A 229,835-nucleotide genomic window follows, 5' to 3' on the forward strand; every position below is an offset into this window, starting at 1 on the left:
GAGACATGACGCCCTCCTTAGTGCCGGATGCGCGGATTGATGAGACCGTAGAGCAGGTCGACGATGAGGTTGACCAGCATGATCACTGCGGCGATGACGAGCAGGCCGCCCTGGATGACGGCGTAGTCGCGACGCGACACCGAATCCACCATCCACTTGCCGATGCCCGGCCAGGAGAAGATCGTTTCGGTCAGGATCGCACCGGCGAGCATGACGCCCACCTGCAGGCCGATGGTGGTGACCACCGGGATCATCGCATTGCGCAGCGCATGGACGCCGACGACCCGGAAGGTCGAAAGGCCCTTGGCCCGTGCCGTTCGCACGTAGTCTTCGGAGAGAACTTCAAGCATCGCCGAGCGCGTCTGGCGAGCGATGACCGCAAGCGGAATGGTTCCAAGCACGATCGTCGGCAGGATCAGGTGGCTGACGGCCGACTTGAACGCGCCGGCCTGACCGGACAGGAGCGAGTCGATCAGCATGAATCCGGTTACCGGCGGGAAGAAGTACATCAGCGAGATGCGGCCGGAGACCGGCGTCCACTGCAGCATGCCGGAAACGAGCATGATGAGCAGCAGGCCCCACCAGAAGATCGGCATGGAGAAGCCGACGAGTGCCGTCCCCATCATCGCCTGGTCGACGGCCGAGCCGCGCTTGATCGCAGCAATCACGCCAGCCGGAATGCCGAGAATGACCGCAAACAGGATCGCACAGAGCGAAAGCTCGACGGTTGCCGGGAACAGTTCGAAGAACTGATCGATGACCGGCTTCTTGGTAACGATCGAGGTGCCGAAATCACCCTGGAGCACGCCCCAGAGATAATCGAGGTATTGCACCACGATCGGCCGGTCGAAGCCGAGTGCGTGTGAAATTTCCGCATGTCGCTCCGGCGACATGACGCGCTCGCCCGAAAGCAGCGCAACCGGATCGCCCGGAAGCAGGCGGATGAAGGAGAAGGCGATGATGGAGACGCCGACGAAGGTCGGTATCAGGACAGCCAATCGCCCCAAGAGAAATCGGAACATGTTAAACCCCGCGCCATGTTGCCGCGGCATTGTATCCCGCCGCTGGCACCACCGCATGCTTTCCCACTTAACGGCCAAGCATACAGCAAGTCGAAATGCCACAGCGACCTTTTGCTCTCCAGCCGGAACTCAGGGTCGCTATAGTGGATGCAAAGAGGGGCGCTTGCCCTTGGCAAACGCCCCCTTAAGGATCAGTTAACTAAATTACTCGGTGATGTCCACGCCGTCGAAGGCAAAATCACCAAGTGGGCTCTGAACGAAGCCCTCGACGTTCTTGCGCATCGGCACGACCGAGAGCGAGTGGTCGATCGTCGCCCACGGCGCTTCGCGCTTGAAGACGACCTGCGCCTCTTCGTAGAGCTTGGTGCGCTCTGCGGGGTCAGAGGTTTCCTTCGCCTTCTTCACGAGAGCATCGAATTCCTGGTTGCACCACTGTGCACGGTTGTTGCCGCCGACAGCGTTGCAGCCGAGAAGCGTGTCGAGGAAGTTGTCCGGGTCGCCGTTGTCGCCGGTCCAGCCCAGGATGACGGCACCGTCACGATCCTTGGCCTTGGACTTGTCGAGGTATTCGGCCCATTCGTAGGAGACGATCTCGACCTTGACGCCGATCTTGGCGAAGTCCGACTGCATCAGTTCAGCTGCGCGACGGGCGTTCAGCATGTACGGACGCGAAACCGGCATTGCCCAGAGCTTCATCGACAGGTCCTTGACGCCTGCGTCTTCAAGCATCTTCTTGGCGACTTCGGGCTCGTAGGTGTCGTCTTCGATCTTGTCGTTGTACGACCACATCGTCGGCGGGATCGGGTTGACGGCCGGCTGGGCAGCACCCTGGAAGACGGCATCGACGATCGCCTGCTTGTTGATCGCCTTGTTCAGCGCCTTGCGGACTTCCGGCTTGTCAAACGGAGCCTGGGTCGTGTTGTAGGCGAGGTAGGAGACGTTGAGGCCGGCCTGTTCCATGACCTTCAGGTTCGGGTCTGCCTTCATCTTCGAAACGTCGGCAGCATTCGGGAACGGCATCAGGTGGCATTCGCCAGCCTGGAGCTTCTGGAAGCGAACCGAAGCGTCAGACGTGATCGCGAAGACGAGGTCGTCGATCTTCTGCTTGCCACCCCAATAGTCCGGGTTTGCCTTGTAGCGGATGACGGCATCCTGCTGGTAGGCGACAAAAGCGAACGGACCGGTGCCGAGCGGCATCTGGTTCATCTGCTCCATCTTGCCGTCAGCCTGCAGCTTGTCGGCATATTCCTTCGACAGGATCGAGGCAAACGGCATCGCGATGTTGGCGAGGAACGGCGCTTCCTTGCGCGTCAGGGTGAACTTGACGGTCAGGTCGTCGACCTTCTCAACCGACTTGATGACTTCCGGGAAGCCCATGCCGGCTGCGTATTCCCACGAAGCGCCAGCAATGTACTTGTTCCACGGATTGTCAGCCTTCAGCTGGCGCTCGTAGGAGAACACCACGTCGTCGGCAGTGAAATCACGCGACGGCGTGAAGAATTCGGTGGTCTGGAACTTGACGCCCGGACGCAGCTTGAAGGTGTAGACCAGGCCGTCGTCGGAGATCGTCCAGCTTTCGGCGAGGCCCGGCTCAACTTCGGTCGTGCCCTTCTTGAACTCGAGCAGGCGGTTGTAAACCGTGTGCGCAGCCGCGTCGAAGGTCGTGCCGGCGGTGTACAGGCCCGGGTCAAAACCCTCTGGCGAACCTTCCGAGCAATAAACGAACGTCTTCGACCAGGCGGAGCCGGCCATCAGCGTGGCAAGCGCCGTCGCTGCAAACAGAGTAGTGAGCTTTTTCATGAGCTTTGCTTCCCAGATTTGTTTTTGTTCTCGTGTTTTCCTGACGCGGAATGCCGTTGCCCCCGGTCAAGGCCGGATGGAACGACATTTGGCGTCGCATTGCAATAAGTCGCCGCAGAAATTTGTCTATGCGAAAAATTCGTCCGCAGGTAGAGCCGGGATATTCGTCCACTGTTTTAGAATCGCCTGACAAAACAGTACACCGCGGCACCTAAAATCCACGACGTTCCGGCCGCTTCCACAGGGTCTGCAACCTCCCCCGCCAGCCCCTTGGGCGGCGCGATGCCACACCGGGGAAGCCACCTTGGTTCCGGAGTGAATACCCCTACGGAGAATGCCGTGATCATTGGCCGCACGAACACGCGATTCGGCCTCGACAGGTTTTCGTCAATCCCAAGATACTATGGTAGAAATCCCGACCGGGATTGTGCAATAAAATGTATACAAAACTCGGGGGAGATGTTCGACGTGCCCAGACGTCCTTGGGAGGGACCGGCAGCCACCTTTTACAGCTTTCAGTCGCTCGGTGGGCTTGCCGAGGGACGCGCATGACCCTGCCTGTCGGCAATACCGGCAACGCACTTTGCCGATTGATCGCTGCGGCTCGCGGGATAAACTGCCGCACGACGATAAGGGGATAGCCAGTCCGTGGCGGCTTTGCTGGAAAATCACAGGCGATACGACCTTCGCGACGAGCTAGAGAAGGCGCTCAACCGCGTCGATTTCTTCCGCATTTTTCATACCATGGCATTGCGCTACGGCTTCAGCCATTTCGGCATTCTGCAGCTCGGCAACGAGAACGACGCCTGCATGCTGTCCACCCGCCTAGTATTGCACGACCTGCCATCCGGGCTCGCGGAGGAATACGACAAGCGCCATCGCTTTGGCGACTCCGTGTTCTACAAGACGCTGCACCGCTCGGCGATCTCGTCGGTTTGGCGGGCGGACGACCCCGGCTGCGACGCCAGCCAGAACCTGCTGGTGCAGCTCGGTTTCGAACTGCTCGTCAGCGCGCCGGTGCACGCAGCCTCCACCGGCGCGCGCTACGCCGTGCTCTTTCTCGGAGACGGAGAGGATATCGGCCGGGCCGAGCATGTGGCGCTCGCCTATGACGCGATCGCCGCCTTCGACTATTTCTATCGCATCGCGCTTGCCAACAAGGCCGGGATGGGACTGACGCCGCGCGAAACCGAAATCCTCAAGTGGATCTCGCATGGCAAGACGGCAAGCGAGATTGCGCTCATCGTTTCGGTGTCGGAGCACACGGTGAACTCACACACCGCAACGATCCTGAAGAAACTCGACGTCGTCAATCGCACCCAGATGGTGGCGAAGGCAATCCGAGAGCAGATCATCCAGTAGCAGCCGATGCGTGGCCGCGTTTCGCACCGCCACGCCCAACGAACGGGACGCCCGCCATCAGCAAGGGTATTCGGTCATGACGCGAAAAGCACACATCCTGCTCGTTGACGACGACCCGGCAGAAAACCTGATCCTGCGCGCGCTCATCCGCAAGGTGAGCAGCATCGACATCGAGCTGCACTACTGCCAGACGATCGACGATGCGCTTGCATTCCTGCGCTCGGGCAAACCCGTATCGATGATCCTGCTCGACAACCGTCTGCGGCCGCAGCTCGATTTCCGCGAGACGGTCCCGGCCCTCCGGCATCAGGGCTATATCGGCCCGATCGGGGTAATCTCAGCATCGCTCGCCGATGCCTATTTTCAGAATCTGGAGGATTACGGCGCCGATTTCCGCATCGACAAGGCTGAAATCGACCCCACTGCGATCGACTTCATATTGCGGGAATATCTACCGCAAGAGTAACACCCGGCGGCACTTCAGCCGCCAGGTCATGCCGCACCATTTGCGCGGGCGTTGCTCGGAGATATCAGGCCGCCGAGGTCTGCGGACGCTTGGTTTCTTCCAGGCCGAGCAGGAAGTTGATCTGCGGGCGCGCCTTGACCAGGTCGTCAATCGTGTAGCCCTGCAGCACTTCGAAGAAGGCGTTCAGCGCCTTGCGGAGCGCCGAGTTCAGGCCGCAACTGTCGACGAGCGGGCATTCGATCTCGCCCGCCTCGAAGCATTCGGCCATCGCGAAACTGTCTTCCGTCACCTTGACGACGTCGAACAGCGTGATCGCCGAAGCGGGCTTCGGCAGGCGCACGCCGCCGTTACGGCCACGCACCGTTTCAACGAGGCCAGCCTTGGTCAACGGCTGCAAGATCTTGAAGAGAAACAACTCGGAAACACCATAAGCCCTGGCGATTTCGGGAATGCGGCTGAGCTTTTCCCCGTTGGCGGCGCAGTACATCAACATGCGAACCGCGTAGTTCGTTTGCTTCGTCAGACGCATCATTCACTCCGGCATCGAGAGGTTCACGAACTCATCATATAGGACGGATCGTAGTTTGGAACAATTCCAAAAAGCCAGAAAAGTCACTTCTTGTTGAGCGTTTACGGTTTCCTGATTGACTGTTTTCAGCGCTCCGGTCAGAAAGATGAGGAATTTTGTTAACTTAGCTCAAACAAGAAAATGGAGGAAGCGATGTCCGTTTCAAGAGCAGCGATGGGCGTTCTGTCCCTGACGGCAACCCTGCTGGCAACGAGCGCCGCCTGGGCCGATGGTGAAGTCAATATCTACTCGTACCGGCAGCCCGACCTGATCAAGCCGCTGCTCGACGCCTTCACCAAGGAAACCGGCATCACCACCAATGTGCTCTTCCTCGACAAGGGCCTCGTCGAGCGCATCCAGGCCGAAGGCGCCAACTCGCCGGCCGACGTGATCCTGACCGTCGACATCAGCCGCCTGACCGAAGCCAAGGATGCAGGCGTAACCCAGCCTGTCGTCAACGAGACGATCAACAAGGATATCCCGGCGCATTTCCGCGATCCTGAGGGCAACTGGTTCGGCCTCACCACCCGCGGCCGCGTCGTCTACGCATCCAAGGAGCGCATCGCCCAGGACGACATCACCTATGAAGAGCTTGCCGACCCCAAGTGGAAAGGCAAGATCTGCACCCGCGACGGCCAGCACTCCTATAACATCGGCCTCTTCGCTTCGATGATCGCCCACCATGGCGAAGCCGAGACCGAGAAGTGGCTGACCGGCCTCAAGAACAACCTCGCCAAGAAGCCTGACGGCGGCGACCGCGACCAGGCCAAGGCGATCCTGGCCGGCGAATGCGACCTGGCACTCGGCAACACCTACTATGTCGGTCTGATGATGACCAACGAGAAGGAGCCGGAACAGAAGGATTGGGCAGCGGCGATCAAGGTACTCTTCCCGAACGCCAAGGACCGCGGCACGCACGTCAACATTTCGGGCATGGCACTCGCCAAGAATTCCCCGAACAAGGACAACGCGCTGAAGCTGATGGAATTCCTGTCGGAAGGCGAAGCCCAGAAGATCTACGCCGAGCAGGTATTCGAATATCCGGTTCTGCCGGGCGCCGAGCCGTCTGACGTCGTGAAGTCCTTCGGCACGATCAAGCCGGACGAACTGCCGCTCGCCGACATCGCCGCAAACCGCAAGAAGGCTTCGGAACTGGTCGACAAGGTCGGCTACAACGACGGTCCGCAGGACTGATCAACAAGGCAATTGCTTGAATGCGAACAGCGGGCCACCGGCCCGCTGTTTTCGTTTCAACAAGCGAAATTCAAGGAGGCTCATTGCGCCTTGGCGCGCAACTCCGCGGCGTAGTCGAGGATCGCCTTGCGCCGCTCCGGCGTCCCTGGATGCGTTGAGAGAATGCTGGTGTCGCCGTGATCGTCTAGCTTCTTTTCAAGCAGGTCGAAGAAGCGCGCGGCCGCCGTCGGATCTCGCCCTGCCTTCTGCATCAGCTCGACCGAGTGTCGGTCGGCAGCAGTTTCCGCGCCGCGCGAATAGGAAAGCGACAAGAGACCAGCGCCCTGCACCAGGACGTCGTCCACGCCCGAACCGATATCGCCGCCGATCATCATGATGAGGCCGGCAACGCCGGCAGCACGGTAGATCTGCCGCAGACTATGTTCGAGCTCGACATGGCCGATCTCGTGCGCCAGCACGCCAACGATCATTTCGGTATCGTCCCCGGCAAGTTCGATGAGCTCGTCGGTGACGACCAGCGTGCCATCCGGAAGCGCAAACGCATTTGGTCCGACCACACCGCCCTTGCGGAAATTGAGCGTGTAACCGGCCTCGCCGCGGCCTGATCGGGCGGCGATTGCCTTGAAGCCGTCGCGGATCCTTTCCTGCCGCTCAATCGCCAGCTGCGTCTTGTCGAACAGTGTCTGATCCATCGTCTCCATCGTGCCCTTCGACATCATCTCCGGCACGATCGGCGGGGTCACGAGGACGGCGACCTCGACGAGCGCAGGAACCGCATAGCGATAGATGGCAACGCCGCACAGCACGGTGGCTGCGACGACGGCGATGAGACGTGGACGAAAACGCTCCCATTCGTGGATGTGGTTGACCCTGCCATTCAGCTTCAGAAAACGATCGACTGCCTCGTTGTCCGGCGTTTCGAACAACGAACCGTCTGCAAATTCGACGCGGCGCGGTATCGCCCCGACGCGGTCGGAAATATCGACACTTGCCAAGGTGCCACGGGCAAGTTCGGTGCTCGCATCGTCTACGGCCCTAAGGCTGCCCCCCTCTTCCAACAACCGCGAGGGCACCGACCGGCTGGAACCCGCCGGATGCCACTCGCCACGTGCGATCTCGATGCTGCTAGAAGCCAAAATCGAACCCTTCGAAATCCATGAATTCCGCTCCAACCGCCGACGCTTCCGCTTCGATTTCGCTCATTAGCGTTCCGACGGCGCCAAAGACGGTTACGCCCGTCAGGGTCCATTTGTAACGGGCCATGCGGACGGCCGCCCAAGGTCGCAGCAGGCCCAGCGTCAGGATGGTGACGACGAAGTTCGATATGGCGATCCACGTGTAGCGGCCCCGAGAAAGACCGCTGAGGAACCGATGTTTTCCGTCAAAAACCGTCGCCCCCCAAACGGCGTTGCGCACGGCTGCACTGTAGAACAACGCGATGACTGCGTAGAAAGACATGGACGCCACATATCCTGCGCCCAAGCCTACCCATCCCCACCTCGGATCGTTCAGCGATTGGAGCAAACTTGGCGATGCGCGAAGCGTTCCCATCAAGATCGCGAAGACAACAACGCCAAGAACCAGCGCAAGCCCCACACCCAGGAACATGCCGCGATAGAGCGGGCCGAACGGCGGGTTGGTCTCAAAGGCCCTGCCGCCAAAGCGCAGGTTCGATCCGACGTAGCGCCCAACCCATCGGCTTGCGAGCGGCGTCAGTAGGCCCAAGGTGATAATGGAAAGGAACCCGCCCAGAATGAACGCCTTGAAGGCACCGCCCATCGTGCCGACGAAGTCGAAGCGGACGTTGCGGTAGCTCGTCACCCGTGCGCTGAAGCGCAACCCGCGTGCGGCCAGCCAGGGAACGAAGAAGAGCGAAAGCAACAATAACGCGATGCCGACGATCGGAACGAATGTCAGCAGAAGATTGTAGAGGATCAGATAGCCGAAAACGATCACTCGCCCGATCAGGATCTGCTTGCCCTTGGCATGGTACTCGAAGGTACGGCCGAGCAGAACCGTGTTTCCGTAGAAGTATCGGTTGCGCCGGACTTTTGCCCAGGCGGAGTAAATGCCAAGCGTGACGATCGTCAAAAACACGTTGACGATCCAGATGCCGAAATATTCCTTGCCGCTCCCCATGAAAGAGAAACGGTGAAAATCGATCGACACGTCGCGTGTCGGCGCTGCTTGAAACGACGTCGCTTCAGCCACGACCATGATGGGCCCCTCCGTCCATCCTTTGTGCATCGGACGCGCCGCAAAGCGCTCCGGAGCACATGATCAAACACAAATCGTCTGGTGCGCCCCCGCCCGCCAGACTGCCGTTGGGGCAGCGGTGAATTCACGACCCATGCCCACGGTTCGCAAGTTAGTTGTGCCGTATCGCCGAATGCAACAAAAAAGGGCCTCCCGAAGGAGGCCCCGAGGCGGGAGGATCTTTATCCCGTTGTTACTTCATCGTCGGCATGACGAACTCGGCACCGTCCTTGATGCCCGAAGGCCAGCGCTCGGTGATGGTCTTGGTGCGGGTCCAGAACTTGATCGAGTCCGGGCCGTGCTGGTTGAGATCGCCGAAGGACGAGGACTTCCAGCCGCCGAAGGAGTGGTAGGCGAGCGGAACCGGGATCGGAACGTTGACGCCGACCATGCCGATGTTGATGCGCGAGGCGAAGTCGCGGGCCGCATCACCGTCGCGGGTGTAGATTGCGACGCCGTTGCCATACTCGTGCTTCATCGGCAGGTCGAGGGCTTCCTCGTAGGTCTTGGCGCGGACGACCGAGAGAACCGGTCCGAAGATTTCCGTCTTGTAGATGTCCATGTCCGGCGTGACGTTGTCGAACAGGCAGCCGCCGATGAAGTGGCCCTGCTCATAGCCCTGCAGCTTGAAATCGCGGCCGTCGACGACGAGCTTGGCGCCTTGCTCGACACCGCTGTCGATCAGGCTGCGGATGCGCTGTTCGGCTTCCTTGGTGACGACAGGGCCCATATCGGCCTTCTCGTCGGTGTAGGGGCCGATGCGCAAGCTTTCGACCATCGGGGTCAGCTTGCTGATCAGGCGGTTGGCGGTCTCTTCACCGACCGGGACGGCAACCGAGATCGCCATGCAGCGCTCGCCGGCCGAGCCGTAGCCGGCGCCCATCAGGGCGTTCGCGGCCTGGTCGAGATCGGCGTCGGGCATGATGATCATGTGGTTCTTGGCGCCACCGAAGCACTGGGCGCGCTTGCCGTTCATCGCCGCGGTGCCATAGACGTAGCGGGCGATCGGGGTCGAGCCGACGAAGGAAACGGCTGCGATATCCGGATGCGTCAGGATCGCGTCGACAGCCCCCTTGTCGCCGTTGACGACGTTGAGGATGCCTGCCGGCAGGCCGGCTTCGATCATCAGTTCGGCAAGGCGGATCGGAACGGACGGATCACGCTCGGACGGCTTCAGGATGAAAGCGTTGCCGCAGGCGATGGCCGGGGCGAACATCCACATCGGGATCATGGCCGGGAAGTTGAACGGGGTGATGCCGGCGCCGATGCCGACGGCCTGGCGGATCGAGTACATGTCGATGCCGGGACCGGCACCTTCGGTGAACTCGCTCTTCTGCAGATGCGGAATGCCGATGACGAATTCGCAGACTTCGAGGCCACGGATGAGGTCACCCTTGGCGTCTTCGATCGTCTTGCCATGCTCGCGCGACAGGATCTCGGCGAGCTCGTTCATGTTGGCGTTCAGAAGTTCGACGAACTTCATGAAGACGCGGGCGCGGCGCTGCGGGTTGGTGGCCGCCCACTTCGGCTGTGCTGCCTTCGCGCTTTCGACGGCTGCCGAAAGTTCCGCGTCGCTTGCCAGCGCCACGGTGCCCTGCACTTCGCCGGTTGCCGGGTTGAAGATGTTGCTGACGCGGCCGCTCTTGCCGGCGACGCGCTTGCCATCGATGAAATGACCGAGTTCGTACATGAATGGTTCCTCCAGATCTTGATTGTGGCGGCATGATCGCACTACGATTTCAACAAATCAATTTCCGATATTCAGCAACCGTTGTGCAAAAATTGAAGTCCAACGGTTTTGTATAGGATTGTCGCACTATGAATTGGGACGATGTCAGAATGTTTCTAGCCGTCGCGCGGACCGGACAGATCCTGGCCGCATCCAAGCGGCTCGGCGTCAATCATGCCACCCTCAGCCGTCGGGTGACTGCGCTGGAAGAGGCGATGAAGACACGGTTGCTCGTTCGTCGGCCGAACGGTTGCGAACTGACCGCCGAGGGCGAAATCTTCCTTGCGGCAGCCGAGCGCATGGAAACGGAAATGCTGGCGGCGCAATCGCAGATCGGCCGGATCGACACGGCGATCGCCGGCACGGTGCGCATCGGTGCACCCGACGGTTTCGGTGTTTCTTTCCTCGCGCCCCGGCTCGGCCGGCTGACGGCGCGCTACCCGGAATTGAAACTGCAGCTCGTGCCGGTCCCTCGGTCTTTCTCGCTGTCGCAGCGCGAGGCCGATATCGCGATCACCATCGAACGTCCGGAACAGGGGCGCCTCGTTTCCTCGAAACTCACCGACTATACGCTCGGCCTCTACGCCTCGGCGGACTATCTCGAAAAGCACGGCACGCCGCAGACGATCGACGATCTCCGGGAGCACCGCCGCATCGGTTACGTCGAGGACCTGATCTTCACGCCGTCGCTGAACTTCTCCGCCGAAATCATGCGCAGCTGGGATGCCTCGTTCGAGATATCGAGCGCGACGGGCCAGACGGAGGCAGTGCGTTCCAGCGCCGGCATCGGCATTCTGCACAATTACATTGCCCGCCATGCGCCGGAGTTGAAACGCATCCTGCCGGAAACGACCATCCGCCGCGCCTACTGGACCACCTATCACGAAAGCGCGCGCGATCTCGTGCGCGTTCGCACCGTCGTCGCCTTCCTGCAGGAACTGGTGACCGCGGAGCACCAGATCTTCACATGAAGCGCTCAAGCGCCTGACGTCGGCGCCGCACCTATAGCGAAATCCCGGCCTCCCGCAGTCCGTCGATCAGCCGCGGAATGACGGCCGGATCCTGGTAAGGCATCGCCCGCTTGAAGTGGTCGATGGAAAAGTCCGGATTGACCTCGAAGACCTCGTGCCAGTAGCGCCGCGCCTCCTCATGGCGTCCGGTGCGGCCATAAAGACAGGCGAGATAGAAGCGCGTCATGTCCGAACGCGGTGCCAAGGCCAGGCGCCGCTTGAAGGCAATCTCGGCTTCGTCGAAACGGCCGAGATTGAGCAGGGTCCGGCCGAGGAAATGCAGCGCCAGGTCGAACTGCGGATCGAGCCGGTGGGCGCGGGTATAGAAGGGCAAGGCCTCCTCGAACTGGCCCAGGAAATCTCTGATCGTGCCGAGCTGCGTGTGGCCGCCGGCGGAGTTCGGGTCGAGCTCGATCGTGCGTTGGGCGGCCCGCTCAGCCTCGTCGAAGCGGCGCTTCCAGCAGAGCGCAATCGCCAGCGCGTGGTGGCCGTGGGGTTCATGCTCGTCGGTCTCGACGGCCTTCTGTGCAAGCTTGAGAGCGCGCTCGATATTGTCGACGGTGCCACCGTTCCATCGGTTGATGTAGTCGGTCATGGCAATGATCGCGAGCGACGCATAGGCCGCGGCAAGCGCCGGGTCGATGGCGATCGCACGTTCGAGCATGCTGCGCGCCTCCGCAGACGATACCGCGTCGAACCGCAGGATCGCCTGACGCGACCGCACGAGCAGATCGTAGGCCTCCGGATCGACCTTGCCGCGCCCCTCGCGCCGCTCCGTTTCGCCGGCCGTCAGCTTCACCTTGAGCGCCGTCACGATGGTGCGCGTCACCTCGTCCTGAACCTCGAAAATATCCTCGATGCCGCGATCGTAGCGCTCGGCCCAGAGATGGCCCCCGGTGGTGCCGTCGATCATCTGAGCGTTGATGCGAATGCGGTTGGCGGCGCGGCGCACGCTGCCTTCCAGCACATAGCGAACGCCGAGGTCGCGGCTCACCTGGCGGATATCCGCCGACTTGCCCTTATAGGCGAAGGAGGAATTGCGGGCGATCACGAAGAGACCGGAGACCTTCGAGAGATCGGTGATGATGTCCTCGGTAATGCCGTCGGCGAAATAGCCCTGCTCCGGATCGCCGGACATATTGTCGAACGGCAGCACGGCGATCGACGGCCGGCTCGGAAGCTGCGGTGGCACCTCGGCGGCGACCTTGATGGGCGCGTCGGCATACTCGTCCGGCGACCAGCTCCAGATATGCACCGGCCGCTCGATGTTCTTGACCTCGTGATGGCCGCTGTCGACGAAAATGAGATCGATGCGGCCGTGCACATATTCGTGCACCCCGTCCGAAATCGCCACGCCGCCGGGCCTCGCAAGCGCCTCGATCCGGGCTGCGACATTGACGCCGTCGCCGTAGAGGTCGCTGTCGGCGACCATGATGTCGCCCATGTTGATGCCGACGCGCAGCACGATTTGCTGATCGTGGGGCACGTCCGCATTGGCGGAGATCATCGCCCGCTGCAAGGCAGCCGCACATTCGACCGCATTGACCGCGCTGGAAAACTCGACCAGCACGCCGTCGCCCGTTCGCTTGAACACCCGGCCCTGGTGGGTTTCGACGAGCGGTTCCAGCACTTCGCTCCAGCGCGCCATGAGCTGCGTATAGGTGGTTTTCTCGTCTCGCTCCATCAGCCGGCTATAGCCAACGACATCAGCAGCCAGGATGGCGGCAAGCCGCCGTGTGATGGATTCTTTGGCCATGGATTGCGACGCCTTACTGGGAATCCTCTTGGCGAAATTTTACCGGCGGATGAGCCCTATGTCCATTCGAACCGGATCCGCCCCGCGCCCAAGCGCTAGCCCGAATTGGGTATTGCCGCGACAGGAACCTGGCGCGGTATCCCGACGTTGCCTTCACAGGGAATTGAGCTGCTTGCTCAAGGCGATGGCTGCGAGCACGCCGGTCGCAATCGGCTCGCGCTCCCGTTTCGACAAAGGAGTGTGAAAGGATGCTTGTGTCCATACCGGGCCCGCCGATCCTGCCGGGTGAACTCACCAAGATCGACGATGTCTTCAAGGAAACACTAAGAGAGCGAGAGCTGTCGCGCCAGTCGGCAGAGGCAACGGCGCTCGCCGCCCGGCTGATCGAACTTTATCAGAATGGCGTACAGGACGTAGTGGCGCTCAGAGCCTTGGCCAAGCTGTTCTGACGAAGCAAGGCGCCCCGCAAATCGCTATACCGATCGTATAGAGAAGAAATGGTACGGTTGGTGGGAATCGAACCTACGACCTCAGGTGCCACAAACCTGCGCTCTAACCAACTGAGCTACAACCGCACATAAAGCGACATCAGTCGCTTGGCGGCTCACATACGGAGACTTCCGTCGCTTTGCAAGCCTTAACTTGAGATTATCCTGGAAAAAATCCGGATGGCAAGCCATCCGGATTCTTGGTTTTGGGCGCAGATGGCAGAATTCGGCGACAGCAGTCTGTCGCCATCGTTCAGCCGGCGCGGTCGGTTGACTTTAGACCTTCTTGAAGGACGACATCGCCTTTTCAGCGGCGTCCTTGCCCGGCTTGGTGACGTTTTCGGCAACCTTCTTGGTGGCTTCCTGCATCGACTTCGCCTGCTCGACCGCGAGTTCGGCCTGCTTGCGGACAAAGCTCGTCTGCAGTTCGACGAATTCCGACAGCGACTTCACGCCGAGCAGCGCTTCCATGTGAGACAGCGAGTTTTCGGCATTGGTGCGCAGTGCGTCGATGGCCTTGAGACCGAGTTCGACGGAGCCGGTCTGGGCGCTTTCGAGCGTTGCTTCAACGGTCTTCGTTGCCTCTTCGGCAGCGGTCTTCATCTTGGCATAGGCTTCCTTCGACTGGACGGCACCCTTTTCCGCGAAGTCGCGGAAGCTGTCGGTGAACTTCGCCGGGTCGAAAGAGGAAAGGGAAAATACGTCGTCGGTCTTCTTGGTAGCCATGAAAGCGCTCCTTGGTGTCTGGCCCTCTTCAGAGGCGCCGTTGATTGATGCGCATTATATAAACTACTTGCTTGTGCATTGCAATAAAATTGTGCAGTGCACAAAATCCGGAGAATTAACCTTTCGCGCTGAAAGCCGTGACGAAGCTCCGGCCCTCGCTGGACCCTTGCGGGCCTGCCGGGTATTAATAGAGTGTTAACCCGCAAGCGATCCGTCAATAGGCCCCCTTTATGCCCGCGAGACAGTATCCCTTCATTGATATCGCCGTGCATGCGCGGGTGCGGGAGCATTTTGCCCGCGGCGACGCGGCGATCCTGTTTTCGCGGGACTTTGCGCGCATTCTCTGGGCCAACGACCAGGGCGCGGCCTTTTTCGGCGCCGGGTCGATCTATGATTTCATCGATGCGGGACCGGATCAGGGCGAGCTGTCGCTGCGTCAGCTCAAGGCCGCGGGAGCGCAGCTCGTGCGCGCCGGCGACCGGCGCCAGCTTTCGATCCGGAAGTTCTCGGGTTTCCGCGGCACACCGCTCAATGTGAGCGTGGAGATGATCCGCGTGCGCCCGGACGAGGACGCGGTGCTCTTTACTGCACCGCATTCGGGCACGCCGCTGTCGCTTGAGGATCGTGCTGCGCGCATGATCGCCGGCCTCGACGGCCCGGACACCCACATGGCCGTTCTCGATGGCAACGGCGGCATCATCGCACACTCGCCGGGCTTCATCGATCTCGGCATGTCGGACGAGACGCGCAAGCAGCTCGTCGATACGGTCGGCCGAGACCACGACTGGCTGATCAAGCGCCCAGTCGCAACGCGGAAGGGGCACCTGCCGGCCGCGGTCGGCAAGATCGCCGACGAACCGTCGCTGCATCTGCTCTTTGCTGTCGAGACCATTCTCGGCACGCTCGATCCGGACGAAGAGACCTCGGCGGCGCAAGTGTTGCCGATCCTGCCGCTGGCCGAAGAGCTGGAACCGACCGCCGAGACACCGGCCCCGGAGGCAAAGGATATCGTCGAACCGGCCGAAGCGCCGGTCGAAAGCGCTGCACCAGCCGAAGACGCTGCCCTGGCCGACGCATTCGAACAGGCGGAGTCCGTCGAAGCGGTTGCCGCGCCACAGGACGATGGCGACCTTGAGGACGCAGACGTCCACGTCGCTGCAGGCCAGGTCGCTCTACCGGAGGAACCGGAGGCGCTTGCCGCCGCAGGTGCGGAAACTTCGGCGCGGGGCGTGGAGCCAGCGGAAGATGACGGCGAGCCGGCGCTTGCGGTCGCGACCGACGTGACCGCGACCGACACGCCGGTTGCCGCGGAAATCCCCGTGACGGAAGAGGTCACTCGCGAGGATGAGACGGTAGAGGCGACCGATGCCGGCACCACTGAAACGGAACAGGCCGACTTCGCCTTCGTGCCCGGCGGCCGTGCGGTACGCTTCGTCTGGAAGATCGACGCCGAAGGCCGCTTCAGCGAGATTTCCGAGGAATTCGCCACCGCCGTCGGCCCGCGTGCCGCCGATGTGATCGGCACCACCTTTAACCACGTGGCAGCACGCTACGACCTCGATCCTGATCAGAAGATCGGCGCGCTGCTGCAGCGCCGCGACACCTGGTCGGGCAAGACGATTTTCTGGCCCGTGCAGGGCACCAGCCTCAAGGTTCCGGTCGACCTGGCGGCCCTGCCCACCTACTCGCGCTCACGCGAATTCGACGGCTTTCGCGGTTTCGGTATCGTGCGCCTTGCCGATGCCGTCGAAGACGAACACGCCAACGGCCTGACGTTCGGCGCCGCAACGGACATGACGGCAGAAGCTGCCGCGGAAGCGACGCCGTCGGAAGACCACGCGCATACTCCAGCGGTCGATCCTGAGACCGTCGGCCCTGAGATCGAGGAGCGGTCCGCCGACGAGGTGCAGGTCGTCGCGCAGAGGTCCTCCGAAACGGAGGCCGAGCCTGTCGCAGCTGCGCAGGATCGTGATGCGCCCCAAGACCAGACCCTCACCTCCAGCGAGGAGGCAGAGGCAGAGCCGAACCATGCAGCCGAAGTTGCCGCAGACGAACAGGTCGCCGCAACTGACGATCTCTTCCAGGGAGAGCGCCCTGCCCTACAGCTCGTCGACAACGCTGAGCCCCCCGTCTCCGACAAGATCGTCGAGCTCGAGAAACATCGCGCGGCGACCGCGCTGACGCGGGGCGAACAGGCGGCGTTCCGCGAGATCGCGCGGCAATTGGGCGAGCATTTTGGCAGGCCGGCGGAAACCGCACCCGCAGAGGAAAGCGACGCAGCGGCCGATGCAAGCACACCCTTCCCGGTAGACGCGCACGAAGCCATCTCTTCCTCGACGCTCCCGGCAGAAGAACAGACTGGCGCGGAAGAAACCGGAGAAGAGACCGACGACGGCGCAGCCGAGGACGAACAGGCGAACGTGCATCTCGAGCAGCAAGCGGCAGATATCGGCCTTAGCGGCGAGATCCTCGACAGCCTGCCAATCGGTATGCTCGTGCATCGCGGGGAAAAGCTGCTGCACGCCAATCCGGAATTTCTGCGGCTCACCGCCTATGGCGACCTCGACGACTTTGTCCGGGAAGGCGGCCTTGACGCACTCTTTGCCAATGGCGAAGAGGCGACCGACCAGGAACCCGACGGCACGATGATGCTGATCCGCAGGGACGGTCAGATGCGGCCGGTCATCGCACGGCTGCACACGATCCGCTGGGACGGCCGGAGCGCGCTGATGCTGGCGCTGACGCCGGCAGCCGCGAACGCGCCGTCGACCAAAGCAGACGATGCCATCTCCGGTGACGAAGTCGACCGTCTGAAGACGGAAATCGACGAACTCAGGTCCATCCTCGAAACCGCGACAGATGGCGTCGTGATTCTCGGGCATGACGGCGACATCCGCTCGATGAACCGCTCGGCAAGCGCGCTCTTCAATTATGACGAGGGCGAGATCCGCGGCAAACCTTTCGCCGCGCTCTTCGCTCACGAAAGCCAGAAGGCAGTGATCGACTACCTGCACGGGCTTTCCGGCCACGGCGTCGCGAGTGTGCTGAACGACGGACGCGAGGTGATCGGGCGGGAAGCGAATGGCGGCTTCATTCCGCTGTTCATGACCATCGGCCGGCTTTCCGCCTCCAATGGCTTTTGCGCCGTGATCCGCGACATCACCCAGTGGAAACGCACCGAAGAGGAACTCCGGAACGCCAAGCGCGCCGCGGAAACGGCCAATGCCCACAAGACCGAGTTCCTCGCCCGCGTCAGCCACGAGATCCGCACGCCGCTCAACGCGATCATCGGCTTTTCCGACATGATGGCGAGCGAGCATTTCGGCCCAGTCGGTCACCCGCGCTACATCGAATATGCCGGCGACATCGGCCGGTCGGGCCGCCACGTGCTCGATATCGTCAACGATCTGCTCGACATCTCGAAGATCGAAGCAGGCGAAATGGAACTCGATTTCGGCGCCGTCGAGATCAACGACGCGGTCTCGGAAGCCGTGTCGCTCGTCCAGCCGCAGGCCAACAGCCAGCGCGTCATCATCCGCACCTCGCTTTCGGCAGCCGTGCCGAACGTCGTGGCCGACGGCCGGTCGATCAAGCAGATCGCGCTCAACATTCTGGCGAACGCCATCCGTTTCACGCCGTCGGGCGGCCAGATCGTGGTGTCGACCTCCTACGAGGCGAACGGTAGCGTCATGCTGAGGATTCGCGACACCGGCGTCGGCATGACCCGCGGCGAACTGGACCAGGCGATGAAACCGTTCCGGCAGGTGACCACAGGCGCGCGCAAGCGTGGCGACGGCACCGGGCTCGGGCTGCCGCTCACCAAGGCGATGGCGGAGGCGAACCGCGCCCACTTCTCGATCACCTCGGCGCCCAACGAGGGAACGCTGGTGGAAATTTCCTTCCCGTCACAACGCGTCTTGGCGAACTGAGGCCGGATGCTATAAGGAAATGTTGACTTGTGGTGGCCAGTTTGCTGGCCGCCATTGGCCATTTCTTGCCGTCATGCCGCGGAATCGATCGATTGCAGTCCACATCTCAGAGCATCAAGCGCCGCCATGCGCGTGCCGGAACCGGTCTTTCGCATCCCCTGCTGGCGACATGGGCCGGATTGACATCGGTCATCGTGCTGATGCCGATCATCGCGATCGCCTGGCTGGCGATCTCGGGCGGCGGCGGCGACTGGCCGCATCTGATGCAGAACGTCATTCCGCGCGCCACCGGGCGCACGCTGCTCTTGATCTCGCTGACGGGTGCCGTGACCGCCTTCGTCGGCATCCTCTCGGCCTGGCTTGTCGCAAGCTGCGAGTTTCCGCTGCGGCGCTTCCTGTCGGCAGCACTGGTGTTGCCGCTTGCAATCCCCGCCTATCTCGCTGCCTATGCGTTCGGCGAGCTTTTCACCTTTACTGGGCCGGTGCAGGGACTGATCCGCGCGATCTTCGGCTTCAAGACGAGCCGTGACTACTGGTTTCCAGATATCCGCTCGCTCGGCGGCGCCGTGCTCGTGCTGAGCTCGGTTCTCTATCCCTATATCTACCTCGCCTGCCGTTCGATGTTCCTGATGCAGGGACGCGCGGCCGCCGACGTCGCCCGCACGCTCGGCGCCGGGCCGCTGAAGGTGTTCTTCCGCATCCAGATCCCGATGGCCCGCCCGGCCATCATGATCGGCCTGACGCTGGTGGCGATGGAAACGCTGAACGACATCGGCGCGGTCGAATTCCTTGGCGTGCAGACGCTGACCTTCTCGATCTTCGACACCTGGCTGAACCGCGGCAGCCTCGCGGGCGCCGCGCAGATCGCCTGCATCATGCTGGTCTTCGTCATCGGCCTGATGATGATCGAGCGGGCCGCACGGCGACGCCAGCGCTTCTCCAGCCAGAAGACGACGTCCGCCGTCCACGATGCTGCCCGGCTCATACTGTCCGGCTGGAAGAAGTGGGCCGCCATGGTCGCCTGCCTGCTGCCCGTGATTTCAGGCTTTGCCGTACCCGTGCTGATCCTCGGCAATTATGCGCTCAAGCGCATCGACCAGTTCATCGAGCCGCGGCTGCTCAACGCGCTCTTTCATAGCATCCTCGTCTCAGGTGCGACCGCAACGGTGACCGTTCTGCTCGGTTTCGTGCTCGCCTATGCGGCGCGCACGGGGCATTCTCGGGTGAGCGACATCGCCGGGCGACTCGCCTCCTTCGGCTATGGCGTGCCCGGCACTGTTCTTGCGATCGGCGTGCTCTTCCCGCTGGCCGCTCTCGACAACATTATCGATGCCGGCATGCGCAATACGTTCGGTATCTCCACCGGGTTGATGATGACCGGCACCGGCTTTGCGATCATCTACGCCTGCAGCGTGCGCTTCCTCACCATGGCCGAGGGCTCGCTCGAAGCGGGTTTCCAGAAGCTTTCGCCGCATCTCGACATGGCGGCGCGCGCGCTCGGCCGGACCGGCGGCCAGACTTTGCGCACCGTGCTTTTGCCGATGATGCGCCCCGCGGTACTGACCGCCGCTCTCCTCGTCTTCATCGAGACAATGAAGGAGCTTTCGGCAACGATCATGCTCAGACCCTTCAACTTCAACACGCTCGCCACGCTCGTCTACGAAGACGCGTCTCGGGCCAAGGTCGAAGACGCTTCGGTCGCCGCGATGATCATCGTCGCCGCCGGCATGATCCCGGTCATCCTCGTGTCGCGATCGCTCGAACGCCGCTCCTGAGCCCCGTTCAGCAAGGCCTGGCGGACGAGAAACGCATAAAAAAAAGGTGGCTGGGAGGCCACCTCGATAGTTGAATGCTAAACCAACAATCGCTCGAGAAGTAACGACGTCATGTCCGCGACGGCATCTCTGCCGAACGCCGATCCAACATCGATCGGCCTCAAGTTGGCATGACCATGCGCCCCCAATCCTTAACAAGACCTTACCCGCCGGATCCGCAATTTTAGGGATTTTTCAGCAAGTCTGAAGCCTTGGTTAATTCCAATCACGCGAATCCGTTAACGCGCCCTCAATTTTTAAGGGCATCCAGTCCGGCGTAAAGATCAAGCGCCTCGGGGTTGGCGAGCGCCTCCTTGTTCTTCACCGGACGGCCGTGCACGACATCGCGGACCGCGAGTTCGACGATCTTGCCGGACTTCGTGCGCGGGATATCGGCGACCGCGATCACCTTTGCCGGCACGTGGCGCGGCGAGGCGCCGACGCGGATGCGGTTCTTGATCGCCTTCGTCAGGTCGTCGGTCAGGGCGACGCCGGCGGCGAGACGAACGAAGAGAACGACGCGCACGTCGTCTTCCCAGTCCTGACCAATGCAGAGCGCCTCTGCGACCTCCTCCATCTGCTCGACCTGATTGTAGATCTCTGCCGTGCCGATGCGCACCCCACCGGGATTCAGCGTCGCGTCCGACCGGCCGTGGATGATGATACCGCCGTGTTCGGTCCATTCGGCGAAGTCGCCATGGCACCAGACATTGTCAAAGCGCTCGAAATAGGCGGCGCGATACTTGGCGCCCTCGGGATCGTTCCAGAACATCACCGGCATCGACGGGAATGCCTTGGTGCAAACGAGTTCCCCCTTCTCACCGCGCACCGATTGCCCCTCGTCGTTCCAGACGTCGATCGCCAAGCCAAGACCCGGCCCCTGGATCTCGCCGCGCCAGACGGGCTTCAGCGGGTTGCCGAGGACGAAGCAGGAAACAATGTCGGTCCCGCCCGAGATCGACGCAAGCTGAACGTCAGACTTGATGCCTTCGTAGACGAAGGAGAAGCCTTCCGGCGACAGCGGCGAACCGGTCGAGGTCAACAGCCGAAGGGTGGAAAGATCATGCGTGTTGGCCGGTACGAAGCCGCCCTTGCGCGCGGCGTCGATGTATTTCGCCGAGGTGCCGAACACCGCGAACGTCTCGGCTGCGGCATAGTCGAAGAGCACGTTGCCGTCGGGATAGAAGGGCGAGCCGTCGAACAGGCAGAGGGTCGCGCCGACGGCCAATCCGGAAACCAGCCAGTTCCACATCATCCAGCCGCAGGTGGTGAAATAGAAGAGCTTTTCGCCGCGGCGAAGGCCGCAGTGGAAACGATGCTCCTTCAGATGCTGCAGCAGGGTGCCACCGGCCGAATGCACGATGCATTTGGGAACGCCCGTCGTGCCCGAGGAAAACAGCACGTAGAGCGGATGGCTGAAGGGCAAGCGTTCGAAGGTCAGGGTTGTTGCCGCAAACGGCGCGATGAAATCGGCAAGGGTTGCGCCACCCTCGATCGAGGCCGCCAGCGCGGCGCTGTCGCCGGCATAGGGAACGATCAGCGCCGGCACGCCAAGGGCCTTGGAGACCGCGCGAACCTTCACATCGACGTCCTGGCCCTTGCCGTTGTACCAATAGCCGTCGCAGGCAATGAACAGCTTCGGCGTGATCTGGCCGAAACGATCGAGGACGCCCTGCTCGCCGAAATCGGGAGAACAGGACGACCAGATCGCGCCGATCGAGGCGGTCGCCAGCATCAAGGCGATGGTTTCGGGCATGTTCGGCATCATCGCCGCAACGCGATCGCCGGGGCCGATACCCTGAGCCTTCAGCGCCTGCTGCAGGCGCGACACGAGCGCGCGAAGCTCGTCCCACGACAGGCGATACTCGACCTTGTCTTCACCGCGGAAGACGAGCGCGTCGCCGTCGCCGGTTTCGCGAAGAAGGTTCTCGGCAAAGTTCAGCTTCGCGTCGGGGAAGAAGCGGGCGTCGAGCATGCGGTCGCCGTTGACGAGGGCTGTTGCGCCGCGTTCTCCGATGACGCCGCAGTGCTCCCAAACCGCGGTCCAGAAGTCGCCGCGCTCGGCCACCGACCAGGCGTGGAAGGCATCGTAATCCGCAAAGGTTCTGCCGAAGCGTTTGCTGCTCCAGGCGATGAATTCGGCCATGGGGCTATGCGCAAGGATTTCCGGACCTGGAACCCACAACGGCTGCTCTGCGTGCATGCTTTCCTCCACTCCTGCTCCATGCCCTCTATACCATGCTGCATCGCAAAATAAACAGCACCGGAAAGCGCCTCGTCATCGCGTGGACGACATTTACCTGTCTGTTGCCTGTCCGTCGCATTTGATTTCTGAGGACCGAAGGCCTATCCAAGCTCACGTGACCCAAGCGACGGCGACCAGGCGGACATGAGACGTAAATTTCTGCATATGATGCGCGACGTACGCCTGTTGTCGCAGCTGCGGCGCCGCCATTTCCTGTGGCCGGCCGCGATCGGCGTCGGGCTTGCAGCCGGCTACAACGCCGTCCTGCCTCTGGTGATTTCGACGACGAACGTGCGTCCGACCGTGGAGCATATGCTGGACGCCTGGTCCGGCGGAAAGAGCCGGATATCGGGCAATCCCGAGATCAGCTTCTGGCCGGAACCGACTTTGACGCTCCGCTCGGCGACGATCGAAACTACGGATGGATCGTCCCGCAAGCTCGCGCATATCGGCAGCATTACCGCGACGTTCAGCCTGTTTTCAGCGATCGACGGCACACCGGCGCTGGACGATATCCGGCTGATCGAGCCCGTCGTCACGCTCGAGCGGCACACGGACGGCACACTCAACTGGCAGCGGCCGCACTGGCTGAGTACCCCGGACACACAGGCTGCCGAGAAGGATACGCCGTTCGGCGATGTCACCGTCGAAAACGGCCGCCTGCAGATCATCGACCTCGTCACCAACCAGACCCGGGAATTTTCCGGCATATCCGGAACCGTCTCCTGGCCTTCGTTCACCAAGCAGCTCAGCGCCCGGCTTTCGGGAAGCCTTGGCGGACAGACGGTGGCCTGGACGCTCGAATGCAACGAACCGCTGATGCTGCTGACCGGCCACGATGCGGCGCTCAAGACGTCGCTATCCTCGGCGGCGCTCAGTCTCTCGTTCGAAGGCAACGGCAATCTCTCCCCTACACCGACTGCCGCGGGACGGCTGCAGGTTTCGACGGCCTCGCTGCAGGCCCTTGCCGCCTGGTACAAAGGCAAGGCGGCGGGCGCATTGCCGGACAGCGGCTTCAGCCTCAGCGCCAACGTCACCAGCGGTAAGGCCTCGCTGAAGCTCGACGAGCTTCAGCTGACGCTCGGCGGCGCCAACGCGAGCGGCATCCTCGACATCTCCACGCCGATCGACGATACCCACCGCGTCGAAGGCACGCTCGCCTTCGACCGCATCGATCTCAATGGGCTGCAGCCATTCATCGACCCGCTGGAGCCGGACGAACTCACACAACAACTCGGCGACGCGTTCGCGCGCAGCTGGCGTGCCGATGTGCGGCTGTCGGCGCAGGAGGCGCTGGCAGGCCCGCTACGGCTCGAAGATCTCGCCGCCGGCGTCATCATCGATCACGGGCGCGCCTCCATCGACGTCGCCGACAGCACCTATGCCAATGGCCGGCTCAGCGGGCGGCTCGCCGCTTCGGAAGAGGGGCTGGCCGGCGGTGGCCGTCTGGAACTGGTGCTGAAGAATGCCGACCTTGCCGCCGCCCTTGCTGACTTCGGTTTCACCGGCCCGGTTCCGACCGGCCGGGGCAATGTCAATCTGGACCTTACGACGGAACACCCGTTCTGGCGCGCGCAGGTGGCCGAGGCTTCCGGCCGCATCAGGCTTTCGCTCGCCAACGGCAACCTCACCGGCTTCGACGCAAATGCCTTTGCGAACCTTGTCCGGGCCGGCGAATTCTTTTCGCTGGCGCAGGCGAGCGACGGCAACTTCGCCTTCCAGACGGCGGATATCGAAGCCAGCTTCGGGGAAGGGTCGGCGCGGCTGAACCGAGCGCTCTTTGCCGGCCAGACCGGCAATCTCTCGGTCAACGGCGTCATTCCCTACCGCAGCGGCAGCCTGGCGCTCGCAGGCACCTACACCGACACATTGAATGCCGGGCAAAGGCTGCGTTTCTTCGTCGGCGGTTCCTGGCCGAATGCAGTGATATCACCCCTGTCGGTTCTTGGCGAACCCAACTGAAAACGGCCGGCGTCAGGGACACCAGCCGTCGGTTCGTGGCGGACAAGCCGCGTCACGCTAGTCTCGAATTCGCACCGTTCAGGACTGGGCGAAGGCCGCCCGCTCGTCCCGTTCGCGCTGCGCCTCGCGCTGCTTGGTGACGATCGAGGCAACGACCACCCCGATGGCGACGACACCGATGAGGATGGTGCAGATCGCGTTGATTTCCGGCGTCACGCCCAGCCGCACCTGGCTGTAGATCTTCATCGGCAGCGTGGTGGCGCCCGGTCCCGTGGTGAAACTCGAGATCACCAGATCGTCCAGCGACAGCGTGAAGGCGAGGACCCAGCCGGAAAACACCGCGGGCGCGATGACCGGAAGGGTGATCGAGAAGAAGGTCGTGACCGGCGTGGCGCCGAGATCGAGGGCTGCCTCTTCGATCGACCGGTCGAAGCTGAGCAAGCGCGACTGCACCACCACGGCAACGAAGCACATGGTGAAGGTGATGTGCGCCAGCGTGATCGTCCAGAAGCCGCGGTCGAGACCGATGGCAACGAACAACAACAGCAGCGACAGGCCGGTGATCACCTCGGGCATGACGAGCGGTGCATAGACCATGCCGGAAAACAGCATGCGGCCACGGAAGCGCGTGTAGCGGACGAGCGCCAAAGCCGCGAGCGTACCGAGCACGGTGGCGAAGGTCGCCGAGATCAGCGCGACGCGGATCGTCACCCAGGCGGCATCGAGCAGCGCCTGGTTATGCCAGAGCTGCGTGTACCATTTGGTCGAAAAGCCCGCCCAGACGGTGACGAGCTTCGATTCGTTGAAGGAGAAGATCACCAGAAGCACGATCGGCAGGTAGAGAAAGCCGAAACCGAGCACGATCGAGGCGATGTTGAAGCGTGACCAGTTGCCCATGTCCTACCTCCCCTCGCTGTCGGCTTTGGCCTGGGCGTTCTGGAAGTAGACGATCGGCAACACCAGGATCAGAAGCAGGATCGTCGCCACGGCCGAAGAGACCGGCCAGTCGCGGTTGGCGTTGAACTCGTTCCAGAGCGTCTTGCCGATCATCAGCGTTTCCGAACCGCCAAGCAGGTCGGGGATAACGAATTCGCCGACGGCTGGGATGAAGACCAGCAGGCAGCCGGCGACGACGCCCGCCAGCGACAGCGGGAACGTCACGCGCCAGAAGGCGGTAAACGGCGTGCAGCCGAGGTCGAGCGCGGCCTCCGTCAGGGTGTGATCCATCTTCTCAAGCGACGAATAGATCGGCAGCACCATGAAGGGCAGATAGGAATAGACGATGCCGATATAGATCGCCCAATTGGTGTTGAGGATGATCAGCGGCTGGTCGATGACGTTGATGCTCATCAGGAACTGGTTGAGCAGCCCCTCGGGTTTGAGGATCGCGATCCAGGCGTAGACGCGGATCAGGAAGCTCGTCCAGAAGGGCAGGATCACCAGCATCAGCAACGTCGGGCGAATGGTCTTCGGCGCTTTCGCCATACCGTAGGCAACCGGATAGGCGATCAGCAGCGTCAGCACGGTCGAGACGCCCGCGATGATGACGCTCGACACATAGGCGTTGAAGTAGAGGACGTCTTCCGTCAGCCAGACGTAGTTGTCAAAGGAGAATTCCCGCGCCTTTTCAAGGATGCCGGACAGGCCGCCGAAGAGATCGAAGACCGGCGTATAGGGTGGCATGGCCACCGCCGTCTGCGACAGCGAGATGCGGAAGACGATGAAGAAGGGGATCAGGAAGAAGAACAGCAGCCAGGCATAGGGGATGATGATGACGAGGCGGCTGAAGAGGGCGGATGCGACACGGGTCATGGCCTCAATCCTTCAGAACGACGCCGGCGTCTTCGCCGAAGGAAACCCAGACCTCCTGGTCGTAGCCGAGCGGATCCTCGACCGCGCGCACCGCGTTGAGCGACGAGGCCTTGATCACGCGTCCGTCCTTCAGGCGCACGTGGAAGACGGTCATGTCGCCGAGATAACCGATGTCCCAGATTTCGCCCTGAACGGTGTTGACGGGCGCGTGCGCCGGCGGCTGGCGGCTGACGCGGATCTTTTCCGGGCGGACGGCGACGGCGGACTTGCCGCCGGCAGCCGGCGTCTCGGGCGATGCCATGCGGATCGGGAAACCGTTGGTGCCCTCAAGGCGCACATAGCCGCCCTCGGCGCCGGAAACAGCGCCCTCGAAAATGTTGACGTCGCCGATGAAGTCCGCGACGAAACGGGAGTTCGGCGCCTCGTAGATTTCGGCAGGCGTCGCCACCTGAATGACCTTGCCGTGGCTCATCACCGCGATGCGGTCGGCCATGGTCATTGCCTCTTCCTGGTCGTGGGTGACGACGACGAAGGTGAGACCGAGTTCCTGCTGCAGATCCATCAGTTCGAACTGGGTCTCCTCGCGCAGCTTCTTGTCGAGCGCGCCGAGCGGTTCGTCGAGGAGCAGCACCTTCGGCCGCTTGGCAAGTGAGCGGGCAAGCGCGACACGCTGGCGCTGACCGCCCGAAAGCTGGTGCGGCTTGCGCTGGGAGAACTTTTCGAGCTTCACCAGCTTCAACATCTGGGCGACGCGCTCGGCAATATCCGCCTTCGGCATGCCATCCTGCTTCAGGCCGAAGGCGATGTTCTTCTCCACGTTCATATGCGGGAAGAGCGCGTAGGACTGGAACATCATGTTGACCGGACGCCTGTAGGGCGGAATGCCGGCCAGGCTCTGTCCGTCGAGAATGATCTCGCCCGACGTCGGCTGTTCGAAGCCGGCGAGCATGCGCAGAAGCGTCGACTTTCCGCAGCCGGACGCACCGAGCAGCGCAAAGAACTCGCGCGTGTAGATATCCAGCGAAAGGTCGTCGACGGCGGTGAAATCGCCGAACCGCTTGGTCACGTTCTTGAAGGAAATGAATGGCTTGGAAGCGGGATCCGCCCAAGGGGCAAAGGACCGCCGGATACTGCCGAGAGACTTCATCATCTATCCCCGAATGATACAGCCGATGGGCACTCTCGTTTTCCCCGGTGCCCCCTTAAGAAAATTGCCCGGATTTTGAGGTCCGGGCAATTCGTTTTCCGCTCTTACTGGCCGGTTACGACCTTTGTCCAGAGACGGGTCAATACCCTCTGTTCTTTCGCCTCGAAGGGCGTCACCGTGAACAGTTTCTGCATCACCTCTTCCGTCGGGTAGATGGCGGTATCTTCCATGACGGCCTTGTCGAGGAACTGCTGCGAGGCCTTGTTGCCGTTGGCGTAGAAGACATAGTTCGATGCCTTGGCGACGACCTCGGGCTTCATCATGTAGTTGAGGAAGGCGTGCGCCTCCTCGACGTGCGGTGCATCAGCCGGGATCGCAAGCATGTCGAACCACATCTGCGCGCCCTGGGACGGGATCGCGTAGTCGACGGTCACACCAGCCTTGGCTTCGGCCGCACGGTCGCGGGCCTGGAAGACGTCGCCGGAAAAGCCGATTGCAAGGCAGATGTCGCCGTTGGCGAGCGCGTTGATGTATTCCGAGGAATGGAACTTGCGCACATTGGGGCGGATGCTCGCCAGCAGCTCAGCCGCCTTTTCGAGATCGGCCGCCTCGTGGCTATCCGGGTTGAGGCCGAGATAGGCGAGCGCCGAAGGCATCACGTCGGTCGGGGAATCGAGGATGTGGATGCCGCAATCCTTGAACTTCGCCGCCAGTTCCGGCTTGAAGATGACGTCCCAGTTGGGCTTCTCGTCCGTGCCGAGGATCGCCTTCATCTTGTCGACATTGTAGCCGATGCCGGTGGTGCCCCACATGTAGTCGATGGCATAGTCGTTGCCCGGATCGTACTTGGCCGTACGCTCCATGATCACGTCCCACATATTGGAAAGGTTCGGCAGCTTCGACTTGTCGAGCTTCTGGAACACGCCCGCGGCGATCTGCCGCTGCAGGAAGGTTGCCGTCGGCACCACCACGTCGTAGCCGGAGCCACCTGCAAGCAGCTTCGTCTCCAGGATCTCGTTGGAATCGAAGACGTCGTAGACGACCTTGATGCCGGTCTCCTTGGTGAAATCTTCCAGAATGCTGCTGTCGATATAGTCCGACCAGTTGTAGACGTTGACCACGCGCTCCTGCGCCGAGGCCAGCATGGTCGAGCCGGCCAGAACGGCTGCCGCCAGGGTTGTGACGATGAGCTTGGACATACAACTCCCCTCTTGGTTTTTTCGTATCGGGCCCGGCACGCCGGGACACCGTCCAATCCGCTTCGTTCAGGCCGGAGGTTAGGCATCTTTCTCGATAACCTCAAGCGCTTTCGTGCCGATAAGAAGCGCCGCCCTGTGGGCTCATCAGTTTCACAAGTCGAAGAAAAACGGGCACTTATGGCGCCTTGCTTTCAGCCTGTCGCCTTCGACCCGGCCGCGGCGGCACCGTTAACCATAGCTTTGCCGCCTCTGTACGGACCGCTATTTACGATTGATTAACCATGATCGCCATGCGATTTTCCCGACAGTTGCGGTTCAGGATCTCAGGTGTCGTCATGGGTGAGCAGATCGTCGGCGGGAAAAGCCGCAGGATCGATCCGAAGCAGTTGAAGCGCCTGTCGGTGCTCGAGCCGCAAAAGGCCCTTGCGGCAATCGCATTCGACTGGGCGATGATCGCAGCAGCCATCGCCGTCAGCGAGTATTTCGGCAATGTCTTCGTCTACCTGATTGCCGTGGTGCTGATCGCCGGACGCATGCATGCGCTCGGCTGCATGATCCACGATGCGGCGCACTATCGCATCATCCGCAACCGGAAACTCAGCGACTGGATGAGCGACCTGCTGCTCGCCTGGCCGGTGCTGGCCACGGTCGATGGCTACCGCCAGAACCATCTCGCCCACCATCAGCACGCCAATAGCGACGAGGATCCGGACTGGACAGCGAAGCTCGGCATGCCGCAATTCACCTTTCCGCAAAAGGTTGCGCGCGGCGTCACGCAATTGCTCGGTTACCTCGTCGCGGTCAATTCGCTGCGCGACATGCTGCATATGGCCAAACGCATGGGCAAGAACGACCGTTCAACGCTGCAGTACAAGCTGCTGCGCGTCGGCTTCTACGTCGCCGCCGCCGCGATCTTCACGCTCTTCGGCATCTGGCGGGAAGTGGCGCTCTACTGGGTGGTGCCGTTCCTCACCTTCTTCTGCCTGTTCCTTTATATACGCAGCGTCGCCGAGCATTTCGGCAGCATGGACTATAGCGACGAACTGACGAGCTCACGCACCGTCTATCCGCACGCCTGGGAGAAGCTGTTCTTCGCGCCCCACAACATCAACTACCACCTGGAGCACCATCTGTATCCCGGTGTGCCGTTCTACAATCTACCGGAGCTGCACGCGATCCTGATGCGCAACAAGGCCTATGCGGACACGGCCCATATCACCCGCGGCTATACTACCGGGCTACCGGCGGAATGCTTTGCCGCGAATGCGCCGCTTCTGCCCAACCAGCACCCCGTCAGCTACTGAAAATCGAAAACGCTGAGCCCGGTCGCCATCTCATCAAGTCCGAGCGGCCGGGTAACGGGCGGCTCGGCACGCGCCAGGCAGCCCTGGCGCTCGCAGAGCCGACAGCCGGCACCGATTTCGACCGCCGGCAGCAGCACCGAACCGTAGACGGTCTCGTCGGCAAACGAAGCTTCGCAGCCTAGAAGCAGGGCTGTGCGCCGGACGCGCTCGTGGAACGCCGCCTGCGGACCCTCCAGCGTGCGTGCGATGGTCAAGAATGCAGCGCCGTCGGGCATCTCGACACGATCGACCAGAAGCTGGCCCGGCACTGAGAAGGCGGCATGGATATTGAGCTTGGGACAGCCACCGCCGAACTTTGCCTGAGGGAAGCCCGATGCGCCCGCCCTCCGCAAGCGGTGGCCGGCATTGTCGATCTCCATCAGGAAGAACGGCAGCCCTTGGGCGCCCGGCCGTTGCAGCATGGTCAGCCGGTTGGCCGCCTGTTCGAAGGAGACCTGGAAACGGGCGCGCAGGACATCGATGTCGTACTTCGCCCGTTGTGCGGCGGCTAGGAACGCAGCATAGGGCATCATCAGCGCATGCGCGCCATAGCGCGCCAGCTCGAAGCGAGCGATACGGCGTGCCTCCGCGGTCGAAAGCCGTAACGCCCCAAGCTCGGCCGTAATCGCCTCGTGGCAGGCAATCGACACGGCCTCCATCGCGATCTCGCGCAACTGGTCGTAGGGCGACAGCCGCTCGGAAACGAAGAGACGCATGGAGTGCCTGTCGAAGCGCCGGCGCAGGTTCGGCATGGCATGGACCGGCAGGCTGCGCACGACGAGGCCATGCTCCTTCTTCAGCCAGGCCTTGAGCGCGCCGATGAGATCATCACCCGGCGAGAGCGCCTCGTGGAAGGCTTCCGCCGCCGCCTCGATGCCGGCAAAATAATTCGGCCGCCCCTCGAAGGTCTCGCGTACCTCGTCCATCGGCAACCGTGTGCCCGAAAGCGCCTCCATGTGCCCCTGCCCCGCCAGGAGGTCAGCCAAGTCCTTGAGGCGCGCTGCCTGCTCGCGATAGGCGCGATAGAGCTTGACGACGCCGCCGGCAGCGTTGGGGGCCGCTTCCGCCACCTCGATCAGCTCCTGCTCTCCCGGCAGCTCGGCCGACAGCAGTGGATCGGCGAAAACCTCGCGCAATTGCGTGAGGCTGCCGCCGGTTTCGCCCTGCAACTCGTCGAGGTCGACCTTGTAGACCGAGGCAAGCTTCAAAAGCAGCTGCACCGTCAGCGGCCGCTGGTTGCGCTCGATCAGATTGAGATAGGACGGCGAGATACCGAGGGCCTCGGCCATGGCCGTCTGCGTCAGCGACAGGCCGTTGCGAATGCGCCTGACCCGCGGGCCGGCAAAGATCTTGTTCTCGGCCATTTGTAACTACCTTTACAATCCGCTCAACGAAGGGCGCTTTACATTTTTTACAAATTTACTTCGCCGCCCTGTCAAAGGCAAGACAAGATAACCCTTTTGATCTCTGCAAACCACCGTTTCCAATAGCCGAATACCGCAGCGCAATGTAAAAACTGTCACATGAACTCGAAACACAAGTCGCCATACGACAAAAGTCGAATGGGTGTTTGATTTTGACAGGAGGAAGTAATGACTGATTTTTACAAGCTCGTTCCCAGCGCACCGCAAGGCCGCTTCGATGGCGTCGATCGCCCCTATACCGCAGAGACCGTGAAGCGGCTGCGCGGGTCGGTCGAGATCCGCTATTCGCTGGCCGAAATGGGCGCGAACCGCTTGTGGAAACTCATTCACGAAGACGACTTCGTCAACGCGCTCGGCGCACTTTCGGGCAACCAGGCCATGCAGATGGTGCGCGCCGGCCTGAAGGCGATCTACCTCTCCGGCTGGCAGGTCGCAGCCGATGTCAACACCGCTTCGGCAATGTATCCGGACCAGTCGCTCTATCCGGCCAATGCCGCGCCTGAGCTTGCCAAGCGCATCAATCGCACGCTGCAGCGCGCCGACCAGATCGAGACCTCAGAAGGCAAGGGCCTTTCGGTTGACACCTGGTTCGCACCGATCGTCGCTGACGCCGAAGCCGGTTTCGGCGGTCCGCTCAACGCCTTCGAGATCATGAAGGCCTTCATCGAGGCGGGCGCTGCCGGCGTCCACTACGAGGACCAGCTTGCTTCGGAAAAGAAGTGCGGCCATCTCGGCGGCAAGGTGCTGATCCCGACGGCAGCCCATATCCGCAACCTGAACGCGGCACGGCTTGCCGCCGACGTCATGGGCACGCCGACGCTGGTCATCGCCCGCACCGATGCGGAAGCGGCAAAGTTGCTCACCTCCGACATCGACGAGCGCGATCGCCCCTTCGTCGACTACGATGCCGGCCGCACGGTCGAAGGCTTCTACCAGGTGAAGAACGGGCTTGAGCCCTGCATTGCCCGCGCCATCGCCTATGCGCCGCATTGCGACCTGATCTGGTGTGAGACCTCCAAGCCGGACCTGGAACAGGCCCGCAAGTTCGCAGAGGGCGTACAAAAGGCGCATCCGGGCAAGCTGCTCGCCTACAATTGCTCGCCGTCGTTCAACTGGAAAAAGAACCTCGACGACGCGACGATCGCCAAGTTCCAGCGAGAGCTGGGCGCGATGGGCTACAAGTTCCAGTTCATCACGCTTGCCGGCTTCCACCAGTTGAACTTCGGCATGTTCGAACTGGCGCGCGGATACAAGGCGCGGCAGATGGCCGCCTATTCGGAGCTGCAGGAGGCGGAATTCGCCGCCGAGGTCAACGGCTACACCGCGACCAAGCATCAACGCGAAGTCGGCACCGGCTACTTCGACGCCGTTTCGATGGCGATCACCGGAGGCCAGTCCTCGACGACCGCCATGAAGGAATCGACCGAGCACGACCAGTTCCGCCCGGCCGCAGAGTGAAAGCCCGGCGGGAGCGTGGCAATCCCTGCCCGCTGCGCTCCTGCCGACCCCTCGTAAGTGAAATGGATGCGGGCGGAAAACCGCAAGCACCTCCAGCCTCGAACCTCAAGGAGAAGTCCAATGACAGTCCAGACACGCGTCAAGGAACGGGCCGAGGAACAGTCTTCGGCGATGACCCCGGACCAGCAGGCGGCAATCCGCATGGTCGCCAACGACCTGCACCGCCTCAACCAGTCCGTCATGAAGGCCGTCGATGCCGGCGTTTCGGTCGAGCTCGTGCGCTCCGCCCGCCACCACGGCGGCGAAGGCAACTGGGGCGACCTGCTGATCCCGGTTATCGTCACCCAGGGCCGGCCATGATGCTCGCCACAACGCTGTTCGCGGCGATCCTGCTGTCGCCGCTAGCGCTCCGCCACACAGCTGTGGCCGCGAGCGTGAGAGCAACCAAAAGTTGATTTCACCGAAACCGGTTGAAAGTGGGAGAAATTGGAATAGCCGGCTCTTTGCCGGCTATTCTGCGTTGTCAGGATGGCAGCGCACGCAACGAATGCTTGTCTCCGCTATTTCAGGTTGATCGAACCCGTGATGCCTGACTATATTAGTCATACCTGTCTTAGACAAAGGCACGCATGTATCGTTCGACGAAACCTGCAGATACCGCCGAACTGACGGAGCTGATCTACGGCGCCGCCTTTGGCGATTGCGGCTGGCAGGATTTTCTCGACCGGCTGACGACGACCATGCCCGATGGATGCTCTGCGCTCCACTATCATGACCTCACAGCGCCAGCGTCGTGCGTGCCCTATGTCTCCGGCTTTACCTCTGATGCCATCGACCAGTTCAACAATCACTTCGCGGCGATCAATCCCTGGATACCGAAATCGGTTCTCGTGCCGGTGGGCCGCGGTCTCTCCGGCGAGCATATCGTCTCGCGCTCGGAGCTGATGAAATCGGAATTCTACAATGACTGGCTGAAGCGCCAGACCGGCAGCGAGACCACCGTCGGCGTGACCATCGTGCGCAGCCCGACGCGGACCCTGCTCGTGTCGACCTGCACCTCGTCGACGAACGCGGAACTCAACCAGCAGGCGGCCGATCAATACACGCTTCTCGCGCCTCACCTGAAGCGCGCCTTCGACTTCCTGCGGCGGCGCGACCTGATGATGGCCGAGCAGCATGAGGGCCGGACCCTGCTCGATACGATCGGCGTCGGCGTGATTTATGTGGGCGGCAATCTGCGCATCCGCTCGATGAACCACAACGCCGAGCGAATGGCGGCGAACGGCTCACCGTTCCGGGTCGCGGTCAACGGCCGCCTGTTCATGGACGAACCGGAAACCAATGCGGCGCTCGAGCTTCTGGCCTCGCCGGTCGGCGCACCGGCACAGCCGCAACTGCGTGTCGTCAGGACTGCGGAGCACGGCGCCTTCCGCATTACCTTGGTGCGGCGAAGCGCCAGCATCTTTACCGAACTTCTCGACGGACCGACTGTGGCGGTTCTGGTCGAGCCTGCGACGTCGCTGCTCGGCGATCTCAGGCACGACCATCTGAAGGACAATTATGGTCTGACCCCCGCCGAAATCCGCATCGCCTGCGGTATCGCCGCCGGCCTGACGCTGAAGGAAATGTCGCAGGCCAACGGCGTCAGCTATGAGACGATCCGGACGCAGCTCAAAAGCATCTACGCCAAGACCCGGGTCAACTCGCAGGCGGCACTCGTCAAGCTGCTGATGCGCTGACCCATATACAAAAAAGACCACGGCGGCAGCGTTCCCAGCAGCAGGGTTCAGTCCTTGCTCCGCCTCAGCTGCGGCGCGGTCGCTTTCCGGCAAAGATGTCCACGTGACTGCGCAACAGCCTGGTCATGCGGTCGACAACCGTTCGTATTTCCTTGCGGTGCCGATCCTCATTGTTCATGACGATCCATTGCCGGTGCCGGAGCGCCGGGATCTCCTCGCCGGCGCGCTCCAGCATCGGATCGAGATCGCCGACGAAACAGGGAAGCACCGCACAGCCGGCGCCGGCGCGGGCGAGATCGAGCAGCGAGCGCGGCTCGCGTGACCGTGGCGACGATCCGCCCCTCCCAGCCCCCCTTCATCTGCTCGTGCGGCCAGCGCAGATAGGCGGAGATCGCCTCCTCCTCGCCGACGGCCGCCCATCGCGCGCTCGCGCCCGACGGCGCGTTCTTTTGACGATAGGCGGCATAGGCGACGTCGCCGACCGGACTTGCCGCCAGATAGGCCTCCTCGGGCTCGAAGGCGCGGATGCCGATATCGGTCTCGCGATAGGCGAGGCTGGCGCGTGTTTCGCCGACCGTGATCGCGAGGCTGAAGCCGTCCCTTTCGGTGCAGAGCGCCGGAAAGTTCTCCGCCAGCAGCCAGGCGATCCAGGTACCGACGGTGATGCGGACCGTTACGCCCTCGCCTTCCTGCCGCCAGCTCTCGACCCGGCGCGCCGCCGATTCCATTTCCTGAAGCTGCTCGAACAGCAGTTCACCATCGCCGGTAAGCTGGTAGCCGGTCTGGCTGCGCAGAAACAGCGCGCGGCCCGTGCGCTCCTCGAGTTCCAGCATCCGCCGGCCAACGGTCGCCGGGCTGGAGCCTAGCGCCTGCGCCGCTCCGGTGAGCCCACCAGCGCGCGCCACGCTCATGAAACAGCGATAGATATCCCAATCCATGTCTTTCATCGGTGAAAAACATAGAGCGATATCCGATGTATGTAAAACTAGTTTTGCTGCATAAAAGAAGTGATGCCCATCAACTAAGGAGCATCACGATGGAAATGATGGCAATGGTCTACATCGCCGACATGGCCCTGAAAACGCGCCGCTGGGACGAAGATTTCGATCCGAAACCGCCCGGCCTTCTACGTCGGACCTTCACAACACTCGCGGCCGCGGTCACCAAGCGACGCAAGAGCGGCCTCTACGCCGATAAAAAAAGCACCGCGAAGCCCTGCGGCCACGCGGTGCAATGTTAGCCCCTGCCCTTGTTATGTCGCACGGCACCGGTTGCCGTGCTTTCGGCTGGCGGCGTTGCCTGCCGCCAGCGAAACCGTCTACCGCACGCCTCAGGCCGCCCGGTAGTTGTCGTAGTCTTCCGCCGCCGGCTCCAGCCGGAACTGCTCGACCAGCATCATCAGCGTGTCGGCCTGGTTTGAGAGCGCGCGGCTCGTCGCCGTCGCCTCTTCCACCATCGAGGCGTTCTGCTGCGTCATCTGGTCCATCTGGTTGACTGAGCCGTTGACCTCGTTGAGCGCCACGGCCTGGTCGCGGCTGGCAGTTGCGATCATCTCGACGTGCTGGCTGACCGTGACGATCTGGGCGCTGATCGAGGCCAGCACTTCGCCGGTTTCCTTGACCAGGTGCGAGCCGGCATTGACCTCGTTGGTCGACTTGTTGATCAAGCCCTTGATCTCGCGCGCAGCTTCTGCCGAGCGCTGGGCCAGTTCACGCACTTCCTGGGCGACGACGGCAAAGCCCTTTCCGGCTTCACCCGCCCGTGCCGCCTCGATGCCGGCGTTCAGCGCCAGGAGGTTGGTCTGGAAGGCGATGTCGTCGATCACTTCGATGATTTGCTCGATCTGGCGCGAGGCCTCCTCGATGCGTCCCATGGCGGCGATCGCGTTGGTGACGACGGTCGCCGAGCTATCGGCGCTGCGTTTCGTCTGGATCACCGCATGGTTGGCTTCGCCGGCACGCTCGGCCGAGGAACGGACGGTGACGGTGATCTGGTCGACGGCGGCCGCCGTCTCTTCGAGGGAGGCGGCCTGGGCCTCCGTGCGCTTCGACAGCGAATCTGCCGCATGGTGCATGCTGGAGCCGCTCTCCTGGATCGCCTGCGCATTGGCGCGGATCTGGGCGAGCGTGTCCTGCAGGCGGATCAGCGAACCGTTGAAGTCCTGGCGAAGCTGTTCGAGGCGACCATGGAACGGCACGTCGATCTGGCGCGACAGGTCGCCCTGGGCCAGGCGGCCGAGGCCAGCGGCAAGCTCGCTGACGGCGAGATCGATCTGGCGATCGAGCTCGCGCTTTTCCTGGTCGTTACGGCTACGCTCGATTTCGGCGCGGCTGCGCTGCTCCTCGCTTTCCGCTTCGATGCGGACCTTGGAGAGCGCGTTCTCCTTGAACACGCCGAGCGCACGGGCCATGTCGCCGATTTCGTCGCGACGACCGTCGCCATCGATCGTCGTGTCGAGGCGGCCATCGGCGAGACGACGCATCGCCGCGGTGATCTGACCGATCGGCTTCTTCAGCGTCAGCGTCAGCGCGATGCCGGCCAGAAGCGCGATGACGACGCCTGCAACGGTGGCGGCAACCGAGATCTGGTTCGCCTCGTTGCGCTCGGTCCCGGCGGCAACCTTCTGCTGTTCGGCAAATTCGGTGAGATCGGTCCAGATCTGGTTGATCGATTGTCCGGCGGCGTCGAAGTCTGCGGTGCGCTTGACCGTGATTTCGACGAGCGCTGCGGCATCTTTCTTCATCGCGGTCAGGATCGGCATCAGCGTGTCGGCGATCTTGTCGAAGGAGGCGCCGTCGCTTGCGACACCGCGAAGCGTCGCCATGTTCTGCTGAACGGCGAGCGACTTGTCGAGCAGCTTCTGGCGATTGCCCTCGTTCGTCTGCCCCATGAAGGTGGCGGCGGAAATCTGGATATCGGTGATCGACGACGACAGCCTGCGGGTAGCGGTCAGAACCGATTCCGTCGTGACGATCTGTTCGTCGAGTTCGGCGAAAATCCGCGTGGCGTCGCGCATCTTGCCGACGGAAGCCGCTTCCAGGCGGAAGCTCGCAGTGCGGAAGCGGTCGACATATTTGGAAATGCCGGCAAGTGTTTCCGGTCCGGCGGGCGCCTTGAGGATCGAGCCGATCTCGCTCGAAGCCGAGGTGATGGTCTCGGTGAGCGACTTTTCGTCCTTCGGCAGCAGGCGGAAGATGTCACGCTCGGTGCGGCCGATCATCGGGAAGCGTTCCTTGACCGCCTTCAGCTTCTCCTCGACGGTGATCGCCTTGCTCACTTCGGTGCCGAACTCGTTGAAGAAGCGGCTTGCGCGCATCAGCTTTTCGGCTTCGCGCAGCATGGTCTTGGCGGCGTTCTCGCTCTTGCGAACGGCGTATTGCAGGCGGTTCGACTCTTCATTGATCTTGGCGCGCTCGATCAGCAAGGCGTCGAGGTTCGAGCTCATTGCCGTGCGCAAGTCCTGCTCGCCAACGTGCAGCGTCCAAAGGCCGCCAATGCGGGCCTCGATGTCGCTGGTCGCCGCGATCGCCGCCTTCAATTCGTCCTGGCCGTTCTGGCCGGCAACCTGTGCAGCGGTATCGGCGAGCACGTCCTTCTGCGCCGAGATCGTCGACTGCACGGCATCACGTGTTTCTTCGGTTGTCGAATGCAGGAAGGCGTTCATGCCCGCATAGACATCCTTGAAGCCGCTCAAGGTCTGCAACACGCTGTTGGAAATCTCCATGCGTCCCTGAAGCAGGCCGGATGCATAGAGGCCGGTGATACCGACGGCACAGATGCTGACGACGAAGGGCAGGATGAAAAACAGCACCTTCGTCTGGATCTTGAAGCGGGCAAGAATTCTATCGATGAACATGGAAAACACCTTGGCTCGCAGCTCGCATTCGCCTCCCCCGACGGCTCACTACGTCTTCGCACTCAACGACAAGGCGTGAATGTGCGAACGATCGAGAGCCACCCGATGCGCAAACAGGCTGATGTTTTTCGAAAAATCATGCGGCGCACACCGCCAGTCCGTCGGCAATCATTGCGGATCCACGGCGCCACTCCTCGGCAACGTGAACCTGACGAAACTCACATCGTCACACTATCTGTTTTGAACGATTAAAATTTGTATAAGCGCGTTCCGCCCGCGACAGAAAATCCGTAGGCGTGCGCGGACGCGTCAAATGCGCCCGAGAGACGGCCGCTCAGGGCCGATCCCCTGAACTCAGAACCAAAGAGCCGGGAGGGCTGCGAGGGCAGCAACGGCAAAGAATGCAATCAAGGCGAGGCGCGTGAGCACGGCCTTCTGCTGACGGCTTTCATCGGTGCGGGCGATCGCGATGGCGCGGGGACGGCGGCGGATTTGGTTCATGGCATCCTGTCCTTGTCACATTGACCGGCAACGTTCGGTCCGGATGACCCCGCATTGCCTGTCACAGTTATATTGCAGCCATGCCGTGGCGGAAGAAAGTCAAAAAATTAGAAACAGTGTTATTTCCGTTTACGCGACAATCCGATCCACCAACTGCCGGCTGTGCCGACAAGGATAAAGGTTCGGCGAGATACATTAACAATCACTGAAGCTCGATCCGCCAAAAGCGGGGAGATCAGGCGTCCTGGCCGGCCGCAAAGCCCGATGCCCAGGCCCATTGGAAATTGTAGCCGCCGAGCCATCCGGTCACATCGACGCACTCACCGATAAAACAGAGCCCCGGCACCGCCTTGGCCTGCATTGTCTTGGAGTCGAGCCCGTTGGTATCGACGCCGCCAAGCGTAACTTCGGCCGTCCGGTAGCCTTCCGAACCGGCTGGCTTGATGGTCCAGGCCTGGATCGAGGTAGCAAGCTGATTGATGGCCTTATCCGAGAGGTCGGCAAGCTGGCGCCCGGTCAGCTTTGCGCCGTCGGCGAAAAACTGTGCCAGCCGCCGCGGCAGGATATCGCCGAGCGCCGTCTGCACCGCCTGTTTGCCGTGGGTGCGGCGGATTTCTTTCAGGATCGCGGCAATGTCGATGTCGGGCATCAGCCTGAGCACGATCTCCTGCCCTTCGCGCCAATAGGAGGATATCTGCAGGATCGCAGGGCCGCTTAGGCCGCGATGGGTGATCAGCACCGCCTCGCGGAATGCCGTCTTGCCGGACCGCGCTTCCGCATCTGCGGCAACGCCGGCCAGTTCCCCGATCGCTTCGAGCTGCGCCGGGTCGAGCGTCAGCGGCACGAGACCGGGCCGCGTTTCTATGAGCCCGAGACCGAACTGCTCGGCGATCCGGTAGGCAAGCCCGGTCGCCCCCATCTTCGGGATCGACTTGCCGCCGCTGGCAACGACCAGCGACTGCGCCTCGATCGGCCCCTCGCCCGTCATCACGCGAAAACCGGCACCATGGCGCTCGACACTCTCGATCGTCGTTTCGAGGCGAAGATCGGCATGCACGTCACGCATTTCGGAAAGCAGCATCTTGATGATGTCTTTCGCCGAATGGTCGCAGAAGAGTTGGCCGAGGGTCTTTTCGTGCCAGGCTATGCCATGCTTTTCGACAAGAGCCAGGAAATCGCGCGGGGTGTAGCGCGCCAGCGCCGACTTTGAGAAATGCGGGTTGGCCGACAGGAAGTTCTTTGGGCCCGCATGGATGTTCGTGAAATTGCAGCGGCCGCCGCCGGAGATGCGGATCTTTTCGCCCGGCGCCTTGGCATGGTCGAGCACGGCCACTCGGCGGCCGCGCTTGCCCGCCTCGATGGCGCACATCATGCCGGCGGCACCGGCGCCAATGATGATCACATCTGTCTTTTCAGCCACGAAACACTCCGCTCGTTTGTCCTTCCATTCCGGGGGCAAAGCACAAAGTCAATGATCAAGCCCATCTAGCCAATTGCCAATCTGTGGTTATGATGCGCTATCCGAAGCCAAAACCGGTGATTTATGCCCTCCAAGAGAAGTGCTGCCCAACAAACAACGAAAATCAGCAAAACTTCGAAAATACCTCCCGCACTCCACTCCCTCCGAGGTGTAAAGACCTGGAAGGAAGCCACGGACTGGCTCAAGATCCGCGGCATCGAAGACGTCGAATGCATCACGCCCGATCTTGCCGGCGTTCCGCGCGGCAAGATGATGCCGACCTCGAAGTTCACCTCCAATACCTCGCTGGCGCTGCCGTCCGCCGTCTATCGCCACACGATCTCGGGCGAATATCCAGACGAAACCGGCCAGTTCCGCTACGATTCCCGCGACAGCGACATCAAGCTCGTGCCCGATCTCTCGACCCTTTCGGTCGTACCCTGGGAGACCGACCCGACGGCGCAGGTGATCTGCGACATCGTCGGCTCGCAGGGCGAACAGATCAGCTACACGCCGCGCAACGTGCTGAAGCGCGTGGTCGATCTCTACAAGCAGAAAGGCTGGAAGCCGGTCGTAGCACCCGAGATCGAATTCTACCTCGTCGCCACCAATGACGATCCGGATTATCCCCTGCATCCACCGAAAGGCCGCTCCGGTCGCTCGATTCTCGGCGGCCAGGGCTATTCGATCGCCGGCATCAACGAATTCGACGAACTGATCGACGACATCTACCACTTCTCGGAGAAGCAGGGTCTCGAGATCGATACGCTGATCCACGAAGAAGGGCCGGCGCAGCTGGAGATCAACCTGCGCCATGGCGATCCGATCGAGCTGGCCGACCAGGTCTTCCTGTTCAAGCGCACCATCCGCGAGGCGGCGCTGAAACACGGCATCTACGCCACCTTCATGGCGAAGCCCATGCAGGGCCAGCCGGGCTCGGCGATGCACATTCACCAGTCGGTGGTCGAGATCAACACCGGCCGCAACCTGTTCTCCAACCCGGACGGTTCCGCATCGAAGGAATTCTTCCACTTCATTGGCGGCATGCAGCACTATGTGCCGCGCACGCTTGTGATGATGGCGCCCTATGTGAATTCCTTCCGCCGACTGACGCCTGACATGTCGGCGCCGGTCAACACCGCCTGGGGTTACGACAACCGCACCACCGCCTTCCGCATCCCGGTGTCGGAGCCGGTCGCCCGGCGTATCGAGAACCGGCTGCCGAGTTCAGATGCCAATCCCTATCTGGCGCTCGCGGCCTCGCTTGCCTGCGGTTATCTCGGCATCATCGAACAGCGCGAACCGACGGCGCCGACCGAGGACACGGCCAACGAGGGCGAGATCGACCTGCCCCGCGGCCTGCTCGAAGCCGTGGCCCTACTGGAATCGGCACCGTCGCTGGCCGAGGTGCTGAGCCCGGAGTTCATCGCCATCTATGCCGGCGTCAAACGCGGCGAGTTCGAGACCTTCATGCAGGTCATCAGTCCCTGGGAGCGCGAATTCCTGCTTCTCAACGTCTGACCTCAGAGGTTCTCCATGTCCTGGCAAAGCCCGATCTCGCCCGGTTATTCCTGGTATGAGGCGACGGTTCCGGACCGACCGGAGTATCCGGCCATGCCGGGATCGCGGAAAGCCAATGTCGCGATCGTGGGCGGCGGCTATACGGGATTGCAGGCGGCTTACAACCTTGCCAAGCAAGGCGTCGACGTCACCCTGATCGACGCCTGCCGCTTCGGCGACGGCGCCTCTGGCCGCAATGGCGGCCAGTTTGGCACAGGTCAGCGCGCCTGGGCGGATGAGACGGAGGAAAGCCTCGGCCATGAGCGGGCGCAGGCACTGTTCGACATGGCCGAGAACGCCAAGCGTTACGTGCTCGACTTCGCGAACGGGAACGGGATCGACATCGAATTCGTGCCAGGCCAGCTCTCGGTCGGGCACAAGCAAAGCCTCGAAAAAGACTATCGCGACCATGCCGAAGCGATGGCGGCGCGCTTCGGCTATCCGCATCTGACTTTCATGGAGCGCGAGGAAACAGCAAGCCGGCTCGGATCGAACCACTACCACTTCGGCATTCGCGATGCCGGCACCGGCCATATCCACCCCATGAAGCTGCTGGTCGGCCTTGCGAAACAGGCAGCGCTTGCCGGCGCCAACCTTTTCGAGCAGACCAAGGCCCTGAAAATCGACCGCCAGGGTGGCGCGATCGTCATTGCCACCGACCGCGGCACCATCACCGCCGACCGCGTTCTCGTCGCCTGCAATGCCTATATCGGCAACCTGGAGCCGGTGAGCGCCAGCCACGTCATGCCGATCCGTTCCTTCATCGGCGCGACGACGGTGCTTTCGGACCACCCTGATGTCATTCCCGGCGGCGAATCGGTCGACGATTCGCGCTTCGTCGTGCGCTACTTCCGCAAGTCGCGGGATGGTCGGCTGCTGTTCGGCGGCCGCGAAGCCTATACGGCCGACAATCCGCGCGACATCTCCACCCATATCCGCCGGCAGATCAGCGAGATCTACCCGCAGCTCGCCAATGTCGAGATCACCCACGCCTGGGGCGGCTCCGTCGGTATCACCATGCCGCGCACCCCCTTTTGTCGCGAGGTCATGCCGGGCGTCACCTCGATCGGCGGCTATTCCGGCCACGGTGTGATGCTCTCCAACTATTGCGGCAAGCTCTATGCGGACCTGGCGCTCGGCAAGGACACCGAGCTCGACCTCTTGAAGGCTCTGAAAATCCCGGCTTTTCCGGGCGGAACCCGGTTCCGCTCCGCCCTTCTCTTCTTCGCGCTTAGCTGGTACGCATTACGCGACAGGTTTTGAAAAACGCTTGCGGCGGCATTTTATTGCGCCGCACTCTAGCGCCTTTAAATCGATTAGATTATATGTGCCCCTGACCTGAACAGATCGAGATATCCCATGAGCAGCCAGATCATCCCCGTCGAACCATTTGACTATGTGGTGTTCGGGGGCACCGGCGATCTTGCGGAGCGCAAGCTGTTGCCGGCGCTCTATCACCGCCAGTTGGAAGGCCAGATCACCGAGCCGACGCGCATCATCGGCGCCTCGCGCGCGGCACTCAGCCATGAGGACTATCGCAAGTTTGCCGTCGATGCTCTGAAGGAACATCTGAAGGCGGAAGAGTACAAGGAAGAGGAAGTCGCGAAGTTCGCTGCACGCCTGTTCTACGTCTCCGTCGACGCCAAGTCCGACCAGGGTTGGGACTCGCTGAAGAAGATCCTCGAAGAGGGCAAGGAGCGCATCCGCGCCTTCTATCTCGCCGTCGGCCCTGCGATCTTCGGCGACATCTCCGAGCGCATCCGCGATCACAAGCTGATTACCAAGAACACCCGCATCGTCGTCGAAAAGCCGATCGGCCGCGACCTCGCCTCTGCGACCGAACTCAACGACACGATCGGCAAGGTTTTCCGCGAAGAGCAGATCTTCCGCATCGACCACTATCTCGGCAAGGAGACGGTGCAGAACCTGATGGCGCTGCGCTTTGCCAACGCGCTCTACGAGCCGCTGTGGAACTCCGCCCATATCGACCACGTGCAGATCACCGTGTCGGAAGCCGTCGGCCTTGAAAATCGCGCCGGCTACTACGACAAGGCCGGCGCGCTGCGCGACATGGTGCAGAACCACATCCTGCAGCTCGTCTGCTTCGTCGCCATGGAAGCGCCGACCTCGATGGACGCCGAAGCGGTGCGCGACGAGAAGCTCAAGGTTCTGCGCGCGCTGAAGCCGATCACCTCGTCGAATGTCGAGCAGGTGACGGTGCGCGGCCAGTACCGCGCCGGCGCTTCGGCCGGCGGCCCGGTCAAGGGCTACCTCGAAGAACTCGAAGGCGGCGTTTCGAACACCGAGACCTTTGTGGCGATCAAGGCGGAAGTCAGCAACTGGCGCTGGGCCGGCGTGCCTTTCTACATCCGCACCGGCAAGCGCCTTGCCGGTCGCATGTCGGAAATCGTCATCACCTTCAAGCAGATCCCGCATTCGATCTTCGACAACAATGCCGGCCGCATCTCGGCCAATCAACTGGTCATCCGCCTGCAGCCGAACGAAGGCGTGAAGCAGTCGCTGATGATCAAGGATCCGGGCCCGGGCGGCATGCGCCTGCGCAGCGTCTCGCTGGACATGAGCTTTGCCGAAGCCTTCGCCGTGCGCAATGCGGACGCCTATGAGCGGCTGCTCTTCGACGTCATCCGCAACAACCAGACGCTGTTCGTTCGCCGCGACGAGGTCGAGGCCGCATGGAAGTGGGTCGATCCGATCCTGAAGGCCTGGGAAGAAACCGGGCAGCAGGTTCAGGGCTACACCGCCGGCACCTGGGGTCCGAGCCAGTCGATCGCGCTGATCGAGCGTGACGGCCGGACCTGGAACGACGCGATATAGGTGCGCCGATGACGTCTAAGCTTCATACATTCGAAAACGGCGCAGCACTGGCGCAGGGCCTTGCCGATGCGGTCAGCAGCGCTCTTTCTGCCGGTGTCGCCGCACGCGGCTCCGCAAGCATCGCCGTCTCCGGCGGCTCCACGCCCAAGGCATTCTTCCAGGCGCTTTCGAAGAAGGACATCGCCTGGGACAAGGTGACGGTGACGCTGGTCGACGAACGCTTCGTGCCGCCGGAAAGCGACCGCTCCAACCATGGCCTCGTGGCGGCCAACCTGCTTCAGGACAAGGCCGCTGCAGCAACTTTCCTGCCGCTCTACCAGGCAGCCCCGACAGCGGAGGCCGCGGCTGATCTCGCAAGCCGGGAAACGGCGAAGATCGGTGCACCGTTCGATGTGGCGATCCTCGGCATGGGAACGGACGGGCACACTGCATCGTTCTTCCCGGGTGGATCGCAGCTCGCGCGCGCCATCGATCCGGCAACGCCGCGCGGCGTGATCACGATGGAAGCCGAGGGTGCCGGCGAAACCCGGCTGACCTTTACTTTTGCCAGCCTCCAGGATGCGCGGCTTCTGGTGCTGCACATCGAAGGCGAAGGCAAGAAGACGGTTCTCGCCAAGGCCGAAGAAGCCGGCGACGAGAAGGACATGCCGATCCGCGCGATGCTGCGCCGCGCCGCGTCGCCGGTGCAGATTTACTGGGCGCCGTAGATCGGAATGATGTTGGGCCGAACCGGCCCGATAGGAACTTTGGAGACACGTTCAGCCGGTGGCGCGCTCCCGTCGGAATGGATAGGTGTTTCTGAGAAACGCCGGGACGCGGCTTGCACTCTCCCAAGCTCGCCGCGCTCCGGACGATGACTGGATGAAGATGAGGAGTCTGAAGACTCCGGAACAGGATTTGTCATGTCCGCCGATTCCCGCATTGCCTCGATCACGGCTCGCATCGTCGAGCGCTCGAAACCCCACCGCGAGCCCTATCTCGATCGCGTCCGCCGGGCGGCATCGAGCGGTCCGCATCGCAGCGTGCTCGGCTGCGGCAACCTCGCGCATGGATTTGCGGTCTGTTCCCCCGCCGAGAAGGTGGCGCTTGCGGGCGACCGCGTGGCCAATCTCGGCATCATCACCTCCTACAATGACATGCTTTCGGCGCATCAGCCGTTCGAGACCTATCCGGCGCTGATCCGCCAGGCGGCAAGCGAGGCAGGTGGCGTCGCCCAGGTCGCCGGTGGCGTGCCGGCCATGTGCGACGGCGTCACGCAGGGGCAGCCGGGCATGGAGCTCTCGCTGTTTTCCCGCGACCTGATCGCCATGGCCGCCGGCGTCGGCCTGTCGCACAACATGTTCGATTCCACCGTCTATCTCGGCGTCTGCGACAAGATCGTGCCGGGCCTCGTGATCGCAGCGCTCACCTTCGGCCACCTGCCGGCGATCTTCGTTCCCGCCGGACCAATGACCTCGGGCCTGCCGAACGACGAGAAGGCGCGGGTCCGCCAGTTGTTCGCCGAAGGCAAGGTCGGCCGCGACGAACTGCTCGAGGCGGAATCGAAGTCCTACCACGGGCCGGGAACCTGCACCTTCTACGGCACCGCCAACTCCAACCAGATGCTGATGGAGATCATGGGCTTCCACCTGCCCGGCGCCTCCTTCATCAATCCGGGCACGCCGCTGCGCGACGCGCTGACCAAGGAAGCCGCCAAGCGGGCGCTGGCGATCACCGCCATGGGCAACGAGTTCACCCCGGCGGGCGAAATGATCGACGAGCGCTCGATCGTCAACGGCGTCGTCGGCCTGCATGCGACCGGCGGGTCGACCAACCACACGATGCACCTCGTCGCCATGGCGCGGGCTGCCGGCATCTTGCTCACCTGGCAGGACATTTCAGAGCTCTCGGACATCGTTCCGCTGCTGGCCCGCGTCTATCCGAACGGGCTCGCCGACGTGAACCACTTCCACGCCGCCGGCGGCATGGGCTTCCTGATCAGCCAGCTGCTTCGCGCCGGCCTGCTGCACGACGACGTGCGCACCGTCGTCGGCCAGGGACTCGACGCCTACAAGATCGACGTCCGGCTTGGCGCCGACGGCAATGTCGAACGCGTGCCGACGCCGAAGGAAAGCGCTGACCCGAAGGTGCTTGCGACCATCGATCAGCCGTTCCAACATTCGGGCGGCCTGAAAATGCTGACCGGCAATCTCGGCAAGGCCGTCATCAAGATCTCTGCCGTCAAGCCGGACCGTCACATCATCGAGGCGCCTGCCAAGATCTTCCACGACCAGGCCGAGCTCAATGCCGCCTTCAAGGCCGGCAAGCTCGAGGGCGACTTCGTCGCCGTCGTGCGCTTCCAGGGTCCGAAGGCGAACGGCATGCCGGAACTGCACAAGCTGACGACCGTGCTCGGCATTCTGCAGGACCGCGGCCAGCGCGTCGCCATCCTGACGGACGGCCGCATGTCCGGCGCCTCCGGCAAGGTGCCGGCAGCAATCCACGTGACGCCGGAGGCCAAGGACGGCGGCCCGATCGCTCGCATCCAGGAAGGCGATATCGTCCGCATCGACGCTGTTGCCGGAACGATCGAGGTGCTGGTCGAGGACATCGCACTCAAGACACGTGTGCCCGCGCATGCGGATCTTTCGGACAACGACTTCGGCATGGGCCGCGAGCTATTCGCGCCCTTCCGCGCGATCGCGGGTGCGGCTGATCAGGGCGCCAGCGTTCTCTTCCACTGAGATAGAAAAGCGCCGCTCCCATTGGGGCGGCGCTTGGTCTTCAAACGATCGTGAAAAGCTCAGGGCAGTGGCCCGGGGAACATGTCGTTGCGCCCGTCATAGCGCTCGATTTCCAGCGTGAAGACATCGACCCCCTCGATGCAGCGCGCATTGATCGAGATCTTGTTATCCGGATAGCCGCTGCGCATGATCGGAGTCGAACAGGTCGGGCAGAAATGGTGCCCCTCGTTGAGGCCGCGCCAGATGTAGCTCGACAGGCGGCGCTTTTCGGTCAAGAGCTTTACCTTTGCGGCATCCACCTTCCAATGCAGGAAGCCGGAGCGCCGGCAGGTGGAGCAGTTGCAGTCGACGAGCCCACCAAGCTCTTCGTCGACTTCGACGGCGATATCGCCGCAATGGCACGAAAGCCGATAGGGTCGCTGCATGGTTCAGGTCCGAATCCGTTGATTGAGACCACAACCATCCATTGAGCGCGGTGGAGCCGTCAAGCCCAGCATGGCACTCAGCGGTAGATGTCGAGCGTCCGGTTGCGGTGGTTCGGATGGCTGCTGTAGACGAAGATACGATTGAGGTCGCGGTCCGTCAGCATGCGCAGGAAGCGCGCCTCGATGACGTTGTTGGCATGCACCCGCGTCAACAGGCAGCCGACCATCTGGATGCGTGCGCTCGGGATATCCAGGTAGAAATTCTGTGGCAGCTGGTACTGCGTGAGGATGCTGATCAGCGCGCCGCTTTTCGAAAGCTTGATGATTTCGCAGCGACGAGAGCTCAGTTGCGTCATGCCCTTCTCAGTGTATTCGATGCGCGCCTCGTTTCGCGTGTCCTCCATCGGGAAGCTGGTCTCCCGATCGTACATGAAGGACTCTTCCTTGTTCAGGAAGTGCTGCAAGACAGGTGCCGCGCCGTTCATCGAAATGCCTTTCCATATCCCCTTTTGATACAGACTAGCGGCAGAGATTTAACAGACGGTTGGTCCGACGACCGGATGAAAAACCGCCCGGCAAAAACCGGGCGGAGCAAGTTCGTGACCAGGAATCTTGGTTACGCAATCCTCAACGCAAAGCCGCTTCGCACGTTTCCTTGGAAGTAGGCCGCAACTCCGGACGGAAAACCGCTTCGCACTTTTCCTGCAATTGCTTCAGACGCGGTAGCTGCGGCCCTCGTCGTTGAAGAGGTGTAGCTTGGCCTTGTCGGCCGTGAAGCGCACCTTGTCGCCGCGGTGAACCGGCAGGATGCCGGGGATCTTGGCGATGATCGGCTCCTTGTCGACGAGACCCTCGATATAGAGCAGGGTCACTTCGCCGAGCGCCTCGACGATCGAGATCGTGCCTTCGAACAGGAAGTCGTCGCCTGTCGAGACCTGCAGGTCTTCCGGGCGAACGCCGAAACTCGCAATCTTGCCGTTCTGCGAGGAGTCGGTCGGGATATCGAGCGTCACGCTCTTGCCGCCGGTCAGCTTCACCGTCGTCTGCGCGCCGGTCGCCGTGATCGTCGAAGGGATGATGTTCATCGCCGGCGAGCCGATGAAGCGCGCGACGAACAGATTGGCCGGACGCTCATAGAGTTCGAGCGGCGGGCCTACCTGCTCGATGTGCCCCTGCGACAGCACGACGATGCGGTCGGCGAGCGTCATTGCCTCCACCTGGTCGTGGGTGACGTAGATCATCGTCGTGCCCGCCATCTGTTCGCTGAGCTTGGCGATCTCGATGCGGGTGGCGACACGAAGGGCCGCGTCGAGGTTCGAGAGGGGCTCGTCGAACAGGAAGACCTTGGGGTCACGGCAGATGGCGCGGCCGATGGCGACGCGCTGTCTCTGCCCGCCGGAGAGCGCCTTCGGCAGACGGTCGAGATACTTGGTCAGCTGCAGGATATCGGCGGCGTTGCGCACGCGACGGTCGATCTCTTCCTTGCTTTCCTTGGCGATCCGCATGCCGAAAGCCATGTTGTCGTAGACGGTCATGTGCGGATAGAGCGCGTAGGACTGGAACACCATGGCGATGCCGCGCTTCGACGGGGGCACGGTGTTGACGCGCTCGCCGTCGATGAACATGTCGCCGCCAGTGATCTCCTCGAGACCGGCGATCATGCGCAGAAGCGTCGACTTTCCACAGCCGGACGGGCCGACGAAAACGATGAACTCGCCCTGCTTGATGTCGAGATTGATGCCGTGAATGACATCGACCGCGCCGTAGGACTTGCGGATATCTTTAAGCAGCAGACCCGTCATTGCACCCTCCTCTTCGGTTCTTCCCGTCTATCTCTGTTGTCATCTGCCTTCACACCAGCCGCGCGAAGTAGGCGCCCCAGGCCGGCAGATGCACCGTTCCGTTCTTGACCTCGGACACGAAGCCGTGCCCTTCCAATGCAGCCACCGGCTCGTTCGGCAGCGTGGCCGCAGCCGGCACGCCGCTCATGTTGAACAGGCAGAAAAGCTTCTCGTTGCCGTGGCTGCGCACGAAAGCAAGCACCGAGCCGTCCGTGCTCAGGAACTCGATCTCGCCCTTGGCAAACGCCGGATACGCCTTGCGGAAATGCAGGAAGCGACGGTAGTGCTCGAGCACCGAGGCCGGATCGCCCTGCTGCGCCGACACGGCGCGCTTGAGGTGTTCCGCCGGCACCGGCAGCCAGGGTTTTGCGCTGCCGAAGCCGCCATTGACCGTGGCACCGTCCCAGACCATCGGTGTGCGGCAACCGTCGCGACCCTTGAAATCCGGCCAGAACTGGATGCCATAGGGATCCTTCAGGTCTTCATAGGCAAGCTCGGCTTCCGACAGCGCCAGTTCCTCGCCCTGATAGATGCAGACCGAGCCGCGCAGCGACATCAGAAGGCTCGCAAGCAGTTTCGCATGAGCGTCGCGATCGGCAACGCCCGCTCCCCAGCGGCTGACATGGCGCACGACGTCATGGTTCGAGAAGGCCCAGCAGGCCCAACCTTCTGGCGCCGCCTTCTGGAAGTTTCGGAGAACCTCGGCGACCGTCGCCGGTGTCAGCGGATCCGGCGCCAAGAATTCGAAGGCGTAGCACATCTGCATCTTGTCGCCGCCGGAGGTATATTCGCCGGCGATCTCCAGACCGCGCTGGCTGTCGCCGACTTCGCCGACCGCAGCGATCGCCGGGAACTCGTCCATAACGGCGCGGAAGCGCTTCAGGAACTCGAGGTTCTCCGGCTGGTTCTTGTCGTAGAGATGTTCCTGATAGTTGTAGGGGTTGACCGCCGGTGCGGTCTGGGCGTTACGGCGCTCCGGCGCCAGCGCCGGATTGTCGCGCAGCTGCTTGTCGTGGAAATAGAAGTTGATGGTGTCGAGGCGGAAGCCGTCGACGCCGCGCTCCAGCCAGAAACGCTCGACGGCCAGCAGTGCATCCTGCACTTCCGGATTGTGCAGGTTGAGGTCCGGCTGCGAGGTCAGGAAGTTGTGCATGTAATATTGCAGGCGCGTCGGATCCCACGCCCAGGCCGAGCCGCCGAAGATCGACAGCCAGTTGTTGGGCGGGGTGCCGTCCGGCCTGGAATCAGCCCAGACGTACCAATCAGCCTTCGCGTTCGTCCGGCTCGACCGGCTTTCGACGAACCAGGGATGCTGGTCCGACGTGTGCGAGAGAACGAGGTCGATCATCACCCGGATGCCGAGGCGGTGCGCCTCGGCTATGACCGCGTCGAAATCGGCGAGGCTGCCGAAGATCGGGTCGACATCGCTATAGTTGGAGACATCATAACCGAAGTCCTTCATCGGCGAGGTGAAGAACGGCGAAATCCAGATTGCGTCGGCCCCGAGGGCGGCGATATGCGGCAAGCGGGCAACGATGCCCTTGAGGTCACCGATGCCGTCGCCGTTGGAGTCTTGGTAGGAGCGCGGATAGATCTGGTAGATCACCGCGCCGCGCCACCAATCCCGATCGGCCTGCAAAGTGGAAGTGCTCATTTCGGTCATGCTCATTGTCGTCGAAAGTCCTCAGATGTCAGCCGCCCTTGACCGAGCCCGCCAGCAGGCCGCGCACGAGATAGCGCTGCAGGCTGAAGAAGACGATCAGCGGAACGATGATGGTAATGAAGGCGGAGGCCGTCAGGATCTCCCAGTTGCCGCCGCGTGAACCGAGCAAGTTGACGAGCCGGCCGGTCAGGACCAGTTCGTCGGGCCCCGCGCCCAGGAACACGATGGCGACCAGCAGGTCGTTCCAGGTCCACAGGAACTGGAAGATCGCGAAGGAAGCGAGCGCCGGGAAGGACAGAGGCAGGATGATCTTGACGAAGATATCGAAATCGCTGGCGCCATCGACGCGGGCGGATTCCATGATTTCGCGCGGCAGGCCGGCCATGTAGTTGCGAAGCAGATAGATCGCCAGCGGCAGGCCGAAACCGGTATGGGCGAGCCAAATGCCGACATAGGTCTTGGCCGGCACGCCAAAGAAGGCGCCGACGCCGTTATAGAGCTTCAAGAGCGGGATCAGCGACATCTGCAGCGGCACGACGAGGAGGCCGACGACCACGGCGATCAGGATCGCACGGCCCGGAAACGGCATCCAGGCAAGCGCATAGGCCGCGAAGGCGGCGATCATGATCGGGATGATGGTCGCTGGCACGGCGACCGTCAGCGAATTGATGAAGGAGCGGCCGATGCCTTCGGCGCTCAGGACTTCGACATAGTTGTCGAAGGTAAAGCGCGGCGGCGATGATGCGGTGACGAAGACGCGCTGGCCGCGCGATCCTTCCATCTTCTTGTCGGAAACGATCTCGAAGTTGCCGTCGGCCTGAACGGTCAGTTTCTCGCCTTCGTTGAGCTCGGCGGTTTCGCCGGCCTTGAACGCAGTCGGCTCACGGCTGTTGAAGCCGAAGGCGGAGATCTGGCCCGGCTGACCTTCGAGCAGATTGCCGGAGATCACGAACTTGCCGTCGCGCTCCACCTGGCTTTCGGGGCCGGGCGCTCTCACGACGGTGTTCTGCGACGAAGTCGAAAGGGAAGTCCACCAGCCGGAAACGGCGAGCTGGTCCTTGTCGCGCAGCGACGAGATCAGAAGGCCTGCGGTCGGCAGCGTCCACAGTGCGACGATCAGAAAGACCGAGAGGTGGACGACCCACATGAGGGGAGAGCGTGTCGCTGGATTCATCTCAGTGCCCCTTCATTTCCTTGGCCGCATTGCGGATGTTCCAGACCATGATCGGAATGACGAGGATCATGATGACGACGGCGATCGCAGCCCCTCGGCCGAAGTCGCCGCCACCGCGGAACATCCAGTCGAACATGAGGTTGGCGAGCACCTGGCTCTGCCACTGGCCATTGGTCATCGCGAGCACGATATCGAAGACCTTCAGCACCAGGATGGTGATGGTCGTCCAGACGACGGCGATCGTGCCCCAGATCTGCGGCACCATGATCTTGAAGAAGATCTGCCAGCCATTGGCGCCGTCGATGACGGCAGCCTCGATCGTCTCCTCCGGGATGCCACGAAGGGCCGCCGACAGGATGACCATGGCAAAGCCGGTCTGGATCCAGACGAGGATCGCCATCAGGAAGAAGTTGTTCCAGAAGGGCAGCGTGATCCAGGCCTGCGGGGCGGCGCCGAAGGCAACGACGATGGCATTCAGAAGGCCGATCTGCTCTGCCCCTTCCGGGCGAAAATCGTAGATGAACTTCCAGATGACCGCGGCGCCGACAAACGAGATCGCCATCGGCATGAAGATCAGGGTCTTGGCGATATTGCCCCACCAGATGCGGTCGGTGAGCGCCGCGATGACGAGACCGAAGAAGGTCGAGAGCGCCGGGACGACGAGCAGCCAGAGGAAGTTGTTGTAAATCGACTGGCGGAATTCGCCGTCGTTGACCATCCAGGCATAGTTGCTGACGCCGACGAAATTCTGACCCGCGCGGTCGTGGAAACTGTACCAGAGCGACATGATCACCGGGTAGATGAGGTAGGTCGCCAGAGCAAAGAGCGCGGGTGCGAGGAACAGCCACGGGCGGATGGCATTGGTGATGCGCAGGTTTCGCGAGGCGACCACACCTGATTTTCCCTTGGACGGGAAGATCAGGTCGAGAACAAGGCTGGTTCCCCAGAAATAGGCAGCGCAGCCGAGCACCCCGGCCAGCATGAACCCCGCAGCAGCGGCTAGCTGATAAAACATGACATGTCCCTCCCCTTGGGTGCACGTCCCCGTGCAGGGCTGGCGATTGTCGCCGTTCTCATTGGGGCGCGCGGCCTCTCAAGGGTTGGGGGCGGAAACGCACGGAGACCGCAACGCTTTTCCTCGTCCCGCCCTGGCAGCGAACCCGGGTCGGCAACGGGCGGCATTGCTGCCGCCCGTCATCTGTTGTTACTTGATGGCGTCCCAGGCCTTCTGCACGCCGTCGGCGACGTCGGCCGACGACTTGCCGCCGACGAAATCGACCATGCCGGTCCAGAACGCACCGGCGCCAATCTTGCCAGGCATCAGGTCCGAACCGTCGAAGCGGAAGGTGGTGGCGTTCAGAAGAATCTCGCCCTGCTTCTTCAGCGGCGGGTTGCCGTAGGTGTCGACATTGACGCTCTTGTAGGGCGTCAGGAAGCTCGTCTGCGCCATCCAGACTTCATGGGCGATCGGGGTCTTCAGGAACTCGATGAAGGCGCGTGCAGCCGGCGTGTCCTTGGTGATCATCGCCAGCGTGCCGGCGCCAAGCACCGGATTGCCGAGCTCCTTCTTGCTCTCGTAAGGCGGCATGTAGAAGAAGTCGGCGTCCTCGCCGATCTTCGTGCCCTCGGGGAAGAAGGACGGGATGAACGACGCCTGGTGGTGCAGGTAGCACTTCGGCGGCGAGGCAAAGAGGCCCTTCGGGCTGTCGCGGAAGTCGGTCGAGGCAACCGCTGCTGCACCGCCATCGACGAACTTGTCGTTCTTGGCGAACCAACCGAACTCGTCGATCGCACCGACAACGGCCGGATCGGTGAACGGGATCTCGTTCTTCACCCACTTGTCGTAGACGTCGGCTGGCTGCGTACGCAGCATCATGTCTTCCACCCAGTCGGTGGCCGGCCAGCCGGTGGCACCACCGGAGCCAAGGCCGATGCACCAGGGCTTGCCGCCATCGGCGGCGATCTTCTCTGTCAGCGCCTTCAGCTCTTCCATGGTCTTCGGCACTTCGTAGCCGGCGTCCTCGAAGTTCTCCGGCGAGTACCAGACGAGCGACTTCACGTCGATCTTGTAGGGGAACGCAAAGAGCGCAGCATTGCCGTCCTTGCCCTTGTAGGTCGACAGATCGACCCAGGACTGACCGGCGGCATAGTTGTCGAGCAGCCACTTCTGGGTTTCGTCGCCGAGCGGCGTCAGGTAGCCCTTGGAGGCGAGATCGGCGATCAGACCCGGCTGCGGGAGGATCGAGATTTCGGAGGGGCTGCCGGCCTGGGTGTCGATGACGATCTGCTGCTCGTAGTTTTCAGACGAAGAGTACTTGATCTCGGCGCCCGTCGCTTCGGTGAAGTAGGCATAGACGCTCTTGAACAGCGCCTCGTCTTCGCCGCGCCAGGGGCCGAAGATCGTCAGCGTCTGGCCCTTGAGGTCGTGGCCCTTCTTGAACTCCTCGAAGCTCGCCCAGTTGAACTTCGTATCTTCGCCCGGCTTGAACTTGAGGTCGGCGGCGCCGGCTGCACCTGCAATCAGGGCAAAGGCGGCCACGCCCAACAGCAATGATCTCTTCACGTTCTTCTCCTCCCAAAGATGAACCCGGATCCCGCCGGGCAGACGACAATGCGCGAAAAATTCAAAGCGCTTTGAGTTCGCTAACAAACCATTGCGACACGCGCGGAGTCAAGAGCTTTCCCATCGCTGTTCTCCATGCGACGTATTTGTGCCCTGCGGTAACGTTTTGCACCGCGCAATAGTTGAATTCCGCTTTGTTGCTCGAAAAACGGATGCTACACAAACCGGAGGGCGCTGGGGCCAAACACCAAAAATCATATGGGTATCCAAAGCGCTTTGAGAGGAATCCCGACCATGGCGGTCAATCTCAAGCAATTGGCGGAGCTGCTCGGCCTGTCACAGACGACGGTCAGCCGGGCGCTGAACGGCTATCCGGAAGTCAACGCCGAAACCCGTCAGCGCGTGCTGCAGGCCGTGCGTGAGACCGGCTACAGGCCGAACCGCGCCGCGCAGCGATTGGCCACCGGCAAGGCCTATTCGATCGGCATGGTCATGCCGATCGCGCCCGGCATCGATTCCGACGTGCATTTCGGCGAGTTTCTGGCAGGGCTGGCGGAAGAGGCGGTCAAGCACGACTTCCACTTCGTGCTCAATCCGAGCGCGCCGGAGGACGAGGAGGTGACCTTCCGGCGCCTGGCGGCCAGCGGCAATGTCGATGCGCTTTTCCTCGCCTATATGCGCGCCAACGACCCGCGCATCGCCATGTTGAAATCGCTCTCGATCCCCTTCGTCGTGCACGGCCGGTCGATTGGCGAAAGCCGCGACTATCCGTTCCTCGACATCGACAATACGAGTGCCTTCTACGACGCGACACGGCTGCTTATACAGCTCGGACACCAGCGGATTGCGCTGATCAACGGGCCGGAATATCTGGCTTTTTCCATTCGCCGGAAAAAAGGCATGCTGCGGGCGCTCGCCGAACACGGCCTTTCGCTCGACGAGGCGCTTGTCCAGCATTCGCTGATGACCGACGAGCACGGCTACCGCAGCATGCAGCCCTTCCTGCAGCACGCGCAGCCGCCGACGGCGGTGCTCTGTTCAAGTACGGTGCTGGCGCTTGGCGCTGTCAGGGCGATCAACCAGGCGGGCTTGAAAATCGGCGAAGACATTTCGCTGATCGCCCATGACGACGTCTTGCCGATGCTGAAGCCCGAAAATTTCAGCATCCCGCTGACAACGACACGCTCGTCGCTGCGGGCCGCCGGGGCGCGTATCGCCACACGGCTGATCGGCGGCATCCTGAAGCGCGGCGACTATCCGGAGCAGGAACTCTGGCGCGCCGAACTCATCGTGCGCGCCTCGACCGGACCTGCCCCGCAAAAATGAAAACGCGCCGCAATCGCGACGCGTCTCATCATCCCATATGAGCCAGGATCAGAAGCGCGGCGGCTTGCGGCCGGCCTTGCGATAGGCGGCAATCACGGTGTTGGCCATCAGCATGGCGATGGTCATCGGTCCGACGCCACCCGGCACCGGCGTGATCACGCCTGCAACCTCGGCGGCTCCCGCAAAGGCGACGTCGCCGACGAGTTTGGACTTGCCCTCACCCTTCTCCGGCGCTGGTACGCGGTTGATACCGACGTCGATGACCGTCGCGCCCGGCTTCACCCAGTCGGCCTTCACCATTTCGGGGCGTCCGACGGCGGCAACGAGGATATCGGCGTTGCGGCAGACGGCGGCAAGATCCTTGGTGCGCGAATGGGCGGTCGTCACCGTCGCGTTGGCGGCAAGTAGCAGCGCTGACATCGGCTTGCCGAACAGGTTTGAGCGGCCGATGACGACAGCGTTCAGACCGGAGAGATCGTCGCCATGGGTCTGGCGCACGAAGACCATGGCGCCGGCCGGCGTGCAGGAGACGAGACCGCCTTCGAGATCGCCGGTCGCAAGCTTGCCGGCATTGACGACGTGCAGGCCGTCGACGTCTTTTTCGGGCAAGATCGACTGGATGATCGGCTCGGAATTCAGATGTTTCGGCAGCGGAAGCTGCACGAGGATGCCGTGGATAGAGGGATCGGCGTTGAGCTTAGCCACGAGTGCAGCGAGCTCTTCCTGGGTCGTTGCCTCGGCCAAGGTGTGCTGGACCGACAGGAAACCGCACTCCTTGGCCATCTTGCTCTTGGAAGAAACATAAGCGTGGCTTGCCGGATCGTCGCCGACGATCACGACGGCGAGACCTGCGCGAACACCCGCATCCGTTTCGAGCGCACGGGTCGCGGCCTTCACGCTTTCGATCACCGAAGCGGCGACCTTCTTGCCATCAATCACAGTCGTCACGGCATGTTCCTCCTGGCTTCCTGTTCACGCGGCATACTCTAGTTCGCCTCAGAGAAGGCGATGGCCTCAACGCGCCCTATGCTGTCCCAAACGCATAAATGCAAGAGGCGACAACGAGGTTGGCTGCCGTTTCGAGTGCCCCGATGATATTTCCTCTCAAGACTGAGAGGTGCACGAGGTTTCGCCGAAAGCCGTGAGGTCTCAGCCTCACAAGACGTTCGCGAATGAAGCGTGCCTCTCCGCCCGTCGTATCAACGGCGCGCGAGCTTCTGGCGGGAATAGTGCTCGACGCGAGACCTCAGCGCGCGAAGGCCTTCCTGGACCTTGGCGATGTCGGCGTCATCCTCGTCTACGGTCTGCGGCACAGGCTGAGCCGTGACCGGACCCGCCGTTGCGCTCCTGCGAGCAACGGCATAGGCAGCGTTTAGCGATTGTGCATGGTGCGCAGCCGGACTGAACTGCGGCGGCAGCTCGAGCTTGGCCGAAGCCGGATCAGGCTGCGGCTGCTGACGCCGTGTGGGCTCGGGGCCGCCATCGGGTTCCGGCGGCTCGGGCGCCTCATCGTCCTCGGCCTTCCGGGTTGCGGGAAACAATCCGTTCAAGCTGCGATAGATGCCGAGCAGCACGCCGAGGCCGAGGCCGGCAAAGAAACCCGCCATGGTGGCGGCGATCACGATGATCTTGCGGGAGGGCCCTTTTGCCTGCAGCGCCGGCTCGGCCTTGGAGATCACCCGGATGTTCTTCGCGGTCAGCTTTTCCTCTTCGCGCGTCTCGCCGGCGCGCTTCAGGAAGGATTCGTAGATCTCGCGGGTCGCCGCCGCTTTTCGCTGCAGCTCGCGCAACTCGACGAATTGGGCGGAGGAATCGATCTGGCGCGCCTTCTGGACGGCAAGCTGCTGCACGAGGTCCTGTTCCGTTCGCTGGGCGCGGTCAAGCTCGGTCCCCGCCGCAGCCGCGATGCGGCGCAACTCGTTGGCGATCTCCGAGCGCGACGACTCGAGTGCCTGCTGAACGGCGATGCGTTGGGGATGGCGGGGCCCGAGGCTCGCATCAAGGGCGCTCAGTTGCGCCCTGGTCGCCGCGTATTGCTTGCGCAGTTCGGAGAGCGCCAGCGAACTGATTTCCTCGGGATAGGCGCCCGTCAGAACATCGGTGAGCTGCACCTTGCCGGACGCCTCGGCCTTGGCTTTCGCCTCGGCGATGCGATTGCGGGCCGCAGCGACCTGATCACTGAGGCTGAGGAGCTGCTTGTCGGCGATCAATTCGCCGCCGGCGCCGACAATGTCGTTGCTCGCCTTGTAATCCTCGACGGCCTTTTCGGCCGCGTCCAGTTCAGCCTTCAGTTCCTTGATACGCGCGTCGAGCGCAACCGTCGTCTTCTGGAAGAAGCCGGATTGCGCGGCGGTCTCCTCGCCGAGGAACGTGTCCACCAATCGGTTGGCAATCAGTGCCGACTTCTCGGGATCCCTGGTCTTCGCCTCAATGGTGACGATGAAGGTTTTCGGATCGCGCCAGACCTGAATTGCCTCGCCCAAGGTCTTCAGGACGCGCGCGGACGCGTCGCCACCGGCTCCCTTGCCGACGAATTCCGGGTCCTTTTCCAGATCGAGACTGGCCGCGACCTTTTCCATAACCGTACGCGAGCGCAACACTTCGAGCTGGCTGTCGACAATGGCGAGAATGCCTTCGGTTGCGAGCGATTGTTTCGACAGGTCGGAATCCGTCAGCCGCACTTCGCGCGGATCGACGTAGAGCTTGCTTTCGGAAACGAAGACGCTGGGCGTCGACAACGCCAGCAGGACGCCACCGACGGCGCCGAGCGCCGTGGTCGCGAGAATGATCTTGCGGAGCTGCCAGACCGCGCGCACCACGGTCTTGATATCCACGAGCGGGCGGTCACCTGCGGCTCGCCCGTCGGCTGTCACTCCCGGCGCAGCCCCCTCAGGCGGACTATCGGCAGGACTATCGGCAAGCCAGCGCGCAAACTTGCCACGCATGCCGCCGAGGCCGGGTTGGTTACGGGCGGCGGGTGCCTTGGCTATCGGCCGCACCGTTTCGCCGCGCGGGGGCTGACCTTTCGAACGGTTTTCGCGCCGGGCCGCTGATTGATTGGCTGATCCACCGGAACCGGACAGACGACCGAGCAAGGACGAGCCTGCACCCTGCGGGTCGGCGGTGCGCCTGTCTCGCGCACGCGCGGGATCGCGCGCGTCCTCTGCTGCAAAATCGAGCAACGATGCACGCGGAACCGGGCGTTTCTCGTCGTCGATGTTGAACATGACTGATCCCGCGGCTGCCGAAACGGCGAATTCCGAATAGTGAAGCCAACCTAAGGAAACATGGAAAACAAATCGTTAATTTCGGCGGGAAGTGACGGCGCGAACGGCGTGATCTCACGCCTTATTAAGCTTTCCCGCCTATGACGGAGAGACGAGCGCAATTCCAGGCGAACGCTTTGCGCGCCCTGCCCTTGGAACTGTGAGATATCAAGGAGATAGAGCGTTTCCATCGGCATCGAGCGGGAACGCGCTACTGGAAATGTCGGCCGTGCCCCATCGCATCAAAGCGCTTTATCTCCGCCACCGGGCGCTCATCCACGCTTACCTCTCGATGACCGGAGGTTCGGCGGGCCGGCTCGTGCTGTCGCTCGTCTATTTCATCGCCGTTGCCAACACGCTCGCCATCGCCGACTTCGGGTTGTTCGCGACCGCGTCTGCCGCCGGCATCATGATATCGCGCGTGCTTGCCTTCGGCTTCATGTCGCCGCTCTATCGGGTCGCGACGGTAAAGCCGCTGCTTGTCGGCACCTATAGCGCCGGCTTTCTGGTCGGCGCCGTGCTGTCGCTGCCGTTGATCGCAATCATCTGCGCGATCACCTTCCTCGCCCTCTTTTCCCGCGACATGGCGGCCGGCACTTTTGCTGCCTTCATGCTGGCCGAGATCCTCTGCTGGCGCGGGCTGGAGACCGCCGTCATCGTGCTGAACGGTCTGGGTCGCTTCGGGCGCGGCGCCCTTCTCGTGGTGATCGGAACGGCGATCCGCACCGCCGCTGCCGTGCTCCTTGCGTTGCTCCCCTGGAAAACGCTCGAAGCCTGGTCCTACCTCTATCTGCTTGCAAATGCGCTCGGCCTTCTGGTGGCCCTTCTCTGGTTCTACCCGCGTGTCCGGCTGCGCTGGCAGCCACGGCTTTACTTCCGGCGCTGGGCGGATTCGGTGTCGGTCGCCGGCGCCGAGGTGCTCTTCTACATCCAATCGGAGTTCGACAAGATTGCGGTACTCGCCATTGGCGGGCCGGCGGTGTCCGGCCTCTATGCCATCCTGATGCGGCTGGCGGACCTGACGGCGCTACCGGTGCGGTCGTTCAACACCTTGCTCGTCCAGCGCATAATGCGAACGCCCGAGGCGATTGCCCGCTGGCGTGTCCGGCTCTCGATCGAACTCCTGGTGGCGCTTGCGTCCTTTGCCGCCATCGCGGCCATGGCATTCTATCTGTGGGTCTTCCCCGATGGCCTCGGGCGCAACGTGTCGGCAGCCGCGCCGATTGTCGCGATGATCGTGCTCGTCCCCTCGTTCCGCAACCTGATCGAGTACCACTCCGAACTGCTCTACGCGACCGGCCGCACTGTGCGGCGCATGCTGAACCTGTTGATTGCCGGCGTTGTCAAGGTGGGGCTGCTGGTTCTGTTGCTGCAGACGACGGCCGACGTCGCGACCTGGGCGCCGGCGCTCAACGGGATCTTCCTGGTCCTCTACGCGCTCTCGTTCGGACTGACCTATTCGGCGCTCAGAAAGCCGACTGATCGGGTCATCTGAAACAAGACAGATGCCTCAGGCCGCGAGTTCGAACACCGCCCGGCGAATATCGTCGAGATCGTGGCCGACGAAGGACTGCACGCCGATGCCGACCTGATGCGGCGCCATGTCCTTCAAGAACGCCCTGAGACCGGAAAGATCCTGCCGGTAGCTGTCTTCGAACCAGAGCACATGACAGAGCGCGGCATCAGAGGGAACATGACCTTCCCCGCCCAGCACCTCGTCGACGAAGCGCCCGTAGATCGTGCATTCGGAGAAGGCGCGGGTGCGGGTCATCGCCCTCACCCAGTTCCGACCGTGCAGCGTCTCGATGTGCTCGAGCAGCTTGCGGCTGGTATCGGTGCGCCACGCGATCAGCGTGTTGATATAGTCGTTGGCCGGCAACGTGTAGGGGCCGATCCCGAGAAGCCTGTCGGAATGGGCGAGCCATTCGAGATGGTTGGAGCGCATTTGCGCATTAATCGCCCCGTCCTTGCGGTAGAGCGTCAACCGCTCTCCCTGCCAGAGGCTGGCGGGATCGAAGGCGCGCAGGAAGACGACATCGGAATCGACGGCAAACATCGCCGCCTCGTCGATGTGGCGCGCGAGCACCAGGCGGCGAAGCTGTTGGGCATGCCAGCCACGCAGCGGCAGGCCAAACGGGCTGAGCCACAGCTTTCGGCGGCCGCCCGAAAGCGGGTCGGTGACGGGATGCAGCCACCAGGGCAGGAGATCGCGTTCGCTGATCACCTGGCGTCTGGAGCCCTCCAGTTGCCGGAAGAGCTTAACGTCGAAATCGGCAACCAGCAGATAGTGCTTCCAATCGCCCTGAAGCTTGCGGTCCATGCTTTCGCACATCAGCCGGCAGCGCTCGAAGTCATTGGCGTAGGACGCTGTGACAATGGCTGTGCGCATGGTCTGACCGTTCACGATGTTCCCGTTCGAAGGCTGGTGTCGGCGACGTTTTCCCGCGCCCGCCCCGACAGCTTGTGCCAGAGGACGTAAAACAGGAAAAGCGGGTTTCCGAGGACATAGCGACGCCACATGCGCCGCGGCTCGACCGCCAGGCGAAAGAACCATTCCAGCCGCATCCGGCGCAGGAACTTCGGCGCCCGCGGAAACGCCTCGGCGACGAAATCGAAGAGCGCGCCGACGGTAATGACCAGCCGGGCGTCCTGCGGCCCCACATGGGCATCGACCCATTTCTCCTGACCGGGGCTTCCCATCGCCACCAGCAGGATATCAGCATTCAGCGCCCGGACATCGGCAAGCACTTGCTCGGAGTGGTCACGATCGAAGAACCCGTCGGAAACGGGGAGGAACTCGTGCCATGGCGCGTGCCTGCGAAAATTCTCGGCCGCGCGCGCAAGCACCTTCGCACGGGCGCCGATCATCGCAACGCGCAGCGGCCGGTCGATGAAGGTCAGCAGCGCCGGCACGAAGTCCGTGCCGTTGAGATTGGCCGGGAACATGCTGCCGTAAAAGAGATAGGAAGCGATATCGACGCCGTGACCGTCGGGAAAGACGACCTGGCGGCCGAGGACCTCGCGGTACTCGCCGTCGCGCATCATCAGGTTGGCATTGTTGGCGTTGAGGAAGGCGAGCGTTGTTTGCCCGCCCGGGCGCGACAGCGCGTCGGCCGCAAAGGCAAAGGCGCTCCCCCAATCGAAATCGACAACCGGCATGCCCAGGATGAGGCGCCTGGACAGGGCGGCGTTCGCGCCGGCGGTCGTCTTGGTCACGACCGCCCCCCGTCATGGACCTTCAGCTCGGGCAGAACCGAGGGTGTCTCGGCCGAGGCACTCGGAGCGAGGCCGGCCAGCACATTGCGCATGACCCGCATCAGCTTCGCCTTCTGGGCGCGATGGAAGACCGAACCGTCAAGGCGTTGGCGGTCGCCGCCGCGCGCGCGGGTGACCTTGTCGACCAACAGGCGCGCGAACTCGGCCGGATCTTCGGCCGCCGCGCAATTCTCGGGAAGCGCCTCGATGCCGCGCAACGACGCCTGCGTCGCCACGGATGGCATGCCAAGCTCGAAGGTCTCGATGCTCTTCAGCTGGACGCCCGTACCGCCCCGGCTGACGAGCGGTATGACCGCACTTTCCGTGACGAAGGCGCGTGCATCAGGAACCCGTCCGACGAAGCGAACACCGGGATGGGAAACCGCCGGTATGCCGTCCATCTGGCCGGCAATCGCGATCGAAAGATCCTGCGGCAGATGCGGTACGACCTCGGCGAGAAACCAGTCGAGCCCCAATCGGTTCGGCCGCCAGCTCCAGGTCCCGATCAAGCCGAGGTCCTGCTGGAGGTCGGCTGCTTCTGTCGGCACTACTGCCGCATCCCAACCGGTAACCAGCGGCAGCACGAAGGCCCGGTCGCTCACGGCGCGGCCGAAGCCGAAGCGATCGGCCTCCGCAAACGTCCAGACGGCCACCGCATTCTGCGCCAGTTGCTGCTCGTAGCGTTCGAGATACTGCGCCTCGCGCCGGAAAAGAAAGCGTTCGACCGTACCCTTGGCCCGCTCGGCATTCTCAAAGGCAGAATCCGCCTCGACATTGTGCGCGACATAGATCGACGGATGGGGGCGGAAAACCTGCTGGAAAGCGGCCGGCAGTTGCACCGAGTTGAGCACGAGACCGTCGAACGGAGCGAGGCTCTCGAGGATCGACTGAATCCGGCTCGACGACACCACCAGCATCTTGCCGGATGAGACGGTCGTGCGGTTGAGAAAGGCCGTCGCGAGCCAGCTCAACTTCTGCCACGTTCCAACCTTGGCATTGGTGACTTCCAGCTCGCCGAGAAGATGCATATCGCAATCGGGCGCGGGCACGCGTCCCGGCTGGAGAAAACCAATGACGCTGACGCGGTGACCGAGCGCGCGCAGACCGTCGAGCACAGCCCGGTTGGCAATGTCGAAACCGGACGCCGGATGGGCGACGGGAACGAGCGAAGAGACCAGGACCAGATGCATTTTGCCACGCGTCATGAATGGAACTGCGGCCTTCATTAGCAGCATGGGGTGAAGGAGCGCTTAAAGACCCCTTTCAAAATATGCCGCCAGGGTTCAGCATCTGTTTAGGAAGATTTGCTGTATTGCGACACAATTTTGCTTTTACAGGTTTCGCCATGACGACGACCGGCCAGGACATTTCCGTCTACTTCCGGACAGAGCTGGAAGACGCCGGCGACATCGAACTCGTCGTCGTGCTGCCGACGTTCCGTCGGCCGGACCATGTCGTTAAGACGCTGAAAACCATTGTTTCCCAAAGGCCTGACATCTCCTACGCCACGGTCGTCGTCGAAAACGATGCCGAAGGGCTGGCCGGGGCTGCGGCGGCCAAAGACTTCTTCCTGGGACATCCGTCGGATTCTGTCGTGATCGTCGCGCATCAGCGCGGAAACTGCCACGCCTACAATGCCGGCTGGGCGACGGCGCTCCAAACCTACCCGAACCTCAAGGCGATCGCGATTATCGACGACGACGAAGTGGCGGCGCCCGAATGGCTCGATTGCCTCATCGCGGCACAGGAAACGACCGGTGCCGATATGGTCGGCGGCCCGCAGCTTCCGGTTTTCGAAGGCGATGGCGGGCAGAAGTGGAAACGCCATCCGGTCTTCACGCCCCACTATGACGCGACCGGGCCGGTGCCCATCCTTTATTCCTCCGGCAACGTGCTCGTTACGCGTGGAGTGCTGGACGCGATGCCGCAACCCTTCCTGGATCCCGCCTTCAACTTCATCGGCGGTGGCGATGCGGATTTCTACAGCCGCTGCAAGGCGAAAGGGTTTTCCTTCGCCTGGGCAACCGACGCCTGGGTTGCCGAGACCGTGCCCGCCCGCCGCACCAGCGCATCCTGGATCAGGGCGCGCAGCCTCAGGAACGGCGCGATCTCGACGATGCTCGAACATCGGCGTGACCCGAGCTTCAAAGGCCGGCTCAGGACCTTCGGCAAATCGCTGGCGCTGCTTGGCGCATCGGTGCCGCGCGGGCTGGAACTGTGGAACAAGAGCGGGCTGGCAGCGGCCGGACTATACCACTTCTATGTGGCGATCGGCCGGCTGATGGCGGAACTCGGCCTCATCAACGAGCAGTACCGCACCCCGGAAAAGAACTGACGGATACCGCCTCGTCGAGGGCAAGCGGCCGAGCGGAAACCCACCCGGGCGTCCCTTCCAACAATCATCAGTGCGCGCTGCTTGCCTTGACGGCGCCTTCAGGCAACTTGTCGCCGGCGACGTTGCCGTTCCTGTCGGTGATCGGGACCGGCTTTTGCCGCGGCACATTCTGGCTGTTGGCGACGCGTTTGACGTCTTCCTTGGTCAGATATTCGAGCTGCTCGACGAGCACCTCGGTAATCACCTCGTCGCCGAGCTTCTTGTTCAGGCCGTCCTTTACCGTCGTCTTGAAGGTGGGCAGGTCGAACGTACCGGTGTCGGCGATGTCGATGAATTTCGAACCGACGAGCAGATCGTAGAGCTCATCGGTAACCATCTGGCGCAGCGGCGCGCGAAGATTGTTGATCCCCTCCTTGGTGGCGGAGAAGGAAAGCTTGGTCAGGAAATAGCCCTGAACGGAACCATCCCGGATGACCGGAATGGTGATCATCTCACCGGGAACATATTGCTCCGATGCGCGCCGGGCAGCCTCGCCGTCCGGGACGGCGGGCGCGGAGGCGCTTTGCATCGAGAAGTAGACGGATCCGAGCGTGACCGCGCAGACCCAGACCCCGGTGAAAACGAGCTTCAGCATCAGAAATCGCTATAGCGGAACTGCGCTTCGGAATAGATGCCGTCCGCATCGGCATCCTGGGCGGCGGTCTTCAGGAGATCGACGACGGCGCGAACGGCTTCGAGATGGGCCTCGACCTTCTGCGAATTGACCGACAGCTTTTCGCGCAGGTGCAGAGCATGCGAGGAGAAAGCCGAAGAGTTTTCGCCCGGCAGCATGTCACGATGCAGCATCGTCAGTTCGTAGAGGCAACGGCTCTTGTGCGCGTTCGATGTCTTGATATCGAATTCCGGGTCGATGCCGATCCGGCTGTTCTCGTTGTCGAGGATCATTTCCAGGCGGCCGAGCACGTTCTGGATCCGGACGTCATTGGATGCCATGGCTTCCATGAATCAACTCCCAATTGGATCACGATGATTTCTGGTCGGATCGACCGGATTCTCAAGCGCGATCTATTCCTATGAATTAGAGCGAAATGCGGATGGAAAACTGCAAGCAGTTCCCCCACCCCGCCCTAGGCTTGCTTGTTCTTGTCGTTGTCGGTCGTAAAGCCGGTCAGCGTCTTGCGCTCGTATTCCTGCACGAGGCTTGCGGCGAGGTTTCGGCTGTTACCGTCCAGCGATGCCTGAACCCGATCGGTGCCTTCGGCGCCCGCGAGCTGTTCGGCAATGCCGATGCCACCGCTCTTGGAGATCACGTCGCCGATCTGCTCGGCCATCATGCTCTTCCAGATATCACCCGCATTGCCCTTGCCGAAAACGTTCTCGCTTTCGGTCGGCAGCATCGACTTCACGAAGTTCTGCAGCACCATGGCCTCGAACTTGCGATAGGTCTCCGGAATCTTCTTCTGTTCGACGCGGTTGTTGAGGTCGCCGAGCCCGCTCGAACCTTCCGGCGACAGATTGAGAACGTTGACGGCAGCCGCAAAGCCGTTGCCGTTTTCCGCCAGACTCGTCGCCTTGAACGCGGCACGGTTGGCCTTCAACCGCGCCTGCGCTTCCTGCACTTCGGTGGGGTCGGCGGCGCGCACGACATCCATCACCAGATCGCTGGGCGGAGAGATGGCCATGACGAATCCTCTCAAAATCGAGCCTGGGCATTGGTCGGCCCGGATCCGCTCCGCCATCGGAGCAAACCGGGAATGACGTACTATCGCCCGTCAAGCTTACGGGAAGCTGGCGCGTTGCCCGTAACGTGTTGATCGATCAGGTCGTAGATGGAATTGTCGGCCTCTTCGCGGTCCTCGGACTGGCGGGCCTCCTTCATGTTTTCCTCGAGCCGGTCGGCTTTCGCGCGCTCTCTCAGCATGCGCGCCTCGTGCGTTTGCTGGATGCCGTGCAGCATCTGGTCCTTCTGCACAAGCCGTCCGATCTGCGAGGAATAGTGGCCGGAGAACATGCGGTGCATCGGATGAGCCGAGCCCATGGCATCGACGACGACATCGATCGTCTCAGCCAGGACCTCGCGCTGCCGCACCATCTCGACGAAATCCGCCTCCGCCATCTGCTCCAGATGGCGTTGGACGGCGACCAGGCGCTTGAGCTTCTGCGAGCGGGTCTTCATGCGGCTATCCTCCCTGCATGACGAGCGCGAAACCGTCGCCGAACAGGCGCAGCATCGCAGCGATACCGAGATAGAGCAGGAACAAGCCGCCCATGATCAGATAGGGCTGCGAGATGAAGTAGATCGGGATCTGTGGCGCCAGCTTGTTCACCATGCCGATCGCCACGTTGAAAAGCAGGCCATAGATGATGAAGGGGCTCGCGAGCCTCAACATGATCATGAAGATCTGCGCCAGCGAATCCGTGAGCGTGATCAGCACACCCTGCGGATCGAAGGGAGTGCCGATCGGCATGGCCCGATAGGATTGAACGATCGCCTCGATCATCACATGATGGAAATCCAGCATGAACAGCACCATCAGGCCGGCGAAGCTGATCAAGCTGGTCACCTGGTTTTCGGGCGTATCTTCGATCACATCCGACGATGGCGGCGAGGCAAAGCCCATCAACATGGTGATCGCCGTTCCGGTGAACTGCAGTCCAAGGACATAGTAGCGGGCGACAAGGCCCATGACCGCGCCGACCGCCGTCTCGGCGGCGATCAAATAGATGTAGCTGTGCCCCTTGCCGGTTACCTGCGGATAGATGTCCGTCCACATGACCGGCAGGATCGCCATGGAAACCGCGACTGCAATGAACAGCCGCACCTGCATCGGAACGCGCGCGCTGGAGAACCCGGGCATGATCATGATGCAGCCGCCGATCCGGCAGAAGGCCGCAAACAGCGCCAGCACCGTGCCCTCCGGGTCGGTGATCATGAAATGGAGCCGATGATCTTGATCTCAAGGCCCTTGGCAAGCTCGACATGCGAGAGCACGGGCAAGGTGGCAAAGAGGCGCTCGATGATCATGCGCACATAAGAACGGGATTCGGGCGAACTTACCAGCACGAAGGGCATGCCGCGATCGAGATGTTCACGGATAACTTTCGTCGCCTGCTCGCTGAACTCTTCGAGGTGACGCGGATCGATGTCGAACTCGACGACCTCGCCCTTGGCGTCGCGCTTCAGCGCCTGGTGGAAGACCATGTCCCACTTGTTGCCGAGCCTGAGCACGCGCAGGACGCCGTTGTCGGCGAGGTCGCCGCAAAGCTGCTGCGACATGCGCACGCGCACATGCTCGACGATCTGCTCAGTCTTGCGTACATGCGGCGCGAGTTCGGCGACCGCTTCAAGGATCAGATGCAGGTTGCGGATCGAGACACGCTCGGCAAGCAGCAATTTCAACACCGCCTGCAGGCCCGAATAGGACATGTGCGAGGTGCAGATTTCGTCGGCGAGCTTGCGGTACTCCGGATCGAGCCGCTCGATCAGCACCTTGACGTCCTTATAGGAAAGCAGGTGCGGCAGGTTGTTGCGGATCACTTCGCTCAAATGCGTCAACACCACCGAGACGTTATCGATCGGATGGAAGCCTTCGCGCTTGAGGTCCTCGGTAAAGGTTTCGAGGATCGAGACCGCCGGCATGCCGAAGGCGGGTTCGCGGATCTCGTCGCCCGGAACACTCGGCCGGCGACCGCCGCCGGTGACCACCAGGACTTCGCCGACGCGCACCGTGTTGGACGCGATCGTCGTGCCGTGGATGCGGATGTGGTAGGCCTTGTCCGGAATGCTGATGTCGTCCGAAACCTTGATCTCCGGAATGACGAGGCCGTACTGGCCAGCAAACTTGCGGCGCATCTTGCCCACGCGGAAGGCGAGTTCCTGGTGTGCGCCAAGCAGGCGGGTCGAGACCTGCTTGCCGAGAAGCAGCTCGATCTCAGCGGTCTTCAGCACCGACTTGACCGAATCCTGCTCGCCTTCCTTGGTCTGCTGGACCTTGGCCGCCTCTTCGGCGCGACGCGCGGCATTGGCAGCCTCGATCTGGCGCGGCACGAGCCAGCTCAGGAACGCCATGCCGCCGCCGAGCACGGCGAAGGGCAGGAACGGCAGGCCGGGAACGACCGCTAGGAGAATGATAAGACCGGAGGCGACCATGAGCGCCTTCGGATAGCCGCCGAGCTGCCCGACGACCGCCTGGTCGGTGGAGCCGGCCGTGCCGCCGCGCGACACCAGAAGGCCGGCGGCGAGCGAGACGATGAGCGCCGGGATCTGCGAGACGAGACCGTCGCCGACCGATAGCTTGACGAAAACGTCGGCCGCTTCGCCGATCGGCATGCCATGACGCAGGTAACCGATGATGATGCCGCCGAAGATGTTGATCGCGGTGATGATCAGGCCGGCGATCGCATCGCCGCGCACGAATTTGGACGCACCGTCCATGGCGCCGTAGAAGGAGCTTTCTTCCTCGAGTTCACGCCGGCGGCGCTGTGCTTCCTTCTCGTCGATCAGGCCCGCCGACAGGTCGGCGTCGATCGACATCTGCTTGCCGGGGATCGCATCGAGGGTGAAGCGCGCGCCGACTTCGGCGATACGCGTCGCACCCTTGGTGATGACGATGAAGTTCACGGTGATGAGGATCAGGAAGACGATCAGACCGATGACAAAATCGCCGGACATGACGAGGCTGGCAAAGCCGGAAATGACGCCGCCGGCAGCGCCGTGGCCCTCGTGGCCGTGCGAAAGGATGACTCGGGTGGTGGCGATGTTCAAGGCCAGGCGCACCATGGTCGAGATCAGCAGGATGGTCGGGAACGAGGAGAACTCGAGCGGACGCTGGATCCACAGCGAGACCATCAGGATCAGCACGGAAAAGGCGATCGAGAACGCGAGCCCCATGTCGATCAGGAAGGGCGGGATGGGCAGGAAGAGGATCGACAGGATCGCGACGATCCCGAGCGCGAAGCCGACGTCCCGGCCCTTCGGTGCTACTTTCGGGATGATCAGCGCTGCTTGCTGTGCCATGTCTCTTCCGTCTCATCATGAGATCAAGGCAGCATTCACACGCGCTGCCCCACTATAGAGACGGAGATAGCGACCCAAGCTTGCGCGAGGGTTTCATGCCGCTGCATGCGAACAAGCTTTAAAGCTGCGGCTTCAGAAACCGGATTGGATGCGCGAGAAGATGATGTCGGTGAAGATCGAAATCTGGGCGCCGATAAAGGGCGCGGACACGGCAACCGTGATCATGACGGCAAGGATCTTCGGGACGAAGGTCAGCGTCATTTCCTGGACCTGGGTCAGCGCCTGAATGAAGGCGATGACGACGCCGACAACCATGGCGGCGAGAACGGCGGGCCCTGAGGCCACGATCACGGTCCAGATCGCGGCCTGTACAATATCGAGGGCATCCGCCTCATTCATGGAGTTATCACTTCACCTTGACGCCCGGGCCGATAACAAGCTCCTTGCCGTTATCCAGCACCGCAATGATTCCGTCAGAGTATAGTTTCACTTCCTTAACCACGCCAGTGGTCTTGCCGTCTTCGCTGGTGACGGTGCGCCCGATGACGGCGTCCGCCTCGCTCAGCGACGTGCGCTGCAGCAGGCTTTCAAGGTTCTTGTTGGTCTTGATCGTCTGCTCCACCTGCGAGAAGGTCGCAAGCTGGGCGATCTGCTGCGTCGCATCCATCGGCTGCGTCGGATCCTGATTCTTCATCTGGGCGACGAGCAGCTTCAGGAAGCTCTCGTAGTTGAGCGATGCCTTGGCGGCGTCGCCGCCCGAATCCTGGGCCGAAACATTCGGGGTGTAGCCGTTGTTGCTGACGCCGCTTACCGCCATGGTGCGATCTCCTTGCGAATCTGCTCGACTGTTGCCGGCGTGATTTCCTGCGTGTTGAGAATGCGGTCTTCGATTGCATAGAGGCCGCGGATCGCCTTGAGCGCTTCGAAGGCGCGGCCGTTGGTCACCAGCCCGTCGACGCGCTTCAGCTCGGCAAGGATCTCTTCGTTCTTGAAGCAGTTGAGCAGCATGACGATCGACTTGCGGAACATCGCGGTCGATTGCTCGGCGCCTTCCGGATTGATGAGGATCATCTGCGCGATGAAATAGAGCTGCTTCAGCGGCGTCGTTGCGTCTTCGGGCTGCAGCACGTGGTTTTCGAGCAGGAACGTCACATCGTTCAGGAACTCGACCGCGACCTTCCGGTCCACGCGCAGCACCGCGCCGTTTACAAAAATCCGTTCGCCCGACTTCAGCGAGATACGCAGTGTGCTCTTCATTTCAGTCCATCCCTGATGATGGTGGTAATGTCAATTATGCCCTGGAAGTTGGAGGATTCGCGTTTGCGGATCTTTTCCGTCTCGTTGAGTATCCAGATGGCGATCGAAATCAGATTGGCGCGCAGCTCTTCGTTCAGCTGGTTCTCCGGTGCACGCAGATCCTCGATGAAACGGATCCACAGGCGCCGGGTAAAGTAGATGGCCTCGATGGCCTCTCTCGAATACCCTTTCTGCTGTTTCGCTGCTTCCATGAGCGCGATCGAGCGATCGAGTACCTGCCGTTCTCGATTCTTGGAGTCGGCGACGCCGTCCTCCATGATCTCGGCATAGGAAAATTGGTACATTCAGACATCCTTCATGTTTGTCCGGCTCCTCACACTAGAGGAAATTGAGCAAGCTCATCTGCTGTAGTCGCGACGTTAGTGTATAGGACGTTTCCAACTGCACCTTGAGCGTGTTGATCCGGGTCGATGTCTCGATCGGATCGATGCCTTCGAGGTCGGCGACATGCGTGTTGACCAGCTTGAGCTGCGCGTCGATCGAGGTGTTCGCCTTCTTCACCCGCGATTCCGAAATACCGAGCTGGCTGCGCTCTGCATTGAGGCCGGCGATGCCCTGCTCTGCATACTGCAACGCCTCGACACCGATCGCCGCCCGCACCTCGGGGGTCACGTTCTTGTCCATCAGCTCGGCCGTGATTACGCTTGCCATGGCGAACATGCGGAAGCCGTTGGTATTGGCGTTGGTCGAGCTTTCGATGACTTCGCTGGCGCTGATCCGGCTCGTCATGTTCTGGCTGGATGCGTCCGACCAATTTGCATCCCAGCCCGTACCGGTGAACATCGGCTCGACCGTATTCTTGATGAAGTCCTGCATCTGGGTGACGGTGATCTGGTCGTCGGACGTGATGCTGTTGGCGGTCTTGAACGCCGTAAACGCAGCGTCGAAGGCAGTCTTTGCCGCCGACGTAGCGGTGTAGTCGGCGAGAGGCTTGGCGTCGGTATTGATGCCCGAAAACAGGAACTCGCCGTTGAAGGACGTGTTTGCGGCGGCAGTGAAGGTCTGCAGCGCGCCCAAGATCTCGGTCTTCTGGATCTTAAGCTGGCTCGCGGCATCGTTGCCCTTGTAGGTAACGAGCGTGTCGCGCACCTTTTCGGCCGCTTTCGCCATCGTTTCCAGCGCACCCTGCGAGCCGGAGAGGCGCTGGGTTACGACCGAGTTGGTGCTCTTCATCGAGTTCAGCCGGTCGATCTCGCGCTGAAGGTTGAGCGAGCGCGACGCCGTCGCACCAAGCGTCAAGCCGACGTCGTAGTGCCGACCCGTCGTCTGCTCCTGGGTCGCCTTCAGCAGATCCATCTGGTTCTGCTGAATCGTCATGCGCATGGCGGTCTGGATCGCCAGATTAGAAACGTAGGACGTCTTCATGATTACCTCACAGCTTCCATCAAGGCCGCCATCATGGCGTCCACGGTACTCACCAGCTTGGCCGATGCTTTGTAGGATTGTTCGAGATCGAGCAGCAGCGACAGTTCCTCGTCAATGCTGACCCCGGTCTGCTTGCTGAGCGCTTCCTGGGTGCGCGACAGCATAGCGCGCTTGTTGTCGTCGGCGGTCGATGCCGTCTTTCGGGTCTGCTCCAGCCAGCCGACCGACCCGGTCGCGAAGTTCAGCAGGCTGCTGGTTCCGTCGAGACCGGTCGACGGGTCGAACGTCATGTTCTCGCCCATCTTGTTGATGAAGCCGTCGAGAAGGCCCGTGTAGCCGGGGCTCGGATTTGCCGCACCGCCAGGGTTCGACACAACGCCGTTGAAGCCGCCGTCACGCAAAAGAAGCGGGTTGGCCTTGGCCAGAGCGTTGACGGTGATCTTCGATGCCAGTCCGGGAACGACGGTGCCGGCAGCCGGCACACCCGCGCTTCCCCAGGTAAAGAGGCCCGGTTGGTAGGGAACCGGCGGCACCCCGCTGGGGTTGCCTTCCTTGAAAAGCTCGACGAGACCACGGGCGATCTCGTCCAGCTGCGACTGGAACTTCGGCCCAATGTCGTCGCGCAGCTGCACGAGGCTCGCAAGCTTGCCCTTGGCGGTCGTATCTGCGCCACTTCCAGGGGCGATCGGTACGCCGTCGACGAAGATCTTGTTGCCGGTGACGGTGGCGTCATAGGTCGTTGTCGGCGCGAACGTCACCTGGCGCGGAATGTTCTCGAAAAGCACCGTGCCGTCGGTGGTGAAGATCACCGTATCGTTGTTGCCGCGCGTAACGGTGGAGATGCCGACGATCTCCGAAATCTGCTTCAGGATCTTGTCGCGCTGGTCAAGCGCATCGTTCGCATCGCCACCGGATGCAGTCGCCGACTTGACCTCGTTGTTCACCCGCTCGAAGTCCGCAAGCAGGCTGTTCAGCTTGTCGACCTCAAGAGCGATTTCCTTGTCGGCATCTTCGCGCATGTTCTGCACGGTGCCAGAGGTCTTGTTCAGGGAATCGGCAAGGTCCTGGGCGCTGGTGACCGCTGCCGCCGCAATCGTCTTGTTGCCCGGGGTCGAGGCCAGCGTCTGCAGGCTGTTGCGAAACTCCGACAGCAGCTTTGACGGCGCAGTCTCGTAGTTGTTACCGCCGAGAGCCGATTTCAGGAGTTCCAGGCCATCGCGAAGCCGCGCCTGGCCGGAGGCTTCGCCGATGCTGGCGATGCTCTGCTTGAGCAGCGCCTCGTTCTGTGCCCGGTAGATGGATACGACCTGCGCGCCGTTGCCGGTGCTGCCCAAGAGGGCAAGGCGACGCGAATAATCCGCATTGCCCGCATTCGCGATGTTCTTCGACACGATCGCGGTCTGTTGCGCCGTGTTGCTGAAGGCCTGCTGTGCGATGGATATTGCGGAGGACAGCGACATGACGCGGACCGTATCTCTTTCAATTACCGTTTCAGGTTGACAAGCACGTCAAGCAGGTCCGAGGCGGTCTGGAACACCTTGGAGTTTGCCGTGTAGTTGCGCTGCGCCTCGATCATCGAGGTCAGCTCGTTGGCGATGTCGACGTTGGAGTTTTCGAGCGCCTTGGACTGGATGTTGCCGAAAGCGCCAGAGCCGGCAAAACCGGTGACAATAACGCCTGAATCCGCCCCTTGCGAGTAGACGTTGCCGGACTGCGGCTGCAGCTTGTCCGGGCTCTGGACGGTCGCAAGGGCGATCCGGAACTTGGGGATGAGGTTGCCGTCGCCATACTTGACGTAAACGATGCCTTCCTTGTCGATCTCGAAGCCCGACATCTTGCTCGGCTTGCTGCCGTCGATGCCACCGCCGGTGCTGCTGAAGTCGCCGCCGAGCTGCGTGGTCTTGGAGGTGTCGATCGTGATCGCACCAAGGTTGGCGCCGGTGCCGGGCAGGTTGTTGATGGCCGTCGTCGTCAGCGTCGCGGGGACGGCGCCGATGCGCTTGCCGGCCGCGTCGAACGTCATGGTCTGGGTACCGACTGTAGTGCCCGATGTGCGATCGACGACGCTCAGGCCCCAGGCGTTCGGACCTGTCTTGGTGTAGGTGAAATCGAGGATGCGGGTGTTGCCCTGGCTGTCGTAAACAACCATCGAGGTCTTCGATTGATCGTTGACGGCCGCGCCCGACGGCAGGTTTGCTTCCATCGTACCCTTGGTCGAGCCGGCGGCGACCAGGCCCTCGTCCTTGAGCTGGACCGGTACCAGGCCGTCAAAACCGTTTACGACGACGGTCGGATCGACGCCGGCCTTGTACTCGTAGCCCATCAGCGTGAAGCCGGCGGTGTTGACGAGGTTGCCGTTCTTGTCCGGAACGAAGGAGCCGGCACGCGTCAGGAAGTTCTCACCGCCATTGCCCGAAACGATGAAGAAGCCGCCGCCGTTGATCGCAAGGTCGCTCGCCGACGTCGTATAGCTGGTGCCGCCTTGCTGGGAGATGCTGTAGCGCACCTGCGTTTCGACACCGCCGGAATTGTAGTTGCCGCCGCCCGAAGGCAGGATCATCGACGAGAACTCCGTGGAGGCGCGCTTGTAGCCGGTCGTGTTGGCGTTCGCGATGTTTTCGGCGACCGTGCCCAGACGGTTCGACTGGGCGTTCATACCGGACACACCCGTTCTCATGCTGCCATAGAGACTCATATCGGATCCTCATTTCCTTGTTACGGCGACACTAGGAAGCGGGCCTTGCGTGAACCTGTCTTGGTTCAGTGCCCGCCCATCGGCGTGGCGCTCAGTTCCAGTCGATGCAGTAGCCAAGGAAACGCTTCGAATCGATCGGGTCGAAACCGAGCTTCTTGCGCAGTTTCTTGCGCAGTTTGCTGATGTGGCTTTCGACGACGTTTTCCTCGACGTCCTCGTCGAAGATCCCGTAGATCGCGTTGAAGATCTGCGACTTGGAGACGCGACGGCCGCGGTTTGCGACCAAATACTCGAGAATGCGGCGCTCGCGGCGCGGCAGGGCGAAGACATCGCCGTTGATTTCCGGATCGCGGCCGTCGGCAAAAACGCGGATCGGACCAATGTCGGTAAAGTTGGCGATCGCCTTCAGGCGCCGGCGGATCGCAGCGACGCGGGCAAGGATTTCGCGGGGGTGGATAGGCTTGCGCACAACGTCGTCGACGCCGCAATCAAAGAGTGCAAGCGTGTTTTCGAGGGACGGCGTGTCGCTCATCGCGATGACCGGTGCCATCGAGCGATCGCGGATGGCCCGCGGCAGCGTGAAGGTGGTGTCGCCCTGCCCGATCAGGAAGGCTTCCACGGCATCGATATCCGAATCGGCAGCCGCGTTTACCCACTCTCCAAACTCCCTGGGATCGAAACCCGTCGAGGGAATACCTTCACGTCCGAAGAGGGACGTATACCCGTCCTTCACCAGCTCTCTTTCATCAACCACTACGATCATTCGCCCGCCTCCGAATCAGTATGGCTCCGCACTGATTGAGAGGTACGAATCGAGGGATTCATGAACAACTAGAGGAAGTTACTGGGTGGAATTAATAATTGATTAACCATGTTTCGCCGATTTGATCTATATCTAGTAGCACCCGCCTCAAGGCGGCACTAAAATAATGTGGAAAAGTTAACGGACTACGACAAATCGCTTGCGGTCACATTGTCCGCGCATTGTCGCCACAATGCGGCAAATGGAATGCTAATACAATTGATGGTTGCTTATTGGCAAAACTGCGTGGCGTTCGGCGTCCACTTGCCGTAGCCGGTCGCGACGAGATTCGCGATCACCCGGCAGACATATTTCTTCTGCGCCGGGTCGTTGTTCGGGCCTGCGTGATAGCGCGCAACGGCCATTGTCCAGGTCTCGTGCCTCGCATGGAGATTGGCCAGGAAGCGCGCGGCATATTCGACATTCTTGCGCGGGTCAAGCATCTCCTGCGGCGAGCTGAAATGCTCGCCATGGAAGTAATAGTTGATCTGCATGCAGCCGAGATCGATGAGCTTGGCACCCTGTGCCCGCGCGTTGCCGAACTGGGTTAGAACGTCCTGCTCGCTGCTACCGAAATAGGCCTTGCCTTCGATGTTCATCGCGTAGGGTTGAAGCGATCCCTTGCGGCCGGTTTCGGTCAGCCCGACCGAATAGAGGATCCCGGCCGGGATATCGTACTTCGCCGCTGCGCTGATGATCTCGCGCTCGCAGACGCCTGCGTCCGCGCTGGCAAAAGCGCTACATGTAGACGTGACCAGTACGAGAGCGCTCAGTGCCGGCAGCCGCATCGTCCGTCCCGCCATTGCCAACCCACCTTTCCGCCGCCGAAGACTGGCTGTCGTCCTGTCGCTGCTGTCGTCCCTGGCCGTTGCCATCGGCGCGTTCTCGGCCCTGCTGCCCGGCCTGGGCTTGGGCCTGCGCCTGCGAGCCGCCGCCGGACGACGTGTCGCCGCCGGAGTTGAACACGATGTTCACCTGATCGACCGCAAAGCCCTGAGCGCGCAGCGCCTTGACCAAGTCGTTCTGGTCGTCGCGCAACTGCCGGAAGGCGTCGCCGTTCTCGACCTTCAGCTCGACCTGCAGTTCGTCATCCTTCAGGCGCAGCGTGGCCGTGACGAGGCCAAGCTCGATCGGGTGAAGCTGGATCTTCAGGGTGTTGAGCGTTTTTCCGGCCTGCGTCCACGCGCCCGGCTGACCGAGTGCAGCACTTGGCTGCAGGGAAGTGGTGGCCTCACCGGCGATGGCGTCTGCCACGGCGCTGGTGTTCGGGCTCATCGAGATGCCGAGATAACGCCGGGCCTCGAGCACGGTGACATTCTCGACCTTGGCGGAAGCTTGCGAACGGGCAGCGTCGAACGCCGCATCACCGTCCTTCGAGAGGCTCATGGAAACGGCCTGTCCCTTGCCGTCAGCCCGGGCGAAGCGGAAGAGCCGGTCGGGGTCGTTCTCGCCCGCCTGTGCCTCGGCTTTCGCGCCATGCTCGCTGCCACCGGCAACGGGCGCCGCGCCCTCAATCTGGCCATCCGCTGCCTGGCGCGCGGCCGCCGTCTGTCCCTGAGGCTGCGTCGCCTGGGCACCGCCCAGCAGCGTCAGCAGATCGTCCATCGCTGTAGCTGTCTGCTTGGCTTCAGCGCCCTCGCCGCCGGCGTTGACGTCGCCATCGACCGAGGCGCCATCTGCCGGCGCTTTGCCAATGCCTTTCGTCAAGGTGGCAATGCGCTTGGCGAGTTCTTCATCGACCTCCACTTGAGCCAGATCATCGGACACGGCAGCCGATTTGGCCGGATCGGTCTTGTCGACGGCACGCTTGCCGCCAACGCCGCGCTCGGCCGCCTGGAAATGGTCGCGCAGCGCGTGTTCGTCGAACTGGTCGTTGCGACCAAGGCTGATGCTGCGTGTCACGGCCCTGCCCGCGGCCTTGGCAATATTGTCCTTGTCGATCAAGGCTCCCGCCTCCGCGTCGCTGCCGGCAGCGGCGTCGTTGCCGCCTTTGCCTGAACCCGGCTGGTCGTTGGTTTTTTGCCGCCCGGCATTGGCCACGGCATCTTCAAACGCGCCGGCCGATGCACCACCAGCCTGCTCCTTGCCGCCCGCTCGTCCGCTTCCCGTGCCGACAGGTGTCGGGGGCATGCGCAGGGTGTCCTCAGCCCTCATTTGTCTTCTCCCTTCAGGAGAGCGTCGATCTCTTCGATCTTCGATCGTCCTTTCGCCACGAAGCCATCGTGCTTCGGGTCCGCCACCTCGTCTGCGCCGGATGCGGCCACGGTCTCCGGCGCAACCGCCGGGGTCTGCCCGCTACCAAAGGGGCTCATGCCGCTGCCAGTTTCCTCGCTTGCGGCCGACGCGTTCGCCTCAACCGGTCTATCGGGTTTAGACGCAAACGCTTGCGTGAGGCTTTCACCGACAGGTGGCCGGACGACGGCGTCCGCAACCGCCTTTGCAGCCTCGCGCAAGGCGCGGTCGCGCGGCGAAAGCTCCGCATCCGATATCGCCGCCAGGCTCGCCGTCGCGGCAAACACGTCATTGGAAGGCACCGAGGCCAATCCGGCATAGAAGCTGGCAAGCAGTTTCGGCTGCGGCGCGCCGTCTGCGCCGAGCGCCTCGGCGCGTTCAGACGCGAGCTTTGCGAGTTCTTGCTTGCCGGCGATCGCCGCGCGGCGGGCGACGCGAAGGAAGACTTCGCGCTGGCGCGGCGCGTCCATGAAACCCAGGATCTCCGAAATTCGCCCCTGCGCCCCGCCATCGAAATGGGCGACGGCGAGTTCGACGAAGACATCCGCGAACTGGCTGGCATAGGGGGAGGTCAGGTAGCGGCGGGCATAGGTCAGCGCATAGCGGAAGCCCTTGTCCGCGTCGCCCGCCTGAACCGCGAGGAAAACCGAGCGACGCAGGGCAGCCTCTTCGATGATCGTACCCGGGGCCGCGAGACGGGCCCAGTCGTAGTACTTCATCGCGCCCACAGGATCCTGCTGCGACGTCGCGTTGCCGAGGATGAGGTAGAGATAAGGGCCGATGCGGGCGCTGCGGTACTCAGGCGCGGCCTTGGACAGGCTCTCGACGATCAGGCCGCCCTTGCCATTCAGATATTGCGTCAGCGCCTCGGTGACGCGGGAATCGAAGTTCCCGGCCACATCGTGATCCGCAAGGTACTTCAGCGTCTCCGGATTGCCGCCGCTCATGGCATAGACCAGCGCCGCATCGACGTTGCGCGGATCACGGAAGACCGCCGCGTCGGCCGCACGCAGGCGCTTGTCGATGGCGCCCAGCATGAAGCGCTGCATTTCGATCGCCGAATGGTCGCCAAGGACGACCGAGTCCTGCACATATTGCAGCGACCGGATCATCTTGAAGGGTGCGAGCTCCTCGATATCGTTCGCCCTGGCACCCCCGGTTAAAACGGGGGTCGCCAGCACACAGCAGGCCATCAGAGCGGTTCGCAGGCGTCTCAGCATGGCGCTTAACCCGGAGCCGATTGCAAGAGGATCTCGATGCGGCGGTTGCCCGGGGCGTAGGGATCGCCGGGGATCTGCAGCCGCCGGTCGGCGAAGCCGCTGATCTGGCTGACGCGATCTTCCTTCAGGCCACCGCGGACGAGCATGTAATAGGCGCTCTGGGCGCGGGCGGCGGAGAGGCGCCAGTTATCATAAGTGCCATCCTTGAAGGGACGGCCGTCGGTATGGCCGCGGATTGCAACCGCGCCCTGACGCTCAGCCAGCAGATGGCCGATCTTTTCCATCGCCAGTACCAGTTCCTTCTGCGGCACGGCCGAGCCGATGGCAAACATCTGCGCATCGGTCCGCTCGCTGATCGTCACCATCAGGCCGCCTTCAGCGGGTGTCACGACAAGTCCCTCGGCCAGCTGACCCGCCTCGCCGGCAAGCTGCTTCTTCAGCTCGGCCTGGAGCTCGGCCGCCTGCTCCTTGGCGTCGGCCTCGGCGGCCTCGGTCTTCGGCTTTTCGCCGGCTGCGGCGTCCGCCGGGTCCTTGCCAGCTCCCGTATCGGTGTCCTTGCCGTCACCGGCCTGCTTGTCGGCCGCTTCATGCGGCTCCTGCGACGCGTCCGCCTCAGACTTCTTGACGGCCGGCGTCGCGCCTGCGGGCTCCGTCGACTTGTCGGCAAGGGCAGCAACGGTTTCGGCCGTGTTGCCGGCGTCCTTCACTTCGACCTGCTTGGTCCAGAAGTCCGGATCGAACGGGTCACGATAGGCTTCGCCGCCATCGGCGCCGGTGGCCGGGCCGGACTGGGCCGCACCGCCCTCGCCCTTGACGCTGATGTTGGCCTGCTGGCCGACCTCGCGCGCAATCTCGGAAAGAACGGAATAGGGGTTTTCGAAGAAGTCGGCGTCGGAGTACTTCGTCTCTTCGCCCGACGTCGCCGTCAGCTGATCGCCGGTTTTGGCCGAGCCACCGGACTTTTCCTGCTCGCCGTCAACCTTCGAACGCTGCTGCGTTTCTTCGCCCTGCGCATCCTTGGCCGGGTCCTTCAAGCCACGTTCGGCAGGCTTCTGGTCGGTCAATTGCACCGGGTTGAAATAGGAAGCGATCGCCGCCTTCGTCTCTTCGTTGGCGGCATTGATCAGCCACATCACGAGGAAGAAGGCCATCATCGCCGTCATGAAGTCGGCATAGGCGATCTTCCAGGAGCCGCCGTGGTGACCATCATGGCTGCCGCTGTGGCGCTTGACGATGATGATCTCGTGCTTGCCGTTGTGGTGGTTTTCGTCGCTCATGCGAGAACTTTCCGAACTGTATCGGCCCAGGCGGCCATGCGCGTCACGAGGATGGTGCCATCCATCTCGACGGCGAGATCGACATCGTCGGATTCGACGTGCCGCAAGGACGGCATGTCTTCTCCGAGCTGGCGCTTCAGCGCCTCGAAGAGAGACGCCGGGCCTTTGACGACGATGGTGTAGCCTTCGCCGGCCACAAGTCCCTGGCGCAGCATCTGCGCCATATCGGCAACGGCGCGCTGCATGAGGGCATCGCCCATGACGGGCGCGAGCACGCGGGCGGCCTGATCGCCGAGTGCGACGGCAAGCCCCTCGGTCATTTCGTCGATGCGCAGCGCGAGACGGTTCGCGGTTTCCTCTTCGAAGCGCCGCGTCAGCGCCTCGAGTTCGGCCGCGTGCGCCGCCTGAAGTTCGGCTATCTGCTTTTCCTGTTCGAAGACGAGTTCGGCGGTCGCCTCGGCCCGCCCTTCGGCGAAGGCGCGCCGGCGTTCGGCGTCGATATCGATTTCCGGCATGGCTGGTCTCGCGCCGAGGCGCTCGCCATCGGCATAGTCGGTATCCAGATCGGGGAAATATTTCGGAGGCATCAGCGACAGCTCGACTTTCGGTGCGCTGAAGTCCTTGAGATAACGGGAGAGCATTGCACTCATGGCCGGCCCCCTGCAGCGGACCTGCGGCAATGCGGCGATCCCCATCTGCTTGAGAGGCGGCGCTCCCTGGCGCGGACTTCCATTGCTCCTGGCACTGCTGACATGTCTCCCTCGGGCCCGACCGTCGGATACGGCAGACCCAGCATTCTTGACGTACATCAGCGTGATCCGGGGTCGGTTGTTCCCGGAGCGATCTGATGCAGGCGGCGGCGCAAAGGTCATTTTGGCCGGCAGTCATCCGACAGGACTGCGAGGGAAGGCTATTCGGTCAAACTTGTGCGAAAATGAATGTGTTGGACCGCGCCAGGGCAATTAGCGCGGTCCAACCGTTTCCACCGGGTGCCGTGACCGACGACGTGGCAGAACTCAAAGTGCCGTCACCCGCATTCGGGGTGGTGGGCTCAGTTTGGCGGATCGGCGGCCGGTTCCGGCCGCTGTCCGCCGCTGCGCCTTACTGCTGGAACAGGCGCAAGATATTTTCGGAATTGGTGTTGGCGATCGAGAGCGCCTGGATGCCCAGTTGCTGCTGCGTCTGCAGCGCCTTCAGCCGTGTCGATTCCTCGTTCATGTCGGCATCGACGAGACGACCGACGCCCTTGTCGATCGTATCCATCAGGTTGGCGATGAAGCCCTCCTGCAACTCGATGCGCTTGGTGATGGCGCCGAGCGTGGAGCCGGCGTCCGTCAGCTGGTTGAGGATACGTTCGACGACGCTGATCATATCGGCCATTTCGGCAGGCGTCGTCGATGCGGTCAGCTTGACTTCCGCCGTCGTACCGATCGGCGTCGTCGCCGGTGCGCCGATCAGGTGGTACAGGCGCGCGCCCGCCGTACCGGGCGGAGAGGTGAGCTGGGAGGCGTCGTAGTTCCTGGTCAGGATGCCTCGGCTCGCGTTCTGCTTGTCGATCAGCATCGACTGCGAGGTGTCGAAGTCGAGCGTCGTGACCGACACATTGCCGTTGGCGTCACGGTTGAACGAGGCCACGACGGACTTCGTGCCGACCGGAGCTGTGGCGGCGTTGTAGAGCCAGTTTTCGCTGGAGAAGGATGCGGACTGGGCGGCCGAGATAAGCTGGTTCTTGAGCTCGGTGATTTCCTTGTCGATCTTCAGCTTGTCGACGCCCGGCTCACTCGCCGCGACGAGCTTGCTCTTGATCGCGCTAACGACCTCGATCGACGAATTCATTGCCGCATAGGCCGTGTCGATCTTGGCGGCGCCGAGGCCGAGGGCGTCCTGAACGGTGGAGAGCGCGGCATTGTCGGAGCGCATGGTGGTCGCGATCGACCAATAGGCGGCGTTGTCGGCAGCCGTCTGCACGCGGTAGCCCGAGGAGATGCGGTCCTGGACTTCCGCCATGTCGGAGTTGATCGAACGCAATGTCTGGAGAGCCGCCATGGCGGCGGTGTTGGTCATGATGCTTGTCATTGGTCACCTGTCCCGAATGAATTCCTAAGGACATTCCGGAGTGTTACCGGCAGCGATGGGACTGGCATCATGCGAATCGCCCCTGTTTTGCCCTGGAGGCGACCCTTCGCTCTTAACCAATATGTAACGATCTCATAGTTAATAAATGGTTAATGTCGTTAGGAAGTCGGTAACAAAGGTGAACAAAAGTAAGGGAAGATGGACGAAGCGTTAAGATGCGTACCGTCACCCATGGAAAGAATGCCGGCGGCATTCGGCACGCCTGGCGGCCATGGAATTACCGGAGCGCAAAAGGAAAAAGCCGCACGATCCACGGGGGATGTGCGGCTTCTTTTCGAAGTGACGGGCGAAGATCGCCCGTCATGTTCGGTCGATCGATTAACGGAACAGCGACAGGATGTTCTGCGAGTTCGAGTTGGCGATCGTGAGCGCCTGGATGCCGAGCTGCTGCTGCGTCTGCAGAGCCTTCAGGCGGGTCGATTCCTCGTTCATGTCGGCATCGACGAGACGGCCAACGCCCTTCTCGATCGAGTCCGAGAGGTTGTCGACGAAGCCCTTCTGCAGGTCGATACGGGCGTTGAGCGCACCGAGGTCGGCAGCTGCGTCGGTCATCTGCGAGAGGACGGAGTCGACACCCGAAAGCGCCTGCGACAGGGCGCCTGTCGTCATGTTGGTGATGTCGAGCGTCAGGACGCTGAAGCCCAGCGTTACCGGCGAACCGGTCGTGTCGGAGTAGGTGATGTTGGTGGAGAGCAGGCCCGTTGCAGTGGTGCCGCTCGCGACGTAAGCGCCGGTAGCATCGACCTGGACCAGCGAGCTCTTGTTGGTGTCGTACTGCAGCGTCGTCAGGCTGACATTGCCCTTGGCGTCGCGGTTGAACGAACCGACAACCGACTTCGTGCCGGCAGCGTTGTTCGGGTCGGTGTAAACCCAGTTTTCGCCAGAGAACGAAGCCGACTTGGCAATGCTCACGAGCTGGTTCTGAAGCTCCTTGATTTCCTTCTGGATCTTGCTCTTGTCAACGCCCGGCTCGCTGGCGGTTACCAGCTTCTTCTTGATTTCGTCGACGACGTCCTTGGAGTTTTCCATGGCCGACGAAGCAACGTCGGTCTTGGCAGCGCCGAGGCCGAGGGCGTCCTGAACGGCCGAAAGAGCCTTGTTGTCCGAACGCATGGTGGTCGCGATCGACCAGTAAGCAGCGTTGTCAGCTGCGGTGCCGACGCGCAGACCCGACGAAATGCGCTCCTGGGTGGTTTCCATCGAGGAGTTGATCGAACGCAGGGTGGCGAGTGCGCCCATGGCGGAAGAGTTGGTCAGAATGCTCGTCATTGGCTGAGTGCCCCTTGTTGGCAAAGATGGAATGGAAAGGGACATTCCGGGATTACCGGGAAACGACGGTCAGCCTCATGCCTGCTGACGCTTTAATCTGTTCGGGTCAACCCGTCGTTTCGATGGTTACAACAAACACCATCGTGGTTAACGAACCCTAAAATCCGCAGAAACTTTTCGAAGATTTATCAGTGCATTGGCGACAAAGAAAAACCGCGCCTCTTGCGAAGCGCGGTTTCGTATCTTGCATCGAGGGCGGGCCGTAACCCGCCCTTCTCAACCTGCCGATTAACGGAACAGCGACAGGATATTCTGCGAGTTCGAGTTGGCGATCGAGAGCGCCTGGATGCCGAGCTGCTGCTGCGTCTGCAGAGCCTTCAGGCGGGTCGATTCCTCGTTCATGTCGGCATCGACGAGACGGCCAACGCCCTTCTCGATCGAGTCCGAGAGGTTTTCGACGAAGCCCTTCTGCAGATCGATACGGCTGTTGAGCGCACCGAGGTCGGCAGCTGCGTCGGTCATCTGGGTCAGGACCGAGTCAACACCCGAAAGCGCCTGCGACAGAGCGCCTGTCGTCATGTTGGTGATGTCGAGCGTCAGGACGCTGAAGGACAGCGATACGGTCGCGCCGGTCGTGTCGGAATAGGAGATATTGCTGGAGAGCAGGCCCGTGCCGGCCGTCGATGCATAGTTGCCGGAGGCGTCGACTTCGATCAGCGAGCTCTTGTTGGTGTCGTACTGCAGCGTCGTCAGGCTGACATTGCCCTTGGCGTCGCGGTTGAACGAACCGACAACCGACTTCGTGCCGGCAGCGTTGTTCGGGTCGGTGTAAACCCAGTTTTCGCCAGAGAACGAAGCCGACTTGGCAATGCTTACGAGCTGGTTCTGAAGCTCCTTGATTTCCTTCTGGATCTTGCTCTTGTCAACGCCCGGCTCGCTGGCGGTTACCAGCTTCTTCTTGATTTCGTCGACGACGTCCTTGGAGTTTTCCATGGCCGACGAAGCAACGTCGGTCTTGGCAGCGCCGAGGCCGAGGGCGTCCTGAACGGCCGAAAGAGCCTTGTTGTCCGAACGCATGGTGGTCGCGATCGACCAGTAAGCAGCGTTGTCAGCTGCGGTGCCGACGCGCAGACCCGACGAAATGCGCTCCTGGGTGGTTTCCATCGAGGAGTTGATCGAACGCAGGGTGGCGAGTGCGCCCATGGCGGAAGAATTGGTGATGATGCTCGTCATTAGAGTGTCCCTTGATTACTTTAGACGATTTAGGGGACATACCGGACTTCCCGGTGATGGCGGATCGGCTTCATGCCACTCGGTTCCAACTATCTCGGAAGAAACCAAACCCGTCATGTGAAAGGGACTATCGCCGGCAAAGCTTGCAAATTGATTAAGCGCGATCGGGCAATCGAGCCGAGGTCATCTATACTTAACAAGACTTTAACTCAGCGTTCAGGTACGCTTTCACCCCGCTTGATGTGGCACGGACGGACACCGCCGAGCGCGGGATCTCTCACGCCTGAGGCAAGCTCCCCCGGGTAGGCTCGACGGCAAACAAGGTCTAGCAAGCCGGCGCCGGTCGCCGCGCAACTTCGACGGAGCCCTGAGTGAACGCCCAAGCCATTTTTTCGACAGCTTCCCGTCACTACCAGAAAGGGCAGTACACGGACGCGCTCAATCAGTTGAACGCCCTGATGGAGCTTAACCGCGACTCCAAGACCTATGTGCTCCTGGCAAAGGTACTCTCCAAGCTGGGCTTCAAGCCGGAAGCGGCGCGCGCCTACCAGCTCGCTGGCGAGGCCGGCGGCTCACGCGCAGAAGACTACCTGACGGAGGCAATGAAGCTATACTTCGCCAACGGAAACGAAGACGAGGCGCTGAGCATCGGCCTGCCGCTCCTGGAGAAGGCAAAGACCGACCCCGACATCGCCTTCATCATTGCATCGATTTTCCTCAAGCGGGGTGAAAAAGCGATCCTCGCCCTCTTCAAGGCGCCCCTGACGCTCAGCACCAACCGCGTGCACAACGCACTTGCCTACAAGCTGCTGACCGCAGAGATCAACGACCTGCAGGATCGTGATGCGCTCGCCAATCTCTTCCGCAACAATCCGAAAAACGCGACGTTGCGGTCGGCCTATCTCGTCTATGCGCGCGAAGCCAATGATTTTGCCGATGTCGAGAAACATGATCGCGACATCCAGAAAGCGCTGAAGGCAGGGCAGACCGATTTTCTCGCCGCCGAGGCGCCGTATTATCATGCGACCTGGTGCGGCGACGAACGCCTGAACCGCCTTGCCGGCGCCCAAGTGAATCCATTTCCCCCGGGCCTGACGGAAACGCGCCGCAGTGCGCCGCACAGCTGGAACAAACGCATCCGCATCGGTTACGTCTCCTCAGACTTCTGGGACGAACACGCAACGATGAAGCTTCTGAAGTCGGTGCTGATGGCGCATGACAAGAGCCGCTTCGAGGTAACCCTGTTTTGCCATACCGGCAGAGTGCACGCGATCCGCGACAAGGAGATCCGCGAAAAATGGGGCCGGGTCGTCGAGATCGGTGATCTCAGCGACGAACAGGTGGCCGAGGTCATTCGCCAGGAAAACATCGACATCCTCGTCGACCTGAAGGGCCATACGCTGGACAGTCGCGTTTCGATCTTCAATCACCTGGCGGCCCCCGTCCAGGTCGGATGGCTCGGCTTTCCCGGAACGACCGTCAACGTCGATCTCGACTACATCATCGGCGATCCATACGTCCTTCCTGATGCCAGCAAGGCGTTCTACCGCGAGAAATATTGCCGCCTGCCGGAGACCTACCAGCCGAACGATCCCTACGAACGGCCGCGTGCCGGTTCCATCTCCATCACCCGGCAGATGGTGGGCCTTCGCGAAGATGCGTTTGTCTTTGCGTCCTTCAACACCAACCGCAAGATCTCTCTGCAGACGATCAATCTCTGGATCGACATCCTCCGCCAAACGCCGGACAGCCTGCTGTGGATCATGTGCGACCGCAAGGATGCGCGCGCGAACCTCTTGGCCAAGTTCAAGAGCGGCGGCATCGACACCAAACGCATCATCCTGTGCAACAAGGCGCAGTACCAGGAGCATATCAATCGTATTCCGCTCGCCGACGTTGGCCTCGACACCTACCCTTACAACGGCCACACCACCACGTCCGAAAAGCTTTGGACCGGCCTGCCGGTCCTGACCTTCAAGGGAACCAACTTCGCCTCACGCGTCAGCGAAAGCCTGCTGAACGCCATCGGCGTACCGGAACTCGTGGCCAGCGGGCCGGAGGATTACGTCAAGGAAGCTGTCGCGCTCTACAACAACCGTGACAGGATCGCCGACTATCGAAAGAGGCTGGACGAGAACCGGTTCCGGATGCCGCTATTCGATGCGGAGCGTTTTTGCCAGCACCTGGAAACGGGCTACGAAATGATGGCCGACCGCGCCAAGAGCGGACTGGCACCTGATCACATCGACGTTCCGGCATTGCCGCCGCGCATCGGGTCGTTCGAACGCTGAATGGCGATCATCCCGGAAAGACAAAAGGCAGCGCCGCGGCGCTGCCTTTTTTGTTGTCCCGTTTCGAGGATCGCAAAGCCCGATGGCGCGGATGATCCGGAGCGCCATGCGCCGAAGGCAAGCGCATCGCGGTTTTCGGGATGCGCGTCTTCTCTTTGAGCTTTTAATTTGTCGCCGTCGCCAGCGCGCCGCGCACTCTCCGTGCGACAGCTCTAACTGAAGGAGCGCACCAGACTGCCGACGAGGAGGTTCCAGCCGTCAATCAAGACGAAGAAGAGAATCTTGAACGGAAGCGAGATTGCCGTCGGCGGCAGCATCATCATACCCATGGCCATGGTGATGGTAGCGACGATCAGATCGATCACCAGGAACGGCAGCATGATCAGGAAGCCGATTTCGAAGCCCCGGCGAATTTCCGAGATCATGAAGGCCGGCACGACCGCGCGCAGATCGACCTTGTCGTCGACGACGACCGTCTGGCCCTTTTCCTTGGCGATGTCGATGAAGAGCTGCAGGTCCTTGTCGCGCGTGTTGGCGAGCATGAAGTCGCGGAAAGGCTCGGTGATCCGGGGGATCGCCTCCGCCTCTGTGATCTGGTTCTTCATCAGCGGGTCGATGCCGTCCCGCCAGGCGCGATCGAAGGTCGGCCCCATGACATAGAAGGTCATGAACAGCGCCAGCGAAACCATGATCATGTTGGATGGCGTGGTCGCCAGGCCCATGCCGGTGCGCAGGATCGCAAAGGCGATCACGAAGCGCGGAAAGCTGGTGACCATGATCAGGATGCCGGGGGCCACCGACAGCACGGTCAGAAGACCGAAGGTGCGGATGATCCACGAGGCGGCAGAGCCGTCGATAGGCGTATTCAGGATATCAGAGGGGAAGCTCTGGGCGCCGGCAATACCGGACATCGCCATCATGGCAACTATAAAGGCGACTAGCCGGACCATTTATCGAATCATTGGATGACGAAGGTTCTGAACATCACATTGGTTACGCGCCCATCGGAGCGCAGGTCAACCCGCTCCTGGATGTCATCCCGGAGATATTGAAAGCCGCGTGGTCCCTGGATTTGTTGCAGGGAAACGGTTTTCAGGTAGGCGGCGATATCCTGGTGGATCTGCTCGGCGAGTTTGGGGTCAGGCACGCCGTCGAACTGCAGCGCCACTTCCAGGCGGATCCAGTTTTCAGAGGGATAGGCAAGGTTGGTGGTGATCGGGTCGAGCTGGACGACGCCGTTCGCTTCGGTCGCTACCTTCGGCAGGCCTTCTTCGCCGGTCGCATTGGCGGCCGGCTCCTTGGTCGCTTCCACCTGCTCCTTCGGAGGCGGTGGTGCGAGCAGGCCGCCGACCAGCCAGCCGCCGCCGCCGGCAAGCAGCGTCAGCACGGCGATGGCCGCGATGGTCAGCACCTTCGACGGCGGCTTCGGAGCGTTGGAATCGAGTTCTTCCATCTTGCCGTTCCCTGCCGATCAGATCGGCGAAAATAGATCCATGAACTGCTGGCCGTAGGGCGGCTGCTGCACTTCAGTCAGGCGACCACGGCCGCCATAGGAGATGCGCGCCTCGGCGATGCGGTCGTAGGAGATGACGTTGTCGGCATCGACGTCCCGCGGCCGGACGATACCGGCGACGTTCAGGATGCGCAGCTCGTGGTTGACGCGCACTTCCTGCGAACCGCTGATCAACAGGTTGCCGTTTTCGAGAACGCCGGTGACAACGGCGGCAACGAGCACCCGCAGCTTTTCCGAACGCTCCGTCGTGCCGTCACCTTCGGTCTTGGTATTCGAGCCGTATTTCAGGTCGCCGGACCAGCCGAAATCGCTCGTCTGAGACTTTCCGCTGGCGCCGACGTTGAAGCCACTCGAGTTCTTGCGGCTACGGTCCGTCTTGTTGTCGAAGGTTGCGCCTTCGTTGATCTTGATGTCGACCGTCAGGATATCGCCGACATTGATCGCGCGCGCGTCCTTGAAGAGCGCGGCCTGCTGGTCGTTCCACAACGAATAGCCATTCACCATCTGGCGCGGCTGCTTCGGATACATGGCGAGCTGCGGCGTCTGCGAATATTGCAGACCGCTGCCGATCGGGCTCATCGACGGCGCGCGGCCGATTTCGTTGAGCGCTTGGTTCTGACATCCCGCAAGGAGGGCGGCCCCGGTCAGTATAGCCGTTAGACGCGTTTTCATGATGGTTCCTTCGAGGTGTTCGGGTCGCTGGCGCTCGAGATGATGTTGGTAAGGATCGCCGCCTTCTCATCGCTCATTTCGCTCAGGATCAGCGATGACTGGCGCGGTGGCAGCTGCATGACGATGGCGGCGGCAATCTCGGGCCTCACCATCTCAAGCTTGCCGGCGGCTGCGTCCGGCTTCATCGTCTTGTAGATGCCGACGAGGTTGAGTTCCGCCTGTTTCAGGAAATCGTTGCGGCGGTTCAGCCAGTCTTCGTATTCCTCGCGGCGCTTTTCGAGCGTGGCGATGCGCTCGTCGATGCTTGCCTGCAGCGTTTCGAGATCCTTGCGCTGCAGCACATAACGCTGGTCGCGCGCGGCGTCGGCGATGTTGGTGCAGAACTGCTGGATCTCGTTCTGGGTCGCGTCGCTTGCGGGCGGCGCCGTGACGTCCTGGGCAAAGGCGCCCGGCATCGAAAGCATGGACGCGACAACCGCCGCAGCGAGCAGCAGCCTGCGGGTCCGGCCGAGAGAATGATTGTCGTTTGCGATCATTGCAGCACGAGCTCCGCCTGGAGGGCACCGGCCGTCTTGATGCTCTGCAGGATGGCGATGATGCCGTCCGGCTTGACGCCGATGTTGTTGAGTCCGGCGACGAGCGAACGAAGGCTCGAACCGTTGAGGATCGCCACCGTGCCGCCGTCGGACTGCGCGTTGATCGTCGTGTTCGGTTCCATCGCCGTCTGCCCGCGCGAGAAGGGCAGCGGCTGCACCACTGTCGGCGTCTCGCTGACTTCCACGGTCAATGTTCCGTAGCTGACCGCCACCTCGTTGACCCGGACATCCTGGCCGATGACGATCGTGCCGGTGCGTTCGTTGATGACGACGCGCGCAGGCACGTCGGTCTCGATGACGATGTTTTCGATGTCGGCCATCAGCCGCGCGAGGTCCGCCATCTTCGGCTTTTCGACGAGAACGGCCTGGCTGTCGCGCGCTTCCGCAATGCGGCCGCCATATTGTTGGGCCGCGTATTTGTTGATCGCTGCGGCCATGCCGACGGCAGTCGAGAAATCAGGATTGCGCAGCTGCAGCACGAGGTTGAAGCCGTCCTTGAATTTCGACGGCAGCTCGCGCTCGATGATGGCGCCGTTCGGCACGCGACCCGACGTCGTGACACCCTGGTTGAGGGTTGCGGCGTCGCCCTGCGCGTTGAAGCCGGTGACGACGACGGAGCCTTGCGCGACCGCATAGATCTGCCCGTCCGCACCCGAAAGCGAGGTCATGACCAGCGTGCCGCCGCGCAGCGACGTGCTGTCGCCGAGCGAGCCTACGGTCACGTCGACGCGGCTGCCGGGGCTGGCGAAAGGCGGCAGGTTCGCCGTCACCAGTACGGCCGCGACGTTGCGCGTCCGGGACTCGCCGCCCTGGGTGGAGATGCCGAGATTTTGCAGCATCGCGCGGATCGACTGGTCGGTGAACGGCGACGAGCGCAGGCTGTCGCCCGTGCCCTGCAGGCCGACGACGAGGCCGTATCCGATAAGCTGGTTGTCACGGCCCGCCTGAAGCGAGGCGACGTCCTTGATCCTGGATGCGCCGAAGGCGGGCGTCAGCGCCATGGAGAACGCGACGGCCAGCGACAGGAACCATTTGCATGCAAGCATTTTCATTTCGCCACCACATGGACAGTGCCGTCGGCCATCACCGTTCCGGAAACGATGACGCCGGTATCGATGTTGCGCGCCCGGATCAGTTCGCCGACGGCGGCGTCCTGGAGCGGCGATCCGGCAGCGCTGATGGTCAGGCCGCCATTGCTGAAGACGAGGCGCACGGTCGAACCGCGCTCGACGGCATATTGCTCGCGAAGCGCGCTCGCGAGGATCACCCGACCGGGAAGAAGCGTGCGCTTGGTGACCTTGCCGTCGATCTCGCCCAGGGTTCTGATGTAGCCGTCGGCGAGATCAGGGTTGGTGACGTCGACGACTTCGACGCGGCTCGCATCGACGGTTTCGCCCGGATAGATGGTCTGCGTGGGGATCACCGCCGTCAGCCGTTCCGCATAACCTGCCGAAGGCAACAGGAAAGCGGCGGCGAAGAGCGCGCCAGCCGCCAGCCGCCGCGCGCTGGCGCGGCCGGCCTTCGAAGCCTTGATGTCTGCGGATCGGCGAAACGTCATGTTTGCCCCCTCTTTCGTTACCTGAGGTTCTTGCTCACCGTGGCCGCCATTTCATCGGCGGCCTGAATGATCTTGGAGTTCATCTCGTAGGCGCGCTGCGCAGAGATCAGGTCGGTGATTTCCTTGACCGGATCGACGTTGGACGCTTCGAGATACTTCTGCTTGATCTGCGCGAAGCCCGGATCGGCAGGCGTACCGACGATCGCGTCGCCGGAGGCCGGCGTCTGCTTGAAGAGGTTTTCGCCCTGCGGCTCGAGGCCCGCCTCGTTGACGAAGTTGGCGATCGTCAGCTGGCCGATTTCCTGCATGGCGGGGTCGTTGCCGATGCGCACCATCACCTGGCCGGAGCTCGTGAAGACGATGTCGGTGGCGTCCTGCGGAACGGTAATGCCCGGAACAACGGTGTAGCCGTCGATCGTCACGAGCTGGCCTTGCGCATTCTTGTTGAAGGCGCCGGCACGGGTATAGACCGTCTCGCCATCGGGCGTCTCGACCTGGAACCAGCCGCGACCGATCAGCGCCAGGTCGTACTCGTTGCCGGTCGAAACCATGCTGCCCTGGATGTGAAGGTTGCGTACGGCCGCCGTCTGCACGCCGAGACCGATGATCGCGCCTTCCGGAACGATCGCCTGGTTGGAGCGGTTCGGCACGCCCTGGGCGCGTTCGGTTTGATAAAGCAGATCGGAGAACTCGGCGCGCGCACGCTTGTAACCCGTCGTGTTGATGTTCGCGATGTTGTTCGCGATGACTTCGAGGTTCAGCTGCTGGGCGTTCATGCCGGTGGCGGCAATGGAAAGGGCCTTCATGTCTCGTTCCTTCAGATCTGCATGCGCGCGATTTCGAGGTAGGCGGTGACCACCTTGTCGCGGATCGCGATCGCGGTCTGCAGCGACTGTTCGGCGCTCATCACCGCATCGACGACCTCACGGGTGTTTGCCTGGCCGCGAATGCCGTCGAGTGACATGCCTTCGGCCTTCTTCATGGCGCCGATGGCGTCGCTCGCCATGTCGCCGAGAACCGAAGCGAAGCTCTGCCCCTGCGGCACGCCCTGGGTGGCGGCCGGCATGCCGAAGATCGACGACGAGGATGACGTGGAGTGGGTGCCGTCGGTCTCTTTGGTGACCGAGAACGCGCCGAGGGATTTAACTGCATCGATCATTATTGCGAGGCTCTCAACAGGTCGATTGTCTGGGAAATCAGGTCGCGGGACTGCTTGATGGTCTGGAGGTTCGCCTCATAGGCGCGGTTGGCTTCGCGCATATCGGCCATCTCCACCAGAATGTTGACGTTCGGCAGCTTGACCATGCCCTTTTCATTGGCGGCCGGATTGCCCGGATCGAACTCGATGTTGAAATTCGAATCGTCCGTGCCCTGCCGCTCGATTTCGACCAGCGAGGCGCCGCTTGCGCGGTCCACTTCGGCAGCAAAGCTGATGGTCTTGCGGCGATAGGGATCCGCGCCCGGCGTATCGCCGGTGGAGCGGGCATTGGCGATGTTTTCGGAGACGATGCGCAGGCGAGTCGATTCCGCCTGCAGGCCGGAGGCCGATACCTTGAGGGCCGAGGTCAATGGATCCATGGTTCTTACTTCCGTACCGCCATTAGCATCATTCGGTGAAATGCCTTCACAAGGCCGGCGGAGAGCTCGTAGTCGCGCTTGATTTCGCCGGTCTTCATCATTTCCTGCTCGATCGCGACGCTGTTGCCGGATTGCTGGATCTGCACACCGTCGACCATGCCGACTTCAGCCACCTGAGAGGCTGCGAGGCCGTCCGTGAAGTGCATCTTGTTGGTCGCCGCCATCTGGATGCCGGCGTCCTGCAGCACGCTTTCGAACGGCTTGACGTCCTTGGCCTTGTAGTGCGGCGTGTTCGCATTGGCGATGTTGCCGGCCACCACGTTCTGGCGAACGGTCAGCCACTGGGCCTGCCGGGACGCGAGTTCGAAAAGCTGAATCGGTTGCATCAAAAGCTCCATGCTTGGTGATGCGAACCTAGGCCGGTAATCTTGCGTGGGACTTTCGTCGGAAAGCGATGCCCAAGGGATCGGGGCCTCTGCTGCCGGAGATTGCCTGCAAAAGACGGAAAGCCGCGTCATCCGTCAGAGATGGCGCGGCGGTCACGGGCAAGGAATGCGGGTCTACGTCAGTTGGCCTGGTACATTTCGCCGGACGAGGTGATCATCACCCAGTGGCCATCCCGCTGCTCGAGCGTGGCAAGACGCGTGTTGTCGGGCAGAACCGAGCCGATGCGCACGATATACATGCCGCTGGCATCCTCGATCAGCGCCCGGCCGTTGGCGACATGCATCAGCTTGAAGCCGGACTTGCCGGGAAAGGGCTGCGACAGCCCCTCTTCGGCAGCCGTACCTTCCGGTCCCGGACCAGCGCCGATGCCCGGCACGGTCGCCGTCGTCAACTGGTCGATGGCGGCCACGGTGTCGCCGTCCGCGTCGGGCATGGCGAGCGGAGAAACCGAGACGACGTTGCGCGCGGCGCGTTCCGGCAGATCACGGGTCGAGCCCTGCCACAAAGGCGGCATGGTGAACTTGTCCTGGTGGAAGAATGCATACCAGGGAAAGAAGGTCGCGAAAGCGGCAAGCGCCACGCCGGTCGCGGCCAGGAACTTGTCGGTCATCGGCATGCGGCTGCGCTTGCGCTGATGCACCATCTCGTCCGCATCATAATCGGTCATGGTCATCACCTCGCTCTCGCACCCGGCTGATTGCCCATCGCCGCCGCCTTCAGCGCGTTGGCGAGATCGGAAAAGGCATCCTGTGCCGGGCGCTCACCGGCGGTCTGCGTCAGTACCTCGTAGATGACCGGCACCTGCTTGATCGCCATGTCGAGATCCGGATCGCCACCCGGGCGATAGCCGCCGATCAGGCGAAGGTCGCGGGTCTCTTCGAAGCGGTGGATCAGCGCCTTCAGGCGCGAGACCAGCTTCTCCTGGTCGGGGGTCCAGGCCTTGCGCGCCAGGCGCGAGATAGAGGCGAGCGGATTGATCGGCGGATACCGCCCCTCCTCCGCAAGACTGCGCTCGAGCACGATGTGCCCATCGAGGATACCGCGCGTCGAGTCGGCGACGGGATCGTTGTGGTTGTCGCCGTCGACGAGGATGGAGATGATCGCCGTGATCGTGCCGGCGCCTTCGGTGCCGGGGCCGGCGCGCTCCAGAAGGCGCGGCAGTTCGGTGAAGACCGAGGCCGGATAGCCGCGCGCGATCGGCGGCTCGCCGGACGCGGTTGCGACCTCGCGGATCGCGTGGGCGAAGCGGGTGACGCTGTCGACGATCAGAAGAACATTGTCGCCGTTGTCACGATAATGCTCAGCGATGGTGACGGCGGTCAGCGGCGCCATCTTGCGCAGCATCGGGCTTTCGTCGCTGGTCGCGACGACCGCGACGGACTTCGCCAGATTGTCGCCCAGCGTATCCTCGATGAATTCGCGCACTTCACGGCCACGTTCGCCGACCAGCGCGATCACCACCTTGTCGAAGGCATCGGCGCGCGCCAGCATGGAGAGCAGCGTCGACTTGCCGACGCCCGAACCGGCAAAGATGCCGAGACGCTGACCAAGGCAGAGCGGCGAAAAAATGTCGATCGCGCGCACGCCGGTCAGGAAGCCCTTCTCGACTCGCTTGCGCGTCATCGACGGCGGCGCGGTGTTGGTGATCGAGCGGCGCACGTCGCCCTGCTGGAGAGGTCCGAGACCATCGATCGGCTCGCCGAGCGCATTGATCGCGCGGCCGCACCATTGGTCGGTCGGCGCGACACGGAAGGCGCCCTTGCGAATGACCGTGTCGTGGATGCCGATCGGATCGCCGGGCTCGATCGGGCAGACGACCACCCGCTCCGGCTCGACCCGAACGACCTCGCCGAGATGGGTTCCGGTGACGCTCTTGTGGGCGACGAAATCGCCGAGCCGGACATGCCGCGACAGGCCAGTCACCGTATAGTGGCCAGGCGAGATCGTCTGGACGTGACCGCCGGGCGCGATCGAGAATTCGGGTTTGGCATAGCGTTCGACCAGGCCGGCAAGTGCCGCCAGAGATGTCGATCCCGTGCTCGTTTTCTGGCCTTCGCTTTGCATGCCGATGTCCGTCACAGATTAGCGGCTGCCGCCAAGCGTCTTGACCGCTTCTTCGAGCGATCCTTCGCTGTCGCGCAGCAGGGCGGTGATGTTGTCGAAGGCGCGGGTGACCATGATCAGCTGCGACATTTCCTGAATGGCATTGACGTTGGACTCCTCGAGGAAGCCCTGCATGACGCCGACATCGAAACGGTCGACGACCGGCTCGACCTGTGCCGCCGGCTGAACGGCGCTGTTGTCGAGACGGATGAAACCCTTGCTGAAATCGGCCTCGTAAAGGCCGAGCGAGGCGACCGCGACACCGTTCTGGTGAAGCGCACCATCGGCGCCGACGGTGATGTCGCCGCCGTTGCCGTTGAGCTGGATCGGCGCGCCGCCGGCGTCGAGCACCGGATAGCCGCGAATGGTGACGAGTTCGCCGGTATCCGTCAGCGTGAACCGCCCGTCGCGCGTGAGCGCCGGGCCGGCGGGCGTCTCGATCTGGAACCAGGCATCGCCCTTGACGGCGAAGTCGAGCGCCGAGCCGGTGCGCGTCAGCGAACCGTTGCTGGTGTTCAGGAACTCCTCGCCCTTGTTGACGTAGGCAACCTTGGTCGGCTTCGTGTCGCCGAGCATCTCGTTGAACTTCACCTCGGTGCCGCGGAAGCCGACGGTGTTGGCGTTCGCGATGTTGTCTGCAAGCGTATTGAGGCGCTTTTCAAGCGCCATCTGCGACGAAATCGCGACGTAAAGACCGGTTTGCACGCTCAGTTTCCCCCGAGTTTCAGGCTGTTGATGGACAGGAGAAGATCGGAAGAAATGCCGTAGCCGCTCGATGAGCCGAAGACCGCGAGCGGATCATAACCGTCCGTTGAATTTTTGGTTTCCCAGAGCGCGGTGAACCGGTCGAGAAACTCGGCTACCTTGGTCGGGTCCTGGAAGTCCTTGAAATCGAGCGCCTGTTCATAGGTCTCGGCCTGGCGATCGACATTGGTCGCTGCGAATTCGTCGGGCAGCTGCAGCGCCGTGCGCACCACCTGGGCAATCGCCTCATCGGCGATGATGGCGTAGCCGCTGTCGATCGTCGGCGCCATGCGCGAAAAATAAAGGGCAAGCCTGACGCCGGCATTCTCTTCGCCTGCGTCCTGTTCCAGGGTCTGGCGCGTGTATTTTTCTGCGACGCCCTTCTGCGCACGGTCGAAGGATGTGGCGGCCGCGCCGTGGGCGGCAAAATTCAGCGATTCGACGAGCTGCTTGTAGCGGTTGTCGGTCAGCTTGTTGGCAAAGGCATCTTCGTTGTCGACGCCTTCGGTCAGCACCTTGCGCATGAAGGCCTTGGCATAGGCCATGTCTTCCAGGCCATGCGCCTTCATCGCGTAATTGTAGAGGCGGGTATCGGCAAAGAAGTCGTCGATCGTTTTGACGTCGCCGATCTTCGACAGATAGTACGCGGTCTCGCGCGCCACATCCGGCTGCTCGGCAACGCGGGCCAGCGACTTCGTCAAGTCGGCCGTAATCAGCTTGTAGCTCGTATAGGTCGTGGTCACGATCGCTCCGCCCCTGCCGGAATGAGACAGGCAGCCCCTGAGCCTGCCCTGACAAATCCTGACCGGACAGCCTTGCGCGAACCTGTTCCGCCAGGTGGCCTTGTCGCCAGGACCGGCCAGCCTCACGCAAGGATGAAACCGTATCCCGTTAGCGGAAAATAAGATCGCGGCAGGTATCGAAAATGAATATCATCATCGGGCTTCTTGTGACGTTCGGCTGTATCCTCGGCGGCTATCTGGCGATGGGCGGCCACATGGAAGTCCTCAACCAGCCCTTCGAACTGTTGATCATCGGTGGCGCCGGCGTCGGCGGTTTCATCATGGCCAACTCCATGAAGGTGGTGAAGGATACCGGCAAGGCGCTCGGCGAAGCCTTTCGCCACAAGGTGCCGAAAGAGCGCGAATATCTCGACACGCTCGGCGTTCTCTATTCGCTGATGCGCGACCTGCGCACCAAGTCGCGCAACGAGATCGAAAGCCACATCGACAACCCCGAGGAATCTTCGATCTTCCAGTCGGCCCCGACGGTTCTGAAGAACAAGGAACTGACCGCTTTCATCTGCGATTACGTGCGCCTGATCATCATCGGCAACGCCCGTTCGCACGAGATCGAAGCGCTGATGGACGAGGAAATCCAGACCATCACCCACGACAAGATGAAGTGCTATCACGCGCTGAACACGATGGGCGACGCCTTCCCGGCGATCGGTATCGTCGCAGCCGTTCTCGGCGTCATCAAGGCGATGGGTGCTATCAGCGAGGCGCCGGAAGTTCTGGGCGCCAAGATCGCGGCTGCCCTCGTCGGCACCCTGCTCGGCGTGTTTCTCTCCTATTCGATCGTCGCGCCGCTGGTCGCCAACGTCAAATCGGTGCGCGAAAAGCAGAACCGCCTCTACATCATCGTCAAGCAGACGCTGCTTGCCTACATGAACGGTTCGGTTCCGCAGGTTGCTCTCGAATATGGCCGCAAGACCATCTCGGCCTACGAGCGTCCGTCGATCGACGCAGTCGAGCAGGAAATGATGAACCCCGGTGGCGGCGGCGAAAGCAAGGCGGCTTGATCTGATGACCTCCAACGTTCACGCATTCGACCGTAAACTTCTGGCGCGCATGACCGGCGCGCTCGGCGACGACCGGGTGATCGGCCGACTGGCCCTCGAACTCGGCCAGGTCTTCGGCGAATTCCTGCCGGATATCTGCCGAGCGGAGACGGGTCTCGACATCACCATCGGCTATGCCGGCCATCGGACAGGCATGCGCCGCGAATTGATCGCGTCGATGGGCACCGGCGTGCTCATCAGCGAGGTTTCGCTGCGTAACTGGTGCGCGGACTTTCAGATCGGCTGCGACAGCCCGATCATCATCGCTCTGGTGGAGGCGCTGCTCGGCGCCGAGCCCGCCGGCATCGAAGAGCCGCAGCCGCGCGCGCTCTCCCAGATCGAGATCGACGTGGCCGTGCCGCTGTTCGAGAAGATCGCCGACGTGCTCAGGACCGCCGTCAATGCCCCCGGCGGTTTCGAGCCGATCGTCGAACGCCCGCTCAACAGCGTGGCGCGCGCCAAGCCCGATCCGATGATCGAGGACGTTCACGCCGGCGCCATCGACATGACGATCGGCTTCGGCCCCGTGCTTTCCACCTTCTCGATCATCGTTCCGCAAAGCGTGCTTCTGAAGACAACGATCGTCTTCCCCAAGGGAAGCGGACAGCAGCGCAAGGCGAAGGCCGAGTGGACGGAGCAGCTGGAAGAACAGGTTCGCCGTTCGGCGGTGACGATCGAGGCGCGCATCCGGCTCGAAAGCCTGACGCTCGACACGATCAGCCGCCTGCAACCGGGCGACGTCATTCCCTTCCTCGACGCCCAGGACGTTCGCGTCGACGTCAACGCCAATGGCCGCGACCTCTATGTCTGCGAATTCGGGCGCGCCGGATCGAAATACACGGTTCGGGTCAAGGATACGCACGGATCCGAACAGGACATCCTTCGCCACATCATGAGTTAAATCGGCCTGCCGCGCGCTCGCAGCATGCCTGAGGCAAGCTTCAACTGGAATAGTTCTCACATGGCACCCAAAAAAGCACCCATCAACGAACAGGCCGAAGTCGCTGTCGGAGACATGGAACTCGACCAGGCGATCAATGACCTGCGCGGTGTCCTGAAGCAGGATTCAGACACGCCTGATGCTTTCGGCTCCGAATTCGGCGCCGAAACGCTTGGCACGACCGATTTCGGCAGTGATTTTGGCGCACCGGCCGCTGGCGGCCTCGACGCATTCGGCGGCGATTTCGGCTCCAGCGACTTCGGCGCCGACCTCGGCGGCGCGGCCGCGACGAGCGACTTCGGCGGCACGGATTTTGCCGCGACGTCCTTCGACAGCGCTGATGTGGCCGTCGATACACCGCCCGGCAGCAGCATGAACGCCAATCTCGACCTGATCATGGACATTCCGATCGACGTCCAGATCGTGCTCGGCTCGAGCCGGATGCAGGTTTCGGGCCTCATGAACCTCAGCGAAGGCGCAACGATCGCGCTGGATCGCCGCATCGGCGAGCCGGTGGAGATCATGGTCAACGGTCGCGTGATCGGCCGTGGCGAAATTACCGTTCTCGAAGGCGACGATACCCGCTTCGGCGTCAAACTCATCGAGATCAAGGGCAATAAGAAGTCGTAGGGCCCAATGATTGGGCGAAGGATGAATCCATGATGGATTTCGAAAGTTTCGAGGCTCAGGCGCTATCAAGGCCGCTCAGCCAGACGGACAAGGCGGCGGCCGTTCTGCTTGCCATGGGCAAGGGCGTCGCCAGCAAGCTGTTGAAGTTCTTCACCCAGAGCGAGCTGCAGTCGATCATCGCCTCGGCGCAGTCGCTGCGCGCCATTCCGCCGCATGAGCTCGAAGCGCTCGTCAACGAGTTCGAAGACCTCTTCACCGAGGGTGCCGGCCTCATGGACAACGCCAAGGCGATCGAGAGCATTCTCGAAGAAGGCCTGACGCCGGACGAAGTCGATGGCCTGCTCGGCCGACGCGCCACCTTCCAGTCCTACGAAGCCAACATCTGGGATCGCCTGCAGGAGTGCGACCCGGTTGCCGTTTCCGTCCAGCTTGCCAAGGAACATGCGCAGACGATCGCTTACGTGCTGTCGATGATGCCTTCCAGCTTCGGCGCCAAGGTGCTGCTGCAGCTGTCGGAAGAACAGCGCCCGGACATCCTGAAGCGCGCCGTCAACATGAAGGACGTCAACCCGAAGGCCGCTGCGATCATCGAAAACCGCGTCATGGAAATGATCGGCGAGATGGAAGCGGAACGCAATTCGGCGGGCCCGGCCAAGATCGCCGAGGTGATGAACGAACTCGACAAGCCGCAGGTCGATACGCTGCTCGCCTCGCTCGAATCGCTCAGCACCGCCTCCGCCAACAAGGTACGCCCGAAGATCTTCCTCTTCGACGACGTGCTCTACATGCCGCAGCGCAGCCGCGTTCAGCTCTTCAACGACGTGTCGACCGACATCATCACGATGGCGCTGCGCGGCTCGACGTCGGAACTGCGCGAATCGGTACTCGCCTCGATCGGCGCGCGCCAGCGCCGCATGATCGAGTCCGATCTCGCCATGGGCGATGCCGGCATCAACCCGCGCGATATCGCCATCGCACGCCGCTCGATCACGCAGGAAGCCATCAGGTTGGCTGCGAACGGACAGCTCGAGCTCAAGGAAAAGGACGTGCAGGCGGCCTGAGGCCTGCCTCCGTCTGACGAGCCGCACAAAGCGGCCGGGCTACCGCTCCCCAAAGGGTAATTTCTGTTGAGCCCCGGCGAATGCCGGGGCTCAACTCTTGCCTGGTTCCCGCGCTCGGTCCACTACAGGAGGCGCAATGCAGGGCGTATGTCCGCCGGACGCGCGTCGCTGTAGAGGAACCGGGAGCCGTCCTGTCTCATGTCGGACGATCAGGATAAAGACAGCAAAACAGAAGCCCCGTCAGAGAAGAAGATCTCCGACGCCGCCGAAAAGGGTAACGTGCCCTTTTCTCGTGAAGCCACGATGTTCGCATCGACGCTCGCGATCTACATCTTCTTCGTCTTCTTCCTGACCGACGGCGTCGCCACCCTCACCGAGGCGCTCAAGGATATCTTCGAGCAACCGGAGGCCTGGCGGCTGGAAAACGCCACCGACGTCGTGGCACTGATCACCCATCTTATCTGGAAATCGACAGCCCTGGTTGTCCCGGCTTTCGTCCTGCTCATCGTCTTCGGCGTCGGCGCCTCCATCTTCCAGAACCTGCCCGTGCCGGTTCTCGACCGCATCCAGCCAAAGCTCAATCGGGTTTCGCCGATGGCGGGGCTCAAGCGGATCTTCGGCATCCAGGGCCTGGTCGAATTCGGCAAGTCGCTGTTCAAGATCATCATCGTGTCAGTCGTCGTCGTTCTGGTGCTCTGGAACGACTATTTCGCCACGCTCGACCTGATGTTTTCCGATCCGGTCACGATGTTCTCGACGATGGCGAGCGACCTCAACGAGATCATGATCGTCATTCTGCTGTCGACCGCTGTGCTGGCGATCGCCGACCTCTTCTGGTCGCGGCACCATTGGTACACCGAACTGATGATGACCAAGCAGGAAGTGAAGGAGGAAATGAAACAGGCGCAGGGCGACCCGATCGTCAAATCGCGCCTGCGCTCGATGCAGCGCGACCGGGCGCGCAAGCGCATGATCTCGTCTGTGCCGCGCGCCACGCTCGTCATCGCCAACCCGACCCACTATGCCGTCGCCTTGCGTTATGTCCGCGAGGAGAGCGACGCCCCCGTGGTCGTAGCAATGGGCCAGGACCTGGTTGCCCTCAAAATCCGTGAGATTGCGGAGAAAAACGGTGTTCCGGTCTTCGAAGATCCGCCGCTTGCACGCTCCATGTTTGCACAAGTCTCGGTCGATAGTGTGATTCCACCGGTGTTTTACAAGGCTGTTGCCGAACTCATTCACCGGGTGCATGCGTCGCAACCAAAACGGATGACATAACTCCGATGAAAAAGTGCGAATTCTCCGAAAAGCGGGAACAGATCGTAGCTGAAGCAATTCGCCCCGTGGCGACCGAACTGCGTCTCATCGACGCCGCCGATTTCATCGCGCTATTGCGGTTCGAGTCCTATGCCAGCCTCGCTGACCTCGTCGAATCGGCAGCGGAGCTCTATTTTCTGCCCGGCACGGTCAATTTCGGCCTCGGCGGCAACTACAATCTGGATTGGGACAGCGAGCCGGAAATCGTGCTCGACCTCGAACTGAAACCCCGCGGCGTGACCATCTATGTCCGCCTGTCGCTCGGCAACGAGACGGCCGGGATCGAGATCAGCCACATCAATTTCCAGAACCCCTCGTCCGACCCGGACGAGAACACGGCCTTCCTGGCTCGGAGCCTGGCAGAGGCGAAATTCATCAAGTCCTATGAGTTGCCGCTGGCGAGCTGAAAGCACCGCTCCGACGGGTCTCTTGCGGACGTGCGATTGACGCTGGCAGGTTAAATTCCGTCGGCGCCGCTGCTCAAAAGGCCGGAGCGACCCGTCTAGTTCAGAGTCAGCTGATGTAGCCGAGGCGGATTGCCTTGGCGATCGCCTGGATGCGGTTGACCGAATCGAGCTTCGTCGTCGCCGCGCCCAGATAGGCGTTGACCGTGTGGACCGAAAGTCCCATGCGCTCGGCGATCTCTTCGCTGATGTGACCGTCGCCCGCCATCTGCAGGCAGGCGATCTCGCGGTCGCTCAAGGTTTCCGCCGGTGCGACACGCTTCTCGTCGGCCGCCAGCAGATCGGTCATGATCATGCAGCTGCGGCCGTGCAGATCGACCACCTGCTCCGTGGAGGCATCGACGTAGCTGCCTGCGAAGACGACATAGCCGTTGCCCTGGGCGCCGAGCCTGACGGGAAAGGCGATGCCGGAATAGGGAAGCTTGCGGCCCTTCAGGCGATGCGCGAAAGGCGCCAGCTCGGAAAGCTCTGCCGCCTGGTGCTCGCCGGCGCCGTCCCAAAGGACCGGCAGCAGCGACTGGTCGAGATGAGCGACGAGTTCTTCGCCATAGGCATTGACGAGATCATGGGCGTTCGCTTCGGCAGCGACGCCCCAGTTGTCGAGGACGCAGGTGAGCTTTCGGGCGCTGCCGGTTCCCTTGCCGTTGAGCCGCAGGACTGCAAAGTGCTTGGCGTTGATCTGACGCTGCATGGCTTGCAGGCGCGTGACCAAGGTGGCCGCTCGCGCGGCGCGGTTGCCGTTCCTCGCGAGCTTCTGCTCGTCCTCGATCCGCCCGCCGCCGAGAAAATGCGTCATCGCGCCCGTCCCTTACACAAGATTGTTGCGCACCGCGTAGGCAATCGCTTCCGACCGCGTCCTGGTCGCAGTCTTGCGCATGACGCTGGTGATGTAGTTGTTGATGGTATTGCGCGAAATGCCGAGGATCACCGCGATCTCTTCGCTCGTCTTGCCTTCGGCAATCCAGAACAGGCACTCGAGTTCGCGCTCCGTAAGCTCGAAATCGCGGTCATGGCGGACTTCGGCGCGCGTGGTGAAGCTTGCCAGATAGCCCGCCAGCAACGTCACGTCACGCAGGCTCTCCTGCGACAGGATCACGTCTTCCGGGACCAGGAGCATCAGGGAGAAACGCAGGCGCCCGACATTGAAGGTGATCGCGCAATATTCGCGGCTGATGCCGCGCGGAAGCTCGGTATTGTCTGGCAGCGCATGAAAACACGGCTGCAACACCGCGAGGCACTTTTCCAGTTCGGTGGTCTTGGCATGAAGCGCGGTGATCACACCCGAAAGCCGCCGGACGACGTCGAAAGGCCAGTCCGAGCAGACCACATGGTCGAGACCGCTGTCCTGTGACAGATCATAGCGCGCCAACAGATAATGGCTTGCGCCGACATATTCCGTCAGCGCCGAAAGGCCGCTTCCGAGAGCACCGCGCCCGGCGACTTCGCCCAGTCGTCGCAAAAGCTGCTCGCGCGAAAACCCGCCGCCGCGTGCGCGTGTCGGTGCCGTCGGCAAAGGCCAGACAGCAATGTCTGCTTGCGAAATGTCCATGAGTTCAGCCCCTGTGCCGGATCCACATCCCGGAACTGCATTTGCGCTGCCGCCGCCAACAGCCGGCCGAAGCCGAATATCACCACCAGTCGCAGATCAGGACACGAATCAACTGCTAAAAATGTACATCGACGCGAGAAAAAAAACATCGCCCTCTTCTGGCTATTTACTTCGTGCCGCTGGCATGTCGCGATTCGCGATCAGTCACCCCTGCCAACGCCCCTGCGCCACCGCCAGAACCGGCGCGGCATCGCAACACATTGAAAAGCAGAGATTTTTCTTCTGAAAATCCGCAATTTCCGCGCCTCAGGCGGGATCCGATGCAGCGTTGCAAGTGGAAAATACCGGAATTTCATCCCAAAAAAGGACGGTTCTTAGCGTACAGAGAATTTCGAACTGGCGCGATATTATACTTTGTTTTCATAGCTGTTGCTCAAATGCACCAGCCTATTTTCAGACATCGCTCATTTTATCGATATATAAATTGTGAAAGCCATAGAATTAATTTCGGCTATAACAAAGATATATTTCGATTGAACTCTGTATTGCTCGAATCCGCCATAGTAGATGACACAGCACAATGCACGTCATGCGGGCGCGCGGAATCTATAAATTAAGATATCGTTAAAATATTACCATCCGGGATTCCACCGGGACTCACGCGAGCTCCCTTCGAAACTTGAAGCAATTTTGAAGGCAGATGAAAACCGGCGGCCGGACTCCCGCAATATTTGCTCCGAACATCGAAATCCACCGCAAGCGCGATCTCAGGCAGCGGGGACAAGAAAAATCCCGCCACGAGGGCGGGATTTGCAAGAAATTCCAAAGCTGTTTTCTGAGTGTCAGGCCGCCTTGTCGAGAGCCCACTTGCGCAGGATCTTCGCCGCGCGCTCTTCGCTGATCTCGACCATGCGGGCCAGGCGCCGTTCCGGCCCTTCCTTGACGCGGCGGTTGAAGCCGCCGCTGTCGTCGCCCATGCTGAGCAGGTCGTCGGTGCTGTCGAAGCCGAAGTCCGAGCCGAAACCGTCCATGAGCGCGCCACCGGCTCCGGCATTGGCCGGAGAGAAGTCGGGCAGTTCGAGGCCGGCTGCTTCGCCCTGGATCTGACCGGCACCGCCACCGAGACCGAGCTGGCGTGCCAGGGGCCGCATGCCCATCCAGACCACCAGGAAGGCGACGACGATGAAGGCGAGCGCGTTGATGATACCGCCGAGATTGCGAGTGAGCGTCTCCATCACACCCGGACCGGCAACCGCCTGGTCGAGCAGCTGCGTCTCGACGAAGTCCATGGCGGTCAGGGTCACGACGTCGCCGCGGTTGGTATCGAGGCCGGCAGCCGAAGCGACGATCTTCTGCATGTCAGCGAGATAGGCGTCGATCTTGGCCTGATCGGCCGGTTCGCCGACCATCGCTGCCAGGCGGCCGCGGTTGACGACAACGGCAACGGAGAGCCGCTCGACCGTATAGCTGTTCTTGACGGTGGCGATCGTCTTGCTGTTGATCTCGTAGTTGGTCTGCTCTTCCTTCTTCTCGGCCTGGTCGCTCGACTGCGGGCCGGCACCGCCCTTCGGGGCGGCCTGAGGAATGTTCTGCTGCACCGTCGCTGCATTGTCCGGTTGCTGTTGGCTGGACTTCTGCTCTTCCTTGGTCACGCGGGTAGAGCGTTCGACCCGCGATTCCGGATCGAACACCGTTTCCTGGATCTGCTGCGTGTCGGTGTTCAGACGTGCCGTGACGCTCGAACGGAAGTTGTCCATGCCGAGGAACGGAGCGAGCGCGTTGTCGATTTTCTTCTCAAGCTCGGTCTGGACGTTCTGGACGACGCCGAGCGACTGGTTGAGGGCGCTGTTGGCTGGATCGTCGCCCGATGCGAGAAGCTGCCCGGTCGAATCGAGCACGGTCACGTCATCGACGTCGAGCCCCGGTACGGACGAGGCGACGAGATGACGGATCGAAGCGGCGGCGCTGCGGCCGACCGTGGCGCTGGCGCGAATCATGACCGAGGCGGTGGGGTTCTGGTCTGCCTTGCGGAAGCTGCCGCGCTCCGGCATCACGATGTGGACGCGGGCTGCGGCGATACCGGAAATCTGCTGGATGGTGCGGCCGATTTCGCCTTCGAGGGCACGCACGCGGGTCACTTCCTGCATGAAGGAGGTGAGGCCGAGCGAGCCGACATTGTCGAAGAGTTCATAACCGGCATTGGCGCTGCTCGGCAGGCCACGCTCGGCGAGCAGCAGGCGCGCCTTGCTGGTCATGCCAACGGGAACCTGCAGACTGGCGCCGTCAGCCCCGACATTGAAGTCGATGTTGGCCTCGGCCAGCGCGATGCTGATCTGGGTGACATCGCTGCGTTCGAGCCCGACATAGAGCGTCTCGAACGAGGGTCTGTTGACGTAAATTCCGGCCCCGAGCACCATGCCGACCGCGACAATGCCAGCCGCCGCCAACGCGATCAGCTTGCCTTGCCCGAGACTGCTCAGGTTCTTCGTGAACGTCGAGAGTTGATCCAACAGACTCATTCTGTTTCCGCACCCAGTATCGCAAGGTCAACGGGCCGATCATCGGCCGAGCGCCCTGCGCAGTTCCAACATTCGGGTTTTCTGGGTATCGACATGCCGAGTATCGACTTCCAATGCGCGCGAATCCACCAGTCCCGATCCGGACCGTAGGAAACGAAACTTGCGCGAACTTGGCTTGATGCGCCCGACCGAAGCGGCGGAGGCGCCGCCGCAAAACTTATCCACTGGGGCGAAACGGACCGTCGGACGAAGCCAAACCTGCGCACAAAGTCGCGTCCGCGTCAGAATTCGGTACATCAAGCCATTGATTTTAAATGGATGTTTCTTGAACCCGCGTCCTGCGAGGCTCTCTGGGAGCGTCAGAACGCTTCGAAATCACCGGCCGCCTTCGTCAGCGGTTGGGAGTGGCCGTGGCGCAACATGCCGTTGCCAAGTGCCTTTTTCATATCGGCAAGCTTTACCAGATTGACGGCCGTGGTGACGTCGACCATCCAGGCGTCCGGGATCGATGCGGTAATCGTGTCGATGAACTCGGCCAGCCCGCGGGTCTTCTGCACGGCAAGGTCGATGCCCTGCAGCACCATCATCTTGTCGGGATTGGCAAGCGCATCGGCGCCGTGGTCACCGGCCAGTTGCGGCTCGATCCGCTCGATCAGATAGGCGACGTCATGCAATTCGGTGACGATGCGCATCAGCACTTCGGGGAGCGCTTCTTCCACGTGCGGCATGTGGCCCAGGTAGTCGGTCTGCATGTGTATGTCTCACGTGGCTCGGGGCTGCGGTAGAAGTCGTTTTTTCAGGCCTGCGAGGCGTCTGCCTCGCAGCATCAGAAGAATTCGATGGAGCTTTCGGCCGGCTTCGGCGCGACGATCGGGCGTTCCTCCAGTTGCACCGTGCGCTGCGTCTCGACGCCGGTCAGGGCGTATTGCCGGGCGCGGCCAGACGACGGCCAGTATTCGAGCTTGCGGCCGTGCTCGCCGCCGGTGCTCTCGCCGACGATGCGGATGCCCTCGTCGAGCAGGAACTGGCGCGCGAAGGCGGCGTTCTGTTCGCCGACATTGGAAAACCGCGCGATCGTCTTGGCGCCGCCGAAGATCTTGGCTTCGAGACGATCTCGCCGGGCGCCCTGTTTCAGGAGACCGTTGATGAGCAATTCCATGAGGTGGACCCCGTAGCGGGTCGCGTCGCCGCCGGACATGGGCGACGTCGCGGAACCTGGCAGCAGGAAGTGATTCATGCCGCCGACGCCGGCCACGGGATCGCGCATGCAGGCTGCCACACAGGAACCGAGAATGGTCGACAGCACGATGTTCGGATCGTTGAAGACCTTGTACTCACCCTGGATGACATGCACGCGCTTGCCGGCGGCTTCCATGTTCATTTGAGCGCCCCGAATACGGCTTCGATCGCAGCCTTCATCTTTTCGATGGTGAAGGGCTTGGCCAGAACGTTGTTGGCACCGAGGGCCGCTGCCTTCTGAACCAGGGCACGGTCGCCCTGGGCCGTCAGGATGATGAAGGCCGCCTTCTTGGTCGCCGGGTTCGAACGGACAGCCTGCAGCAGGCCGAGCCCGTCCATCTTCGGCATGTTGAAGTCAGAGATCACGAGGTGGTGCGGGTTTTGAGCCATGATCTTCATGCCCTGCTCCCCGTCACCGGCGGCGGTGATCTGCTTGAAGCCGAGCTGCTGCAGGGCGTCACCCAGGAGCAGGCGGCTCGTCACCTGATCGTCGACGATCAGAACTTTGATTTTTTCGGCGATGGACATTATTCGCTTCCTTCCTTGCGGAGCGCCGCTGCTTTCAGGACCTCCTCCCCGATGGATCCGAGGGGGAGCTGGGTTTCAACGGCGCCCAATTCATAGGCGACTCTCGGCATGCCGTAGACGACACAAGTCTTTTCGTTCTGGCCGAAGGTCTTTGCTCCGGCATGCCGCATTTTCAGGAGACCGGAGGCGCCGTCGCGCCCCATGCCGGTCAGAATGACACCGATTGCATTGCGTCCGGCAAGCTCGGCGACTGAATCGAACAGCACGTCGACCGAAGGCCGATGCCCGTTGACCGGGTCGCGGTCCACCAGGCGACAGCAGGGTGCCGTCGGGTGGGCGACCTGCAGATGGCGCTCGCCACCGGGCGCCAGGTAGACCTTGCCGATTTCGAGCCGCGCGCCGTCCGTCGCCTCCTGCACCGCCGGCGCGCAGAGACGGTTCAGCCGCTCCGCGAAGCTCTTGGTGAAGGTGTGCGGCATGTGCTGCGTGATGACCGTCGGCGGGCAATTGGCCGGGAACTTCTGCAGCACCGTGATCAGGGCTTCAACGCCGCCTGTCGAGGCGCCGATGGCGATGATCTTGCGGCCGGCCCGGTACTCAGACGCCGTATTCGCATTGGCTGGAGCCGGCGCCGCGACCTTATTGCCGGTGATGATGAACTTGCGCTGCGAGCGGGCGGCCGCCTTTACCTTGTCGACGAGACCGGCAAAGGGATGGGGATCGCCCGGATGCGGCTTGCCGACACAATCGAAGGCGCCGATCTCGAGTGCTGCGATTGTGGCTTCAGCGCCCTTGTGGGTAAGCGTCGAGACCATGATGACCGGCATTGGCCGCAGCCGCATAATCTTGTCGAGGAATTCGAGGCCGTTCATGTTCGGCATTTCGATGTCGAGGGTGACGACATCGGGATCGAGTTGCTTGATCGCCTGGCGCGCTTCCATGGCGTCGGCCGCCTGGCCGACGACGGTCACGTCTGGATCCGCGTTGAGCACGGCTGTAATCAGGCCACGCATTGTGGCGGAGTCGTCAACGACGAGAACGCGAGCGGGAGTGGTCATGCCCGTCCTCCATGAAATTTGCCGGTGTGGCGGTAGGTGGTGATGCCGATGTTGTCGAAGTGCGCCTTCGCGTCACCGGACACCCGTTCGGAATGGCCGATATAAAGGTGACCGTCGGTGTTCAGCATGCCGGCGAAGCGCGACCAGATCTTCATCTGCGTCGGCTCGTCGAAATAGATGACGACGTTGCGGCAGAAGATAACGTCGAACGGCCCCTTGAACGGCCATTGCGCCATCAGGTTCAGTTCGTTGAAGGTGATCAGCCGCTTGACCCGATCGTCGACCTGCCACTTGAAGCGGCCGCCGCTGTTGACCTCGGAGAAATATTGCTTGCGCATGGCCGGATTGACGGTTTCGAGCGCGGTTGCGTCGTAGGCACCGGCGCGGGCGAGCGCCAGGATCTTCGGGTCGATGTCGGTTGCCAGGATCCGGAAATCGTAATCGGCCGCATTCGGCAGCAGCGACAGGACAGTCAGTGCGATCGAATAGGGCTCCTGGCCGTCCGAGCAGGCGGCCGACCAGATGCGCACCCGGCCGCCGGCCTTAGCGCGCGCGATGAGCTCCGGCAGCACGTCGGTCTTCAGGTGCTCGAAGTGATGGTTCTCGCGGAAGAACCGCGTGAAGTTGGTGGTCAGATGCGAAAGCATGTCGCGCCGCGCAGCCGCACCGGCGGGCGAAGCGACCAGCTGGCAATATTCGCGGAAGCCCCTGAGCCCGAGATTGCGGATATGCTTCGACAGCCGCGAATAGACAAGCGACGCCTTGGTCTCGTTGAGATAGATGCCGGCATCCGCATAGATCATCGCGGCGATCTCGGTAAGATCGCGGCGGGTCAACGGATACTCGCCGCTCGCCAGGCACTCGTCCGGCGACAGTTTCTGTTCGGCGATGGGCTGACTTCTCATGCGGCTTCCCTTTCTTCCTGCGGGAAGATCGCTTCGAGTTCAATGAGACAGATCATCCGGCCTTCGATCGCAAGCACACCGCGCGCGAAGCTCTTTTCGAACTCCGACGAGATGACATCCGGCGTCGGCTGGATCTTGTCGTCTGTAATCGTCAGGATGTCGGAGACGGCGTCGACCAGAAGGCCGACGACCTGGCTCTTGACCTGCGCGACGATGATGACGTGACGCACGGTCGGGTCGGCCGGTGTCATGCCGAGCCGGGCCGAGAGATCGACGATCGGCAACACCGCACCGCGAAGGTTGATGACACCGAGCACATAGGATGGCGCATGCGGCATGGATGTCGCAGGCGTCCAGCCACGGATCTCGCGCACCTGCATGATGTTTACGCAGAACTCCTGATCGCCGACGCGGAAAGCGATCAGCTCCCGTCCGCCCGTGGTCAGATTTTTTGCGGCATAGGTCATTGTCATTATCCGACTGCAGCCAGTGACATTTCAGGTTTCAGCGAATGCCCGCGCGAGGCGGCGACGATCGCGTCGACATCGAGGATGAGCGCCACGCGGCCGTCGCCGAGAATGGTCGCCGCGGCGATACCCGGCACGTGGGTGTAGTTGGCCTCGAGGCTCTTGATCACCACCTGGCGCTGGCCCTGGATCGCATCGACCATCAGGGCGCGCTGGCCGCCGCCTTCCGATTCCACCAAGAGCGCGACGCCCTCGACCGGGTTTGCCTGGATGGCGCGGAAGTTGAGGATGCGACCGACATCGACCAGCGGGCAGAAGGAGTTGCGGATCGAGATCAGCCGCTGGTTGGAGCCGAAGGAGTGGATCGCTGCGGCTTCCGGCTGCAGTGTTTCGACGATCGCGGTCAGCGGCACGACGAGTGTCTGGTTGGCGACGGTGACCACCATGCCGTCGAGAACGGCGAGCGTCAGCGGCAGGCTCATGGTGAAGACCGAACCGTGGCCCGGCTTCGAGGAGATGTTGATGCGACCGCCGAGCGCCTGGATCGAGCGCTTGACCACGTCCATGCCGACGCCGCGGCCGGAGATGTCGGAGATCTTGTCGGCCGTCGAGAAGCCGGCGTGGAAGATCAGGTTGTCGATCTCTTCGTCCGAGAGGTTGGCGTCGGCGGCGATCAGGTCGTTGTCGATCGCCTTCTGGCGCACCTTCTCACGGTTGATGCCGGCACCGTCGTCGGCAAGCTCGATGACGATGCGGCCGGAACGGTGCTTCGCCGTCAGGCGCACAGTGCCTTCGGCGCTCTTGCCGGCGGCAAGGCGCTTCTCCGGCGTTTCGAGGCCGTGGTCGACCGCGTTGCGGATCATATGGGTCAGCGGCTCGGCGAGCTTGTCGATGACGGTCTTGTCGACTTCGGTGTTCTCGCCTTCGGTGATCAGGCGGACCGACTTGCCGGTCATGTCGGCGATTTCGCGAACGATACGCGACATGCGCTGGAAGACAGGCTTCACCGGCTGGGCGCGGATTGCCATCACCGAATCCTGGATCTCGCGGGTGAGCTGCTGCAGCTCTTCGAGGCCCATGTTGATCGAGGACGTGCCGTTGGTGTCGTTCTCGACGACGCTCTGCGAGAGCATCGCCTGATTGATCACGAGTTCGCCGACAAGGTTGATCAGGCGGTCGACGCGATCGAGATCGACGCGAATGGTCGGCGTTGCAGCCGACGCGGCGGCCTGCTGGGCGGCAGCGCTCTGGGCGGCGGCGCTGGCCGCGGGAGCTGCCTTCTCAGCCGGTGCGCGGGCGGCGGACTGCGCCATCTGCAGCACGTTGCTCGCCGTGCCGGCGGCTGAAACCGCGGCGTCGCGATCCTGCTGCTGGGAGGCAAGCTGTTCTTCTTCCTCGACGACACCGACCGATACCGCCGGTTCGTCGTCAAGGATCGACAGGTCGAAGGGAACGGGCTGCATCGGCAGCTCTTCGCCCGACTGCGTCGCCGCCTCGTCTTCGACCAGCGAAATCTCCAGGTCGCAATCCCACTCGGCGAATTCGAAAACCGTGCGGATCGCGTCCTCGCCCTTGTCGGTCTTGAGCGAGATCTTCCAGAAGAAATAGGCGCTCTCCGGGCTCAGCCGATCGAGCGTCGGCAGTGCGCCCATGTCGCAAAGGATGCTCATCTCGCCAAGGCGCGAGAGGTCGCGCAGAAGCAGCGTTGCCTCGTTGCCCTTGGCGTAGAGATCGGACTTCGGCTTGAAGACGATCTCATATGTGGGCATTTCCATCAGCGGCGGCTCTTCAGCCGCGTCGAAGTCATCGAAGGAGAAGGCGACCGGCTGGAAGCCTTCGTCGTTGACCGGCGGCGGAGCCACGGCAGCGACGGGCTTGGCAACCGGTTCGGCCGGCGCTGCCGACGCCTGTGGAACTTCGCCGTTTGCGAGCGCCTCGAGTTCCTTGATCAGCTGGCGGCTGCGCGCCTCGTCGACGCTGCCGCCATCGCGCGCAGCGTTGGTGAGGTCGGCGAGTACGTCGGCCGACTTCAGCATCACCTTCAGAACTTCCGGTCCGGGATCGAGCCTATTGGAACGAACGCAATCAAGGGTCGTCTCGAACACGTGCGCGAAGGAGACGAGGTCGTCCAGCCCGAAGGCGCCGGCGCCACCCTTGATGGAGTGCACCGCACGGAAAACGGCATTGACCGTTTCCGGGTCGCGGTCGCCATCATTGAGCTTCAGCAGACCCGATTCCAGTTCGGCGAGTTGTTCCTCGCATTCCTGGAAGAAGATCTCTTTGATTTCGTTCATATCCATTGGAGGCTATCCCCGGACTTCAGGCCGTTACGCGCTCGATTGCATCGATGAGTTTGGTCGGGTCGAACGGCTTGACGATCCAGCCGGTTGCACCCGCCTGACGCGCGCGGTTCTTCTTCTCCGCGTCGCTTTCAGTGGTCAGTACCAGGATCGGAATGGCGCGGTAGCGATCGTTCTTGCGCACGCCTTCGATGAAGCCGAAGCCGTCGAGACGCGGCATGTTGATGTCGGTGACGATCACGTCCGGATTGGCTTCTTCCAGGACCTCAAGACCCTCGACGCCGTCCTCGGCCTGAATCGTTTCGAAACCGGCATTGTTCAGCGTGACCAGCAGCATGTTTCGGATCGTCCGGGAGTCGTCGACCGTCAGAACTCGCTTCTTCATTTTCTCAAATCTCCTTTGCCATCAGGTGGTCGATCTCGACCCCGATGAGCTGTGTCGTTTTCTCGAAAGCGTCCGACACCTTGCTGAAGGTGAAAGACAAATGTTCCTCTTCCCAGGTCTTGGCGCCGGCCATCAGCACCTGAACACAAAGCGTCCCGACCCGCTCGACCGCGGAAGCGTCGATCACGATATCGCTGCCCTTGAGCGCGAGCAGCTTCTCGTGCAGTGCCGTTGCCTCATTCAGGTCCAGAACCGGAGCGAGGCTAAGCGTCTTCTGGGCGGTCTTCTTGCTGGCCATTTCTGTCTTCCTCGACTGCTAACTCTCTACTGCCCTTGATATCAGCGCTGCCAACCGGCGAGCTGCCGCTGCAACCCGTCGTCAAACAACGGTGCGGCCGGCTCTTCGGCTACGACGGCGGATGTGTGACGGAAGGGCTCGCGGCCGGCGCGCGCCGATGCGGCCGGATGGCGACGCTCCAGGCGGAACTGGCGGATGGTCTCGCCGAGCTCGACGATGACCGTATGAAGATCGTCCGACGAACGGACGGTTTCGCCGGCCAGCGCGGCACTTGCCTCGACACCCCTGGAGATCGTGCCGATCTCGGTCGCGACGCCACGGAGGTCGCCGACCTGCTGCTCCGCCTCGCGGGCGATGCCGGAGACGGCGGAATTGATCGACGTGACCTGCTCGACGATGCTGCTGATCGCGTCCTGGGTGCGGCCGACAATCTCGACGCCGGTCTCGACCTGCGCCTTGGTGCCGGAAACGAGCTGCTTGATTTCGCGCGCCGCTTCGCCGGAGCGCTGTGCCAGCGCACGCACTTCCTGGGCGACGACGGCAAAACCGCGACCGCTGTCGCCGGCGCGCGCCGCTTCGATGCCGGCGTTGAGCGCCAAAAGATTGGTCTGGAAGGCGATCTCGTCGATGACGCCGATGATCTGGCCGATCTTTTCGGCCGACGCCTCGATGTCGGCCATGGCGGAAATCGCCTGGCCGGCGATCTCGCCGCTGCGCTCGACGGCAATGCGGGTCTCGTTGGCCTTCGTTTCCGTGGCGCTGATCCGGCCCGAACCGGTCGCCATGCGTCCGGCCATGTCGGCGAGCACGGCAAGCTGCCCGGAAAGCGCGTCGGCTTCAGCGCTCGCCTTGTCCGTGAAGGCTGTCGCGCCGTCGCGCATGCGGTCGACCAGTACCCCGGCAGCCTGGCTGCGCTGATCGGAGGCCTGAAGACTTTGCTGGATCTGTTCGAGTGCCGCGTTCAGGCTCGCCACGATCGGCTGATAGGCTTCGACCGCCGTTTCCGGCAACCGCGCGCCGAGATCACCCTGACTCACGCCTTCGGCAAAGTCGCCGAAGAGTGCCTTGACCTCCAGCTCGTCGGCGCTGCGCTGCTCGGCGAGCTGCCGCTGGTGCTGTTGGCGGAGGGCGTTGAAGCGGAGCGAAACGCCGATCTCGCTGTCGACGAAGGTCGTGCGCACCAGAGCGGCGACGAGGTCGCAAAGTTCGCGGCGGCGCGCCTTGCCCATCGGCAGAAAGGATCGCGGCCAGGCGTCTTCGATCAGTCCGACGATGAGATGTTCGAGCACGACGGCATGGCTTGCCATCTGCCAGCGCGGGTCGAGGCCCATGCGGCTTGCGGTGTCTGCGAGCACCTTGATGCGCTCGGCATAAAGCCCGTCAAAGCGTGCGTCGGTCAGCACGTTCCAGTGCGACGACTGAAGATCCTGAAGGCGGTCGATCTGGCGGTCGCTGTCGAAATGGCGGGCGGCGTCCGGATAGGTCTGGAGGCGCTGGAAGAGGTCGCGAAGCGCCTGATCAATCCGGGGAGACAGCTTTTGCCTGTGATCGCGGACGCGGTTGCAGCTCTCGTCGTCGAGCCCGGCAAAGCGCAGGCGCTCCAGCAGGCTGCCTGCCTGGCCCTTTTTTGCCTGTTCTGACGATGCTTGCTGCCTCAACGCTGATCCCCGGTGCTGCACGTTCGGAACTTGCCTGGGGAGCATCAGGGAGAGCCACGGTCCACCGGACGTGCACGCCACATCGATGAGATCAGCCTCCGCCGAAAAGCGTCTGCTGTCGTTCATCCCGCAAGTAAATTCGGTGAAGAATGGATACCGGACCGGAACCGGTACGGCGGGGCGGCATCATGCCTTGAGGAGACTTGTGAATTATCCCATTCCGACGTGTGGGACCATGTTTATGGTTAATTCCTTGCTTGAAGGTTAACGGTCCCTCGCCTCTAATCGGAATCACTAAAATTCACAGGGTGTTTTCACGCGCCGTTTTTGCGCTGCAACAAAACTGTAATAAACACGCCTGAAACCAACAGGTTCTCAATCACAAGAGTTTAGAATTGTAGTTCGACTTGCGCTCGCGTATCGAAGCGAAAGTGAAGTGGGCGCTGCATGCGCGAAGAAACCTTCGCATCACGCAAAGCGACATCATGACGATGCGCTTACAGGAAACGAACAATGATTGTTCTTGGCATTGGCGCCGCACTCACAGCAATCCTGACAATGATGGCAGTATCGATCGTGCTCAACATCGAGCACAACCGGTCGGCAAAGCGCAGCTCTGTGTTTTGATCGGGCTTTAGCCCGTCTCTTACTGACACAACCAGGCATCTCTGCGGCCGGGGACGGATGTTCTACGGCCGCTTTTCTTTGCCCACATGGTCCTGCGTCGCCTTTTGCCATGCCTGCGCATAGGCGGCGAGGCTCTCCGCGATCTCGCCCGCAAGCGGCTCGACCCCGGTCCTGACCGCGGATCCCTTAACCAGACACGCAGCACCGAGGCTCGTACCCGTGATATTGTGGGGATCGGCAAAGACCGGCCGGCCCGTCGCTGCGGCGAGCATGCGCAGATAGGTCCTGTTGGAAGCAAAGGGCCCTTCGACGACGATATCGCCGCGCGCGCCGATCAGGTCGAGACAGGTGGCTGTCATCAGCGCCAGATGGAACGAGACGACGACAAAGCGTTCGGCGGGGCCAAGCTCCCGTTCGTCCGTCGTCCAGATCGCTTTTGCGGCCGGAAAGGGACCGGATCCCTCGGGAATGGACGGCAGCAGCATGTGGCCGGCCCCGGCCACCGCCTCTTCCGTTTGCGGCGACACAGGGGGCGCCCCCTCCCCCAACAGAAGCTGGAAGGCGCGGCCGCCCATGAAGCGGGCGGAGGGTACGGGATCGCCAAGCGCGTTGACGTTGATCAGCGTGTCGCGGTGTTCATCGAGCATCTTCGCCTCGGCACCGACCGCAAGCATCACCACCCAGGTGCCGGTTGAGACCACCGAGAAGGGCGAGGTACGTGTCAGGAGATGCGGTAGCAGCGAGGCGTTGGAATCGTGAATGCCGCAATAGACGGGGGTCCCTGATGCAATGCCCGTTGCCGAACAAAGCTCTGGCAGTAGCGTTCCGGCGATATCGCTCGCCTTCAACACCGGTGCGAAGAGGGGCGTCCAGCCCTGGCTTTCGACAAGAGACGAGAATGTCCCTGCCCGTGGGTTCCAGAGATCCGTGTGGCAGCCGAGCGAGGTCAGCTCGTTACAGAGCGTACCTGTCAGTCGATAGGTCCAATATTGCGCATAGGTGAGGACCGAGGCGACCCTGGCGAAGTCGTCGGGAAAGGTCTTCTGCTGCCAATAGAGCTGGGCGCCGACATTGAGGCCCATCGGCAGGCGCGCGGAGCCGGTCTCGGAAAAGGGCGGCCTGACATTATCATACTCGGCGGCGAGGCTGTCGGGACCGGCGTGCTCATAGTCCAAAACCGGAAGCGCCAGGTTGCCTGATGCGTCGAGCACGACGGCGGTCGCGCCGTGGGTGGTGATCGAGATCGCCTCAAAGGCGTGTTCGGCATGGAGTGACGCGAGGCTTTCGAGCAGGAAGGCCCAGAGACGCTCGACATCGAAATGCGGATAAGGACCATCAGTCAGCACCGCATTCGCCGTCTTGCGGACGGCGATCTCCTCGAAACGGTCGAGATCAACGGCTGCGACCTTGGCATTGGTCTTGCCGATATCGATAACGCCAACAACCCGCATCTTATCAGTCCAAATGGAAAACGGTCGTCAGCGGCACCGCCACCGGTTCGTTATCGCCATGGGTTTCCATGATATCGGCCATATAGGCCCACCATTTCTGCATGATGGGATGGGACGGCAGGTCGGCCATGCGGTGATCGTCGGTCCGCCAGAGCACACCGAAAAGCAGACTGGTCTCCTCGTCCAGATGGATGGAGTAGTCGGAGACGCCGGCCTCCTTCAGCAGGGTGGCCAGTTCCGGCCAGATGGCATCGTGCCGCGCCCTGTATTCGGCGGCCATGCCTGGGTTCAGGCGCATACGGAACGCGTATTTTTCCATCGGATCCTCAATGTGCGAGACGCTGACGGGCGCGCCGCCAGAGAATGGGTAGCGCGATCACCGAGATCAGCAGCAGGCCGATGAAGATCGACATGACGATGCCCGGCACGTTGAGCAGGCCGAAACCGAAGGTCACCATACCCATGATCAGGGCGGCCAGCACGACGCCCGGGATGGTGCCGGAGCCACCGAGAATGTTGACGCCGCCGAGTACCACCATCGTTACCACCTCCAGCTCCCAGCCGAGCGCGATCGACGGGCGCGTCGAGCCGAGGCGCGAGGTCAGGCAGATCGAGGCAAGCCCGGCCATCAACCCGGTCAGGAGGAAGAGGATGAATTTGATGCGCGCAACGCGGATGCCGGAGAAGAGCGCCGCCGTCTGATTGTTGCCGATGGCATAGACCGCGCGGCCGAAATTTGTCTTGTGCAAGACGACGCCGTAGACGACCGCGAGGGAAACGAAGAGCGTGAACTCGAAGGAGAACACCCACCAGACATAGCCTTGGCCGAACCACGAGAAGCTGTCGGGATAACCGGTGAAAGCCTGGTCGCCGAGGATGATGAAGGAGAGACCGCGGAAGAGGCTCATGGTGCCGATGGTCACCACGATCGAGGGCAACCCGAGACCGGTGATCAAGAGGCCGTTGATCGCACCGCAAAGAAGCCCGACAGAGAGACCGATCACCACCAGCGCCGGCGTGTCGAAGCCAAGTTGCACGGCATAGCCCATCGCCGTCGAGGCGAGCGCGATGATCGAGGCCACCGACAGATCGATCTCGCCGGAAATGATCACCAGCGCCATGGCGAAGGCAATCATCGCCTTTTCGGTGAAGTTGAAGGTCGCGTCCGAGAGGTTCCACGGGTCGAGGAAGTAGGGCGAGGCCAGCGAGTTGCCGAGAAAGATGAGGCAGGCGACGACAAGCAGCAGGCTTTCCCAGCTCTTCAGCAGGCGCGCGCCGCGGCCTTCCAGCCGATCGGGGATATGTCGTGGGGTAAGGTGGGTCTCGGCCATCAGACAGCCTCCGCCTTTCTCAAGATGACGCGGCCCTTGCGCCGCTCGGCGCGGGCGTTGACGGCAACAGCGACAATGATGACCATGCCCGAAATCGCCAATTGGGCGAAGGGCGAGATATTGATGACCGGCAAGGCGTTCTTGATCACGCCAAGGAACAGCGCACCGAGCACCGCGCCTGCTACCGTGCCGATGCCGCCGGCGATCGATATGCCGCCGATGACGCAGGCCGCGATGATGTCGAGTTCGAAGCCGGCGGCGATGTCGACATAGGCGACGGCATAACGCGACACCCAAAGATAACCCGAGAGCCCGGCAAGCGCGCCGGATAGGCAATAGGCCGAGAAGCGGGTGCGGCCGACATCGATGCCGGTATAGACCGCCGCGTGCGGATTGCCGCCGACCGCATAAAAGGCGCGTCCGAGCGCCGTGCGGCTCATCAGCAGGAAAACGAGCGCGATCATCACCAGCGAGAGCCAGGAGAGAACCGGGAAACCAAAGAGCTCGTCGCGCGGCAATGCCTTGAAGGCGTCGCTCATCTGGTGGGCATTGATCCACTTGCCGCCGCTCAAGAGAAAGATCAGGCCGCGATAGATGGTGAGCGTGCCGAGGGTTACGACGATCGGCGGAATGTCGAGCTTCCAGACGAGCGCGCCGTTGATCATGCCGAGCAAAGTGCCGAGCGCAACTGCCGCAAGGATGATCAGCGGGATCGGCAGGCCCGGAAAGGCGGCGTTCAGCATCGCCGCCACCATGCCCGAGAGCGCGAGGTTGGCGGCCATCGAAAGATCGATGCAGCGCGTCAGGATCACCGCCATCTGGCCAAGCGCCAGAATGATCAGGATCGACGTGTCGTTGTAGACGCGCCCGAGGTTCGCGGGCGCGACGAAGGGCGGGAAACGCCAGGTGATCAGCGCCAGCAGCACGGCGATCGCGCCGACCAGCAGCAGTTCGCGATTCCTGAGGATGTTTGCCATCACGCGGCCTCCTGAATGCCGGCTGCGGCACGCACCAGCTTTTCCGCCGTCAGTTCAGCGCGCTCGAAGCGCCCGGCGATCCGCCCCTCGCGCATCACGATGACGCGGTCGGACATGCCCATGATCTCCGGGATTTCCGAGGAGACCATGATGACGCTCAGGCCCTGTGCCGCCAACTCGCTCATAAAGGCGTGCACGGCGGCCTTGGAACCGATGTCGATGCCTTTGGTCGGCTCGTCGAGAATGATCACCTTCGGCTTCGTCGCCAGCCACTTGGCGATCACGACCTTCTGCTGGTTGCCGCCCGAAAGTGTGCCGACATCCTGATCGAGCGAGGCGGCGCGCAGGTCGAGGCGCGTGGTATATTCGCGGGCAAGCGCGAACTCGTTGGCAAGCTTCAGGAAGCCCGAGCGCGAGGTGCGCGACAACGACGGCAGCGTGACGTTCTGAAAGATCGGCAGGCCAATGATCGCACCCTGGCGGCCGCGCTCTTCGGGCACATAGACGATGCCAGCCCGGATCGCTTCGGACGGGCTGCGGATCACCAGCACCTCGCCATCGAGCCGGACAGCACCGGCCGATGGCCGGGTGACGCCGATCAGCGACTGCATGAACTCGGAACGGCCGGCGCCGACCAGGCCGTAGAAGCCGAGGATCTCGCCGCGGCGAAGCTCGAAGTTGATGTCCTCGAACTCGGTCGGGTGGCGGTAACCGGAGACCGCGAGCACCGGTTCGCCGATCGCCACGTCCTTCTTCGGGTAAACCGAACCGACAGCGCGGCCAACCATGAGGCGCACCAGTTCGTCCTGGCTGACATCGGCGATCAGCCCTTCGTCGACCATCGTTCCGTCGCGAAACACCGTGTAGCGGTCGGCGATGCGGAAGATTTCATCGAACTTGTGGCTGATGAACAGGATCGCCTTGCCGTCTGCCTTCAGCCGTTCGACGAGGGCATAGAGTTCGTGGATTTCCTTGTGCGACAAGGCGGCCGTGGGCTCGTCCATGATCACCACCTGCGCATCGATCGACAGCGCGCGGGCGATTGCGACCAGATGTTTCTTGGCGATACCGAGATCGCGCAGGCGGATGGTCGGATCGAGATCGGCACCGGCGCGCGAAAGCAAGGCACGCGCATCGGCATTGAGCTTCTTCCAGTCGATCAGCCCGAAGCGATTGCGCGGGGCGTGGCCGAGGAAAATGTTCTCGGCGACCGAGAGCTCATCGAAGAGCACGGTTTCCTGATGGATCGCGGTGACGCCGGCGCGTGCGGCCGCCAGCGCCGTCGGGAAATGAACCTCCTGATCACCGACGGAGATCGTGCCCTCGTCCGGTTGGTAGATGCCGGTCAGGATCTTCACCAGCGTCGATTTCCCGGCGCCGTTTTCGCCGATCAGCGCGGTCACCGACCCCGGATAGAGCGCCAGCGAAACATCGGAGAGCGCCTTCACCCCGGGAAAGGACTTCGAGATCCCTTCGAGCGCAATGGCGGGCTTCATCCGCGATGTGAGCGTATCCTGCAGCAAGAGACAGTCCACCATTCAGTCGTTTCGATAACGCGAAGTCGTTCGGGCCTCGTATGCCCTCGTATCCGCCCGCGCGGCTTGCCTCTCACCCTAACCTTCTCCCCGCATGCGGTGAGAAGGCACGGGCATGCCGCTCTCTTCCCTCCTCGTCGGGAAGGGGGGCAAACCGTTGCCGCTTGTCCCTTCTCCCCGCAAGCGGGGAGAAGGGACCGGCAGGCGGATGAGGGGCTTTCGCCGGATCAGAAGATCTTGGCGAATTCCTCGACATTCTTGGCATCGTAGACGAACGGGTCGGCCATCGCGCCTTCGTTGTTGTCGTCGAGCTTGACGGCACCCATGCGGCCCATCTTCAGTTCAGCACCCGGCTTGGCTTCGGCACCGTTGATCAGGTCGTAGGCGACCATCGTTGCGGAGTAGCCGAGGTCGATCGGGTTCCAGATCGCGAAAGACTTGGAGGCGCCCGACTTCACGTGGCCGGCCATTTCCGAGGGAAGGCCGAGACCGGTGACGTTGATCTGTCCGATCTTGCCGGCGTCGGTGACGGCCTGGGCGGCGGCAACGATACCGACCGAGGTCGGCGCGATGATCGCCTTCAGGTTCGGATAGGACTGAATAAGGCCCTGCGTTTCGCGATAGGACTTGTCGGCGAGGTCGTCACCATAAACGGTCGCGACGACATTGATGCCCTTGTAGTTGCCCTGGACCTTCTTCATCTCGGCGATCCAGGTGTTCTGGTTGGTCGAGGTCGCCGTTGCTGAAAGCACCGCGACATCGCCGCCCTCAGGCAGGTTGTCGGCGGCGAGCTTGATGATCATGTTGCCGATCAGCGGGCTCGACGACGGGTTCAGGTGCATCAGGCGGCCATCCTTGGCGACGCCTGAGTCCCAGGAGATGACCTTGATGCCGCGATCCATCGCCTTCTTCAGCGCCGGAACGAGGGCGTCGGTGTCGTTGGCGGAAACGGCGATGGCGTCAACCTTCTGGGCGATCAACGAGTTGATCACCTCGATCTGGCCTTCGGCGGTCGTCGTCGTCGGGCCGGTATAGATCACCTCGACGTCGCCCAGCTCCTTGGCGGCTTCCTGCGCGCCCTTGTTGGCGGCTTCGAAGAAGCCGATGCCGAGCGCCTTGACCACGAGCGCGATCTTCTTGTTTTCCGCATGCGCGGCATTGGCCATCAGCGCCAGCGAAACGGCGGCCGTGACCATCAGTGACTTCAGGATCTTCATGCTCATTTCCTCCCAATGACCGGCACGCGACAAGCGTCGCCGGCGCGATTTCCTCCATTGGCGATGCCCCGGCCCCTCCGGCCGTGAGCGTCACCTTCCCCTCTCCTCGCCCACCCCTCAGGCGGACGAGGACATGTTCTCCGCATCTGTGCCGGCTCTCGAACTGGCAACGACCAGCCGCACACCGGCATTTTCAAGCATCGCGGCATGCCTGTCCTCGATGCCCGAATCCGTAATGACAGTGGCGATCCGCTTCAGCCCGCAAAGGATGAGGCTCGACCGCTTGTGAAACTTCGAGGAGTCCACCAGCACGACGAGTTCGTCGGCCTGGTCGATCAGTTTCTGCTCCGCCTGGATCAACAGCGGATCCGCCTCCATCAGGCCGAGCGGGCCTAAGCCCTGTGCCCCCATGAACATGCGGCGCGCATAGAAATTGCGCGTCACGTCATTGTCGAAGGGGCTGAGGATGATGTTCTGCTCGCGGTAGATCGTGCCGCCCGACAGCATCACCGTGTTCTTCGAATGCTTCAAAAGATGCTCGGCGATCGGGAAGGAATTGGTGAAAACCTGCATTCGCCGATTGCTGAGGAAATGCACCATCTGAAAGGTCGTGGTCCCGCCATTGATGATGATCGGCTCGCCATCCTCGCAGAGCGCCACCGCCTCCTTGGCGATCGCCTGCTTTTCGCGGGCGTGCAGGCCCTCGTTGACCTTGAACGGACGACCGGCAAGGCCGACGAATTGCGGCGGATTGATCGCCTCGGCGCCGCCGCGCACCCGTCGCAGCTTCTTCTGCACGTGGAGGGCTGCAATATCGCGCCGGATCGTCGCCTCGGAACTGTCGGTCAGATCGACCAGCTCCTGGACGGTGACGACGGGTTTTTCCTGAACCGCCGACTGAATGATCCGGTGTCTTTCTTTCTCGTGCATTCGTTCCTCCGATGGCGTTCATGCTTCCATCACGATCGACCATTGTCAATCACAAACAATCATATTTTTTCATTGTGCAGCGCAATATGCGCGAACTTGATCGTTTTTGATTGACTTTAACGCTCAAGTCCTGTGATCTGATGCCAACCACATCTCTGCGCGGTCGCCAAGCCGCGCGATATCAGACCGGGAGGAAATTCGAGATGCTCGACAAGCAGCAGGGTGCGCGACTTGCAAACCTTTGGGACGAGGCAAAGGCTGCCGGCATGAGCGAATCCGAGCGCCTGCTCTATCGCTCCAACCTGCTCGGCTCCGACAAGCGCATCACCAACTACGGCGGCGGTAACACCTCGGCCAAGGTGATGGAGAAGGATCCGCTTGGGGGCGGCACGGTCGAGGTGCTCTGGGTCAAGGGTTCGGGCGGCGACGTCGGAACGATCAAGCTCGACGGTTTTGCCACTCTCTACATGGAAAAGCTCAACGCGCTGAAGTCGATTTATCGCGGTGTCGCGTTCGAAGACGAGATGGTCGGCTACCTGCCGCACTGCACTTTCAACCTCAATCCACGCGCCGCCTCGATCGACACGCCGCTGCATGCCTACGTGCCGAAGAAGCATGTCGACCACATGCATCCCGACGCAATCATCGCGATTGCCGCGGCCAAGAACAGCCGCGAGCTGACGGCAAAGATCTTCGGCGACGACATCGGCTGGCTGCCGTGGAAGCGCCCGGGCTACGAGCTCGGCCTGTGGCTGGAAAAGTTCTGCCTGGAAAACCCGCGCGCACGCGGTGTGGTGCTTGAAAGCCATGGCCTCTTCACCTGGGGCGACACGGCGAAAGAAGCCTACGAGACGACGGTCGAGATCATCAACAAGGCGATCGCCTGGTTCGAGGCCGAGAACACCAAGCCTGCTTTTGGCGGCTCGGTGAAGCCGGCGCTCGACGCGGCCGCCCGCGCCGACGTCGCCCGCAAGCTGATGCCGGTCATCCGCGGGCTGATCAGCGCCGACGAGAAGAAGGTCGGCCATTTCGACGACAGCCAGGCCGTGCTCGATTTCGTCACGTCGAAGGATCTGAAGCCGCTGGCCGCTCTTGGCACCAGCTGCCCCGATCATTTCCTGCGCACCAAGATCCGACCGCTGGTGGTCGATTTCGATCCGGCCAGTCCCGATGTCGACAAGACGCTGGCAGCGCTGCCCGAAGCGATCGCCGCCTATCGCGCCGACTATGCGGCCTACTACGAGCGCTGCAAGCACGAAGACAGCCCCGCCATGCGCGACCCGAACGCGGTCGTCTATCTCGTGCCCGGCGTCGGTATGATCACCTTTGCCAAGGACAAGGCGACCTCCCGCATCTCCGGCGAGTTCTACGTCAACGCCATCAACGTCATGCGCGGCGCCTCCGGCGTTTCCACCTATGTCGGCCTGCCGGAACAGGAAGCCTTCGACATCGAATACTGGCTGCTGGAGGAAGCAAAGCTGCAGCGTATGCCGAAGCCGAAGAGCCTCGCCGGCCGCATCGCGCTCGTTACCGGCGGCGCCGGCGGTATCGGCAAGGCGACGGCCAACCGGCTGATGCAGGAAGGCGCCTGCGTCGTGCTCGCCGATATCGATGAGACCGCGCTTGCGGCGGCCGAAGGCGAACTGTCCAAGCGCTACGGCAAGGATTTCGTCCGCTCCGTCAGCATGAACGTCACCAGCGAAGCGGCGGTCGAGGGCGGTTTTGCCGACGCTCTGCTCGCCTTCGGCGGCCTCGATATCCTGGTCTCCAATGCCGGCCTCGCCTCGTCGGCCGCGATCGAAGACACGACGCTGGCGCTCTGGACCAAGAACATCGACATCCTGACGACCGGCTACTTCCTCGTCTCGCGTGAAGCCTTCCGCATCTTCCGCCAGCAGAAGGCCGGCGGCAACGTCGTCTTCGTCGCCTCCAAGAACGGCCTTGCCGCCTCCCCCGGCGCATCTGCCTATTGCACCGCCAAGGCGGCCGAAATCCACCTCGCCCGCTGCCTGGCGCTCGAAGGGGCTGGCGCGCAGATCCGCGTCAACGTCGTGAACCCCGACGCGGTGTTGCGCGGCTCGAAGATCTGGACTGGCGAGTGGAAGGAACAGCGCGCCGCCGCCTACAAGATGGATGTGGACGACCTCGAGGCGCATTATCGCGAGCGCTCGATGCTGAAGCTCAGCGTCTTCCCCGAGGATATCGCCGAGGCGATCTATTTCCTCGCCTCCGACATGTCGGCGAAATCGACCGGCAACATCATCAATGTCGACGCGGGCAATGCCCAGTCCTTCACCCGCTGATCGAGGAGAGTTTCATGACGACCACCATGATCAGCCAGGCGACCGTCGAGGCCGAGAACGAAAGCCGGCTCACCGCACTTCGCCGGGATTATGAGAGCCTCGGTGAAAGGCTCAGCCGGCGCGGCATCGCGATCGACGAGATCAAGCGGAAGGTCGCCGCCTACGGTGTTGCCGTCCCTTCCTGGGGTGTCGGCACCGGCGGCACGCGCTTTGCCCGCTTCCCCGGCAAGGGCGAACCGCGCAACATCTTCGACAAGCTCGAGGATTGCGCGGTCATCCAGCAGTTGACCCGGGCGACGCCGACAGTCTCGCTGCATATCCCCTGGGACAAGGTGCGCGACATTTCCGAACTAAAGGAGAAGGGCACGTCGCTCGGCCTCGGTTTCGATGCGATGAACTCCAACACCTTCTCCGACGCGCCGGGCCAGGAACATTCCTACAAGTTCGGCTCGCTGTCGCATGCCGACGCCGCCACGCGCGCCCAAGCGGTGGAGCACAATCTCGAATGCATCGAGATCGGCCGGCAGCTCGGGTCCAAGGCGCTGACGGTCTGGGTCGGCGACGGCTCCAACTTCCCCGGCCAGAGCAACTTCACCCGCGCTTTCGAGCGTTATCTCGACGCGATGAAATCGGTCTACGCGGCGCTGCCGGATGACTGGCGCGTTTACACCGAACACAAGATGTTCGAGCCGGCCTTCTATTCGACCGTCGTCCAGGACTGGGGCAGCAACTACCTGATCGCCCAGGAGCTCGGCCCCAAGGCCTTCTGCCTCGTCGACCTTGGCCACCATGCGCCGAACGTCAACATCGAGATGATCGTCGCCCGCCTCATCCAGTTCGGCAAGCTCGGCGGCTTCCACTTCAACGATTCGAAGTATGGTGACGACGATCTCGACACCGGTTCGATCGATCCCTACCGGCTGTTCCTCGTCTTCAACGAACTCGTCGATGCGGAGACCCGCAAGGCCAAGGGGTTCCAGCCGGCGCACATGCTCGACCAGAGCCACAACGTCACCGACCCGATCGAAAGCCTGATGACGAGCGCCACCGAGGTCTGCCGCGCCTATTCCCAAGCGCTGATTGTCGACCGCCAGGCGCTCGCGGGCTACCAGGACGACAACGACGCGCTGATGGCCAGCGAGACGCTGAAGGTAGCCTTCCGCACCGACGTCGAGCCTATTCTCGCAATGGCGCGGCTCGAAAGCGGCGGTGCAATCGCACCTGTCGCGGCCTATCGCAAGAGCGGTTACCGCGCGAAAGTCGCGGCTGAGCGCCCGGCCGTTGCCGGCGGCGGGGGCGGTATCGTCTGACCCTGAAACGAGCGGCGCCGGGCTGCCATTTGAGGCCCGGCGCCGCATCCCACCCTCGACAGCTCAAAAAATCGCTGCGCGATGAAATTGCCCCCTATCTGATTTCAATTCCTGATCTATCTTTCCCTTCGAGATTCAACGGAAAGGGACCCGTTCATGGGCATTGAAAGCATTCTCGTCTTCCTGATCGTCGGCGCGGTCGCCGGCTGGCTCGCCGGCCTCATTGTCAAGGGCGGCGGTTTCGGCCTCATCGGCAATATGGTCGTCGGCATCATCGGCGCCTTCATCGCCGGCTTCCTCTTTCCGGCGATCGGCATCAGCCTCGGCACCGGCATCCTTTCAGCGATCCTGCACGCGACGATCGGTGCCGTCATCCTTCTGGTGCTGATCCGCATCGTCAAACAGGCCTGACCCATCGCCGGCCGCAGTACCCTTCGCGCCCGGGATATCCCCGGCCGTTCCATCTGGACGCGCGAAGGGGGCTGTAGCACTGTGATCTGCTGGACGGGACATCGCACATAGCCAGACGGAGGCGAGCATGAACGCTCTTTACACCGACAAGATCGAAACGGCGCTCAAGTCGTTCATTGCGGATCACCCGGGAATGCAGACACGGGATCAGGCGATCATCGCGATCCTCGAAAACTGGTTCACCAATCACGGCTACCTGCCACCGCAGCAGGAAGGTCTGCGCCCGGAAGACCTTGACGCTTCCAACGACGATTGAGAGATTTGCGCGCCCGGCACGAAGGACCCTAGCGCTCCTTGCGCCGCGGCGGCCGCCCCTTGCCTTTTCAATAACGTGAACTGTTCGCCATGAGCCTGACCTCCGTCAAAGACTTCTTCTCCCAGCACGCCCCAGATATCGACGTCATCGAGCTACAACAAAGCACCGCCACGGTTGCTCTTGCGGCCGAGGGCCACGGCGTCGAGCCCGCCCAGATCGCCAAGACGCTGGCGCTTCGCGTCGGCGACGACGTGATCCTGATCGTCACGCGTGGCGACGCCCGCCTCGACAACAAGAAGTACAAGGCCCGCTTCGGCACAAAGGCGCGCATGCTTGGGTTCGACGAGGTGGAAGCCGAGACCGGCCACCCGGTCGGCGGCGTCTGCCCCTTCGGTCTCGCCAAGCCGCACAGCATCTATTGCGACCTGTCGCTCAAGGCCTACGACATCGTCGTGCCGGCCGCCGGTGCCACCAATGCGGCTGTGCACATCAGCCCGACCCGCATCGCCGAGCTGACCGGCGCCGAGTGGATCGACGTATCGGAAGCGTAGTTTGCCGTTGCGGATACGGGGCATGCCTTGGAATGGCCACAAAGCTTAACTGAAACCGCAAGCGCGCGCCCGGCAGTGATTTGCCGGGTTGGTCCTTTCCGTTCCCAGGAGTCCGTCAAGCATGAAGCTACTCGCGTACCCGCTCGTCTTCGCCGCCACATTCTCCCCGGCGCTGGCGATGGATCAGTCCCTGGTACGTCAGTTCGAGAAGCTCGACCCCCAGACCCGCCTGGAGCAGCGCTGCGACACCGAAGCGATGGAGCGCATCAACGCCGACAAGTCGAGCTTCAAACCGGACAAGGTGATTGCCTATACTTTCGCCGAACCGGTCGTGAAGGAAGACAAGATGAAGGCGCCGGGCGCTGTGTTCCGCAGCAAGGGCGAATGGTACAAGCTGAAGTTCAAGTGCCGCACCGACGCCGAGCACCTGGATGTCCTGTCCTTCGAATACAAGATCGGTGAGCTTGTGCCGCACGAGAGCTGGGACGAATTCTACCTTTATCCCTGACAGGCGTCGAAGGACGCGGTGGCCTTGAGGGCAGAGAGCCCTAGAGGATGGCCACGAGAAAGAGCAGGGAGCCGAACGAGAGCGCGGCCATGATGCTCATCAGCATTTTCATCATGTGCTCTGCCATATCGTACACCCTTACCTCGGCTCCATCGGAACGAACGCGACGGCGTATCCCGTCCGGCAGCTCCGGTCCGTCGCACAAGGGGCGGCGTGAGCCTGATCCGAGAGTGCGCCAGCATGGTTAACAAAGCGTTAACTGCGCTCGACCGGCGCCGAGAGGGGGCCGACATCGCCTATCCAAGACAAGGCTCACACAAGATCGAAGCGGAATAAGGAATGTGCAGGGGGCGTTCCCTGTATGCGCGGGACACCTGCGCCGTGCGGGCAGCGCCAGGGCTGGCGATGCGGGCAACGGCAACGTCCGAAGAGACTGGAAACCGCGCGAGAAAAGCACCATGGAGAGGCGCGTGAGCCAGGTTAAGCTGAGCATTTGCATTCCAACCTACAATCGCGCAGCCTTTCTCGAGAAGTCGCTCGCCTATTTCGTCGACCTTTACCAATTCTCCTATAAGTACGAGATCATCATCTCCGACAACGCGTCTACGGACGACACGCGCGACGTGGCCGAGCGTTTCATCGCCAAGGGCCTGCCGATCCGCTACCTCAGGCAGGCGGAAAACTACGGTTCCGGCGCCAACGTCGTCAGCGCCTTCAGCCGCGCGACCGGCGAATATGTGCTCTATCTCGCCGACGACGACATCCTGATCAACGAAGGCATGCGCGAGGCGATCCGCTACCTGGATCTCAATCCGGAAGTCACCGCTTGCTACGCGCCCTGGTACACGCATGACGAAGTCGAGGAGCGCGATGATCCGCCGTTCTACATCGTCGACAAGGACACGAAGTTCAAGAAGCGCGCTTCAGAGGAAGTGTTCGACTTCCTCTGCGAGCGACACGTGTTTCCGGAAATCGGCATCTACCGGGCGTCGGCACTACGGTCGGCCTGGGTGCCCAGGAACTTCGCCTACTGGGCCTTCGCCTATCTCGCCCATTTTCTGGAGCAGGGCGCCGTCGCCTTCCTGAGAAAGCCGTTCTACCGACAGGTCACCCGTTCGAAGATTGCTCGCGACCGGCCGCAAGCCGGCCATGCCGACGTGCTCACCGCCTGGGACAGCTACCGCGGCGGCCTTGAATATTTCCTCTATTCCGGTGCCAAGCGCGGCGCGGTGCGGCTAACACCGGAGCGCCGGGCATATCTCGATGCGCAGGTGAGGGATTTCACCATGCTGCGCATGACGGTCGCCCTGCGCATGTGGCTCGCGAAGAAGGACTACATCCGCGCCTATGAGCTTTATACCCGCCTGATGCTCGGCGGCTTCGAACACCATCCCGAACTGCAGCGATCAAAGGGCGTTCTGCCGCTCATGGTCGCCCTGCAGACGGTGATGTGGCACACGAACGCGGTCGCCGAGATCGATCGTCTGGTGCTGCACGGCGTCGAAGACCATGGTGCGATCGAAGAGCTGTTGCGTGACCTTGGCCTGCGCTCCCATATCGCCGTCGTTCCCGGTACAACGGAACTCACGCCGGACGAAATTGCCCGCACTGCCGTCTTCGTCACGGCCGACAGCGATCGCAAGCACTATCTTCGCAAGGGGCACCTGCCGAACCTAGTGGTCAGCGAAAGCGACATCCTCAACCACGTTCTGCTTTAAAATATAAAAGGGCGCCGCTGGCGCCCTCGTTTGTTTCGCAGGTTATGCCGGGTAGCGCGACGGGCAAAAAGGCCGCTTGACCACGCACGCCCCACGGATACCGCATTACTTGCGCATGATGCCCTTGTAATAGGCGCCGTTGCGCGGCGGTGGGCGGTTCACGACCTTGGCCTCAGGGTTGTACTTCTCGCTCTTGTGGCCTTCGTTGATGGGCGTTGTCGATACGCCCTTGTAGTAGCTTCCGCCGGCAAATGCCGGAGCAACGCCGACCACGGCGACCGTCGCAGTCACCAAAGCTGCCAGAGAGAGTGTCGCAAGTTTACGCATGTCCAATCCTCGTTGACCCGGCCGCGCCCCCGTTTTTTCCGGATGTCGCGGCCTAAATTGTGCGGCGACGAACTGCGCCGCTCAGGTCCTCCCGGGCGCCAGAATAGGCAGAAGCTGCGACACGCCTGTAACGCAGGTGACAGCCGAGGAGTCTCGGCTGGGTTAAGTTCCAGGGTCAGTCGAAGCTAGGTCCGAAGCGCCGACGATATTCTCCCCTCCTAGCCGCGCCCTCCAAATCCACCTTTGCGGCTTGTCTCAGCGGAAGAGCTGCAGGATGTTCTGAGCGTCGGAGTTGGCGATCTGCAAAGCCTGAATGCCGAGCTGCTCCTGCGACTGCAAGGCCTTCAGCCGCGTCGATGTCTCGTTCATGTCGGCATCCACCAGGCGCCCGACCCCCTTGTCGATCGTCGCCATCAGCGTTTGAGCGAAGGTCGTTTGCATGTCGATGCGCGACAGCAGCGAACCGAGCGCCGCTGCACCATCGATGGTCCGCTGCAGGACGACTTCGATGTAGTGGAGATAGGAATCGACCGATTGCGGGTTGGCCGCGATATCGACGTCAAGGAAGTTTCTGCGGGCGATCGGTTCGATGTTCACGTCAATGTTGGTGAAGCCGATAAAGGTTCCGGCACCGGATTTCCGATCGACGGCCGGATCGGACTTTATCAGGATGCCGCCTGAGCCGTTGTTCTGAATGATGGTGTTCGGCCGGGTGATGAGCGACTGAAGCACCGTCACCATCTCGTCGACCGTTTCGATCTTGCCGGTATCCTTGCCCAGCAGCGCGTTCACCTGATTGCGGTCGAAGGAATGGGTGCTGGGAGCTTCGCCGTTCACCGAAAAATTGAAGGATATGACGACGTCCTTGTAGACCTCGAACTGCTCGAACGTCAGCGTCATCTCCGATCCGCGCTCGCCGAAATCCGAGTTTTCAACGAGACCAGCTCCGCCGCCACTCGACGTGCTGACGACCAGATTGGCGACCTCGACATAGGACCCGTCGAGGCCGGAATTCTGCTGTGTCATGAAGCCGATTTGATTGATAATGGGGGCGTAAGGCTCATAGGGGTGCCTATATGTCTTGACCGTGGCGCCGGCCCCCGCCTGCTTGACCGCGTGGTCGAGCACTGCTGCATATTGCGTGTAGTCCGATATCACGCCGTTGGCAGCGGCGCCGAGCACCGTGTCGACGGTGGTGCGATCGACGGTGACCGAGGTCGTCTTTCCGGCGTGTAGCGGCAGCGAGAGACCTTGAGAGCTGCTGTCCTTGTCGACGATGACGTCAAACGTGATCTTGTCGCCCGCGTTCGAAAAACTGAGCGGCCCCGTGAAATGGAACACGAATTCGCCAGCCTGGCCCGCCCGGTTGTTGTAGTTGCTGTTGGTGGTGTAGCCGTCGACATCGACCGAGGTCACGAAGCGGATCCCGCCGACGGTCCTCAGATCCCGCGTGTCGGCCTGCAGGATGCCGCCGCCGGTGCTGTTGAACAGCGAGGAGTCCCGCAGGAAAAAGTCGGCCGTGTTCAGCGACACGCCGTTTCGGGCGTCTCTCGAAAACGAGGAGGCGACGGACGTGCGATTCAGATCGCTGTCATAGATGTCGGAGACATTGGTTCTCAGCCAGTTCTGTCCGCTGAAGCTCGCCGAATCCACGATGCTCAGGATCTGCTGCTTGAGCTGGTCGAGCTCCTTCTGGAGCTTGCCCTTGTCGACGCCGGGCTCCCTCGCCGTCACCAGCCTGGCCTTGAACTCGCTGAGAATACCGGTAACGGCATCCATCGCCGCATAGGCCGTCTCGACCTTGGCCGCTCCCAGCCCGAGCGCGTCCTGGACCGCAGACACGGCCTTGGCGTCGGAGCGCATGGTTGTCGAGATCGACCAATAGGCGGCGTTGTCGGCCGCCGTCTGAATTCTCAGGCCCGAGTTCAGTTGCCCGCGGACCTGAGCCATGTCGGAGTTAATCGTACGCAGAGTCTGGAGCGCAGAAATCGCTCCAGCGTTCGTGAGAATGCTGACCATATTAGTGACATCTTAAAATTGAAAAATGCCCTTCATGGGCCTCTGTGATTGTGGCGATAGAACCAAATACGTGGTTAACACCGACTTAAGAAACCTCGCCTCGGGGCGCAAATATTGCGTCAGCCCTTCCGATGGTTGGCAATAATTGCGCCCTTGCTCCTCGCCCTGCAGGCGGGGTCAGGCACGCTCGACCGCCAGCGGCACCGGTTGGGTTACGGGGAACAGGGCTTTCAGGGCGTCGAAGTGCTTTTCCACCAGATGCCAGGAAATCGTCGCGACGATGACCGTGATGGTGCTCATGATGAGGAACGTCATCGGCCCCGCCCTGTAGAGCGCCGGCCACTGTTCTGCGACCAGCCACCAGAGCGCCATGTGGTACACATAGGTCGCGTAACTGACGCGGCTGAGGAAGCGCGTGACGGGGTTTGCCAGGAGATAGGCCGACACGCCCTTGTATCCGATGTAGGAACTCAGAACGATCGAGGCCAGCGCGTAGATGCAAAGCAACTTATAGGTTTCCGAATGGCCGAACTTGAAACCGACGAAGAGAGGCGACGCGATGATCGCGACAGACGCGAGGTTGTTGAGCTTGCTCGTCAGAACCGCCCGCACATCGGCATTGTCCTTGACCAGCGCCAGGATCGCCCCTGCCGCCACCGGGTCGAAAGCAAGAACGATGTTTGACCAGGCGAGAAGACCGAGCTCGTCGCTATAGGTTCGGGCAATCACCGACATCGTGAAGATGAGCACATAAGCCACGAATATGTGCCGCCGGCTCAGGAAGATGATGATCAGCGGAGCGGTAAGGTAGAACTGCTCGACGATGTTGAGGCTCCAGAGATGCGCGGCAACCCAGGGCTCCCAGTCCTGGGTGATGGCGAAATACAGGCTCGACATCTGAAACGTGTGCCACGCCAGGCTGTTGCGTATACCATCCATGTTGAACAGTGCCGCCACGAACAGCATCAGGAACAGCGCCGGAAGCAGGCGAAGCGAGCGGCGAATGTAGAAATTGGTGACGTTGATCGTTGCCTGGGTGTCTTTTGCCGACAGCAGGATCACCCCGATCAAGAAGCCGCTGATGATGAAGAAGAGTGAAACTCGAACAGATTCAAGTGTGGGATGCTCGTTCCAGTAATGAACGTACAATACCCCCGTCATGGCGATCACGCGAAGCCCGTCAATTTGCTCCCGCCTGTCGCCGCGCGCTCCCGTCGCAGCCATTCCTTTGTCCCCGCAGGATCTATTACTTAAATTATTTCTACTTAAGAATATCCTTGGAGATTACGCCGCTTCCGCGCACTTGTGAAGAGAGCGATGTTCTTGACCGATCGGCGACGATACCTCGCGCGCCTGCCCGAAAACAGAAAGGCCACGGGCGCGGCGTGCCCGTGGCCTTTCCAACGTTTAGAAGCAACCCTTAGGCTTCCTTGAAGACCTCGTCGCGGTTTCGCCGCATCGACGGCGAGATGGCGATCACAAGCGCCATGACGGCGATCGCCAGCAGAATTGCCGACAGCGGCGATTGCAGGAAGGTCAGCGGGCTGCCGCCGGAGATAATCAGCGACTGGCGCAGCTTCTCCTCTAGCAAGCGGCCCAGCACGAAGCCGAGCGCCAGCGGCGCAGGCTCGAATTCGAGCTTGTAGAGGGCGTAGCCGATGATCCCGAACAGGGCGGCCATCATTACCTGGGCCGCATCGTTGGCGATCGAGTAGAGGCCGATGCAGCAGAAGCAGACGATGGCCGGAAACAGGAGGCGATAGGGCACGCGCAGCAGCTTCACCCACAGACCGATCAGCGGAAGGTTGATGATGACCAGCATGAGGTTGCCGATCCACATCGAGGCGATGAGCCCCCAGAACAGTTCCGGATTGCGCTCGATCACCTGTGGCCCGGGCACGATGCCCTGGATCATCATCGCGCCCACCATCAGCGCCATCACCGCATTCGGCGGCAGGCCGAGGGTGAGAAGCGGGATGAACGAGGTCTGCGCGCCGGCATTGTTGGCGCTTTCCGGGCCGGCGACGGCCGCCGGTGCGCCATGGCCGAAGTCCTGCGGCCGCTTCGACATACGCTTTTCCACCGCATAGCTGGCAAAGGGGCCGAGGATCGCGCCGTTGCCCGGCAGAACGCCAAGGACAGAGCCGAGGAAGGTGCCGCGCAGGATCGGCGGGAAGTTATCCTTCAGCTCCTTCAGCGTCGGCCACAGGCGGCCGATGCGGCTGCGCACGACATCGCGGGATTCCGGATCGGCAAGGTTCTTGAAGATCTCGCCGAAGCCGAAGATGCCCATGGCCAGCACGACGAATTCGATGCCGTCCTGGAGCATTTCAAGGCCGAAGGTCATGCGCTCGCGACCCGTTTCCATATCGGCGCCGACACAGGAGAGCAGCACGCCGACGAGGATCATCGAAACCGCCTTCAGAAGCGAGCCGTGCGCCAGCACGACGGCAAAGACGAGGCCCATGATCATCAGCGAAAAATACTCGGTCGGGCCGAAGAGAAGGCCCATGCGCGTCATCGGAACGCCGAGAGCGGCAATCACGATGGTGGCAACCGTGCCAGCAAAGAAGGAACCGATCGCCGCCAGGCCGAGCGCAAGCCCCGCCTGGCCCTTCTGTGCCATCTTGTGGCCGTCGATGGCCGTGACGACCGCGGTCGCCTCACCGGGAATGTTGACGAGGATCGCCGTGGTCGAGCCGCCGTACTGGGCGCCGTAATAGATGCCGGCGAGCATGATCAACGAGCCGGTCGGATCGAGCGAGAGGGTGACCGGCAGCAGGATCGCGATTGTGGCAACCGGGCCGACGCCGGGCAACACGCCCACCAGCGTGCCGATGAGACAGCCGATGAAGCAGAGCGCGATGTTCTGCAGGGTGAACGCCACGGTCATGCCGAGGCCGAGATTGATAAAGACGTCCAGCATCTCAGTATCCTAGAAGCCAGGGCGCAACGGGTACCGAAAGCCCGAGCGCATAGCGAAAGAGGCCGATGCAGAAGGCTGTTAGCACGGCGGCAAAGACAAGAAGTTCGCCAAGGCGCGCATCGCGCGCGGCCAGGCCGGAAGCGACGACCGCCAGCGGACAGGCGATCGAGAGGCCGAGACCGGGAATGGTAACCGGACCGAGATGATAGCCACGCACCGTAACGGCAAAGAGAACGACGCCGAGGATGACGGGGATCGTCTCGCGGATCGCCCAGCGGCCGGTCGAAGGCCCCGGATCCTTTCGGCTCAGCACCAGTTGCAGGAACCCGAGCCCTAGGATGACGAGGGAAAGCAGCCGCGGCATCAGCCCCGAGCCGACGCCTTCCGAGGTCATGAAGGGCAGATCGGAGCCGGCCCACAGGCCAAGCCCGCCGAGGCCGACCAGCACGATGCCGGCAAGCCTCTCCCGGCCGAGCCCTCCCGCAGAGGGCTCGGTTTCAGTGTTCGTGGACGTGGCTTCCATCTTACTCGACCTTGATGTCGGCCGCTTTCACCACGTCGCCCCAGCGCGCGCGCTCCTTGGCCATGAAATCGGCAAAGGCCTGGGGGCCCATGGAGGACGGCACGGCGCCGTCGTTCTTCAGCTTGTCGAGCACGTCGGCATCGCTGAGCGTCTCGGTCGTCGCCGCCTCGAGCTTCGACTTTACGTCCGCCGGCATGCCCTTCGGGCCGACGAGGCCATACCAGGCCGAGGCCGTGTAGCCCGGAACGCCGGCTTCAATGGCGGTCGGCACATCCGGCAGGCTCGCAAAGCGCTTGTCGCCGGTGACGGCAAGCGCCTTCAGCGTGCCGCTCTCGATCAGCCCGATCGCCGAGGGAATGGTGGTGACCATGAAGTCAATGTGGCCGCCGACGAGGTCGTTCACCGCCGGGCCTGCGCCCTTGTAAGGAACGTGCCTGACCTTGATGCCGGCGGTCTGGCCGAGCAGCAGCGCGCCGAGATGGCTGGCCGAGGCGTTGCCGGCCGAACCATAGACCAGCTCGCCGGACTTGGCCGCCTCGACCAGTTCGCCGAGCGTGTTGACCTTGAGCGATGGTCCGACAACGACGACGAGGGACGCATCCGCGATCATCGCGATCGGATCGAGGTCCGTGCCCGGATCGGCCTTCAGCTTGAAGATATGCGGGTTGACGACCATCGGGCCCTGATTGCCGATCAGCAGGGTGTAGCCGTCGGGATCAGCCGCAGCGGCGACTTCGGTTCCAAGGTTGGCGGCGGCACCCGGCCGGTTTTCGACGATGACGCGACCGCCGAGCGCCTTTTCAAGCCGCGCGGCAAAGACGCGGGCGATGGCATCTGTGCCGCCGCCGGCGGCATAGGAAACCACCAGCGTGATCGGCTTGGATGGATAGGCTTCCTGCGCCATCACAGGGGCTGCGACCGACATGGTCATGGCGGCCCCGCACAGGGCCAGGGCGACGCGACGGGTAAATTTCATGGGCATTTTGTTCTCCTCCCAGTTCGTTAATGCATTCGCGACATGTTGCTCTGCAAGACCCTAAGCGTCTTTGCGAACAAGAGCCGCACCTTCAAACAGCCGACGCGTGGTGCGCATCACAGACACAGTCGGGCTATTGTCTCCTATGGCCTTCTCGACCCTTACCCGCAGTTCACCGGTCGGGTGCTCGAAGGCGAGCGTCGCCGGCAGCGAAAGCTCCGGAAAACGCCGACCCACCAGGCCGGTCGGGATCGTTGCCGCCAAACCGAGGCTTACGGCACCGGTCGTTGCAAGCGCGGTGTGGCAATTGGCGGGCGTGAAATAGCGCACGGCCAGATCGCCGCCGTTCGCGGGCGCCCCGATCAGCACTGGCTTCGGCAGAACCGACTGGCTGACATCCCCCATCCCCATCAGCCTTCCGGCCTCCCGCCGGATTTCCTCGAGCCGGGCCATGAAATCCGTATCGGCGTCGAAAGCTGCAGCGGGCTCCGAGCCGCTGTAGCCCATATCCTCGGCGGTGATGATCACCACCGGCGTTGCGCCGTCCAGCAGCGTCACTTCAAGACCGAGAATGACATCGGTCGCCTTGCCGCTCGGCAGCAGTCGGCCGGTCTTGGCGCCGATCGCATCGCGAAAGGCCAGATAGACAGGGGCGGCCTTGCCCGGCACGCCGTCGATGGCGGCCTCTCCCTGATAGGCGATCGCGCCGCCGGGGGTCTGAATGCGGGCGTCGATGATCTTGCCGGTGTTGACGTTGTGAACCTTGATGACCGTTTCGTCGCCGGTCGGCAGAACCAGGCCGGCCTCGATGGCGAAGGGGCCGACGGCCGAGAGCATGTTGCCGCAGTTCGGCGCCGTATCGACGCTGCGCTCCAGCACCTTCACCTGGGCGAAGAGATAATCGACATCAGCTTCCGGACGGCTCGACGGACCGACGATCGCGACCTTGCTCGTCAGCGAGTTGCCGCCGCCGAGACCGTCGATCTGCAGCGGGTGGCCGGAGCCCATGATTTCGATCAGCAGGCGGTCGCGCTCGACGGGATCAGCCGGAAGATCGCGAGACAGAAAAAACGGTCCCTTCGACGTTCCGCCGCGCATCATCACGCAGGGTATCCTGATCAAGTCATCCATTCCGCATGCTCCTTCGAACCGGCCGCAACCGGCTGATCGGAGGGATCTCACGGATCAAATCTGTTGTGAAATGCAAAGAATGACGTAATTATTCCGATATGCGCAATAATTTCGAATTCCTCGACCTCAAGGCTTTTCTCGCCGTACTCGACCTCGGCTCGTTCAACGAAGCTGCCCGCCAGCTCAATCTTTCACAACCTGCGCTTTCACGGCGGATCAAGGGCTTTGAAGCCTCCGTCGGCGCGCAGTTGATCGAACGCACGACCCGGCACGTGGCCCCGACGCAGGTCGGGCGGGAGCTTCTGCCACTGGTCAGGCGTCTGGTTGACGAATTCGAGGAATCGATCCTCTCGATCAGCGACCTCGGTGGGCGACACCGCGCCCAGGTCACCATCGCCTCGGTCCCGACCGCGGCCTTCTATTTTCTTCCCAGGGTTGTGCAATCCTTCAACGAGAAATTCCCGGGCATCCGCTTCCGAATCCTCGATCTCTCGGCCAATGAGGGGCTCGATGCGGTCGCCAACGGCGAGGTCGAATTCGGCATCAACATCACTGGCGCGGCGCGCCCTGATCTCAGCTTCACGCCGCTTGTCGACGACCCGTTCGTGCTCGCCTGCCGCCGCGATCATCCGCTGGCGACCTCGAAGCAACTGACCTGGGCGGATCTGACCGGCCACCCGCTCATCGGCGTCAGCAAGACCAGCGGCAACCGTGCCGTGCTCGACCGGGCGCTGACAACGGCCCAGGTGCAGCTCAACTGGTTCTACGAGGTCAACCACCTCTCGACCTCGCTCGGCCTCGTCGAGGCGGGCCTCGGCATCTCCGTGATGCCGCGGCTGGCCACACCCCAGGTCGAACACCCTGTTATCGCCACCGTGCCGCTGACCGCCCCCACCGTCAGCCGCACCATCGGCCTTGTCGAACGCCGCGGCGGCAGACTATCACCGGCCGCCATCCGCTTTCGCGAGATGCTGGTGCAGGAGTGGACGACGTATTGAGGGAGCGCAGCCGCACAGCGGACGCAAGGAAACGACACGGCAGCGCTTGAAGGAACCAAGATCTTCGAGAAGAAAGAATGGTGCCCGGAGGCGGATTTGAACCACCGACACGCGGATTTTCAATCCGCTGCTCTACCAACTGAGCTATCCGGGCATCCTGCCGTTTCGGGCATCGGCTCCTTTCGGAACCATCGGGGCGCTTGTGTTTGCCCCGGGAACGAGCGGGGTTATAGCATCTTGTTCGGCGGTGTCCAGCGCCAAATGAAAGTTTTTTGACCGAAATCCTGTGGACAATCGAAACGCCGAAAAAGCGAGGAGTTTCAGAGAGATCGCATCCTCTCCCTGGTCCATTTTTCGTGGAAAGTGGCCGTTGGAAGCCGAAAAAGATGATTGCACGCACCCGGTGACGCGCGAGGATCTTCGAGGCGTCGTTCGCGGCAAAGAGGATGTGGGGAAGGAAAAGCCGGACCGGCGGGTCCGGCCGCAGCGGTACGCCTAGCGGTCGTCGCCGTCGTCGGCCTTCGCCTCGTCGTCGGCGACCGGAATAGCGTAGGAGCCGGAGAGCCAGCGATTGAGGTCGACGTTGCGGCAGCGGTCGGAGCAGAAAGGATAGTGTTCCCGATGCGACGGCCGGCCACATTCCGGACATGGGCGCGGTGCGCGCAGGGGCGCAACGTTCGAAGCGCTTTTCTTCGTTTCGTCGGTCACTCGTTCAGCCTTCCAGCCAACGATTGTGCACGTCATAGCCTTCGCCGACAAGCAGGCTGACGGTTTCGTAAAGCGGCAGGCCAACGACGTTGCTGTAGGAGCCGACGAGCTTGACCACGAAGCTGCCGGCGATGCCCTGGATGCCGTAGCCGCCCGCCTTGCCGCGCCATTGGCCCGAGGCGAGATAGCTCTCGATATCGAAACCGGACAGGCGCTTGAAGCGCACCTTGGTGTCGACGACCTTCTGGCGCACGGTCTTGTCCGGGGTGATCAGGCAGACGCCGGTGTAGACGCGATGACTGCGGCCGGAAAGAAGATGCAGCGCGCTCGAGGCTTCGCTGACGAGTTCCGGTTTCGGCAGGATGCGGCGGCCAACGCAAACGACCGTATCGGCTGCCAGAATGTAGCTTCCGTCCCAGCCGGCCTCGCCCTTGACTGCAGCAAGCGCCGCTCGCGCCTTTTCGGCCGACAGGCGCCTTGCGAGCGAACGCGGATGTTCGGCACGCTTCGGCGTCTCATCGAGATCCATCGGCATCAGGCGCGCGGGCTCGATGCCGGCTTGCGCCAGAAGCTCGACGCGACGCGGCGAACCGGACGCAAGTATCAGTTTCTTGGCCACTGTCATCGGAACGAGCCGTCACTCCAGAGCAATTCCAGCAAAATGCGATAGGCGGTTTACGTCTGGAATTGCAATCCAACCAAAGGTTAGAGCGTTTTCGCGATTCGAAGTAGAAGCGGAAATGCTCCAGGAATTGCTAAGAGCCGGAGCGGCTTACTTGAAGCGGTAGGTGATACGGCCCTTGGTAAGGTCGTACGGGGTCATTTCAACGAGAACCTTGTCGCCGGCAAGCACGCGAATGCGGTTCTTGCGCATACGACCAGCAGTGTGAGCGATGATCTCATGCTCGTTTTCGAGCTTCACGCGGAAGGTCGCATTCGGAAGCAATTCGGTGACCACGCCCGGAAATTCAAGGACTTCTTCTTTCGCCATGTAGGACTGTTCTTTCTATCTTTGTTTAGGGAACCGTCAGGTATCCCGAAAAATTCGCCGGAAACTACACAATCGACGAGGATTTGTGAACCATCTAAGACCGGCTTTTGCGCTTTTGTGACGGGCTACTGTGCCGCGCGTCGGATCAGAAGCGCGAAGCCGCTATAGCACTTCGTACCGCTCCATGTCTCTAGTCTTAAATCGATCGAGATTTACGCCGGCATGGAAGCGACGGAGACTGCAGACCGCGCGGGGATTTTTCGCAACACTCTCAAGCGTCTTCCGACTTCCTGGAGCCGATCAACCGATGATTGATCAGCGTCGACAGGTGATCGCGCACGGCGCGGTAGGCATCGACGATCTGCTCGCGCGTGCCGGCAGCCACCGTCGGATCCGGCGTCGGCCAGTAGACCACGTCGACGGCCATGGAGCGCGTCAATTCGAGCGCCTTGTGATGCGCCTCCGGCGCCAGCGTGACGATAAGGTCGAAATAGTCATCCTCGAGTTCATCGAGCGTATGCGGCTGGTGGCGACCGAGGCTCAGGCCCACTTCGGCCATGACCACGTCGACGAAGGGGTCGCGTTCGCCATGCCGCACGCCGGCAGAGGCGACATAGGTTCCGGCCGGCAGCGCCGCCTTGGCGAGCGCTTCGGCCATCGGCGAGCGAATAGCGTTCATGCCGCACATGAAGAGGACCGAGCGGGGCATTTTCAAGCGCTGAGCCTCGGTTCCCGCCATGCCGGTCGCCGCCCTCACCCGCGCCAGTAGAGCACGCAGACGAGCGTGAACAGGCGGCGGGCGGTATCGAAGTCCAGCCGGATCTTGCCGGAGAGGCGATCCATCAGCGTCTGCGAACCCTCGTTGTGAATACCGCGGCGCCCCATGTCGATCGCCTCGATCTGGCTCGGCGTCGCCGAGCGGATCGCTTCGTAGTAACTTTCGCAGATCATGAAGTAGTCCTTCACGATCCGGCGGAACGGCGTCAGCGACAGAATATGGGTAGCGACGTCGCTGCCCTTGTCGGTCGAGATCGCAAAGACGAGCTTGGCGTCGACGAGCGAGAGATTGAGCTTATAGGGGCCGCCTGGATGGCCGACCGGCTCGAACAGGTTTTCTTCGAGCAGGTCGAAGATCGCAACCGCGCGCTCATGCTCCACGTCAGGGGTCGAGCGGCCGATGGTCTCGTCCAGAACGACATCGCAGAGACGCTGGTTGCGGTCCGCCTTCATCCAGCGTCCCCGAGATTGAGGCGAATGGCGACGGAGCGCGCATGAGCCTCAAGGCCTTCGGATTTTGCCAGCACGATTGCCGCCGGTCCGAGGATCCGCAATTGTTCGGCATCAAGCCGCAGGATCGACGTGCGCTTCATGTAATCCAGCACGCCAAGGCCGGAGGAGAAGCGCGCGGAGCGGGCGGTCGGCAGCACGTGGTTGGAGCCGCCGACATAGTCGCCGATGACCTCGGGCGTGTGGCGACCGACGAAGATCGCGCCGGCATTGCGGATCTTGGCCACCATCGGTTCGGGGTCGGCAAGCGCCAGCTCCAAGTGTTCGGCAGCGATGCGGTTCGCGAGCGGCACGGCCTTCTCAAGATCGGGCACGAGGATGACGGCGCCGAAATCGCGCCAGCTTGCCGACGCCGTTTCGGCGCGTGGCAGCGTTTTCAGCTGCCGCTCGACCGCGCTCTCGACCGCCTGGCCGAAATCCGCATCGTCGGTGATCAGGATCGACTGGGCGCCGACATCGTGCTCGGCCTGGGCGAGAAGATCGGCAGCGATCCAGTCCGGATCGTTGTGCTTGTCGGCAATAACAAGCACTTCGGAGGGGCCGGCGATCATGTCGATGCCGACCGTGCCGAAGACCTGGCGCTTGGCCGCAGCCACATAGGCATTGCCCGGGCCGACGATCTTGGCAACCGGTGCAATCGTCTCGGTGCCATAGGCAAGGGCGGCCACAGCCTGCGCGCCGCCGATGCGGTAGATTTCCTCGACGCCGGCAAGGCGTGCAGCAGCCAGCACCGCCGGGTTGATCTTGCCGCCGGTTGCCGGCACCACCATGACGATGCGGGACACGCCGGCAACCTTTGCCGGCAGCGCGTTCATCAGCACCGAGCTCGGATAGCTCGCGGTGCCGCCGGGCACATAGAGGCCGACGGCATCGACCGCAGTCCAGCGCGAGCCGAGGCCGACGCCCATGGCGTCCTGGTAGATATCGTCCTTCGGGCGCTGGCGGGCATGGTGCGCCTCGATGCGGGTGGCGGCGACCTTTAGCGCGCCGAGAACTTCCGGCTCGACCGCCTGGATCGCCGCATCGATCTCGGCGGCGCTGACCGCCATCGGCGTCGTCTGGAAATCGACGCCATCAAAACGCTTGGAGTATTCGGCGAGCGCCGCGTCACCGTGTGCCCGCACGTCGTCGATGATCGCCTTGACCACCGCATTGACGTCCTCGGACACCTCTCGCTTGGTCGTCAGGAATGCCGCGAACTTTTGTTCGAAGTCACCGTCGAGAAAATTGAGCCTGATTGCCAAAGGGGACGTCCTTGTATGCCAGTGTCGGTCGGGTCGATCAGCGTCAAGCGCCTTCGGGATGCTTGGGCTTGAAAGCGGTTTCCCACGCCCCGCCGGTATCCGCAAGCTGCGTTTCGATGCATTCGACGTCAAGCGCGATCGAGGCGTCGCCAGCCAGAACCAACTCCAGCGTGCCTTCCGGCCCCTCGCCCTGCAGCGCGAACTTCAGCGTCAGCAGATCGAGCACCGCCTCGCCGTCACGCCGGTCGAAGCCGACGGAGCGCACTGCATTCACACGTTTGAAGAGGAGAGCCGCACGCCGGCGCTCAAAGGAGCGGCGCTTGCCATCGGCCGTCTCCCAGACGAAGCGGTTGACGATGAGAGAAAACTGCTTGCGACGCGCGTCGTATTCCAGGCCCGAAACCTTGAACACGGCATCCTGGACGTGGGCGGAGACGACAGCGAGATCCTCCTCGTCGAGCGCCAGCAGCTTCAATCCGGTCATGCCATCCATTCCTTTCGTTTCGCCGCACATCTTGCCGTGCCACAATTGAAATGGACATAGGATGTTGCGCCTGAAACCGCAACGGTATCAGGCGCAACCGTTCAAATCAGTCGCTGACGCGCTCGACGTGCGCGCCGCACCGGGTAAGCTTCTCTTCGAGCCGCTCGAAGCCGCGGTCGAGATGATAGACGCGCGAGACCATGGTCTCGCCTTCGGCGGCTAGGCCGGCGATGACGAGCGAGACGGAGGCACGAAGGTCGGTCGCCATGACAGGCGCGCCCTTCAGGCGGCTGACGCCCTCGATTTTCGCCGTCTGGCCGGAAAGCGAGATCTTGGCGCCGAGACGAGCGAGTTCCTGCACGTGCATGAAGCGGTTCTCGAAGATCGTCTCGGTGATGTGCGAGGTGCCCTTCGCCATGGTCATCAGACCCATGAACTGCGCCTGCAGGTCGGTCGGGAAGCCCGGGAAGGGATCAGTGACGATATCGACCGGCTTAATGCCGGCGCCGTTGCGCACGACGCGGATGCCGCTGTTGGTCTCGGTGATCTCGGCGCCAGCGCGGCGGATCGCTTCCAGCGCCGTGTCGAGCAGCGCCATGTCGGTGTCTTCGAGGATGACGTCGCCACCGGTCATGGCAACGGCCATGGCGTAGGTGCCGGTCTCGATGCGATCGGGAAGAACGCGGTGACGGGCGCCGGAGAGCGAGCGAACGCCCTCGATGGTGATCGTCGAGGTTCCCTGGCCGGTAATCTTGGCGCCCATGGCGTTCAGGCAGTTGGCGAGGTCGACGACTTCAGGCTCGCGCGCGGCGTTGCCGAGCACCGTGGTGCCGTTGGCAAGCGTCGCTGCCATCATCAGCACATGGGTGGCGCCGACCGACACCTTCGGGAAGGTGTAGCGCGCGCCGATCAGGCCGCCAGCCGGCGCCGTCGCGTTGACGTAACCGCTGTCGATCTCGATGTTGGCGGAAAGCGCCTGCAGGCCTTCGATGAAGAGATCGACCGGACGCGTGCCGATGGCGCAACCGCCCGGCAGCGATACCCGCGCCTTGCCCTCACGGGCAAGCAACGGGCCGATAACCCAGAAGCTCGCGCGCATCTTCGAGACCAACTCGTAAGGGGCGGTCGTGTCGACGATGTTGCGGCAGGTGAAATGGATGGTGCGGGCGTAGCTCTCGCCCTGGCGCTCGCGGCGACCGTTGACGGAGATATCCGCGCCATGGTTGCCGAGGATACGGATCAGCTGCTCGACGTCGGCCAGATGCGGCACGTTTTCGAGCGTCAGCGTGTCGTCGGTCAGAAGCGACGCAATCATCAGCGGCAGGGCCGCATTCTTGGCGCCCGAAATCGGGATGACGCCGTTGAGCTTGTTGCCGCCTACAATCCTGATGCGATCCATGAGGCCTCTCGAACGGGCTTGGCCCGCCTTTCCAAAATAATCCGATGTTGTCTGAAGGCGCCTCTTTAGTGGAGACGCCGCGAAATTAGAAGTGCCTTGAACGCCGCGCATCCCTTCGGACGCCTGGCGCTGTAACATTTAGGTCGCTGCACAGTTTTCCCCCGCGATCGGTCCCGATTTAACGGACCTGTGCAATCGAACGCCGATGGAGATGCCACCGGCAAATTGAGAACGAAGCGGCGATGCCGCTTCCTGCCCGTACTAATCTTGGGATTCGTCCGTTTTTGCGGCAGGAAGACCGCTGACGTCATCGGCAGCGCCAGATCGGCGCGCCCGCATCTGCTGCTTGCGGCGCATGAGGTTGTCGCGCAAGGTCCTGGCAAGACGCGCCTTTTTCAGGTCCGCCTCGGTCGTATCCTTTATCTTTTTCTGGCGCACCTTGCCATCCGCCTGCCGTTCGTCAGGCGGAGGCACGGCTTTGCCGCCTTCTTCGTCGTCTGTTTGCATGCCCATGCCATAGCGCAAAACCAGGGTCTTCGGAAGCACCGGTGACTTTTCTCACAGCTCTTCGCGAAAAACTTCGAATTGCGGCTTGCACTCGCCGCTGAGCTATGGCAATAGCCCCCTCGCTTGATGCGGCTGACACACGAACCGGCCGCCAGATGCTGCTATAGCTCAGGGGTAGAGCACTCCCTTGGTAAGGGAGAGGCCGAGAGTTCAAATCTCTCTAGCAGCACCAGTTTTCTCTTAAAGAAATCAAATTGATACTCGCTCGTAGCACCGTGTGCTTTTGCGGTCTGCGAATGTTTTCGCCTGTCCGATCGCCCCAAACGAGCAGGATCTACGGCGCCCGCGAAAGACGCGCCCCAGGCCGCAGAATTTCTCATCGGATGCAATTTTCGCCTGCTGCCATCTGCGTTATGCTGCGATTCGGGCGCGCCCACGCCTCCCCCCCTCCGATCGGGAAAGTAGATTTCATGCCGGGCACTCTCATCATCGAACCGACTGTTGGGGCAATGCGCACAAGGAGGGACTGCGACGATCGCTCGTACCAGGAGGTTGCCGATGAAACTGACTGCACCGATCTACCATTTGAAACGCAGGGCGAAACGCCTGTGCCGTGAAGAAGCCATCCCGCTCCATGAAGCGCTTGATCGCATTGCCGTTCAGGAGGGCTACTCCACTTGGAGCCTGCTTGCGGCACGACAAGCGACTGCCGGCACCGCGGCGAGTATGCTTGCCCGGCTCGCTCCCGGAGATCTCGTGGTCCTCGCCGCACGCCCCGGCCAGGGCAAGACGCTGAAGAGCCTCGAGCTTGCCGTAGAGGCGATGAGGGCCGGCCATCGCGCCTACTTCTTCACACTGGAATATACCGTGACGGACGTCATCGAGCGTTTTGCGGCCATCAGGGCCGACCATGGCCGGTTTGCCCCGCTGTTCGAGATCGATTGCTCCGACACGATCAGCGCCGACCATATCGTCGGCAAGCTGTCCAAGGCCGATCCCGGCACGCTGGTGGTCGTCGATTACCTCCAGCTTCTCGATCAGCGACGTGACAATCCCGCACTTGGCGATCAGGTGCGCAAATTGAGGGCATTCGCGCGGCAACGCGGGCTGATCATCATCTTCATATCGCAGATCGATCGATCCTTCGAAGCCGCCGTGAAACCACTTCCGGACCTGGACGATATCCGGATGCCGAACCCCGTCGATCTCCGGCTTTTCGACAAGGCCTACTTCTTGAACAAGGGCGAAGCGAGGCTGCTGGCGATAAACCGAAACGAGAGCCTCCCTCGCTGACACGCGGAACGTATTTCCCGATGCTGCGTTAACGTTTCAAAGGCAGCAACGCGGAGGCTTCTCAATGAAAGGTATCGTTCTCTGGCTTATGGGCGTGCCGCTCATCGTCATCATCCTTCTCTACATGTTCGTATTCTAGAGAAGCAAAATGCAACGGCAGGTTGGCATATTAACGCAACCTTAAGATTCCACTGCCAGATTTGATATTGCGATGATGGACAATCGCAACATCTTTGATCCCCTTTTGAAACCGGCTCCTGCCGGTTTCTTTTTTTGATGCGCTCGTTTCGTACTTGGCGTTACTTGGCGGTTAGACCTTGACCGCCTGCTCCACGAAATCCTGCGAGCCGAAGAACTTGAGGTAGCGCTCGACCTCGGCCGGGTCACCGGTCGCCTTGCGCGGATTGTCGGAGAGTTTTACCGCCGGCCGGCCATCGGCCTCGCTGACCTTGCAGACGATCGAGATCGGACTGAGGCCGCTGATTTCCGTCGGCGCGCAACCGGCAAAATCATTGGTGAGGTTGGTGCCCCAGCCGAAGCTCATGCGCACGCGCCCCTCGAAGTGGCGGTACGTCTCGATGATCGTGTCGACGTCGAGACCATCGGAGAAGATCAGCAGCTTTTCCCGGGGATCCCGTCCCATCTTCTTCCACCAGGCGACGATTTTTTCGCCACCTTCGATCGGCGGCGCGCTGTCCGGCCGAAAGCCCGTCCAGTCCGCCACCCATTTCGGCGCGTCGCGCAGGAACGCCGCTGTGCCGAAGGCATCGGGCAGCACGATCAGGAGATTGCCGCCATAGAGTTGGTTCCAGTCCTGCAGCACCTTGTAGGGGGCGGCGGCCAGTTCCTTGTCGTTGCGGGCAAGGGCCGCGGCCACCATCGGCAATTCGTGTGCGTTGGTACCAAGCGCCTCCAGATCGTTGTCCATGGCGAGCAAGACATTGCTGGTCCCGGAGAACGAACTGCCAATCCCTTCCTTCAACGCCTCGACGCACCAGCGCTGCCAAAGGAAGCTGTGGCGGCGGCGCGTGCCGAAATCGGAGATCCTGAGGTTAGGGTACTGCCGCAGCCGCTCGACTTTGGACCACATCTTGGCCTTGGCGCGGGCATAGAGCACATCGAGGGTAAAGGGACCGAGGCCCTTCATCGCCGAGCGCGAGCGCAGCTCGTTGATGATCGCCAGCGCCGGGATCTCCCACATGGTGGTCTCCGCCCAGCGGCCGCGGAAGGTCAGCTCGAACTGGCCGTCGCTGCGTTTCAGCTCATAATCCGGCAGGCGGAACTTGGCGAGCCAGGCGAGAAACTCCGGCGAGAAGATCTGCTTGCGGCCATAGAAGGTATTACCCGCAAGCCAGATCATTTCCTTCTTGGAGAAACGCAGTTCGCGCGCGTGATCGAGTTGCTCGCGCAGTTCCTGCTCATCGATCTCGTCGGCGAGCCGCACCGTCTTCGTGCGGTTGATCAGCGAGAAGGTCGCATCGACATCCGGATAGAGCTGCCAGATCATCTGCAGCATCAGGAGCTTGTAAAAATCCGTGTCCAGCAGGCTGCGTACGATCGGGTCGAGTTTCCAGGCATGATTGTAGACGCGCCTGGCGATATCGGTCTTCGTCATCGGTGAAATTGCTCCTTCCTCTTGGGCGAGGCTAGATCATCTCGGTTAGTTCAGCTCGACACCGGCATCACGCATACGCGTCACCATGGCATGAAGCGAGCCGTTGAGATCGATGCCCCGACAGGCTTCGAGAACGACCGTGGTCGAGAACCCCTGCGCCACCGCGTCGAGCGCGGAGAAGGCGACGCAGAAATCGGTCGCGAGCCCGCAGAGCGTCACCTTTTTGATGCCGCGGTCCCTGAGATAGCCGGAAAGGCCGGTCGGCGTCCGGCGGTCGTTTTCAAAGAAGGCGGAATAGCTGTCGATTTGCGCTCGGAAACCCTTGCGGATCAAAAGTTCGGCGCGGGTCCATTCGAGCGCCGGATGGAAATCGGCACCGGCGCTGCCCTGCACGCAATGATCCGGCCAGAGCGTCTGCGCGCCATAGGGCATGGCGATCATTTCGAAGGGATTTTTGCCGGGATGGCTGGAGGCAAAGCTGGAGTGGCCGGCCGGATGCCAATCCTGGGTCAGAACCACATGCTCGAAGCGGTCGATCAGCCCGTTAATCATCGGCACGATCTCGTCGCCGCCCGCAACACCAAGCGCTCCGCCCGGGCAGAAATCGTTCTGCACATCCACGACGATCAACGCTTTATCCGCCATCATTCACCTCTGGACGATCAACTGCTTATCGATCACCAAAATCGATTTAAGTCCAAGATCAATCACAGAATTTGAGCGACGACAAGCCAGTTCCGCAGGCTTCCGAGATCGGAAGGGCAGATAAGCAAAAAGGGCGTCGGCCATGGCGGACGCCCTCGAACAAATGCGATCGAAAACGATCAGTTTCCGAGATTGTTGATGTTATCTGCGATCGAGAAGCCGGAATTGGCGATGCCGACCGGCTGGGCGACGAAGTTCAGGAACTTCGAGAAATCGACCGACGGGTGACGCGAGGCATAGATGACGTCGCGGTTCTTGACCGGGAAGGTCTGGCCGACAATCAGGCTGTCAGGCTTGCTCATGTCAAAGCGGTAGACGATCGGGTAGCGCCCCACGCTGTCGGTCTTCATGCCCTTACGCAGCATTTCGTTGAAACGCTGCTGACCGAGCAGGCTCATGACCACATCAGGCTCTTCGTAACGGAAGATGAAATAGCCCTTCATGTCGAGCGTGTAGTCCGAGCCACCGCCCGCAAGGCCCATCGCCTCGAGCAGATTGAGATCGTTGGCGCCGAATTCGACGCGCTGGTTGGCCTTGACCGCACCGAGGATCGTGAAGCGGCGCGGATCGCGCGTCACGAAGATCTGGTCGCCCGGCTTGACGTGGATATTTTCCGACGGGTTCTCGATGATCGACTTCAGGAGAACCGTTCCGGTCTTCTTGCCGCGCACCAATGTGACGAAGGTTTCATAGGGCTGCGCGACCGGGCCACCGGCCTTGGCGATGACCTCATTGATTGTTTCGTCGACGAGACTCAGCGGCACCACCGACGATTTGCCGACGGCACCCGAAACCGTAACGTTACGCGATGCGGTGCTCATGCTCGTGACGATGACGTCGGGCTCAACCGCCTTCTGCTTCAGCGCTTCCAGAATTTCCTGGCGCGCCTGCTCCAGTGTCAGGCCGGCAAACTTGACGGGGCCGACATAGGGGATGGCAGCCTTGCCATCCGGCTGAACGACGAGATCGATGCTCGTCTGCTTGGAGTCCTGCGTCGAGAACAAGCCGTCGCTGCCGGCTTCGAAGATCGAGACCTTAAGCTGGTCGCCAACGCCGATGACGACGCGGCCAACACCGCCGCCAATGCCGAAACGGCGATTAAGCGTCGAGGAGACATAATCGGAAACGAGACGCGCGGAGCGTCCGTCCACATCGACGATGTCGAAAACCGTTGCATTCTGGCGGCCGATCTCGGCGCCTGACTGGCCGGCGTCCTTGACGATCGCTCCGGCCAGCGGCCCTTCACCAGGCACAGCCTGGCACCCGACGAGGGCGGAGCAAAGCAGAAGGGCACTGACTCGTTTCAACTACGACACTCCACATTCGGCACAGCCATGATTTTGCTCATGGTTCCGCGCCGCATCATCCCCCGGCAGGGAATTTCGCCGGTCTCTGAAAAGCACAATCGCCGTCCCACAACAAGTCACCTCAAGACCAAGACGGGCAATTTATTTGAGCCCGCGTCTTTCTGGTCATACCTTCGATACCTTGAGCGTGGTTTGTCGCCCAATCCGACTTGGACTGGCGTTGACAGCGTGTATATCTTCAGTCTTTGGGGTTGAAAGCTAGGGACTTTAAGTTAAAAGCTGACTAATGAGGCGGAACGAATATAGCTGGGGATAGCCCGCAAGCATGACGATTGGCGATTGCATTTCAACTTCCGCCGCGCAATCGCAGGTGCAACTTTAACGGCATTTTAGAGCGTTCGATCATACATGGCTGTTGAGATTATTGGGCGTGCATGCCTCGCCCCTGGAGCAGAATCGCCCTCGGCGTTGTTCAAACTTCTACGTCAGGGCAAGTGCACCGTCACCAGCATTCCATCGGATCGCTGGGACGTGGCGCGATTCTGGCATCCCGTCATGGGCACGCAGGGGAAGACCTATTCCTTCGCGGCCGGCGTGCTGGATCAACTCTATGATTTCGATCCGGCCGTCTTCGGCATGTCGCAGCGCGAGGCCATGTATATGGACCCGCAGCAGCGCGTGCTGCTCCAGCTCGCCTGGCGGGCGCTTGAAGACGCCAACATCTCGGCGACGTCGCTGCACGGCGAAAACGTCGGTGTCTATATCGGCGCATCGAGCCTCGACCATGCGAATCTGACGGTCGAGGATCCGGCCGCGGCTGGCCCGTACTTCATGACCGGCAACACCCTGTCGATCGTCTCCAACCGCATCTCGCACATCTTCGGCCTCAGCGGCCCGAGCATGACGGTCGACACCGCCTGTTCCTCCTCGCTGGTCGCCCTCGACCAGGCGATGCGGGCGCTCAACGCCGGGGAGATCGACACGGCGATCGTCGGCGGCGTCAACATCCTTGCCCACCCCCTGCCCTTCGTCGGCTTCGCCCAGGCACGCATGCTGTCGCCGGAAGGCCTCTGCCGCGCCTATGACAACGACGGCGCCGGCTACGTGCGCGCCGAAGGCGGCGTGGTCTTCGTGCTGCGCCGTTCCGACCGGGCGCGCCGCGAGAAAGACCGCAGCTATGCGCGCATCGTCGCGACCGGCGTGAATTCGGCCGGCCGCACCAACGGCATTTCGCTGCCGTCGCGCGAAGCCCAGGCCAACCTGCTGAGAGCGATCTACGAAGGAAACGGCATCGACGCCAATCAGGTGGCCTTCGTCGAAGGCCACGGTACCGGCACCAAGGTCGGCGACCCGGCGGAAGTCTGGTCGATCGGAACGGTCATCGGCGCCAAGCGCCGGGCGCCTGTGCCGATCGGCTCGATCAAGTCGAACATCGGCCATACGGAACCCGCCTCCGGCCTCTTCGGCATGCTGAAGGCCATGATGGCGCTTGAGAACAACTACCTGCCGGCTTCGTTGCACTTCGACACGCCGAACGAGCATATCGATTTCGACGGCCTGAACGTCCGTGTCACGGCAAACCCGATCGAGCTTCTGCGCGGCAAACGCGTGCGTCTTGCCGGCATCAACTCGTTCGGCTTCGGCGGCGCCAATGCGCACGTCGTTATCAGCGACCCGGAACCGGCCGCCGATGAAAAGGCCGCAAACCCGTCGTCTTCGGGACATGTGTTCCTCGCAAGCGCTCATACGCAGTCGAGCCTGGAAGCCCTTCTCAAGGATTACAAGACCGCTTTCGCGCATGCTTCCAAGGGTGAAGCCCGTGCGATGATCGCCGCATCGGGTGCCAACCGCACCCATATGCGCCATCGGTTTGCCGCTCGCAGCGACCAGCCCGAAGATATCGTCCGTGCGATCGCCAGCCACCTGGAAAAGCCCGGCTCGGATATCGGTGAGGTCGGCGAGGCCGTCGTTCGCGACGCCAAGGTCGCGTTCGTGTTCTCCGGCAACGGCTCGCAATGGGCCGGCATGGGTGTGGAAGCCTTCCGCGAAAACCTGCATTTCCGCCAGTGTTTCACCTCGGTCAGCGCGCTGTTCAAGTTCCATTCGGATATCGCGCTCACCGATCTCCTGACCGATCCTGATCTCGACAAGAAGCTTGCCGACACGAAGATCGCCCAGCCGCTGCTGTTTGCGGTGCAGGCCGCCCTGTCGGATTCGCTGGTTGCCATGGGCATCAAGCCGGTCGCCGTCTTCGGTCACTCCGTCGGCGAAATCGCCGCGGCCTATGCCGCCGGCGCGCTATCGCTCGTCGATGCCGTTTCGATCGTTGCGAAACGTTCGCTGCATCAGGACCTGCTTGCCGGCCACGGCACGATGGCGGCCGTCATGCTCGGTGAAGAGGCTGCTCGCGCCTTTGCCGAGGCTCGCGGTCTTGACGAACTCTGCGTTGCTGCGGTCAACGCCCATAATTCCGTGACGATCTCGGGCCCGGCCGACCAGATCTCGGCCTTCCGCGATGCCGCCCGCAAGGCGAAGATCCCGGTCCAGATCCTCGACATCAACTATCCGTTCCATCATCCGATCATCGATCGGGCGAAGGATGCCTTCCTCTCGGACATCCCCGATATCGCACCGCGCCGCACCGAACTCGCCTATCTTTCGACGGTCACGGGTGCCGCGCTCGAGGGCACGCAGCTCGATCCGGAATACTGGTGGAAGAACGTTCGCGAGCCGGTCCGCTTCCAGGCGGCTGCGGAAGCCGCGATCGAAATGGGCTGCCGCCTGTTCATCGAGATTTCGCCGCGCCCGATCCTGTCGTCCTACGTCAAGGAGACGATCAAGCAGGCAGCAGCCCCCGGCATGGTGGTGCCCACGCTGCTCAGAGACGTCGCCGAAAGCGGCCAGGATCCGATCTCGGCCGCGATGGCACGTGCCGTTGCGCACGGCGCCGTCGTGGATACGACCCGGGTATTCGGCAAGCGCAATGCATCGATCGCCCTGCCAAGCCTGCCCTTCGAGCCCGTCGAACTGCGCCCAGCGGCAACAACTGATGCCACCGACCTGTTCGGCCGGATTGCCAGACCATACCGCCTGACCGGCTGGCGCAGCGATCCGAACAGCGGCAGCTGGAAAAACCATATCGACGCCCATCTCTTCCCGGATCTTGCCGAACACGTGGTGGACGGTAAGGCGATCCTGCCGGGCAGCGGCTTCATCGAGATCGCCGTTGCTGCGGCACAGCAGTTCTATGGCAGCGAAGAAGTCGAGATCACCAATCTCGAAATCGTCCGGCCGCTGGAACTCAGCGACACAAAAATCATGGAGCTGTCGACCGTCCTTTCGCCAGAGACCGGCGACCTCGAAATCCGCTCGCGTGAACGGCTGTCGGAAGACGACTGGGCCGTGCACGCGGTTGCCCGCTGCCGCAAGCCGCTGCCGGCCGGGGACCGCGCCTATCCGTCGCTCGCAGGCCTCGCCAAGACGGCAACGGTGGCACCGGGTCGCGCCTATGAGACGGCGCGGCAATTCGGCCTCGACTACGGTCCTCGCTTCCAGCTACTCGCAAAAGCGGTTGCCTATGGCGACCGCCTGGTCGATGTCGAGCTGAAGACGGCCGAAGCCACCGGACACCCGCTGGTCAGCTATGCCCTGAACCCGATCTCGGTCGATGCGACCTTCCACGGGCTGGTGGCGCTCTTCGACCGATTCACCGGCGACAAGAGCGGCGCACCCTATATTCCCGTCCGCTTCGGTTCGGTTCGTGTCGTCAATGGCGGCCTGCCGATCGCGCGCGCGATGATCGAAATTGAACGCGTCAGCACCAATTCGATCAAGGCGAAGTTCCACTTCTTCAGCCAGTCGGGCGAGCCGATCGCGCATTTCGAGGATTGCCGTTTCCGCCGCACCTATCTGCGCAAGCACAAGACGCTCGATGCGCTGTCCTTCCACTACGAGGCAGTACAATCGGAAGCCGCCCTGCCAGGCCTTCTGCGCAACAGCCTTGCGCCGGTATCGATCGCAATGCCGGCCGCCGGCGAGGCTGGTGTCGACAATGCGACGCTGCTCTTCAATGCCGCGATCTACCGCGCCTGCCAGGAGATCGCCCTCAAGCTCGGTAAGGGGCGTTCCACGATCCAGGGCGGCAATCTGCCTGGCGATTTCGCCTTCCAGTGTTTTCTGACGAGCTGCCTCTACGTGCTCGAAGATGCCGGGCTCTGTGAGCACAAGGATGGTGTGTGGACCGTCGCGCAGGAATTCAACCTGCCGAGCGTGCCTGAAATTCTGAGCGAACTTTACGGCGAACGGCCTGACCGCGCCGTCGAGGCCGTGCTGATCAACAACGCCTATGCGGAAGCCCTTGCCCGCATCGACGCCTTGCATGCGGGCGACGAAGCGGCCTCGGGATCGAGCTTCATCAGCGACGCCACGATCGACCATCAGGCGGTTCATTCGGAGGCAAGCCGCCAGCGCATGGCCTTCGTGCTGGAGGCTCTCGAAACGGCGCTATCGGCACAGTCCGCCGGAGCGCGCCTGCGCATCGTCGAACTCGGCAGCGTATCCGCCGGTTTCACTAAGCGGCTGGCGACTCTTGCCGAAAAGCATGGTGCAAGCCTCACCGTGTTCGAAGCACGCGATAACGCCCAGCGCGGCCTTGAGCTGGCCTTCGAAAACGACGCCCATGTACACATCCTCAAGAAGGGCGAACTCGCGACGCTTGCGGCCTTCGATCTTGCTGTCAGCGCGTCCGACGGGTTCTACGGCCTGATCGAGGACGATGTGGCGGTTCGCACAGCGTTGCGCACGGCACTGCGCCCTACGGGTGGGCTGATTGCCGCGGTCAGCGCGCCATCGCTGTTCAACGACTTCGCGCTTGGCCTGTCCGAGGGCTGGTTCGCGCGCAGCCAGACGGCGGAGTTTCCGATCGGCAACCTCGCGGCGGCGCCGCACTGGCAGAAATGCCTCGACGATCTCGACCTGCGGGACACCGACATTGCCGACCGCGAATGTGCAAGCGGCAACGTCATCCTGCTCGAAGCGCGTGGCGCAGCAACTGCTTCCGCAGACGCGGCGGTGCCGGCATCCGTCCCCCACCTGCTGCTGGAGATCGCGGGGCACGAACAGCGCGAGCCCTCTGGTTCAGCCATTCGCGTCAGCCTGACCGGCGACGCGGCTGCGGACAAGGCCGCGCTCCTGCCAGCCTTCGAGACGCTGGGGGGCCAACCGCTTCGGGCAGTCTTCCTTGCCTTGCCGGCGGCCGCGTCGCGCACCGACGATTCCGCCTCTCTACAAACACAGATCCTCGCGCTCGGCACGTTTGCCGAAGCATTGCGCCAGCATATCGGCGGTACGGAGCCAGCGGACGACAAACGGCCCCGTCTCGTGCTTGTCGCGCCGGGCGGCGCACCGATCGCCAGCCGGACGGTCGGCGCGGCGGTCGCAAGCGACGGCGTCAATGCCGGCCTCTGGGCTTTCGCACGCGTGCTTCAGAACGAATACGAGTTCCTCGACGTCCACTCGCTCGACATCGACGGTTCACCGACGACGGATGCTCAGATGGCTGCGGCATTGCCGCTGCTTGGCGCGATGGGAGTAAACCGCGAATGGCTGCTCGAAGGCGAAGCTGGCGCTGCGCTTTCGGAGATCCGCGCCGTGCCTGGCCCAGTCGACAATGGGCACGCGGCAACGGCTGACTTCAAGGCTGCAACCATCCGCCAGCGCGTCAGCTCTCAGGTGGGCAGCATCGTCTGGGAAGAAAGCGACATCCCCTCGGCAGGCCCGGGTGAAGTCGTCGTCGCGGTCGCAGCCACCGGCCTCAACTTCCGCGACGTAATGTGGGCGATGGGCCTTCTGCCGGAAGAGGCGCTCGAAGACGGCTTCGCAGGCGCGACGATCGGCATGGAGCTTTCCGGCCACGTGGTCGCGGTCGGCGACGGCATCGATGACCTCGCCGTGGGCGATGCCGTCATGGCGATTGCATCCTCCGCCTTCTCGACCCACGCGGTCGTTTCGCGCGCCGGCGTCGCCAGGTTGCCGCAATCGGTCAGCCCCGTCGCCGCGGCGACGGTTCCGGTCGCGTTCCTGACTGCCTATTACGCGATGGTCGAGCTTGGACGGATCCAGCCTGACGAAACGATCCTCATCCATGGCGCCGCCGGCGGCGTCGGCCTTGCCGCGCTGCAGGTCGCAAAGCTGAAGGGCGCCAGGATCATCGCCACGGCAGGATCGCGCGAGAAGCGTCGCTTCCTGTCGATGCTGGGTGCCGATCACGTCTTCGATTCCCGTTCGCTCGATTTCGTCAACGACGTTCGCGCCGTGACGGGCGGTGAAGGCGTCGATCTCGTGCTCAACTCGCTGTTCGCCGAGGCCATGGAGCAGAGCCTGGCGCTGGTGAAGCCCTTTGGCCGCTTCCTTGAACTTGGCAAGCGCGACTATTACGCCGACAGCAAGATCGGCCTTCGGCCGTTCCGCCGCAATGTCAGCTATTTCGGCATCGACGCCGACCAGTTGCTGGTCAATCAGCCGAAGCTGACCAAGCGGATCTTCACCGAGATCGGTGCGCTGTTCGAAGACGGCAAGCTGACGCCGCTTCCCTATCGCGCCTTCGACTTCGACGAGATCGGCAACGCCTTCCGACTGATGCAGAATGCCGGGCATATCGGCAAGATCGTCGTGCTTCCTCCGGTCGCCGGCACGCATCGCGTTGCCAAGCGTCCGCATGGCGGCATGAAGGTCGATCCGAACGGCATGCATCTCGTGGTCGGCGGCATCGGCGGTTTCGGCCTGGCTGCCGCCAACTGGCTCGTCGAAAAGGGTGCGACGAAGGTCGCGCTCTGCTCACGCCGCGGCCTGGCGGACGCCGAAACGACGGCAATGATCGAAGCTTGGACGAAGGCTGGCGTATCCGCCACGGTTCATGCCTGCGACGTCACCGATCCGGCAGCGACGGAGCGCCTGCTCAAGACGTTGCGCGCCGTGGCACCGCTGCGCTCGATCGTCCATGCCGCGATGGTGCTCGACGACGCGCTGATCAGCAACCTCAACCGCGAGCGAAACCGGCCGGTCATCGACACCAAGGCCAAGGGTGCCGCGGTTCTCGATCAACTGACCAGCAACGACAAGATCGACAACTTCATCCTGTTCTCGTCGGCGACGACACTCGTCGGCAACCCCGGACAGGCGAACTACGTCGCAGCCAACGGCTATCTCGAAGGTCTCGCCCGCGCCCGTCGCGCACGCGGCCTTGCGGGTCTCGCCGTCGGGTTCGGCGCCATCGCCGACAGGGGCTATCTGGTCCAGAACACGGATGTGAACGACATCCTCGCCAAGCGCATCGGCAAGACCGCGCTGAAGGCGCAGACGGCACTCGACATGGTCGAGAGCCACCTGGCCTTCGATCCAGGCACCGTCGATGCGGCAACCGTGATGATCTCGGAGATCGACTGGTCGGCGGCACGCAATCTGCCTGTCGCCAAGAACGCGCTCTTCGAAGTCATCTTGCGCAGCGCCGACCAGCATGCGACGGGCGGCGAAGGCACCAAGATGGACCTCGTCGCGATGATCGAGGGCAAGTCGCCGCAGGAAGCCGAAGACATTCTCTTCGACCTCGTCGCCGGCGAGATCGCCGCAATCCTGCGCGTATCGAAGGATACGGTCACGCGCAGCAAGGTTCTGAAGGAAATCGGCCTCGACAGCCTCATGGCCGTCGAACTCGGCATGAGCTTCCAGCAGAACACCGGCTTCGACATGCCGCTCAGCGGCGTCGCCGACAACACGACGGTTGGCGATGTCGCCCGCAAGCTCTATGAGAAGGTGAGCAAGCGCGACCAGAGCGACGATGCCGAGCCCGCCGACGACAAGATTGTCAGCGAACTTGCGCAGCGGCACGTCGGAACGGCGAAGGAAAAAGCACAAGGCCAATGAGCACGAACGGAAACGGTCCAGGCGCATCCAAGATGACCAGCAGCCTCAAAGAGAACCTGCTGGACCGGATGAGAAACACGCATCAATCCTCCGAGCGCAACCGCATGGCGCGCTCGGAGCGGGAGATGCCGCCGCCGGCGCGCCGGCAGCAGGCCCGTTTTGAAGACCTGCCGGAATACAAGCAAGTGATGACCCAGAAGTTCGCAAGCGAACAGCTCGGCATCGCCAATCCGTTCTATCGTGCCCATCAGACGGCCGCCGGCGCGACCACCGTCATCGACGGCCGGAAGCTGATCAACTTCGCCTCCTATGACTATCTTGGCCTCAATCGCCATGCGGAGGTGCTTGCGCGGGCACGCGATACCATCGGCACCTTCGGCATTTCCGCCTCGGCGAGCCGCCTCGTCGCCGGCGAGCGCCCGGTGCATGTGGCGCTGGAAGAGAAGATCGCCGGCTTCTATGGCGTCGATGCCGCCGTCTGCTTCGTCAGCGGCTATCTCACCAATGTCGCCGCCATCAGCTGCCTGATGGGACCGAAGGACCTCGTCGTCCACGACGAGTTCATCCACAACAGCGCCCTTGCCGGCGTCAAGCTCTCGGGCGCGACTCGACGCCTGTTCAAGCACAATGACGTCGCCGACCTCGAACACGTGCTACGCACGGTCGCCGGCGACTATCGCCGCATCATGGTCATCGTCGAGGGCATCTACTCGATGGACGGCGATGTCGCCGACCTGCCGGCGCTTCTGAAGCTCCGGGCCGAATACGGCTTCTGGCTGATGGTCGACGAAGCGCATTCGCTCGGCGTTCTCGGCAAGACCGGCCGCGGGCTTGCAGAGCATTTCGGCGTCGATCCCCGCGAGATCGACATCTGGATGGGCACGCTCTCCAAGACCACGTCGAGCTGCGGCGGCTACATCGCCGGCAGCGCAGCGCTGGTCGAGGTGCTGAAGGCATCGGCCGGCGGCTTCGTCTACAGCGTCGGCCTTGCGCCGGTGCTGGCGGCCGCGGCAACCACAAGCCTGGAGGTGCTGGAACGGGAGCCGACGCGCACGGCGGCGCTGCGCCGCAACGGCGCGCTCTTCCTCAAGCTTGCCAAGGAAGCGGGGCTCGACACCGGCCTCAGCAGCGGATTTTCCGTGGTTCCGGTTCTGGTTCGCGATTCCCTGCGAGCGGTGCAGCTGTCGAACGACCTGCTTGCCGAAGGGGTCAATGCGCTGCCGATCATCCACCCGGCGGTCCCGGAAGGCCTGGCTCGGCTGCGCTTCTTCATCACCAGCGACCACACGGAAGAGCAGATCCGGCGCACGGTAACACTCACGGCCGAGCGTCTGGCCGACCTTACCGAACGCAACTTCGGCCTTGGCGGCATCGACATCGACCAGATGATGAAAGCGCTCTCGGCGCGCTGACCTGGTCGCATTTGCTGCCGGGTCACGCGGTTGCCGAAGCAGAGCCGCTTCGTACTCTCCCGAACTCTGGAGCGGAATACCAGCATGGCGCATGTGATCATTACCGGTGGCTCGAGCGGTATCGGATTTGCGGCCGCATCGATCTACGCGGCGCGCGGGGCGCGCCTCTCGCTGATTGCCCGCTCCCGTGGCCTCCTGGAAGACGCGCAGGCAAAACTTATCGCATCCAGTGGGGCCAACGCCGACAGCATCCGGATCGAGGCCGCCGACGTCGCGGTGGAAAGCGACGTCGAAGCGGCCATTCGTCGGTGCGAACAGGCCTTCGGCCCCTGCGATATCCTGGTGGCATCGGCCGGCATCGTCGAACCCGGCCGGTTCGAGGAGCTCGACAGCGCCTCGTTCCGGCAGCAGATGGACACCAACTTCTCCGGCACGGTGCATGCGGTCCGGGCGGTCTATGACAGCATGAAGCGGCGGCGTCGGGGCCGGATCATGATGATCTCGTCCGGCGCAGGGCTACTCGGCATCTATGGCTATTCGGCCTATTGCGCCTCCAAGTTCGCCGTGCACGGCTTCGCCCAGGCGCTGCGTTCAGAAGCCCGTCCGCACGGCGTCAGTGTCTCCGTCTGTTTTCCGCCGGATACGGAAACGCCGCAGTTTCAGCGCGAGCTGGCGGCTCGCCCGCCGGAAGCCGCCACGATCATGGGCACGGTCCGGCCCTGGCCGGCCGAAGCGGTGGCCAAGCGGATCGTCAAGGGAACCGACCGCGGCCGGTTCGAAGTCTATTTCGGCACGACATTGTTTCTACTTGGACGCTTCGCTCCCGCCGTTCGTCCCCTGCTCAACTGGTGGTTCGACCGGGCGATTGTGCGGTGCGGCAACACGGCGACGCATAATCGTGGAGTGTCCGAGCACCGGACCTGACGGTGCTTGTACCTAGCATCGATAAGATCTAAGTGTCGGGCGGACGCTGTGCCGCATAAAGCGGCATCGGCCGGCATGAAGACATGAAGGTTTCCGCTTGGCGTTGCTTCCCTTTCAGCTGCACGACTACCCGATAACACTGACGCTTAGTTGTTATCTGCTGTCCTGTGCGGTGATCTTCTTCACCGACCGTTTCGCCCTGCCGAAGCGGGAGCGGCGCGCCAATCCTTCGCCTTTCGGACGCACGCAGGACGTGATCGACGTGCTTGCCCGCCTGCCTGTCATCGCTCTGGTCTTTGCCGGTTTCTTCGCCGGATCCTGGCGTCCGCTCTATGCGGCGGCGGGCACGATGAGCTTCTTCATCATCTTCACCGGCATTTCCCGCGCCAAGTTCAAGTTCATCCGTGAACCGCTGATCTTTTCCGACATCGCGCTGGTCGTCGACGTGTTCAAGTACAAGACGATCTTCTATGCGAGCTCGCTGAACGTCGTCTTCTGGACCGTCGCCTTCCTCTACGTCTTTGGCGTTTCCAGCCTCTACATGTATTTCGAGCCGGCCATTCTGCCGGACCGGGGGAAGGCCTTCTGGATCCTCGTGATGCTCGGCATCGCCTATGGTCCCTGGCTCCTGCTCTTCTACGGCCCGGTGAACCGCCCGACGGCCGCGCTGGTACAGCGGCTGCTCAAGGTCCTCGACGTCAAGATGAACACGGTGCGCTTCGGTACCTTCGGCTCGGTCGTCTTCCGTTTCATCATCTGGCTCGGTGTGCGTCGCGAAAAGATCGTCGCGGATCTCTCCAAGATCGTCCGGGCCGCCGTGCAGGATCTGATCGGTGACGATGGCTCGCCGCTGATCGTCGTCTGGCAATCGGAATCCTTCATCGACATGCGGCACTTCGGCGTCGATACGCTGAAACTGCCGACGCTCGACCGGCTGCGGCGCGAGGCGGTTCAGTGGGGCCGGCTCAGCAGCGTGTTCGAAGGCGGCTATACGCTGCGCACCGAATTCGCCGTGATCAGCGGCCTGGTGCCCGACGATATTCATGTCGACGCCAGCTATCCCTATCTGCGCGCATCGCACTATGCCGACGTCGTCTGGCCCGGAAAGTTGAAGCGTGCCGGCTGGAATACCCACTTCATCCATCCTTATGACCGGACCTTCTTCCTCAGGCACAAGGCGATGCCGCAGCTCGGCTTCTCCAAGCTGACGATGCTCGACGGTTTCGACCATCGCCCAGAGCGAGACGGACCCTACGTCTCCGACGAGAAGCTCGCGGCGAAGGTGATCGACGCAAGCGAGAAGCTGCCCGAAGACGAAAGCGGCTTCATCTTCGTCGCATCCATGGCCAATCACGGTCCATGGGAGCCGGGCCGCGTCGGCGACCTCACCAATCCCGTCGACATCTATCTGGCCATCCTCGAGCAGTCCGATGCGGCGCTCAACACATTGAGCGAACACCTCGACAAGCTCGACCGTCCGGTCTGGCTCGTCTTCTACGGCGATCACGCACCGCTGCTCAAATCCTTCGCCGACCCCTTCCCGGATCCGCGCACCGACTATCTGATCGTGCCGCTCGCCAAGGCGAAGCGGTCGTCCCATAAGCCGGCCGCACCGAGCAGCGTCGAGGCCTGGAACCTGATCGAGGCGCTTCTCAACCACGCGAACCTGAGAAAGGATACGCTGCGCTAGCGGCGGTCTGCGGATGGAGAACGCTTCGACGACATCGGCCGGTGGGGCCGCACGGCCGAGACAGCGGGTCTTCCTGTTCCTGCAGGGCCCCTCCTCGCCGATCTTCCGCAAGATCGCCGACCGGCTCGAAGCCCTTGGCCACCGCTGTCTCAGGATCAACCTGAACGTCGGCGACCAGATCTTCTGGCGCCGCAAGGGCGGCTTCAACTATCGCGGTACGGCGGCCGCCTGGCCCGGCTATCTCGAGACATTCATCGCCATCCACGGCGTCACCGACATGCTGCTGCTTGGCGAAGAGCGGCCTTATCACCAGGCAGCGACTGCCGTCGCCCATCGCGCCGGCGTCAGTGTCGCGATTATCGAAATGGGCTATCTGCGGCCGGACTGGCTGACGCTCGAGCGCAACGGCATGTCGTCGAACTCCCATTTTCCGAACGACGCCGGTCAGATCCTTTCAGCAGCGTCAAACCTGCCGGAGCCGGACTGGCGCAAGCGCTACAGCCAGACGTTCCTCGCCGATGCGAGCTACGATCTGCTCTACAATCTGCCGAACGTCTTTTTCTGGTTCCTGTTTCCGCACTACCGCCGTCACGGGATTTTCCATCCGCTCGCCGAATACGCCGGCTGGGTGCGCCGGCTGCTCTCCGAAAAACGGCGCAGCGCGGAAGCGGTGGCGACCGTTACGAAGCTCCTTTCGGACGATGCCCCCTACTTCGTCTATCCGCTTCAGCTCGAAACCGACTTTCAGCTCAGGGCGCATTCGCCCTTCCACAGCCAGAAGGATGCAATCGCTGACGTCCTGACCTCGTTCGGCGCCTTTGCCGCGCCGAATGCACGCCTGGTCTTCAAGGTGCATCCGCTCGACAACGACCTGATCCCGTGGCGCAGCTTCATCGAGCAGCGAGCAGCGGCGCTTGGCTTGAGCGGGCGCGTCTTCTACCTGGACGGCGGAAATCTCGATACGCTTGGCGAGGCCAGCGCCGGCATGGTCACGGTGAATTCGACGGCCGGATTGCACGCCCTGAAGCAAGGGCGGCCGGTCAAAGTGCTCGGCACTGCCGTCTTCGATATTGCCGGTCTGACCGACCAGCAGCCACTCGACGGTTTCTGGCAGGCGCCCCAGGCGCCGGAGCCTGAACTTAGTGTCGCAATGTTCCGCCTGCTTGCCGCGTCGATCCAGGTGCGCGGCAACCTTTATTCCCGCGCCGGAACCGATGCCGGCGCGGAAGCGATTGCCCGGCGGCTGAACGAAAGCAGCCTCAACGAACCTGGCGCCTTTATTGACCCCGCGCCGCGCCAAAAGCCTGCGAAACGCGCGCCTTCCGCTTCCCGCCAAGGCTAGCCGTTTTCACATCGCGGGGACCTAGCGCGGCGCGAGCGCTGCGGCGATGGCGGCGACCAGCATCAGGCCGGTCGCGGCCAAGGGCAGCGCGGAAAAACCAGCCCCGCCATAAACCACGCCGAAACCAAGCGTTCCCAAAAAGAGCGACAGATAGGTGACGCCGCTGTTCAGCCCCATGATCGCGCCACGCCTTGTGGGATCGAGCGCCGTCAGCCGCATGATCAGCACGTTGAGACCGAAATGGTTGGCAAGGCCCCAGAAAAAGACGACGACCAGCATGGCCGTGTAGGAGCTACTCACGGCGGCCATCGCCGCATAGACGCCGGCGACGACGAGAAAAATCAGAGGCAGCAACCTGCCAGCGCCGAAGCGGTCGATCAGCCGGTCGAGTAGTGCCGCCGCACCGAAGCCGAAGCCGTAGGAAACGGCCACGAGGCCATTGGCGCTGAGGGGCAACCCGAGCGCTGCGTGCAGGTGTTCGCCGATATAGGCATAAACGCCGTAGAAGGCGGCCATGAAGGCGGCACAGGCGATCAACAGCGGTCCGGCGCCACGCACGCCAAGCGCCGCGAGCGGCGACGTCGTCTTGCCGGCCAGACCTTCCCGCACCGGCGCGAGCCTGACGGCCGCGCAAGCAACCAGCGTGGCTACGGCAACGACGAAGTAAACGGCACGCCATCCTCCAAAGTCAGCAATCGCTGCCGATAGCGGCACGCCGGCCACCATGCTCAGCGTCCAGCCGGTCAGCACCAGGCCGATCGTCTCGCTCTCCCGTCCGGCCGGCGCGATGACCGAGGCCAGCGTGTAGATCGACGGAAGCGCAATGCCGGTGGCGACGCCGACAACGAGTTGGGCGGCGACCAGGAACGCCAGCATGGGCGCAAGCGCGCTACCGGTGAGCCCGGCGGCCAGAAGCAACAGCGCGGCAGCCAGAATGCGATGAGGGCCGTACCGGTCGATGAAGCGGCCAAGGAAGATGGCGCTGACGGCCGTGCCCAGTCCGAAGGCGGCCGAAGCGACCATTACCGATGGAACATCCGTGCCGAGGCTCCGCGCCACCTCCGGCGCGATTGGTCCGAGCGCCAGCGAGTTGGAGCCGATGACGCCGATGCAGACGGTCAGGACATAGGCGAAGGGCGGGATGCGCGCCCTGTCGATCGAGGTCCTGTCGATCGAATTTGGCGAAATTTGTTGATTGATGTTCGTCATTCCTTCATTTTTGCAGAATGAACTTCAGCAACAAGAGGAATTCTCGGTATGGACCAAAATACAGATGACGTTCGGCGGAAGCGTCCGCCGGAGCGCGACCTCGACGCTATGGACCGAAAACTATTAGGCGTCCTCGTCGAGGACGCGACCACAAGCTATGCCGAGCTTGGCGAACGCGTCGGACTTTCGCCGCCGGCGGCGCATGAACGGGTGAAGCGGCTCCGGCGTTCGGGCGCGATCCGCCGCGTGTCGGCGCTCATCGATCCGGACGCGGTCGGAAAGACGCTGCTTGCCTTCGTCCATGTCGACACGACCGGCTGGGGCAAGACGCAGGCGCTGCTTGCGATCGAGGAATGCCCTGAAGTGGAAGAGATCCACTCGGTCGCCGGCGACACCTGCATGCTGCTCAAGGTGCGCACAGAAAGCACGCATGCGCTCGAAGGGCTTCTGGCGCGGCTCTACGACACGCCGGGCGTCAAGGCGACGCGCAGCTATGTGGTGCTTTCCACCTATCTGGAACGGCCGGTGCAGCCGGGCACGACGAGCGACTGGCCCGCCGTGGTGAAGGGGTAGGCTGCTTTCGCCAGGCGGAGAGCCGCCTTGGCAGTCTCAGACGACGCCGGCGCGCAGCAGGTCGTGAATATGCAGGATGCTGACCGGCGCCCCGCCGTCGTCGACGACGAAGAGCACGGTCACCTTATGCTGCTGCATGAATTCCATGGCGCCGCTTGCAAGCACGTCGCCGCGGATCACGCGCGGATTGCGCGACATCACCGCCTCGACCGGTTGCAGCAGCAGGTCGCCGGACATGTGACGACGCAGGTCACCGTCGGTGATCACGCCGGCCAGCTTGCCGCCATCGTCGATGATGCCGACGACACCGAAACCCTTGGACGACATCTCGATCAGCGCCTCGCTCATCGGGCGTCCGACGCTGAGAAGCGGCATCTGGGCGCCGTCATGCGCCAGCTCGCGAACAAGCCGCAACTGCGCGCCGAGCTTGCCGCCCGGATGAAAGGTCTTGAAATCCTCGGCCGAAAAGCCGCGCCGCTCCAAAAGCGCGATGGCGAGCGCGTCGCCGATGGCGAGTTGCAGCATGGCCGAGGTCGTCGGCGCGAGGCCGTGCGGACAGGCTTCCTGAACCTTCGGTAAGACGATCGGCACTTCGGAGTTGCGGGCAAGCACGCTGTCGCGGTTGGCGCAGATCGAGACGATCGGCACGTTGAAGCGCTTGGCATAGGTGAGCATGTTGGCAAGCTCGGCCGTCTCGCCCGACCAGGAGAGCAGGATCAGCACGTCCTGCGAGGTGACCATGCCGAGGTCGCCATGGCTCGCTTCGGTCGGGTGCACGAAATAGGCGGATGTTCCGGTCGATGCCAGCGTGGCTGCAATCTTGCGGCCGATATGGCCACTCTTGCCGACGCCGGAGACGACGACGCGCCCCTGGCTTTCGCCGATCAGTTCGACGGCTTCGACGACGCTGCGCGCAAAAACTTCGTCAGCGCCAAATTGGTCCGCCAGCGCCTTGATGCCGGCCATCGCGGTCGTCAGCGTCCGGCCGATCGACTCCAAAGCCGCAAGTGCAGTGCGGTCATCCGCCGATGCATGTCTCAAACCCATGATGACCCCAATTCTGCGAAGACTTAAGCAACAGGCACGAATTTGCCCGCCAGACCATTGACGGCAGATAAGCGCTTTTTCTTGGCAAACCAAGTCTTGGAAGCAGAGTTCGGGGGAAAACTGGCGTGAACCGCGGCGTTTTCGTCAGCCGGCGCGCTTTTCTTCCATTTCCAGCGGCATCGACTTGTCGGCCGCGAATTCTTCGAGCGTCATCGAATCAAGAATGGCGGCAACGGCATCACGGACCGTCGTCATCGACACCCGCACCTGACAGGTCTCGGGATCGTTACAATCTTCGCAGACCTCGTAGGCCGTGCGGCTCGCACAGCGGATCGGCGCAAGCGGCCCGTCCAGCGTGCGGATCACGTGACCGATACGGATTTCCGAAGCGGGCCGCGAGAGGGAATAGCCGCCGCCAGGCCCCTTTTTCGAGCGCAGCATGCCGGCGTTGCGCAGCTCAAGCAGGATCGTGTCCAGGAACTTCTTCGGGATATTGTTGCGCTGCGCGATCTCGGTAATGAAGGCAGTTTCCCCCGGCTCCAGCCGAGCAAGATCGACCAAGGCCTTCAGGCCGTACTTTCCCTTCTTCGTCAGCATTCCGGCACGCTTTCCCTGCGGCGGCACCCCAGAAAACGGGAATCATCCGCGCAAATGCAAATATATATTGGCATAGCACAAGAAACGTACTGCCAACATATAATTATAGTGGGGAATTGACCGATGTCGCGGGCAATTGCGTGCGGCCGATGCGGCAAGATTTGCGGATGTCTTCGCGGTGGATGCGGGAGAAAAGCCGAAACCGGCTTTTCTCATCCGCTTCAAGTGCGGCTTCAGGCAGCGGCGCCGTGGTTCTGCCGCTTGGCCTGGACGGCCTGGTGGGCCAACAGCTGCCGGATTGCGGCGCGCGCTTCATCGGCCGAGCCGAAGCGCTTCGCGTCTAGGTCCCAGACGTGATACTTCACCGCCAGGAACTTGAAGCGATCTTCATCCGGGACAACAACGCCGACGGCTTCGCCGCCAAATTCGATAACCTGCTTGCTCATACAAATAACGCTCCATCCACGCTGTCGGCGCGGAAACTTTCAATTTCGGCAAAAGATAAAGTTCGAGGGGTTCGAAGGTCACATTCGGCAAAGATTGCGAATGAGCCATTTTTTCTCTGTTGCGCGACAAAGGAGACGCGTGCCGAAGAAGGCGGCGGTCGAGACGGTTTCGGACATGTCACTCTCCTTTGGCTGGCCCGGCATCAGCAATGCCGGAGCGTTCGATGAACAACCGTGAGGCGGACTCCCCGCGTTCACGTAGTGGCAAACTAGAATAATCTACCAATTCCGTCAATTAAAAAGATGAAGACGCAGAAAAAATTTCTTCACCCTTTAAATTCAAGGGGCGATGTACGCAAAATCCATCCACCCGTTCCGGAACCGGAGACCTACGCTATTTAGGAAGCGAAGAATCAGTCTGCAAGGCACGGGTGGATAAAGACAGCACATTCGGACAAAAAAGGGGCGGCCCGTCGGGCCGCCCCTTCACGTTTTGTGTTCCAGTGCCGGATGTCAGGCAGCAGGCGTGCCCGCCTGCGGCGTGGTCGTGCCACCGCGGGATGCTTCGCGATCCTTCCACCAGCGATTGAGGAACAGCAGGATCGGGCCGCCGATATAGATCGACGAGGTCGTTGCCACGATCACGCCGAAGATCATCGGCCAGGCGAAGCTCTTGACGGCATCGCCGCCCCAGATTGCCATCGGCACCAGCGAGAAGGCCGTCGCCATCGAGGTGAAGATGCATCGCGCGATCACCTGGTTGATGCTCATGTCGATGAGATCCGAGAACGGCATCGACTTGTACTTCCTGAGGTTCTCGCGCATGCGGTCATAAACCACGACCTTGTCGTTGACCGAGTAGCCGATCATCGTCAGGAGCGCGGCGATGGCCGTCAGGTTGAAGTCGATGCCTGTCAACGCAAAGAAGCCGATCGTCTTGGTGATGTCGAGCAAGAGGACCGCGATCGCGCCGACGGCGAAGTGCCATTCGAAGCGGAACCAGATGTAAAGCAGGATCGCCACCATCGCGAGACCGACAGCGAGGAAGCCCGAACGGGCAAGCTCGGTGCTGACGGTCGGGCCGACGACTTCGGTGCGCTCGAAGCTCGCATCCGGGATCGTCTGGACGACGGCATCCTTGATGCGGTTGAGCGCTGCCGTCTGTTCCTGCTCGCCGCCCGGCTGGCGCTGGACGCGGATCAGGACCGATTTGTCCTGGCCGAATTCCTGCAGCGCCACTTCGCCGATGTTGAGCGCTTCGAGATTGTGGCGAAGCGTCGGAAGGTCGAGCGTGTTCTTCGAGGTGGTTTCGACCTGGATACCGCCGACGAAGTCGATGCCGTAGTTGAGGCCGGGCGTGAAGAACAGCACCACCGAGCTGACCGACAGGAAGGCGGACATGCCGATGGCGACGAAGCGGCCCTTCATGAAGGAGAAGGACGGAAGCTTCGGAACCTTGCCGAACAGCGACGGGATCTCGAGCTTCTTCATCTTCCGGCGGACGACGACCTCACGCATCATCAGGCGCACGACGGTGATCGAGGTGAACATCGAGATGATGATGCCGAGCATCATGGTGACGGCAAATCCCTTGACCGGGCCGGAGCCGAAGGCGAACAAGAGCACGGTGCCCGAAAGCGTCGTGACGTTACTATCGATGATGGTCGCGTAGGCCTTGTTGAAGCCGATATCGAGCGCCTTCATCGCGCCGGCACCCGCTTCCGTTTCTTCACGGATACGCGCGTTGATCAGGATGTTGGCGTCCACCGCCATGCCGATGCCGAGAATGATACCGGCTATACCCGGCAAGGTCAGCGTCGAGCCGAGCATGGCGAGAAGCGCGATGGTCAGGATCGTGTGCAGCACCAGGCCGACATTGGCGATCATGCCCCAGGCGCCGTAGAGCACGACCATGAGGGTGACGACGAGCGCGAAGCCGGCAAGACCGGTGTAGATGCCCATGCGGATCGAGTCGGAACCGAGGTTCGGGCCGACGGAGCGTTCCTCGATAACGGTGAGCGGTGCCGGAAGCGCGCCGGAGCGCAGCAGCGCCGACAGAACGGTCGCTTCCTGTGCGGTGAAGTTGCCGCTGATCTGGCCGTTGCCGCCGATGATCGGCTCGCGGATAACAGGAGCCGTCAGGACCTTGCCGTCAAGAACGATCGCGAAGGGCCGGCCGACGGCAGCCTGGGTGATTTCCGCGAACTGGCGGGCACCGAGCGTGTCGAAGGTGAAGGACACGATCGGTTCGTTGGTGCGCTGGTCGAAGCCGGCCTTGGCATCGGCCAGGCGCTCGCCCGAAATCGCGACGCGGCTTTCGACCGCGTATTTGTTGTTGTCGTGGGCGCCCGGCAGAATGTCGACGCCGCGCGGCGCCGGCTGGTTGGGATCCACGGTCTGGTCCACCATGTGGAAGCTCATCTGCGCGGTCGAGCCCAAGAGCTGGCGCAGTGCCGTCGGATCCTCGAGGCCCGGAAGCTGGACGAGAATGCGGTCGGAACCGACACGCTGGATCAGCGGCTCGGCAACGCCGACGGTGTCGACGCGCTGGCGGATGATCTCGAGGCTCTGTTCGACGGCCTTGGTGGTGCGGTCGGCAAGGCCGGCCTCTGTCATCGCGATGTTGATGCTGTCGCCGTTCTCGGTCACCTCGATATCGGAAGCCGCGCCGCCGAAACCAAGCGTGCCGACAGGGGCCGCCAGCTCTTTCAGCTTCGGCAGAACCTTTTCGCGGTCGGCCGGATCTTCGATCTTCACGGTAACGGTATCGCCGGCGATGCGGGCCGAGGAGGCCGAGATGCGCTCGGCGCGGAGCGCCCGGCGCGTATCGTCAAGCAGCGTTTCGAGACGAGCTTTGCGAAGGCCGGCGGCATCGACTTCGAGCACGAGGTGCGAGCCGCCCTTGAGGTCGAGGCCGAGGGTCACCGGCTTGACCGGCAGCCAGCCTGCAAATTGTTCACGTTGTGCCGGCGTCAGCACGTTCGGAAGCGCCGCGATACATCCGAAGATGATCACGACGACATAGACGAGAATCGCCCATTTCGATGTACGCATGTTGTGGTTCCAGAAGAGCCTGCGCGGGCACGGGGCGCGTCGTCAGGGCTTGTTTCATAAAGGGCAGAGCTGCAGCCGAAGCCGCCAGCCAGCCAAAATCCGCGTTGTGGATCAGGCGCCGGGAGGCGCGCGAATATGGGGGCCAGGGTTCGAGGCCCCGCCAAGATACGCAGCGAACTCGCGGAAAATCCGCCCGTCCGACGAACGGGGAAGTTCGAGTTCGAGCGATGCCGGCAAGAGCGCCGGCAAGCCATCATCGGCCGCGGACTTGGCGTCCTTGCGCTCGGCCGTAAACCGAAGGTCTGAAAGCGGTGTCGCCCGCGAGAGTTGCCGGGCGGCGGGACGGTCAGTCGAACCGGTGTCGGTGACGTTGCCGGCCTGGGCACCGGAGGCCGAACGGGACGGGATGCTCTGTCCGACCGAGATGACCTGCATTGCGAAGGAGGCGCAGAACAGCCACAGCACAGCGAGAAGCCGGCCGGCCTGTATGTTCTTGCTGCCACCACTCATGCGGTCCATCGAGGACGCGGTCCCTTTCCCTGGCGATTGCACGCCAGCGAGACGAAAATTGAGCCCGAATGCCCGATCTTACCTAGAGAACGTGGCCGGAATCGAGCATGGGCGCCTTTAACACCATTCCGGGCCGGAAAAGTCAAATCCGGCCCGTTTCGTGGTTGTCGTTGCTCAGGCCGTGATGCCGCTCGTTCGCCGCTCGTGGATCTCGATAAGCGACGGTCCCTTGCGCTTCGCCGCCTCGGCGAGCGCCTGTGAGAGATCGGCGACGGAAGCAAGCCGCCGTCCCTCGACGCCATAGGCCTTCGCCGCCATCAGGAAGTCCGGCGCCGAAGGCTTGACGCCCTCCGGCGTAACGCCGGCATCGACCATGTAGCTTTCGATTTCCTGGTAACCGTCATTGTTCCAGACGAGGAAGATGACCTGCGCCTGCGCATCGACGGCAGACCCGATTTCAGCGAGCGAAAACTGGAAGCCACCGTCGCCGACGAGGCAGACGACCGGCCGAGACGGATCGGCGACGGCTGCACCGACGGCTGCTGGCGGCGCATAGCCCAGAGAACCGTAACCGGTCGCCGAATTGAACCAGCTACGCTGCCGCGGTGCATCACAGTAGAGGTTGCCGGCATAGACGGCCTGGGTCGAGTCGCCGACGACGGTGCAATCCGGCAGGGCCTTGTAGATGGTGTCGATGATGCCGATCTCGGCCCGCATCTTCGGCGTCAGTTCCTTCAGCGCCGCCCTCCGCGCCGTTTCGGCCCGTCCCGCGCCATCCTTCGCAGCATGACCGGGGAGCAAGGCGAGGATGCCCGCCGTCGCCGCCTTGGCGCCGGAGAGGATGGAGAGCGCCGCATGCGGCCCGCGCGCGAGCTGCGCCGCATCGATGTCGGTGCGGATCAGGTTGCGCAGGGCCGGAAAGCCGCCATCGGCATACATGTCGTAGTCGGTCTGGCCCATTTCGGTGCCGAGCGCCAGCACCAGGTCGGCCTCCTTCAGCAGCGACCGCACCGCCTTCAGGCTGGGGCTCGCAGGAACCCTCAAGGGACTGCCCGAGAACATGCCGCGAGCATTGACAGTGGTGACGACGGGCGCACCGATCTTTTCGGCAAGCTCCGCAACTTCCGCCTCCGCCGTCAGCGCGCCGCCGCCGCAGATGATGACCGGGCGCGAGGCGTCGGCGCAGAGGATCGCCGCGCGCTGCAGCGTCTCGCTGTCGGAGCGCGGCCGGGTGGCCGTTGCCGGCCGCAGCGCCTGCGGCGTGATCTTCGCCGACATCACGTCGGTCGGGATCTCGATATGCACCGGTCCCGGCCGACCGGAGACGAGCACCGAGAAGGCGCGGTCGACGACGAAAGGCAGGTCTTCCGGATTGAGGAGCGTGTGCGAATAGAGCGCCAGCGTCTTCATCATGCCGTGCTGGTCGGGCAGCTCGTGCAGCAGGCCGCGCCCATGGCCGAGCGAATCGCGGCGATTGACGCCTGAAATCACCAGCATCGGGATCGAATCCTGGCGCGCCTGCGCCATCGCCGTGATCGTGTTCGTGAGGCCAGGCCCGGTGATGACGAGGGCAACGCCCGGCTTGCCGCTGACGCGGGCATAGCCGTCGGCCATGAAGCCGGCGCCCTGTTCATGCCGTGGCGTCACGTGGCGGATCTTGGATGCCGCGAGGCCCCGGTAGAGCTCGACCGTGTGCACGCCGGGAATGCCGAAAACCACCTCGACGCCATTGGCCTCGAGCAGGTCGACCAGGACTTCTCCAACCGTTCTTTCCATGGTCATGCGCGGCGCTCCTTGCGCAGGCTGGCCCGTTCGGCAAGGGCCTTGATGCGGCGGCAGGCCTCGTCGATGGCACCATCGGGCACGGTCAGGCTGACGCGCAGATAGTTCTGTGCTTCATCGCCAAAGGACGATCCGGGCATGACGGCAACCCCCTCTTCTTCGAGCAGCGCCCAGGCAAACGCATCGCCGTCGAGACCGGTTCCGGAAACATCAATCAAGATGAACATGCCGGCTTCCGGCGCGAACACCTCGATGCCGGGCGCCCCGGCAAGGCCGGCGACGATCTGCTCTGCCCGCGACTTGTAGGACAAGCGCATCCGGCGCGCCGTATCTATGTCATGCGTCAGGGCATAGGCCGTCATGTCCGCGATGAAGGGCTGCGTGCCGAAAAGCATCGTTTCGGAGACCGGCAGCAGCCGCTCGGTGAACTCGACCGGGCCGACCGCCCAGCCGCTGCGGAAGCCGGGCGCGGCGTGCGACTTGGAGATCGACGAGACGACGATCGTGCGTTCGGCGAGATCCGGATTGTCGAAGGGCGAGGCAAAGACGGCGTCGAACACCAGCTCCTCATAGACCTCGTCGCAGACGATCCAGAGATCGTGACGGCGCGCGACCTCGCCGATCGCGGCAATTTCTTCCGCCGTCAGCACGGCGCCGGTCGGATTGTGTGGCGTATTCAGCAGCAGCACGCGGCTCTCCGGTGTGATCGCTTTTTCCAGATCTTCGGCCTGCATGTGGAAGCCGAATTCCGGCTTCAGCGGCACCAGCACCGGATGCGCGCCGGTCGAGCGGATCACGCCTTCATAGGTCGCATAGAGCGGATCGCCGACGAGAACGGCATCGCCGGCCTCCGCCAACCCGAGAATCACGGCGAAGAGAGCCGTCTGCGTGCCGGGGAAGCAGAGCACGTTCTCGTTCGTCACATCGGCACGGCGACGACGGTATTTCTCCGCGACGGCCGCCACGACCGTCGGTTCACCGCGGCCGTTGGAGTAGCGATAGCGCCCCGCATTCATCGCGCGCTGGCATTCATCGAGCAGGGCGCGGTCCGGCGGAAGATCCGGTTCGCCGATCGTCAGTTCGATGATGTCGGCACCACTCGCCTTCAATTGGCGGGCACGGATATGCAGCGACCATTTGCCCGAACCAAGATCGGCAAGACGTTCGGTGATGGACGCGTAGCGCATGGTGCTTTCTCCCGTTTTCATTGTTTTGCAGTTCCGATCTTCGTGCCGAGCAGCGCTTCGACCGAAGACATGGCGATGGCGACGAGCTCGCCTTCGCGAAAGAGATCGCCGGCAAGGCAGCCCTCGACCCAGAGGCCGTCGACCAACCCATTGATGGCGATGGCGAAGGCCCGGCAGGTTTCGGCGTCGGCCGGCTTGCCTTTGGTCGCAAGGAAATCGGCAAGCAGTTCCTGCAGCGAATTGCGAAAGGCGAGATAGCCTTCGCGGTGGATCTCCGACAGCACCGGATCGACCCGGACCTGGCTGATGAAGGCGGCCCAGAGCGAGATGCTGCGGCTGTCTGCCACCGGCTCGGTGAGGTTGATCGCGATGAAATCCCGGAGCCGGGTTTCCGGATCGCCCTCGACCTTGCTCGCCTTTTCGGTGAGCGAGGCGATGACGGCGCGATAGGCCTCGGCAACCATCTGGTCCTTCGATTCGAAGTAGTGGCGCACCAGCCCGGCGGTCACGCCGGCGCGGATTGCGATCTGCCGAACGGTTGCGCCCTTCAGCCCGAATTCCGAGATGCAGTCGAGCGTCGCTTCGATCAATTCCTGGCGGCGCTCGCCTTCCGGCGCGCGGTGAAAACTGCGTCTGTTCATGCGGCACTCTGCTCTCGAACCGGCGCGAAATGCTGTTCAGGCGCGGTCGGCAAAGGCTTCGGCCAGAACGGCGGCATGGGCGGCTCCTACGGGAAATCGAACGATCGGCGGGCGTCAAAAAATCGACGACGTCTATTATTATACGCTTGAACAATAGCGGCACAAGTGCAACCATGCCGGCCAACAAAAACCCGTGACAGGCCAAAGATGCCGCACGGAAGACGACAGGGGAACTGTTTCGATGCTGACAGAAAAAGCTCGCAGAGCCATGGGAGCGGCGCGCCGATGACGGATGCGGCCCAGGCAATCGCGGTCACTGACCTGCACAAGCGTTTCGGGCCATTGGAAGTGCTGAAGGGAGTTTCGCTCACAGCGAAGCAGGGCGACGTGATCGCCATCATCGGCGGCAGCGGTTCCGGCAAATCCACTTTCCTTCGCTGCATCAACCTCCTCGAACTCCCCTCCGCCGGTAGCGTCAGCGTGCATGGCGAAAAGATCCGGATGAAATCCGACGGTCGCGGCGGCCTGGTGCCGGAGGACCGCAAACAGGTCCAGCGCATCCGCAGCCAGCTCGGCATGGTGTTCCAGAGCTTCAATCTCTGGCAGCACATGACCATCCTTGAAAACGTCATCGAGGCCCCGATCCATGTGCTCGGCAAGCCGAAGGCGGAAGCGGTCGCCACCGCCGAAACCCTGCTGAAACGCGTCGGCCTCTACGAGAAACGCGACGCCTACCCGGCCTTCCTTTCCGGCGGCCAGCAGCAGCGTGCCGCGATCGCCCGGGCGCTTGCCATCCAGCCGCTCGTCATGCTCTTCGACGAGCCGACCTCGGCACTCGATCCCGAACTCGTCGGCGAAGTTCTCACTGTCATCGGGGACCTCGCGCGCGAAAAGCGCACGATGATCCTCGTCACCCACGAGATGAAGTTTGCGCGCGACGTCGCCAACCACATCGTCTTCCTCCACAACGGCGTGATCGAAGAACAGGGCCCGCCTGAGGCCATCTTCGGCGCACCGAAATCGGAAAGACTCAAGAAGTTCATCAGTTCCATTCACTGAATTCCTGAATGCTAAACAACCAAAAAGGGGAACAGCATGAAGAAGGCATTGAAAGTCCTGGCCGTTGCGGCGGCGATCGCCGTGAGCGGCGGCGTCGCGGCGTCGGCGGAAGCGCTGAAGGTCGGCGTCGCAGCGGAGCCCTATCCGCCGTTCACAGCGCCTGACGCCAGCGGCAAATGGGAAGGCTGGGAAGTCGAGTTCATGAACGCAATGTGCTCCGAGGCCAAGCTCGAATGCGTGCTGACGCCCGTTGCCTGGGACGGCATCATCCCGGCACTGACGTCGAAGAAGATCGACATGATCATCAGTTCGATGTCGATCACCGACGAGCGCCTGAAGACCATCGATTTCTCCGACAAGTACTACAACACCCCGACCGGCATCATCGGCACCAAGGGCGTCGATATGAACTCCTCGCCGGAAGGGCTGAAGGGCAAGACGCTCGGCGTCCAGGTCTCGACGGTCCACCAGGCCTATGCCGCAAAGCACTTCGCGCCGGCGGGCGTCGAGGTCAAGGAATACCAGACGCAGGACGAGGCCAACAACGACCTCGCCGCCGGCCGCCTCGATGCGGTGCAGGCGGATGCCATCGCGCTCAAGGCGTTTCTGGCGACCGACCAGGGCAAGGAATGCTGTGAATACAAGGGCGACGTTGCCGAAGACGTCGCCGTGATCGGCCCGGGTGTCGGCGTCGGCCTGCGCAAGGGCGAAACCGAGCTCAAGGACAAGATCAACGCCGCCATCAAGGCGATCCGCGACAACGGCACCTACGATACGTTCTCGAAGAAGTACTTCGACTTCGACATCTACGGCGGATAAGGCGCGATCGGCCGGCGATCGAACCGTCGCAGCGCTTGTCGCGTCTGACAAAGACCGCAGCGCTGCAGCGATCGCCGGCCGGCGCCATCGGAGCTCGACGACGCATGGCTGCGGATTCCCTCATCAATTGGGGCCTGCTCTCGCTTTCAGCACCCGGCTGGGGCGGCGTATTGCTGCAAGGCTTTTTCAATTCCATCCAGATCGCCGTCGGCGGCTTCACGCTCGGCCTGGCGCTCGGCATCGGCGGTGCATTCGGCAAGCTCTATGGCGGCCCAGTCCTGCGCGATCTGCTCGAATGCTACACCACGGTCGTGCGTGCAGTGCCCGAGTTGGTGCTGATCCTCTTGCTCTATTATGCCGGCACCGACCTCCTCAATCAGGTTCTGGCGTTGTTTTCGGTTGGCCCGGTCGACATCAGCGGCCTGATGGCCGGCATCTTCGTCATCGGCGTCGTCCAGGGTGCCTATTCGACCGAAGTGTTGCGCGGCGCGATCAAGGCGGTGCCCGCCGGGCAGATCGAGGCGGCGCGCGCCTATGGCATGTCGCCGGCCATGGTTCTGCGCCGCATCACCCTGCCGGCGATGTTGCCCTATGCCATTCCCGGCCTCTCCAATCTCTGGCTGATCGCCACCAAGGACACGGCCCTTCTCGCCGTCGTCGGCTTCAGCGAGTTGACGCTGGTCACCCGCCAGGCGGCCGGCACGACCAAGGCCTATCTCCTGTTCTTCCTGGCGGCTGGCGCGCTCTACCTGGCGCTGACGCTCATCTCCAACGTCTTCATCGGCATGCTCGAACGCCATGCCCGACGCGGTTTTGCGGAGAGCCGATGACCGACGAAACCACCCACGCCGTTGCGTTTACGCCCGAAGACCTGCCGACGGCGAAGAGCTTCTTCCTGCCGCACCGCATCCTCATGATGCTGGTCTTTGCCGCCTTCGTCGTCGCCGTCGCCGTCTTCATGCGCTGGGACTGGCTGCCGCGCTACCTGCCACGGCTTGGCTGGGGCATCCTCGTCAGCCTGATGATGCTGTTCAGCACCGCCATCCTCGGCTTCCTGCTGGCGGTGCCGATCGGCCTCGTGCAGGTCACCGGCCCCTGGTTCCTGAAACTGCCGGCCAAGGTGTTTTGTACCGTGATCCGCGGCACGCCGCTGCTGTTGCAGCTCTGGCTGCTCTATTACGGTCTCGGCTCGCTGTTCCCGCAGTTTCCGGCGATCCGCCAGTCCTTCCTCTGGCCTTACCTGCGCGAAGCGTGGCCCTATGGCGTGGCGGCGTTGACCATTTCGTTTGCGGCCTATGAGGGCGAAGTCATGCGCGGCGCTTTTGCCGGCGTTCCGAACGGCGAGCTTGAGGCGGCGAAGGCCTATGGCATGGGCCGCTGGACGATGTTCCGCCGCATCTGGCTGCCGCGCGCCATCCATCGGGCTCTGCCAACGCTCAACGGCGAAACGGTGCTGCAGCTGAAATCGACGCCACTTGTCGCGACCGTGACCGTCGTCGACGTCTATGCGGTCATCTCCAAGGTGCGGCAGGAAACCTTCCTCACCTACGAACCGCTGCTTTTGCTCGCGCTCATCTACATGTGCCTCACCGGTATTCTGGTGGTGGCTTTCCGCACCTTCGAAAATCGCATACCAACCCGCGGTGCCTGACATGAAGCTTTCCCCCTCGATTACCAACGCCATGCCGGAACTCGTCGCCATTCGCCACGACCTGCATGCGCATCCGGAACTCGGACTGGAGGAGACGCGCACTTCCGCCTTCATCGCCAAGCACCTCGAAAGTCTCGGCTATGAGGTAACAACGGGGCTTGCGAAGACCGGTGTCGTCGGCACGCTCCGGAACGGCACCGGCAAGCGCTCGATCGGCATCCGCGCCGACATCGATGCGCTGCCGATCCTGGAAGAGACCGGGCTGGACTATGCCAGCAAGACCTCGGGCCTCATGCATGCCTGCGGCCACGACGGCCACACGACGATGCTGCTGGGTGCTGCCCGCGTGCTTGCCGAGCGGCGCAATTTCGACGGCACGATCCACCTGATCTTCCAGCCGGCCGAGGAGAATTTCGGCGGCGCCAAGATCATGATGGACGAGGGCCTGTTCGATCAGTTTCCCTGCGACGCCGTCTTCGCGCTTCACAACGAGCCGGGTCTGCCTTTCGGCCAGTTCGCCCTTAGAGAAGGCCCGATCATGGCCGCAGTCGACGAGGCGCGCATCACCGTGCATGGACGCGGCGGGCATGGCGCGGAGCCGCAGGAAACAGCAGATCCCATCGTCTGCGGCGCCTCGATCGTCATGGCGCTGCAATCGATCGTCTCGCGCAACATCCATCCGATGGATCCGACTGTGGTCACCGTCGGCGCCTTCCATGCGGGCTCGGCCAGCAACATCATTCCCGAACGCGCCGAGATCGTCGTCGGTATCCGCTCCTTCGAGCCCGATGTGCGCGACGAACTCGAACGCCGCATCCGCATGATCGCCGAGGCGCAGGCGACGAGCTTCGGCATGCGCGCGACCGTCGACTACCAGCGCAGCTACGATGCGACGATCAACCACAAGGCTGAGACGGACTTCGTCCGCGATCTCGCGGTCCGCTTCGCCGGCGCCGACAAGGTGGTCGATCTCGCCCGCCCCTTTATGGGCAGCGAGGATTTCGCCTATATGCTGAAGGAGCGGCCGGGGACCTACTTCTTCCTCGGCTCGAAGGTCAGCGACGACGACAGGCCGCTGCATCACCCCGGCTACAACTTCAACGACGACCTGCTGCCGATCGGCGCGGCTTTCTGGACGGAGCTTGCCGAGGCCTATCTCGCGCGCCGCTGATATCCCGCTCACCTTTCGCCAATATGCCGCAGCGCAACATTGCCGCAGTGTGACAACGTGGCGGACGCGCTGTCATTGACGTTTGGCAAATTTGGCGCAGATTCAAGTGCATGCTGAAAAGCCGGTGCAACCCCAGCATTTGCCTCGGCCAGAGGCCAAGACAGGTTCCCTGATCGACGATCGGTCACCGGACAAATGATGCAGCAGCCAGAGCATTGCGGCCTACGCTTCCGTGAGGCGTCGCATCCGCGTGTCTGAAAGGATTGCGCCCGTGTTTGAGAGTTTCGATGCGACCCTGCTCGCTCGCTTCCAGTTCGCCTTCACCGTTTCCTTCCACATCATCTTCCCCGCCTTTTCCATCGGGCTTGCGAGTTACCTCGCGGTGCTCGAAGGGTTGTGGCTGTGGAAGAAGGACGAGGTCTATCTCGAACTCTTCAATTTCTGGAAGACGATCTTTGCCGTCGCCTTCGGCATGGGCGTCGTTTCCGGCATCGTCATGTCGTATCAGTTCGGCACCAACTGGAGCGTCTTTTCCGACAAGGCCGGGCCGATCATCGGGCCGCTGATGGGCTACGAGGTGCTGACCGCCTTCTTCCTCGAAGCGGGCTTCCTCGGTGTCATGCTGTTCGGCCTCAACCGCGTCGGGCCGAAGCTGCATTTCTTGGCAACCGTCATGGTCGCCGTCGGCACGCTGATCTCGGCCACTTGGATCCTTTCGGCGAACTCGTGGATGCAGACGCCGGCCGGTTTCGCAATGAACGAGGCGGGCCAGTTCGTCCCGGTCGACTGGTGGGCGATCGTCTTCAACCCCTCCTTCCCCTATCGCCTCACCCATATGGTGCTGGCGGCCTATCTCACGACCGCCTTCGTCGTCGGCGCCTGCGGCGCCTGGCACCTCATCCGCAAGACGGCGCCGCGGCGGGCGCAAAAGATGTTTTCGATGGCAATGTGGATGGCGGCGATCGTCGCGCCGATCCAGATCTTCGCCGGCGACATGCATGGTCTCAACACGCTGGAGCACCAGCCGGCCAAGGTGATGGCGATGGAGGGGCACTACCAGAGCCATCCGGACGGCGCGCCGCTCATCCTCTTCGGCATTCCGAACTCGCCTGAAAAGCGCGTCGATTACGCGATCGAGATCCCGAAGCTTTCGAGCCTGATCCTGAAGCATGACCTGAACGCGCCGCTCGCCGGTCTCGATACGATCCCGGAAGAACTTCACCCGCCTGTTGGTATCGTGTTCTGGTCATTCCGGGTGATGGTCGGCCTCGGCTTCGCCATGCTCGGCATCGGGCTCTGGTCGCTCTGGTGTCGCTATCGCGGCACGCTCGACAGCAATGTCTGGCTGCACCGTGCCGCGATCGCCATGGGGCCCGCCGGCTTCGTCGCCGTGCTCGCGGGCTGGGTCACGACCGAAGTCGGCCGTCAGCCCTATACCGTCTACGGCCATCTGCTGACGGCAAACTCAGTGGCACCGATCGCGGCACCCGCGGTCGCCGCCTCGCTGATCGCCTTCATCATCGTCTATTTCTTCGTCTTCGGTGCCGGCACCTTCTACATCCTCCGGCTGATGGCGCGATTGCCGCGCGATCCGATGCCGGAACTCGGCGAAGGACCATTGCGCAGTTCCGGCATCATGCCGGGCCCCGCCATCCACAGCAGCCATGCGAACACCAAGGGAGGCCATCATGGAGTTTGATCTGCCGTTCATCTGGGCCGGCATCATCGCCTTTGCGGTGCTCGCCTATGTCATTCTCGACGGCTTCGACCTCGGTGTCGGCATCCTCTTCCCGTTCTTCCCCGAGAAGCACGACCGTGACGTGATGATGAATTCCGTCGCCCCGGTCTGGGACGGCAACGAGACCTGGCTGGTTCTTGGCGGCGGCGGCCTGATGGCGGTGTTTCCGCTGGCCTACGCGACCATCCTGCCCGCACTTTACGCGCCCATCATCGCCATGGTGATCGGCCTCATCTTCCGCGGCGTCGCCTTCGAGTATCGCTGGCGCACGCGGCGGGCCGAATATCTCTGGAACTGGGCCTTCTCCGGCGGCTCGATGCTGGCCGCCTTCGCGCAAGGGATCACGCTTGGCGCGCTCGTCCAGGGCATTCCGGTCGAGAACCGTGCCTATGTCGGCGGCTGGTGGGATTGGTTGACGCCGTTCTCGATCATGACCGGCATCGCCGTCGTCGTCGGCTATGCGCTGCTCGGCGCCACCTGGCTTGTGATGAAGACCCACGGCGACCTTGCCGACCGGGCCCGCGACCTCGCGCTCAAATGCTCCTTCGCCACCGTCGCCGCCATGGGCATCGTCAGCCTGTGGACGCCGTTCCTGGAGCCGCAGTATCTGGACCGCTGGTTCGGCTATCCGACGGCGATCTTCAGCGTCATCGTGCCGGCGCTCGTTCTCGGCTGCCTTTATGCGCTGATCACGGGTATCCGCAAGCGCCACGACAGCCGGCCGTTCATCGCCGCACTGGGCCTCTTCGTGCTCGGCTATGCCGGCATCGGCATCAGTTTCTACCCCTATATGGTGCCGCCATCGCTGACGATCTGGGACGCGGCCGCGCCTGAAGAAAGCCTCTCCTTCCTGCTTGCCGGCGCTTTGGTGCTGGTGCCGATCATTCTCGCCTACACCGCCTATTCCTACTGGGTGTTCCGCGGCAAGGTCGATCCGGAGGAGGGCTACCATTGACCAGCGAAACAGGAACCGGCCGCAAGCTTCTCTGGTTCGTCAGCCTCTGGTGCGCGGGGGTGGCGGCCGTCACCCTCGTCGGCCTTGCGATCAAGCTGATGATCGGAACGTAGTCGATCCATTGGAGCGGGATGCGGGCGGAAAACCGCAGACACTTTTCCTCATCCCGTTCTAAAAAGCCTCGCTCAAGCTTGGCCGGCTAACTTCCCTTAACACGTCAGCAGGCGATCGCCGCAGACGGAGACAGGACCGCACCCTCCTCCCCTGCAAAGCGATCGCCTGCTGAGGTGACCACCTCAAGGGTCGCCGGCTGCGACCCTGTTGCCCCTTCCAAGATAGCTCGCCGTTTGTTAGCAGTGCGCCGCAGAAGCGCCCCGCTTGCTGAGAGCCGAGGGACGCTCGAACATCCTGGGCCCGCGCTTGGCCGCATCCAGGCAATTGGACGAGACAGATGCAGAAAACCCCCGCGCAATGCGAAACCATGGCCGACGTGCGTGCCGAGATCGACCGTCTCGACCAGGCGCTGATGGCGCTGTTTGCCGAGCGCTGGGGCTATATTGACCGCGCGGCCGAGATCAAGGCGCCGCTGAAACTGAAGGCCGACATTCCGGCGCGGGTGATGGAAGTGCGCGAGAATGCCCGCAAGAACGCTGCCCGCGTCAACCTCGATCCTGATTTTTACGAAGACATCTGGGCGCGGCTGATCGGCCACGCGATCGCTCATGAGCAGAAGCTGCTTGGCGAAACCGGCGACGAATAACCTCGCCGCCTCGCTCTTTCAATCTACGGCCGTCAGCGCCCGAGAATGTAACCCTGGAGACGGTCCGCCGCTTCCTTCACGTGGCCCGGATCACGCAGGAAGCAGGCGCGCATGAACAGCGAGCCGCCGTCGCCGAACGCCGTTCCCGGCGCCAGGCCAACGCCGGTCTTGTCGACGATGTCGATCGCCGCCGCGCGCGAATCGGTGACGCCGTCGATCTTCAGGAACGCATAGAGCGCGCCGTCGGGTTTGAGCGTTTCCACCCGGTTGGTGGCGATCAGCGCGTCGCAGAAGACGTCCCGGTTCTTCGCCGCCTTGGCAACATTGGCATCGACAAAGGCGTCGCCCTCGTCGAGCGCCACGACGGCACCGCGCTGCATGAACTGGGCGACACCCGAGGTCGAATACTGCACCAGATTTTCGAGAACCTGGCCGATCGCGGGTGGAGCCACGATCCAGCCGACACGCCACCCGGTCATCGACCAGTTCTTCGAGAAGGAATTGACGAAAAGGATGCGGTCGCCTTCCTCCATCACGTCGAGGAAGGACGGCGCGCGGGCGCCGCCATAATAATAGAGCGCGTAGATCTCATCGGCGATGATCCAGAGCCCGTGCCTGCGCGCCAGCGTCAGGATCGCGGCCAGTTCGTCGCGGGTCGCGGTCCAGCCGGTCGGGTTCGACGGCGTGTTGATGAACAGCGCCTTGGTCTTCGGACCGATCGCCGCCTGCAGCCGATCGAGATCGAGTTGCCATTTGCCGTGTTCGAAACGAAGCTCCACCGAGACCGGGCGAACGCCGGAGAGATCGGCGGCGGCGGCAAAGTTCGGCCACGCCGGCGTCAGAAGCACCATCTCGTCGCCGGGCGAGGCGATCGCCTCGATCGAGAGCTTGATCGCCTGCATGCCGGAGCCGACGACGTAGAAATTCTCGGGCGAAAGCGACTTCTGAAAGCGCCTTTGATAGTAGCGCGACAGTGCCTCGCGCAGCGGCGGGATACCGCGCTGCCAGGTGTAGAAGGTCTCGCCGCCGGCAAGCGCATCGCGCGCAACGTCGCTGATGAAGGCAGGCGTCGGCAGGTCGCCTTCTCCGACCCACAGCGGGATCAGGCCATCGCGCCCGCGGGCATAGTTCACCACCTCGACGATGCCGCTTTCGGGTGCCGAAAGCGCACGGGGACTGATGGTGCTGAGGATGGTCATCGGCGGGCTCCGGATGCACGACGTTAAAGGCCGCGGCCTTTAGATCATCGTGAAAGATTCCAATGGACTAGAGCGCGTATCGATCGCTCCAGTTCGCCCGTTGCTTCTAGCCGCTTTCGCCAAGGCGATCACGCGACTTTATCTGACCGGTTTATCGATTTTTGTGATGTTTCGCGGCCCCGGCGAAGCCAGGGCCGCGAGGAAAGTCACGCGCGCTGCTTCAGCAGGTCGCGGATTTCACCGAGAAGCAGAATGTCTTCCGGCGGGGGCGCGGCCGGTGCTTCGTCCTTCTTCTTCTCCATCGAAGCGCGCATGCGATTCACCGCCTTGATCATCAGGAAGATGATCCAGGCAAGGATCAGGAAGTTGATGAGCACGGTGATGAAGTTGCCATAGGCAAAGACGGCACCCTGTTGACGGGCGGCGGCGAGAGACGTCGCCGTCACGTTCGCCGAGAGCGGCAGGAAATAATTGGAGAAATCGAAACCGCCGCCGGTCAGCGCACCGACGATTGGCATCACCAGGTCCTCGACGACCGACGTTACGATCTTGTTGAAGGCGGCGCCGATGATGACACCGACCGCGAGATCCATCACGTTCCCGCGGGCAATAAACTCCTTGAACTCATTCAGCATAAATCTCTCCGTATTATCCCCGTTTGAAAACGGCTGGCGGCGCTGTCCCGCGCTGCAAGCGTTTACGGAAACTAAACCAAAGCGGGCAGCGAGAAAACCTTTCTTTGCCTTTGGTCAATTGGCAGCGGATGGAGCAGGAACGGGAAGGCAGCCTGTGCTGGACACCGATTTCTCGTGTCGAGCCTTGAACTTAAGACTCATGCGGCAGGCAATTCTCAACCCGGCGGACTTGTCCTATGCTCCGCCCTGGAGGAATGAGGCATGCTTTCGGGTTCGGTCATCTTTGCCTCGGCCTTCGCCTATCTGCTGCTGCTGTTTGCAGTGGCTAGCTATGGCGACCGGCGGGCCAGGAGGAACAGCGCTGCGCTGAAGGGCAGACCGCTCGTCTATGCGCTGAGCCTTGCCATCTATTGCACCTCCTGGACCTATTTCGGCGGCATCGGCCTTGCTGCCGAACGCGGACTCGAGTTCACCGGCATCTATATCGGCCCGATCCTGATGTTCACGCTCGGCATGCCGCTGATCCGCAAGATCATCCGGCTGGCCAAAACCGAGAAGCTGACCTCCGTCGCCGACTTCATCGCCGCGCGTTACGGCAAGAACCCGGCGGTGGCCGCCATCGTCGCGCTGATCTCGCTGGTCGGCGCCATTCCCTATATCGCGCTGCAGCTGAAGGCGATTTCGAGCTCGGTCGCAGCGATGATCAACACCAGCGACTACGGCATCGGCGCCGGGCAGAGCTACGTCGATCTTCCCCTGCTCGTCACATTGTTTCTCGCCTGCTTCGCCATCGTCTTCGGCACGCGCCATACGGACGCAACGGAGCACCAGGACGGGCTGATCCTTGCGATCGCTATGGAATCGCTGGTCAAGCTGGTCGCGCTTGTCACCGCCGGCTTCTACATCGTCTTCGTCATATTCAACGGACCGGCTCACCTGTGGTCGCTGGCGGCAGAGAGCCCCGCCGTGCAGTCGGCGCTCTCCTACGAGACCCCTATCGCCCGTTGGGTGCTGTTGATCGTCACGTCGGCTTTCGCGATCATCATGCTGCCCAGGCAGTTCCACGTGACGGTCGTCGAAAACCGCACCGAAGGCGAGCTTCGCACCGCCGGCATCCTCTTTCCGCTCTACCTGATCGGCATCAATCTCTTCGTGCTGCCGATCGCGATAGCCGGCATCCTCACCTTTTCCGGTTCCGGCGACGCGGATCTCTACCTGCTGACCTTGCCGCTCGCCAACGGCCTGCCGGTGCTGACGCTGATCACCTTCATCGGCGGTTTTTCGGCGGCGACCGCGATGGTGATCGTCGCATCCGTGGCGCTGTCGATCATGATCTCCAACGATATCGTCATGCCGGTGTTCCTGCGCCGCAACCTCAGCCAGCGCGGCGGCTTGCAGGAAAACCTCGCGGGAACGCTGCTCAACATTCGCCGTTCGGCGATCTTCGTGGTGTTGTTGCTCGGCTATGGCTACTACCGCTCCGCCGATATCAGCGCCGGCCTCGCCTCGCTCGGCCTTCTGTCTTTCGTCGCCATCTCGCAGATGGCGCCGGCGCTGCTCGGCGGCCTCATCTGGCGACAGGCCAATGCCCGCGGCGCGATCACCGGCATGGTCTCGGGCTTCCTCGTCTGGGCCTATCTGCTCTTCCTGCCGAGCCTTGGCGGACCCGACAATTCCCATGTGGCGACGACGATCTTAAGCTTCCTGTTGCCGTTCACCGACCTCTTCTCCGGCCCCAACGCCGATCCGCTGGTCAACGCGACGGCGCTCAGCCTGCTCGTCAACTGCGCCACCTATGTTCTCGGATCGCTGACCCGCACACCGAAGCCGATCGAACGCTTCCAGGCCGGCGTGTTCATCACCCGGCGGTCGCGAACCGAAGGCGCCTTTCGCGGCCGCAAGACCAAGGTCACGGTGCGCGACCTCAAGGCGACGATCGCCCGTTACATGGGTGCTGAGCGCATGCAGCGCTCGTTCCATACGTACGAGCGCCAGACCGGCCGCTGGCTGGACGACAATGCGCCAGCTGACATGGCGGTGGTGCATTTCTCCGAGCAACTGCTCGGCAGCGCCATCGGCTCGTCCTCCGCCCGGCTGGTGCTTTCCCTGGCGCTGCAGCGCGGCGACGACACATCGTCCGAGACGGCCTGGCTGCTCGACCAGGCGAGTGAGGCGCTGCAATACAATCAGGATATGCTGCAGACTGCGCTCTCGCAGATGGACCAGGGCATCGCCGTCTTCGACAATGCCAACAACCTGATCATCTGGAACCGGCGCTTCCGCCAGCTTCTCGACCTGCCGGAGGCAGCCGGCCAGGTCGGCTTCCCGCTTGCCGATATCGTCTCGATCCTCACCAAGCGCGGCGATATTCGCAAGGATCAGGAAAAGGGGCTGATCGCCAACTTCCTGACGCTCGACAAACCCTTCCTGCTCGAACTGGGCAACGGCGAGCGCATCATCGAAGTGCGCACCAACGCCATGCCCGACAAAGGCATCGTCACCACCTATACCGACATCACCCAGCGCGTCGCCGCCGACATGGCGCTGAAGCAGGCGAACGAGACACTGGAACTGCGCGTGGCCGAGCGCACCGGCGAATTGACCCGGGTGAACCGGGAGCTCGCCGAGGCGCGCGCGGCCGCGGAAGAGGCCAATATCGGCAAGACGCGGTTCTTCGCCGCCGCCGGCCACGATATCCTGCAGCCGCTGAACGCCGCCCGCCTCTATTCCTCGTCGCTCGTCGAGCGGCTCGGCGAGTCCGACAACAGCACGCTGGTCGAAAACATCGATTCCTCGCTGGAATCGGTCGAGGCCATCCTTGGTGCCGTGCTCGACATATCGCGCCTCGACACCGGCGCCATGAAGGCGCGGATACAGTCCGTTCCGCTCAACGAGCTGCTCAGAAGGATCGAGACGGATTTCGCCCCGATGGCGCGGGCCAAGGATCTCGAACTCATTATCATGCCGACATCGCTCGTCGTGCGCAGCGATCCGAACCTGCTGCGCCGCGTCGTCCAGAACCTCGTCTCCAACGCGATCAAATACACCCTGGCCGGCAAGGTGCTCGTCGGGGTGCGCAGGCATGGCGCCATGGCGACGATCGAGGTGCTCGATTCCGGCATCGGCATTCCCCAGTCGAAGTTCCGCACCGTCTTCAAGGAATTCGCCCGGCTCGACGAAGGCGCCCGCACGGCGTCCGGTCTTGGGCTCGGCCTTTCGATCGTCGACCGCATCTCGCGCGTGCTCAACCATCCCGTCAGCCTGCAATCGACGCCCGGCAAGGGCACGGGCTTCAAGGTGACCCTGCCACTTGATGCCAGCGCCGGCGAACGGGTCGCTGTCCGTCCGGTGCCACAGAGCAAGGCAAGCGAGGCGCTGAACGGCCTGCGGGTGCTTTGCATCGACAACGAACCTCGGATCCTCGAGGGTATGCGGGTGCTGCTGTCAGGTTGGGGCTGTATCGTGAGTACGGCGGAATCGCTTTCTGCCTGTTCAGAATTCGGCGTGGAGCCCGGCGAGAAGCCACACGCCGTCATCGCCGATTATCACCTCGACGACGGGACCGGCATCGAGGCGGTCGCCCGCATTCGGGCATCGACCGGCGAAGCGACGCCGGCGCTGCTCGTGACGGCCGACCGCTCGCCGGAAGTGCGCGCCGCGGCCGAACGCGACGGCATCGCGATCCAGAACAAGCCGGTGCGCCCGGCGGCGATGCGCGCCTGGCTGACGCAACTTTCGACGGCGGCACGAACGGCTGCGGAATGAACGGCTCCCACGTTGTGGGGCCGCCTGGGACGAGAGAAATCACAAAGCCAAGGCCGGCCGCATCAGGCGGCGGCGACGGTGCCGATCTTCGAAAGCTGGATGACCGCCTGGGTGCGGCTGTCGACATTGAGCTTTAGCAGGATTGCCGAGACATGCGCCTTGATCGTCGCCTCGGAGACGCCGAGTTCGTAGGCGATCTGCTTGTTGAGCAGGCCCTCGCCGAGCATGCTGAGGACGCGGGACTGTTGCGGCGTCAAGGTCTGCAGGCGCTGGAGCAGATCGGCGACCTCGGGTTCGTATTCCTGGGCCTGGTCGTAGCCCGCGGGAACGAAGACCTCGCCGGCCATCACCTTCTCGATCCCCTCGCGGATTTCCTCGATGCCGGCCGATTTCGAAAGAAAGCCGGACGCGCCGAGATCGAGCGCGCGATGGATCGTCGCCGGGTCGTCATGGGCGGAAACCACCATGACCGGCAGGCTCGGAAATTCGGCGCGAAGTGCGATCAGACCGGAAAGCCCGCTGACGCCGGGCATGGTCAGGTCGAGCAGCATGAGATCGGCGTCAGGGTTGTCGGCCGCCGCCTTGCGCGCGGCTGCGAAATCGCCGGCTTCGACGATGGCGGGCGCGCCGTCCACGCCGCTCAGTGCCTGGCGCATTGCGCCCCGAAACAGCGGATGGTCGTCCGCGATGATGATGGTCATGTCCGGTGTCATGCTGCTCCCTCCCAAGAGCCCGGGCTGAAATCTGCACGCCCCCACGCGCCGATCCGCATCCCGCATGGCCGATCCGGAAACTCAGGTCTTCTGCGGCTCCTGAGCGGGGTCGCTGCCTTCGAGATCCTTCACGATATCCATGAACCTACGCATCATTCTTTCCATGATGCCCATTGCCCGGTCAATCTCTTCCTCAGCCGGAAGGTCCTGTTTTGCGACACTTTCACCGGCTTTGGCCGTCTTTTCCAAAGCCTCGACCCGCTTCGTCAGGAGGTCCAACTCCTGTTCAAAAGCGGCCCGCTCGTCGGCGGCCATGCGGCACACCAACTGGCCGTCCTTCTCCTGGCAGAGCGATACCTCGCCGGTCTGGGTATCGAGCCGGGCGATACCGGTGTCGGACTTCTGCATGCTGTAGCGTCCGGGGGACGGATCCTGCGCGCTGGCGCCGCCGGCCAGAGCCAATCCGGTACCGAGCAGAAGTATGGCAGCAGCGTTTTTCATGACATCTTCTCCGTTACGATCCTTGTCGGAACATCACATGTGCGCGAACGAGAAGAGCGAAATCGGTCTTCACCGCCGATTATGCGCGAATCGTCGTCCTTCTGCGATGGACAATCGCCGATATTTACGGCAAGGCCACGACAGAAGATTACGGGGACAGACGGGCACCATGGGTTCCATCATCTACAAAATCGTTCCGGCATTGCTGTGGCAGGAAGCCAAGCGCAGCGGACGCTTCGACGGCGCGCCGGTCGATCTCGCCGACGGCTACGTCCATTTTTCGACCGGTGAACAGGTGGTCGAGACGGCAGCGCGCTACTTCGAGGGACAGGAAGGCCTGCTTCTGGTCGCCGTCGACGGCGACGCACTTGGCGAAGAGCTGGTCTATGAACCCTCGCGCGGCGGCGCCCTCTTCCCACATCTCTATGCCCCCCTCTTCCTGTCGGCCGTTCTCTGGGAAAAGCCCCTGCCGCTCGGCGCTGACGGCGCGCATATCTTCCCGGAACTTGATGCATGAACCCGCTGACCAGCCTTGCCCGCCGCGGCCTTTTCCTCTTCGATCCGGAGGCCGCGCACGGCCTTTCGATCAAGGCGCTGAAGACCGGGCTCGTGCCGAACTGTCCCGCCAGGGCCGACAAGCGGCTTGCGCAGACAGTCGCTGGCATCGTTTTTCCGAACCCGATCGGCATGGCGGCCGGCTACGACAAGAATGCAGAGGTGCCGGAAGCACTTCTGAAGATCGGCTTCGGTTTCACCGAGATCGGCACCGTCACGCCGAAGCCGCAGGCAGGCAACGACAAGCCGCGCATTTTCCGCCTGGTCGAGGACGAAGCGGTGATCAATCGCCTCGGCTTCAACAATGAAGGCCATGGCGCAGCGCTGGCCCGGCTGAAGGCCTGTTCGCGCGATGCGCTGATCGGCGTCAATATCGGCGCCAACAAGGACAGCGCCGACCGCATCGCCGACTATGTCAGCGGCATCCATACGTTCTACTCGGTCGCCCGCTATTTCACCGCCAACATCTCCTCGCCGAACACGCCGGGTCTGCGCGACCTGCAGGCGCGCGAAAGCCTCGCCGCCCTGTTGTCGGCGGTGCTTGCCGCGCGCGACGAAGAGGCGCTGCGCAGCAATCGCCGCGTTCCCGTCTTCCTGAAGATCGCGCCCGATCTCACCGAAGAAGGCATGGACGATATCGCTGCCGAAGTGCTGGCACACAATCTCGACGGCCTGATCGTCTCCAACACGACGCTTTCGCGCGACGGCCTCAAGGATCAGGCCCAAGCGAAGGAGTCCGGTGGCCTCTCGGGCAAGCCACTGTTTGAAAAGTCGACGGCGGTACTTGCCCGCATGCGCAAGCGTGTCGGCCCGAAGCTGCCTATCATCGGCGTTGGCGGCGTCAGCTCGGCCGAAACCGCGGCCGAAAAGATCCGCGCCGGCGCCGATCTGGTTCAGCTCTATTCCTGCATGGTCTATGAGGGCCCTGCCCTGCCGGGCCGCATCGTACGTGGCCTCTCGGATCTCTGTGAGCGCGAGCGTCTCACCTCGATCCGCGATATCCGCGACAGCCGTCTCGACTACTGGGCCGGCAGGAACGTCTGACGCGCCTTCATCGGGATCCGCGACAAGAGGAACAGCCCGCGCATCAACAGGAACAGGTTGAGCCCCGCCCACAGGCCATGATTGCCGAAGGCGGGGACCAGCACGGCGAGCGCTGCGGCATAACCGACAAAGGCCGCCAGCATCATGTTGCGCATCTCGCGCGACCAGGTGGCGCCGATGAAGACGCCGTCCATCAGGAAGGCGAGCGCGCCGGTCATCGCCGTCACTGCCGCCCAGGGCAGATATTCGTAAGCCGCCGCGCGAACATCCGGGGCCGTCGTCAGAAGATCGATGAGCCTGCCGCCGAACAGCAGGAAGGCAACGGTCGTCACCAGTGCAAGCCCCAGCGACCAGGCCGCCGTCAGCCGCAGCGCACGGTCGAAGGCCGGGCGGTAACGGGCGCCGATCGAGCGGCCGATGAGCTGTTCCGCCGCATTGGCAAGGCCGTCGAGATAGTAGCCGGCAACGAGGAAGATCGTCATCAGCACCGCATTGGCGGCAAGCGTCACAGGCCCGAAGGCGGTGCCGATGCGGGTCATCAGCGTGAAGGCGGCCAGAAGCAGGAACGAGCGGATCATGATGTCGCGGTTGAGGCCGAAGAGCGGCTTCAGCCGTTCGCGATCGAAGATCTCGGCCCAGCTTGGCGCATCCTTGCGGTCGAAGCGGCCACAGACGATGGCAAAGCCGACGAGCGCGCCGATCACCTCTCCGGTAACGGTTGCGAGCGCCACTCCCATCACACCCCAGCCGAACACCAGGCCGAGCAGGATCGACAGCACGATGTTGATGCCGTTGATCAACGTCTGCAGCATCAGGCCGATGGTGCCTTCGCCGCGGCCGAGCACGAAGCCAAGGATGGCGTAGTTGGCAAGCGCCGCCGGTGCCGAAAGGATGCGACAGAGAAAGTAGGTGCTGGTGACATCAGCCACTTCAGGCTCCGGTCCCATCAGCCAGAGGCCGCCGGACAAAAGCACCGGCGAAACGAGCAGGCTGATCGTGCCGCAAACGAGCGCGATGATCAGCGAGCGCCAGAACACCGCCTGCTGCTCGCGCCGGTCGCCGCGGCCATAGGCCTGGGCAACCAGGCCCGTGGTCGCTGCCCGCAGGAAGTTGAAGCTGGTGAAGATCAGGTCGAACAGGATGGCGCCGACGGCAAGGCCCGCCAGCAAGGTTGCCTGCCCCATGCGGCCGACAACGGCAGTATCGACGAGGCCTAGCAAGGGCGTCGTCAGAAAGCCGAGCGTCATCGGCAGCGCGATCGCCAGGATCAGCCGATGGGTGACATGGAACGGGCCGGCAGCGTCGCTCGGCGAGGCGGAAGAGGCGGTCATCGAACGGTCCGGGCGTGGTAGGTGAGAGATGACCGTTTTAGGGAATGAGCATGGGGGGATGCAAGCGCGTCGTGCAGCTCGGCGAAAACGTCCCAATGCGGCAAGAGCCGTTCACCCTAGCCCTCTCCCCCGCAAGCGGGGAGAGGGGACGTGGCGAACGCAACGTCACCCCCGGCATCGACCGAAGGAAAGTCCGGATATCAGTCACAGTGAATTGGAAGGGCGCGGCAAGCCTCCTTCTCCCCGCCTGCGGGGAGATTGTCCGGGCAGGGGGATGAGGGGCGCAGTTCCATACGAATGTGGACGCTATCAGCCCGAAAGTACCATCGCCCAGAACGGACGGTTGCCGGAGGCTGCGTTATGCGCGACGGCAACGCCCAGGCCACGGTAATTGCCGAGCATGTTTTCGAGATGCTTGGGCGACCTGTACCAGGCGTCGTAGGCGCGTTCGGCATCGTCCTGGCCCACGGCGATGTTTTCGGCGGCCGGAAGCGTCACGCCCTGGCCCTTCATGCGGTCGTAGAAACTGTCGTTCCAGCCGATCAGGTGCTGCATCTTGCCGGCCTTGGCCATGCGCGCCGCCTGGTTCATCGCAGCGACGGACGCCGCATGGTCGGCAACGAGCTCGGTCAGGCCCTTGCCCTTGCGCAGCTTGTTGACATAACCGAGGCTCGCTGCCGTCTGGTCGCTGCCGGTGCCGCTTTCGGGCATCAGCACCTTGGACGTCGTGCAGCCGGCAAGGGCGCCGAGCGAGAGGATGGCGGTCGCACGCAGCAGGCCGCGGCGTTCGATCAGACGAAGGCGGTCCTGCATCGTCAACGCCGAAAGTTCAGGACGCGCAGGATGACGAAGGCCGGCACGACGATCACGGCGCCGAGCAGCAGATAGTCGCCCACCCGACCAAGCGCTGCAAAGCCGGTGTACCAGAGGTCGAGCAGGAAGTTGCGGACGGCGAAGTAGATATCGGTCGGATACCAGCCGAACATCCTCATCACGAAGCCGACGAGGATCGACACCACGATGAGCTTGACCAGCACACGCAGCGGCGAGTCACCCAAGAATCTGTTCATTCCGTCCGACATCAGCGAACTTCTCCTGTTTGTCTTCACATAAGCCGCGATCGGCAGCGTCGCAAGTCACCGGCCCCGGCGGGCACGGCCCGCGCTTCCGATCGCGCCAGATTCCGCTTGTATTTTGCGGCATCCGGCGTCAGAAGCGCTAATCGCAACCAACATCTCACATTGATGACGCTCAACCAGCTCTCCTCCGGCGACCTGATCGCCGACCGCCGCGCCGACTACGCAAAAATGCTTGCCGAGGGCGGCGAGCCCGCAAGTGCGGCCGAACTCATGGCGCAAGCGCTGGAACAGGCACCCAACTGGGCAGCCGGCTGGTTTCGGCTCGCGGACTATGAAGAAAAATCTGGCCGGAAAGAGGCGGCGATCGAAGCGCTGAGGAAAACGCTGGCGCTCAGCCCCCAGGATATCTTCGGCGCCGGCCTGAAACTGGCTCTGCTTGGCGCTGCGGCCATGCCCGAACAGCCCCCGAGCCTCTATGTCGAGCGCCTCTTCGACGACTATGCCGACCGCTTCGACAAGGCCCTGGTGGAAAAGCTCGGCTACACCGTGCCGCAGAAGCTCGCAGCCCTCATTCAGAGTCATATCGGGCAAAGCCACACGGGAGGCCTCATCTTCGAGCATGTGACGGATCTCGGCTGCGGCACCGGCCTCTTCGGCGAGCGCATCCGGGATCAGGCACAGTTCCTCGAAGGTTTCGACATCTCCATCAACATGCTCGCCAAGGCCGAGGCGAAATCCACCTACGATCGGCTGGCGCGCGCCGATCTCTCTCTTTCGCCGGAGGTTTCCGGCATCTTCGGCAACTTCGCCACCGCCCGAGCCGATCTCGTCAGCGCCGCCGACGTTCTCATGTATCTCGGCAATCTCGACAGTGTCTTCGACATCACCACGCGCCTGCTCGCCCCTCAGGGCCATTTTGCGTTCTCGGTGGAGGACGCCGGCGATGGGGAGGAGTTCCTGCTGCGGCCGTCGCTGCGCTACGCTCACAGCGAGACCTATGTCCGCGGCCTCTGCGCAACGCATGGACTGGAGCTTGTGGCCATGGAGCACTCGGTCATCCGCATGGATGCGGGAGAGCCAGTCTTCGGCATCCTGCTCCTGGCGCGCAAGCCTGCATAAAACGCAAGGCAGAGTCGCAAAAATAGGTCAGCATAACTGACATATTTTTCTTGATTGTTGTTGTGCATTGCAGCATTGCTCAAGCCATCGCAATCGAGGATTTGCCATGGCCCAGATCAGCAGCGTTTTCGGTCTCTGGAACACCAGCCCGACCCGGCACTCCGCCGTCGAGGACCTGCAGGGCATCTTTACCGGCAGCCTGATTGCGGCGCTCGGCCTCTATTTCCTCGCAAGCGCCGGCCTTTTGACCGGCAGCACGGCGGGCGTCGCCTTCCTTTTGCACTATGCTTTCGGCATCAATTTCGGCCTCGCCTTCTTCCTGCTCAACCTGCCGTTCTTCTACCTGTCGCTGAAGCGGCTGGGCCCGGCCTTCACGGTCAAGACCTTCATCGCCATTGGCGTGACCTCGTTCCTGACGGACATCCAGTCGCGCCTTTTCCAGATCGGCACGATCCAGCCGGCTTGGGCGGCCCTGCTCGGCGGACTTCTGCTCGGCTACGGCCTGCTTGCGCTCTACCGCCACCGCGCCAGCCTCGGCGGCGTCGGTATTCTCGGCATCTATCTGCAGGAGCGCTTCGGCATTCGCGCCGGCCTCGTGCAGCTTGCGATCGACATGGTGGTGCTTGTCTTCGCCTTCGGCGTGACCTCGCCCACCGTCGTTGCCTGGTCGGTACTCGGTGCTGTCGTCTTGAACCTGTTCGTGGCCATCAACCACCGCGCTGATCGTTACATCGCGCTCTAGAACGCCGTGCGTTCATCTGAACGCGGATGCTCTAGGATGCAGAGCAGCTAGCCCCGAAGCGGACCTCGGGGCTAGCTGGAAGTTCCTCACGCGATATCAGGCGGCCTTGACCGGCTGATCGACCGGATGCTGCGAGCGCAGGCCGACAGCGACACGGTTCCAGACATTGATGACGCCGATCGCCATGGTGATCTTGGTGATTTCAGCCTCGCTGAAGTGCGCGCGCAGCGGCTCGAAATCCGCGTCGGGTGCGCCGGTCTGGGCAAGGTTGGTCAGCGATTCCGTCCAAGCGAGCACGGCGCGCTCACGCGCGTCATAGATCGGCGATTCCCGCCAGGCGCAGATCAGGTGAATCCACTGCTCGCTCATACCGGTGTGGCGCGCCTCTTTCACATGCATGTCGATGCAATAGGCGCAGCCGTTGATCTGCGAGGCGCGCAGCTTGATCAGGTGGATCAGGCGCGGCTCCAGGCCGGATTCCTTGACGATGTAGCTGTCGAAGGCGGCCGCGGCCTTGTAGGCATCGGGAGCGGCTTGAACGAAGTTGAAACGCGGCTGCATGGACTTCTCCTTGGGCTTAACGGGTTGATGGGGGTCAGGCGCTGGCGGACGATTTGCGCTCGTTGATCGCCAGAAAGGCTTCGGTTCGCGCCCATACGCTGCCGTCATCCTTGGCGTTGAGGTCATCCAGGATGCTGGCGATGGTCACGCGCCTGAGTTCGGTGCGGTAGGCCTGCTCGGCTCTCAGCATCGCGACATTGATGGTGCAGGGCGCGGTCGGCTTGCAGGCATAGGGATTGGGACCGCGCAGCCGGATCTCGTTGCAGCGGAACGCCGGCTCCGGGCCTTCGACCGCAAGTACGATATCGAGCAAGGTAATCTTCTCCGGCGTCTTCGCGAGCCGGTAACCGCCCTTAGGACCCGGAACTGCCTCCAGCAGTCCGGCACCGGACATCGCCTGCAGGTGCTTCAAGAGATAGCTCGTAGAGACGCCATGGAACTCGGCAAGAGCGGCCGCCGACAGGGTGCTGCCCGGCTGAAGACAGCTCAGCATCGTCACGCTGTGAATGGCCTGCTCGACCCCGTCACCGAGTTTCATGGGCGGCTCCTTAATCGTGGATAATTCTTATCTATGATTAGACCGAGAGTCAATGCCTGTGATTGCACCCATCGGACAGGCTTCTCTTTTGGCGGATTTGATCTACCTTTGTTCTCCGTGAACAGGATCGATTCCAGAGAGCCGCAGGGCGATGCCCTGACCCTGCCCGCTCCCTTTTTGCGCTGGTTCGGCGAGAAGGGCTGGCGGCCGCGTGCGCACCAGCTGGAGCTGCTCGCCCGCGCCGGGGCCGGGGAAAGCACGCTGCTGATCGCTCCGACCGGCGCCGGCAAGACGCTCGCCGGCTTCCTGCCTTCGCTGGTCGATCTCACCCGGCGCGGCAAGATCCCGCCGGGCGCAGCCTTCGTCGGCATCCACACGCTCTATATCTCGCCTCTGAAGGCGCTCGCCGTCGATATCGAGCGCAACCTGATGAAACCGGTCGGCGAAATGGGACTGCCTGCGCGCGTCGAAAACCGTACCGGCGATACGCCGACCGCCAAGCGTCAGCGGCAGAAGCTCAATCCGCCCGACATCCTGCTGACGACGCCGGAGCAACTGGCGCTGCTGCTCGCCAACGGCGAGGCGCAACGCTTCTTCAAGGACCTGCGCTACGTCGTCTTTGACGAGCTGCATTCGCTCGTCACCTCCAAACGCGGCCATCTTCTCTCCCTCGGTCTGGCGCGGCTGCGCCGGCTGGCGCCCGGGCTGCAGACGATCGGCCTTTCGGCAACGGTCGCCGACCCGATGGATCTGCAGCGTTGGCTGGCGCCGCAAGAGCCGGACGCGCACAACCATGCCGGTCTCGTCCAGGTCCAGGGCGGGGCCAAGCCGCAGATTTCCATTCTGAAGACCGAGGAGCATGTGCCCTGGGCCGGGCACTCGGCACGCTACGCCATCGCCGATGTCTACGAAGCGATCAAGGAGCACGGCACCACCCTGCTCTTCGTCAACACCCGCAGCCAGGCGGAGCTGCTCTTCCAGGAGCTCTGGACGATCAACGACGACAACCTGCCGATCGCGCTGCATCACGGTTCGCTCGACGTCGCCCAGCGCCGCAAAGTCGAGGCGGCGATGGCGGAGAACCGCCTTCGGGCGGTCGTTGCGACCTCGACGCTCGACCTCGGCATCGACTGGGGCGATGTCGATCTCGTCGTGCATGTGGGCGCGCCGAAGGGCGCGAGTCGCCTTGCCCAGCGCATCGGCCGCGCCAACCACCGCATGGACGAACCGTCGAAGGCGATCCTGGTGCCGGCCAACCGCTTCGAGGTGATGGAATGCCAGGCCGCACTCGACGCCAACTATATCGGCGCGCAGGACACGCCACCCGTCGGCAAGGGCGCTCTCGACGTGCTCGCCCAGCACGTGCTCGGCATGGCTTGCGCCGCGCCTTTCGATCCGCTCGCATTGTTCGATGAAATCACCACCGCCTCGCCTTATGCGACGCTCGCCTGGGAGACCTTCGAGCGCGTCATCGATTTCGTTGCGACCGGCGGCTATGCGCTGAAGACCTACGAGCGCTATGCCCGCATCCGCAAGACCAAGGACGGGCTCTATCGCGTCTCCAATCCGCTGGTGGCGCAACAGTACCGGCTGAACGTCGGCACCATCGTCGAATCGCCGATGCTCAACGTGCGTTTGGTCAAGCGCAACGCGCGCGGCTCGCTTGGCCGCGGCGGCATGCCGCTCGGCAAGGTCGAGGAATATTTTCTCGAAATGCTGTCCCAGGGCGACACCTTCATGTTCTCCGGCAAGGTGCTGCGTTTCGAGGGCATCCGCGAAAACGAGTGCCTGGTCAGCCAGGCCTTCACGTTCGATCCCAAGGTGCCGAGCTATGCCGGCGGCAAGTTCCCACTCTCGACTTACCTCGCCGAGCAGGTCCGCAGGATGCTTGCCGATCCGGCGCGCCGGGCAGCGCTGCCGGAACAGGTGCGCGACTGGCTGTCCCTGCAGAAGGACGTCTCGATGCTGCCGCGCGAGGACGAGCTTCTGATCGAGACCTTTCCGCGCGGCAGCCGCCATTACATGGTCATCTATGCCTTCGAAGGGCGGTTGGCCCACCAGACGCTCGGCATGCTGCTTACCCGCCGGCTCGATCGCGCCGGGCTGAAACCGCTCGGTTTCGTCGCCACCGATTACTCGCTAGCGGTCTGGGCGCTCGACGACCTCGGGGCCACCTTCGAACTCAGGCGCGGCGCGCTTGCCGATCTCTTCGACGAGGACATGCTCGGCGACGACCTCGAAGCGTGGCTCAACGAATCCTTCCTGCTCAAACGGACCTTCCGCAACTGCGCCGTCATCGCCGGCCTCATCGACCAGCGCCATCCCGGCAAGGAAAAGACCGGCCGGCAGGTGACGGTCTCGGCCGACCTCATTTACGACGTATTGCACGCGCACGAGCCGGATCACCTGCTGCTCGAAGCGACCCGCAACGATGCGGCGACGGGGCTTTTGGACATCGCCCGCCTCGGGGATATGCTGAAGCGAATCAAGGGCCACATCACGCATCGACGGCTCGACCGGATCTCGCCGCTGGCGGTGCCCGTCATGTTGGAGATCGGCAAGGAAATGGTCCAGGGCGAAGCGCAGGACTTCCTGCTGTCGGAAGCCGCCGACGACCTGATCCACGAGGCGATGGGCGGTCTGGATGTGGATTGATAGGAAAATGGTTTCGAGAATGAGCAGTCTGTCGATGTCGGCGGGTTACCCCCCTCTGGCCTGCCGGCCAGAGGGGGGTACTATCCTCGCAACACAATGTGCGAGACCGTGACCATGCACCGCCTCGCCCACGCCCTCTCGGCTCAGACGACTGCCCCCCTCCTCCATGCCCAGACAATCGTCAACGGCGTCATCGCGATCTGCGATCCGCTCGGTAGCCTCTACCTGCCGGAGACGGGCACGCTGGTCGTCTCCGACCTGCATCTGGAGAAAGGCTCCGCCTTTGCCCGCCGCGGCATGCTTTTGCCGCCTTACGATACGCTGGCGACGCTGCGTGTGCTTGAAGCGGCGATCGCGCGGCACGACCCGAAGTTCGTCATCAGCCTCGGCGACAACTTCCATGACCGCGTCGGTTCGGCGGCAATGCCCGATGATTTCCGGCACATGATTGCCGCCATGGCGCACGGGCGCGAATGGGTCTGGATCAACGGCAACCACGACCCGGACGGCGCTTTCGGGCTGCCGGGCGCCTCGATGGACGAACTTGGCCATGCGGGCCTGACCTTCCGGCACGAGCCGAAGCGCGGCGATGCCGTCGGCGAGATCGCCGGGCACCTGCATCCGGCTGCAACGGTGGTAAGACGGGAAAGAGCGGTGCGCCGCGCTTGCTTTGCGACCGATGGCACGCGCATGCTGATGCCGGCTTTCGGGGTCACCACTGGCGGGCTCGATCTCAGGCACCGGGCGATGACCGGCCTCTTCGACCGCAGCAAGCTTGTCGCCCATATGCTCGGGCGCGACCGGATCTATTCGGTTCGCTTCGCCAATCTCATCGCCTGAAGAGGGCGGGGAAAACGGCGCGGCTCTCCCGCGCCGGGGATCCGCCGGTAATCAGAAGGCGTTGAAGGTCAGCGTCGTCAGCGAGCGCGAGATGCCCGGCACCGTGGCAATGTTGTCGTTGATGAACTTGCCGATGTCCTGGCCTTCTTCGATATAGACCTTGATGATCAGGTCGTAATCGCCGCTCGTCGAATACATCTCCGAAACGATCTCCTTGCGGTAGATCTCGTCGGCAACCTCGTAGGTCTTGCCGGGAGCGCACTGCAACTGGACAAAAATCGGTTTCATCGAGCTTCCTCTGTTTTTTATTTGCCACGGCATGCGCTGATGAAACGCATTCGGCATGCCTTTCCATAGCGCTCCGGCGCGCAAAAGGAAACGTCGGCGAAGATCGCCCGTCACTATTCCTTGCGGAAGATCACGCTGGCGCCCCAGCCGGTGATGACGGCGAGCAGCACGGCCATGAGGCCATAGAGCAGCGGCTGCTGGTGTGCCGCCTGGGTGATGAACTGTTCCAGGCCGGTCTTGACGACACGCAGCGGCAGCGCCTTGGCGGCGACGAAGACGCCATCACGGAAGAGATAGGCGCGAACCACATGCACGCCGTTCGGCACGTTGGCCGGCAAGCGCACCGAGGCCTTGAAGAGGCTGGAGCTGATGAACTGCACGCCGCCGGGATCGCGCTCGTAGACGCCGCTGGTCTCGCGGATCCGGCGGAAGGCGTTGCGGAATTCGCCGAGATTGCTGCCGTCACCGACGAAGCCGAGCGGCACCAGCCGCATGTGGTCGACGCCGATGCCCATGTTGCCCATCTCGCCGGGCGGCGCGATCGTCTCGATATCGCGCGTCGACGACAGCGAATAGGATTCAGGCACCAGCTCGAAGGTCATGGAGCTGGTGTTCACCCAGATGCCGAAGACGCGCTCCTTCTTACGCACCGTCGCGTTGTCCTTGGGCCCTTCGAGGCTGACGACGATGTTGTAGCGACCCTGGGCCAGCAGGCCCTGATCGAAGCCGTCGACGGCGCCGAAGATCGTCAGGTCGGCGCCGCGGAAATCGGAAGTGATGGCGATCTCGTCGGTCGAGATGCCGATCTCCAGCTTCTCGGTGAAATCGGCATTCTCGTCCTGGATGGCTGCCTGCGCCGGGGCGGCGAAAGCCAGAACAAGGAGAGCGAGAGCTGTGCGGGCGAGGCGGATCATCAGAAACCGAACCCCGCGGATACGACCGAATAGACGTCCTTCGGCGGAATGATGAGCTCGATTGCCAGACGGATGCCGACGGCAAGAACAAGCAAGGCCAGCAATGCGCGCAGCTGTTCGCCGCGCAGCTTCTGGCCGACGCGTACGCCGTATTGGGCACCGATGACACCGGCGATCATCAGTACGAAGGCGAGCACGATATCGACGGTGTAGTTGGTCGAAGCCTGGACGATGACCGTGTAGGCCGAAACGAAGATGATCTGGAACAGCGACGTGCCGACGACGACGTTGGTCGGGATGCGCAGGAGATAGATCATCGCCGGCACCATGATGAAGCCGCCGCCGACACCCATGACCGAGGTCAGGATGCCGATGCAGAAGCCGAGGGCGACAACCGGGATGACGCTCAGGTAGATCTTCGATTTCTTGAAGCGCATCTTCAAGGGCAGGCCATGCACCCAGTTGTGCTGGCCAGGGCGACGCAAGGTCGTCTGCTGGTTCTTGGCCGCCTTGCGCATGGCGACGACGCTCTCCCAAAGCATCAGGCCGCCAACGGTGCCGAGCAGCACGACGTAAAGCAGCGAGATCACCAGGTCGAGCTGGCCGAGGCGACGCAGCAGCGAGAACAGCCAGACGCCGACGGTCGCGCCGGCAAGACCACCGCATAAGAGCACCGTGCCGAGCTTGATGTCGATCGTGCCACGCCGGAAATGCGTGATCGCCCCCGAAATCGACGAGGCCACCACCTGGTTGGCACCGGTCGCTACCGCTACGACGGGAGGAATATTGTAGAAGATCAGGAGCGGGGTGATCAGGAACCCGCCACCGACGCCGAACATGCCGGACAGAAAGCCGACTGCGGCGCCCATACCGAGAATGATGAGTATGTTCACCGACAACTCTGCGATGGGCAGATAAATCGACACGCCGGGACCTCGATATGCCAACGGCCCGCGATGCGGGCGAACCAGTCAGTGTGGCAATCAAATCACCACGATTGAGGGAATATTCGAAGGGCCGGCACCTCTCCCGAGGGCGAGGCGGCCTCCGTCATGCACTCCTGCAGCGTTGCGCTTCCGCCAGGACGTGCCAAGGCCACGAATCGGACCTTGATTGCTGCATCGGCTCTTCCTTAGCCCGATTCCGATTAAGGAATTATGCAGCAGCCCGAGATTTCAACCTTTTCAGCCACATGGCGGATGGCTGCGCCACCCGCAACCCGTGTCGCCCGGCTCTGCGGCTTTATTACGGCGCAAGGCCCAAGGGTCAGGAATTGCGCTTCAGCAATTCCTTGACCAGCTGCTCGGTGATTTCGCCCGTCGGCTCCTGGCCGACCGACTTCTGGAAGGCCTTGATGGCGGCGACGGTCTTCTTGCCCATCTGGCCATCCGGCTTGCCAGCGTCAAAGCCGTTGTTGTTGAGGATCGCCTGGATGTTGCGGACCGCCTTGCTCATGTCGACGCTGGCGGTCTTGTTGGCCGGGCCAACCCAGGCATCCGGAACGTCGACGCTGTTTGCCTTGGCGTCGACCGGCTCAGCCTTCCAGGCTTCCGCCTTGGCCTTGGCGCTTTCGAGCTGCTCCGGCTTCATCGCCTTGGCAACTTCGTCGCGCTTGGCGCCGGCATCGAGATCGCCTTCGCGGGCAGCCGCCGAGAACCACTTGTAGGATTCCGTCAGGTCCTGCGGCACGCCGTTGCCACGGGCATAGAGAACCGCAAGGTTGAACTGGCTGTCGCGGATGCCGAGCTCGGCCGCCTTCGCAAACCACTTCGTTGCCTCGTTGAAGTCAGGCGCGCCATCGCGGCCGCTTGCCAGCATCACCGCGAGGTTGTGCATGGCGCTGGCGTTGCCCTGGCCAGCGGAAGCGATATAGAGCGCCTTCGCCTTCGCCGCGTCGCGCGTCACGCCGGTGCCCTTCTCGTAAAGGGTCGCGAGGCGGTACTGTGCCGGCACGACACCGGCATCGGCGGCGCGCTGATACCATTTGGCGGCTTCAGCCATGTTTTCCTGAACACCACGGCCCTCGGTGAAGCGCACGGCGATTTCGTAGAAGGCGAGCGGGTCGCCGCCCTTGGCCGCGGTCACCAGCGCGACCGGACCGAAACCTTCCGGCAACACGACGTCGGTGGGCACAGCGGCAGCAGCTGTCGTCGCCGGGGTCATCGCGGCGCCATCGGCCGGCGCGCTGGCGAGCGAAGCGTTCGCCACCGGCGTCGCTGCGGCCGGAGCCGGCTGGAACTCGGTGACCGGCGTCTTCGTTTCGGCGACCGGCGCAAGCATCGGCGCCTTGTCTTCGGGCGTTGCAAAAGTGGTCGTCGGCACGGTCGTTGCCGTCACCGCGATCGAGGCCTCGGGAGGCTTCACGGGCGTTTCGACGGAATCGAGCGGTGTCGCAACGGCCGTCTCAGACGCGGTAACCGGTGCTTCCTGCCCCGCGACGGTCGTGCCCTGCACCAGATGGTCGTCGGCGGCCTTGAACTCGGCTGCCTGCGGAGTGACCGTCTGCTCGATGACCGCGACCGGTTCGACCGGCATCTCGTCCTTGTTTAGCATCGAGCTGACCAGCGGGTAAGACATGATCGCCAAAAGAACGGCGCCGACGGCCATGAGGATCGGCCGGCGATGGCGGGCGAAGGCGCCGCCGATGCCGGACGTCGCGGCCTTGTCGCCGGTCTTGTTGAGGGTGTCGGTCTCTTCGACGGCAAGCTGGGCGGCGCGGCGGGCGGCGGCGATGAAGTCCGATTTGTCGCCATCGGCCGGTTGGATGCCTGCCTTGTTCATCTGCCCGGCGCGCACGCGTTCCAGGATCTTCTTCACGTCGGGAACGCCGGAGCCCGGCTCGAGCAGCTGGTTCGCTTCTTCCGGCGCGAGCATTTCGGAGGGATCGATCGACGGGGTCGGCTCTACGAGCTTGCGTGCCTGTTCCGGCGCCGGTTCCGAGCGCTTGCCGGAAAAGCGCCAGGTGAGGCCGGCGAGCAGGCCGGTGCGGGCGGCGGCAGCCGGCTCGCGCTCTTCTTCGAGCTCGACGGTCGAAATCTGCGCATCGTCGGCAAGGGCTGTTGCCGGTTCGGCGGGTTGAACCGCGACGGCCTGGTCCTCTGCCTGGAGGGCACGGACATTGCGCTGCAGGTCGTCGTAGCGATCATCAAGATCGCCGCCACCGAAGGGGTCGTGGAACTCCGGCTGTGCGGCGCGCGGCATCTGAGCCGCTTCGCGCACCACCGCCATGGCAGGCTGCGCCGCCATTGCCGGCTCGCGGTTTTCGATGCGCTCCAGCTTGTCGGCAATGTGGACGAGCGTTTCGTGCAGCGCCTCGAAGGTGCGCGCAGTCCGCTCTTCGCTGGAGCGGCTCAAGTCCTCAAGCGTCCTCAAGTCTTCGGCGAGTGCCGAGATCGCTGCCAGATCGCCACCGGCGGAGGCCTGCGAAGGGCCGTTCTTGGAATAGGCTTCCATCACAGCTTCGGCGGCCTGGCGCGCGGCTTCCACGATGTACTCGTCGCTGGTCGAGAAATAGTCCTCGAGCGCGGTCATGCGGCTTTCGTAGTCGACGGGCATGGCGCTTTGGGCGACGTCCGCCCGCGGCTGGCTGACCAGCGTCGACAGGTTGGCAATCTGGGCTTCAAGGTTCTGAAGTGCCGCGCGGTCGTCGAACGGCGCGGCGTAGGTCTCTTCCAGACGCTGCGCAATACCGACCAGGCGATCTTCCAGCCGGTCGAAGCGCGGATCGGACGCGGGCTGGGCGCCATGGGTGTCAAGCTCGTCAATTCGGCGGGCGAGATAGTCCAGCCGTTCGGCGAGCGCATCATTGACGCTGCCCTGGTCGAGAGCTTCGATCTTGCGGGAAATGTCCGACAGGTAATCGTTGAGGTCCGACTGCGCGGTCCTGCTGCTGCGCTCCATCATCATCGACAGCTGGTCCAGCCGCTCTTCCAAGCGGGCAGCCGCCTTTTCACCGGCGAGATCCTCGACCCGGACGGTCAAGGCTTCGAGGCGCGCACCGAGCCCACCGTCGTTCGGGCGCGACAGGCTGTCGATCTGGCGGGAGAGATCGCCAAGCCGGCTTTCCAGGCGATTGACAAAGCCGGAATCCAGCCCGGGCGTCGTGCGAGTGTTGGCCGCGATGGCGCGGCTGATTTCGTCGAGACGGCTGTCGAGATCGGCAAACTGCGAGACGAGGCGGCGATCGTCCGGCTGGATCTGGCGACCGAGCATTTCGATCGCCTGGGCGACGGCGATCAGCTTGTCTTCCAGCGCGTCGACGGCGGAGCTTCCCTGGAGCGAGCCGATCTGCGACTTGATTTCGTCCAGGCGATAGGCGAGCGCGACCAGTTCGTCGTCGCGGTTCTGATCAAAGGCGATCAACCGGTCTTCGACACCGCTCCAGCGGTTTTCCATCCGGCGCATGCTGTCTTCGCGCGCGAGACCGTCGATCATCGCGCGCAGGTCGTCAAAATCGCCGCGCAGCGCATCGGCCTGGGCGGGCGATGCCTGGCGGCCGAGATGCTGGATGCTATCGGCAAGGCGCTGCATGTCGCCGCGCACGTCTTCGGCAAAGCTGTGATCCTGCGCCTGCGCCTTGATGCCGCGAATTTCGGTGCGCAGCGAATTCATCTCGCGCGTCAGGCCGTCAGTGATGTCGCGCTTCAGGTCCTGGCGCAAACCGACAAGCGCTTCGGCGATATCGTTGACCGCGGAGGCGGGCCGCGGAGGTTGGCTGTGAAGCGGTTGCTGGCGCGGCTCTTCGACGTAACGATCGGAGATCGGGCGCTCGGAAACAGGGCGTTCGGGGGCATAACGTTCCGGCTCGCGCTGCGGCACCCGGTCGCGAAGCGTCGGGCGCTCACGCGAGGTGCTGAGGCTGCGCTGGCGCTGCATGATTTCGGCGACGGCATCGCGGGGCGAGGCCGTTTCCCGCACGGGTTCGCGGGCGGGTTGGCGCTCGGGCGGCCTTGGCGCCGGGTCGCGAGCCGTGCCGCTCATCAGGCCTTCGATCCGCGCCTCCAATCCTTCGATGGTGCGGTTCAAGGCGTCGAGCGACGGCCGCTCGCTATAGGACTGGCTGCCTGCGCGCTGAGGATTTGATCGCAATCCGCTCATGTTGTTCTTCGCCCCTGTCGTCGGCCATCTCGAAAGTCGTCACGGAAGAAAACTGCTTTCTTCACCCCTGTGGCGCTTCCGACGCGGGCAAAACTACAACGATGCGACGCCAGGACAGGTTGCAGCTTTGACCATCTCAACACGCACCTTTCACGAAACGTGGTAAACAAGCGGTTAACCTGCGGATGATTTTTTAACGATTTGGCAGGATCGTGCGAAGTTGAGGCGCCGCAGTGCCGCCGACCTCCCCCACACGCCACCAAACTGCACGACACGCAATTTTTGACGTTTACGCAAACGTCAAAATTTTGTAGCATCCGTCCAACGATGCGAGACCGCCCCGGAGCATCCCGCTGTCCCGTGGAAGCACGGGAGGGAGACGATGCCCTGGAATCAATGAGGATGGCGGCGCATCCGGCATCCTGCAACCGGGCGTCGACGACGAGAGACGGCAGCCCGAAGCACCAAAGGCGAGGAAAGAATGCCCATCTACAAGGCTCCGGTCGACGATACCCTCTTCATCCTGAACGACGTGCTCGGCATCGAGCGCTACAACAACCTGCCCGGATTTGCCGATGCGACGCCCGACATGATCGAAGCGATCGTCGGCGAAGCTGCCAAGCTTGCCGAAGAAGCCCTGTTTCCGGTCAACCTTTCCGGCGACCAGGAAGGCTGCAAGCGTCGCGACGACGGTTCGGTCAGCGTGCCGAAGGGCTTCAAGGAAGCCTTCGACCTGTACCGCGAAGGCGGCTGGCTTGGCCTTGCCGTGCCCGAAGAATTCGGTGGCCAGGGCCTGCCCTATACGCTGCACACCGCCGTCGGCGAATACATGTCGTCGGCCAACATGGCACTGACCATGTATCCGGGCCTCACCCAGGGCGCGATCGCCGCGATCCTCGTGCATGGCACGGACGAGCAGAAGCAGGCCTACCTGCCGAAGATGGTTGCCGGCACCTGGACCGGAACGATGAATCTCACCGAGCCGCATTGCGGGACGGACCTCGGCCTCCTGCGCACGAAGGCAGTGCCCACCGGCAACGGCGCCTACAAGATCTCCGGCCAGAAGATCTTCATCTCTGCCGGCGAACACGACATGTCGGACAACATCATCCATCTGGTGCTCGCCCGCATTGAGGGCGCGCCCGAGGGTGTGAAGGGCATTTCACTGTTCATCGTACCGAAGTTCAAGCTTGATGCCGCCGGCGAGCCGGGCGAACGCAACGGCGTTTCTTGCGGCGCGATCGAACACAAGATGGGCATCCACGGCAACTCGACCTGCGTCATGAACTATGACGAGGCCGAAGGCTATCTCATCGGCACGGAGAACAAGGGCCTCAACGCCATGTTCGTGATGATGAACGAGGCGCGCCTCGGCGTCGGCCTGCAGGGTCTCTCGATTGCCGAAATCGCCTACCAGAATGCCGCCAACTATGCGCGCGACCGCATCCAGGGCCGTTCGCTCTCCGGCCCGAAGGCGCCGGACAAGAAGGCCGACCCGATCATCGTGCATCCGGACGTGCGCCGCACCCTGATGACGATCAAGGCCTTCAACGAAGCCGGCCGCGCCTTCACGCTCTGGACCGCGCTCAAGTCCGACATCGCCCACCGCTCCGACAATGATGCCGACCGCCAGACGGCCGACGACGTCCTCGGCCTGATGACGCCGATCCTGAAGGGCGTACTCACCGACAAGGGCTTCGACCATGCCGTCATGGCGCAGCAGATGTTCGGTGGTCACGGCTACATCGAAGAACACGGCATGAGCCAGTATGTCCGCGATGCCCGCATCGCGATGATCTATGAAGGCGCCAACGGCATCCAGGCGCTCGACCTCGTCGGACGCAAGCTGGGCCTCAACGGCGGCCGCGCCATCATGGCGCTGTTCAAGGAGATCGGCGATTTCTGCGAGGAAAACCGCAGCAACGAAAAGCTCGCCGTCTATACCAAGGCGCTGAAGAAGGGCCTCAACGACCTGCAGGCGGCCACCATGTGGTTCATGCAGAACGCCATGGCCAAACCCGACAATGCCGGCGCCGGCTCGACCGACTACATGCACCTCTTCGGTCTCGTCGTCCTTGGTTACATGTGGGCGAAGATCGCCAAGACCGCCGAGGAAAAGCTTGCCTCTGGCGAAACGGCGCGCGCAGACTATCTGAAGAACAAGCTGATCACCGCGACCTTCTTCATGGAAAGGATCCTGCCGGAAACGGCCCTGCGCAAGGCCCGCATCGAAACCGGCGCCGACACGCTGATGGCGCTCGATGCGGCCGCTTTCTAATCCCGCCGCGGGTTCGATCTAAAATGTTTTGACGGGCAGCACCTGACGGTGCTGCCGAAAGGGAGATGAGACATGACGAAAGTCTTCGTTTACGACCACGTGCGCACACCGCGCGGCCGTGGCAAGAAGGACGGATCGCTGCACGAAGTGCCGTCCGTTCGCCTGGCAGCCAAGATGCTGGAAGCGGTGCGTGACCGCAACGACCTCGACACCTCGACCGTGGACGACATCATCATGGGTTGCGTCGATCCTGTGATGGACGCAGGCGCGGTGATCCCGAAGGCTGCCGCCTTCGAAGCCGGTTATTCGACCCGTGCGCCTGGCATGCAGATTTCACGCTTCTGCGCCTCCGGCCTCGACGCCGTCAACTTTGGCGCAGCCAAGATCGCCCAAGGCGCCGACGACATCGTGATTGCCGGCGGCGTTGAATCGATGTCGCGCGTCGGCCTCGGCATGTCGGGCGGCGCCTGGTTCATGGACCCCTCGGTCAACCTGCCGGCCTTCTTCATGCCGCAGGGCGTTTCGGCCGACCTGATCGCCACCAAGTACGGTTTTAGCCGCGACGACGTCGACGCCTATGCGGTCGAAAGCCAGAAGCGTGCGGCGCACGCCTGGGAACAGGGCTACTTCAAGAAGTCCGTCGTGCCCTTCAAGGACCAGAACGGCCTGACCATCCTCGACCGCGACGAGCACATGCGTCCGGGCACCGACATGCAGGCGCTCGCTTCGCTCAACCCGTCCTTCCAGATGCCGGGCGAAATGGGCGGCTTCGAAGCCGTCGGCATCCAGGCGCATCCTGAAATTGAGAAGATCAACTACGTGCACCACGCCGGCAACTCCTCGGGCATCGTCGATGGCGCTGCTGCCGTGTTGCTCGGCTCCAAGGCCGGCGGCGAAAGCATGGGCCTGAAGCCCCGCGCCCGCATCCGCGCCTTCGCCAACATCGGCTCCGACCCGGCACTGATGCTGACCGGCCCGGTCGACGTCACCGAAAAGCTTCTGAAGCGCGCCGACATGAAGCTGTCGGACATCGACCTCTTCGAGCTCAACGAAGCCTTCGCGGCCGTCGTGCTGCGCTACATGCAGGCCTTCGACATCCCGCACGACAAGATCAACGTCAACGGCGGCGCGATCGCCATGGGCCATCCGCTCGGCGCAACCGGCGCGATGATCCTCGGCACCGTGCTCGACGAACTGGAGCGCCGCGATCTCAACACCGCGCTCGTCACGCTCTGCATCGGCGCCGGCATGGGCACGGCCACGATCATCGAAAGGGTCTGACGATGGACGTGATGCGCCGCACCCTTCTCGGAGTGATGGGCCTGGGGCTGCTTGCAGCCGCGGGCTGCGTCTCCGACGAGGAGGAAGGCGGCGACAGCTTCACGCTCACCGGTGCGATCTCCAATGTCGCGAGCGGCCCGGTTCCGGCCGGCACCGTCACGATCCGGCTCGAAGAGCAGGGCGTGATGGACGTCGCCGCCAAACTGATCGCCGAGACTTCGGTTGTCAGCGACGGCAAGGCCACCCGCGTGCCCTTCGTGCTGCAGGTGCCGAAGCCCGAACTCGACAAGGCTGTCGACGCGGGCTTCACCATCCGCGTCGAGCGCGACGGCCGGCTGATCGCCACCAACACCAGCAAGCAACGTTACAGCGGCGGATCGAACGTCTCGCTGCAGATCGAACCCATTCTCTACTGAGGGGGAGAACCATGACGAATTACACCAATTTCAAGATCGAGACCGACGCTGACGGCATCGCGCTCGTCACCTGGGACATGCCTGAGAAGTCGATGAACGTCTTCACTCAGGAGGTGATGGAAGAGCTCAACGCGATCGTCGACCAGACCACGGCCGATGCCGCCGTCAAGGGCGTCGTCTTTACCTCCGGCAAGTCGAGCTTCTCCGGCGGCGCTGATCTCTCGATGATCAAGTCGATGTTCACCTTCCAGCAGGAAGAAAAGAAGAAGGATCCGGATAACGCCGCCCAGAAGCTTTTCGATCTCGTCGGCCGCATGACCGGGCTCTTCCGCAAGCTCGAAACCTCGGGCAAGCCATGGGTATCGGCGATCAACGGCACCTGCATGGGCGGTGCCTTCGAGCTGTCGCTCGCCTGCCACGGCCGCGTCGCGTCGAATTCCAAGTCGGTGAAGATTGCCCTGCCGGAAGTCAAGGTCGGCATCTTCCCGGGCGCCGGCGGCACCCAGCGCGTGCCGCGCCTGACCAATGCGCAGGACGCGCTGCAGATGATGACGACAGGCTCGTCGCTGACGGCAGCCCGCGCCAAGGCGCTTGGCCTGGTGCATGAAGTCGTCGATGCCGACAAGCTGGTCGACGCGGCCAAGGCGATGATCAAGAACGGCCTGAAGCCGGTCCAGCCGTGGGACGAAAAGGGCTACAAGGTTCCGGGCGGCGGCATCTGGACGCCGGCTTCGGCCCAGCTCTGGCCGGCCGCTTCCGGCATCCTGCGCCGCGAGACCTACGGCAACTATCCGGGCGCCGTCGCGATCCTGAAGTGCGTCTATGAAGGCCTGCAGGTACCGTTCGACACGGCGCTCAAGATCGAGCAGCGCTACTTCACCGAGATCCTTCAAACGACCGAAGCCTTCTCGATGATCCGCTCGCTGTTCGTCTCGATGCAGGAACTCGGCAAGGGCGCCCGTCGTCCGGCCGGCGTGCCGAAGTCCGAATTCAAGCATGTCGGCGTCGTCGGCGCCGGCTTCATGGGCGCCTCGATCGCCTATGTGACGGCTGCTGCCGGCATTGCGGTGACGCTGATCGACCGCGACATGGAAGCGGCCGAAAAGGGCAAGGCGCATTCGGAAGGCCTGGTCAAGGATTCGATCGGCAAGGGCCGCCTGACCAAGGAAGAGGGCGAGGCGCTGCTTGCCCGTATCACCCCTTCGGCCGACTACAATGACCTGAAGACCGCCGGCCTCGTCGTCGAAGCGGTGTTCGAGGATCGCCAGGTCAAGAAGGACGTGATCGAGAAGGTGGAAGCGGTGATTGCCGAAGACGCGATCTTTGCCTCCAACACCTCGACGCTGCCGATCACCGGTCTTGCCAAGAACTCCAAGCGCCCGGGCCAGTTCATCGGCGTCCACTTCTTCTCACCAGTCGAGAAGATGATGCTGACGGAAGTGATCCTCGGTAAGGAGAGCGGCGACAGGGCGCTCGCCGTGGCACTCGACTATGTCGCGGCGATCAAGAAGACGCCGATCGTCGTCAACGACACCCGCGGCTTCTACGTCAACCGTTGCGTCTTCCGCTACATCCACGAAGCCTATGACATGCTGATCGAAGGCGTGCCGCCGGCGATGATCGAAAATGCCGCCAAGATGGCCGGCATGCCGGTCGGCCCGCTGTCGCTCAACGACGAAGTGGCGATCGACCTCAGCCAGAAGATCCTCAAGGCCACCGTCGCCGACCTCGGCGAAAAGGCCGTCGATCCCAAGCACCTGGCGCTGATCAACAAGATGGTCGACGATCTCGACCGTCGCGGTCGCAAGAACGGCAAGGGCTTCTACGAGTATCCGGCCAAGCCCGCCAAGAAGTATCTGTGGCCGGAGCTGAAAACCCTCTATCCGCAGAAGAACGCAGACACGATCGACGTCGAGGTGCTGAAGCAACGGTTCCTGGCGACGATCGCGCTCGAAGCGGCCCGCACCATGGAAGAAGGCATCGTCACCGATCCGCGCGAAGCAGACGTCGGCTCGATCCTCGGCTTCGGCTTTGCGCCCTATACCGGCGGCACGCTCTCCTACATCGACGGCATGGGCGTGAAGGCCTTCGTCGAGATGTGCGAGACGCTCGCCAAGGATTATGGCAACCACTTCAAACCGACGGCACTCCTCAAGGAAATGGCCGAACGCGGCGAGACCTTCTACGGCCGCTTCGACCCCTATGGCGAGAAGAAGCAGGCGGCGTAAGGTTCGCTGAATAGCATTGGAAGCAGGCCCGCTCGAGGGCCTGTTTTCGTTTGAGCACGGCCTGCTCGAGGCCCTTGCCGGCTTAGCGCCCACCCGGCCGCCATCACTCTGTTACGGTTGTGGTGCTAGGCCTGCGCGGATTGAACCACACTCCATGACGAAGCCATGACCAAAGCCGCCCTCCGCCCCGCCGTCCCCGGCGACGAACCCTATCTGCACTGGCTGGAAGAAGCCTGCATGCGCAACTATGCGATCGCGCTTTGGGGCAGCTGGCGGCCGCGGCCGGCGGATGCGCTGATCCTTGGCGAGCATCGTATCGTCGTGTCGGACCGCGAAGATGTCGGCTGCGTTTCGGTGACGCGGCGCGAAGACCATCTCTGGGTCAACAAGCTCTATGTCGCGCCCAAACATCAGAAGCGTGGCCATGGCGCTTTCGCTCTGAGGCAGGTGCTTGCCGAGGCGGCATCGATCGGCCTGCCCTTGCGTCTGAGCGTGCTGACGACCAACCCGGCGGTTGCCTTCTATCGCCGCGAAGGTCTTGTGATCTACGAGGAAACTCCCGAGCGACGTTTCATGACGTCCGGCGTGCGTTAAGCTTATCAGCATCTTCTGATTGACGCTCTTCGCGCGCAGGCGCATCCTCCGCGAGGTCAGAGGGGGACACGCCATGAGCGAGCCTGATCTCTATCTTCTTGGGCGCGCCGGGCCCGAAGAAGAACGCCTGAAACGACAGATTGCCAATCTCGCCCCTGATTCCGACCAGCAGCTCGAACGGGTCGGCATCCGGTCGGGCGAACGCGTCGTCGATCTTGGCTGCGGCCCCGGTGGAGTTCTGCACCTACTTGGCAAACGCGTCGGGCCAAACGGATCGGTGCTCGGCATCGAACGCGATCCGAATTTCGTCGAACTCGCCCGCCGCTTCGTCGCCGGCCATGCGCTCCCCCAGGTGGAAGTGCGCGAGGGCGATGCCTATGCGACAGGCCTGCCGCGCCGTTCCTTCGACGGCGCTCATATGCGGCTGGTGCTCGTCAACGTGCCGCGGCCAGAGCTGATCGTGCTCGAAATGGTGTCATTGGTACGGCCGGGTGGCTGGATTGCGAGCTTCGAGGCCGATTTCCTCGGACATATCTGCGATCCGCCGCTTGCCGCCTGGGACCGGCTGCTTGCCGCCTATGTCGCCTATTCCGCCGCCAGAGGCATCGACCTCAATATCGGTCGCCGGCTGCATCGTCTGTTCCGGAACGCCGGTATCGAGGCGATATCCGTCGACGCTGTCGAGCATGTCTATCCGCCGGGTCACGACCGCCGGCCGATCCTTCGGGATTTCATCGACAATGTCCGCGGCGGGCTTGTCGCCGAAGGCTTCATCGGCCAGGCCGAGCTCGATGCCGATCTGGAAGCACTCGACCGGCATCTTGCCGATCCAAACGTGCTCGTGACCTCACACATGTTCTTCCGGCTGACCGGCCGTGTTCCCGAGGCGCTCGTCATCAAAGCATGACGACGATTTCCGTCCGTTCCGTATCTCTAAGCGGCGGCACCGGCGCGCCGATGCGCCAGTCGTTCGCCGACGATGATCAGCAGGCCAGCCGCAAAGATCAGCCCGGCGCCGGCAAAGACGTTCATGGCCGGAACGTCGCCCCAGATCAGGAAGCCGAGCCCGAAGGCCCAGACGAGCGAGGTATATTCGAACGGCGCGATCACCGAGATCGGTGCCCGGCGCATGCCCTCGAACAGCGCGTACTGGGCGATGCCGGCGATGACGCCGGTTCCGGCCATCAGCGCGACGTCGAAGAGCGCAGGCGGTGTCCAGAAAAAGCCGACGGCAAGCCCGGTCATGCCGATGAAAAAGACGTTGGAGATCGTCATCTGCACCAGGGTCGTTTCCTGAAGTGCCGTCTTGCGCAGCATCACCGTGCCGATCGCCCAGAAGACGGCGGCGATAAGCGCCAGGAACACCGGCAGCGACAGTTTCATGCCGGTGCCGAGCGGATCGCAGGCGATGAGCACGCCGACGAAACCGATGAACACGGCGAACCAGCGGATCGGCGGAACGTCCTCCTTCAGGATCGGTACAGCAAGCAGCGTCACGATGATCGGCGCGGCGTAGTAAAGGGTGGTCATCTCCGCCAGGCCGAGGTCGCGCGCCGCGTTGAAATAGGAAAGCCAGGCAGCGAGCAGCAAAAGATTGCGCACGAAGAGCGGTTTGATCACCGGCGACGAGATGGCGCTGCGCACCAGCTTGCCGCGACCGATCACAAGGCAGAGCAGGAGAATGGTGATGCTGCGGGTAAACAGGATCTGCCAGACCGAGTAGCCGACGACCAGCCATTTGACCGACGCATCCTGCAGCGAAAACAGGAAATAGGAAAACGTCGTCATGACGATGCCTGACAGGACGGTCTTGTTCATGGGAGCCTCGATCACGCCGGCGGGAGGAGAAGCGGCGGAGCCCGTCTGATAGCGCGGCCGCGACGGGCGCGGAAGGGGCATGTCGGGGCGGCGCTGTGGCGATTTCTTGGGGTGGCCTGCACCACGGATCGGACAGCAAGCTTGATGGAGATCAAGAACCGGCGCTTGCGCCGCTGCTAGAAGGCAGCGATAACGACCATGAAACTCGGGTCCCAACGACATGCAGCCGCTCGCCTTTGCCCTTGCCGCCCTCGTCCTGCTCGCGACGCCCGGTCCGACGAACACGCTGCTTTGGCTCTCCGGCGCATCGGCCGGGTTTCGCCGGTCGCTGCCGCTTTTGAACGGCGAGCTCGGCGGCTATCTCGCGGTGATCATTCCCGCCGTCGCGTTGCTCGCACCGTTCCTTGCCGCCCATCCGAACCTCGGCCTGGCGCTGAGGCTCATTGCCGCCTGCTGGGTTCTCTACCTCGCCTATGCGCTCTGGACGACCGATGCCGAGCGCAGCGAAGGTGTCGTCATCTCCATCCGACAAGTCTTCGTCACGACGCTGCTCAATCCGAAAGCCCTGATCGTCGCCCTGGTGCTGTTGCCGCAGACAGGACTGGCAGCCGTCTGGCCCTGGATCGCCGGCTTCTCCCTGCTGGTCATCGCCGCCGGGTCGACCTGGATCGGGGCCGGCGCCCTGCTGGTGCAGATGTCCAAGGGTCTTTCGGCTTCGCACCTGCCGCGGCGGATCGCCGCCGTCTGCCTCACGCTCTTCTCCGTCGGCATCGCCGGCAGCGCGATTGCCGCCATGCACTAGCAAAAAAATCCCGGAGGACCAGCACGTGTCCTCCGGGATATCGATCGCTATGCGCGGCCAAACGTTGTGCTCAGGCAGCAACCGCCTCGCCGAGTTCCTTGGCCAACGCCCCCATCAACTCTTCCCAGCCTCCGCGGCGGTACTCGAGCTTGTCGAGCCCGTCGAGGAAGGCCACCTGTTCGGTAAAGACGAGGCGCGTGCCGGTGCCCGCAGGCTGGATATCGACCGTGGCGACGGAGGCAGAAATCCGCCTGTCGTTCTGCGTCATCGTATAGGCAAAGATGATCCGGCGGTTCTCGACGATATCGAGATAGACGGTATCGTCGTAATAGGTCGTCCCGTCGTCCACGCTGAAGCGACCGCTTTCGCGGCCGCCGACGCGGAAGTCGTGGGTGATCTGCGCCCCGGCTTCGACGTTGACGAACCAGCGCTCCTTTGCGGCTGGCTCCGAGAACGCCCTGAACACCTCAACCGGTGTCGCCTTGAAGCTGCGTTCAATGGTGAAGCTCGAATGTTCCACGGATCTGTCAGTCATGTCCTGCCTCCTCTGGGTCGGAAACCGATGGCTTATACGCAACTGGTTTCGAATATGAACTGCTATAATTTTGAAATCAGTTGAACGTTAGCGTCAGTGATGCGATAATGCAAGCGGTTTTAAAGAGGTGCCAATGAAGGACGACATGCGCTCGGGTTGCCCGATCAATCTTTCGCTCGAAGTGTTCGGCGACAAATGGAGCCTGCTGATCATTCGCGACATGATCTTCGGCGGCAAACGGCACTTCCGGGAGCTGCTGCGATCGCAGGAGGGTATCTCATCGAATATCCTTGCGGATCGGCTGAAGATGCTGGTCGAACAGGGAATGCTGACGAAGCGCGACGACCCCACGCACAAGCAGAAGGCGATCTACAGCCTGACGGAAATGACGATTGCGCTCGTGCCGATCATGGCCCAGCTCGGTGCCTGGGGACGGCGCTACCTGGCGGTCAGCGAAGAGCTCAGCATTCGCGCCGAACTCATGGAGAACGGCGGCCCGGCGCTCTGGGATCGCTTCATGGAAGAGCTGCGGCACGACCATCTGGGGATGCCGCTCGATGGCCCGCCGCGGGTGCGCGCCACGCTCCAGGCCGCCTATGAAGAGGTGGTCGCCAGGAAGGCGCAGGAAAAGGCGACGGCCTGACGCTCGCCCGGCGGCCGGTTCAGAGCCCGATCGCCGAGAGCATGACGAAGGTGGCAAACAGCACGAAATGCGTCATGCCCTCGATGGCGTTGGTCTGGCCGTCATTGAGGTTGATCGCGGCAACGATCAGCGTGATCGTCACCATCACCGTCTGCACCGGCGACATCGCCATCAGGAACGGCTGGCCGGTATAGAGCGCGATCGCCTCCATCACCGGCACCGTCAGGATGACGGTCGAAAGCGAAGCGCCGAGCGCGATATTGACGACCGCCTGCATGCGATTTGCGAGAGCGGCGCGCATGGCGGTCATGATCTCCGGAGAGGCGGAAATCGCCGCGACGACGATGGCCGTGACAGCGGGCGGTGCACCGCTCCCTTTCAAGCCCGATGTCAGCAGCGACGACATCACTTCCGCCAGCACACCAATCAGCACGATGCCGAGGATCAGGATCACGATCGACGGCAGCACCGGCTGGTCCGGGCCGCCCTCTCTCGCGCTCCCCTCGCCCTTCGCCTTCGGATAGCTGTAGCTGAAGAAGTAGCTGTGCACGCCCACCTGCATGCGCAGGAACAGGGCGTAGAGCGTGATCATCGCGCCGATGGTGAAGGCCGAGTAGAGATGCCATTTCGCCGCCGGCACGAATTCCGGCACGATCATAGAAATCCCCATCGCCGTCAGGATCATCACGCTGTAGGTGCGGGCGGAATCGTCATTATAGGGCTGTTCGCCGTGCTTCAGACCTCCGAGAAGGGCTGCAAGGCCCAGGATGCCGTTGATGTCGAGCATGACGGCCGCATAGATCGTGTCGCGCACCAGCGTCGGCGAGGTCTCGCTGGTCATCATGATCGCCAGCACGACGACTTCGACGAGCACCGCCGACAGCGTGAGGATCATCGTGCCATAGGGATCGCCGACCTTGGATGCCAGAACCTCGGCGTGATGCGACACCCGCAGCGAAGCAAGCACGATCGCAACCACCAGACCGGCGGCACCGAGAAGCGTTGCGAGGCGCCCCATCTCAAGCAGGCGATCTTCGAGCGCAAGCCCGGCGACCGCGGCAAGCATGGCGACGATCAGCAGGCGTTCCGCTTTCATGCGCATCAACAAAACGCCCTCCACCGAAAGCCTGTCCTGCCCATCACCGGAACTATAGGGGCCGCGTCCCGCAAAGCAAATGACGGAAAGAGGACTATTTTCCTCCCGATTCTTTACCGCCCTGCAGCGTTTCGGTAGTGTGGCCGGGAACCAAAGCAGCAAGTGGCCGCCTGCCCGGCCTGGATCTCTCGTCATGTTGTCTCACGGCACGATCTGGCACGCTATCGACACCCTGGCCGAGCGCCACCAGCTCTCGCCGTCCGGCCTCGCGCGCCGTGCCGGCCTCGACCCGACCTCCTTCAACAAATCCAAACGTCGCTCCGCCGACGGGCGCGAGCGCTGGCCCTCGACAGAATCGATCGCCAAGGTGCTGGGGGCGACGGGCGCCACCATGGACCAGTTCACAAGCCTACTGCAGCCGGACGGGGCCCCAGCGTCTTCCGAACCGGTGGCCGCTGCCACGATCCCGCTGATCGGCTTTGCCCAGGCGGGTGCCGGCGGCTACTTCGACGATGGCGGCTTTCCCGCCGGTCAGGGCTGGGACGTCATCGATTTTCCGACGGATGCGGAAAAGCGCAGCGGCACCTATGCGCTCGGGGTGCAGGGAGACAGCATGCTGCCGCTCTACCGCGACGGCGACATCCTGATCGTCGACCCCGGCGCGCCGATCCGGCGTGGCGATCGGGTCGTGGTGAAGACGCAAGAAGGCGAGGTCATGGCAAAGGTGCTCACGCGCCAGACGCCGCGTGTGATCGAACTTCTGTCGCTCAATCCCGAGCATCCGAACCGGAGCTTCGAGACCAGCCAGATCGAATGGATCGCCCGAATTATCTGGGCCAGCCAATAGGACGTCCTTCCTGATGCGGCAACATTTCTACACCCTTGCCGGCGGCATCGCCGCAATCGCCCTTTTCACCGGCATCCTCTATGCGGGCGCTGTTGCCATCCGCGACCGTGAGACCGCCGCCACACCGGAACTCGTTCTCGAAACGCCCGACATGACAGATTTCGAGGCGACGCCGGATCAGGCCGACGACGAGGTCCCGCTCGACCCCGGCGGCGCGGCGACGACCAGCGAACAATCGCCCACGACGGAAAATGCGGCGCGCGCCATCGAGCCACAGCAGTTCGGCCTGCCCGATACGGTCACCAGTGCGCCACTCGAACGGGTGGAACCGCGCGCGCCGTTGTCGGAACCGAAGAAGGAAGCGAAGGCCGCCGGGCCGACCGTACTCTATCGCCCGGTCGCGGTCGCCGCCGGTGTGATCCAGTTCGACAAGCTGACGCTGCAGATCGACGGCATCGAGCCGGAACAAGCGGAGCGGACCTGCGAAAGCGCCGGCAAGAGCTGGCCCTGCGGCATCGTCGCGCGAACCGCCTTCAGAAACTTCCTGCGCGCACGTGCGGTCAGCTGCGATCTGCCCGAAGGAGATTCCGGCCCTTCGGCCACCGCCTCCTGCACGCTTGGCGGACAGGATCTTGCCACCTGGCTCGTCGACAATGGCTGGGCAACGCCGGTTCCCGGCTCGACCCTCGAAAAACGCGCCGACGCAGCACGCCAGGCGAAGCTCGGTTTTTACGGTGACGATCCGCGCGACCTCAACCACACGCCGATGACATTCGACGATCCGACCCTCGGCATCGGAGTGGACGCCTCGCAGCCGGACTTGTAAATAGCCGCGACAATTCCCAGCTCTCGACCGTCTGCCGAAAGCGGCAGATGGCTCAACTCTTTCAAACGACGCAATTCCGGATCAGGAACCGTCCCATCCTGGAATCGCTCTACCGCCGGAAAGCCCATGCAACCAAGCCTCAGCCACCACGAAGCTCTCATCTATGTCATGGTGATGATGTCGGCGGTCGACCGCGAGATGAGCGACGACGAGTTTGCCCGCATCGGCCGGCTGGTTCAATTCCTGCCCGTGTTCGACGGCTTCGACGAGGACAGCCTCGTCCATATCGGCCATGAATGCTCGGCACAGCTGGCGGCGCCCGAAGGGCTCGACATCATGCTCGAGATCGTGCGCGAAGCGCTGCCGGAGAAGTTCCACGAGACGGCCTATGCGCTCGCCGTCGAGATCGCGGCCGCCGACCAGCGCATCCGCAACGAAGAAATCCGCCTGCTGCAGTTGCTGCGCGACCGGCTTGGCCTCGACAAGCTGACTTGCGCCGCTATCGAGCGCGGCGCGCTCGCCCGCTTCCGCCGATAGGCCGGCCGGTGATCACGCCGAGAAGTCCTGGCGCCTAGTAGATTCCGTTTGGGAAGTAGCGCAGGTAGATTTCCTCCAAGCGGCCACTGCGCGACAGCGCCAGCAGCGCGTGATCGATCGCCTGGGTCAGGGCAGCCTCGGACTTGCGGTTCATGATCGTCAGGCCTTCACCGAGGAAGCGCTGCGAGAAGTAGGCGCCATCGACAAGCGTGCAGCAGCCGCCAGCAGCGCTACCCGAGATCCAGAAGGACAGCTGCATGCCGTCGGAAAACACCGCCGGCACATCGCCCTTCTGCAGAGCCGTCAGCATGGCCTCGCGGTCGGGATAGACCTTGGCCTCGATCTTCGGGAAAAACGCCTTGAACATCGCCTCATGCGTGGTTCCGGCGACGACACCGACCGGCTTCCCCTTGAGATCGCTCGGTGCCGAGACTGCTCCCGCCGCCTTGGTGTTGACGGCGAAGCGCGCCGGAAGCCGCATGAAGGCGCGGGAAAAGCCGAAGCGTTGGCGCAGTTCCGGACCGACGGCGATACCGGCGGCCACCGCCTCGCCCTGCCCCTCTTCCAGTGCCGGCAGCAGCTCCGCATAGGTCACGGCCTGGATCTGGCATTTGGCTTCGATGTCGAGCTCGCGGCAGATCTCGCGCACGAGATCGACATGAAATCCCGAAAGCTTGCCGGACTGGTCGATGAAGTTGAACGGCGGAAAATCCACCGTCGTCAAGAAACGCAGGCGCGCCAGGCCCGTGAGATCGGGCTTGGCGATGCGTTCGCGCGCGTCGAACAGCAGCGGCAGATCCTTGGCCTCGGCCGCAAGCGGCGTCGCGATCAAGGATGCGCAAAGGGCGAAAAGGGAAAGAACTTTCATGGGCAGCGGCCGGCACGTCTCATGTGGCAGGGGCGGCCCTTGGAACCGCGGTGATTCATCGAGCGGTAAAGTAACCGGCCGCAGCGCAGCTGACCATAGGCCGCCACGAGAACGCGGTTACACAAGGAACGGGACGAGAAAGAATGGAGCGGGTGATCGGGATCGAACCGACGACATCCAGCTTGGGAAGCTGGCGTTCTACCGCTGAACTACACCCGCGGTGCCTGCGAAATTTCCCGAACCGGGGCGATCTGTCAAGCACCCTTGCGCGGGATCGCGTAAGGGTGCTGCGAAATCCCCTACTCGGCGCGGAAATGCTTCGAGAGCTTCAGGCCCTGCGCCTGGTAGTTGGAGCCGACGCCGAGGCCATAGAGACCATCCGGCCGTTCCAGCATGTGTTCGTAGATCAGGCGGCCGACGATCTGGCCGTGTTCGAGGATGAACGGCACCTCGTGGCTGCGCACTTCGAGCACGGCTCGGCTGCCCGTGCCGCCGGCCGAGGCATGGCCGAAACCCGGATCGAAGAAGCCGGCATAATGCACGCGAAACTCGCCGACCAGCGGATCGAACGGCGTCATCTCGGCCGCATAAAGCGGTGGAACATGCACCGCCTCGCGCGAGACGAGAATGTAGAACTCATCCGGATCGAGGATCAGTTCGTCGCGGCCACGGCTGTAGAGTGGCTCCCAGAAATCGAAGATCGCGTGCTGCGCTTTCTTGTCGACGTCGATGACGGCGGTGTGATGCTTGCCGCGATAGCCGATCAGGCCTTCCGGCCCGGTGCCCTTCAGATCGATCGACAGCGCGATGCCGCCGCCGCTGACGTTCGGCTTGTCGCTCGCCACCAGCACGTCGCTCTCGTGCAGCGCCTGCAGTTCCTGCTCCGACAGGATAGACTGGCCCATGCGGAAGCGGATCTGCGACAGGCGCGAGCCGCGGCGCACGACGATCGGGAAGGTGCGCGGGCTGATTTCGAGATAGAGCGGACCGCTGTAGCCGGCCGGGATCTTGTCGAATTCCTGGGCGCGATCAGTGATGACGCGGGTGAAGATGTCGAGGCGACCGGTCGAGCTTTTCGGGTTGGCCGAGGCCGACATGCCCTCAGGCAGTTCCAGGCTTTCCATCAGCGGCACGATGTAGACGCAGCCCGTTTCCAGCACCGCGCCATCGGTCAGATCGACGACGTGCAGCTTCAGCCGGTCGAGCTTGTCGGCAACGAGGTGAGACGGACCCGGCATGAAGCTTGCGCGGACGCGGAAAGCCTTCGAGCCTAGGCGCAGGTCGAGGCTTGCCGGCTGGATCTGATCGTCATCCAGCGGCTTCTCGCTTTTGAGGCGTCCCGATTCTAACAGCGCGGCGATCGCGCGATCGGCCAAAATCCCAGTGTCGCGGCCCATTGCAGTCCTCTTTTCAGTTGCGAGACAAAACCAAACTCCGGGAATTGACGCAAGCGTACCCTGGCAGTATTGAAGCTTTATCCCGTGGTGATTTGGCCGGTCGGCTTGCAGCCACGTTAAACAAGTAGCTAAAAAGGCCGGGTGTCAAACCGGCCCTTCACGCGGCCGGTTTTTTTGTTTTTGAAAGTGACCGTCACATGAGCAAAAACTGGCGCCCCGCAACGCAACTGGTCCATGGCGGGACCACCCGTTCCCAGCACGGAGAGACCTCCGAGGCGATCTTCCTTACCCAGGGCTTTGTCTACGAGACGTCGGAAGCTGCGGAAGCTCGTTTCAAGGGCGAGACCGAAGGCTTCATCTACGCCCGCTACGGTAGCCCGACCAACGACATGTTTGAAAAGCGCATGTGCATGCTGGAAGGCGCCGAGGATGCGCGCGCCACGGCATCGGGCATGGCTGCCGTCACCGCCGCCATTCTCTGCCAGCTGAAGGCCGGCGACCACATCGTCGCCGCCCGCGCCCTCTTCGGCTCCTGCCGCTGGGTGGTCGAGACGCTGGCGCCGAAATACGGCATCGAGTGCACGCTGGTCGACGGACGCGACCTCGCCAACTGGGAAAAGGCGATCCAGAAGAACACCAAGGTCTTCTTCCTCGAAAGCCCGACCAACCCGACGCTCGAAGTCATCGACATTGCCGGCGTTGCCAAGCTCGCCAACCAGATCGGCGCCAAGGTCGTCGTCGATAACGTCTTTGCGACGCCGCTCTTCCAGAAGCCGCTGGAACTCGGCGCCCATATCGTCGTCTATTCCGCCACCAAGCATATCGACGGTCAGGGCCGTTGCCTCGGCGGTGTCGTGCTTTCCGACAAGGAATGGATCAACGAGCACCTGCACGACTACTTCCGCCACACCGGCCCGGCGATGTCGCCGTTCAACGCCTGGACGCTGCTGAAGGGCATCGAGACGCTGCCGCTACGCGTGCGTCAGCAGACGGAAACGGCCCGCCGCGTGGCCGACTTCCTGGCAGAACAGCCGCAGGTCGCCAAGGTCATCTATCCTGGCCGCAAGGATCATCCGCAGGCCGACATCATCGCCAAGCAGATGACCGGCGGATCGACGCTCGTCGCCTTCGAACTGAAGGGCGGCAAGGATGCAGCCTTCGCGCTGCAGAATGCGCTGGAGATCGTGCGCATCTCCAACAACCTCGGCGACAGCAAGAGCCTGATCACCCATCCGGGAACGACCACGCACAAGAACCTGACCGACGAGGCCCGCGAAGAGCTCGGCATTTCCGCCGGAACCGTGCGCTTCTCGGCCGGCATCGAGGACAGCGACGATGTGGTGGAAGATTTCGCCCGCGCGCTGAAGGCCGTGAAGGCCTGATTTTACGAAGACACGGCCGCCGTGATCAACGGCGGCCGACGCCCCTTGCCGGCCGTCACGAGATGGTTTCCGGCGGCGCGGCGCCAAGGTGCCAGGCACGTTTCACCCGCTCGATCGCGTCAGCACGGCCATCCGTCCCATCATGGGATCGCACAATCTTGCCGTTATTCTTGACGAAACCATCTTGCTGTAGAATACCCTGAAAGACCTGAAGCAAGGTGATGCCCATGTATCGCGCTTTGACCCGCGACATAGAAGTTACGGTGGAGCCGTACTATCTCGAAGAGCAGTCGGATCCCGATGACGGCCGCTATGTCTGGGGCTATCGCATCGTCATCTCAAACCACTCGGACGCGTCCGTGCGGTTGATGACGCGCTACTGGCACATTACCGATGAGAACGGGCAAGTCGACGAGGTCAGCGGTCCGGGCGTCATCGGCGAGCAGCCGCTGCTCAATCCCGGCGATACCTATGAGTATTCGTCCGGATGCCCTCTGGATACGCCCTCAGGCGTCATGTTCGGCCACTACAGCATGGAATCGGAAGGCGGAGAGACCTTCAACGTTGCCATCCCCGCCTTCTCGCTCGATTCACCCGGGCTCGTGCGCACCCTGAACTGAAGCGCGTCCTTCGGACTAGCGTCGCTCTAAATCGCGGCCAGTCGGCCGGAAGCGCCCGCTACTGCGGGCGCACCTCGCTTGCTTCGAAGCGATAGGTCGTCGAGCAGAACTCGCAGGTCACCTTGACTTCGCCATCGTCGATGGTGCTTTCGAGGTCGTCCGTGCTCAGATTGGACAACACCGACTGAAGCTTCTCGCGCGAGCAGCTGCAACGGTCGTAGACCGCCTGCGGTTCGTAGACGCGGACGCCGCGCTCGTGGAACAGGCGATAGAGCAGCCGCTCGGTTCCGACCATCGGATCGGTCAACTCGTCCATGTCGATCGTTTCGACCATCACCTTGGCTTCGGCCCAGAGATCGTCGTCCCCGAACGCGCTTTCACCATCATCGCCATCACCGCCGGAAAGGTCGGGCTGGCGCATGCGTTCCGGCGCTTCCGGCAGGAACTGGGCGACCATGCCGCCGGCGCGCCAGCGATGGCGCGGCTTGCCGTTTTCGTCGCGATCGAGAAGCTCGGCCACGCCAAGGCGCACCTTGGTCGGGATCTGCTCCGACTGCCGGAAATAGACGCCGGCGATTTCTTCCAGCGTCGCTCCGTCGAGCGCAACGATACCCTGGTAACGCTGGGTATGGGCGCCCTGGTCGATGGTGAAGGCGAGCACGCCCTTTCCGAGCAGCTCGTGCGAAAGGGTTCGGCCGTCCTTTTCGGCAGCGGCAAGCGCTTCCTGATCGTAGCGGGCATAGGCGCGCACGCGATCCGGCGTCGAGAAATCAGCGACCACCAGATCGACAGGGCCATCGCCCTGAGTCTGGACGATCAGCTTGCCTTCAAACTTCAGCGAGGTCCCGAGCAACACGGTGAGTACAACGGTTTCAGCAACCAGACGCGCGACCGGAAGCGGATAGTTGTGGCGCTCGAGGATTGCGTCCAGCATGGGGCCGAGCTGCACGGCGCGGCCGCGCACGTCGAGGCCTTCCACCTGGAAAGGCACGACGTGATCGTCACCGGCAAAGTCGAACTCACCAAGCCCTGGCGTCATGTCAGTCATGTCTTGCTCCTTGCCTTCAGCCACCAAGCTGCACCAGAGATATTGCTATCCCCGCGCAACGTGCTCGCTGTCTCAGTTGATCCCGCGATAAACGGATTGTCCACCAGGTATGTGCCGCCGCCATAGCAACGCACCACCTCGACGGTTGCGCGCTCACTACTTTCAGGAGCGCCCGTATGCCGCCTAAATCGTGTCGCACGTGGACAATGTCAAGTGCGGTGAACACGCCCCTATATGGCGCACGCTCGGCGGAGCGCACTGAAGCCTCTTCGCCGTCGCGCGCGACCGGGCAGCCGGCTCAGACGAGCCCCATGCACCAGGCAATGACCGACTTCTGTGCGTGCAGCCGGTTTTCCGCCTCGTCGAAGACCACCGACTGCGGGCCGTCGATCACCTCGTCGGTGACCTCTTCGCCGCGGTGCGCCGGCAAGCAGTGCATGAACAGCGCATCGGAGGCCGCACGCTTCATCAGCGCTTCATTGACCTGGTAGGGCTGGAAGACGTTGTGCCCGCGGGCGCGATGTTCCTGGTTCATCGAGATCCAGGTGTCGGTCACGACGCAATTGGCGTCGGCGACGGCCTGTTCGGCGTCATGACACAAAAGGACCTCGCCGCCATTGTTGTGCGCCCAGTTCAGGAACTTGTCCTGCGGCTCGGAACCGAGCGGCACGGCCATGTTCATGCGGTATCCGAAGCGGGCAGAACCTTCGATCAGCGAATGCAGCACGTTATTGCCGTCGCCGGTCCAGGCAATCGTCTTGCCCTTTACCGGACCGCGATGCTCCTCGAAGGTCAGGATATCGGCCATGATCTGGCAGGGGTGCGTATCGTCGGTCAGGCCGTTGATGACGGGGACCGTCGCATGCTCGGCCAGTTCCAGAAGGCGGCGATGGTCGGTGGTGCGGATCATGATGGCGTCGACGTAACGTGAGAGCACCTTGGCCGTGTCGCCGATCGTCTCGGCGCGGCCGAGCTGCATTTCGGTGCCCGACAGAAACAGGGTTTCGCCGCCGAGCTGGCGCATGCCGACATCGAAGGAAACGCGGGTGCGGGTGGAGGGCTTTTCGAAGATCATCGCCAGCATCTTGCCGGCGAGCGGCTTCTCGGCAGTTCCGGCCTTGGTCGCCGCCTTTCGGACGCGCGCATCGTCGATGATCGTCCGGAGGTCGGCGGCCGTCATGGCCGAAAGATCGAGAAAATGTCTGGTGCCTGCCATCGTACTCGGTTCCTGTCTGAAAAATCGGTCCCTGGTGCGGCACGCTATCGACGTGCCCGCACGGAGGTCATTCTAACGCCTTAGTCGGCCCTGGGTCGCTACCTTCAGGCCGCGGCGTTGCCGCTTGCCTTGCGAACCGCCTCGGCGGCGCGTTCGATACGTGCGAGCCCCTCGCGCGCCTCTTCCGCCGTCACGGTCAGCGGCGGCAGAAGACGCAGGACATTTTCGCCCGCCGGCACGGCCAGGAGCTTTTCGGCGCGGATTTCCTTCAGCAGATCGGCCGAAGGGCCCTTCACCTTGATGCCCAGCATCAAACCGTCGCCGCGGATGTCCTCGATGACATCAGGGAAACGGTCCTTGAGCGACGCAAGGCCCTGGCGGAAGACCAGCGCGACATCGCGCACATGCGTCAGGAATCCGTCGGCCAGAACGACGTCGAGCACGGCGTTGCCGACGGCCATGGCCAGCGGGTTGCCGCCATATGTGGAGCCATGCGTGCCCGCCACCATACCAGATGCGGCTTCCTCAGTCGCGAGGCAGGCGCCGAACGGGAAGCCACCGCCGATACCCTTGGCGACCGCCATGATATCCGGGCGGATATCCGCCCATTCATAGGCAAACAGCTTGCCGGTACGGCCGACGCCGGTCTGGACCTCGTCGAGGATCAAGAGCAGGCCGAACTCGTCGCAGAGCGCGCGCAGTTCCTGCATGAATTCCTTGGTCGCCGGACGGATGCCGCCCTCGCCCTGGATCGGCTCGATCAGGATCGCTGCGGTTTCCTCGGTGATCGCATTCTTGACCGCGGCGATGTCGCCGAACGGAACCTGGTAGAAGCCCGGCGCCTTCGGCCCGAAACCTTCGATGTATTTCTGCTGACCACCGGCGGCGATCGTCGCGATCGTGCGGCCGTGGAAGGCGCCTTCGAAGGTGATGACGTGGAACTTCTCCGGGTGGCCCTTGGAGAAGTGGTAACGCCGTGCCGTCTTGATGGCGCATTCCAGCGCTTCCGCGCCCGAATTGGTGAAGAAGACCTTGTCGGCAAAGGTCACCGCCGTCAGCCGGCGGCCGAGGCTTTCCTGGCCCGCAATTTCATAAAGGTTGGACAGGTGCCAGACCTTGTCGGCCTGCGCCTTCAGCGCTTCGACCAGGTGCGGGTGCGCGTGGCCGAGCGAGTTCACGGCAACGCCGGCACCGAAATCGAGATAACGCGTACCGTCTTCAGCGATCAGCCAGGCGCCCTCTCCTCGCTCGAAACGCAACG

General features: G+C 62.6%; 206 protein-coding genes, 4 tRNA genes, 3 pseudogenes and 1 riboswitch (2 of these 214 cut by a window edge). Of the genes and pseudogenes, 72 read left to right on the forward strand and 141 right to left on the reverse strand.

Annotated features, from left to right (window positions below; genetic code table 11):
- From OVA00_RS15720 to OVA00_RS15730, 3 genes are all read right to left on the reverse strand, one after another.
- Positions 1-7 carry the beginning of an ABC transporter permease subunit gene (locus OVA00_RS15720; RefSeq protein WP_034800846.1) on the reverse strand. Its footprint begins 902 nt before the window's first position, so the window shows 7 of its 909 coding nt (coding positions 1-7); it begins with the start codon at positions 5-7; its stop codon lies off the left edge, out of view.
- A gap of 10 nt (positions 8-17) precedes the next feature.
- A complete protein-coding gene (locus OVA00_RS15725; RefSeq protein WP_034800844.1) occupies positions 18-1,022 on the reverse strand; it encodes an ABC transporter permease subunit in 1,005 nt (334 codons plus the stop codon).
- Positions 1,023-1,226: 204 nt separating this feature from the next.
- Positions 1,227-2,822: an ABC transporter substrate-binding protein gene (locus OVA00_RS15730; RefSeq protein WP_034800843.1), complete on the reverse strand. Its 1,596-nt coding sequence runs from the start codon at positions 2,820-2,822 to the stop codon at positions 1,227-1,229.
- A gap of 648 nt (positions 2,823-3,470) precedes the next feature.
- Between OVA00_RS15730 and OVA00_RS15735 the strand changes: the two genes are divergently transcribed.
- Positions 3,471-4,184, forward strand: coding sequence for a helix-turn-helix transcriptional regulator (locus OVA00_RS15735; RefSeq protein WP_060516477.1), 714 nt, complete (start codon positions 3,471-3,473; stop codon positions 4,182-4,184).
- Between the two features lie 76 nt (positions 4,185-4,260).
- Positions 4,261-4,650, forward strand: a complete 390-nt coding sequence (locus tag OVA00_RS15740) for a response regulator (protein WP_034801387.1) — start codon at positions 4,261-4,263, stop codon at positions 4,648-4,650.
- Positions 4,651-4,714: 64 nt separating this feature from the next.
- Here the strand turns inward: OVA00_RS15740 and rirA are convergent, their stop codons facing one another.
- Positions 4,715-5,179, reverse strand: coding sequence for an iron-responsive transcriptional regulator RirA (gene rirA / locus OVA00_RS15745; RefSeq protein ID WP_034801384.1), 465 nt, complete (start codon positions 5,177-5,179; stop codon positions 4,715-4,717).
- A gap of 213 nt (positions 5,180-5,392) precedes the next feature.
- Here rirA and OVA00_RS15750 point away from each other — a divergent pair, with 213 nt between their 5' ends.
- Positions 5,393-6,412, forward strand: coding sequence for a Fe(3+) ABC transporter substrate-binding protein (locus tag OVA00_RS15750; RefSeq protein ID WP_442780568.1), 1,020 nt, complete (start codon positions 5,393-5,395; stop codon positions 6,410-6,412).
- Between the two features lie 80 nt (positions 6,413-6,492).
- On the opposite strand, the gene OVA00_RS15755 is transcribed toward OVA00_RS15750, so the two are convergent.
- From OVA00_RS15755 to OVA00_RS15765, 3 genes are all read right to left on the reverse strand, one after another.
- The gene (locus OVA00_RS15755) at positions 6,493-7,548 is read right to left on the reverse strand and encodes a M48 family metallopeptidase (RefSeq protein WP_034800842.1); all 1,056 of its coding nucleotides are present in this window, start codon (positions 7,546-7,548) and stop codon (positions 6,493-6,495) included.
- The gene (locus OVA00_RS15760) at positions 7,538-8,629 is read right to left on the reverse strand and encodes a YjgN family protein (protein WP_051659565.1); all 1,092 of its coding nucleotides are present in this window, start codon (positions 8,627-8,629) and stop codon (positions 7,538-7,540) included. Before OVA00_RS15760 ends, OVA00_RS15755 begins: the two co-directional genes overlap by 11 nt.
- A gap of 232 nt (positions 8,630-8,861) precedes the next feature.
- Entirely contained in the window at positions 8,862-10,358 is a 1,497-nt protein-coding gene (locus OVA00_RS15765; RefSeq protein ID WP_034800841.1) for a CoA-acylating methylmalonate-semialdehyde dehydrogenase, read from the reverse strand.
- Between the two features lie 128 nt (positions 10,359-10,486).
- Between OVA00_RS15765 and OVA00_RS15770 the strand changes: the two genes are divergently transcribed.
- A complete protein-coding gene (locus tag OVA00_RS15770; protein WP_268089299.1) occupies positions 10,487-11,368 on the forward strand; it encodes a LysR family transcriptional regulator in 882 nt (293 codons plus the stop codon).
- A gap of 31 nt (positions 11,369-11,399) precedes the next feature.
- On the opposite strand, the gene OVA00_RS15775 is transcribed toward OVA00_RS15770, so the two are convergent.
- Positions 11,400-13,163, reverse strand: a complete 1,764-nt coding sequence (locus OVA00_RS15775; RefSeq protein WP_060601941.1) for an adenylate/guanylate cyclase domain-containing protein — start codon at positions 13,161-13,163, stop codon at positions 11,400-11,402.
- 248 nt (positions 13,164-13,411) lie between these two features.
- On the opposite strand from OVA00_RS15775, the gene OVA00_RS15780 reads away from it, so the two are divergent.
- Positions 13,412-13,612, forward strand: coding sequence for a hypothetical protein (locus OVA00_RS15780; protein ID WP_089044699.1), 201 nt, complete (start codon positions 13,412-13,414; stop codon positions 13,610-13,612).
- 49 nt (positions 13,613-13,661) lie between these two features.
- Here OVA00_RS15780 and OVA00_RS15785 read toward each other — a convergent pair.
- Positions 13,662-13,738, reverse strand: a tRNA-His gene (locus OVA00_RS15785).
- A gap of 189 nt (positions 13,739-13,927) precedes the next feature.
- On the reverse strand, positions 13,928-14,377 hold the full coding sequence (locus OVA00_RS15790) for a phasin (protein ID WP_034800834.1): 450 nt from the start codon (positions 14,375-14,377) through the stop codon (positions 13,928-13,930).
- Between the two features lie 230 nt (positions 14,378-14,607).
- On the opposite strand from OVA00_RS15790, the gene OVA00_RS15795 reads away from it, so the two are divergent.
- Together OVA00_RS15795 and OVA00_RS15800 are read left to right on the forward strand one after the other, a co-directional pair.
- Entirely contained in the window at positions 14,608-18,306 is a 3,699-nt protein-coding gene (locus OVA00_RS15795) for a PAS domain-containing sensor histidine kinase (protein WP_268089300.1), read from the forward strand.
- Between the two features lie 92 nt (positions 18,307-18,398).
- Positions 18,399-20,081, forward strand: a complete 1,683-nt coding sequence (locus tag OVA00_RS15800) for an ABC transporter permease (RefSeq protein WP_268089301.1) — start codon at positions 18,399-18,401, stop codon at positions 20,079-20,081.
- A 289-nt stretch (positions 20,082-20,370) separates the two neighbouring features.
- Here the strand turns inward: OVA00_RS15800 and OVA00_RS15805 are convergent, their stop codons facing one another.
- Entirely contained in the window at positions 20,371-22,323 is a 1,953-nt protein-coding gene (locus OVA00_RS15805) for an acetoacetate--CoA ligase (protein WP_268089302.1), read from the reverse strand.
- 186 nt (positions 22,324-22,509) lie between these two features.
- Here OVA00_RS15805 and OVA00_RS15810 point away from each other — a divergent pair, with 186 nt between their 5' ends.
- Positions 22,510-24,327 carry an AsmA family protein gene (locus OVA00_RS15810; RefSeq protein WP_060584005.1) on the forward strand — a complete coding sequence of 606 codons (1,818 nt, stop codon included), beginning with the start codon at positions 22,510-22,512 and terminating at the stop codon, positions 24,325-24,327.
- 78 nt (positions 24,328-24,405) lie between these two features.
- Here the strand turns inward: OVA00_RS15810 and OVA00_RS15815 are convergent, their stop codons facing one another.
- The 4 genes from OVA00_RS15815 to OVA00_RS15830 form a co-directional block, all read right to left on the reverse strand.
- Entirely contained in the window at positions 24,406-25,224 is an 819-nt protein-coding gene (locus OVA00_RS15815; protein WP_034800828.1) for an ABC transporter permease subunit, read from the reverse strand.
- A 3-nt stretch (positions 25,225-25,227) separates the two neighbouring features.
- A complete protein-coding gene (locus tag OVA00_RS15820; protein ID WP_034800826.1) occupies positions 25,228-26,139 on the reverse strand; it encodes an ABC transporter permease subunit in 912 nt (303 codons plus the stop codon).
- A gap of 4 nt (positions 26,140-26,143) precedes the next feature.
- Complete coding sequence (locus OVA00_RS15825; RefSeq protein WP_034801375.1) at positions 26,144-27,286, reverse strand: ABC transporter ATP-binding protein; 1,143 nt, start codon at positions 27,284-27,286, stop codon at positions 26,144-26,146.
- Positions 27,287-27,390: 104 nt separating this feature from the next.
- On the reverse strand, positions 27,391-28,485 hold the full coding sequence (locus OVA00_RS15830; RefSeq protein ID WP_034800823.1) for a polyamine ABC transporter substrate-binding protein: 1,095 nt from the start codon (positions 28,483-28,485) through the stop codon (positions 27,391-27,393).
- 335 nt (positions 28,486-28,820) lie between these two features.
- On the opposite strand from OVA00_RS15830, the gene OVA00_RS15835 reads away from it, so the two are divergent.
- Complete coding sequence (locus tag OVA00_RS15835; RefSeq protein ID WP_268089303.1) at positions 28,821-29,789, forward strand: fatty acid desaturase family protein; 969 nt, start codon at positions 28,821-28,823, stop codon at positions 29,787-29,789.
- On the opposite strand, the gene OVA00_RS15840 is transcribed toward OVA00_RS15835, so the two are convergent.
- Positions 29,783-31,192 carry a helix-turn-helix domain-containing protein gene (locus tag OVA00_RS15840; protein ID WP_060601926.1) on the reverse strand — a complete coding sequence of 470 codons (1,410 nt, stop codon included), beginning with the start codon at positions 31,190-31,192 and terminating at the stop codon, positions 29,783-29,785. The two genes, OVA00_RS15835 and OVA00_RS15840, sit on opposite strands and share 7 nt — an antisense overlap.
- A gap of 228 nt (positions 31,193-31,420) precedes the next feature.
- Here OVA00_RS15840 and aceA point away from each other — a divergent pair, with 228 nt between their 5' ends.
- The 3 genes from aceA to OVA00_RS15855 all read left to right on the forward strand — a co-directional run bounded on the left by aceA (position 31,421) and on the right by OVA00_RS15855 (position 34,449).
- Positions 31,421-32,710, forward strand: a complete 1,290-nt coding sequence (gene aceA / locus OVA00_RS15845) for an isocitrate lyase (RefSeq protein ID WP_268089304.1) — start codon at positions 31,421-31,423, stop codon at positions 32,708-32,710.
- A gap of 120 nt (positions 32,711-32,830) precedes the next feature.
- Entirely contained in the window at positions 32,831-33,070 is a 240-nt protein-coding gene (locus tag OVA00_RS15850; RefSeq protein ID WP_034800815.1) for an SMc00767 family acetate metabolism repressor, read from the forward strand.
- A 269-nt stretch (positions 33,071-33,339) separates the two neighbouring features.
- Positions 33,340-34,449 carry a helix-turn-helix transcriptional regulator gene (locus OVA00_RS15855; protein ID WP_113554019.1) on the forward strand — a complete coding sequence of 370 codons (1,110 nt, stop codon included), beginning with the start codon at positions 33,340-33,342 and terminating at the stop codon, positions 34,447-34,449.
- Between the two features lie 64 nt (positions 34,450-34,513).
- Here the strand turns inward: OVA00_RS15855 and OVA00_RS15860 are convergent.
- Positions 34,514-35,396 (reverse strand): annotated as a pseudogene (locus OVA00_RS15860) (LysR family transcriptional regulator).
- A gap of 89 nt (positions 35,397-35,485) precedes the next feature.
- Between OVA00_RS15860 and OVA00_RS15865 the strand changes: the two are divergent.
- Entirely contained in the window at positions 35,486-35,689 is a 204-nt protein-coding gene (locus OVA00_RS15865) for a hypothetical protein (protein ID WP_113554017.1), read from the forward strand.
- Between the two features lie 90 nt (positions 35,690-35,779).
- Here OVA00_RS15865 and OVA00_RS15870 read toward each other — a convergent pair whose 3' ends face one another.
- The 3 genes from OVA00_RS15870 to OVA00_RS15880 form a co-directional block, all read right to left on the reverse strand.
- Complete coding sequence (locus tag OVA00_RS15870) at positions 35,780-38,305, reverse strand: methyl-accepting chemotaxis protein (RefSeq protein WP_034800805.1); 2,526 nt, start codon at positions 38,303-38,305, stop codon at positions 35,780-35,782.
- A gap of 354 nt (positions 38,306-38,659) precedes the next feature.
- Positions 38,660-38,806: a hypothetical protein gene (locus OVA00_RS15875; protein ID WP_089044690.1), complete on the reverse strand. Its 147-nt coding sequence runs from the start codon at positions 38,804-38,806 to the stop codon at positions 38,660-38,662.
- A gap of 235 nt (positions 38,807-39,041) precedes the next feature.
- Positions 39,042-40,226 carry an NAD(P)/FAD-dependent oxidoreductase gene (locus OVA00_RS15880; protein WP_268089305.1) on the reverse strand — a complete coding sequence of 395 codons (1,185 nt, stop codon included), beginning with the start codon at positions 40,224-40,226 and terminating at the stop codon, positions 39,042-39,044.
- 123 nt (positions 40,227-40,349) lie between these two features.
- Here OVA00_RS15880 and OVA00_RS15885 point away from each other — a divergent pair, with 123 nt between their 5' ends.
- The 5 genes from OVA00_RS15885 to edd all read left to right on the forward strand — a co-directional run bounded on the left by OVA00_RS15885 (position 40,350) and on the right by edd (position 47,383).
- Positions 40,350-41,786 (forward strand): glutamine synthetase family protein, encoded by a 1,437-nt coding sequence (locus tag OVA00_RS15885; RefSeq protein ID WP_034800800.1) that lies wholly within the window; start codon positions 40,350-40,352, stop codon positions 41,784-41,786.
- 15 nt (positions 41,787-41,801) lie between these two features.
- A complete protein-coding gene (locus OVA00_RS15890) occupies positions 41,802-43,088 on the forward strand; it encodes an NAD(P)/FAD-dependent oxidoreductase (protein ID WP_112975982.1) in 1,287 nt (428 codons plus the stop codon).
- A 96-nt stretch (positions 43,089-43,184) separates the two neighbouring features.
- Positions 43,185-44,660: a glucose-6-phosphate dehydrogenase gene (gene zwf / locus OVA00_RS15895; RefSeq protein WP_060516507.1), complete on the forward strand. Its 1,476-nt coding sequence runs from the start codon at positions 43,185-43,187 to the stop codon at positions 44,658-44,660.
- 8 nt (positions 44,661-44,668) lie between these two features.
- Positions 44,669-45,367, forward strand: a complete 699-nt coding sequence (gene pgl / locus OVA00_RS15900; RefSeq protein WP_060601914.1) for a 6-phosphogluconolactonase — start codon at positions 44,669-44,671, stop codon at positions 45,365-45,367.
- 195 nt (positions 45,368-45,562) lie between these two features.
- Positions 45,563-47,383: a phosphogluconate dehydratase gene (edd, locus tag OVA00_RS15905; RefSeq protein ID WP_060601911.1), complete on the forward strand. Its 1,821-nt coding sequence runs from the start codon at positions 45,563-45,565 to the stop codon at positions 47,381-47,383.
- Positions 47,384-47,442: 59 nt separating this feature from the next.
- Here edd and OVA00_RS15910 read toward each other — a convergent pair whose 3' ends face one another.
- From OVA00_RS15910 to OVA00_RS15940, 7 genes are all read right to left on the reverse strand, one after another.
- Positions 47,443-47,808: a GFA family protein gene (locus tag OVA00_RS15910; protein WP_090294950.1), complete on the reverse strand. Its 366-nt coding sequence runs from the start codon at positions 47,806-47,808 to the stop codon at positions 47,443-47,445.
- A 77-nt stretch (positions 47,809-47,885) separates the two neighbouring features.
- Positions 47,886-48,293, reverse strand: a complete 408-nt coding sequence (locus OVA00_RS15915; RefSeq protein WP_268089306.1) for a hypothetical protein — start codon at positions 48,291-48,293, stop codon at positions 47,886-47,888.
- A gap of 228 nt (positions 48,294-48,521) precedes the next feature.
- Positions 48,522-49,610, reverse strand: a complete 1,089-nt coding sequence (locus OVA00_RS15920) for an ABC transporter ATP-binding protein (RefSeq protein WP_060516511.1) — start codon at positions 49,608-49,610, stop codon at positions 48,522-48,524.
- A 49-nt stretch (positions 49,611-49,659) separates the two neighbouring features.
- Positions 49,660-51,312, reverse strand: coding sequence for a beta-galactosidase BglA (gene bglA, locus OVA00_RS15925; protein WP_404523708.1), 1,653 nt, complete (start codon positions 51,310-51,312; stop codon positions 49,660-49,662).
- Between the two features lie 28 nt (positions 51,313-51,340).
- Positions 51,341-52,486: a carbohydrate ABC transporter permease gene (locus OVA00_RS15930; protein WP_134885773.1), complete on the reverse strand. Its 1,146-nt coding sequence runs from the start codon at positions 52,484-52,486 to the stop codon at positions 51,341-51,343.
- Position 52,487: 1 nt separating this feature from the next.
- Positions 52,488-53,501 (reverse strand): carbohydrate ABC transporter permease, encoded by a 1,014-nt coding sequence (locus OVA00_RS15935; protein ID WP_268089307.1) that lies wholly within the window; start codon positions 53,499-53,501, stop codon positions 52,488-52,490.
- Between the two features lie 189 nt (positions 53,502-53,690).
- Positions 53,691-55,049, reverse strand: a complete 1,359-nt coding sequence (locus OVA00_RS15940; protein ID WP_034800777.1) for an ABC transporter substrate-binding protein — start codon at positions 55,047-55,049, stop codon at positions 53,691-53,693.
- Between the two features lie 294 nt (positions 55,050-55,343).
- Here OVA00_RS15940 and OVA00_RS15945 point away from each other — a divergent pair, with 294 nt between their 5' ends.
- Positions 55,344-56,375 (forward strand): substrate-binding domain-containing protein, encoded by a 1,032-nt coding sequence (locus OVA00_RS15945; protein ID WP_034800775.1) that lies wholly within the window; start codon positions 55,344-55,346, stop codon positions 56,373-56,375.
- A 48-nt stretch (positions 56,376-56,423) separates the two neighbouring features.
- Here the strand turns inward: OVA00_RS15945 and folD are convergent, their stop codons facing one another.
- On the reverse strand, positions 56,424-57,323 hold the full coding sequence (gene folD / locus OVA00_RS15950; RefSeq protein WP_268089308.1) for a bifunctional methylenetetrahydrofolate dehydrogenase/methenyltetrahydrofolate cyclohydrolase FolD: 900 nt from the start codon (positions 57,321-57,323) through the stop codon (positions 56,424-56,426).
- Positions 57,324-57,574: 251 nt separating this feature from the next.
- Positions 57,575-59,602: a GumC family protein gene (locus OVA00_RS15955; protein ID WP_268089309.1), complete on the reverse strand. Its 2,028-nt coding sequence runs from the start codon at positions 59,600-59,602 to the stop codon at positions 57,575-57,577.
- A gap of 259 nt (positions 59,603-59,861) precedes the next feature.
- Between OVA00_RS15955 and OVA00_RS15960 the strand changes: the two genes are divergently transcribed.
- On the forward strand, positions 59,862-61,136 hold the full coding sequence (locus OVA00_RS15960; RefSeq protein WP_442780514.1) for a lipopolysaccharide biosynthesis protein: 1,275 nt from the start codon (positions 59,862-59,864) through the stop codon (positions 61,134-61,136).
- 15 nt (positions 61,137-61,151) lie between these two features.
- On the opposite strand, the gene OVA00_RS15965 is transcribed toward OVA00_RS15960, so the two are convergent.
- The 3 genes from OVA00_RS15965 to OVA00_RS15975 are packed head-to-tail and all read right to left on the reverse strand — an operon-like array spanning position 61,152 to position 64,101.
- Complete coding sequence (locus tag OVA00_RS15965) at positions 61,152-62,030, reverse strand: DUF6492 family protein (RefSeq protein WP_060584341.1); 879 nt, start codon at positions 62,028-62,030, stop codon at positions 61,152-61,154.
- 11 nt (positions 62,031-62,041) lie between these two features.
- Positions 62,042-62,857 carry a WecB/TagA/CpsF family glycosyltransferase gene (locus OVA00_RS15970; RefSeq protein WP_268089311.1) on the reverse strand — a complete coding sequence of 272 codons (816 nt, stop codon included), beginning with the start codon at positions 62,855-62,857 and terminating at the stop codon, positions 62,042-62,044.
- On the reverse strand, positions 62,854-64,101 hold the full coding sequence (locus OVA00_RS15975) for a glycosyltransferase family 4 protein (RefSeq protein ID WP_268089312.1): 1,248 nt from the start codon (positions 64,099-64,101) through the stop codon (positions 62,854-62,856). Before OVA00_RS15975 ends, OVA00_RS15970 begins: the two co-directional genes overlap by 4 nt.
- 140 nt (positions 64,102-64,241) lie before the next feature.
- Between OVA00_RS15975 and OVA00_RS15980 the strand changes: the two genes are divergently transcribed.
- Positions 64,242-65,231 carry a glycosyltransferase family 2 protein gene (locus OVA00_RS15980; RefSeq protein WP_268089313.1) on the forward strand — a complete coding sequence of 330 codons (990 nt, stop codon included), beginning with the start codon at positions 64,242-64,244 and terminating at the stop codon, positions 65,229-65,231.
- A 67-nt stretch (positions 65,232-65,298) separates the two neighbouring features.
- On the opposite strand, the gene OVA00_RS15985 is transcribed toward OVA00_RS15980, so the two are convergent.
- The 22 genes from OVA00_RS15985 to OVA00_RS16090 form a co-directional block, all read right to left on the reverse strand.
- Positions 65,299-65,865 (reverse strand): hypothetical protein, encoded by a 567-nt coding sequence (locus OVA00_RS15985; RefSeq protein ID WP_060601879.1) that lies wholly within the window; start codon positions 65,863-65,865, stop codon positions 65,299-65,301.
- Positions 65,865-66,233 carry a hypothetical protein gene (locus tag OVA00_RS15990; RefSeq protein ID WP_034800762.1) on the reverse strand — a complete coding sequence of 123 codons (369 nt, stop codon included), beginning with the start codon at positions 66,231-66,233 and terminating at the stop codon, positions 65,865-65,867. Before OVA00_RS15990 ends, OVA00_RS15985 begins: the two co-directional genes overlap by 1 nt.
- A 125-nt stretch (positions 66,234-66,358) precedes the next feature.
- Positions 66,359-66,913: a rod-binding protein gene (locus tag OVA00_RS15995; RefSeq protein ID WP_034800760.1), complete on the reverse strand. Its 555-nt coding sequence runs from the start codon at positions 66,911-66,913 to the stop codon at positions 66,359-66,361.
- A gap of 80 nt (positions 66,914-66,993) precedes the next feature.
- Positions 66,994-67,407, reverse strand: coding sequence for a hypothetical protein (locus OVA00_RS16000; RefSeq protein ID WP_060516519.1), 414 nt, complete (start codon positions 67,405-67,407; stop codon positions 66,994-66,996).
- A gap of 4 nt (positions 67,408-67,411) precedes the next feature.
- Positions 67,412-68,164, reverse strand: a complete 753-nt coding sequence (gene fliR / locus OVA00_RS16005; RefSeq protein ID WP_034800756.1) for a flagellar biosynthetic protein FliR — start codon at positions 68,162-68,164, stop codon at positions 67,412-67,414.
- Positions 68,161-70,248 (reverse strand): flagellar biosynthesis protein FlhA, encoded by a 2,088-nt coding sequence (gene flhA / locus OVA00_RS16010; protein WP_034800753.1) that lies wholly within the window; start codon positions 70,246-70,248, stop codon positions 68,161-68,163. Before flhA ends, fliR begins: the two co-directional genes overlap by 4 nt.
- A 132-nt stretch (positions 70,249-70,380) precedes the next feature.
- Positions 70,381-70,647, reverse strand: a complete 267-nt coding sequence (fliQ, locus tag OVA00_RS16015; RefSeq protein ID WP_034800750.1) for a flagellar biosynthesis protein FliQ — start codon at positions 70,645-70,647, stop codon at positions 70,381-70,383.
- Between the two features lie 7 nt (positions 70,648-70,654).
- Positions 70,655-71,065 (reverse strand): flagellar hook assembly protein FlgD, encoded by a 411-nt coding sequence (flgD, locus tag OVA00_RS16020; RefSeq protein WP_034800748.1) that lies wholly within the window; start codon positions 71,063-71,065, stop codon positions 70,655-70,657.
- The gene (gene flbT / locus OVA00_RS16025; RefSeq protein ID WP_034800746.1) at positions 71,056-71,505 is read right to left on the reverse strand and encodes a flagellar biosynthesis repressor FlbT; all 450 of its coding nucleotides are present in this window, start codon (positions 71,503-71,505) and stop codon (positions 71,056-71,058) included. The genes flgD and flbT overlap by 10 nt, the downstream gene beginning before the upstream one ends.
- Entirely contained in the window at positions 71,502-71,849 is a 348-nt protein-coding gene (flaF, locus tag OVA00_RS16030; protein WP_034800744.1) for a flagellar biosynthesis regulator FlaF, read from the reverse strand. The genes flbT and flaF overlap by 4 nt, the downstream gene beginning before the upstream one ends.
- A 34-nt stretch (positions 71,850-71,883) precedes the next feature.
- Positions 71,884-72,930 carry a flagellar hook-associated family protein gene (locus tag OVA00_RS16035; RefSeq protein WP_060516522.1) on the reverse strand — a complete coding sequence of 349 codons (1,047 nt, stop codon included), beginning with the start codon at positions 72,928-72,930 and terminating at the stop codon, positions 71,884-71,886.
- A 2-nt stretch (positions 72,931-72,932) separates the two neighbouring features.
- Positions 72,933-74,390 (reverse strand): flagellar hook-associated protein FlgK, encoded by a 1,458-nt coding sequence (gene flgK, locus OVA00_RS16040; protein ID WP_113554008.1) that lies wholly within the window; start codon positions 74,388-74,390, stop codon positions 72,933-72,935.
- 23 nt (positions 74,391-74,413) lie between these two features.
- Positions 74,414-75,625, reverse strand: a complete 1,212-nt coding sequence (locus tag OVA00_RS16045) for a flagellar hook protein FlgE (protein ID WP_034800738.1) — start codon at positions 75,623-75,625, stop codon at positions 74,414-74,416.
- 91 nt (positions 75,626-75,716) lie between these two features.
- Positions 75,717-76,388, reverse strand: a complete 672-nt coding sequence (gene rem, locus OVA00_RS16050) for a transcriptional activator Rem (protein WP_034800735.1) — start codon at positions 76,386-76,388, stop codon at positions 75,717-75,719.
- A 269-nt stretch (positions 76,389-76,657) separates the two neighbouring features.
- Positions 76,658-77,215, reverse strand: coding sequence for a transglycosylase SLT domain-containing protein (locus OVA00_RS16055; RefSeq protein ID WP_034800733.1), 558 nt, complete (start codon positions 77,213-77,215; stop codon positions 76,658-76,660).
- Positions 77,166-78,581 (reverse strand): flagellar hook-length control protein FliK, encoded by a 1,416-nt coding sequence (gene fliK / locus OVA00_RS16060; protein WP_268089314.1) that lies wholly within the window; start codon positions 78,579-78,581, stop codon positions 77,166-77,168. Before fliK ends, OVA00_RS16055 begins: the two co-directional genes overlap by 50 nt.
- Entirely contained in the window at positions 78,578-79,879 is a 1,302-nt protein-coding gene (gene motC, locus OVA00_RS16065; RefSeq protein WP_268089315.1) for a chemotaxis protein MotC, read from the reverse strand. The genes fliK and motC overlap by 4 nt, the downstream gene beginning before the upstream one ends.
- 5 nt (positions 79,880-79,884) lie before the next feature.
- Positions 79,885-81,156: a MotB family protein gene (locus OVA00_RS16070; protein WP_060583967.1), complete on the reverse strand. Its 1,272-nt coding sequence runs from the start codon at positions 81,154-81,156 to the stop codon at positions 79,885-79,887.
- Positions 81,153-81,806 carry a hypothetical protein gene (locus OVA00_RS16075; protein WP_268089316.1) on the reverse strand — a complete coding sequence of 218 codons (654 nt, stop codon included), beginning with the start codon at positions 81,804-81,806 and terminating at the stop codon, positions 81,153-81,155. The genes OVA00_RS16070 and OVA00_RS16075 overlap by 4 nt, the downstream gene beginning before the upstream one ends.
- A 451-nt stretch (positions 81,807-82,257) precedes the next feature.
- The gene (locus OVA00_RS16080) at positions 82,258-83,232 is read right to left on the reverse strand and encodes a flagellin N-terminal helical domain-containing protein (protein WP_034800723.1); all 975 of its coding nucleotides are present in this window, start codon (positions 83,230-83,232) and stop codon (positions 82,258-82,260) included.
- A gap of 378 nt (positions 83,233-83,610) precedes the next feature.
- Positions 83,611-84,561: a flagellin N-terminal helical domain-containing protein gene (locus tag OVA00_RS16085; protein WP_192356777.1), complete on the reverse strand. Its 951-nt coding sequence runs from the start codon at positions 84,559-84,561 to the stop codon at positions 83,611-83,613.
- A 288-nt stretch (positions 84,562-84,849) separates the two neighbouring features.
- Positions 84,850-85,794: a flagellin N-terminal helical domain-containing protein gene (locus OVA00_RS16090; RefSeq protein ID WP_192356775.1), complete on the reverse strand. Its 945-nt coding sequence runs from the start codon at positions 85,792-85,794 to the stop codon at positions 84,850-84,852.
- Positions 85,795-86,165: 371 nt separating this feature from the next.
- Between OVA00_RS16090 and OVA00_RS16095 the strand changes: the two genes are divergently transcribed.
- On the forward strand, positions 86,166-88,085 hold the full coding sequence (locus OVA00_RS16095; protein WP_268089317.1) for an O-linked N-acetylglucosamine transferase, SPINDLY family protein: 1,920 nt from the start codon (positions 86,166-86,168) through the stop codon (positions 88,083-88,085).
- Positions 88,086-88,297: 212 nt separating this feature from the next.
- On the opposite strand, the gene fliP is transcribed toward OVA00_RS16095, so the two are convergent.
- The 14 genes from fliP to OVA00_RS16165 all read right to left on the reverse strand — a co-directional run bounded on the left by fliP (position 88,298) and on the right by OVA00_RS16165 (position 98,039).
- Positions 88,298-89,035, reverse strand: a complete 738-nt coding sequence (gene fliP / locus OVA00_RS16100; protein WP_034796894.1) for a flagellar type III secretion system pore protein FliP — start codon at positions 89,033-89,035, stop codon at positions 88,298-88,300.
- Positions 89,036-89,043: 8 nt separating this feature from the next.
- Positions 89,044-89,538: a flagellar basal body-associated FliL family protein gene (locus OVA00_RS16105; RefSeq protein WP_060522250.1), complete on the reverse strand. Its 495-nt coding sequence runs from the start codon at positions 89,536-89,538 to the stop codon at positions 89,044-89,046.
- 18 nt (positions 89,539-89,556) lie between these two features.
- Positions 89,557-90,270: a flagellar basal body L-ring protein FlgH gene (gene flgH, locus OVA00_RS16110; RefSeq protein ID WP_034796898.1), complete on the reverse strand. Its 714-nt coding sequence runs from the start codon at positions 90,268-90,270 to the stop codon at positions 89,557-89,559.
- The gene (locus OVA00_RS16115) at positions 90,267-90,806 is read right to left on the reverse strand and encodes a MotE family protein (protein ID WP_089043329.1); all 540 of its coding nucleotides are present in this window, start codon (positions 90,804-90,806) and stop codon (positions 90,267-90,269) included. Before OVA00_RS16115 ends, flgH begins: the two co-directional genes overlap by 4 nt.
- On the reverse strand, positions 90,803-91,918 hold the full coding sequence (locus tag OVA00_RS16120; RefSeq protein WP_043613025.1) for a flagellar basal body P-ring protein FlgI: 1,116 nt from the start codon (positions 91,916-91,918) through the stop codon (positions 90,803-90,805). Before OVA00_RS16120 ends, OVA00_RS16115 begins: the two co-directional genes overlap by 4 nt.
- Positions 91,915-92,424: a flagellar basal body P-ring formation chaperone FlgA gene (flgA, locus tag OVA00_RS16125; RefSeq protein WP_060581898.1), complete on the reverse strand. Its 510-nt coding sequence runs from the start codon at positions 92,422-92,424 to the stop codon at positions 91,915-91,917. The genes OVA00_RS16120 and flgA overlap by 4 nt, the downstream gene beginning before the upstream one ends.
- 17 nt (positions 92,425-92,441) lie before the next feature.
- A complete protein-coding gene (gene flgG / locus OVA00_RS16130; RefSeq protein ID WP_034796905.1) occupies positions 92,442-93,230 on the reverse strand; it encodes a flagellar basal-body rod protein FlgG in 789 nt (262 codons plus the stop codon).
- Between the two features lie 11 nt (positions 93,231-93,241).
- Positions 93,242-93,583: a flagellar hook-basal body complex protein FliE gene (locus tag OVA00_RS16135; RefSeq protein WP_034796908.1), complete on the reverse strand. Its 342-nt coding sequence runs from the start codon at positions 93,581-93,583 to the stop codon at positions 93,242-93,244.
- Positions 93,583-94,002, reverse strand: a complete 420-nt coding sequence (flgC, locus tag OVA00_RS16140) for a flagellar basal body rod protein FlgC (RefSeq protein ID WP_268089318.1) — start codon at positions 94,000-94,002, stop codon at positions 93,583-93,585. The genes OVA00_RS16135 and flgC overlap by 1 nt, the downstream gene beginning before the upstream one ends.
- A gap of 5 nt (positions 94,003-94,007) precedes the next feature.
- Positions 94,008-94,388, reverse strand: a complete 381-nt coding sequence (gene flgB, locus OVA00_RS16145; RefSeq protein WP_034797574.1) for a flagellar basal body rod protein FlgB — start codon at positions 94,386-94,388, stop codon at positions 94,008-94,010.
- Between the two features lie 179 nt (positions 94,389-94,567).
- Positions 94,568-95,122 (reverse strand): hypothetical protein, encoded by a 555-nt coding sequence (locus tag OVA00_RS16150; protein ID WP_060581897.1) that lies wholly within the window; start codon positions 95,120-95,122, stop codon positions 94,568-94,570.
- Positions 95,122-96,513 (reverse strand): flagellar protein export ATPase FliI, encoded by a 1,392-nt coding sequence (gene fliI, locus OVA00_RS16155; RefSeq protein ID WP_034797576.1) that lies wholly within the window; start codon positions 96,511-96,513, stop codon positions 95,122-95,124. The genes OVA00_RS16150 and fliI overlap by 1 nt, the downstream gene beginning before the upstream one ends.
- 18 nt (positions 96,514-96,531) lie before the next feature.
- Positions 96,532-97,257 (reverse strand): flagellar basal-body rod protein FlgF, encoded by a 726-nt coding sequence (gene flgF / locus OVA00_RS16160; protein ID WP_034796916.1) that lies wholly within the window; start codon positions 97,255-97,257, stop codon positions 96,532-96,534.
- A 2-nt stretch (positions 97,258-97,259) separates the two neighbouring features.
- Positions 97,260-98,039 (reverse strand): DUF1217 domain-containing protein, encoded by a 780-nt coding sequence (locus tag OVA00_RS16165; RefSeq protein WP_060607036.1) that lies wholly within the window; start codon positions 98,037-98,039, stop codon positions 97,260-97,262.
- A 182-nt stretch (positions 98,040-98,221) separates the two neighbouring features.
- On the opposite strand from OVA00_RS16165, the gene motA reads away from it, so the two are divergent.
- The 6 genes from motA (at position 98,222) to OVA00_RS16195 (ending at position 103,491) form a co-directional block, all read left to right on the forward strand.
- A complete protein-coding gene (motA, locus tag OVA00_RS16170) occupies positions 98,222-99,100 on the forward strand; it encodes a flagellar motor stator protein MotA (protein ID WP_034796921.1) in 879 nt (292 codons plus the stop codon).
- A 4-nt stretch (positions 99,101-99,104) separates the two neighbouring features.
- Positions 99,105-100,040 carry a FliM/FliN family flagellar motor switch protein gene (locus OVA00_RS16175; protein ID WP_268089319.1) on the forward strand — a complete coding sequence of 312 codons (936 nt, stop codon included), beginning with the start codon at positions 99,105-99,107 and terminating at the stop codon, positions 100,038-100,040.
- Positions 100,041-100,100: 60 nt separating this feature from the next.
- Positions 100,101-100,709 (forward strand): flagellar motor switch protein FliN, encoded by a 609-nt coding sequence (gene fliN, locus OVA00_RS16180; protein ID WP_268089320.1) that lies wholly within the window; start codon positions 100,101-100,103, stop codon positions 100,707-100,709.
- A gap of 29 nt (positions 100,710-100,738) precedes the next feature.
- Positions 100,739-101,770: a flagellar motor switch protein FliG gene (fliG, locus tag OVA00_RS16185; protein WP_034796925.1), complete on the forward strand. Its 1,032-nt coding sequence runs from the start codon at positions 100,739-100,741 to the stop codon at positions 101,768-101,770.
- A 198-nt stretch (positions 101,771-101,968) separates the two neighbouring features.
- On the forward strand, positions 101,969-103,045 hold the full coding sequence (gene flhB, locus OVA00_RS16190; protein ID WP_034796927.1) for a flagellar biosynthesis protein FlhB: 1,077 nt from the start codon (positions 101,969-101,971) through the stop codon (positions 103,043-103,045).
- A gap of 5 nt (positions 103,046-103,050) precedes the next feature.
- Positions 103,051-103,491: a hypothetical protein gene (locus OVA00_RS16195; protein ID WP_043613045.1), complete on the forward strand. Its 441-nt coding sequence runs from the start codon at positions 103,051-103,053 to the stop codon at positions 103,489-103,491.
- A 106-nt stretch (positions 103,492-103,597) separates the two neighbouring features.
- Here OVA00_RS16195 and visR read toward each other — a convergent pair whose 3' ends face one another.
- The 20 genes from visR to OVA00_RS16295 form a co-directional block, all read right to left on the reverse strand.
- Positions 103,598-104,344, reverse strand: coding sequence for a transcriptional regulator VisR (gene visR / locus OVA00_RS16200; RefSeq protein ID WP_060522253.1), 747 nt, complete (start codon positions 104,342-104,344; stop codon positions 103,598-103,600).
- 12 nt (positions 104,345-104,356) lie between these two features.
- Complete coding sequence (gene visN, locus OVA00_RS16205) at positions 104,357-105,097, reverse strand: transcriptional regulator VisN (protein WP_034796931.1); 741 nt, start codon at positions 105,095-105,097, stop codon at positions 104,357-104,359.
- Between the two features lie 842 nt (positions 105,098-105,939).
- Positions 105,940-107,616 (reverse strand): flagellar basal-body MS-ring/collar protein FliF, encoded by a 1,677-nt coding sequence (gene fliF / locus OVA00_RS16210; RefSeq protein WP_034796933.1) that lies wholly within the window; start codon positions 107,614-107,616, stop codon positions 105,940-105,942.
- Between the two features lie 359 nt (positions 107,617-107,975).
- Complete coding sequence (cheT, locus tag OVA00_RS16215; protein WP_034796935.1) at positions 107,976-108,368, reverse strand: chemotaxis protein CheT; 393 nt, start codon at positions 108,366-108,368, stop codon at positions 107,976-107,978.
- A gap of 74 nt (positions 108,369-108,442) precedes the next feature.
- A complete protein-coding gene (gene cheD, locus OVA00_RS16220; RefSeq protein ID WP_034796938.1) occupies positions 108,443-108,997 on the reverse strand; it encodes a chemoreceptor glutamine deamidase CheD in 555 nt (184 codons plus the stop codon).
- The gene (locus OVA00_RS16225; RefSeq protein ID WP_025425902.1) at positions 108,994-109,383 is read right to left on the reverse strand and encodes a response regulator; all 390 of its coding nucleotides are present in this window, start codon (positions 109,381-109,383) and stop codon (positions 108,994-108,996) included. The genes cheD and OVA00_RS16225 overlap by 4 nt, the downstream gene beginning before the upstream one ends.
- The gene (locus tag OVA00_RS16230; RefSeq protein ID WP_268089321.1) at positions 109,383-110,441 is read right to left on the reverse strand and encodes a protein-glutamate methylesterase/protein-glutamine glutaminase; all 1,059 of its coding nucleotides are present in this window, start codon (positions 110,439-110,441) and stop codon (positions 109,383-109,385) included. The genes OVA00_RS16225 and OVA00_RS16230 overlap by 1 nt, the downstream gene beginning before the upstream one ends.
- Positions 110,438-111,346: a protein-glutamate O-methyltransferase gene (locus OVA00_RS16235; protein WP_034796945.1), complete on the reverse strand. Its 909-nt coding sequence runs from the start codon at positions 111,344-111,346 to the stop codon at positions 110,438-110,440. The genes OVA00_RS16230 and OVA00_RS16235 overlap by 4 nt, the downstream gene beginning before the upstream one ends.
- Positions 111,343-111,813: a chemotaxis protein CheW gene (locus OVA00_RS16240; RefSeq protein WP_268089322.1), complete on the reverse strand. Its 471-nt coding sequence runs from the start codon at positions 111,811-111,813 to the stop codon at positions 111,343-111,345. The genes OVA00_RS16235 and OVA00_RS16240 overlap by 4 nt, the downstream gene beginning before the upstream one ends.
- A gap of 5 nt (positions 111,814-111,818) precedes the next feature.
- The gene (locus tag OVA00_RS16245; RefSeq protein ID WP_268089323.1) at positions 111,819-114,113 is read right to left on the reverse strand and encodes a chemotaxis protein CheA; all 2,295 of its coding nucleotides are present in this window, start codon (positions 114,111-114,113) and stop codon (positions 111,819-111,821) included.
- 19 nt (positions 114,114-114,132) lie between these two features.
- On the reverse strand, positions 114,133-114,498 hold the full coding sequence (locus tag OVA00_RS16250) for a response regulator (protein WP_025425897.1): 366 nt from the start codon (positions 114,496-114,498) through the stop codon (positions 114,133-114,135).
- A gap of 4 nt (positions 114,499-114,502) precedes the next feature.
- On the reverse strand, positions 114,503-114,796 hold the full coding sequence (locus OVA00_RS16255; RefSeq protein ID WP_034796954.1) for an STAS domain-containing protein: 294 nt from the start codon (positions 114,794-114,796) through the stop codon (positions 114,503-114,505).
- Positions 114,797-114,837: 41 nt separating this feature from the next.
- Entirely contained in the window at positions 114,838-116,454 is a 1,617-nt protein-coding gene (locus OVA00_RS16260; RefSeq protein ID WP_268089324.1) for a globin-coupled sensor protein, read from the reverse strand.
- Positions 116,455-117,143: 689 nt separating this feature from the next.
- Positions 117,144-118,532, reverse strand: coding sequence for an FGGY-family carbohydrate kinase (locus OVA00_RS16265; protein ID WP_268089325.1), 1,389 nt, complete (start codon positions 118,530-118,532; stop codon positions 117,144-117,146).
- Positions 118,533-118,536: 4 nt separating this feature from the next.
- On the reverse strand, positions 118,537-118,851 hold the full coding sequence (gene rhaM / locus OVA00_RS16270) for an L-rhamnose mutarotase (RefSeq protein WP_034796960.1): 315 nt from the start codon (positions 118,849-118,851) through the stop codon (positions 118,537-118,539).
- Positions 118,852-118,858: 7 nt separating this feature from the next.
- Positions 118,859-119,863 (reverse strand): ABC transporter permease, encoded by a 1,005-nt coding sequence (locus OVA00_RS16275; protein WP_060522257.1) that lies wholly within the window; start codon positions 119,861-119,863, stop codon positions 118,859-118,861.
- The gene (locus OVA00_RS16280) at positions 119,863-120,843 is read right to left on the reverse strand and encodes an ABC transporter permease (RefSeq protein WP_089043323.1); all 981 of its coding nucleotides are present in this window, start codon (positions 120,841-120,843) and stop codon (positions 119,863-119,865) included. Before OVA00_RS16280 ends, OVA00_RS16275 begins: the two co-directional genes overlap by 1 nt.
- Positions 120,840-122,336 carry a sugar ABC transporter ATP-binding protein gene (locus OVA00_RS16285; protein WP_268090339.1) on the reverse strand — a complete coding sequence of 499 codons (1,497 nt, stop codon included), beginning with the start codon at positions 122,334-122,336 and terminating at the stop codon, positions 120,840-120,842. The genes OVA00_RS16280 and OVA00_RS16285 overlap by 4 nt, the downstream gene beginning before the upstream one ends.
- 266 nt (positions 122,337-122,602) lie before the next feature.
- The gene (gene rhaS / locus OVA00_RS16290; RefSeq protein WP_060522260.1) at positions 122,603-123,592 is read right to left on the reverse strand and encodes a rhamnose ABC transporter substrate-binding protein; all 990 of its coding nucleotides are present in this window, start codon (positions 123,590-123,592) and stop codon (positions 122,603-122,605) included.
- Positions 123,593-123,709: 117 nt separating this feature from the next.
- The gene (locus tag OVA00_RS16295) at positions 123,710-124,522 is read right to left on the reverse strand and encodes a DeoR/GlpR family DNA-binding transcription regulator (RefSeq protein ID WP_034796966.1); all 813 of its coding nucleotides are present in this window, start codon (positions 124,520-124,522) and stop codon (positions 123,710-123,712) included.
- Positions 124,523-124,725: 203 nt separating this feature from the next.
- Between OVA00_RS16295 and OVA00_RS16300 the strand changes: the two genes are divergently transcribed.
- From OVA00_RS16300 to OVA00_RS16330, 7 genes are all read left to right on the forward strand, one after another.
- On the forward strand, positions 124,726-126,825 hold the full coding sequence (locus OVA00_RS16300; RefSeq protein ID WP_113554001.1) for a bifunctional rhamnulose-1-phosphate aldolase/short-chain dehydrogenase: 2,100 nt from the start codon (positions 124,726-124,728) through the stop codon (positions 126,823-126,825).
- Positions 126,826-126,839: 14 nt separating this feature from the next.
- On the forward strand, positions 126,840-128,135 hold the full coding sequence (rhaI, locus tag OVA00_RS16305; RefSeq protein WP_113554000.1) for an L-rhamnose catabolism isomerase: 1,296 nt from the start codon (positions 126,840-126,842) through the stop codon (positions 128,133-128,135).
- 156 nt (positions 128,136-128,291) lie between these two features.
- Entirely contained in the window at positions 128,292-128,546 is a 255-nt protein-coding gene (locus OVA00_RS16310; protein WP_034796969.1) for a GlsB/YeaQ/YmgE family stress response membrane protein, read from the forward strand.
- Between the two features lie 127 nt (positions 128,547-128,673).
- Entirely contained in the window at positions 128,674-128,862 is a 189-nt protein-coding gene (locus OVA00_RS16315; RefSeq protein WP_034796970.1) for a hypothetical protein, read from the forward strand.
- Between the two features lie 89 nt (positions 128,863-128,951).
- Positions 128,952-129,413: a YbaK/EbsC family protein gene (locus OVA00_RS16320; protein WP_034796972.1), complete on the forward strand. Its 462-nt coding sequence runs from the start codon at positions 128,952-128,954 to the stop codon at positions 129,411-129,413.
- Between the two features lie 121 nt (positions 129,414-129,534).
- Positions 129,535-129,921: a DUF930 domain-containing protein gene (locus OVA00_RS16325; protein ID WP_043613096.1), complete on the forward strand. Its 387-nt coding sequence runs from the start codon at positions 129,535-129,537 to the stop codon at positions 129,919-129,921.
- A 470-nt stretch (positions 129,922-130,391) separates the two neighbouring features.
- The gene (locus OVA00_RS16330; protein WP_089043372.1) at positions 130,392-131,639 is read left to right on the forward strand and encodes a glycosyltransferase family 2 protein; all 1,248 of its coding nucleotides are present in this window, start codon (positions 130,392-130,394) and stop codon (positions 131,637-131,639) included.
- Between the two features lie 105 nt (positions 131,640-131,744).
- On the opposite strand, the gene OVA00_RS16335 is transcribed toward OVA00_RS16330, so the two are convergent.
- The 8 genes and pseudogenes from OVA00_RS16335 to OVA00_RS16365 form a co-directional block, all read right to left on the reverse strand.
- Positions 131,745-131,966 (reverse strand): hypothetical protein, encoded by a 222-nt coding sequence (locus OVA00_RS16335; protein WP_090294984.1) that lies wholly within the window; start codon positions 131,964-131,966, stop codon positions 131,745-131,747.
- 255 nt (positions 131,967-132,221) lie between these two features.
- Positions 132,222-132,467 (reverse strand): annotated as a pseudogene (locus OVA00_RS39790) (flagellin); the annotation flags it as partial.
- Positions 132,468-133,589: 1,122 nt separating this feature from the next.
- Positions 133,590-133,985: pseudogene (locus OVA00_RS39795) on the reverse strand (flagellin N-terminal helical domain-containing protein); the annotation flags it as partial.
- A gap of 177 nt (positions 133,986-134,162) precedes the next feature.
- Positions 134,163-135,209, reverse strand: a complete 1,047-nt coding sequence (locus OVA00_RS16345; protein WP_268089326.1) for an acyltransferase family protein — start codon at positions 135,207-135,209, stop codon at positions 134,163-134,165.
- Between the two features lie 196 nt (positions 135,210-135,405).
- Entirely contained in the window at positions 135,406-136,911 is a 1,506-nt protein-coding gene (locus OVA00_RS16350) for a tripartite tricarboxylate transporter permease (RefSeq protein WP_112770557.1), read from the reverse strand.
- 1 nt (position 136,912) lies between these two features.
- On the reverse strand, positions 136,913-137,434 hold the full coding sequence (locus OVA00_RS16355) for a tripartite tricarboxylate transporter TctB family protein (protein ID WP_268089327.1): 522 nt from the start codon (positions 137,432-137,434) through the stop codon (positions 136,913-136,915).
- A gap of 1 nt (position 137,435) precedes the next feature.
- Positions 137,436-138,416: a Bug family tripartite tricarboxylate transporter substrate binding protein gene (locus OVA00_RS16360; RefSeq protein ID WP_244546723.1), complete on the reverse strand. Its 981-nt coding sequence runs from the start codon at positions 138,414-138,416 to the stop codon at positions 137,436-137,438.
- Positions 138,417-138,470: 54 nt separating this feature from the next.
- Positions 138,471-139,541, reverse strand: a complete 1,071-nt coding sequence (locus OVA00_RS16365) for a 4-oxalomesaconate tautomerase (RefSeq protein WP_090294987.1) — start codon at positions 139,539-139,541, stop codon at positions 138,471-138,473.
- A 98-nt stretch (positions 139,542-139,639) separates the two neighbouring features.
- Between OVA00_RS16365 and OVA00_RS16370 the strand changes: the two genes are divergently transcribed.
- Positions 139,640-140,539, forward strand: a complete 900-nt coding sequence (locus OVA00_RS16370) for a LysR family transcriptional regulator (protein ID WP_034796999.1) — start codon at positions 139,640-139,642, stop codon at positions 140,537-140,539.
- Positions 140,540-140,617: 78 nt separating this feature from the next.
- On the opposite strand, the gene OVA00_RS16375 is transcribed toward OVA00_RS16370, so the two are convergent.
- From OVA00_RS16375 to OVA00_RS16420, 10 genes are all read right to left on the reverse strand, one after another.
- Positions 140,618-140,693, reverse strand: a tRNA-Phe gene (locus OVA00_RS16375).
- Between the two features lie 341 nt (positions 140,694-141,034).
- The gene (gene yacG, locus OVA00_RS16380; protein ID WP_034797000.1) at positions 141,035-141,247 is read right to left on the reverse strand and encodes a DNA gyrase inhibitor YacG; all 213 of its coding nucleotides are present in this window, start codon (positions 141,245-141,247) and stop codon (positions 141,035-141,037) included.
- A gap of 4 nt (positions 141,248-141,251) precedes the next feature.
- Positions 141,252-141,872, reverse strand: coding sequence for a Maf-like protein (locus OVA00_RS16385; protein ID WP_034797002.1), 621 nt, complete (start codon positions 141,870-141,872; stop codon positions 141,252-141,254).
- Between the two features lie 147 nt (positions 141,873-142,019).
- Positions 142,020-142,238 carry a translation initiation factor IF-1 gene (infA, locus tag OVA00_RS16390; protein WP_004435948.1) on the reverse strand — a complete coding sequence of 73 codons (219 nt, stop codon included), beginning with the start codon at positions 142,236-142,238 and terminating at the stop codon, positions 142,020-142,022.
- A gap of 271 nt (positions 142,239-142,509) precedes the next feature.
- Positions 142,510-142,977, reverse strand: a complete 468-nt coding sequence (locus OVA00_RS16395; RefSeq protein WP_034797006.1) for an arsenate-mycothiol transferase ArsC — start codon at positions 142,975-142,977, stop codon at positions 142,510-142,512.
- 14 nt (positions 142,978-142,991) lie between these two features.
- Positions 142,992-143,468, reverse strand: coding sequence for a UPF0262 family protein (locus OVA00_RS16400; RefSeq protein ID WP_034797007.1), 477 nt, complete (start codon positions 143,466-143,468; stop codon positions 142,992-142,994).
- Positions 143,465-144,769: a histidinol dehydrogenase gene (gene hisD, locus OVA00_RS16405; RefSeq protein WP_060522280.1), complete on the reverse strand. Its 1,305-nt coding sequence runs from the start codon at positions 144,767-144,769 to the stop codon at positions 143,465-143,467. The genes OVA00_RS16400 and hisD overlap by 4 nt, the downstream gene beginning before the upstream one ends.
- Positions 144,770-144,812: 43 nt before the next feature.
- Positions 144,813-145,253: a DUF2948 family protein gene (locus OVA00_RS16410; protein ID WP_034797590.1), complete on the reverse strand. Its 441-nt coding sequence runs from the start codon at positions 145,251-145,253 to the stop codon at positions 144,813-144,815.
- A gap of 106 nt (positions 145,254-145,359) precedes the next feature.
- Positions 145,360-146,652 (reverse strand): UDP-N-acetylglucosamine 1-carboxyvinyltransferase, encoded by a 1,293-nt coding sequence (gene murA / locus OVA00_RS16415; protein WP_060522281.1) that lies wholly within the window; start codon positions 146,650-146,652, stop codon positions 145,360-145,362.
- A gap of 261 nt (positions 146,653-146,913) precedes the next feature.
- Positions 146,914-147,165, reverse strand: a complete 252-nt coding sequence (locus tag OVA00_RS16420; RefSeq protein WP_371589643.1) for a hypothetical protein — start codon at positions 147,163-147,165, stop codon at positions 146,914-146,916.
- Between the two features lie 151 nt (positions 147,166-147,316).
- Between OVA00_RS16420 and OVA00_RS16425 the strand changes: the two genes are divergently transcribed.
- Both OVA00_RS16425 and OVA00_RS16430 read left to right on the forward strand, forming a co-directional pair.
- Positions 147,317-147,391: transfer RNA gene (locus tag OVA00_RS16425), tRNA-Thr, on the forward strand.
- 326 nt (positions 147,392-147,717) lie between these two features.
- The gene (locus tag OVA00_RS16430) at positions 147,718-148,452 is read left to right on the forward strand and encodes a DNA helicase (RefSeq protein ID WP_090294988.1); all 735 of its coding nucleotides are present in this window, start codon (positions 147,718-147,720) and stop codon (positions 148,450-148,452) included.
- Between the two features lie 310 nt (positions 148,453-148,762).
- Here OVA00_RS16430 and pncB read toward each other — a convergent pair whose 3' ends face one another.
- From pncB to OVA00_RS16445, 3 genes are all read right to left on the reverse strand, one after another.
- Positions 148,763-150,067, reverse strand: a complete 1,305-nt coding sequence (pncB, locus tag OVA00_RS16435; RefSeq protein WP_034797014.1) for a nicotinate phosphoribosyltransferase — start codon at positions 150,065-150,067, stop codon at positions 148,763-148,765.
- A gap of 45 nt (positions 150,068-150,112) precedes the next feature.
- Positions 150,113-150,712: a bifunctional nicotinamidase/pyrazinamidase gene (pncA, locus tag OVA00_RS16440; RefSeq protein WP_112984490.1), complete on the reverse strand. Its 600-nt coding sequence runs from the start codon at positions 150,710-150,712 to the stop codon at positions 150,113-150,115.
- Positions 150,713-150,891: 179 nt separating this feature from the next.
- Positions 150,892-152,079, reverse strand: coding sequence for a polysaccharide biosynthesis/export family protein (locus OVA00_RS16445; RefSeq protein ID WP_034797015.1), 1,188 nt, complete (start codon positions 152,077-152,079; stop codon positions 150,892-150,894).
- A gap of 408 nt (positions 152,080-152,487) precedes the next feature.
- Here OVA00_RS16445 and OVA00_RS16450 point away from each other — a divergent pair, with 408 nt between their 5' ends.
- The 5 genes from OVA00_RS16450 (at position 152,488) to OVA00_RS16470 (ending at position 165,367) form a co-directional block, all read left to right on the forward strand.
- Positions 152,488-159,999 (forward strand): type I polyketide synthase, encoded by a 7,512-nt coding sequence (locus OVA00_RS16450; RefSeq protein ID WP_268089329.1) that lies wholly within the window; start codon positions 152,488-152,490, stop codon positions 159,997-159,999.
- Positions 159,996-161,411, forward strand: a complete 1,416-nt coding sequence (locus OVA00_RS16455) for an aminotransferase class I/II-fold pyridoxal phosphate-dependent enzyme (protein WP_268089330.1) — start codon at positions 159,996-159,998, stop codon at positions 161,409-161,411. Before OVA00_RS16450 ends, OVA00_RS16455 begins: the two co-directional genes overlap by 4 nt.
- Positions 161,412-161,495: 84 nt before the next feature.
- A complete protein-coding gene (locus OVA00_RS16460; protein WP_060522319.1) occupies positions 161,496-162,335 on the forward strand; it encodes an SDR family oxidoreductase in 840 nt (279 codons plus the stop codon).
- Positions 162,336-162,432: 97 nt separating this feature from the next.
- Complete coding sequence (locus OVA00_RS16465) at positions 162,433-164,025, forward strand: LTA synthase family protein (RefSeq protein WP_268089331.1); 1,593 nt, start codon at positions 162,433-162,435, stop codon at positions 164,023-164,025.
- A 13-nt stretch (positions 164,026-164,038) separates the two neighbouring features.
- Positions 164,039-165,367 carry a capsule biosynthesis protein gene (locus OVA00_RS16470; protein WP_268089332.1) on the forward strand — a complete coding sequence of 443 codons (1,329 nt, stop codon included), beginning with the start codon at positions 164,039-164,041 and terminating at the stop codon, positions 165,365-165,367.
- Positions 165,368-165,388: 21 nt separating this feature from the next.
- Here OVA00_RS16470 and OVA00_RS16475 read toward each other — a convergent pair whose 3' ends face one another.
- Positions 165,389-166,576, reverse strand: coding sequence for an MFS transporter (locus OVA00_RS16475; protein ID WP_268089333.1), 1,188 nt, complete (start codon positions 166,574-166,576; stop codon positions 165,389-165,391).
- A 48-nt stretch (positions 166,577-166,624) separates the two neighbouring features.
- Here OVA00_RS16475 and OVA00_RS16480 point away from each other — a divergent pair, with 48 nt between their 5' ends.
- On the forward strand, positions 166,625-167,149 hold the full coding sequence (locus tag OVA00_RS16480; RefSeq protein WP_034797032.1) for an Lrp/AsnC family transcriptional regulator: 525 nt from the start codon (positions 166,625-166,627) through the stop codon (positions 167,147-167,149).
- A gap of 36 nt (positions 167,150-167,185) precedes the next feature.
- On the opposite strand, the gene OVA00_RS16485 is transcribed toward OVA00_RS16480, so the two are convergent.
- The 8 genes from OVA00_RS16485 to OVA00_RS16520 form a co-directional block, all read right to left on the reverse strand.
- A complete protein-coding gene (locus OVA00_RS16485; RefSeq protein WP_034797034.1) occupies positions 167,186-168,196 on the reverse strand; it encodes a KpsF/GutQ family sugar-phosphate isomerase in 1,011 nt (336 codons plus the stop codon).
- A 144-nt stretch (positions 168,197-168,340) separates the two neighbouring features.
- Positions 168,341-168,793 (reverse strand): RrF2 family transcriptional regulator, encoded by a 453-nt coding sequence (locus OVA00_RS16490; protein ID WP_034797035.1) that lies wholly within the window; start codon positions 168,791-168,793, stop codon positions 168,341-168,343.
- A gap of 233 nt (positions 168,794-169,026) precedes the next feature.
- Positions 169,027-169,239, reverse strand: coding sequence for a hypothetical protein (locus tag OVA00_RS16495; protein ID WP_268089334.1), 213 nt, complete (start codon positions 169,237-169,239; stop codon positions 169,027-169,029).
- 513 nt (positions 169,240-169,752) lie between these two features.
- On the reverse strand, positions 169,753-172,293 hold the full coding sequence (gene secD / locus OVA00_RS16500; RefSeq protein WP_034797042.1) for a protein translocase subunit SecD: 2,541 nt from the start codon (positions 172,291-172,293) through the stop codon (positions 169,753-169,755).
- A 111-nt stretch (positions 172,294-172,404) separates the two neighbouring features.
- Entirely contained in the window at positions 172,405-172,812 is a 408-nt protein-coding gene (locus tag OVA00_RS16505) for a hypothetical protein (RefSeq protein ID WP_226020653.1), read from the reverse strand.
- Positions 172,813-172,977: 165 nt separating this feature from the next.
- Positions 172,978-174,585 (reverse strand): 5-guanidino-2-oxopentanoate decarboxylase, encoded by a 1,608-nt coding sequence (locus OVA00_RS16510; RefSeq protein ID WP_268089335.1) that lies wholly within the window; start codon positions 174,583-174,585, stop codon positions 172,978-172,980.
- Complete coding sequence (locus OVA00_RS16515; protein ID WP_250806150.1) at positions 174,582-175,772, reverse strand: pyridoxal phosphate-dependent aminotransferase; 1,191 nt, start codon at positions 175,770-175,772, stop codon at positions 174,582-174,584. Before OVA00_RS16515 ends, OVA00_RS16510 begins: the two co-directional genes overlap by 4 nt.
- 17 nt (positions 175,773-175,789) lie before the next feature.
- On the reverse strand, positions 175,790-176,413 hold the full coding sequence (locus OVA00_RS16520) for a TetR/AcrR family transcriptional regulator (protein ID WP_060581878.1): 624 nt from the start codon (positions 176,411-176,413) through the stop codon (positions 175,790-175,792).
- Positions 176,414-176,698: 285 nt separating this feature from the next.
- Here OVA00_RS16520 and OVA00_RS16525 point away from each other — a divergent pair, with 285 nt between their 5' ends.
- The 8 genes from OVA00_RS16525 (at position 176,699) to OVA00_RS16560 (ending at position 184,566) form a co-directional block, all read left to right on the forward strand.
- The gene (locus tag OVA00_RS16525) at positions 176,699-177,472 is read left to right on the forward strand and encodes an ABC transporter ATP-binding protein (RefSeq protein WP_034797059.1); all 774 of its coding nucleotides are present in this window, start codon (positions 176,699-176,701) and stop codon (positions 177,470-177,472) included.
- Between the two features lie 36 nt (positions 177,473-177,508).
- Positions 177,509-178,291: a transporter substrate-binding domain-containing protein gene (locus OVA00_RS16530; RefSeq protein WP_268089336.1), complete on the forward strand. Its 783-nt coding sequence runs from the start codon at positions 177,509-177,511 to the stop codon at positions 178,289-178,291.
- 104 nt (positions 178,292-178,395) lie between these two features.
- Positions 178,396-179,121: an ABC transporter permease gene (locus tag OVA00_RS16535; RefSeq protein ID WP_034797065.1), complete on the forward strand. Its 726-nt coding sequence runs from the start codon at positions 178,396-178,398 to the stop codon at positions 179,119-179,121.
- Positions 179,118-179,942 (forward strand): ABC transporter permease, encoded by an 825-nt coding sequence (locus tag OVA00_RS16540; protein ID WP_034797068.1) that lies wholly within the window; start codon positions 179,118-179,120, stop codon positions 179,940-179,942. The genes OVA00_RS16535 and OVA00_RS16540 overlap by 4 nt, the downstream gene beginning before the upstream one ends.
- Position 179,943: 1 nt before the next feature.
- A complete protein-coding gene (locus OVA00_RS16545) occupies positions 179,944-181,113 on the forward strand; it encodes a M20 aminoacylase family protein (RefSeq protein WP_268089337.1) in 1,170 nt (389 codons plus the stop codon).
- 271 nt (positions 181,114-181,384) lie between these two features.
- Positions 181,385-182,812 carry a cytochrome ubiquinol oxidase subunit I gene (locus tag OVA00_RS16550; protein ID WP_113506182.1) on the forward strand — a complete coding sequence of 476 codons (1,428 nt, stop codon included), beginning with the start codon at positions 181,385-181,387 and terminating at the stop codon, positions 182,810-182,812.
- Positions 182,802-183,806 (forward strand): cytochrome d ubiquinol oxidase subunit II, encoded by a 1,005-nt coding sequence (cydB, locus tag OVA00_RS16555; protein WP_090295002.1) that lies wholly within the window; start codon positions 182,802-182,804, stop codon positions 183,804-183,806. Before OVA00_RS16550 ends, cydB begins: the two co-directional genes overlap by 11 nt.
- A 451-nt stretch (positions 183,807-184,257) precedes the next feature.
- Positions 184,258-184,566 (forward strand): chorismate mutase family protein, encoded by a 309-nt coding sequence (locus tag OVA00_RS16560; protein ID WP_034797078.1) that lies wholly within the window; start codon positions 184,258-184,260, stop codon positions 184,564-184,566.
- A gap of 32 nt (positions 184,567-184,598) precedes the next feature.
- On the opposite strand, the gene OVA00_RS16565 is transcribed toward OVA00_RS16560, so the two are convergent.
- Positions 184,599-185,765 carry a pyridoxal phosphate-dependent aminotransferase gene (locus OVA00_RS16565; protein ID WP_060522328.1) on the reverse strand — a complete coding sequence of 389 codons (1,167 nt, stop codon included), beginning with the start codon at positions 185,763-185,765 and terminating at the stop codon, positions 184,599-184,601.
- 206 nt (positions 185,766-185,971) lie between these two features.
- Positions 185,972-186,400 carry a large conductance mechanosensitive channel protein MscL gene (gene mscL / locus OVA00_RS16570; RefSeq protein ID WP_034797082.1) on the reverse strand — a complete coding sequence of 143 codons (429 nt, stop codon included), beginning with the start codon at positions 186,398-186,400 and terminating at the stop codon, positions 185,972-185,974.
- Positions 186,401-186,661: 261 nt separating this feature from the next.
- Between mscL and OVA00_RS16575 the strand changes: the two genes are divergently transcribed.
- Positions 186,662-190,165, forward strand: coding sequence for a PAS domain-containing hybrid sensor histidine kinase/response regulator (locus OVA00_RS16575; protein WP_134885722.1), 3,504 nt, complete (start codon positions 186,662-186,664; stop codon positions 190,163-190,165).
- 62 nt (positions 190,166-190,227) lie between these two features.
- On the opposite strand, the gene OVA00_RS16580 is transcribed toward OVA00_RS16575, so the two are convergent.
- Together OVA00_RS16580 and OVA00_RS16585 are read right to left on the reverse strand one after the other, a co-directional pair.
- Positions 190,228-190,878 carry a response regulator gene (locus OVA00_RS16580; RefSeq protein ID WP_034797087.1) on the reverse strand — a complete coding sequence of 217 codons (651 nt, stop codon included), beginning with the start codon at positions 190,876-190,878 and terminating at the stop codon, positions 190,228-190,230.
- 81 nt (positions 190,879-190,959) lie between these two features.
- A complete protein-coding gene (locus OVA00_RS16585) occupies positions 190,960-191,379 on the reverse strand; it encodes a hypothetical protein (protein ID WP_268089338.1) in 420 nt (139 codons plus the stop codon).
- Between the two features lie 169 nt (positions 191,380-191,548).
- Here OVA00_RS16585 and OVA00_RS16590 point away from each other — a divergent pair, with 169 nt between their 5' ends.
- Complete coding sequence (locus OVA00_RS16590; RefSeq protein WP_218684995.1) at positions 191,549-191,896, forward strand: DUF952 domain-containing protein; 348 nt, start codon at positions 191,549-191,551, stop codon at positions 191,894-191,896.
- Positions 191,893-192,978 carry a quinone-dependent dihydroorotate dehydrogenase gene (locus OVA00_RS16595; RefSeq protein WP_060522330.1) on the forward strand — a complete coding sequence of 362 codons (1,086 nt, stop codon included), beginning with the start codon at positions 191,893-191,895 and terminating at the stop codon, positions 192,976-192,978. Before OVA00_RS16590 ends, OVA00_RS16595 begins: the two co-directional genes overlap by 4 nt.
- Here the strand turns inward: OVA00_RS16595 and OVA00_RS16600 are convergent.
- The 3 genes from OVA00_RS16600 to OVA00_RS16610 form a co-directional block, all read right to left on the reverse strand.
- The gene (locus tag OVA00_RS16600; RefSeq protein ID WP_268089339.1) at positions 192,954-194,309 is read right to left on the reverse strand and encodes an MATE family efflux transporter; all 1,356 of its coding nucleotides are present in this window, start codon (positions 194,307-194,309) and stop codon (positions 192,954-192,956) included. The genes OVA00_RS16595 and OVA00_RS16600 overlap by 25 nt on opposite strands.
- A 309-nt stretch (positions 194,310-194,618) precedes the next feature.
- Positions 194,619-195,122, reverse strand: a complete 504-nt coding sequence (locus tag OVA00_RS16605; RefSeq protein ID WP_268089340.1) for a CAP domain-containing protein — start codon at positions 195,120-195,122, stop codon at positions 194,619-194,621.
- A gap of 2 nt (positions 195,123-195,124) precedes the next feature.
- Positions 195,125-195,391 carry a DUF6460 domain-containing protein gene (locus OVA00_RS16610; protein ID WP_034797119.1) on the reverse strand — a complete coding sequence of 89 codons (267 nt, stop codon included), beginning with the start codon at positions 195,389-195,391 and terminating at the stop codon, positions 195,125-195,127.
- Positions 195,392-195,553: 162 nt separating this feature from the next.
- On the opposite strand from OVA00_RS16610, the gene OVA00_RS16615 reads away from it, so the two are divergent.
- Together OVA00_RS16615 and OVA00_RS16620 are read left to right on the forward strand one after the other, a co-directional pair.
- Positions 195,554-196,507, forward strand: coding sequence for a methyltransferase (locus OVA00_RS16615; RefSeq protein WP_268089341.1), 954 nt, complete (start codon positions 195,554-195,556; stop codon positions 196,505-196,507).
- Between the two features lie 106 nt (positions 196,508-196,613).
- Positions 196,614-197,249, forward strand: a complete 636-nt coding sequence (locus OVA00_RS16620; RefSeq protein ID WP_034797123.1) for a YitT family protein — start codon at positions 196,614-196,616, stop codon at positions 197,247-197,249.
- A gap of 96 nt (positions 197,250-197,345) precedes the next feature.
- On the opposite strand, the gene OVA00_RS16625 is transcribed toward OVA00_RS16620, so the two are convergent.
- Both OVA00_RS16625 and OVA00_RS16630 read right to left on the reverse strand, forming a co-directional pair.
- Entirely contained in the window at positions 197,346-197,810 is a 465-nt protein-coding gene (locus OVA00_RS16625) for a carboxymuconolactone decarboxylase family protein (protein WP_034797125.1), read from the reverse strand.
- Positions 197,811-197,844: 34 nt separating this feature from the next.
- The gene (locus OVA00_RS16630; RefSeq protein ID WP_060522333.1) at positions 197,845-198,348 is read right to left on the reverse strand and encodes an Rrf2 family transcriptional regulator; all 504 of its coding nucleotides are present in this window, start codon (positions 198,346-198,348) and stop codon (positions 197,845-197,847) included.
- Between the two features lie 108 nt (positions 198,349-198,456).
- On the opposite strand from OVA00_RS16630, the gene OVA00_RS16635 reads away from it, so the two are divergent.
- A complete protein-coding gene (locus OVA00_RS16635; protein ID WP_181529465.1) occupies positions 198,457-201,003 on the forward strand; it encodes a ligase-associated DNA damage response DEXH box helicase in 2,547 nt (848 codons plus the stop codon).
- Positions 201,004-201,117: 114 nt separating this feature from the next.
- Complete coding sequence (gene pdeM, locus OVA00_RS16640; RefSeq protein ID WP_060581904.1) at positions 201,118-201,843, forward strand: ligase-associated DNA damage response endonuclease PdeM; 726 nt, start codon at positions 201,118-201,120, stop codon at positions 201,841-201,843.
- Between the two features lie 51 nt (positions 201,844-201,894).
- Here the strand turns inward: pdeM and OVA00_RS16645 are convergent, their stop codons facing one another.
- The 4 genes from OVA00_RS16645 to OVA00_RS16660 form a co-directional block, all read right to left on the reverse strand.
- On the reverse strand, positions 201,895-202,131 hold the full coding sequence (locus tag OVA00_RS16645) for an Lrp/AsnC ligand binding domain-containing protein (RefSeq protein WP_034797129.1): 237 nt from the start codon (positions 202,129-202,131) through the stop codon (positions 201,895-201,897).
- Positions 202,132-202,244: 113 nt separating this feature from the next.
- Positions 202,245-203,045 carry a TIGR02186 family protein gene (locus OVA00_RS16650; protein ID WP_060522335.1) on the reverse strand — a complete coding sequence of 267 codons (801 nt, stop codon included), beginning with the start codon at positions 203,043-203,045 and terminating at the stop codon, positions 202,245-202,247.
- Entirely contained in the window at positions 203,045-203,971 is a 927-nt protein-coding gene (locus OVA00_RS16655; protein WP_034797131.1) for a sulfite exporter TauE/SafE family protein, read from the reverse strand. Before OVA00_RS16655 ends, OVA00_RS16650 begins: the two co-directional genes overlap by 1 nt.
- 340 nt (positions 203,972-204,311) lie before the next feature.
- Positions 204,312-208,142 carry a peptidoglycan-binding protein gene (locus tag OVA00_RS16660; RefSeq protein WP_268089342.1) on the reverse strand — a complete coding sequence of 1,277 codons (3,831 nt, stop codon included), beginning with the start codon at positions 208,140-208,142 and terminating at the stop codon, positions 204,312-204,314.
- A gap of 481 nt (positions 208,143-208,623) precedes the next feature.
- On the opposite strand from OVA00_RS16660, the gene OVA00_RS16665 reads away from it, so the two are divergent.
- From OVA00_RS16665 to OVA00_RS16690, 6 genes are all read left to right on the forward strand, one after another.
- Positions 208,624-210,420 (forward strand): acyl-CoA dehydrogenase C-terminal domain-containing protein, encoded by a 1,797-nt coding sequence (locus OVA00_RS16665; RefSeq protein ID WP_113187503.1) that lies wholly within the window; start codon positions 208,624-208,626, stop codon positions 210,418-210,420.
- A 72-nt stretch (positions 210,421-210,492) separates the two neighbouring features.
- A complete protein-coding gene (locus OVA00_RS16670; protein WP_034797134.1) occupies positions 210,493-211,701 on the forward strand; it encodes an acetyl-CoA C-acetyltransferase in 1,209 nt (402 codons plus the stop codon).
- An 11-nt stretch (positions 211,702-211,712) separates the two neighbouring features.
- Positions 211,713-212,117, forward strand: a complete 405-nt coding sequence (locus tag OVA00_RS16675; protein WP_162727257.1) for a YbaY family lipoprotein — start codon at positions 211,713-211,715, stop codon at positions 212,115-212,117.
- 11 nt (positions 212,118-212,128) lie between these two features.
- Positions 212,129-214,345: an FAD-dependent oxidoreductase gene (locus tag OVA00_RS16680; RefSeq protein ID WP_268089343.1), complete on the forward strand. Its 2,217-nt coding sequence runs from the start codon at positions 212,129-212,131 to the stop codon at positions 214,343-214,345.
- 165 nt (positions 214,346-214,510) lie between these two features.
- Positions 214,511-214,939: a GNAT family N-acetyltransferase gene (locus OVA00_RS16685; RefSeq protein ID WP_089043236.1), complete on the forward strand. Its 429-nt coding sequence runs from the start codon at positions 214,511-214,513 to the stop codon at positions 214,937-214,939.
- Positions 214,940-215,012: 73 nt separating this feature from the next.
- Positions 215,013-215,846, forward strand: a complete 834-nt coding sequence (locus tag OVA00_RS16690) for a methyltransferase domain-containing protein (RefSeq protein WP_268089344.1) — start codon at positions 215,013-215,015, stop codon at positions 215,844-215,846.
- Between the two features lie 26 nt (positions 215,847-215,872).
- Here the strand turns inward: OVA00_RS16690 and OVA00_RS16695 are convergent, their stop codons facing one another.
- Positions 215,873-216,757 (reverse strand): DMT family transporter, encoded by an 885-nt coding sequence (locus tag OVA00_RS16695; protein ID WP_034797139.1) that lies wholly within the window; start codon positions 216,755-216,757, stop codon positions 215,873-215,875.
- A 220-nt stretch (positions 216,758-216,977) separates the two neighbouring features.
- On the opposite strand from OVA00_RS16695, the gene OVA00_RS16700 reads away from it, so the two are divergent.
- Positions 216,978-217,559 carry a LysE family translocator gene (locus OVA00_RS16700; protein ID WP_060607132.1) on the forward strand — a complete coding sequence of 194 codons (582 nt, stop codon included), beginning with the start codon at positions 216,978-216,980 and terminating at the stop codon, positions 217,557-217,559.
- Between the two features lie 70 nt (positions 217,560-217,629).
- Here OVA00_RS16700 and OVA00_RS16705 read toward each other — a convergent pair whose 3' ends face one another.
- Positions 217,630-218,094, reverse strand: coding sequence for an SRPBCC family protein (locus OVA00_RS16705; protein ID WP_034797141.1), 465 nt, complete (start codon positions 218,092-218,094; stop codon positions 217,630-217,632).
- Positions 218,095-218,227: 133 nt separating this feature from the next.
- Between OVA00_RS16705 and OVA00_RS16710 the strand changes: the two genes are divergently transcribed.
- Positions 218,228-218,737, forward strand: coding sequence for a winged helix-turn-helix transcriptional regulator (locus OVA00_RS16710; protein WP_113293529.1), 510 nt, complete (start codon positions 218,228-218,230; stop codon positions 218,735-218,737).
- 19 nt (positions 218,738-218,756) lie between these two features.
- Here the strand turns inward: OVA00_RS16710 and OVA00_RS16715 are convergent, their stop codons facing one another.
- Positions 218,757-219,839: a calcium:proton antiporter gene (locus OVA00_RS16715; RefSeq protein WP_034797145.1), complete on the reverse strand. Its 1,083-nt coding sequence runs from the start codon at positions 219,837-219,839 to the stop codon at positions 218,757-218,759.
- Positions 219,840-220,026: 187 nt separating this feature from the next.
- On the opposite strand from OVA00_RS16715, the gene OVA00_RS16720 reads away from it, so the two are divergent.
- The 3 genes from OVA00_RS16720 (at position 220,027) to OVA00_RS16730 (ending at position 222,043) form a co-directional block, all read left to right on the forward strand.
- Positions 220,027-220,680 carry a S24 family peptidase gene (locus OVA00_RS16720; protein ID WP_268089345.1) on the forward strand — a complete coding sequence of 218 codons (654 nt, stop codon included), beginning with the start codon at positions 220,027-220,029 and terminating at the stop codon, positions 220,678-220,680.
- A gap of 13 nt (positions 220,681-220,693) precedes the next feature.
- Positions 220,694-221,506 carry a thermonuclease family protein gene (locus OVA00_RS16725; RefSeq protein ID WP_268089346.1) on the forward strand — a complete coding sequence of 271 codons (813 nt, stop codon included), beginning with the start codon at positions 220,694-220,696 and terminating at the stop codon, positions 221,504-221,506.
- Positions 221,507-221,632: 126 nt separating this feature from the next.
- Entirely contained in the window at positions 221,633-222,043 is a 411-nt protein-coding gene (locus tag OVA00_RS16730; RefSeq protein WP_034797150.1) for a tellurite resistance TerB family protein, read from the forward strand.
- Positions 222,044-222,077: 34 nt separating this feature from the next.
- Here OVA00_RS16730 and OVA00_RS16735 read toward each other — a convergent pair whose 3' ends face one another.
- From OVA00_RS16735 to OVA00_RS16745, 3 genes are all read right to left on the reverse strand, one after another.
- Entirely contained in the window at positions 222,078-222,911 is an 834-nt protein-coding gene (locus tag OVA00_RS16735) for a transporter substrate-binding domain-containing protein (protein WP_268089347.1), read from the reverse strand.
- A gap of 144 nt (positions 222,912-223,055) precedes the next feature.
- Positions 223,056-223,130, reverse strand: a tRNA-Gly gene (locus tag OVA00_RS16740).
- Positions 223,131-223,210: 80 nt separating this feature from the next.
- Positions 223,211-224,308 carry a 2'-deoxycytidine 5'-triphosphate deaminase gene (locus tag OVA00_RS16745; RefSeq protein ID WP_060522346.1) on the reverse strand — a complete coding sequence of 366 codons (1,098 nt, stop codon included), beginning with the start codon at positions 224,306-224,308 and terminating at the stop codon, positions 223,211-223,213.
- 74 nt (positions 224,309-224,382) lie between these two features.
- Positions 224,383-224,461: riboswitch (SAM riboswitch) on the forward strand.
- A 44-nt stretch (positions 224,462-224,505) separates the two neighbouring features.
- Here OVA00_RS16745 and OVA00_RS16750 point away from each other — a divergent pair.
- Positions 224,506-225,690, forward strand: a complete 1,185-nt coding sequence (locus tag OVA00_RS16750; protein ID WP_034797156.1) for an O-succinylhomoserine sulfhydrylase — start codon at positions 224,506-224,508, stop codon at positions 225,688-225,690.
- A 55-nt stretch (positions 225,691-225,745) separates the two neighbouring features.
- On the opposite strand, the gene OVA00_RS16755 is transcribed toward OVA00_RS16750, so the two are convergent.
- Positions 225,746-225,919, reverse strand: a complete 174-nt coding sequence (locus tag OVA00_RS16755) for a hypothetical protein (RefSeq protein WP_156552925.1) — start codon at positions 225,917-225,919, stop codon at positions 225,746-225,748.
- Here OVA00_RS16755 and apaG point away from each other — a divergent pair.
- On the forward strand, positions 225,918-226,310 hold the full coding sequence (gene apaG, locus OVA00_RS16760; RefSeq protein ID WP_034797159.1) for a Co2+/Mg2+ efflux protein ApaG: 393 nt from the start codon (positions 225,918-225,920) through the stop codon (positions 226,308-226,310). The two genes, OVA00_RS16755 and apaG, sit on opposite strands and share 2 nt — an antisense overlap.
- A 58-nt stretch (positions 226,311-226,368) precedes the next feature.
- On the opposite strand, the gene OVA00_RS16765 is transcribed toward apaG, so the two are convergent.
- From OVA00_RS16765 to OVA00_RS16775, 3 genes are all read right to left on the reverse strand, one after another.
- A complete protein-coding gene (locus tag OVA00_RS16765) occupies positions 226,369-227,358 on the reverse strand; it encodes an Hsp33 family molecular chaperone (RefSeq protein WP_034797161.1) in 990 nt (329 codons plus the stop codon).
- A 298-nt stretch (positions 227,359-227,656) separates the two neighbouring features.
- Positions 227,657-228,574 (reverse strand): ornithine carbamoyltransferase, encoded by a 918-nt coding sequence (gene argF, locus OVA00_RS16770; RefSeq protein WP_268089348.1) that lies wholly within the window; start codon positions 228,572-228,574, stop codon positions 227,657-227,659.
- A 104-nt stretch (positions 228,575-228,678) separates the two neighbouring features.
- A protein-coding gene (locus OVA00_RS16775) for an aspartate aminotransferase family protein (protein WP_060522347.1) crosses the window boundary here: on the reverse strand, positions 228,679-229,835 show its 3' portion. The gene runs 43 nt beyond the window's last position; the window shows 1,157 of its 1,200 coding nt (coding positions 44-1,200); its start codon lies off the right edge, out of view; its stop codon occupies positions 228,679-228,681.

It is taken from the genome of Ensifer sp. SL37 (assembly GCF_026672675.1).
Classification (GTDB): domain Bacteria; phylum Pseudomonadota; class Alphaproteobacteria; order Rhizobiales; family Rhizobiaceae; genus Ensifer; species Ensifer adhaerens.

Bases quoted from the DNA above. Each gene is read 5' to 3' on its own strand.
- OVA00_RS15725 (WP_034800844.1), bottom strand. From the start codon at position 1,022: ATGTTCCGATTTCTCTTGGGGCGATTGGCTGTCCTGATACCGACCTTC.
- OVA00_RS15730 (WP_034800843.1), bottom strand. From the start codon at position 2,822: ATGAAAAAGCTCACTACTCTGTTTGCAGCGACGGCGCTTGCCACGCTG.
- OVA00_RS15740 (WP_034801387.1), top strand. From the start codon at position 4,261: ATGACGCGAAAAGCACACATCCTGCTCGTTGACGACGACCCGGCAGAA.
- rirA (WP_034801384.1), bottom strand. From the start codon at position 5,179: ATGCGTCTGACGAAGCAAACGAACTACGCGGTTCGCATGTTGATGTAC.
- OVA00_RS15750 (WP_442780568.1), top strand. From the start codon at position 5,393: ATGGGCGTTCTGTCCCTGACGGCAACCCTGCTGGCAACGAGCGCCGCC.
- OVA00_RS15760 (WP_051659565.1), bottom strand. From the start codon at position 8,629: ATGGTCGTGGCTGAAGCGACGTCGTTTCAAGCAGCGCCGACACGCGAC.
- OVA00_RS15765 (WP_034800841.1), bottom strand. From the start codon at position 10,358: ATGTACGAACTCGGTCATTTCATCGATGGCAAGCGCGTCGCCGGCAAG.
- OVA00_RS15770 (WP_268089299.1), top strand. From the start codon at position 10,487: ATGAATTGGGACGATGTCAGAATGTTTCTAGCCGTCGCGCGGACCGGA.
- OVA00_RS15775 (WP_060601941.1), bottom strand. From the start codon at position 13,163: ATGGCCAAAGAATCCATCACACGGCGGCTTGCCGCCATCCTGGCTGCT.
- OVA00_RS15780 (WP_089044699.1), top strand. From the start codon at position 13,412: ATGCTTGTGTCCATACCGGGCCCGCCGATCCTGCCGGGTGAACTCACC.
- OVA00_RS15790 (WP_034800834.1), bottom strand. From the start codon at position 14,377: ATGGCTACCAAGAAGACCGACGACGTATTTTCCCTTTCCTCTTTCGAC.
- OVA00_RS15795 (WP_268089300.1), top strand. From the start codon at position 14,608: ATGCCCGCGAGACAGTATCCCTTCATTGATATCGCCGTGCATGCGCGG.
- OVA00_RS15805 (WP_268089302.1), bottom strand. From the start codon at position 22,323: ATGCACGCAGAGCAGCCGTTGTGGGTTCCAGGTCCGGAAATCCTTGCG.
- OVA00_RS15810 (WP_060584005.1), top strand. From the start codon at position 22,510: ATGAGACGTAAATTTCTGCATATGATGCGCGACGTACGCCTGTTGTCG.
- OVA00_RS15815 (WP_034800828.1), bottom strand. From the start codon at position 25,224: ATGGGCAACTGGTCACGCTTCAACATCGCCTCGATCGTGCTCGGTTTC.
- OVA00_RS15820 (WP_034800826.1), bottom strand. From the start codon at position 26,139: ATGACCCGTGTCGCATCCGCCCTCTTCAGCCGCCTCGTCATCATCATC.
- OVA00_RS15825 (WP_034801375.1), bottom strand. From the start codon at position 27,286: ATGAAGTCTCTCGGCAGTATCCGGCGGTCCTTTGCCCCTTGGGCGGAT.
- OVA00_RS15830 (WP_034800823.1), bottom strand. From the start codon at position 28,485: ATGTCCAAGCTCATCGTCACAACCCTGGCGGCAGCCGTTCTGGCCGGC.
- OVA00_RS15835 (WP_268089303.1), top strand. From the start codon at position 28,821: ATGGGTGAGCAGATCGTCGGCGGGAAAAGCCGCAGGATCGATCCGAAG.
- OVA00_RS15840 (WP_060601926.1), bottom strand. From the start codon at position 31,192: ATGGCCGAGAACAAGATCTTTGCCGGCCCGCGGGTCAGGCGCATTCGC.
- aceA (WP_268089304.1), top strand. From the start codon at position 31,421: ATGACTGATTTTTACAAGCTCGTTCCCAGCGCACCGCAAGGCCGCTTC.
- OVA00_RS15850 (WP_034800815.1), top strand. From the start codon at position 32,831: ATGACAGTCCAGACACGCGTCAAGGAACGGGCCGAGGAACAGTCTTCG.
- OVA00_RS15855 (WP_113554019.1), top strand. From the start codon at position 33,340: ATGTATCGTTCGACGAAACCTGCAGATACCGCCGAACTGACGGAGCTG.
- OVA00_RS15865 (WP_113554017.1), top strand. From the start codon at position 35,486: ATGGAAATGATGGCAATGGTCTACATCGCCGACATGGCCCTGAAAACG.
- OVA00_RS15870 (WP_034800805.1), bottom strand. From the start codon at position 38,305: ATGTTCATCGATAGAATTCTTGCCCGCTTCAAGATCCAGACGAAGGTG.
- OVA00_RS15875 (WP_089044690.1), bottom strand. From the start codon at position 38,806: ATGAACCAAATCCGCCGCCGTCCCCGCGCCATCGCGATCGCCCGCACC.
- OVA00_RS15885 (WP_034800800.1), top strand. From the start codon at position 40,350: ATGCCCTCCAAGAGAAGTGCTGCCCAACAAACAACGAAAATCAGCAAA.
- OVA00_RS15890 (WP_112975982.1), top strand. From the start codon at position 41,802: ATGTCCTGGCAAAGCCCGATCTCGCCCGGTTATTCCTGGTATGAGGCG.
- zwf (WP_060516507.1), top strand. From the start codon at position 43,185: ATGAGCAGCCAGATCATCCCCGTCGAACCATTTGACTATGTGGTGTTC.
- pgl (WP_060601914.1), top strand. From the start codon at position 44,669: ATGACGTCTAAGCTTCATACATTCGAAAACGGCGCAGCACTGGCGCAG.
- edd (WP_060601911.1), top strand. From the start codon at position 45,563: ATGTCCGCCGATTCCCGCATTGCCTCGATCACGGCTCGCATCGTCGAG.
- OVA00_RS15910 (WP_090294950.1), bottom strand. From the start codon at position 47,808: ATGCAGCGACCCTATCGGCTTTCGTGCCATTGCGGCGATATCGCCGTC.
- OVA00_RS15915 (WP_268089306.1), bottom strand. From the start codon at position 48,293: ATGAACGGCGCGGCACCTGTCTTGCAGCACTTCCTGAACAAGGAAGAG.
- OVA00_RS15920 (WP_060516511.1), bottom strand. From the start codon at position 49,610: ATGACGGGTCTGCTGCTTAAAGATATCCGCAAGTCCTACGGCGCGGTC.
- bglA (WP_404523708.1), bottom strand. From the start codon at position 51,312: ATGACCGAAATGAGCACTTCCACTTTGCAGGCCGATCGGGATTGGTGG.
- OVA00_RS15930 (WP_134885773.1), bottom strand. From the start codon at position 52,486: ATGAATCCAGCGACACGCTCTCCCCTCATGTGGGTCGTCCACCTCTCG.
- OVA00_RS15935 (WP_268089307.1), bottom strand. From the start codon at position 53,501: ATGTTTTATCAGCTAGCCGCTGCTGCGGGGTTCATGCTGGCCGGGGTG.
- OVA00_RS15945 (WP_034800775.1), top strand. From the start codon at position 55,344: ATGGCGGTCAATCTCAAGCAATTGGCGGAGCTGCTCGGCCTGTCACAG.
- OVA00_RS15955 (WP_268089309.1), bottom strand. From the start codon at position 59,602: ATGTTCAACATCGACGACGAGAAACGCCCGGTTCCGCGTGCATCGTTG.
- OVA00_RS15960 (WP_442780514.1), top strand. From the start codon at position 59,862: ATGTCGGCCGTGCCCCATCGCATCAAAGCGCTTTATCTCCGCCACCGG.
- OVA00_RS15965 (WP_060584341.1), bottom strand. From the start codon at position 62,030: ATGCGCACAGCCATTGTCACAGCGTCCTACGCCAATGACTTCGAGCGC.
- OVA00_RS15975 (WP_268089312.1), bottom strand. From the start codon at position 64,101: ATGACGCGTGGCAAAATGCATCTGGTCCTGGTCTCTTCGCTCGTTCCC.
- OVA00_RS15980 (WP_268089313.1), top strand. From the start codon at position 64,242: ATGACGACGACCGGCCAGGACATTTCCGTCTACTTCCGGACAGAGCTG.
- OVA00_RS15985 (WP_060601879.1), bottom strand. From the start codon at position 65,865: ATGCTGAAGCTCGTTTTCACCGGGGTCTGGGTCTGCGCGGTCACGCTC.
- OVA00_RS15990 (WP_034800762.1), bottom strand. From the start codon at position 66,233: ATGGAAGCCATGGCATCCAATGACGTCCGGATCCAGAACGTGCTCGGC.
- OVA00_RS15995 (WP_034800760.1), bottom strand. From the start codon at position 66,913: ATGGCCATCTCTCCGCCCAGCGATCTGGTGATGGATGTCGTGCGCGCC.
- OVA00_RS16000 (WP_060516519.1), bottom strand. From the start codon at position 67,407: ATGAAGACCCGCTCGCAGAAGCTCAAGCGCCTGGTCGCCGTCCAACGC.
- fliR (WP_034800756.1), bottom strand. From the start codon at position 68,164: ATGATCACCGACCCGGAGGGCACGGTGCTGGCGCTGTTTGCGGCCTTC.
- flhA (WP_034800753.1), bottom strand. From the start codon at position 70,248: ATGGCACAGCAAGCAGCGCTGATCATCCCGAAAGTAGCACCGAAGGGC.
- fliQ (WP_034800750.1), bottom strand. From the start codon at position 70,647: ATGAATGAGGCGGATGCCCTCGATATTGTACAGGCCGCGATCTGGACC.
- flgD (WP_034800748.1), bottom strand. From the start codon at position 71,065: ATGGCGGTAAGCGGCGTCAGCAACAACGGCTACACCCCGAATGTTTCG.
- flbT (WP_034800746.1), bottom strand. From the start codon at position 71,505: ATGAAGAGCACACTGCGTATCTCGCTGAAGTCGGGCGAACGGATTTTT.
- flaF (WP_034800744.1), bottom strand. From the start codon at position 71,849: ATGTACCAATTTTCCTATGCCGAGATCATGGAGGACGGCGTCGCCGAC.
- OVA00_RS16035 (WP_060516522.1), bottom strand. From the start codon at position 72,930: ATGAAGACGTCCTACGTTTCTAATCTGGCGATCCAGACCGCCATGCGC.
- flgK (WP_113554008.1), bottom strand. From the start codon at position 74,390: ATGTCGCTGTCCTCCGCAATATCCATCGCACAGCAGGCCTTCAGCAAC.
- OVA00_RS16045 (WP_034800738.1), bottom strand. From the start codon at position 75,625: ATGAGTCTCTATGGCAGCATGAGAACGGGTGTGTCCGGTATGAACGCC.
- rem (WP_034800735.1), bottom strand. From the start codon at position 76,388: ATGATCGTAGTGGTTGATGAAAGAGAGCTGGTGAAGGACGGGTATACG.
- OVA00_RS16055 (WP_034800733.1), bottom strand. From the start codon at position 77,215: ATGCGGCTGCCGGCACTGAGCGCTCTCGTACTGGTCACGTCTACATGT.
- fliK (WP_268089314.1), bottom strand. From the start codon at position 78,581: ATGAGGGCTGAGGACACCCTGCGCATGCCCCCGACACCTGTCGGCACG.
- motC (WP_268089315.1), bottom strand. From the start codon at position 79,879: ATGCTGAGACGCCTGCGAACCGCTCTGATGGCCTGCTGTGTGCTGGCG.
- OVA00_RS16070 (WP_060583967.1), bottom strand. From the start codon at position 81,156: ATGAGCGACGAAAACCACCACAACGGCAAGCACGAGATCATCATCGTC.
- OVA00_RS16075 (WP_268089316.1), bottom strand. From the start codon at position 81,806: ATGAGTGCAATGCTCTCCCGTTATCTCAAGGACTTCAGCGCACCGAAA.
- OVA00_RS16080 (WP_034800723.1), bottom strand. From the start codon at position 83,232: ATGACAAGCATCATGACCAACACCGCCGCCATGGCGGCTCTCCAGACA.
- OVA00_RS16085 (WP_192356777.1), bottom strand. From the start codon at position 84,561: ATGACGAGCATTCTGACCAACTCTTCCGCCATGGGCGCACTCGCCACC.
- OVA00_RS16090 (WP_192356775.1), bottom strand. From the start codon at position 85,794: ATGACGAGCATCATCACCAATTCTTCCGCCATGGGCGCACTCGCCACC.
- fliP (WP_034796894.1), bottom strand. From the start codon at position 89,035: ATGGTCCGGCTAGTCGCCTTTATAGTTGCCATGATGGCGATGTCCGGT.
- OVA00_RS16105 (WP_060522250.1), bottom strand. From the start codon at position 89,538: ATGGAAGAACTCGATTCCAACGCTCCGAAGCCGCCGTCGAAGGTGCTG.
- flgH (WP_034796898.1), bottom strand. From the start codon at position 90,270: ATGAAAACGCGTCTAACGGCTATACTGACCGGGGCCGCCCTCCTTGCG.
- OVA00_RS16115 (WP_089043329.1), bottom strand. From the start codon at position 90,806: ATGATCGCAAACGACAATCATTCTCTCGGCCGGACCCGCAGGCTGCTG.
- OVA00_RS16120 (WP_043613025.1), bottom strand. From the start codon at position 91,918: ATGAAAATGCTTGCATGCAAATGGTTCCTGTCGCTGGCCGTCGCGTTC.
- flgA (WP_060581898.1), bottom strand. From the start codon at position 92,424: ATGACGTTTCGCCGATCCGCAGACATCAAGGCTTCGAAGGCCGGCCGC.
- flgG (WP_034796905.1), bottom strand. From the start codon at position 93,230: ATGAAGGCCCTTTCCATTGCCGCCACCGGCATGAACGCCCAGCAGCTG.
- OVA00_RS16135 (WP_034796908.1), bottom strand. From the start codon at position 93,583: ATGATCGATGCAGTTAAATCCCTCGGCGCGTTCTCGGTCACCAAAGAG.
- flgC (WP_268089318.1), bottom strand. From the start codon at position 94,002: ATGGATCCATTGACCTCGGCCCTCAAGGTATCGGCCTCCGGCCTGCAG.
- flgB (WP_034797574.1), bottom strand. From the start codon at position 94,388: ATGCAACCGATTCAGCTTTTCGAACTCGCGTCCCGGCAGGCCCAGTGG.
- OVA00_RS16150 (WP_060581897.1), bottom strand. From the start codon at position 95,122: ATGACCATGACCGATTATGATGCGGACGAGATGGTGCATCAGCGCAAG.
- fliI (WP_034797576.1), bottom strand. From the start codon at position 96,513: ATGCAAAGCGAAGGCCAGAAAACGAGCACGGGATCGACATCTCTGGCG.
- motA (WP_034796921.1), top strand. From the start codon at position 98,222: ATGAATATCATCATCGGGCTTCTTGTGACGTTCGGCTGTATCCTCGGC.
- OVA00_RS16175 (WP_268089319.1), top strand. From the start codon at position 99,105: ATGACCTCCAACGTTCACGCATTCGACCGTAAACTTCTGGCGCGCATG.
- fliN (WP_268089320.1), top strand. From the start codon at position 100,101: ATGGCACCCAAAAAAGCACCCATCAACGAACAGGCCGAAGTCGCTGTC.
- fliG (WP_034796925.1), top strand. From the start codon at position 100,739: ATGATGGATTTCGAAAGTTTCGAGGCTCAGGCGCTATCAAGGCCGCTC.
- flhB (WP_034796927.1), top strand. From the start codon at position 101,969: ATGTCGGACGATCAGGATAAAGACAGCAAAACAGAAGCCCCGTCAGAG.
- OVA00_RS16195 (WP_043613045.1), top strand. From the start codon at position 103,051: ATGAAAAAGTGCGAATTCTCCGAAAAGCGGGAACAGATCGTAGCTGAA.
- visR (WP_060522253.1), bottom strand. From the start codon at position 104,344: ATGACGCATTTTCTCGGCGGCGGGCGGATCGAGGACGAGCAGAAGCTC.
- visN (WP_034796931.1), bottom strand. From the start codon at position 105,097: ATGGACATTTCGCAAGCAGACATTGCTGTCTGGCCTTTGCCGACGGCA.
- fliF (WP_034796933.1), bottom strand. From the start codon at position 107,616: ATGAGTCTGTTGGATCAACTCTCGACGTTCACGAAGAACCTGAGCAGT.
- cheT (WP_034796935.1), bottom strand. From the start codon at position 108,368: ATGCAGACCGACTACCTGGGCCACATGCCGCACGTGGAAGAAGCGCTC.
- cheD (WP_034796938.1), bottom strand. From the start codon at position 108,997: ATGAACATGGAAGCCGCCGGCAAGCGCGTGCATGTCATCCAGGGTGAG.
- OVA00_RS16225 (WP_025425902.1), bottom strand. From the start codon at position 109,383: ATGTCCATCGCCGAAAAAATCAAAGTTCTGATCGTCGACGATCAGGTG.
- OVA00_RS16230 (WP_268089321.1), bottom strand. From the start codon at position 110,441: ATGACCACTCCCGCTCGCGTTCTCGTCGTTGACGACTCCGCCACAATG.
- OVA00_RS16235 (WP_034796945.1), bottom strand. From the start codon at position 111,346: ATGAGAAGTCAGCCCATCGCCGAACAGAAACTGTCGCCGGACGAGTGC.
- OVA00_RS16240 (WP_268089322.1), bottom strand. From the start codon at position 111,813: ATGACCTATGCCGCAAAAAATCTGACCACGGGCGGACGGGAGCTGATC.
- OVA00_RS16245 (WP_268089323.1), bottom strand. From the start codon at position 114,113: ATGGATATGAACGAAATCAAAGAGATCTTCTTCCAGGAATGCGAGGAA.
- OVA00_RS16250 (WP_025425897.1), bottom strand. From the start codon at position 114,498: ATGAAGAAGCGAGTTCTGACGGTCGACGACTCCCGGACGATCCGAAAC.
- OVA00_RS16255 (WP_034796954.1), bottom strand. From the start codon at position 114,796: ATGGCCAGCAAGAAGACCGCCCAGAAGACGCTTAGCCTCGCTCCGGTT.
- OVA00_RS16265 (WP_268089325.1), bottom strand. From the start codon at position 118,532: ATGCGGGTTGTTGGCGTTATCGATATCGGCAAGACCAATGCCAAGGTC.
- rhaM (WP_034796960.1), bottom strand. From the start codon at position 118,851: ATGGAAAAATACGCGTTCCGTATGCGCCTGAACCCAGGCATGGCCGCC.
- OVA00_RS16275 (WP_060522257.1), bottom strand. From the start codon at position 119,863: ATGGCCGAGACCCACCTTACCCCACGACATATCCCCGATCGGCTGGAA.
- OVA00_RS16285 (WP_268090339.1), bottom strand. From the start codon at position 122,336: ATGAAGCCCGCCATTGCGCTCGAAGGGATCTCGAAGTCCTTTCCCGGG.
- rhaS (WP_060522260.1), bottom strand. From the start codon at position 123,592: ATGAAGATCCTGAAGTCACTGATGGTCACGGCCGCCGTTTCGCTGGCG.
- OVA00_RS16295 (WP_034796966.1), bottom strand. From the start codon at position 124,522: ATGCACGAGAAAGAAAGACACCGGATCATTCAGTCGGCGGTTCAGGAA.
- OVA00_RS16300 (WP_113554001.1), top strand. From the start codon at position 124,726: ATGCTCGACAAGCAGCAGGGTGCGCGACTTGCAAACCTTTGGGACGAG.
- rhaI (WP_113554000.1), top strand. From the start codon at position 126,840: ATGACGACCACCATGATCAGCCAGGCGACCGTCGAGGCCGAGAACGAA.
- OVA00_RS16310 (WP_034796969.1), top strand. From the start codon at position 128,292: ATGGGCATTGAAAGCATTCTCGTCTTCCTGATCGTCGGCGCGGTCGCC.
- OVA00_RS16315 (WP_034796970.1), top strand. From the start codon at position 128,674: ATGAACGCTCTTTACACCGACAAGATCGAAACGGCGCTCAAGTCGTTC.
- OVA00_RS16320 (WP_034796972.1), top strand. From the start codon at position 128,952: ATGAGCCTGACCTCCGTCAAAGACTTCTTCTCCCAGCACGCCCCAGAT.
- OVA00_RS16325 (WP_043613096.1), top strand. From the start codon at position 129,535: ATGAAGCTACTCGCGTACCCGCTCGTCTTCGCCGCCACATTCTCCCCG.
- OVA00_RS16335 (WP_090294984.1), bottom strand. From the start codon at position 131,966: ATGCGTAAACTTGCGACACTCTCTCTGGCAGCTTTGGTGACTGCGACG.
- OVA00_RS16345 (WP_268089326.1), bottom strand. From the start codon at position 135,209: ATGGCTGCGACGGGAGCGCGCGGCGACAGGCGGGAGCAAATTGACGGG.
- OVA00_RS16350 (WP_112770557.1), bottom strand. From the start codon at position 136,911: ATGCTGGACGTCTTTATCAATCTCGGCCTCGGCATGACCGTGGCGTTC.
- OVA00_RS16355 (WP_268089327.1), bottom strand. From the start codon at position 137,434: ATGGAAGCCACGTCCACGAACACTGAAACCGAGCCCTCTGCGGGAGGG.
- OVA00_RS16360 (WP_244546723.1), bottom strand. From the start codon at position 138,416: ATGCCCATGAAATTTACCCGTCGCGTCGCCCTGGCCCTGTGCGGGGCC.
- OVA00_RS16365 (WP_090294987.1), bottom strand. From the start codon at position 139,541: ATGGATGACTTGATCAGGATACCCTGCGTGATGATGCGCGGCGGAACG.
- OVA00_RS16370 (WP_034796999.1), top strand. From the start codon at position 139,640: ATGCGCAATAATTTCGAATTCCTCGACCTCAAGGCTTTTCTCGCCGTA.
- OVA00_RS16385 (WP_034797002.1), bottom strand. From the start codon at position 141,872: ATGACAGTGGCCAAGAAACTGATACTTGCGTCCGGTTCGCCGCGTCGC.
- infA (WP_004435948.1), bottom strand. From the start codon at position 142,238: ATGGCGAAAGAAGAAGTCCTTGAATTTCCGGGCGTGGTCACCGAATTG.
- OVA00_RS16395 (WP_034797006.1), bottom strand. From the start codon at position 142,977: ATGGCGGGAACCGAGGCTCAGCGCTTGAAAATGCCCCGCTCGGTCCTC.
- OVA00_RS16400 (WP_034797007.1), bottom strand. From the start codon at position 143,468: ATGAAGGCGGACCGCAACCAGCGTCTCTGCGATGTCGTTCTGGACGAG.
- OVA00_RS16410 (WP_034797590.1), bottom strand. From the start codon at position 145,253: ATGACCGGATTGAAGCTGCTGGCGCTCGACGAGGAGGATCTCGCTGTC.
- murA (WP_060522281.1), bottom strand. From the start codon at position 146,652: ATGGATCGCATCAGGATTGTAGGCGGCAACAAGCTCAACGGCGTCATC.
- OVA00_RS16420 (WP_371589643.1), bottom strand. From the start codon at position 147,165: ATGGGCATGCAAACAGACGACGAAGAAGGCGGCAAAGCCGTGCCTCCG.
- OVA00_RS16430 (WP_090294988.1), top strand. From the start codon at position 147,718: ATGAAACTGACTGCACCGATCTACCATTTGAAACGCAGGGCGAAACGC.
- pncB (WP_034797014.1), bottom strand. From the start codon at position 150,067: ATGACGAAGACCGATATCGCCAGGCGCGTCTACAATCATGCCTGGAAA.
- pncA (WP_112984490.1), bottom strand. From the start codon at position 150,712: ATGGCGGATAAAGCGTTGATCGTCGTGGATGTGCAGAACGATTTCTGC.
- OVA00_RS16450 (WP_268089329.1), top strand. From the start codon at position 152,488: ATGGCTGTTGAGATTATTGGGCGTGCATGCCTCGCCCCTGGAGCAGAA.
- OVA00_RS16455 (WP_268089330.1), top strand. From the start codon at position 159,996: ATGAGCACGAACGGAAACGGTCCAGGCGCATCCAAGATGACCAGCAGC.
- OVA00_RS16460 (WP_060522319.1), top strand. From the start codon at position 161,496: ATGGCGCATGTGATCATTACCGGTGGCTCGAGCGGTATCGGATTTGCG.
- OVA00_RS16470 (WP_268089332.1), top strand. From the start codon at position 164,039: ATGGAGAACGCTTCGACGACATCGGCCGGTGGGGCCGCACGGCCGAGA.
- OVA00_RS16475 (WP_268089333.1), bottom strand. From the start codon at position 166,576: ATGACGAACATCAATCAACAAATTTCGCCAAATTCGATCGACAGGACC.
- OVA00_RS16480 (WP_034797032.1), top strand. From the start codon at position 166,625: ATGGACCAAAATACAGATGACGTTCGGCGGAAGCGTCCGCCGGAGCGC.
- OVA00_RS16485 (WP_034797034.1), bottom strand. From the start codon at position 168,196: ATGGGTTTGAGACATGCATCGGCGGATGACCGCACTGCACTTGCGGCT.
- OVA00_RS16490 (WP_034797035.1), bottom strand. From the start codon at position 168,793: ATGCTGACGAAGAAGGGAAAGTACGGCCTGAAGGCCTTGGTCGATCTT.
- OVA00_RS16495 (WP_268089334.1), bottom strand. From the start codon at position 169,239: ATGAGCAAGCAGGTTATCGAATTTGGCGGCGAAGCCGTCGGCGTTGTT.
- secD (WP_034797042.1), bottom strand. From the start codon at position 172,293: ATGCGTACATCGAAATGGGCGATTCTCGTCTATGTCGTCGTGATCATC.
- OVA00_RS16505 (WP_226020653.1), bottom strand. From the start codon at position 172,812: ATGGACCGCATGAGTGGTGGCAGCAAGAACATACAGGCCGGCCGGCTT.
- OVA00_RS16510 (WP_268089335.1), bottom strand. From the start codon at position 174,585: ATGACCATGGAAAGAACGGTTGGAGAAGTCCTGGTCGACCTGCTCGAG.
- OVA00_RS16515 (WP_250806150.1), bottom strand. From the start codon at position 175,772: ATGCGCTACGCGTCCATCACCGAACGTCTTGCCGATCTTGGTTCGGGC.
- OVA00_RS16520 (WP_060581878.1), bottom strand. From the start codon at position 176,413: ATGAACAGACGCAGTTTTCACCGCGCGCCGGAAGGCGAGCGCCGCCAG.
- OVA00_RS16525 (WP_034797059.1), top strand. From the start codon at position 176,699: ATGACGGATGCGGCCCAGGCAATCGCGGTCACTGACCTGCACAAGCGT.
- OVA00_RS16530 (WP_268089336.1), top strand. From the start codon at position 177,509: ATGAAGAAGGCATTGAAAGTCCTGGCCGTTGCGGCGGCGATCGCCGTG.
- OVA00_RS16535 (WP_034797065.1), top strand. From the start codon at position 178,396: ATGGCTGCGGATTCCCTCATCAATTGGGGCCTGCTCTCGCTTTCAGCA.
- OVA00_RS16540 (WP_034797068.1), top strand. From the start codon at position 179,118: ATGACCGACGAAACCACCCACGCCGTTGCGTTTACGCCCGAAGACCTG.
- OVA00_RS16545 (WP_268089337.1), top strand. From the start codon at position 179,944: ATGAAGCTTTCCCCCTCGATTACCAACGCCATGCCGGAACTCGTCGCC.
- cydB (WP_090295002.1), top strand. From the start codon at position 182,802: ATGGAGTTTGATCTGCCGTTCATCTGGGCCGGCATCATCGCCTTTGCG.
- OVA00_RS16560 (WP_034797078.1), top strand. From the start codon at position 184,258: ATGCAGAAAACCCCCGCGCAATGCGAAACCATGGCCGACGTGCGTGCC.
- OVA00_RS16565 (WP_060522328.1), bottom strand. From the start codon at position 185,765: ATGACCATCCTCAGCACCATCAGTCCCCGTGCGCTTTCGGCACCCGAA.
- mscL (WP_034797082.1), bottom strand. From the start codon at position 186,400: ATGCTGAATGAGTTCAAGGAGTTTATTGCCCGCGGGAACGTGATGGAT.
- OVA00_RS16575 (WP_134885722.1), top strand. From the start codon at position 186,662: ATGCTTTCGGGTTCGGTCATCTTTGCCTCGGCCTTCGCCTATCTGCTG.
- OVA00_RS16580 (WP_034797087.1), bottom strand. From the start codon at position 190,878: ATGACACCGGACATGACCATCATCATCGCGGACGACCATCCGCTGTTT.
- OVA00_RS16585 (WP_268089338.1), bottom strand. From the start codon at position 191,379: ATGAAAAACGCTGCTGCCATACTTCTGCTCGGTACCGGATTGGCTCTG.
- OVA00_RS16590 (WP_218684995.1), top strand. From the start codon at position 191,549: ATGGGTTCCATCATCTACAAAATCGTTCCGGCATTGCTGTGGCAGGAA.
- OVA00_RS16595 (WP_060522330.1), top strand. From the start codon at position 191,893: ATGAACCCGCTGACCAGCCTTGCCCGCCGCGGCCTTTTCCTCTTCGAT.
- OVA00_RS16600 (WP_268089339.1), bottom strand. From the start codon at position 194,309: ATGACCGCCTCTTCCGCCTCGCCGAGCGACGCTGCCGGCCCGTTCCAT.
- OVA00_RS16605 (WP_268089340.1), bottom strand. From the start codon at position 195,122: ATGCAGGACCGCCTTCGTCTGATCGAACGCCGCGGCCTGCTGCGTGCG.
- OVA00_RS16610 (WP_034797119.1), bottom strand. From the start codon at position 195,391: ATGTCGGACGGAATGAACAGATTCTTGGGTGACTCGCCGCTGCGTGTG.
- OVA00_RS16615 (WP_268089341.1), top strand. From the start codon at position 195,554: ATGACGCTCAACCAGCTCTCCTCCGGCGACCTGATCGCCGACCGCCGC.
- OVA00_RS16620 (WP_034797123.1), top strand. From the start codon at position 196,614: ATGGCCCAGATCAGCAGCGTTTTCGGTCTCTGGAACACCAGCCCGACC.
- OVA00_RS16625 (WP_034797125.1), bottom strand. From the start codon at position 197,810: ATGCAGCCGCGTTTCAACTTCGTTCAAGCCGCTCCCGATGCCTACAAG.
- OVA00_RS16630 (WP_060522333.1), bottom strand. From the start codon at position 198,348: ATGAAACTCGGTGACGGGGTCGAGCAGGCCATTCACAGCGTGACGATG.
- pdeM (WP_060581904.1), top strand. From the start codon at position 201,118: ATGCACCGCCTCGCCCACGCCCTCTCGGCTCAGACGACTGCCCCCCTC.
- OVA00_RS16645 (WP_034797129.1), bottom strand. From the start codon at position 202,131: ATGAAACCGATTTTTGTCCAGTTGCAGTGCGCTCCCGGCAAGACCTAC.
- OVA00_RS16650 (WP_060522335.1), bottom strand. From the start codon at position 203,045: ATGATCCGCCTCGCCCGCACAGCTCTCGCTCTCCTTGTTCTGGCTTTC.
- OVA00_RS16660 (WP_268089342.1), bottom strand. From the start codon at position 208,142: ATGAGCGGATTGCGATCAAATCCTCAGCGCGCAGGCAGCCAGTCCTAT.
- OVA00_RS16665 (WP_113187503.1), top strand. From the start codon at position 208,624: ATGCCCATCTACAAGGCTCCGGTCGACGATACCCTCTTCATCCTGAAC.
- OVA00_RS16670 (WP_034797134.1), top strand. From the start codon at position 210,493: ATGACGAAAGTCTTCGTTTACGACCACGTGCGCACACCGCGCGGCCGT.
- OVA00_RS16675 (WP_162727257.1), top strand. From the start codon at position 211,713: ATGCGCCGCACCCTTCTCGGAGTGATGGGCCTGGGGCTGCTTGCAGCC.
- OVA00_RS16680 (WP_268089343.1), top strand. From the start codon at position 212,129: ATGACGAATTACACCAATTTCAAGATCGAGACCGACGCTGACGGCATC.
- OVA00_RS16685 (WP_089043236.1), top strand. From the start codon at position 214,511: ATGACCAAAGCCGCCCTCCGCCCCGCCGTCCCCGGCGACGAACCCTAT.
- OVA00_RS16690 (WP_268089344.1), top strand. From the start codon at position 215,013: ATGAGCGAGCCTGATCTCTATCTTCTTGGGCGCGCCGGGCCCGAAGAA.
- OVA00_RS16695 (WP_034797139.1), bottom strand. From the start codon at position 216,757: ATGAACAAGACCGTCCTGTCAGGCATCGTCATGACGACGTTTTCCTAT.
- OVA00_RS16700 (WP_060607132.1), top strand. From the start codon at position 216,978: ATGCAGCCGCTCGCCTTTGCCCTTGCCGCCCTCGTCCTGCTCGCGACG.
- OVA00_RS16705 (WP_034797141.1), bottom strand. From the start codon at position 218,094: ATGACTGACAGATCCGTGGAACATTCGAGCTTCACCATTGAACGCAGC.
- OVA00_RS16710 (WP_113293529.1), top strand. From the start codon at position 218,228: ATGAAGGACGACATGCGCTCGGGTTGCCCGATCAATCTTTCGCTCGAA.
- OVA00_RS16715 (WP_034797145.1), bottom strand. From the start codon at position 219,839: ATGCGCATGAAAGCGGAACGCCTGCTGATCGTCGCCATGCTTGCCGCG.
- OVA00_RS16720 (WP_268089345.1), top strand. From the start codon at position 220,027: ATGTTGTCTCACGGCACGATCTGGCACGCTATCGACACCCTGGCCGAG.
- OVA00_RS16725 (WP_268089346.1), top strand. From the start codon at position 220,694: ATGCGGCAACATTTCTACACCCTTGCCGGCGGCATCGCCGCAATCGCC.
- OVA00_RS16730 (WP_034797150.1), top strand. From the start codon at position 221,633: ATGCAACCAAGCCTCAGCCACCACGAAGCTCTCATCTATGTCATGGTG.
- OVA00_RS16735 (WP_268089347.1), bottom strand. From the start codon at position 222,911: ATGAAAGTTCTTTCCCTTTTCGCCCTTTGCGCATCCTTGATCGCGACG.
- OVA00_RS16745 (WP_060522346.1), bottom strand. From the start codon at position 224,308: ATGGGCCGCGACACTGGGATTTTGGCCGATCGCGCGATCGCCGCGCTG.
- OVA00_RS16750 (WP_034797156.1), top strand. From the start codon at position 224,506: ATGAGCAAAAACTGGCGCCCCGCAACGCAACTGGTCCATGGCGGGACC.
- apaG (WP_034797159.1), top strand. From the start codon at position 225,918: ATGTATCGCGCTTTGACCCGCGACATAGAAGTTACGGTGGAGCCGTAC.
- OVA00_RS16755 (WP_156552925.1), bottom strand. From the start codon at position 225,919: ATGGGCATCACCTTGCTTCAGGTCTTTCAGGGTATTCTACAGCAAGAT.
- OVA00_RS16765 (WP_034797161.1), bottom strand. From the start codon at position 227,358: ATGACTGACATGACGCCAGGGCTTGGTGAGTTCGACTTTGCCGGTGAC.
- argF (WP_268089348.1), bottom strand. From the start codon at position 228,574: ATGGCAGGCACCAGACATTTTCTCGATCTTTCGGCCATGACGGCCGCC.